This is a genomic window from Bradyrhizobium sp. Kon58, assembly GCF_055807455.1.
The window spans coordinates 1-163,644 of the sequence record NZ_JBVVOT010000018.1 but is presented as its reverse complement, the minus strand read 5'-3'; the positions used below and the strand labels follow the sequence as shown (position 1 = coordinate 163,644).

Here is a 163,644-nt window from a genome sequence, read left to right as displayed (position 1 = left end):
CTTCACCAGCTGATTGTCCACGGTGTCCAGGCTCTCGCTGGTTTCCGTCAAAAACTCCCGCAACAGATCATCCATGAGCTACGCCTTACTGACCTGGATCTGGACTCGACGCCCGAGCCGCGCTTGGCATGAACGGAAGTCCCCGCCTTGGATCGTTAGACATCCCCTTTCACGGTCCCGTTAATTTCATCCTCCGTGCTAATACGGATATTGAAGACAAGTTTGCCGTTCGACCGCATACGACAGCGCTTTTCGGCAAAACCGGCACCACGCCGCAACGGCGAGACGCGTGAGGTGAACGTGCCGATAACAGCGGGACCAGGCGCGCGGGAAAGCCGTGCTCGTGAAGGACGATATGCGCGGTCTTCGCGGAATTGGATCGAGCCGCCTGCAAATCCGGGGCGGTGCCGCCACTTTCGCCTGGTGCTTTGCCGGGATACGCAAGACCCGCATTTGCGGTAAACGAACCGTTACCGGCGTCCACCGCGACCGGTGTCGGCGCTAACCCAGGCGCGCGGCCGAGGCGAGGTCGCCGTGGGGACGGTGCTCCGCCAGGCAATCGGTGATGGCGGCGAGCAGCGCGTGCGGCGTGAACGGCTTGCGCAGACACCGCGCCGCACCGAGCTCCAGCGCCATCCGCAGGAAATCGGGAGCTGGCGAATTCAGATTTGCGAACGCGTAGCCCGACATCGCAATCAGCGGAACGGCCGGCGCCCGCTCGTGAAAGATCCTGACCGATTCGAACCCGCGCATGTGCGGCATGAAGATATCGATGATCATCAGATCGAACTGCTCGTGTTCGAGCGCGCGAAGTCCGGCTTCTCCTCCTTCGGCGATCGTCACCCGAAAATCGTTGCGCTGGAGATAGACCTCGATGGCCATGCAGACCATCGGGTCGTCGTCGACGACGAGAATGTGGCGCAGACCTTCTGTCCCCGTTTGAGCTTCCCGATTTGGCGATTCAATAATTGAACCGTGGCGCACGCCGTGCTCCTTTGCTCGAGAAATGGACTGTTGAGAACGTGCTTGGCGGATCGGGGAAGACGATGGACGCGAATCTGCGGCCACGCGGCGCCAAGGTTCGAAGCAATGTTTGAGGACGGCAGCCACTCGTCCGACCAACGGGGGTGCACGGATCGACCGGCGTCCGATGGCAGTGCGGATGCAATGCTTCCGCCTCATGAAGGCCCCCTTGCCGCTTTTACCTGCGCAACCCTTGCAGGTTGCCGCGCAGGCTTATGGGCGAATCAGCGTGCCATTCTCATTTCCGCCGCAAATGCACCGGCCGTCTGCCCCCCAACGGGTATACGCGGAGCGACACAACCATTATAATACACTTTGTTGCCGCGCAACTGAATGACGAAGCGGGCGCGGCGCAGATCACTTCGAAAATGCACCGGATCCAACCATGACCGCGACCATCCTCCAAACCGATGCGCCAGCCGACAATCTGGATCTGCTGGGTTCCCGGATCGGTACCGGGGAAATGGTCAGGGAATCTGTCTTGGGAAGGGCGGCGTCGCTGCGGCGATCGCCGATCGGACATCTTGTCTCAATTGCCAATATATCCCGGCGAGAACATGATGGAACTTGGCCGGGCGGCAAGCAGTTTCGCGTGCTGCGGCCCGCTGGTCCGGAAGACGGGAGGCTACTTTGGAAACGATGGCGCGTTCCTCCAACGGTTTCCTGTCCGCGCTGTCGGCAGACGATTACGAATTGATCCGTCCGCACCTGCGTACGGGCGACCTGCCGCATGAGGCGGTGCTGGTCGAGACCGGCGAAACGCTCAAGCGCGCCTACTTTCCCCATCGTGGCGTCATCTCGCTGGTGGTGGAGCTCGCCAGGGGCGAGCACGTGCAAGTCGCCATGATCGGCCGCGACAGCCTGCTCGGAACGCTCTCGACCATGGGCGATGCCTGCGCACTGAACACGGCCATCGTGCTGGTTCCCGGCTCCGCCTCGATGATGGACCTCGACCGGCTGCGCGTCGCGGCCGACCAGAGCGGCACCCTGCGGACATTGCTTACGCGTCACGGGCTGGCGGTCTACGCGCAGGTGCAGCAGACCGCCGGGTGCAACGCCGCCCATCCGGTGGAGGCGCGGCTGTCGCGCTGCCTGCTGCACACCCATGACCTCTCCGGCGACTACCGGCTGCTGCTGACCCAGGAGGCGATGGCGCAGATGATCGGCGCTCGGCGGAACAGCGTGTCGCTGGTCGCCAATACCTTGCAGCAGGCGAATTTCATTCACTACAGCCGCGGACACATCCAGATCCTCAACCTGGACGGCCTGCGCCAGACGGCGTGCGAATGCTACGCCACCGTGAAGGCGCAGTATGACCGGCTGCTCGGCCCGCGCTGACTGGTGCTGCGGCGTGGTAAACCGCCCGCTAATTCCGGCCCGCAAACACGGATTGTCCTGCTACCGGAACTGAAATCCGGATGCCGTAGACACGCAACGTGCCGCGCGCGCCTGTACGAGCCGGCGGCAAACGAACCGTGATCAAGGCAGGCCAAACCATGTTCGAAGTCACCGTCGCGCCGGCGCAGACAGCGCTTGATGCCGAGCCCGCGCGCGAGCCGGGCGCGTATCAGGCGCTGGTGCGCGAGATCGGCGAGGACGGCGCTTGCGAAGTGCGCGACGTGTTCTGGAGCGACACCTGCGCGCGCCTGCAATTGCTCCGCACGCTCGCGCTCGCGCAGCATCACGGCAGGATCGCGCGCGAAGCGCATTCGCTGAAGAGCGCGGCCGGGACGTTCGGCTATGTCCGGCTCGCGGCGCTGGCGCTGCGGCTGGAGAAGACCGCGGAGAGGCTCGGCGACGCCGGATTTCACGACCTCCTGGACCTGATGGATGCGGCCTATGCCGCCGGGCGCGCGCAGGAGCCGGAGCGCTGACGCGCTCGCTCGAAAACGCCGTAACCACTCACGCGTGCATGCCCGCCGTACTTCTACGGCTTGGGATTTTCACAGATGGCTAATCATAGGCAGCGATAGTCGCCGGAAACCAGGAGGGTTTCCATGTTCACCTACGAGACCGCGGACCAGAAAGAAGTTCGTCGCTTCCGCATCGCACAGTTCAACGGCCGGATGGCGACGGTGGCCGCTGGCGAGGAGACGGTGACCGGCTTCGTGCGCTCGGTGCTGGAGCAGGAATCGAGCATGCCGCCCCGCTGGACCATCACGATCATTCCCAACGCGCCGAAGGAAGAGCTCAAGCCGCTGCGGCCCTCGTCGCGCACGCGTCCCTTCGCCGAAGATTATTTCTGAGCGCGATCGGAGCCGCGGGTCGTTCTCGAGAAATCTCTCACGCGTCGCCCTCACCGCTGGCGAGCGGTCCGCCGAGGCAAGAGCCTTCAATCGATCGAATGCAGCAGCGCCGCACGGACGAGGTCCGCCGTGTTGCGCGCGCCGAGCTTCCGCATCGCCTCGGCGCGATGGCTCTCGAAGGTGCGCGGGCTGATCTGCATCCGAAGCGCACCCTGCTTGTTCGAATATCCCTCGCTGATCAGCCTCAGCACCTCGCGCTCGCGCTTGGTCAGCCGCTTCTGGCCTGACAGGCCGAGCATTTCGGAGCTCGGCAGGCGCTGCGGCTGTGGTGCGCGCGCGAGCTTCGATTCGGCGTCCTCGGCCCTGGACGCGTTCGGCAGGCCACCCGTGGGAGAACCGGCAAGCTGTTTGACGAGGCCACAAACCCGCTCGGTCTGCACCAGCGCATTCTCCACGACCCGCTGCAAATAGGCACGGTCGCCCGTCACCGGCGCGAGCTGATCGCTGTGATGCTTGATCTCGCCCATGTAGAGCAGGAGCGCCGTGAGGGGACCGTTGAGCTCGCGAGCGATGGCGGCGGCCATTTCGTCGGCGGCCTTGGCGCGGGCGGCGTTCAGGCGGACGACATCGAGCTCTTCAATTGGAGCGGCGTTGCTTTCGTACCATCCCGACGGCCGCGAATCAGTGGCCGTATCATTCTGTGACCCCATGTCACTCGTTTAGCGGAACCCGACGCGATCTGTAGTTAACTTTTTGCTCCGTAAGACTACGGTGAATTTGGCAGTTTTGTGCCGAAACGCCGGCGCAGGCACACTTTATGCTTGAGTAAAGGCGCCCCTCGACATTCTCAGGTTGCCGAATCTGCCCAAATGATGGGCGGACGACCCGAAGCCTTCTTAACGATCCGATCGGCGCCGATTACCTGCGGACCCGGATTTTACGGATATATTAACGGCGGCTTGCTTCTCTATGTCGCAATTGAGAGCGCGCAAATGCCTCCATGCATGGGGCCGGTCGGCCTGCTGGAATCGTTGCGGAAGATTGCGTGCCATGAACGACATCGACCAGCTATCGAACTTCCTGCAGAAGCTGACGCCGCTGTCGCGCAGCTGCCTGCTCAGCGAGCTCGAACGGCTTGAGCTGTGCGGCATCGACATGCCGGGCTCATCCGACCTCCAATCGCGGCTGCGCGCCGAATTTCGCAAGGACGGATCGAGCCAGGCGCGCGCCACCAGTCCATCGCGCCATTTCTTTGCGCCGCTCGAGCTGCTTCTGATCGACGGCGCGCCCGAGCATGCCAATATGGGGCGGATCTCGCGCAACACCCTCACCCCGATCTGGGAGTGGATCTGCCGCGACCTGCTGCCGACCATGGCGCGCGACTACATCAAGGCGATCAGCGACCAGGTCGCCGCCAACAACCAGAAGGAAGTGCAAAAGATCGCATCGACCTTCCAGATCAAGGTCGTCAAGGTTCTCGAGAGCACCCTCGCATCGGCGGAGAGCACCGAGTTCGCGCGCGGCAAGCTCGCGCAATATACGGCATCGCGCACCGCCTTCGACGACGTGAAGAAGATGCAGCATGTGCTGCGCGCCGGCGCCGCGCTGCCGAAGTTCAGCGAAAAGCTGCCCGAGAAGATCGCGAAATTCGACGACGGCACGGTCGATCAGATCACCGCACGATTGGACGCCTTCAAGAAGGCCCATCCCGAGGCGCTGCCGTTCGCGCTCACGCTGGTGGCCAAGCGGCTGAGGACGTTCTGGCAATTGGTGCGCCTTGCCACCAAGGCCGCAGCGAGCAAGAGCGCCGCCGATGTCGCCGCCACGCCCTATGCCTGCGTCGTTCACATGGTGCTCGACCAGCTCGACGACAGGCGCCTCGCCTTGCGCATCGCGCTCCGGCACAACCGGGTGCTGATCGCGCGCGACCTGCTCGCCGAGATCTACGACACCGAATATGCGCTCAAGGTGCGGATCGACGGCATCGAGCAGTGCGAATGGGGCATTCGGCTCCAGCAATTGATGGACGCGATCGCGACGCTGGTGTCCGCCGAGGTGAGCCGCTTCCCCTCCAATGTCGGCCACATTCTCGGCTCGCGCCGGCTGCGCAGCCACGACACGCTCGGTGGAAAGCTGTCCTATCTGGCCTGGAAGGGACGCGATGTGATCGAGGACGGCGCGGCCGCGTTGCGCAAGCTGATCGGCCAAACCTGATCCCGCGCTAATGCGCGCGCGGCAGGCACAGGAAGCGATCGAGAAATCGCCCTGACAGCACGAACCTGAACCACCAATACATTATTCGCCGCGACGTCATTGCTGCGATCCTCGACAGCCCACCACCGGCTGCCCAGAGCAATAGCGCACGTGCAGCAATCCGCTTGTGATGTGCTTCACATTGGCGCCAGCGCGCACCGACGCATTGTCGCAGAACCGTCACGAGCGAGCCGGGAAAATGCGCGCATGGCGCGCAATTGAGGCGCTCCATTATTCAATTGGGCGAGGCGCGCGCGGCTTGGTCCAATAGCAGGACAGCGCGCGCGCATGCAGCCTTACTGCACGTCGCGAAATCTCCCGTGATTGTCGCAACCCTGCGCCCGATGGGCGGGCAGGCGTAAAAACTTCTCGAACGAGACCCAGACAATTTTAGACATGATGGGTGCTTTAACGTTACCCAGATAATTCGACAATCGACTGAAGCCTTCCATATTTGAAACTGCTCACGTCGCTAACACACCGGCACGGAACGGGAGTGCTTGCGATGAACGACGAAATTGTAGAACTCGCCGAACGAAGGCCGAAGACCTTCGGACGGCGAAAGATGAAGCCGCGCGCCTGCGTGGCCGACGGCAAGCGCCATCTGCGCGCGTTTCTCGCGGAAGTGCTGGAGGATCTCGGCTTCGTCACCACCGAATGCGCCAGCGCCGAGGAGCTGCAGAGCGTGCTGACGAGCGGATTGCCCGACCTGATCCTGCTCGGCATCGCTGCCGACGGCATCGAGCCCGGAAAATTTCTGGAGACGCTGGTGCGCGAGGCCTTCGACGGCAGGGTTCTGACCGTGGGCGCCCGCGAGTCGATCATCGTCAGGGCCGTGCAGCAGGTCGGCGAGGAATACGGCCTCAAGATGCTGCCGCCGCTGACCACGCCCTTTGCCGCGGAGACGCTGCGCGACCGCGTCGCGATGCTGTTGCCGGAGGAGCCGGCGCCGAGCCCGGCCGTGCATGTCGGCGAGGCCTTGCACGCCGGCTGGCTCGAGCTCTGGTACCAGCCCAAGATCGACGCGCGCACGCTGATCCGCAATAGCGCAGAGGCGCTGGTGCGGATGCGGCATCCGACTTGGGGCGTGGTGCCGCCGGCCTATTTCATCCCCGAAGAGCACGACCCGAATCTGCGCGACCTCTCCGAATTCGTGATCGAGCGCGCCATGCAGGACTGGCACTATCTGCTGGAGCAGCAGAGCCCGGTCGATCTCGCGATCAACTTGCCGGCGTCATATCTGAAGGAGCCGCAGGCCGTGCGCGATCTCTGCCGCCGCATGCCGACGCATCCGGCGTTCGGCGGGCTGACGATCGAGATCGACAGCGAGGAGGCGATCCGCGACCTCGATCTCCTGGTCGAGGTCGCCCGCGAACTGCGCCTGCACAATATCGGCCTGTCGGTCGACAATCTCGGCGCCAACTGGCCGTCGCTGATGGACTTGGGCAAAATTCCCTTCATCAAGCTGAAGGCCGACCGGCACTTCGTCACCGGCAGCGGCACTGATCGTCTCAAGCGCACCGTGTGCCGTCACATCGTCGAGCTTTCGCATGGCTACGGCGTGCGCGCCGTCGCCGAGGGCGTCGAGAGCCGCGCCGACCTGGTCGCAGCCAACGAGCTCGGCTTCGACCTCGTGCAGGGTTTTCTGTTCGGCAAGCCGATGCCGCTGAAGAAGTTTGCGCGGAGCACCCTGACGCGGACGGTGATGGGGTGATGTCCTGCGCGGGCGGCGGATTACGCCGTTGCCGCGCAACCATCCGTCGCCGCGCGCATGGAGTTCGCTTCTCCGTTCGGGCTGCGTGCCTCGACCTGTTCGACGTGAAGCGCGAAGCCGGTCGCACCGGAATGCTCAAGTCCCGCGCGGAGCTGCATGCTCGGAATCAGGTAATCGCCGCCATTCTGGCGCCGGTAAGGAATCGGCGATGTCGTCGCAAGCGTTTTCATCCTCTCGCGCAAACGTTCGGCGGCTGCCTGGAAGCCGGCTTCGTCCAGTTTGTCGGCCTTGTACACAACGAACGGCGGAAGCACGTCATATCCCGGATAATAGAGGATGCCGTGATTGATCGGGAACAGCAGGTCGTCGATCGGCCCGTTGATCCCGCGCGCCGAATAATGCTCCTGCCAGCCGCCGGCCGTCACGATCAGCATCGCGCGTTTGCCCGCTAGTCTGCCTTCGCCGTAACGGTCGCCCCACCGCTTGTCGCTGTGCTCGCCGACGCCATACGCGAAGCCGTAGGCGAACACGCGGTCGACCCAGCCCTTGAGGATGGCCGGCATGCTGAACCACCACAGCGGGAATTGCAGGATCAGGACGTCCGCCCACAGCAGCTTCTCGATCTCGGCCTTGACGTCCGCGGTGAGTGTGCCCGACTCGAACGCCTGCTTGGAGGCGGCGGCCGGCGCCAGCCGCGCGTCCGGCGGCAGCAGCGGAAAGTCGGCGCGGCCGACCTCGGATGTCCAGCCCTGGGCGTAAAGGTCCGACACCCGCACCTCGTGTCCCTCAGCCTCGAGTTCTCTGACAGCGACGTCGCGGAGCGAGCCATTGAGGGAACGCGGTTCGGGATGAGCGAAGACGACCAACACTTTCATGATCAGCTCCTTGGTTGATGATTTCGAGCCATCAGGTAGCGTGCACGGCTGCAATTCGGTAGTTGTCGCCAATGGATAGGATCCTGCCGAAATATGGATAGATCGGACGTCACGCTCGAACGCATGCGCAGCTTCGTGCGGGTTGCCGAGCGCGGAAGCCTGTCCGCGGTCGCACGCGAGCTTGGTCTCGGCCAGTCGACAGTGACGCGGCATCTTCGGGAACTGGAGCAGGCCGTCGGCGTGCCGCTGCTCACGCGGACTACACGTAGCGTGACGATGACGGAGGAGGGGCGCCGCTACTACGCCGACTGCGTGCAGATCCTGCGCCTGGTCGAACTGGCGGGCGACGAGGCGCGCAGCACGCGCGGCGCGCCTGCCGGAACGGTGCGCGTCTCCTGCACCGCGGCCTTCGGCGTGCTCCATATCAGTCGTTTGGTGTTCGCGTTCCAGGACCGCTATCCGGATGTGGCGGTGGATCTCAGCCTGACCGACGAGCGGATCGACCTTGTGCGGGAAGGTGTCGATATTGCGCTGCGTCTGGGGCCGCTCACCGACAGCTCGATGAAGCTCAGGCTGCTGGGTCAGTCGCGGCGGGTGCTCGTGGCCGCACCGGACTATCTGGCTTCGCGCGGCAGGCCCACGCGGCCGCAAGATCTCGCCGACCACGAGGGTGTCAGGATGTCCAACATCGCCGGCAGCGACGTGCTCGTGCTGCACGGGCGGCGCGGCGGCCGCCATGTGGTCCCGTTCGCAGGGCGGCTGCGGGTAGATCACGGGCTTGCCGCACGCGAGGCGCTCGCGGCCGGTCGTGGCATTGCGCCGGCCCATCTTTGGCTCGTCGACGACCTTCTTGCCTCCGGCCGACTCGAGCGCGTGCTTCCGGACTACGCGCCGCCTTCCGTTCCGCTCAACATGCTGATCGTACCGGAGCGGTCCAGCATCGCGCGGGTACGGCTGCTGATCGACTTTCTCGCCAAGGAAATCGCGAGGCTGCCCGGGATTGAAAAGCCGCAGCCGGGCAAGACGTAAGGCCACGTACTGCGGCCTCAGGCAAACCGCCGCGCGAAGAACACGCAGGCGACCACCAGCGCGGTCGCGACGACCATGCTCCAGGCAACCGGTTCGTGCAGAAGCAGACCTGCAAGCGCGAGGCCGAAGAACGGCTGCAGCTGCTGCAACTGGCCGACGCGCGCGATGCCGCCGATCGCAAGGCCGCGATACCAGAAGATGAAGCCGACGAACATGCTGAAGATCGAGACATAGGCGAGCCCGATCCAGGCGGGCACACTGACGCCGCTCCACGTCGACGGCCAGCTCCAGATCGCGACCGGCACCATCAGCGGCAGCGACAGCAGCAGCGCCCAGGAGATCACCTGCCAGCCGCCGAGCCGGCGCGACAGCGCGGCGCCTTCGGCATAGCCGAGCCCGCACAGCACGATCGCCGCGACCATCAGCAGATCGCCGGTGAGCGATGCGGTGCCGTCGTTGGACAGCGCAAAGCCGGCGACCGTGGCGCTGCCCAGAATAGCGAACAGCCAGAACATCGGCTGCGGCCGCTCGCCGCCGCGCAGCACGCCGAAGATCGCAGTCGACAGCGGCAAGAGCCCGATGAAGACGATCGAATGCGCCGAGGTGATGTGCTGGAGCGCGAGCGCCGTCAGCAAGGGAAAACCGACCACGACGCCGATGGCGACGATGACGAGCGAGACGAGATCCTTGCGCTGCGGCCGCGCCTGACGGAGCAGGCCGAGCACGGCCACACCGATCAGCGCCGCGATGACCGCGCGCGCCGAGGTCAGGAACAGCGCGGAAAACCCGCCGACCGCCATGCGCGTCGCCGGCAGCGAGCCGCTGAAGATGATGACGCCGAGAAGCCCGTTGCCCCAGCCGCTGCCGCTGCCGCTGCCGCTGCCGCTGCCGGAAGATTGCATGCCCGTCTCGTGTTGTGGGTGGTGATCCCAACTGGAGAGGCCAGCCGGGGTGGCGACGATTACTCTTAAGCCTTCCGGGGCCCAACAACAAAAAGCGCGAAAACAACCCCATGCACAGTAGCCGGGGGCTGCAAGATCAATGGCTTACGCGGGGAGGAATTGCGGGATGCGGCAGCGACCGTGGTGTCGGCGGTCTCGGACAACGTCGCGCGCCGTTTGACTCGTCGGGCAACACAGGAGCAGAATAATATCATGGCGGGATGTCGCCGCCGTTGGATTCAGATCAGCCAGATATTTAGAACCGTCGTCACTCCCGTAAACAACAGGTGCTCGGGCGCCCTGCCGCGGCTCCCATTTTGGGCCCCCGCCCGCCAACACGATCGATGAAGTGACCTTCATTTTTTCAGCCATCCCGGAGCCGCCGGAGTGCAATTTCCTGCGCTAAGTGAGGGCCGACTGCACACGTGAGAAGTAAATGTGCTCGGTTGCATCCGCCAAGTCCTGCGGACGCATCCCACGATACTGGGTGCCAAGTTCGGCGTTAACCCGATCATAGATGTTGTATGGCTCAAGCTCTCTGGCTGAGATCAGGATGGCTCTCCTACGGAACCTCTCGTTTAGACCGGCCGCCAAGGCGATCTCCTCTTGAGAAAAAGGCGAGAGTCTTGCCAACAAGATAAAGGTGTCAAATCGCTTCGGGATTGCGTCGGCAACGGCCCGCAAGTTCTTGATATCGTCTTGATCGATACGATCCCCTTCGTCCTTACATTCTCCGACGATGAATATCGGCGCGTCCGGAAACGATTGCGCATAGATGCCGACAAAATCGGTCTCACACTCTGGTAGGCCGGCGCCGTTGACGGGCTTAAGATCATATGAAGGCGCCAGCAAAATTCGCCCAGCGATACCTCGTAAGTTAACTGACAACTGTTGTAGCAATAGTGCGACAGGTATCGCACCCTGTGTATTCTTCTCAATTCCAAGGATACCTGTCCGTCGGTAGGAAAAATCCGCGTTCACTAATTGACGAGAGAAATCGTGAGAGTTGCCGCACAATTCGCAAGTATTGTGTTGCTTGAGATTGTCTAAGGTATGCCAGCTCGGCAGATTGCAGCTCGGGCAAGTCAAATCGACGCCGATGCGAAATAGGCCTTTTGCAACTAAATGTTCTAATACCATTATTTGGGTGAGCGGACCTGAAGGCCGAGGCTCAATGAACAACCTTTCATGATCAGAGAACCTCGCACCTGTAGCATGGTCAGTTCTCCCAATCGCTTGCAGAGCTGCACTTTTTGAGAATGTCGCGTTTGGCCCGTACGTTTTTATGAGCCGTCGCACACCGGGAATTTTGAACGCACGACAACCGTCATAGCCGCCCATTCGGGCTACAAGTTGTCGCGTCATCAGACCGCTATTGCTCGGCTTGGCGCTGAGGTTAGCGAGCTTAAAGATGCTCTCTATGAGTTCTGATACGCGCAGTGCGCGAAGCGTGAGATCATTATCGGCCGCATCGACGATGACTGCCACGCGATCGGGTTCTACTCGCATTTTACGGAAGTCAAAGTACATCGCCCGCGAAGCCATCTCGTTTAGCTCGGGCACATATGGAGGAGTGAATATATGCTGCTCGTCAACGGCACTGTAGATGCTGAGAGAAGCAATTAGGTGTTGAGTGTAGAACCATGGATCACTGCTGAACGGTTTTTCGTTTAGCGAAAAAGCGACACTCGGCCGGTCAATACTCTTGCTCACTACTCCCAGCGCGGATGCATCGCCCAGTATCATCATTGGCGGAACGACGTTTAGTCCATTCCATAACTCGGGTACGGCCTTGGAGAACGTTCGCACCTCATCACCCAACGCTGCGCGCGCTGCATCAAAAATTTGCTGATTTCGGGCCCAAACCGCCAAATGTTGAAACGGTTCGGGTTCATGAGCAACCCGAGCTAGAAAGTCAGCCTTGTAGCCAGAAAGAATGCGCTCGTAGCGATGAATGTGGGCTAGATCGACAAACAGCAAGGGAACATCGGCAGCGCGCAGGTTCCAGAACGCTACAAGGTCTTCGGTGTTCGACACATCCCCAGCATAGAAGCCGGGGTGCTCCCGCCCAGCCCGCACACTATGGTGCCGGTAAAGACCGTAGCGATTTAAGTGAGCTACACTAGTTCGCGCGAAAAGTGCGTCCGAGACGGGCGCGGTTGCATCGATCGCGAAATCAACCGCCATTGTAGCTCGATGGATAATGGATGCGTAATCAATATCTACTTCGTCAGGAGTTGGGAACGAACCGAACTGAAAGAGCCACCCGTCTGCGAGAGGATCGGCCTCGTCCCAAACTATTCGGAGAAAGCCACGATCGGTGACTGACTTCCAATCTGGCTGCTGGCTCCAGTAGGCGAGCGCATTTTGAACGTCGAGAAGATATGATCGCGATTGTCCCTGCTCGCGATCTATGAACAGCTCGTCTCCAAAGAATGGATTTATCAGGTGGGAGAATTCATCTCTCAAGGTCTGCAGCTGAGGCTGCTGGCCCAGGACGACGATGTGATCAACTCGGAAAACTTCGATTAGACGCCTAGCTTCTTCCGGCCGATCCCCAAATACAATTGGATTATGCCTCCCGCCCCAAAAAGCATTACTCAGCCGAACAGCGCGACGGACGGCTTCAATGTCTCCGGAATGAACGACCCATGCGATGCGCATTGGACGATAGCAAATATTTACCTTGCAGGTTTCCATGAGAAGGATTCCGAACGATCAGAGAAGAACTAAGAGCAAAACCGCTGCATTCATGGGGGACGAAGCTGTCGGCAGGCAATGATATTGGGCCGCCTTTGGAGGCGCCGGCAATCATGATTGATCGGCCTGACCCAGCTTTTTCTCTAGTTGGAAGGCGATTTCAAAACCAAGGATCAATTTCAAGTGGAATTGAGAGTACGACAACGGGGCGTCACGGTCCCAGTCTGGCGCGTAATCGTCCATTTCAGCATGGAGAAAGAAACGCGATCGATCATGCCGCTGGTCTTTCGCGCTCATCGATCTTCGGAAGATTGGATACCGGCCGCGATTCTTCCGTCGCCATGCGCGTTCGGCGATTCCAATTCGTGCTACAGAGCTCTTCCGCTTTTCCCGAGCGTCACCGGATATGTCGATGACATCGACATTGTTGTCTTTTGCGGAGAGTGAACCACACCCGAAACTTAGGAAGGTCGCCTTCGCGCCCGCGTTGGGGGTTTTTCAACGGGCGCGGGCATTCCCACGAATAGCTAAACAATAACAGTGAGATTGCATTGGCGGAGAGGGAGGGATTCGAACCCCCGATAGGCTTGCACCTATGCCGCATTTCGAGTGCGGTGCATTCGACCACTCTGCCACCTCTCCTGAAGGCGCCAAGTAAGGAGCATGGCCCCTGTGGTTGGGGCGTTAATAGGCGAGGATGGCGGGCCAGACAAGGCTTGCGAGGGCGAAAATCCGCTGCCTGTTTCGGCCCGGCCGCCCCTTCCCGGCACGAACGCGAGGGAAAGGCGGCCCATTGCCGGTTTGACGCGTATTTGTCGGGCGCGAGGTGGAGTCCGATTCGCGACCCCCAATGCGGAGACACCCTCTCCCCGCCCTCCCGGCATCCGCCTTCGCCCGAAGGCGGGCTTCGGCGAGACAAGCGCGGGGGAGGGAGCGCACCACCGGTTGGGGCGGGCACTGAGATTCATCGCATGTTCGAAAAAAAGGGTGGGACCGCCAGACGCGGTAAACACTGGCGGTCCCGTGCCGCTCATTGAAATACTGGCTGGGAAGGGCGGCTTCGCCGGCCAGGTGAGGCGACGGTTCCGACCGTAGCGTGCGGCCCGTGCACCGCAACGCAATCCGGTCCTTAACCTAACCAGTCAAGGTTACTCCTTGTCGCTCTTGGCTTTTTTCTTCCCGTTGCCCGTGGAATCCCCGTCTTTGCCGTTATCTTTGTCTTTGCCGTTGTCCTTGCGGCGGTTGGTGAAGCGGGCATTGCCGAGACCGGTGCCGATGGTGAGCACGCCCCAGCGATCGACATCCTGCATGAACGGCACCTCGGAGAGGCCCTGAACCACGCCGTCATTGTGCATCAGGATCGCGGTGTCGTGCTCGCCGATGGAAGGGATGCCCTCGAGCAGGCTCGCCGGCAGGTTGAACTTGCTGCTCTCCCAATTGCCCGGCAGGTTCTGCGCGCCTTTCTCGATCGAGCCGTCCGCGTTGATCACGCCGGGACAGGCAATGCCGATGAACGGCGCCAGCTTGAAGCCTTCCTTCTCGGCCTCGGTGATCAGCCCCTTCAGCATCTTGGTGAGCCGCTTCACCGCGCCTTCGCGCGTCGGCTCGTCGTCGGCATGACGCCACAGCTCGGACTTCACGACCTTGGCTTTCGACAGGTCTTTCGCCTTTTTCCAGCTGGTCTCCACCAGGCCGCAGCGGATGTTGGTGCCGCCGATATCGACGGCGAGGATGCTGTCATGGGCTTCGAAGATCCATGACGGCGCCAGATGCAGCGCGCCGATCAGGCCGGCCTCATCGGGATGATGGCGGATCGGCACCATGTCGATCTTGAAATCCTCGGCCATGAGGATGATCTCGGTGCGCGCGATCGCGAGCTCGCCGAGCCGGGAATCGCGGAAACCGCCGCCGACCACGATGCGCTCGGTCTTGGCCCAGGCCTTGGACTTGAGGAAGCGGCGGGTGACGTAAGCGAGCTCCTGGGCGAAGTCCTCGATGGCGCTATGCACCACCGCCCAGGCCTCGGTGTCGTCGCCGACCAGGATGGCGTCCAGCGTCTTCTTGCTGATCTCGTCCGACGGCTCCTTGCCGAACGGGTCCTCGCCTGACTTGCGCAGCGGCTTGCGCCAGCGCTCGAGGATCTCCCTGAACGCGCCCTTGCTGGCGCGGTCGCCGATGAAGCCGTCCTCGTCCTTCATCTCGATGTTGAAGCTGTCGATATCCACCGAGGGCAGCCGCTCCGCGCCGTGATGGGCGATGCCCGTCGTCGTCTTGACCAGCTCGTCTGTTGCCATGGTAAGCCCCTTGCCCGTGTGACTGAATTCGCCGGGACAACGGCGGGGGAACCCGTTGGTTGCGGCGCGGGCCGAAATTCGCCTGCGGGCCGGATCGGGCCTAAATGCTTCAAATCCGGGGCGTTTTCACCGGCTTTTCCTTGACTCCGTGCTGTCAGCGGCTATAAATCCCGCAACCGGCGCGGGGCGTTTCTCGCGCCGCTTGTTTTTGCGTGGGTTTTCAAAGGGATAACTCCCGCCCGCACAAAACTCGCATAAACCCATAACGACTGACAAAAAGCCGGCCCCGACAATATGTCGCGAGGCCGGGAATGAACACGAAGGAAAACAACGATGTTCGCAGTCATCAAAACCGGCGGCCGGCAGTACCGCGTCGTTCCGGATGATGTCCTGGAAGTAGGCAAGATCGAAGGCGAAGTCGGCTCGATCGTGCAGCTCAATGAAGTTCTCCTGGTCGGCGGCGACACGCCGATCCTGGGTCTGCCCGCGGTCGCGGGCGCCTCCGTCGCGGTCGAGGTGCTCGACCACAAGCGCGGTCCCAAGGTCATCGCTTTCAAGAAGCGCCGCCGCAAGAACTCGCGCCGCAAGCGCGGCTATCGCGACGAGATCACCGTGCTGCGCATCTCGGAGATCCTGACGGACGGCGCCAAGCCCACCAAGGGGCCGCGTCCGAAGCGGGAGAAGGTCGCCAAGCCGGAGACCACGACCGAAGAGGCCGCCGCATAATTTGATCACGCGCCATCACGAAGTGATGCGTGAGAAATTGTGAAATGATTCCGTCAAGGAATTGATCTAGAAATACTCAGGATTTCGGAGACGAGCCATGGCTCACAAAAAAGCAGGCGGTTCATCGCGCAACGGTCGCGATTCCAAGGGCAAGCGCCTCGGTATCAAGGCGTTCGGCGGGGAAGTCGTGATTCCCGGCAACATCATTGCGCGTCAGCGCGGCACCACCTGGCATCCCGGCCTTAATGTCGGCATGGGCACGGACCACACCTTGTTCGCCAAGGTCGAGGGCCGCGTAACGTTCCAGGCCAAAGCCAACGGCCGCACCTTCATCTCGGTGCTCCCGCTCGCAGAGGCGGCTGAATAGACGGTGGATCAAATTTGGAGTCCGCCGGGTCCCAGACCGAACCGGCGGAGTCCTTGAGATCAAAAGAGATCGAAGGCTCCAGGGGAGGCGGGAAACCGGCCTCCCCTTTCGTTTGCGTGCTCACTTTTCACTTTAGTGACTTCGACGGAGCCGGACATGTTGCAGGATTTTTCGAGCGTGACCTTGCGGGAGGCGAGACCGAGCGTCGTCGCCACCGAGCGGCTGACCTTGCGGCGGCCGACCCTCGCCGACGTCAGGACCATCGCCCTCCTCGCCAACGATCCCCGCGTCGCCGAAAACACAAGGCGCCTCCCGCATCCCTATTCGCAGGACGACGCCGTCGCCTTCATCCGCGCCACCGCTGCGCCCGGCGGCGAGACCGTGTTCCTGATCGAGCATGACAGCGGGCCCATCGGCATGGTCGGCATCGACCGCTCGACACCCGGCAATGCCGAGCTCGGCTATTGGCTCGGCGTCGAGCATTGGGGCCGCGGCTTTGCCACCGAGGCCGCACGCGGCGCGATCGACTTCTTCTTCGAGGAGTTCGAGGACGATCATCTCTATGCGGGCGCGCGCGTCACCAACCCGGCGTCGCGCAACGTGCTGGAGAAGTGCGGCTTCCAGTGGAGCGGCGTCCAGCTGCATCGCTTCCTGGCGCTGGGCTCGTCGACGCCGGTCGACTGCTTCCGTCTGTCACGCGGCGTGTGGGCGTCGCTGAAGAGCTGGAGCAGTGCGCGGCGGGTGAGGTAGGCGGAGGCGGCGCTACGTTCTCCGCCGTCGTCCCGGCGCAGGCCGGGACCCATAACCACAGGGAGTAGGTGGGCGAAGACTCGGAGTGAGAGTCTTAGCATCAGCAACAGTCGGGGTTATGGGTCCCGGCCTCCGCCGGGACGACACCGTGATTGTGACTACGCCGGCGGATTCACATCCGCGTCCCCACGCCCGAGATCGCGCTCACGCAAGTAAATATAGAACCCGGCGCCGATGATGATGGCGGCGCCGACGATGGTGGCGATTTCGGGCACGTCGCCGAACACGACGAAGCCGAAGATCACCGCCCAGACGATCATCGAATATTGATAGGGCACGACGACGCTGGCCGGCGCGAGCTTGAGCGAGCGGTTGACGCAGAACAGCGCCGTGACCGAGACGCATCCCGCCAGCGCGAAGATCACGAGGCTGCCCGGTGTCGGCGGCACCCAGTGGAACGCTGACAGCACCGCACCCAGCAAGAACGTGCCGACGAATTGCGACGACGCCATCACGATGTCGGGCGTCTTGCGCAGGCTGCGGGTGATCAGCATCAGCGTTGCGAAGGAAAGACTGCCGCCAAGCGCGATCAGCGCCGGCAGGCTCACGGTCTGTGCCGACGGCCGCAGCGCGATCAGGACGCCGCAGAAGCCGATCAGGATCGCCGTCCAGCGCCGCCAGCCGACCTTCTCGCCGAGAAAGATCGCCGACATCGCGGTGACGAAAATGGGCCCCGCGAGATAGTAGGTGATGACGTCGGCGAGCGGCAGATAGACCGTCGCAAGGAAGAAGGCCGCCACTTCCAGCGTCGATAGCACGACCCGAAACAGCTGCAGCCACGGCCGCTCCAGCTGCAGGAATTCATGACGCTGCCGCCAGACCAGCGGCGACAGCAGCAGCAGCGCCGCGCAGGCGCGCAGGAACAGCAGCTGCCCCACCGAATAAGTCCCGACCAGGAACTTGCCCATGGCATCGCCGAACGAGAACATGAAGATCGACAGCACCATGAGCGCAATCCCGGCCAGCCGCGCCGAGCGTTCGTCATAGGCCGAGAGATTCTTGAAGAGGGGCATTGCTGTCGTTCGTGGAAACTCGTCATTGCGAGGAGCTCTTGCGACGAAGCAATCCAGACTGTTGCCGCGGAGACAGTCTGGATTGCTTCGCTTCGCTCGCAATGACGAGCGGAGAGAGCGTCGGAACGGCGACCAGAGTCGCTTGCGGTCGTTTTAATGACGTGAGCGCCCGCGACAAGCCCACGCCAGACGAATTGAACGGATTGCCGCACTCTTCGCGTCGCGGTAGCGATAGGCGCCACCCGAACAAAAGAGCCAGGAAAGGGCTTAGCCATGACCGACTTCGACCCGGCCCGGCATCGCATGATCCCCGCGCAACGCTGGTTTGAGGATTTCGTGGTCGGCGAGCGCTTCGTGCTGCCGAGCCGCACGCAGACGACGGCGGTGTTCGCGGCGTTCCAGACCGCGAGCGGCGACACGCATCCGGTGCATTACGATGTGGAGTATTGCCGCAGCCGGGGCATGCCGCATCTGCTCGCCCACGGTTTCCAGACGCTGATCCACACCGCACCCGGCGCGGGCCTGTTTCCGTTCATGGTCGAGGACTCCCTGGTCGGCTTCCTCGAGCAATCCAGCCGGTTCCTCAAACCAGTGTTCGCCGACGACACAATCTATCCCGCGCTCGAGGTCATCGAGCTGGTGCCGGGACGCTCGACCGGCACGGTGACGCTCAAAAGCACCGTGTTCAACCAGCGCAAGGAGCTGGTGCTGGAGGGCACGCAGAAATTCCTGATCCGGCGCCGGCCCAACTAACGTCGTCCCGGGGTTAAGCACGCCCCAAAATCGCGGAATTCGGCCGATTTGCGGGTCTATCCGGGTTGCCGCGCGGGACCGGCTGGCCTACCTATGGCCCATGAAATTCCTTGACGAAGCAAAGGTCTATATCCGCTCCGGCGACGGCGGAAACGGCTGCGTGGCGTTCCGCCGCGAAAAATTCATCGAATTCGGCGGTCCCTCCGGCGGCAATGGCGGCCGCGGCGGCAATGTCATCATCGAGGTCGCCGACGGGCTGAACACGCTGATCGACTATCGCTACCAGCAGCACTTCAAGGCCCAGAAGGGCGAGAACGGCTCGGGCTCCGACCGCCACGGCGCCAACGGCAAGTCGATCGTGCTGAAGGTCCCCCTGGGCACGCAGATCTTCGACGAAGATCGCGAGACCATGATCCACGATTTCACCACGGTCGGCGAAAAATTCGTGCTGGCCGAAGGCGGCAATGGCGGCTTCGGCAACGCCCATTTCAAGACCTCGACCAACCGCGCGCCGCGCAATGCCAATCCCGGCCAGCCCGGCGAGGAGCGCTGGATCTGGCTGCGGCTGAAGCTGATCGCGGATGCCGGCCTCGTCGGCCTGCCCAATGCCGGCAAATCGACCTTCCTCGCCAAGGTCAGCGCGGCCAAGCCGAAGATCGCCGACTATCCCTTCACCACGCTGCATCCGCAGCTCGGCGTCGTGAATGCCGACGGGCGCGAATTCGTGCTGGCCGACATCCCCGGCCTGATCGAGGGCGCGCATGAAGGCGTCGGTCTCGGCGACCGCTTCCTCGCCCATGTCGAGCGTTGCCGCGTGCTGCTGCATCTCATCGATGCGACCTGCGAGCACGCCGGCAAGGCCTACAAGACCGTGCGAACCGAGCTGGACGCCTATGCCGGGCAGCTCACCGACAAGATCGAGATCGTCGCGCTGAACAAGATCGACGCGGTCGAGCCGGACGAGTTGAAGAAGCAGAAGGAGCGGCTGAAGCGCGCCGCCAAGAAGACGCCGCTGCTGCTCTCCGCCGTCACCGGCGACGGCGTGCAGGAAGCGCTGCGCGCCCTGGCGGATGTGATCGGCGAGAGCCCGGTGTCTGCGAAAGCGAAGAGCGCGGCCGAAGCGGAGCCGTGGTCGGTCTGATTCGTCGTCCCGGCGAAGGCCGGGACCCATAGCCACAGGCAGAGTTTTGGCGGAGACTCGTGGCTCGGTACTCCCGCCGACCACGATCGATAAATCACGCGGTATGGGTCCCGGCCTTCGCCGGGACGACACTGGAATGTACGGCCGCAGACGCGTGCATCGCTGATACTTGTCATCGCGACCGCGATGTCGCAGCATCGGCCAATCAAGACACGGCAGGGATGATTGATGGCGCGCGCGAAGAACGTTCTCTGGATCATGTGCGACCAGCTTCGCTACGACTATCTCGGCTGCACCGGCCATCCCCGGCTTAAGACACCGAACATCGACGCCATGGCGAAGCGCGGCGTGCTGTTCAGCAAGGCCTATGTGCAGTCGCCGATCTGCGGTCCCTCGCGGATGTCGTTCTACACCGGGCGCTACATGCGCTCGCACGGCTCGCACTGGAACGGCTGGCCCTTGCGCGTCGGCGAGCCCACCCTCGGCGACCACCTCAAGAAGCTCGGCGTGCGCAACGTGCTGGTGGGCAAGACCCACATGGCGCCCGATCTCGAAGGCATGAAGGCGCTCGGCATCCCGCCGGAATCGATGATCGGCGTGCACGTCGCCGAATGCGGGTTCGAGCCCTATGAGCGCGACGACGGCCTGCATCCGACTGGGCGACCGCGTCCGAAGTACGACGAATATCTGCGCCAGCAGGGTTTCGATGCGCCCAATCCCTGGGAGCATTGGGCAAATTCCGGCGCGGCCGAGGACGGCTCGCTCCAGAACGGCTGGCTGCTCGTGCATGCCGACAAGGCCGCGCGCGTGCCGGACGAGCATTCCGAGACACCCTACATGACGCGGCGCGCGATGGACTTCATCCGCGAAGCGGAGACCGACGGCAGGCCATGGTGCCTGCATCTGTCCTACATCAAGCCGCACTGGCCCTACATCGCGCCAGAGCCTTACGCCAGCATGTATTCGACATCAGACATGATCCCGGTGATCCGCTCCGAGCGCGAGCGGCAGAATCCGCATCCGGTGTTCGGCGCCTATATGGACATGCGCTACTCCCGCAACATGGCGCGCGACGATGCCCGCGAGAAGGTGATCCCGACCTATATGGGCCTGATCACCCAGATCGACGACCAGATGGGCGTGCTGATGAAATTTCTGGAGGAGCGCGATCTGCTGGACACCACCATGATCGTGTTCACCTCCGATCACGGCGACTATCTCGGCGATCACTGGATGGGCGAGAAGGACCTGTTCCACGAACAGTCGGCAAAGATCCCCCTAATTATCATCGATCCCTCCAAGGAAGCCGACGCCACGCGCGGCACGCGCAGCGATGCACTGGTCGAAGCCATCGATCTCGCACCGACCTTCGTGGATTATTTCGGCGGCAAGGTGCCGGGCCACATCCTCGAGGGACGCTCGCTGCTGCCGCTGCTGCGCGGCGAGAGCCCGCCGGATTGGCGCAAGGTGGCGTTCTCCGAATACGACTATGTCATGCAGGACGTGCGGCTGAAGCTGAACCAGCCGATCGAGCGCTGCCGCCTGTTCATGGTGTTCGACGGCCGCTGGAAATACATCCACGCCTCAGGCTTCCGCCCGATGCTGTATGACCTCGAAAGCGATCCGGAAGAGTTTCTGGATCGCGGCGACGACCCTGAGTGCGCCGGCATCATCGCGCGACTGCAGGCCGAATTGTTCGACTGGGCGCTGCATCCCAACGACCACATCACGACCTCGCGCGAGAAGATCGCCGCCTACGCCGACAACCAGCTCCAGGTGAAGGGCGGCATCCTGATCGGCATCTGGGATGAAGCGGAGCTGGCGTCGATCAAGGACGGCATCGCGCAGCGCGCGAAGCTGTGAGTTGCTCTCCGCAAGTCTGCAACAGCGATAAAATCGAACATTCATCCACGCCGTCATTGCGAGCGCAGCGAAGCAATCCAGATTTTTTCGCGGGGAGATTCTGGATTGCTTCGTCGCAAGAGCTCCTCGCAATGACGGAGGAGAGACTCAATTCTCGATCTTGTATCCCGTCGCCTTCACGATCGGCTGCCAGAACGCGGTGTTCGCGGCGAGCTCCTTGGTCAGACCTTCCGCGCTGCTGCCGACCGGGATCAGCCCGATCGCGGTGAGCTTCTCCTTCACCTCGGGCTTGGCGAGCGCGGCGCTTGCGGCCGCGCCCAGCTTGCTTGCGAATTCCGGCGAGCTGCCGGCGGGAAGCCACATGCCGTACCAGGCGTCGGCAACGAGATCGATGCCGCTCTCCTTCAGCGTCGGGACTTCCGGAGCGAACGGTGAACGTTCGGCGCTCGCGACCGCAATGATCTTCACGCCCTTGGCACGATGCTGCGGCAGCGCATCGGCCAACGTGACGATGCCGAACGAGACATGACCGCCGATGATGTCGTTGAGGATGGGCGCGCTGCCCCGATACGGCACGCGCGTCATGGCAATGCCGAGGTCCTTCTCGAGCTTGGAGCCCATGAAATGCGGGATGGTGCCGTTGCTTGGCACGCCGAACGACGCCTTGTCCGGATGCGCCTTCAGCCAGGCGACAAATCCCTTGAAATCCGCGGCATCGATCGTCGGACTGATCACGACGGCGAACTCAAACCGCGCCAGCAGCGAGACCGGGACGAAATCCTTTGCGGTATCGAAGCTCGGGGTCGTCTCCACCATCGGCAGCAGGTACATCGTGGGCCCGGTGGTCACCAGCACCATGCTGCCGTCCGGGCTGCCCCCCTTCACCGCCTTGATGCCGATCAGGCCGTCACCGCCGGTGCGGTTCTCGACCACCATTGTCCGCTGCAGCGCCGGCGCCATCTCCTGCGCGATCAGCCGGCACAGCGTGTCGCCGCCCGCTCCCGCCGCGAACGGGAAGATCATTTTTGTCAGCCCGGCCTGAGCTTGCGCCTCGGCCGCCTGCACCAGCAACGGCAACCCGAGGCATCCGGCGATGAAGTTGCGGCGATCCATTGGTTTCCTCTTTGAGCCTATTATGGTTGGCGACAGTTAGAGCCAGACGGGCGCTCCGGACAAGCGCCGTTTACCGGGCCTGCCGCCTTGCGCCGGCCATCGTCCTGCTGCAAAAGCGGGCCTTACCGGCGCCGCTCTCCAGCACATACACGCACCACATACACACATGGCCAGTCCCGAACTCAGTCAATTCCGCCGCATCGTCGTCAAGGTCGGCTCCGCGTTGCTGGTCGATTCCGACAAGGGCGAGGTGCGGGCGTCCTGGCTTGCCGCGCTCGCCGACGACATGGCCAAGTTGCATCGCGAGGGACGTGACGTGCTCGTCGTCTCCTCAGGCTCGATCGCGCTCGGCCGCAGCCGCCTGAAACTGCCGCGCGGCCCGCTGAAGCTGGAGGAGAGCCAGGCGGCCGCTGCCGTCGGTCAGATCGCGCTCGCCCGCATTTGGTCGGAGGTGCTTGGCGCCCACGGAATCGGCGCCGGCCAGATCCTGGTGACGCTGCAGGACACCGAGGAGCGCCGCCGCTATCTCAACGCACGCTCCACCATCGGCAAGCTGCTGGAGTGGCGCGCGATCCCCGTGATCAACGAGAACGACACGGTCGCCACCAACGAGATCCGCTACGGCGACAATGACCGCCTCGCCGCGCGCGTCGCCACCATGGCGAGCGCGGACCTGCTGGTGCTGCTGTCCGACATCGACGGGCTCTACGACGCCCCGCCGAAGAACAACCCGAACGCCAAGCTCATTCCGGTCGTCGACAGCATCTCCTCGGAGATCGAGGCCGTTGCAGGCGACGCCGAGTCCGAGCTGTCCCGCGGCGGCATGCGCACCAAGGTCGAAGCCGCAAAAATCGCGACCACCGGCGGCACGCATATGCTGATCGCCTCGGGCAAGATCGAGCATCCGCTTCAGGCGGTCGCCGATGGCGGCCGCTGCACCTGGTTCCTGACGCCTGCCAATCCCATCACCTCGCGAAAGCGCTGGATCGCAGGCTCGCTGGAGCCGAAGGGCACGCTGACCATCGACGCCGGCGCGGTCGCGGCGCTGCGCGCCGGCGCCAGCCTGCTGCCGGCCGGAGTGGTCAAGGTCGAGGGCCAGTTCGCCCGCGGCGACGCCGTGATCGTGCGCGGCCCCGACACCAGCGAGGTCGGCCGCGGCCTGATCGCCTATGACGCCGACGATGCCGAGCGGATCAAGGGCCGCTCCTCCCCGGATGTGATGGCCATCCTCGGCATCAGCGGGAGGTCCGAGATGATCCACCGCGATGATCTGGTGATGGGCGGGTAACGCTCGGCAGGCACCCAAACCGTCATGCCCGGCTTGTCCCGGGCATCCACGTTCTTTCTTGCTGGCGGCAAGGCGTGGATGGCCGGGACAAGCTTGGCCATGACGTCGGAGCTGGGCCAGTGGCCGAGGTGGCACAACACCGGGAGACCAGCCATACCCGCCCCGCCCTTCGCAAAAGCGGGATTTCCGTGCTAGGACACTGCCTTAGCAGAAGGTTGAAACTCCCATGGCCGCCCCCCTCAAAGCCGTCGACGGCAATGCCGATCTTCAGGCGCTGATGACCGATCTCGGTACCCGTGCCCGCGCTGCCGCGCGCGTGCTGGCGCTGGCGCCGCCGGAGCAGAAGAACCGGGCGCTCGAGGCCATGGAGCGGGCGATCCGCAACAACGCGGCCACGATCCTTGCGGCCAATGCCGAGGACGTCACCGAGGCCCGCGCCTCAGGCAACGCCACCTCGTCCTTCATCGACCGCCTGACGCTGACGCCGGCGCGGGTCGAGGGCATGGCCGAGGGCATCGGCATCGTGCGCGGCATTGCCGATCCGGTCGGCATCGTCACCGAGAGCTGGCAACGGCCGAACGGCATGACCATCGAGCGCGTGCGCGTGCCGCTCGGCGTCGTCGGCGTGATCTTCGAGAGCCGGCCGAACGTTGCGGCGGATGCCGGCGTGCTGTGCCTGAAGTCGGGCAATGCCGTGATCCTGCGCGGCGGCTCCGACAGTTTCCGCTCCTGCCGCGCGATCCATCAATGCCTGGTGCAGGGCCTGCGCGAAACGGGCCTCCCCGAGGCCGCGATCACGCTGGTGCCGACGCGCGACCGCGCGGCGGTAGGCCAGATGCTGTCGGGATTGAACGGCGCCGTCGACGTGATCGTACCGCGCGGAGGCAAGAGCCTCGTCGCGCGCGTCGAGCAGGAAGCGCGCGTGCCGGTGTTCGCGCATCTCGAAGGCGTCAATCACGTCTATATCGACGGCAGCGCCGAGCTCGCCATGGCGAAATCGATCGTGCTCAACGCCAAGATGCGCCGCACCGGTGTCTGCGGCGCCGCCGAGACGCTGCTGGTCGATCGCGCCGCTGCCGGCAAAAACCTCAAGCCGCTGGTCGAGATGCTGATCGAGGCCGGCTGCGAAGTGCGTGGCGACGAGGCCGTGCAAAAGACCGATGCGCGCGTCAAGCCCGCGAGCGCGGACGATTGGGATACTGAATATCTCGACGCGATCATCGCAGCGAAGGTGGTGGACGGCGTCGACGGCGCGATCGCGCATATCCAGAACCACGGCTCGCATCATACCGATGCGATCGTGAGCGCGGACGAGACCGTTGCGAAAAAATTCCTGAGCGAGGTCGATTCCGCGATCGTGCTGCACAACGCCTCGACGCAGTTCGCCGACGGCGGCGAATTCGGCTTCGGTGCCGAGATCGGCATCGCCACCGGCAGATTCCATGCCCGCGGCCCGGTTGGCGCCGAGCAGCTGACGAGCTTCAAATATCGCGTTCACGGCACCGGGCAGACGCGGCCGTAGACGACGCAGGGCGCGGGGCATTGAGCAACAATTTCGTCGCGCCACGTTTCTTCGCGCAGGCCATACCGACCCACACTTCGGGCATGCGCATCGGCCTGCTCGGCGGCTCGTTCAATCCGCCGCACCAGGCCCATCGCGCGATCAGCCAGTTCGCGCTGAAACGCCTGCAGCTCGATCGGGTGTGGTGGCTGGTGACGCCAGGCAATCCGCTGAAGGAGAACGGCGCGCTGCACGAGCTCGGCGAGCGCATGCAGGCGGCGCGCGAAATGGCCGACGATCCCAGGATCGAGGTGAGCTGTCTCGAATCCGTCATTCGCACGCGCTATACCATCGATACGATCAACACCTTGCGCCGCCGCCTCTCGGGCTTGCGCTTTGTCTGGATCATGGGCGCCGACAACCTCGCTCAATTCCATCGTTGGCAGCACTGGCGGCGCATCGCCGATCAGGTGCCGATCGCGGTCATCGACCGCCCGCCACAGAGTTTTCGCGCCCTCGCCTCTCCCGCCGCCCAGGCGCTCAGGCGCTACCGGCTGCCGGAGAATGAGGCGCCATTGCTTGCGGATCGGGCCGCCCCGGCCTGGGTATTCCTGACCGGCATGAAGCTGAATCTCTCCTCGACGGGCTTACGGAACCCGGACGGAAGCTGGAAAGGTACGAAGTGAGTCAGATTGTGCGAACGCGTTCGGACTTCGGGCTCCCTGGCATATTGAAACCCTTAACCCCACATGATGTAGTGTAACCAGTGAGCGCCGGATTCGGCGTTCGCGATACAGTGAAAGGAATGGTCCCTGACCACATCTGTATTGTCCAAGACAGCCTCACCCAAGACGGCTTCACCGAAGTCTGTTTTACCCAAGGTTGCCAAGCCGACGCGTAAAACATCGACCAAAGCTGCGGCCTTGAAGGCGCAACCCGACGCCGACAAGACGCTGAGCCTGATCCTCTCCCGCCTCGACGACATGAAGGCGGAAGAGACGGTCACCATCGACCTTCGCGGCAAATCGGCCTACTCCGACTACATGATCGTCACCACCGGCCGGGCCAACCGGCACGTCGGCGCGATCGCGGAGAACGTCGCCAAAGGCCTCAAGGAAAACGGCATCAAGAACATCCACGTCGAGGGCTTGCCCAATTGCGACTGGGTGCTGATCGATTCCGGCGATGTGATCGTGCACGTGTTCAGACCCGAGGTCCGCGAGTTCTACAGTCTCGAGAGATTGTACACGCAGGGCCCAGGGGCGGCGAAGGCGATCTGAGAGGCTGCCGGCCGATTTCGAATCGGCTGACGCGCATGCTAGCGTCGTGCGCGCGCATATCGCGCGCGGTCCAGAAAACGCGACCCTGAACATATCATGCGCATAGCCGTCATTGCGGTGGGCCGGCTGAAGCAGGGCCCCGATCGGGAGCTTGCCGAGCGCTATTTCGAGCGGTTCGACGAGGCCGGCCGTAAGCTCGGATTCCGCGAGCTCGCCATCCACGAATTGCCCGAAAGCCGCGCGCGCGATACCGCGACGCGGATGGCCGAAGAGGCCGCGGCGATCTCCGCCCATATTCCCGAAAAATCGGTCCTGGTGGCGCTGGACGAGCGCGGCCAGAATCTGGATTCGACCGTATTTGCACGGCATCTCGGGCGCTGGCGCGACGAGGGTGCCGGTCATACTATCTTCATGATCGGAGGGGCGGACGGACTTTCGCCCGAATTGCGCCGTAAGGCCAAGCTCGCGATCGCGTTCGGCTCTGCGACCTGGCCGCATCAAATGGTCCGCGTCATGCTTCTGGAACAGCTTTATCGGGCCGCCACCATTCTGGCCGGCCATCCCTATCATCGCGCGTGATCCGCGCCACAACGAGCACCTTTGCTTAAAGCGATGCGAGCGCCAATTCTCAACCAGCTGCTGATCGCCGGCGTTATGGGCTCAAGTATTTTGGGCGCAAGCCTCGCGCAAGCTCAGACGCCTGCACCGCAGACTGCGGCCGTCGCGCCTGACGCGATCAAGCAGCGCGAACAGGAGCTCGAAGCCGCGCGCGCCAGCAAGAAGAGCGCGGAGGAAGCGCAGGCCAAGCTCAAGGCCGAGATCACCTCGCTCGGCCAGGACCGCACCCAGCTCAATCAACAATTGATCGACACCGCCGCCAATGTGCGCACCGTCGAGACCAAGATCGACGAGGCCGAAGCGCGGCTGCGATCGCTGAACGGCCGCGAGCAGGCGATGCGCAGCTCGCTCGATTTACGCCGCGCCGACATCGTCGAGGTGCTGGCGGCCTTGCAGCGCGCCGGAAGGCGGACGCCGCCAGCGCTGCTGGTGCGGCCCGAGGATGCGCTACAATCGCTGCGCACGGCGATGCTGCTCGGTGCCGTGGTGCCGGAATTGCGCGGCCGCGCCGAGAAGATCGCAAGCGAGCTCGGCGAGCTCGTGGCCTTGCGCAAGACCATCGCGACCGAGCGCGACCAGCTTGCCTCCGACCGCGACAAGGTGCGCAACGACCAGACCCGGCTCGCGGCTCTGGTCGACGAGCGGCAGCGCCAGCAGGCGTCGCGCGAAAAGGACCTCGACGCCGAGAATGCGCGCGCCGTCGCGCTCTCGCGACAGGTCGGCGATCTCCAGGGGCTGATCGCCAAGATGGAGCAGGATCTGCAAAGTGCCGCCAAGGCAGCCGAGAAGGCGGCCGAGGCCGCCAGGCAGGCCGAGGCCAAGGCGGCTGCAAACGCGGCCGCCAGCGCCAAGACCGGCCCCGGCGCTTTCAAGGATCGTTCCCGGACCACCCCTGCGATGGCCTTCGCCGCGGCCAAGGGCCTCCTGCCTCTTCCGGTTAACGGTAACAAGATCAGGGATTTCGGCGGTTCGGACGGGCTCGGCGGGGTCCAGAAGGGCATTTCGGTGGCGACCAGGCCCGGCTCCCAGGTCACGACGCCGTGTGATGGCTGGGTGGTCTATGCCGGCCCGTTCCGCAGCTATGGACAACTCTTGATCCTCAATGCCGGGGGCGGGTATCATGTGCTGATCGCCGGGATGGAGCGCATTTCGGTCAACATCGGTCAGTTTGTGCTCACGGGGGAGCCTGTCGCGACCATGGGGTCGACTTCTCAAGTCGCCTCCATTCTCGCCACGAACGCGAGTCAACCTGTGCTCTATGTCGAGTTCCGCAAAGACGGCACTCCAATCGATCCAGGCCCATGGTGGGCCGCAAATGAAGGCGAGAAGGTTCGCGGATGATGCGCAAGACTTCAGTTATCCTCCTCAGCGCGGCCACCGGTGCGGCGCTGACGCTGTTCGTGACGCAACCGCGCGCAGTCTTCATGGGCTCCAGCGCGCGAGCCGCCACCGCGGACACCTATCGCCAGCTCAATTTGTTCGGCGACGTCTTCGAGCGCGTGCGTTCGGATTATGTCGAGAAGCCCGACGACACCAAGCTGATCGAATCCGCGATCAGCGGCATGCTCACCGGTCTCGATCCGCATTCGAGCTACATGGACGCCAAGAGCTTCCGCGACATGCAGGTGCAGACCCGCGGTGAGTTCGGCGGCCTCGGCATCGAAGTCACGATGGAAGACGGCCTGATCAAGGTGGTCTCGCCGATCGACGACACCCCGGCTTCGCGCGCCGGCGTCATGGCCAACGACATCATCACCAATCTCGACGACGAGGCGGTGCAGGGCCTGACCCTGAACCAGGCGGTCGAGAAGATGCGCGGCCCCGTCAACACCAAGATCAAGCTCAAGATCATCCGCAAGGGCCAGGACAATCCGATCGACGTCACGCTGGTGCGCGACAACATCCGCGTCCGTTCGGTGCGCGCCCGCGTCGAGGCCGACGACATCGCCTATATCCGCATCACCACCTTCAACGAGCAGACCACCGAAGGCCTGAAGCGCGAGGTCGCCAACCTCTCGAATCAGATCGGCGACAAGCTGAAGGGCTACGTCATCGACCTCCGCAACAACCCGGGCGGCCTGCTCGAGGAAGCGGTCACCGTCTCCGACTCCTTCCTGGAGAAGGGCGAGATCGTCTCGACCCGCGGCCGCAATGCCGAGGAGACCCAGCGCCGGACCGCGCATACGGGCGACCTCACCAAGGGCAAGCCGGTCATCGTGCTGGTCAATGGCGGCTCGGCTTCGGCGTCGGAGATCGTCGCCGGTGCGCTGCAGGACCACAAGCGCGCGACCATCGTCGGCACGCGCTCGTTCGGCAAGGGCTCGGTGCAGACCATCATTCCGCTCGGAAGCGGCAACGGCGCGCTGCGTCTGACCACGGCGCGCTACTACACGCCGTCGGGCAAGTCGATCCAGGCCAAGGGCATCGTGCCCGACATCGAAGTGCTGCAGGACGTGCCGGACGAGCTGAAGTCGCGCACCGACACCAAGGGCGAAGCTTCGCTGCGCGGCCATCTCAAGAACGACGGCGACGAGAAGACCGGCTCGCAGTCCTACGTTCCGCCGGACGCCAAGGACGACAAGGCGCTCAAGCTCGCCGACGATCTGCTCCACGGCATCAAGAACAGCGCCTCCGCGGCTCCCACGCCGGGCGGCGACAAGGCCACCGCCGACAAGCCCAAAGCGGCGAACTAAGTCGGCGCATCGCGATCTGACGAAGGGGCGGCTCCCGGAGCCGCCCTTTTTGCTTGGAACTCCTGCTATCCCCGGCCTATCCCGGCCTGCCGCCGCTTGACCTCGGCGTGGTATCGTCGTCTCGAGTGATTCGGGATCGCGCATGACTGAAACGGCCGATGATCTGAGCGCCCCGCTCGGACGGGACAAGCCGCGCCGGAAACGCCGGCTGCGGCTGCCGTTCACGGCCATGCAGCTGCTCGTTGTCCTGCTCGGCCTGTTCCTGGTCAGCTTTGCCGGCTTCGCCATCTTCAACAAGGATCCGCTCGGCGGCGAGCCGATGACGCGACTCGCGATCCGCGAGCCCAGTGCCGCAGACAAGGCCGGCGATGACAAGCCGGCCGCTTCCGGCCACGGCCAGGACAGCAAGCAGGAGACCAAGCAAGAGACCAAGGACGCACCGAAGCAGGCGGGCGAGCAGAAGACGGTCACCATGATCGACGGTTCCACCGGCACGCGCCACGACGTGGTGATCGGTGGCGATCCCGCCGGCAAGAGCGAGGCAGCCTCGGCCTCCGCACCGCCGCCCGTCATGGCCGGGATCGACCCAAAGCTCCTCGAGAAATCGCGCTACGGCATGATCCCCGCGATGTCCGGCGACCTCAAGCCGTTCAACGTCTATGCGGCGGATGCCGACCGCGCCAAGGCCGCCAAGATGCCGGTGGTCGCGATCCTGATCGGCGGCCTCGGCGTCGGCGCCGCCAAGACCACCGATGCCATCATGCGGCTGCCAGCGGCGGTGACGCTGGCCTTCACGCCTTATGGGTCCGATCCAGGAAAACTCGCCGAGCGCGCCCGCGCCCAGCGCCACGAGATCTTCCTCCAGATCCCGATGGAGCCCTATGACTTCCCGGACAACGATCCGGGACCGCAGACGCTGCTGACCTCGCTGAGTGCCGACCAGAACATGGACCGGCTGTACTGGCATCTGAGCCGGATGCAGGGCTATGCCGGCCTCACCAATTTCATGGGAGCCCGCTTCATCGCAACGGAGCCGGCGATGCAGCCGATCATCCGCGAGGCGGCCAAGCGCGGCCTCGGCTTCTTCGACGACGGCTCATCGCCCCGCAGCATCGCGCCCCAGGCCGCCGGCAGCCTGGCGATGCCGTTCGGCAAGGGCGATATCGCGATCGACGCGGTGCCGACCCCGGCCGAGATCGACCGCGCCCTGACCAAGCTCGAAGCGGCGGCGCGCGAGCGCGGCGTGGCCGTGGGCACCGCCTCCGCCCTCCCGGTCTCGATCGAGCGCATCGGCGCCTGGACCAAGACATTGGGCGACCGAGGTATCCTTTTGGTGCCATTGACAACCGCGATGCTGAAATCAAAATCCAGCTAAATCAACGGATTGGTACGGCACAGGCCCGCGGGGCCTGCTTCAGCCTTACCGACAGCATGCGAGAGGTCTGGCGGAATGGCGCGTTACGAGGATCTGCCCTACCGGACCTGCGTCGGCGTGATGTTGCTCAACAAGGACGGACTGGTGTTCATCGGCCGGCGTGCCGGCGGCATCGAGCATGTCGACGACACCCATGTCTGGCAGATGCCGCAGGGCGGCGTCGATCCCGGTGAGGACAATTGGGAGGCCGCCAAGCGCGAGCTCTATGAGGAGACCAGCGTGCGTTCGGTCGAGCGGCTCGGCGAGGTTCCGGACTGGCTCACTTACGACATTCCGCGCACAGTCGCCGGGCGCACCTGGAAGGGCCGCTACCGCGGCCAGCGCCAGAAATGGTTCGCGGTCCGCTTCACCGGCAAGGACAGCGAGATCAACGTCGAAAAGCCCGGCGGCGGCCACAAGGCCGAGTTCGTGAGCTGGCGCTGGGAGCCGATGAGGAACCTGACTGGGCTGATCGTCCCGTTCAAGCGCCCGGTCTACGAGCGCGTGGTGAAGGAATTTTCCCCGCTGGCGCAGGATTAAGTTCAAGTCGCCGTTCCAGCTTGATGCTAATGCACAGCCTGGAATGACGACGAGAGATCCACGCGTGACCACTGAAAAACCCTACCGTCCCAATGTCGGAATCGCGCTGTTCAACGCCGATGGCCGCGTGCTGATCGGGCACCGCTTCAAGGGTGACGGCCCCGAGATCATCCTGCCGGGCCTCGACTGGCAGATGCCGCAGGGCGGCGTCGACGAGGGCGAGGATTTGCGCGACGCCGCGCTGCGCGAGCTCTGGGAAGAGACCAGCGTCAAGAGCGCGATTTATCTCGGCGAGACCGATTGGCTGACTTACGAATTCCCGCCCTATGACGGGCCGCAGACGCACCGGCTGGCGAAATTCCGCGGCCAGCGCCAAAAATGGTTCGCGCTGCGCTTCACCGGCAAGGATGACGAGATCGATCCGCTGACGCCGCGCAACGGACAGCCCGCCGAGTTCGACGCCTGGCGCTGGGAGCGGCTCGACCGCGTCCCCGATGTCGTGGTGCCATTCCGCCGCCACGTCTACAGCGCAGTGGCACAACAGTTTGCGTCGTTCGCGGACTAAAAACGCGAAAACAACCCCATGCACAGTAGGACGGGGTTGAAATCAACAGAGAACTTTCGCCGGAAATTTGCGCGAGCCTAGTTGATCGGTCCCACCGTGAAGGGGCCGATCGCGATGACGTGGCAGTCGCTGTCGCGCTTGGCGCAGTCGGCGAGCGCGGAATTGACCGCGGTCTGCTCGTCGGCGGCCCTCACACCGAGGCCCGGCCGGCCCGCGGTGCCGACCGCGACGGCGTTCCAGCCCATGCCATCGGCGAGCTTGCGCACCACCTCGTCGCGCGCGTCGGCGACAATCGAGGTGTTGGACGCCGCGTGGAAGAAGCCGGTGATCCGGAGCAGGGTCGGGATCGGCACGACGAAATTCTCGTCGACCGCAACGACCAGGCAGGCGACGCCGGCGATCGCGCCGCACGATTCCAGCGAACGCCGCGCGGCATCTTCGGCGGATGCTGCGCCCATCACCATGAAATATTGTCCGCCCGGGCCGAGCGCGACCGCGCGGGATTTTGCCGCGGGCACGAACATGTTCTCGAGCCGGACCTTGGCGGGATCGCGCACCATCGGAAAGTCTTTTGAGGCGAAGGCACGCTCGGTCATGGCATCATGCCGGATGAACGGTTGCGACGGCATCGGCGGCTTGCCGTGCGTGTAGACAATGTTGTTGCCGACCGCATAGAGCTCGCAGCGCCGCGGCGACTGCGCGGCATCGGCGCGCTTCTGACACTGATCGAGTGCGACGTTGCGCGCCGCTTCCTCGTTCGGCTGATTCAACGACGCGCCGGTGAACCCGCCGACATTGAGCGCGAACGCCTTGTAGTCGCCGGCAGCGGAATAGTCGCCAGCCAGGTAGTTGCGGATGCGCTCGTTGATGAAGGGGACGCTGTCGGCGGGAAACTTGCCGCCCATCGGCGAAGCCGATGGTGCCGGCATGGGCATCGGCGCTTTGGCGGCCATGGTGGATGACGGGCTTGGCGCTGTTGGTGCGGGGCTTGATACAGGGCTTGATGCAGGGCTTGATGCAGGGCTTGATGCAGGGCTTGGCACGGTCGCTGCGATCGCCGGCGCCCTCGTGGTCTCGAGCTTGGTGAAATAGAGGAAGCCGCCGACGCCGATGGCGACGATGGAGACGACACCGACCACCAGCGGCCACATCCAGTTCGGCGCGGGCGCAGCCTTCGCCACCTTCTTGATCTGCGGCGTTGCGTAGGTGCCGTCTCCGCGCCGCATCGCCACCATGTAGGCGTGCACCGGCGTCGGGATGTTCTTGACCTCCTGCGCGCCGATATCGGCGAACTGCACCGACAGCTTGTTGGCGACCTGCTCGTGCACCGCGCGGGAGACGCAGATGCCGCCGACCTCGGCGAGGCCCTCGAGCCGGGCGGCGATATTGACGCCGTCACCGAGCAGATCGCCGTCGCGCTCGACCACGTCGCCGATGGTGATGCCGATGCGGAACGACATCTGCCGGCTTGGCGGATAGGCCATGTTGCGGGTTCGCAGGGATTCCTGGATATCGATCGCGCAGCGCACCGCATCGACTGCGCTTGGAAATTCCGCGAGCACGGCGTCGCCCGCGGTGTTGAAGATGCGCCCGCCCGCCCTGGCGATGAAATCGTCGACGACCTCGCGATAGGAGGCGAGACGCCGCAGCGTCTCCTCTTCGTCTTCCGCGACCAGTCGCGAGTAGCCGGCAATATCGGCCGCGAAAATCGCTGCGATCTTGCGTTTCATCTGCGGCCGGCCCCCGGAACAAAGTTCGCGGGCGCAGAATGGCGCTATCGGCGGCGCCGTGCAACAAAGTTTCAGCGCCCGCCACTTCCGTGACGAGCGCTGGATTTATTCAGGAATTTGTAGGTTGAGCCCCGGCGCGGTGCACCGGGGCTTAGTGCATAGCCGTGGTGTTGAGCTCGTGCTGGATGCTCTTGAAGTGATCGAGCCGCGCAATGGCTTGATCGAGCTCGTCGCCTTCGTGCTCCTTCAATCCCTCTTCCATCTCCGAGACGGTCGCGGCGAACTGGGCGCGGTCGAGCTCGGCCAGCGAGGTCGCGACGTCGGCGAGCACGGTGAGGCCCTTGTCGGACACTTCGGCGATACCGCCAAGCACGATGATCTTCTCGTGCTTGCCGCCGGTGGTCACGGTGAGAATGCCGGGCCGGATCGCGGCCACGACCGGAGCGTGTCCCGCCAGCACGCCGAAGTCACCCTCGACGCCGGGGATATCGACCTGGTCGACCTCGCCCGAGAAGGCGAGCTTTTCCGGCGAGACGAGATCGAAGTGGAAGGTGGCCATTGGAAACCTGCGAATGGTGAGTAGCGAATTGCGAATGGAGCGGGAGCAGCGCGATTGTTCGCTACTCCCTGCTCGCCCTTCGCAGCTTAGGCCGCCTCGGCCGCCAGCTTCTTGCCCTTCTCGATCGCCTCTTCGATGGTGCCGACCATGTAGAAGGCGGCTTCCGGCAGGTGATCATACTTGCCTTCGCAGAGGCCGCGGAAGCCCTTGATGGTGTCCGCGAGGTCGACGAACTTGCCGGGCGAGCCGGTGAAGATTTCGGCGACGTGGAACGGCTGCGACAGGAAGCGCTCGATCTTGCGGGCGCGAGCCACCGTCAGCTTGTCCTCTTCCGAAAGCTCGTCCATGCCGAGAATGGCGATGATGTCCTGCAGCGACTTGTAGCGCTGCAGCACCTGCTGGACCTGACGCGCGGTGTCGTAGTGCTCCTGGCCGACGACGAGCGGCGAGAGCATGCGCGAGGTCGAGTCGAGCGGGTCCACCGCCGGATAGATGCCCTTTTCCGAGATCGCGCGGTTCAACACCGTGGTGGCGTCCAAATGCGCGAACGAGGTCGCGGGCGCCGGGTCGGTCAAGTCGTCGGCCGGAACGTAAATGGCCTGCACCGAGGTGATCGAACCCTTCTGCGTGGTGGTGATGCGCTCCTGCAGCGCGCCCATGTCGGTGGCGAGCGTCGGCTGATAACCCACGGCGCTCGGGATACGACCGAGCAGTGCGGACACTTCAGAACCGGCCTGGGTAAAGCGGAAGATGTTGTCGACGAAGAACAGCACGTCCTGGCCCTGGTCGCGGAAATGCTCGGCGACGGTCAGACCGGTGAGGCCGACGCGGGCGCGGGCGCCGGGTGGCTCGTTCATCTGGCCGAACACCAGCGCGCACTTCGACTTGACGCTCGGATCCGGATTGTGCGGATCGGCGTTGACCTTGGACTCGATGAACTCGTGATAGAGGTCGTTGCCCTCGCGGGTACGCTCGCCGACGCCGGCGAACACGGAATAACCACCGTGCGCCTTCGCGACGTTGTTGATCAGCTCCTGGATCAGCACGGTCTTGCCGACGCCGGCGCCGCCGAACAGGCCGATCTTGCCGCCCTTGGCGTAGGGCGCGAGCAAGTCGACGACCTTGATGCCGGTGACGAGAATCTCGGCTTCGGTCGACTGGTCGGTGTAGCTCGGCGCTTCCTGGTGGATGGCGCGCTTGCCTTCGGACTGGATCGGGCCGGCTTCGTCGATCGGCTCGCCGATCACATTCATGATGCGGCCGAGCGTGCCCGCACCGACCGGAACCGAGATCGGCTGACCGGTGTCGGTCACTTCCTGGCCGCGGACCAGACCTTCGGTCACGTCCATCGCGATCGTGCGCACGGTGGACTCACCGAGATGCTGCGCAACTTCCAGCACGAGGCGGATGTTGCCGTTCTTGGTTTCCAACGAATTCAGAATGGCCGGCAGATGGCCTTCGAACTGAACGTCGACGACGGCGCCCATGACCTGGGTGACACGACCGACCTGGGTAGCTGCTGTAGCCATGAAGCTCTCCTTCGAAATTCTTTACTTGAACGACCGTCGTTTGGTTCGTGCGTCAGACCGCCTCGGCGCCGGAGATGATCTCGATCAGCTCCTTGGTGATCTGGGCTTGACGGGTTCGGTTGTAGATCTGGGTTTGCTTGCGGATCATTTCGCCGGCATTGCGGGTGGCGTTGTCCATCGAGCTCATCTGGGCGCCGTAGAACGAGGCGTTGTTTTCCAGCAGCGCGCGGAAGATCTGCACCGCGATATTCCGCGGCAACAGGCCGGAGAGGAGTTCGTCTTCCTCCGGCTCGTAATCGTAAGACGTCGACGGCGCGTTCGCCGCCTTTTCTTCCACGGTCAGCGGAATGATCTGCTGCGCGGTCGGGACCTGGGCGATCACCGACTTGAACTGCGCGTAGAACAGCGTGCAGACGTCGAATTCGCCGTTGTCGAAGCGGGCCAGAACCTTCTTTGCGATGTCCTCGGCGTTGACGAAGCCGAGCTGACGAACGCCGCGCAGGTCGAGATGCTCGACGATCTGCTTGTCGTAAAGGCGGCGGAGCTGCTCGTAGCCCTTGCGGCCGACGCAGAAGAATTTGACTTCCTTGCCCTGCGCCATCAGCGCCTGGGCGCGCTCGCGCGCGAGGCGCACGATCGAGGAGTTGAAGGCGCCGGACAGACCACGCTCGCCGGTGCAGACCAGCAGCAGGTGAACCTGGTCCTTGCCGGTGCCGGCCAGCAGCACTGGCGCGCCGGGCGAACCGGCGGCAGCGCTGGCGATGTTGGAGATCACCGCGCTCATCTTGTCGGCATAGGGCCGCGCCGCCTCGGCCGCTTGCTGGGCGCGGCGCAATCGGGACGCCGCGACCATTTGCATGGCCTTGGTGATCTTCTGCGTCGCCTTGGTGGAGGCGATGCGGACGCGCATGTCTTTAAGTGACGCCATTCTTCGTTCACCCCGGCGGTTCGATCCCTTGGATCAAGCCGCTAGCCTATCCCAGTCGTCATGCCCGGGCGTGTCCCGGGCATCTATGTCTTCGTTTCCATGCAGTGAGGCACGGACGGCCGGGACAACAAGCCGGCCTTGCGACCGTTCTCTTATGCGAAGCTCTTGGCGAAACCTTCGACCACCGACTTCAGCTTGGCGGCACTGTCGTCGGAGAGATCGCGGCTGTCGCGGATCGCGTTGAGGATCTCGACATTCTTGCCGCGCAGCAGCGACAACAGACCGTCCTCGAACGCGCGCACCTTGCTGACCGGCAGCGGATCGAGATAGCCGTTGGTGCCGGCCCAGATCACGCAGACCTGCTCTTCCATCTTCAGCGGCGCGAACTGCGGCTGCTTCAGGAGCTCGGTGAGACGCGAGCCGCGGTTGAGCAGGCGCTGGGTCGAGGCGTCGAGGTCGGAGCCGAACTGCGCGAACGCCGCCATTTCGCGGTACTGCGCCAGCTCGCCCTTGATCTTGCCGGCGACCTTCTTGGTGGCCTTGGTCTGCGCCGAGGAGCCGACGCGCGACACCGACAGACCGACGTTCACCGCGGGGCGGATGCCCTGGAAGAACAGGTCGGTTTCGAGGAAGATCTGGCCGTCGGTGATCGAGATGACGTTGGTTGGAATATAGGCCGACACGTCGTTGGCCTGGGTTTCGATGACCGGCAGCGCCGTCAGCGAGCCCGAGCCCTGGTCCTTGTTCAGCTTCGCCGCGCGCTCGAGCAGGCGGGAATGCAGATAGAACACGTCGCCCGGATAGGCTTCGCGGCCCGGCGGGCGGCGCAGCAGCAGCGACATCTGGCGGTAGGCGACGGCCTGCTTGGACAAATCGTCATAGATGATGACGGCGTGCATGCCGTTGTCGCGGAAGTACTCGCCCATGGTGCAGCCGGTGAACGGCGCGATGTACTGCATCGGTGCCGGATCGGATGCGGTGGCGGCGACGATGATCGAGTATTCCAGCGCACCCTGCTCTTCCAGTACCTTCACGAACTGGGCAACGGTCGAGCGCTTCTGGCCGATCGCGACGTAGACGCAATACAGCTTGATGTTCTCGTCCGGCTGCGCGTTGAGCGGCTTCTGGTTGAGGATGGTGTCGAGCGCGATCGCGGTCTTGCCGGTCTGACGGTCACCGATGATCAGCTCGCGCTGGCCGCGGCCGATCGGGATCAGGGCGTCGATCGCCTTGAGGCCGGTCGCCATCGGCTCGTTCACCGATTTGCGCGGAATGATGCCGGGCGCCTTGACGTCGACGCGCATGCGCTTGTCGGCCTGGATCGGGCCCTTGCCGTCGATGGGATTGCCGAGCGCGTCGACGACGCGGCCGAGCAGGCCCTTGCCGACCGGCGCGTCCACGATGGCGCGGGTGCGCTTGACGGTCTGACCTTCCTTGATCTCGCGGTCGGCGCCGAAAATGACGATACCGACGTTGTCGGTTTCGAGGTTCAGCGCCATGCCGCGGGTGCCGTTCTCGAACTCGACCATTTCACCGGCCTGGACGTTATCCAGACCGTAAACGCGGGCGATACCGTCGCCGACGGACAGCACCTGTCCGACTTCGGAGACTTCAGCTTCCTGGCCGAAATTCTTGATCTGGTCCTTGAGGATCGCGGAAATTTCCGCGGCGCGGATGTCCATCAGCCTGCCTCTTTCATCGCGTGCTTGATCGAATTGAGTTTGGTGCGAAGCGAGCTATCGATCATCCGGCTGCCAAGCTTGACCACGAGGCCACCGATGATCGAGGGATCGACCTTCACGTTGAGCGCGACGTCCTTGCCGGTCACCGACTTCAGGGCAACCTTGAGGGCGTCGAGATTCTTGTCCGAGAGCGCCTCCGCCACGGTGACGTCGGCCGTGGCCTCGCCCTTGAACTTGGCGACCAGGGCGCGATAGGCGCGGATGACGTCAGCCACCGCGAACAGGCGGCGGTTGGCGGTCAGCACTTTCAGGAAATTGGCGGAGATACCGGCGATGCCCGCCTTGTCCAGCACGGCCGAGAGGGCCCTGGACTGGGCATCGGCCGCGAAAACCGGGCTGCGGACGAGGCGCTTCAGATCGGCGCTTTCGTTCAGCATGCCCTCGAATTTCTCGAGATCGGCTTTGACCTCGTCGACCACTTTCTGGTCGCGGGCCAGTTCAAACAAGGCCGTTGCATAACGGCCCGACACACCGGAAACGGACGTATCTTCTGCAGCCACAGACGTGCTCTTTTTGCTGTCAAACTCGCAAGGGAAAAACCGTCGCCACAAAGCGGCGCCTAGCGATCCAAGCCCTTGGAATTCAAGCGGGACTTCGATTTTCGACCCCGCACGGAAGTGCCGGGCTCGTTAAAATCGCGGCTTTGCTAACATAGCAGGCGCGCACGTGCAACATGACGCCAAATTAAAGGCATGACGTTCTGTCGCCAGTTCGTCGCAGTCCACGACGACGCGATGACGACCTGCCACGCCGCGGAATTGCCACAGCGCTTAAGCCCACCCTCGAGCCGACGCCGAGCCATTGGTTCCTGCCCTCAGCGCATAGCGGCCATGAACACGGATCGCTGAGGCGTGATTCCGGGCGCATCCGCTTCACTCGCCGAATACTTACCCAATTCTAAATGCGGGAAGCGATAACTTTGTTTTACAGTATTTGTAAGTAATAAAGAGGTTAATGAATCGTTAAAATCCAAGATTACGGAATATCGGCCGAATATCCCCGTCGGTAACAAGATATTACATGAAGACACAGAACGGATTTACTGCCCAATTCACGCCTCATTAGGAATCGAAACGCGGTCCCGCTCGCAAACTTACGGGGGCTCCACTTGCCACATATGTGGCAATACTAGCTTAGGGACCAATATATGCTTTGTTTGAAGACGCTGGGCTCTGTGACCCGGCCGCGTACGGCGATCGCCTTTGTTGCCGCAACTCTTCTCATCGGTGGAACTGCCACCGAAGCTTCCGCCAAATCCCGCCATCACCATCGGTATTCCCACCATCATCACCGCCACCAGGCCCAGAACGATGCCAACACGACCTCCGATTGGCGTAACGCCAACGCGTCGATGACGCCGTCGCAGGGCACCGGACGTTCCTTCTCCGGCATGGCTTCCTTTTACGGCAACGAGTCCGGCAGCAGGACCGCCTCGGGCCAGCGCTTCAACCAGAACGCCATGACCGCGGCGCACCGTTCGCTGCCGTTCGGCACCAAGCTGCGCGTCACCCATGGCGGCTCGAGCGTCATTGTCACCATCAACGACCGCGGCCCGTTCATCCGCGGCCGTGTCCTCGACCTCTCCACGGGCGCTGCCCGCGCCATCGGCCTCACCGGCGCCGGCGTCGGCCGTGTCACCGCGGAAGTCGTCTCCTAAGGCGCGCAACGCCTGAAACAAGCCCGCCGTCTTGGGGGACGGCGGGCTTTTTGTTTGTTCCTCCGCCGTCATTGCGAGGAGCGCAATGACGGGGAGAGAGCGGGGGGGCCTACAAAAAGCTCTGCGGATCGACGTCGACTTCGAGCTTTTGATTGCCCTTCGGCTTCGGGCACACGGCAAGCCAATTGCGCAGATAATCCGACAGGTCGAAGCCGCGCGCCGATTTCACCAGGATCCGGAAGCGGTAGCGGCCCTTGATGACCGCGAGCGGGGCTTCCGCCGGGCCCAGCACCACCACGCGCTCGTCGCGCGGCGCGAGCGCAACGAGGTGGCGGCCAAAGCCTTCGGCGCTCGGCCGGTCGCCGGCGGAAATGATCAGGCTCGCGAGCCGCCCGAACGGCGGATAGAGCGTGCGTTCGCGCAAATCGATCTCGCTGTCGTAGAACGCTTCGCGGTCGCAGGCGATCAGCGCCTTCATCACGGGATGATCGGGCTGGTGGGTCTGGAGATAGCCGATGCCACGGCCCTGCTCGCGCCCGGCGCGGCCGATCACCTGGTTGAGCAATTGCCAGGTGCGCTCCGAGGCGCGCGGATCGCCATTGGACAGGCCGAGATCCGCATCGACCACGCCGACCAGATTGAGCCGCGGGAAATTGTGGCCCTTGGCAACGAGCTGGGTGCCGATGATGACGTCGACGCGGCCCTCTGCGATGTCATTCAGCTCGGAGCGCATCGTCTCGATCGAGGTGATGAGATCGCTCGACAGCACCATGGTGCGCGCCTCCGGGAACAGCGCCGCCGCTTCCTCCTGTAGGCGCTCGACGCCGGGCCCGACCGCGACCAGCGATTCCTCCGCCGCGCAATGCGGGCAGGTTTGCGGCCGCGGCATCGAGAAGCCGCAATGGTGACAGACCAAGCGCTGGCGAAAGCGGTGATCGACCAGCCAGGCATCGCAGATGGTGCAGGCGAAGCGATGGCCACAGGCGCGGCACAGCGTCAACGGCGCATAGCCGCGGCGATTGAGGAACAAGAGCGCCTGCTCGCGCCGCTCGATCGCGGTCCTGATCTCGGACGCCAGCCGCGGCGAGATGAAGCGGCCGCGCGCCGGCGGCTCGCGGCGCATGTCGATGGCCTCGATATGCGGCATGTGCTGGCCGCCGAAGCGCGACGGCAGCGCGATGCGCTGATAGCGGTTCTTGCGCGCATTGACCTCGGACTCGACCGACGGCGTCGCCGACGCCAGCACGATCGGAACCTTTGCGATATGGGCGCGCACCACCGCCATGTCGCGGGCGTGATAATGCACGCCCTCGTCCTGCTTGTAGGCCTGGTCGTGCTCTTCATCGACCACGATGAGGCCGAGATTGGCGTAGGGCAGAAACAGCGCCGAGCGCGCGCCGACCACGACCGGCGCGCTGCCCTCGGAGATCGCCGCCCAATTGCGCGCGCGGGTGCGCGGCGTCAGCTCGGAATGCCATTCCAAGGGACGCACACCAAAACGCTGCGCGAAGCGATCGAGGAATTGGCCGGTGAGCGCGATCTCCGGCATCAGGATCAGCGATTGCTTTCCGCGGCGGATCGCCTCGGCCACGGCTTCGAAATAAACCTCGGTCTTGCCCGAGCCGGTGACGCCATCGAGCAGCGCGACGTGAAAGCTGCCATTGGCGGCGAGTGCGCGCATGGCATCGACCCCGGTGCGCTGGAGCGGCGAAAAATCCGGCCGGCTGAAATCCGGATCTGGGGCCGGCGGCGGCGGAGGCGGCGGCATCGGCTCGACCGTGAGCGTACCTTCGTCGACGAGGCCGTCGATCACGCCGGCCGAAACGCCGGCCTCCTTGGCGGCTTCCGACTTGCCGTGCAGCAGCCGGTCCGACAGCACCTCGATCAGGCGCTGCCGCGCCGGCGTCAGACGTTTTGGCGGATCGCCGACCAGGCGCACGCCGGCGCGCACCCGCTCGGGGCCGAGGTTTTCGCCCATCCGCAGGCACATGCGCAGCACCATGCCGCGCGGGCTCAGCGTGTAATTGGCGATCCAGTCCACGACCGCACGCAGCTCGGGCTTCAGCGGCGGGATGTCGAGCTTTTCGCTGACCTCCTTGAGGCGGTTGTGCAGGCGCGGATCCGGATTGGCGTTTTCGGCCCAGACCACGGCGAGCACCTCGCGCGGGCCGAGCGGCACGCCGATAATATCGCCCGCCTTCAGCTCCATCCCGCGCGGCACCTTGTAGGAATAGGTCTGGTCGAGCGCGACCGGCACCAGCACGTCGACCATGCGGGTCGCGTTGGCGGAGACGGCGTTGCTGCGCGACGTGTGATCCATGGAGGGGGAATCGGAACCAGGGGGCCTCAAGGCTAGCGCCCTGAGGCGGCCTTAGCGAACGATAAACGAGTGTGATGCGATATACTGAGTGGAATCACCACGTCCAGAGCGCATGAGCAAAGCGGCCGCCCCACAAATCGAGCTCGCCAGCGCCGATCCTGACATCGCGCAGGAGATGACGCGCTGGCTGTCGCATCTCGGCGCGGAGCGACGGCTGTCGCCGAAGACGCTGGAAGCCTATGCCCGCGATTTGCGGCAGTGCCTGAATTTCCTCTGCGGCCATTGGGGCGAGCGGGTGACACTGAAGCGGTTCGCCGCGCTGGAGGCCACCGATGTCAGGGCCTTCATGGCGATGCGCCGCGCCGACGATATTGCCGGCCGCTCGCTGATGCGCGCACTCGCGGGCCTGCGCTCGTTCGGCCGCTTCCTTGAGCGTGAAGGCAAGGGCAAGGTCGGGGCGCTCTCGGCGATCCGCGCGCCGAAAGTCGCCAAGAGCCTGCCAAAGCCGCTGCCGATGGCGTCGGCCAAACGTCTTGCGGATGCCGACGAACGCGCCGGCGAGGATCGCGAGACCTGGATTCTGGCGCGCGATGCCGCGGTGATGGCTCTCCTCTACGGCTCGGGCCTGCGCATCTCCGAAGCGCTGGGGCTGACGCGCCGCGAGGTGCCGCGTCCCGGCGAAGGCGACGTGCTGATCGTAACCGGCAAAGGCAACAAGACCCGCATGGTGCCGGTGCTCCAGAACGTGCTCGAACTGGTGCAAGAGTATGTCGCGATGTGCCCGTATCCGCTGCCGGCCGAGGGCCCGATCTTCGTCGGCGCACGCGGCGGACCCTTGAGCCCGCGCATCATCCAGCTCGCGATGGAGCGGCTGCGCGGCGCGCTCGGCCTGCCCGACAGCGCCACGCCGCACGCGCTCCGGCATTCTTTCGCCACGCATTTGTTGTCACGCGGCGGCGATCTGCGCGCGATCCAGGAATTGCTGGGCCATGCCTCGCTCTCGACCACGCAGATCTATACCGGCATCGATGCCGAGCGGCTGCTGGAAGTCTATGCCAGCGCACATCCGCGTCGCTAGCGGCTCAGTTGGCGAGATACTCGATATCGTAAACGTAGTTCGAGCCGCGCCCGACCTCGACGCGGACCATCGGCCTGAACGTCTCCAGCCGCTCGTACAGCGGCGCGGTGACCTTCACCGGTTGGCCCGCGATGCGAACGAGATAGTCCGCCTTGCGACGGTTACCTGACCTCCACGCATGATCGACACGGCCTTCGATCACAAGGCGGGACGTCAGGTGATCGAGAAACAGCATTCGTCCGGCATACCATGCAAGACCGCTGCCGAGCAGCACGATCAGGATCATCGAGGCGAACGCCTTCGCCTTGTCGCGCCATGAGCCGTACAGCGGAGGTTGTCGCAGCTGCGAGCCGACGATAATCACGCCCAGAACAACGAGGCCGATATGGACGTCGTTGACTGCGATGATCGAGCTCTTGTCATAAAACCGCAACAGGCCGATGTAGATCAGGCCAAGCGCGAGAACAATCTTGCCGACGAACGGAAAGGCCGCGGTGTTGCGGGCCTTCAGTAGCGCAAACGCGGAGGCGAGGATGGAAGGCCAGACGCAGGCTGCGATGAATTCCGCTGTGGTCATGGGACAGGACTAGATCAGCCCGGAAGCGAAACCCTTAATTGCAACGGCCATCGCGGCTTGCCACTTGCGCCCGTCGCGCAGTTCGGTCAATCGTTGGTAAACAGGCAGGAGGGATTTATGAGTGCACATGAAAGCATGGAGCATGCCGAGCACGCCGAACACGCGTCCGGCTCGAACAAGAAGATCGCGCTCCTGATCGCCGTCCTGGCGCTTTTCCTGGCGATCTCGGAGACGCTCGGCAAGGGCGCGCAGACCGAATCGATCAGCAAGAACGTCGAGGCCTCCAACCTCTGGGCGTTCTTCCAGGCCAAGAGCATCCGCCGCACCGTGGTGCAGACCATGGCCGACCAGGGCAAGCTCATCCTCGGCGCGGCGAGCGACGAGGCCAACAAGGTGGCCGTGCAGAAGCAGATCGAGGACTGGCAGAAGGCCGCGCAGCGCTATCGCTCCGAGCCGGAGACCGGCGAAGGCACCGAGCAGCTGGCCGAAAAGGCCAAGCACGCCGAGCATGAACGAGACGAGGCGACCGCGAAATATCATCATTTCGAGCTGGCGTCCGCCGCCTTCCAGATCGGCATCGTTCTCGCCTCGGCCACCATCATCACCGGTATGCTGCCGCTCGCCTGGATCGCGGGCCTGCTGTCGCTCGCCGGACTTGGGATGACCGTGCTCGGCGCATGGTCGCCGCATCTGCTGCATCTGCATTGAGGCTTGTAGCCCGCATGGAGCGAAGCGGAATGCGGGGACACTTTCCCGGATTGCGCTGCGCTCCATCCGGGCTACGGACCACGTCTATTGTTACCGCGCTTCGTGCACGCTCTTGCGAAAGCGCTGGATCAGGCGGAGCGTGCGGGAGGACCAGCCTTCGCCGTTGCCGGCGATCAGCTCCCGAATGCGTCGCTTGACCGGATCGACCAGCTCGGCGGCCTTGGCACGCAGCTTCAGCACCAGATCATAGAGCCGCTCGAACCAAGCCATCTCCATCAGCTTGTCGCGCGTCACGTCGAAGACGAAGGCGGTGACGCCGACGCCGAGCAGTTTTGCGAACACGATGGTGAAGACCGCGCTGGTCCAGTATTCGTGCGTGAGCAGCCACAGGCCGACCAGCTTGAGCGGAAACAGCGGGACGATCGGCACAGCGAACACGATCAGCGTCATCGCCGGCGACAGCGCATCGACGCGGTCCGACAGCCATTGCTTGAACCGCGCGAGCGGGACAATTGCGACAACCCGCGCGACGATCGGCTCGAGATGGTCCCACAGCCAGGCTTCGATCAGGAAGATGATCGCAAGCAGGACCCAGAGCGGTTGAAGCAGGCGGCGTAGCATGTGTTTCCCGCCCGATTCGGCGCTGGGCGCGACCTACATATGGATGGCCCGCTTGCCGACTGCAAGCGCGGCCTCCTTGACGGCCTCCGAGCGCGTCGGGTGGGCGTGGCAGGTGCGCGCGAGATCCTCCGCACTGCCGCCGAATTCCATGAGAACGCACGCCTCATGGATCATTTCGCCGGCTTCACGGCCGATAATGTGCACGCCGAGCACGCGATCGGTCTTCGCATCTGCGAGAATCTTCACAAAGCCGTCAGTGGTCTGATTGACCTTGGAGCGGCCGTTGGCGGTAAACGGAAACTTTCCGACCGTATAAGCCACACCCGCCTGCTTCAGCTCCTCCTCGGTCTTGCCGACGGAGGATACTTCCGGCGTGGTATACACGACGCCTGGGATAACATCGTAGTTCACGTGGCCGGCCTGCCCCGCGATGATCTCGGCAACTGCGACGCCTTCATCCTCGGCCTTGTGCGCGAGCATCGGGCCCGCGACGACGTCGCCGATGGCATAGACGCCCTTCACGCTGGTGGCGAAATGCGGATCGATCTGCACCCGGCCGCGATTGTCGAGCGCAACGCCGGCTTCCTTCAGGCCGAGCCCCTCCGTGTACGGCACACGACCGATGCTGACGAGAACGACGTCGGCTTCCAGCGTCTCGGCAGCGCCGCCGGCGGCGGGCTCGATCGTCGCCTTCAGCGTCTTGCCGGAGGTGTCCACGCCGGTGACCTTGGCACCGAGCTTGAAGGCAAAGCCCTGCTTCTCCAGGATGCGCTGGAATTGCTTGGCGATCTCGCCGTCCATGCCGGGCAGGATGCGGTCGAGGAATTCGACGACGACCACTTCGGCGCCGAGGCGGTGCCAGACCGAGCCGAGCTCGAGGCCGATCACGCCTGCGCCGACGATCAAGAGCTTGCCGGGGACCTTGTCCAACGACAGCGCGCCGGTCGACGACACGATGCGCGTTTCGTCAATCTCGATGCCCTTAAGACGTGCGATGTCCGAGCCCGTGGCGATCACGATGCTCTTGGTCTCGATAATTTGCGACTTGCCGTCGGCGGAGACTTCGACCTTGCCGGTGCCGAGAATCTTGCCGGCGCCCTTGAGCACGTCGATCTTGTTCTTCTTCATCAGGAACTCGACGCCCTTGACGTTGCCGTCGATGCCCTGCTGCTTGAAGTTCATCATCGCAGGCAAATCGAGCTTCGGCGCGGAGACGCTGACGCCCATCTTGGCGAAGGAATGCCCGGCCTCCTCGAACATTTCGGAGGCGTGCAGCAGCGCCTTCGACGGCATGCAGCCGACATTGAGGCAGGTACCGCCGAGCGTTGCGTTCTTTTCCACCACGGCGACTTTCATGCCGAGCTGCGCTGCACGTACCGCGCAGACATAACCGCCCGGTCCGGTGCCGATGACGACGAGATCGTATGCCATGAGAGAAAGTCCCGTAAGTTTAGCGTTGAGGGATGTGTCAGCGTCCGCGCAGCGCGTCAGCGTCCGCCGGACACATCGAGAATGGCTGAGGTGACGTAGGAGGCATCGTCCGACATCAGCCAGACGATGGCATTGGCGACTTCATCGGCAGTACCGACGCGCTTCATCGGCACCATATGGGCCAGACGATGGGCGCGGTCGGGCTCACCGCCGGCAGCGTGGATTTCGGTGTCGATCAGGCCGGGCCGGATGCCCGCGACGCGAATGCCCTCGCCGGCAACCTCATAGCCGAGGCCGACGGTGAAGGAATCGATCGCGCCCTTGGACGCGGCATAATCGACATAGGTGTTCGGCGCGCCGAGCTTGGCGGCAACCGATGACAGATTGACGATGACGCCGCCCTGGCCCCCATGCTTGGTCGACATCCGCTTCACCGCTTCGCGCGCGCAGAGAATGGAGCCGGTGACGTTGACCGCCATCACGCGCTGGATGCGCTCGGCCGACATCTCGTCGACGCGCACGCCGCTGGTCCCGACAATACCGCCATTGTTGACGAGCGCGCCGAGCGTGCCGAACGCGTCCGCGGCCTTGAACAGCGCAAGGATGTCGCTTTCCTCGGTGACATCGCATTTCACCGCGATGGCCTTGCCGTTGCTGGCCGCGATCTCTGCGACGACCTCGTCGGCAGCCGTCTTGTTGCTTGCATAGCCGACCACGACACGGAAGCCGCGCGCGGCCGCAGCAATCGCAGTCGCGCGGCCAATGCCGCGGCTGCCACCGGTGATGACAACGACTTTATCGGTCACGCGTGCCTCCATGGTTCGACACGCGCCGTCGCGAAAGGCGACGGCGCTCGCAGAGCATCAGGGATCAGAGATCGAGCACCAGGCGCGCGGGATCTTCCAGGCTTTCCTTGACGCGAACCAGGAAGGTGACGGCTTCCTTGCCGTCGATGACGCGGTGATCGTAGGACAGCGCCAGATACATCATCGGGCGGACCTCGATCTTGCCGCCGACGACCATCGGCCGCTCCTGGATCTTGTGCATGCCGAGGATGCCGGACTGCGGCGCGTTCAGGATCGGGGTCGACATCAGCGAGCCGTAGATGCCGCCGTTGGTGATGGTGAAGGTGCCGCCCTGCATCTCGTCGATCTTGAGCTGGCCGTCACGGGCGCGGCGACCGAAATCGGCAATGCCCTTCTCGATGTCGGCGATCGACTTGTTGTCGCAGTCGCGCACCACGGGCACGACGAGGCCCTTGTCGGTGCCGACGGCGACGCCGATGTGATAGTAGTTCTTGTAGATCAGATCGGTGCCGTCGATCTCGGCGTTGACGGCCGGGATGTCCTTTAGCCCCTGCACGACGGCCTTGGTGAAGAAGCCCATGAAGCCGAGCTTCGAGCCATGCTTCTTCTCGAACGCATCCTTGTAGTGGGCGCGCAACGCCATGACGTTGGTCATGTCGACCTCGTTGAAGGTCGTGAGCATCGCGGCGGTGTTCTGCACGTCCTTGAGCCGGCGCGCGATGGTCTGGCGCAGCCGGGTCATCTTGACGCGCTCTTCGCGGGCGGCGTCATCGGCCGGCGAGGGTGCGCGGACCTGAACCGCTGCGGCAGGCTGGTTGACCGGGGTCGGCGCCGAGGCCGCACGCTCGATCGCGGCGAGCATGTCGCCCTTGGTGACGCGGCCGTCCTTGCCGGAGCCGGGAACGGTCGAGGCATCGATGCCGGTCTCGGCCGAGAGCTTGCGCACGGAGGGGGCGAGCGGCGCATCGGCCGGCGGTGCCTTCACCGCAGCGGGAGCAGCCGCAGCGGCGGCAGCAGGAGCGGCAGCCGCGGGCTTTGCGGGCGCAGCGGCAGCCGGCTTGGCGGCGCCGGCGGCGCCTTCGGTAATCTGGCCAAGCAGCGCACCGACCGCAACGGTCGTGCCATCTGCGGCGATGATCTCGCTTAGCGTGCCCGCGGACGGCGCCGGGACCTCAATGGTGACCTTGTCGGTCTCGAGCTCCACCAAGGGCTCGTCAACGGCGACAGCATCGCCCGCCTTCTTGAACCAGCGGCCGATGGTGGCCTCGGTGACGGATTCGCCGAGGGTCGGCACACGAATTTCAGTCATGGTCTTTTCCTTAAGGAGATCGCCAACGCAGTCATGAATTTCACAGGTGTCATGCCCCGCGAAGGCGGGGCATCCAGTACTCCGCGGCGTTCGTGGTCATCACGGCCGTCACGGCTTACTGGATCGCCCGCCCCAGTGCGCAATTGCGCACAAGGCGGGCGATGACAGCGTCCTAAAAAACTTCTCAGCTCAATGCTTCGTCCAGGAACGCCTTCAACTGGGCCTGATGCTTCGACATCAGACCCGTCGCGGTCGCGGCGGAGGCGGCGCGGCCGACATAACGCGGACGCCGGCTCACACCGTTCACCTGGTTCAGCACCCATTCCAGATAGGGCTCGATGAAGTGCCAGGCACCCATGTTGCGGGGCTCTTCCTGGCACCACACCACTTCGGCCTTCTTGAAGCGCGACAGCTCGGCCACCAGCGCCTTCAGCGGCACCGGATAGAGCTGCTCGATGCGCATCAGGTAGATGTCGTCCATGCCGCGCTTCTCGCGCTCCTCGTAAAGGTCGTAATAGACCTTGCCCGAGCAGAGCACGATGCGGCGGATCTTCTCGTCGGGAACGAGCTTGATCGCTTCGCTCGGCAGCATCTGGGCGTCGTCATAGAGGATGCGGTGGAAGGTGGTTCCCTTCGCGAGCTCCTCGAGACGCGACACCGCCCGCTTGTGACGCAGCAGCGACTTCGGCGTCATCACGATCAGCGGCTTGCGTATCTCACGGTGGAGCTGCCGGCGCAGCACATGGAAATAGTTCGCCGGCGTGGTCGGATAGACCACCTGCATGTTGTCTTCCGCGCACATCTGGAGATAACGCTCCAGACGCGCCGAGGAGTGCTCCGGTCCCTGGCCTTCATAGCCATGCGGCAGAAGGCAGACGAGGCCGGACATGCGCAGCCATTTGCGCTCACCCGAGGAGATGAACTGGTCGAACACGACCTGCGCGCCGTTGGCGAAGTCGCCGAACTGCGCTTCCCACAGGGTCAACGTGTTCGGCTCGGCGAGCGAGTACCCGTATTCGAAGCCGAGCACGGCTTCTTCCGACAGCAGCGAGTTGATGACCTCGTAATGGCCCTGCTCGTGACCGAGATGGTTGAACGGCGTGTAGCGGCTCTCGTCTTCCTGGTCGATCAGGACCGAGTGGCGCTGCGAGAAGGTGCCGCGCTCCGAATCCTGTCCGGACAGGCGGACATGGTGGTTCTCGTTGAGCAGCGTGCAGAACGCCAGCGCCTCGCCGGTCGCCCAGTCGATGCCCGCGCCGCCGTCGATCGCCTTGGCGCGGTTTTCGAGGAAGCGCTGGATGGTGCGGTGGACGCGGAAACCATCCGGCACCTTGGTGATCTTGCGACCGATGTCCTTCAGTGCGGTGATGTCGACGCCGGTGACGCCACGCCGCGCGTCTTCTTCCTGATCGGCGATCTTGAAGCCGGCCCATTTGCCGTCGAGCCAGTCGGCCTTGTTGGGCTTGTAGCCGGAGCCGGCCTCGAGCTCGGCATCGAGCCGCGCGCGCCAGTCCGCCTTGGCTTTCTCGACCTCGCCCTCGGTCAGCACGCCTTCGCTGATGAGACGGCGGGCGTAGAGCTCGAGCGTCGACGGATGGGCCGCGATCTTCTTGTACATCACCGGCTGGGTGAAAGCCGGCTCGTCGCCCTCGTTGTGGCCATGCCTGCGGTAGCAGAACATGTCGATGACGACGGGCTTGTGGAATTTCTGCCGGAACTCGGTCGCGACCTTGGCCGCGAACACGACGGCTTCCGGATCGTCGCCGTTGACGTGGAAGATCGGCGCGTCGATCATCTTCGCCACGTCGGACGGGTACGGCGACGAACGCGAATAACGCGGATAGGTGGTGAAGCCGATCTGGTTGTTGACGATGAAGTGCACGGAGCCGCCGGTGCGGTAGCCCTTCAGGTCCGACAGGCCGAAGCATTCCGCGACCACGCCCTGGCCGGCGAACGCAGCGTCGCCATGCATCAGGAGCGGCATCACCGAGATGCGCATATCCGGCGGATCGCCGTGCTGGTCCTGCTTGGCCCGGACTTTTCCGAGCACGACGGGATCGACAATCTCGAGATGCGAGGGGTTGGCGGTCAGCGACAGATGGATGCGGTTGCCGTCGAACTCGCGGTCCGAGGACGCGCCGAGATGATATTTGACGTCGCCCGAGCCTTCGACCGCATCAGGATTGGCCGAACCGCCCTTGAACTCGTGGAACAGTGCGCGGTGCGGCTTGCCCATCACCTGGGTCAGCACGTTGAGCCGGCCGCGATGCGGCATGCCCAGCACGACCTCCTTCACGCCGAGATTGCCGCCGCGCTTGATGATCTGCTCGAGCGCGGGGATCAGCGATTCAGCACCGTCCAGGCCGAAGCGCTTGGTGCCGGTGAATTTGGTGTCGCAGAATTTCTCGAAGCCTTCGGCTTCGACCAGCTTCATCAGGATGGCGCGGCGGCCTTCGCGGGTGAACGAGATTTCCTTGTCCGGCCCCTCGATCCGCTCCTGAATCCACGCCTTCTGTGCGGCGTTGGTGATGTGCATGAACTCGACGCCGAGCGTCTGGCAGTAAGTGCGCTCGCAGATCGCGGTGATTTCGCGCAGGCTGGCGTATTCGAGACCGAGCACATGGTCGAGGAAGATCTTGCGGCCGAAATCGGCTTCGCTGAAACCGTAGGTCCGCGGGTCGAGCTCTTCGCGATTGCGCTGGGCTTCGATGCCGAGCGGATCGAGCTTGGCGTGGAAGTGACCACGCATGCGATAGGACCGGATCAGCATCAGAGCCCGGACCGAGTCGCGGGTGGCCTGGAGCAGGTCGGCGGAGGAAAGGCCGCCGGCCTTGTCGCCAGCCTTGGCCTGCGCCTTGGCGGCGATCTTGGCGCCGACCGTCTTCTCGACTTCCGCCCAATTGCCGTCGAGCGCGGAGGTCAGATCGTCCTGCGGGGTCAGCGGCCAGTTGGCGCGCTCCCAGGACGGGCCTTGGGCGTTCTTGCTGATGTCGCCCGGCTGGTCGTTGAGGCTCTTGAAGAAGTCCTGCCACTCGGCATCGACCGAGGACGGGTCCCTCTCGTAGCGGGCGTAGATTTCGTCGATGTAGGTGGCGTTGGTGCCCTGCAAAAAGGAGGAGAGGGCAAAGGCTGCGTTCGCGTCTTGGCGAGACATACTTGAGTTCCTGGCGATTTCGGTTCGCGCATAACAAACGGCGCTGGCGCTGGGCTCCCCGGCAGAGGACCAGCGCGACAGGCACCATTTACCCTATTTGCTGCGAAACTTCGCCCGGAAAATTACGAAGGTGTGAATCAGGCCTTCAATTTTTCGGCAAGCGTATGGCCAAGCCGAGCGGGAGACGGAGACACTGTAATTCCTGCCGATTTCATCGCGTCGGTCTTGGAACCGGCGTCGCCCTTGCCACCCGAAATGATCGCGCCGGCGTGGCCCATGCGGCGGCCGGGAGGGGCCGTGACACCGGCGATGAAACCGACCATCGGCTTCTTGCGGCCGCGCTTGGCCTCGTCCTTGAGGAACTGGGCGGCGTCCTCCTCGGCGGAACCGCCGATCTCGCCGATCATGATGATCGACTCGGTCTTGGGGTCGCCGAGCAGCATTTCCAGCACGTCGATGAACTCGGTTCCCTTGACCGGATCGCCGCCGATGCCGACCGCCGTGGTCTGGCCGAGGCCTTCCTGGGTGGTCTGGAACACGGCTTCGTAGGTCAGGGTGCCCGAGCGCGAGACGATGCCGACGCTGCCGGTCTTGAAGATGTTGGCCGGCATGATGCCGATCTTGCATTCGCCGGCGGTCATGACGCCCGGGCAGTTCGGCCCGATCAGGCGCGACTTGGAGCCGGCCAGCGAACGCTTCACCCGGACCATGTCGATGACCGGGATACCTTCAGTGATGCAGACGATCAGCGGGATCTCGGCGTCGATGGCTTCGCAAATCGCATCGGCCGCGCCCGGCGGCGGCACATAGATCACCGACGCGTCGGCACCAGTCTTCTCACGCGCCTCGCGCACGGTGTCGAACACCGGCAGACCCAGATGCGTCGCGCCGCCTTTGCCGGGCGAGGTGCCGCCGACCATCTTCGTGCCATAGGCAATCGCGGCCTCCGAATGGAAGGTGCCGTTCTTGCCGGTAAAGCCCTGGCAGATGACCTTGGTGTTCTTGTCGATCAGGATGGACATGTGTTTTCCGCTTTCAGAACGAGTTATTGAATCGGACAGCGCGTGGTGAGTTTAGCCATCACGTCCCATTGGCCGTCGTCGGGGTATGCAAAGTTCGTGAAGGCAAAAGCAGAAGGTTGGCCTGGGCTGCTGGAAAAGCTGATCTGCTTTCCGCAATTTCCCCGGGCCTTCTCTTCGGTGAAGAACCACGCTTCTTGATGTTTGTACCTTCCCGACGCGTCCCTCGTGAGCGTCGAGCCAAACTGACGAGCAACTGCGCTAATAAGTTCCTCTCTGTTGACGAGGGCGGCAGGCTGAATGACGCAAAAATCATATCTGAGTGCGGCCTGCTCAGGCCGCACAATCGAGATAGTCAAAGATGCGCCGGCACCGAGATCCCATGCACTTTCGAAGGACATCTTCGGACCATTCTCATTGTGCATAATTGGCATCGGCGTTGGTCCCGACCGAAGCAACTTCCAGTTTTCTGCGGCGGCCATTTTTTCGCCGGCAGCTATCATTGCTTCGGAGGACGCCGGCGCCACACAGACACTTTCAAGGGTCGCGACCATTTTGCCCGACGGCGTTTCGGCAGAAGCTCCCGACGCCAGAATCTGCGCCGACATAAAGGCAACCGCGAAGCGCATATCGACGGAGAAGTTTTGGTTCACGGCTCAATGCACCCGACGGTAGACGCCGGTGAGCACGTCGGCCCAGCCTTCCGCGTCCGGCGAGAACTGGATCTTCAACGAATAGGAATCGTCGTCGATGATTTCATAGACGTGGCGCGCATTGCCGCGGAGCGAGCCGCGCACCAGCGTCAGGGTCTTGCCGACCCACCCGCCGGAGGCGGGCGAGGGCGGCGTGTAGCCGAGCGAATCGTACCAGAACAATTTGTAGGTCCGGTCTTCGCGGTCGAAGGTGAAGATGCCGTGGGTGGCGAAGCTCTGCTTGCCGTCGCGGGTCTGGACCGAGTCCTGGATCAGGTAGAAGCCGTTGAGATCCATGTGGGCCACGACGTGAGAGGTCGCCGTCCCGCCCTCCGTCCACCGCGACGCAAAGACCACCTCTTCGCCATTCCATTCACCGGCGAACGCGGCAAGACGCGCGTGCTCCGGCAGCGGGGATGATGCAGCGAGATGGTCCTGGGTCATGGCCTCAGCCTCCCTTGACGGCCTTCACGATCTTCTGCGCGGCGTCGTCGAGATTGTCGGCCGGCACCACGTTCAGGCCGGACTCACGGATGATCTTCTTGCCCAGCTCGACATTGGTGCCTTCGAGGCGAACCACCAGCGGAACGCTGAGGCCGACTTCACGGACGGCGGCCGTGACGCCCTCGGCGATCACGTCGCACTTCATGATGCCACCGAAGATGTTGACCAGGATGCCCTTCACGTTGGGATCTGCGGTGATGATCTTGAACGCGGCCGCGACCTTTTCCTTGCTGGCGCTGCCGCCGACGTCGAGGAAGTTCGCCGGCGCCATGCCGTAGAGCTTGATGATGTCCATCGTCGCCATCGCGAGGCCGGCGCCGTTGACCATGCAGCCGATATTGCCGTCGAGGGTGACGTAGTTGAGGTCGTATTTCGACGCCTCGATTTCCTTGGCGTCTTCCTCGGTCTCGTCGCGCAGCGCGAGCACTTCGGGGTGACGGAACAGGGCGTTGTCGTCGAACGACACCTTGGCGTCGAGCACGCGGAGCTGGCCCTGCTTGGTCACGACCAGCGGGTTGATCTCCAGCATCGACATGTCCTTGGCGACGAACGCCGCGTAGAGCTGCGCGGTGAGCTTCTCGGCCTGCTTGGCGAGATCGCCAGAGAGTTTCAGCGCGTTCGCGACGGTGCGGCCGTGATGGCCCATGATGCCGGTCGCGGGATCGATCGAGAAGGTCACGATCTTCTCAGGGCTGTTGTGCGCGACGTCCTCGATGTTGACGCCGCCCTCGGTCGACACCACGAAGGAGACGCGCGAGGTCTCGCGGTCGACCAGGATCGAGAGGTAGAATTCCTTGTCGATGTCGGAGCCGTCCTCGATGTAGAGGCGGTTGACCTGCTTGCCGGCGGGGCCGGTCTGGATGGTGACGAGCGTGGCGCCGAGCATCTGCTTGGCGAATTCGGAGACTTCCGCGGCCGACTTGGCGATGCGCACGCCGCCCTTGTCGCCGGCCGAGGCTTCCTTGAACTTGCCCTTGCCGCGGCCGCCGGCGTGGATCTGGCTCTTCACGACCCAGACCGGACCCGGCAGGGCCTTTGCCGCCGCGTCCGCATCGGCCGCCTTCAGGACCGGAACGCCCTTGGAGATGGCGACGCCGAACTCGTTCAGCAGCGCTTTGGCCTGATACTCATGGATATTCATATGGTCGCTCCCTGAACCCGCGGGCGGTGACCTCGTAGGCCCACCTCAGTCTTGTGGCTGGCATACCATATACCACAGGAACTGCAACCCGGATTCTCTGACATCGATCTCTGGACTTGCGGACCAGGACCCGCCCCAACCTTAAACAAGGTTTGGCGGACCCCGGAAATGAAACCGCCGAAGACCGGTTTTCGATCTTCGGCGGAATGTTTCGACCTTAGCGGCCCAGAAGATCGGGTGCGATCTTCTTGCAGGCGTCAACCAGACCCTGCACCGCGCCGACCGACTTGTCGAAGGCTTCGCGGTCCTTGCCGACGAGCTCGATCTCGACGACGCGCTCGACACCCTTGGAGCCGATCACGACGGGCACGCCGACATACATGTCCTTCACGCCGTATTCGCCGTTCAAATAGGCGGCCGAGGCCAGCACGCGCTTCTTGTCACGCAGATAGCTCTCGGCCATCGCGATCGCGGAAGCCGCCGGCGCGTAGAAGGCCGAGCCGGTCTTGAGCAGATTGACGATCTCGGCGCCGCCGTTGCGGGTGCGGTCGACGATCTCGTCGAGGCGCGCCTGCGAGGTCCAGCCCATCTTGACGAGATCGGGCAGCGGGATGCCGGCAACGGTGGAGTATTTTACCAGCGGCACCATGGTGTCGCCATGGCCACCCAGCACGAAGGCGGTGACGTCTTCGACCGAAACGTTGAACTCGTCGGCCAGGAAGTAGCGGAAGCGCGACGAATCCAGCACGCCGGCCATGCCGACGACCTTCTTGTGCGGCAGGCCGCTAGCCTTCTGCAGCGCCCAGACCATCGCGTCGAGCGGGTTGGTGATGCAGATGACGAAGGCGTCGGGGGCGTATTTCTTGATGCCGGCGCCGACCTGTTCCATGACCTTGAGGTTGATGGAGAGGAGGTCGTCGCGGCTCATGCCGGGCTTGCGCGGCACGCCGGCGGTGACGATGCAGACCTTTGCGTTGTCGAGCGCCTCGTAGGAGTTGGCGCCGGTGTAGTGCGCGTCAAAGCCGTCGACCGGCGAGGACTGTGCGATGTCGAGCGCCTTGCCCTGCGGCACGCCCTCGGCGATGTCGAACATCACCACGTCGCCCAGCTCTTTCAGGCCGATGAGATGAGCCAGCGTTCCGCCGATCTGACCGGAGCCAATCAAAGCAATCTTGTCGCGCGCCATGTGAGCCTGTCCTTTAGACACGTAAGGAGGGGAAAACTGAGACGGGTGGTTATCCCTTTCGCCTCCCCCGTTCAAGTCACGGGTTGCCCAATTGTCGGGCTTGCCGCGTATTCAAGCGCATCCCCGTCATTCCGGGGCTTGGGAAGCGCCGAGCCCGGAATGACAGCGCTGGCAAATAGGACTTAAGTCTCCACCGGACCCTTTAAGTCTCAACCAAACCTTTGGTCGAGCCGCTGGCGGTCGAATCCTTGCGGCCGTGGGGCAGCGCCAGATAGGATTCCGAGCTCATTTCGATCAGGCGCGAGGCGGTGCGCTTGAACTCGTTGGCCTCGTTGCCCTCGTTGGCAAGATAGAGCGAGATCGGGTTGGCATCGGCCGACGCCATCAGCTTCACGGCATTGTCATAGAGCGTGTCGATCAGCGTGATGAAGCGCTTGGCGGCGTTGCGCTGGGAGATGTCCATCACTGGAATATGGTCGACCAGGATGGTGTGATAATCGTGCGCCAGCCTGAGATAGTCGGATGTCCCGAGCGGCTTCTCGCAGAGATCGGCGAACGCGAAGCGCGCCACGCCATGGGCCGAGCACGGCACGTGCAGGATGCGGCCCTTGATCGAAATATCCCGCGACTTGCATTTGGCGCCGCCTGACATCTTCGACCAGGCACGGTCGAGCGCGGCGTCCGCCTCAGTGTCGGCCGGCGTCAGCCACATCGACACGCCTTGAAGCTTTTCCAACCGGAAGTCGGTGCGCGCGTCGAGCCGCAGCACGTCCATGTGGTCGGTGATCTGCCTGATGAAGGGAAGAAACAGCGAACGGTTCAAACCGCCCTTGTAGAGGTCGTCAGGCGCGACGTTGGAGGTCGCGACCACCACCGTGCCGAGCTCCAGCAGCTTTGCGAACAGGCGGCCGAGGATCATCGCGTCCGCAATGTCGGTGACGTGGAATTCGTCGAAACAAAGCAGCCAGCTCTCCTCGAAGATCGCATGCGCGGTCAGCGCGATGACGTCGCCGTCGGCGATCTCGCCGCGCGCGATGCCCTGGCGAAAATCGTAGATGCGCTCGTGCACCTCGGCCATGAATTCGTGGAAATGCGCGCGCCGCTTGTGCTCGACGGTCGAGTGCTGGAAGAACAGATCCATCAGCATGGTTTTGCCGCGGCCGACCTCGCCATGGACGTAGAGCCCGTGCGGCGCCTCGTCCTTGTCGCTGCTGAACAGGCGGCTGAGCAGGCCCTGCTTGCGCGCCGGCTTGTAATCGGCGAGCCGCTGGTCGAGCGCCGCATAGGCGTCCGCGATTTCGGCCTGCGCAGCGTCAGGCTCGATCGCGCCGGACGCGATTTGGGCCTGATAGGCCTCGCGGAATGAGGAACTGGGGGTCGAGAGCATGCTCTTTACCGCCAGAGATGAGCGGAAATTGCAACTCCGTATTGGCGCAAAGGCTTATGCGCGCACCCACATCCACGTGGTCGGAGGCGAATAATTGAGATATCACAGGGCTAAAGCGCCTACTTTGAGGTTCCTGGCATGGCCCTTAGTATCGAGGACTCCGAGGTCGAACGTCTCGCGAGGCGTCTGGCGCAACTCACTGGCGAGACGGTTGCCCTTGCTACGACGCGAGCTATCGAAGAGCGCCTCAGGCGCATCGACAATCAGTACTGCAAAACTGCTCTTTTGGAGGATATGGCCGCAATCCGTCGACGCTGGAGCGAGCTGCCTGTATTAGCCGACCGGATGCCCGATGAAATAGTTGGATACGACGAACACGGATTGCCATTCTGACTTCAGTCGATGCTAGGCATCTACGCGCCATATGGGTCGGCATCGCTCCATCTTCTGCGAGCCAGACTCACTCACACAGCTCGTAGGCGTCCTCGACCACATACGGGCCGCCGCCGGTTGAGGCGCGGGACGAGAACAGCACGAAACGTTCGGCCGTGAACGCCTTGCTGGGAAAATAGCCGCGCAGCGAGAGATAATCGGCGACGTCACGGTCGGTGGCGTCGTGCAGCCGGGCCAGCGTGACATGCGGGATGAACTTGCGGCCTTCCGGGTCGAGGCCGATCCGCTGCATCAGGCGCTCGAGTTCGGCCTGCAATTCCATCAGCGGCTTGCTCGGCACGATGGTGGCGACCACCGCGCGCGGCTTGCGTCCGCCGAAACTCTGCAAACCCTGCACCTTCACCTCGAACGGCTTGCGGTCGACGCGAAACAGCATCGAGGCGATCTCATTGGCGGACATGCCGTCGATATTGCCGATGAAGCGCAGTGTGACGTGGTAATTTTCGGGATCGATCCAGCGGGCGCCGGGAAGGCCGCCCCGCAAATTGGAAAGCGACTGGCCAATCTCGGCCGGAATTTCCAGACCAGTGAACAAACGCGGCATCGTTTCGCACTCCCGATGCTTGGGCATGATCCCAGGGCAAGATCCCAAGGCAAGATCATATCCAAATTTTAGAGCCGGCGACGAATCACCGGTACCTTAATTCCTATCGCAGTTGTGTGACTCTGCGAAGCATCGCGCGCCTCACCCCGGTAAAACCCTGGGAATTGCGGGCGGCGCTGCCTGCTTTTCAACGCCGCTGCTCAGCTATCGTGCCAATGAATGCCTCAACCATGGGCAAGATATTCCTGACGATGATGTCGACGCCGGCCGCGGTCGGATGAATGCCGTCGGCCTGGTTGAGCTTGGCATCGGCCGCGACACCGTCGAGAAAAAACGGATAGAGCGGCACGCCAAATTTTTTCGCCAGATCCGGATAAATCGAATTGAAGCGCGCGGCATAGTCCGCGCCGTAATTCGGCGGCGCCAGCATGCCGCACAGCATCACCGCGATCTTGCGCGCTTTGAGGCGCTGGACGATCTCGCTCAGCGCGGTGCGCGTCAAATCGGGATCGATGCCGCGCAACGCATCGTTGGCGCCGAGCTCGATGATCACACCGTCGGTTCCGTCGGGGACCGACCAGTCGAGCCGGTCACGGCCACCCGAGGAGGTGTCGCCGGATACCCCGGCATTGGTCATGCCGACCTCTATGCCTTTGTCTTGCAAGGCTTTTTGAAGCTTGGTGGGGAACGCGTGCTGGGCCGGGAGGCCGAGGCCGGCGCTCAGGGAATCGCCGAGAACCACCAGCTTGATCGGCTTCGCCGCCTCGGCCCATGCCGGAACCCATGCCGGATTTGCGACCGTCATCAAAGCGAACATCAACACGGCTATGTGCATGAACAATCCGTAACGCCTCTCGACCGCGCGTGCGGAGTTGCCATATGACCGGACCATGGATACTCGCATCTCTTCCTCTTCGCTCGCCGACAGCTCGGCGGACACCATCGCCATCTCCAACGTCAATCTGTCATTGGGCACGGGCGCGGCACGCGTTCACATTCTCAAGGATATCAGCTTGCGCGTGGGCCGGAGCGAGACGATCGGCCTGATCGGCCCGTCAGGCTCGGGCAAATCCACGCTGCTGATGGTGATGGCGGGGCTGGAGCGTCCTGATAGCGGAGAGGTGGTGGTCAGCGGCACGCCTTTCAATGCCCTCGACGAGGACGCGCTGGCCCGCTTCCGCGGCCGCCAGGTCGGCATCGTTTTCCAGTCCTTCCATCTGATCCCGACCATGACGGCGCTGGAGAACGTCGCGGTGCCGCTCGAGCTTGCGGGCAATCCCGACGCCGCAAAGCGCGCGGCGCAGGAGCTTCATTCGGTCGGGCTCGGCGACCGTCTGCATCATTATCCGACGCAGCTCTCCGGCGGCGAGCAGCAGCGCGTCGCGCTGGCCCGCGCGCTGGCACCCGATCCCGCGATCCTCGTTGCCGACGAGCCGACCGGCAATCTCGACGAAGCCACGGGACAACAGATCGTCGACCTCCTGTTCAGCAAGCATGCCGAGCGCGGCATGACGCTGGTGCTGGTCACGCACGATTCCTCGCTCGCGCATCGCTGCGATCGCGTGATCCGCCTGCGCTCCGGACGCATCGACACGCAGTCGGCGCCGGCATGAGCGCTGCTGCCGAACCGTTCGCGAAGCCCAACGGCGTCGCGCTGTCGCTGCGCTACGCGCTGCGCGAATTGCGCGGCGGCCTGCGCGGCTTCTACGTCTTCATCGCCTGCATCGCGCTCGGCGTGATGGCGATCGCCGGTGTCGGCTCGGTCTCGGCGAGCCTGAGCGACGGCCTCGCGCGCGAGGGCCGCACGCTGCTCGGCGGCGACGTGTCGTTCGTCCTGTTTCAGCGCGAGGCGAAGCCGGAGGAAGTCGCCTTCCTGCGTTCGCGCGGCACCGTCTCGAGCGCCGCCACACTGCGCGGCATGGCGCGCTCGGCCGAGGGCAAGCTGGCGCTGGTCGAGATGAAGGCCGTCGACGACACCTATCCGATGCTGGGCCAGTTGACGCTGGCGCCACCGCTGCCGATGTCCGACCTGCTCGCGGAGCGCGACGGCGCGTTCGGCGCGGCCGCCGATCCGACACTGCTGGCGCGGCTGTCGCTCAAGACCGGCGATCGTGTCACCGTCGGGGCTGCCACGTTCCAGATCCGCAGCGCCGTCGAAGCCGAGCCCGACAAGCTCGCCGGCGGCATCGGCTTCGGCCCGCGCTTCCTGATCAGCGAAGCGGGCCTTCGCGCCACCGGGCTGGTCCAGCCCGGCAGCCTGGTGCGCTGGGTCTACCGGGTGAAGCTGCCGGAGATCGCCAATAGCGAGCGCGCCACCGACGCCTTCATCGCGGACGCCCGCAACGCCGCGCCGCAGGCCGGCTGGGAGGTCCGCAGCCGCTCCAATGCCTCGCCGCAGCTCGAGCGCAACATCAACCGCTTCACGCAGTTCCTGACGCTGGTCGGCCTCGCCGCGCTGCTGGTCGGCGGCGTCGGCGTCGCCAATGCTGTGAAGGCCCATATCGACCACAAGCTCGAGGTGATCGCGGCCTTCAAGGCCGTCGGCGCCACCGGGCGCGACGTGTTCGGCATCTATCTCGCCCAGGTTCTCCTGCTCGCCGCGATCGGCTCGGCGATAGGCCTCGCGCTCGGCGCCGCCATGCCTTTCGCGATCGTCGGCCTGTTCGGCAAGCTGCTGCCGCTGCCGGTGGTGCCGGCGGTGCATGCCGACGAGCTCGCGCTGTCGTTCGTCTACGGGCTGCTCACGGCGCTTGCCTTCGGCCTGTGGCCGCTCGGGCGGGTGCACGACGTGCCGGTGGCCGCGCTGTTCCGCGACACCATCAGCTCCGAATGGCATCGGCCACGGTGGAGCTACCTCGTCTTCATGGCCGTCGTGATCGCGCTGCTCATCGCGGTCGTGATCGGGCTGTCCTTCGACAAGCGCATCGCCGCCGTGTTCGTGGCCTCCTCCGTGGTCGTGTTCGCGCTGCTGCGCGGCATTGCCGCGCTGTTGATGACGATCGCGCGGCGGCTGCCGCGCACGCGCTGGCCGATGCTGCGACTTGCGATCGCCAACATCCACCGGCCGGGCGCGCTGACGCCCTCGGTCGTGCTGTCGTTGGGCCTCGGACTGGCCGTGCTCGTCACCATCACCCAGATCGACGGCAATCTGCGCCGGCAGTTCCTGGCGGCACTACCCGAGCACGCGCCGTCGTTCTTCTTCATCGACATTCCGAGCACGCAGGCCGAGCAGTTCGACTCATATCTGCGCCAGATCGCCCCTGGCGCGAAGGTCGATGACGTCCCGATGCTGCGCGGGCGGATCGTCGGAGCCCGCGGCGTCCGGGCCGAGGAGCTCAAGCCCAGCACCGATTCCGAGTGGGTGCTGCAGAGCGACCGTGGCCTGACCTATACCGCCGAGCTGCCGAAAGGCTCCAAGGTGGTCGAGGGCGAGTGGTGGAGCGCCGATTATGCCGGCCCGCCGCTGGTTTCGATGGAGAAGAAGATCGCGGACGGACTCGGCCTCAAGCTCGGCGACGAGGTCGTGGTCAATATCCTCGGCCGCGACATCCCCGCGAAGATCAGCAATCTGCGCAGCATCGACTGGCAGGGCCTCGGCATCAATTTCGTCCTCGTGTTTTCGCCGAACGCATTCAAGGGCGCGCCGCACACCCACATCGCGACGCTGACGGAAGCCGGCGACGATGCGACCGGCGACGGCAAGATCATCAAGGATGTCGCTGACGCCTATCCGATGGTGACGAGCGTGCGCGTGCGCGAGGTGATGGAGACGGTCGGCTCGGTCGTGACCAACCTGGCGCTGGCGATCCGCGGCGCCAGCGCGGTGACCCTGATCTCGGCGATCCTGGTGTTGGGCGGTGCGCTCGCCGCCGGCCATCGCCACCGGGTCTACGATGCGGTGATCCTCAAGACGCTGGGCGCGACCCGGCTGCGGCTGCTCGGCGCCTATGCCCTCGAATACCTCCTGATCGGACTTGCCACCGCAATGTTCGGCGTTTTCGCCGGCAGCGTCGCGGCCTGGATGATCGTGACCCGACTGATGACCCTCACCTTCGTCTGGCAGGGCGGCAGCGCCGCCGGCGTGGTCGCGGCTGCCTTGGTCGTCACGGTCGGCTTGGGTCTCGCCGGCACGCTGCTGGCGTTGAACAAAAAGCCCGCCACGGTGTTGCGGAATTTGTGACAAATGGTAGCGGGCGGGTCCGCGGGAGCGAAATCGCACGATTCCAGCGATTAACCACGTCCGCTCGTCTGGATTGCAGGTAAGGGCGACATTCAGCCGCGCGTGGACGGTTGCAGCGGATGTGTTAGTTTCCCACATATCGAATGGGTTCGGAGCCCCGATTGTTAGCCAAAATTTAGTCGGCAGACATCGGTATCCGAGATAGAATTTGACGAACCGGCGGCATGGCGACCCTCATGCCGGACCGGACCAACCAACGGGAATTCGACCATGTCGGACCTAGACCGTAACTACGCTTCTCCTTTCGGCAGGGCCGCCGGGCGTGTTGACGCCGCGACGGTCGATGCCGGCCTGCGCGCCTACATGCTGCGCATCTACAACTACATGAGCATTGGCCTCGCCATCACCGGCTTGGCCGCGCTCGGCGTCTACATGGCCGCCGTGACGGATGTTCCGACCCCGGAAGCCGTCCGCGTCGGCAAGCTGTTCCTGACGCCGTTCGGCTACGCGATGTTCGTCAGCCCGCTGAAGTGGCTGTTCATGCTCGCGCCGCTCGCCATGGTGTTCGTGATCTCGGCGGGCATCAACCGTCTCGCTCCCTCGACCGCCCAGATCCTGTTCTGGGTGTTCGCGGCGCTGATGGGCGTCTCGCTGTCCTCGATCTTCCTGGTGTTCACCCACACCTCGATCGTGCGGGTGTTCTTCATCACCGCGGCGACCTTCGGCGCGCTCAGCCTCTACGGCTACACCACCAAGCGTGACATGAGCGGAATGGGTTCGTTCCTGTTCATGGGCCTGATCGGCATCGTCATCGCGAGCCTGGTGAACCTGTTCCTGGCGAGCTCGGTGCTGCAGTTCGTGGTGTCGGTGGTCGGCGTGCTGGTGTTCGCGGGCCTCACCGCCTGGGATACCCAGCGGCTGAAGAACGACTACATCTACGGCTACGCCTCGGCCGGCGGTGACATCGCAGAGCGTGCGGCCATCACCGGCGCGCTGTCGCTGTACCTGAACTTCATCAACCTGTTCACGCTGCTCCTGCAGCTCCTCGGCCAGCGCGACTAAGCGTCAGACCCGAGGGAACGACACCAGCCCCGGCCGAAAGGCCGGGGTTTTTGTTTGGGCGGGCCTCTCCACACCCACCGTCATTGCGAGCGCAGCGAAGCAATCCAGAGTCCCTCCGCCGGTGCATTTCTGGATTGCTTCGTCGCAAGGGCTCCTCGCAATGACGGAGTATGAGGAAGCACCGTTGCCTCTTCCAGCCGTCCCGGGAAGGCTCTAATCTTGCGGCATGTCCGCACCCGATATCAGGCCCACCACTGAGGCCGACCTTCCCGCCATCACCGCCATCTACCAGCAGGCCGTCCGCGAGGGCACCGCGACGTTCGAGCTGGAGCCGCCCGACCTCGCCGAGATGACGCGCCGCTACCGTACGCTGACCGACGGCGGCTACCCCTATTTCGTCGCCATCCTCGACGGGCGCGTCGCCGGCTACGCCTATGCCGGCGCCTACCGGCCCCGGCCGGCCTACCGCTTCACCGTCGAGAACTCGATCTATCTCGATCCATCCTTCCACCGTCGCGGCATCGGGGCGCTCCTGCTGGAGCGGCTGATCATCGAATGCGAGGCGCGCGGCTTCCGCCAGATGATCGCCGTGATCGGCGATTCCGCCAATGCCGGCTCGATCGGCGTGCACACCAAGGCCGGCTTCAAGATGATCGGCACGCATCCCAGCGTCGGGCTGAAATTCGGCCGCTGGCTGGACACGGTGATGATGCAGCGGGATCTTGGTGAGGGCGCGACTACGGTACCGGTGAAGTAAGCCTTCGTCAGACCACCGCCAGCTTGCGATCGATCACCAGGAGCACGCGCTCCAGCTCGTGGCCGCGGCGCAGGATCAGACCCGTCGCCGAGATCACGCTGTACATGCCCTGCTTGCGCGCGAGGCGCGGATCCTTCTCGATTCGATAGATCGGCACTTCCGAGGCGCGGCGAAAGACCGAGAACACGGCGCGATCCCTGAGGAAGTCGATGGCGTAGTCGCGCCACTCGCCGTCGGCGACCATCCGGCCGTAGAGATTGAGAATACGGTGCAGCTCGAGCCGGTTGAACGTCACGCGGCTCAGCTGCGCATTCGAAGCGGCGGGGCGCGCCGCCGCGCGCTGTTCGCTCGGATCGGCATCCTCCGACAGACTCATAGGCCGCCTCCTGTCGCATCAGCATGACCGCGTCCGCGAAGACCGTCCCCGGAACCGCGGATCATGACAGTTGCATGATCGCGCCAACTGTTCCCCACTGCAAGGGGCCCCTGTAAGGACGCTGGACCGGAGTAAACCGCCCACACGCAGCGGTGGAACTCTGTCGCGGCAAACCGTCACGGGATCGTTAGCAGGAATCATAGTGTCGCCGCTTTTCCGCCAAGCGACTGCCGCCCTGCATTGCGAAAAGACTTGTGTGCGTTGACCCGGTCCTTTCGGTTCCGGATTCCTCAGCCCCCAGCCCCCCGGGGCCGTTAGGATCGGGTCTGTTCGCACGACAAGGAGGGCCAACGCGAGTTGGTCCTTTTTTGTTTGGGGTCGGTTTTGTTTGTGTCGGGATGTTTCCGCTTCGACGGACTTTTTCCTCATCAGCGAGAACACTCCCTCCCCTCATCCTGAGGAGCCGCGAAGCGGCGTCTCGAAGGATCGAGGCCGAGCTGCCTCAGCAGGGCCTGCATGGTTCTCGCGGCGATGCGCAGCATCGTCCGCCACGCGCGCAGGAGTGCGCTCCTCACATGAGGATTGAAAGTGTGCTTGAATCGGAAGATTCGAAGTGTGCGCGTTAGTGCAGCGACGTGTACGCCGCGCCCAGCATCGGGCCCGGCTTTTCCCGGCTGCCGTCCTGGACATAGACCACAGCACCGTCGACGCCGTCGCGCGTGAGGTTCTCGATCGGCACCGTCCAGCTTTCCGGACGGCCAGTCCAGTCGCCGACCTTCAGCAGATTGCGCACCACGTTGTGATAGATCACCTGCTGTCCGCGATTTTCACCGCGGCTGATCGCGATCGGCACCGACTTCGCAATCGAGCAGATCCAGACCTCGCCGTGGGACGCCGTCGGCTCGTTGCTCGCGGCCACCGAGACGTTGATCTGCTTGCCCGCGAGCGACATCGTCACCGGCACGCTCATCACGCCCGTGCCCTTGTCGGTTTTGCCGATCGCGCTTTCGATGCCGGTGCGGTCGCTGCCGACGACATGCGTGGAGCCGTTGACCACGACCTGCGGCGTGTAGACTTCGCGGTCGCCGCGCATGCGCGAATAGGCACGCTGCCGTGCAGAGAAGCGCGAATCGGCCAATGTGTCCTTCCAGCCGAGATAGTCCCAATAGTCGATCGGCATGCTCAGCGCGATGATCGAGGGATCGCGGGCGAGGTCGCCGATGATCTTGTCGGCCGGTGGGCAGGAGGAGCAGCCCTGCGAGGTAAACAATTCGACAACGGCGCGGGGATCAGCCTCGGCAGGACGAATGACGGCGACGATCGCACAGAGACCAAGTGCACCCGACCAGAGGGCGCCGGACCACCTCGAGATCACGTTACGTGAAACCAGATGAGAAGCCGTCATTGTTGTCATGTCGAACGCCGCACACCATTGCTCGTGAGAGGGAAATCTTACCGCCGGATGGTCACCGTAGTCTTACGGGCCTCGCACTTTCGTCCGCCAAAGTAACCGTCCAAAGCGTGAGGTTCTCCGCCGGGCGGGCCCATCTGAAGCCTGCCGCAAACGCGTGAAGGCGGCCTTGTGATAGGCCGCCTTCGTGTAACCTACTACTCACTTCGCAGTGAGCCACCGTTCACAAATCCGCGCTTACGCCGCGAGCTTGCGCAGCACGTAGTGCAGGATGCCGCCGTTGCGGTAGTATTCGAGCTCGTCCAGCGTATCGATGCGGCAGAGCAGCGAAACGCGCTGCAGCGAACCGTCGCCGGAGACGATCTCGGCGGTCAGCTTCTGGCGCGGCTTCAGATCGCCGATGAGACCACGCAGCGTGACCTTCTCGTCGCCCTTCAGGCCAAGCGAGGACCAGGAGGTGCCGTCCTCGAAGGTCAGCGGCAGCACGCCCATGCCGACCAAATTGGAGCGGTGGATGCGCTCGAAGCTCTGGCAGATCACGGCACGGACGCCGAGCAGACGCGTGCCCTTCGCCGCCCAGTCGCGCGAGGAGCCGTTGCCGTATTCGGCGCCGGCGAACACCACCAGCGGCACCTGCTCCTGCTGGTACTTCATCGCGGCGTCGTAGATCGACATCTGCTCGCCGTCTGGCCAGTGTTTTGTCAGACCGCCCTCAGGGATATTTCCATCCGCGCCCTTGAGCATAAAATTCTTGATGCGGATATTGGCGAAGGTGCCGCGCATCATGACTTCGTGGTTGCCGCGGCGGGTGCCGTACTGGTTGAAGTCGGCCGGACGCACCTGGTGCTCGCTGAGGTATTTGCCGGCGGGCGAGGTGAGCTTGATCGAACCGGCCGGCGAGATGTGGTCGGTGGTGATCTTGTCGCCGAACATGGCGAGGATGCGGGCCTCGACGATGTCGGTGACCGGCTCCGGCTCCTTCTTCATGCCTTCGAAATAGGGCGGGTTCTGCACATAGGTCGAGCTCATGTTCCAGCGATAGGTCTCGCTCTCGACCGTCTTGATCTTGCGCCAATTGGTGTCGCCCTTGAACACGTCGGCATACTTCTTCTTGAAGATCGCCGCGGTCACGAACTTCTTCATGAAGGCGTTGATCTCCTTCGTCGTCGGCCAGATGTCCTTGAGGTACACCGGCTTGCCGTCCTTGCCTTCACCGAGCGGCTCGACGGCGAGATTCTTGGTGACGGTGCCCGCGAGCGCGTGGGCGACCACGAGCGGCGGCGAGGCGAGGTAGTTCGCCTGCACGTCCGGCGAGACGCGGCCTTCGAAGTTGCGGTTACCGGAGAGCACGGCAGCCGCGACGATGCCGTTGTCGTTGATCGACTTCGAGATCTCCTCGGGCAGCGGACCGGAATTCCCGATGCAGGTGGTGCAGCCGAAGCCGACCAGGTTGAAGCCGACCTTGTCGAGATCGGCCTGGAGACCGGAATCGGCGAGATAGGCCGCCACCACCTGGCTGCCCGGGGCGAGCGAGGTCTTCACCCACGGCTTTGCCTTGAGGCCCTTCGCGGCGGCGTTGCGCGCCAGCAGACCGGCCCCGATCAGCACGCTCGGGTTCGAGGTGTTGGTGCAGGAGGTGATCGCGGCGATCACGACGTCGCCATGGCCGATGTCGAACTTCTTGCCCTCGACGGCGAAGCGCTTCTCCGGCTCCTCGGCCTTCTTGTATTCGCTGGCGAGGGCGAGCGAGAAGCCCTCGGCCACGGACGGCAGCGCAATGCGGCCTTCCGGGCGCTTCGGACCGGCCATCGACGGCACGACGTCACCGAGGTCGAGCGTCAGCGTCTCCGTGAATACCGGATCGGGCGACTTGGCGGTGCGGAACAGCCCTTGCGCCTTCGCATAGGCCTGCACCAGCGCGACGCGCGCCGAGGCGCGGCCGGAGGTCTTGAGATAATCGAGCGCGGCGGCATCGACCGGGAAGAAGCCGCAGGTCGCGCCATATTCGGGCGCCATGTTGGCGATGGTCGCCTTGTCGGCGACCGAGAGATGGTCGAGGCCGGGGCCGAAGAACTCCACGAACTTGCCGACGACGCCGAGCTTGCGCAGCATCTGCGTCACGGTCAGCACGAGATCGGTCGCGGTGACGCCTTCCTTCATCGCGCCCTTCAGCTTGAAGCCGACGACGTTGGGCAACAGCATCGATAGCGGCTGGCCGAGCATGCAGGCTTCCGCCTCGATGCCGCCGACGCCCCAGCCGAGCACGGCGAGACCGTTGACCATGGTGGTGTGGGAATCGGTGCCGACCAGCGAGTCGGGATAGGCGACCTCGAAGGTGCCGGTCTTCTTGCCGACCGTCATCTTCTCCTTCTTGGTCCAGACCGTCTGGGAGAGATATTCGAGATTGACCTGATGGCAGATGCCGGTGCCGGGCGGCACGACGGAGAAGTTCGAGAACGCCTTCTGGCCCCATTTCAGGAACTCGTAGCGCTCCTGGTTCTGCTTGTACTCCTCGGTGACGTTCTTGCCGAAGGCCTTGTTGTCACCGAAGAAGTTTACGATCACGGAGTGGTCGATGACGAGGTCGACCGGCACCAGCGGATTGATCTTCTCGGCGTCGCCGCCGAGCTTCTGCATCGCGTTGCGCATCGCGGCGAGATCGACCACGGCGGGCACGCCGGTGAAATCCTGCATCAGCACGCGCGCCGGGCGGAAGGCGATCTCATGCTCCAGCGACTTCTTGCGTAGCCATTTCGACACTGCGACGATGTCTGCCTTCTTGACCGAGCGGCCGTCCTCGTTGCGGAGCAGGTTCTCGAGCAGGACCTTCATCGAGTAGGGGAGTTTCGAAATTCCCTTCAGACCATTCTTCTCGGCCGTGGGCAGGCTGTAATAGACATAGGTCTTGGCGCCGACCTTGAGGGTCTTTTTGCATTTGAAGCTGTCGAGCGAGGTCATGTAGGAAATCCCAATTGTCAGTTATACCCGGCAGGGTATTTTAACACCGTCAGCGTAGGCAGGCTGAGTCGCTTGCAGGGGCAGGTTGAGTTGCTGCATCAAGTAGTTCCGGGCTTATAGAAGCTTTCTAACCGCGCCGCCACAGCCACAAACGTGCCGCGGCAATCCGCGAGCCAAAAATTCCCATACGCTACCCCAAATTTTCCTGAGCCTGACGTTGAGCGGGTTGGTACGAGGCGAGATGCAGCTTTCCGGACATGGGGTCACATGCGTGCGGGGCGGCCGCGAGGTGTTTTCCGGGCTCGATTTCGGGGCCGGCTCCGGCGAAGCCGTGGCGGTCGTCGGCCGCAACGGATCGGGCAAGACCTCGCTGCTGCGGCTGATCGCGGGCCTGCTCATTCCGGCGGGCGGCACGATCGCGCTGGACGGAGGAGATTCCGAGCTGACATTGCCGGAGCAATGCCACTATCTCGGCCATCGCGACGCCTTGAAGCCGGCCCTGAGCGTGGCGGAAAATCTGACGTTCTGGGCCGATTTTCTGGGTGGCGAGCGTTTCGATGCCGGCGAGAGCCTCGCCACCGTCGGGCTCGACCATGCCGCCGATCTGCCAGCGGCCTTCCTCTCCGCCGGCCAGCGCCGCCGGCTCTCGCTGGCCCGCCTGCTGACCGTCCGCCGGCCGGTCTGGCTATTGGACGAGCCGACCACGGCGCTGGACGTCGCCGGACAGGACATGTTTTCCGGATTGATGCGCGAGCACCTCAGCCGCGGCGGCCTGATCGTCGCCGCCACCCACGCCCCGCTCGGGATCGATTCGCGGGAGCTGCGGATCGGGGGTGCGGTGTGATTCCCGTAGACCCTCAGTTTTCCAAGCGGCCGAACTCCACCCTCTCCGCTCCCTCCCCCCTTGTGGGGGAGGGCCAGGGAGGGGGGTGCCACACGGCGCACTCTCTCGGTTCTGGCGGTCGGCAGGCGGGGGCTCTGTTGCTCGCGGCCCGCACCCAAGAACCATCTTCCCCGGGGCTACCCCCCTCCCCCGCCCTCCCCCACAAGGGGGGAGGGAGCGCAGCTCGCCCGGGGCAACCGGCCGACGTTGCCTCCTCACCTCTGGGAGCAGTGGCATGACCGCGCTGTCCGCCCTGATCCGCCGGGACATCCGGATCGCGCTCCGCGTTGGCGGCGGGGCGTTGATTGGCGTGCTGTTCTTTCTGACCGTGGTGGTGCTGATGCCGTTTGCGGTGGGGCCGGATCTGGCACTGCTGTCGCGGCTCGGGCCGGCGGTCCTGTGGCTGGGCGCGCTGCTGGCGAGCCTGCTGACCCTGGACCGGCTGTTCATGGCCGACCACGAGGACGGCTCGCTCGACCTGATCACGATGAGCCGGACCCCGCTGGAACTCGCCTGCGCGGCGAAGGCGCTGGCGCATTGGCTGGCCGCCGGCCTGCCGCTGATCGTCGCAACCCCCGTGCTCGGCCTGCTGCTCAACCTCGATATGGTGGCAACCGGCGCGGTGGCGCTGACGCTGCTCGCCGGCACCCCGGCGCTGACGTTTACCGGGATGATCGGTGCGGCGCTGGCGGTGACGCTGCATCGTGGCGGCTTGTTGATGGCGGTGCTGGTGCTGCCGCTGTCGATCCCGGTATTGATTTTCGGCGTCGCGGCCTCGCAGGCGGTGATCGTCGGGCCCATGACGTTCGGCGCGCCGTTCTCGATCCTGTGCGCGCTGTCACTGGTCAGCCTCGTAATCGGCCCCTTCGCGGCCGCGGCGAGCCTGAAGCATGGACTGGATTGAGATGGCTGGACTGACCTTGACCCCGATCAACTTTCGCTGCGGACTTTCGTGCTGATTGCGTGAGCGCTTACCTGTGATTATCAGGATACCATGACGCTGATCGACCTCGCCAACCCCACACGGTTCCTCGCCCTGACGGCGCGGCTGCTGCCGTGGCTTGCGGCCGCGACAATCATCCTGCTCGCGATCGGGCTCTATCAGTCCGCCACCGCGCCCGACGACTATCAGCAGGGCGCGACGGTGAAGATCATGTTCATCCACGTGCCCAATGCCTGGCTGTCGATGTTCGTGTGGGGCGTGATGAGCATCGCCTCGCTGGGCACGCTGGTATGGCGGCATCCGCTCGCCGACGTCGCCGCCAAAGCGGCAGCTCCCATCGGTGCCGCCTTCACCTTCCTCGCGCTGCTGACCGGCTCGCTGTGGGGCCGGCCGATGTGGGGCACCTATTGGGAATGGGACGCGCGGCTGACCTCGGTGCTGATCCTGTTCCTGATGTATCTCGGCCTGATGGCGCTGTGGCGCGCGGTCGACGATCCCTCCCGCGCGGCGCGCGCCGCCGCCGTGCTGACGCTGGTCGGCGCGCTCAACCTGCCCATCATCAAGTTCTCGGTCGACTGGTGGAACACGCTGCACCAGCCGGCCTCGGTGATGCGGATGGGCGGCTCGTCGCTCGACAAATCCTTTTTGATTCCATTGCTGGTGATGGCGATCGCGTTCACCCTGCTGTTCGTCACGCTGCATCTGGCTGCGATGCGCAACGAGATTTTGCGCCGGCGCGTGCGGTCCCTGCAGATGATGCAGGCGAGCCGTGTGGCGTTTTCAGAAATCGGCACCGGCTCGCGTGAAGGCAGCCCATCAAAAGAAGCTGGGGCTGCATGATCATGTCGCTCGGTCCCTACGCGTCTTTCATCGTGACGTCCTATGCGGCGGCCGGCCTCGTGGTCGTGATCCTGATCGGCTGGATCGTGCTCGATTATCGTAGCCAGACACAGCGCCTGCGCGAGCTCGAGCGCAGCGGCGTGACCCGCCGCTCCGGCCGTAGCGCGACCGATCGGCCATGAGAGATCGAGCATGAGAGATCAATCATGAGCGATCAATCGACGTCCGCTCCGCCGCAGCGCCGCACCTTCCTGATGGTGCTGCCGCTGATCGCCTTCATCGGCCTGGCGCTGCTGTTCTGGTTCCGGCTCGGCAGCGGCGATCCCTCGCGGATTCCTTCCGCGCTGATCGGACGTCCCGCGCCGCAGACCATGCTGCCGCCGCTCGAGGGATTGCAGGCTGACAACGCGCAGATCCCCGGCCTCGATCCCGCTGCGTTCAAGGGCAAGGTCAGCCTCGTCAATGTCTGGGCGTCCTGGTGCGTGCCGTGCCACGACGAGGCGCCGCTCCTGACCGAATTGGCCAAAGACAAGCGCTTCCAGCTCGTCGGCATCAACTACAAGGATGCCGCCGACAATGCGCGGCGCTTCCTGGGGCGCTACGGCAACCCGTTCGGCCACGTCGGCGTCGATGCCAACGGCCGCGCCTCGATCGAATGGGGCGTCTATGGCGTGCCGGAGACCTTTGTCGTCGGTCGCGAAGGCACCATCGTCTACAAGCTGGTGGGACCGATCACGCGGGAGAATTTGCGGACGGTGTTATTGCCGCAGATGGAGAAGGCGTTGAAGGCGGGGTCGTAGCGAAGACCGTCATTGCGAGCGGAGCAAAGGAGTCAGCCTCGCACACCGCTGTCATGCCCCGCGAAGGCGGGGCATCCAGTACGCCGCGGCCTCTCCGCATCTCACTGCCGTCTCTGGAATACTGGATCGCCCGCCTTCGCGGGCGATGACAGTTGAGTGTGTAGCGAGCTGAAAGAGCTCACCCCTTCCTCACGTCCCCCGCCTCGGCCTCGCTCGCTTCCAGCGACGCGGGCTCGAGGTGATAGCGCTTGGTCAGCGGCATCTGGGCGATGGCGAAGATCATGGTGATCGGCGTGACGCCGAACACCTTGAAGTTGACCCAGAAGTCCGTGCTCTGGGTGCGCCAGACGATCTCGTTCAACACCGCCATGCCGGCGAAGAACAGCGCCCAGCGCAGCGTCAGGATCCGCCAGCCCTGCGGCGTCAAATTGAACATCTGGTCGAACATCACGGCGATGAAGGAGCGGCCGAACAACAGGCCGCCGCCGAGGATCGCGGCGAACAAAGCGTAGATGATGGTCGGCTTGAGCTTGATGAATGTCTCGTCATGCAGCACCAGCGTCAGCGTGCCGAACACCAGCACGATGACGCCTGTCACGATCGCCATGATCGGGATGTGGCGCGTCACCACATAGGAGGCGATCATCGCCGCGACGATCGCGACCATGAAGGCGCCGGTCGCGGCGAACAGATTGAACTTCGCATTGACGAAGAAGAACACGAGCAGCGGACCGAGCTCGGTGGCAAGCTTGAACAGCGGATGCGGCTGGGTCTTGTCCATTCTTCAGCTTTCGATTCCGGCAATGGCGCGGGCGAAATCACGCGCGGTGAACGGCGCGAGATCGTCGACGCCTTCGCCGACGCCGATGAAATGCACCGGCAGTTTGAATTTCTCCGCGAGCGCCACCAGAATGCCGCCGCGGGCGGTGCCGTCGAGCTTCGTCATCACGAGGCCGGTGACCCCGGCGGTGCGATGGAAGGCCTCGACCTGCGACAGCGCGTTCTGGCCGACGGTGGCGTCCAGCACAAGCAGAACCGCATGCGGCGCTGTCGCGTCCACCTTGCGGATGACGCGCACGACCTTTTCGAGCTCGTTCATCAGCTCGGCCTTGTTCTGAAGCCGCCCGGCGGTGTCGATCAGGAGCACGTCGATGGCCTGCTCCTTCGCCGCCGTCAGCGCGTTGAAGGCGAGGCTCGCCGAATCCGAGCCTTGCGCACCTGATATGACCGGCGTCCTGGTGCGTTCGCCCCAGACCTTGAGCTGCTCGATCGCTGCGGCGCGAAACGTGTCGCCGGCGGCCAGCATCACCTTGCGGCCTTCGGACGCGAATTTTTGCGAGAGTTTCCCGATGGTCGTGGTCTTGCCGGAGCCGTTGACGCCGACCACGAGGATGACGAAAGGCTTCTTGCCGGCGTCGATCTCGAGCGGCTTGGCCACCGCCGCCAGCACCTTCTCGACCTCGGTCGCGACGACATCCTTGACCTCGTCCGCCGAGATCGCCTTGTCGTAGCGCCCCGTGCCGACCGCATCCGCGATCCGCACTGCGACCGAGGTGCCGAGGTCGGCGCGCAGCAGCACGTCCTCGATGTCGTCGAGCATGGCGCGGTCGAGCTTGCGCTTGGTAACGAGGTCGGCGACCGCGGTCCCGAGCGAGGACGAGGTGCGCTTCAGCCCGTCGGACAGGCGGCGCCACCAGCTCAGCTTGGGGGTCTCGGGGGTGGTATCGTTCATGGTGGCGGTGTGTTAGCCGTTCCGGCTCGCAAACGAAAGTCTTGACCGAAAGTCTCGCCGATAACGAAAGTCTTGCAATTGCTCGATGTTCCCGAATTGACCGCCGAGGAAATCTTAGCGCGCGTGCTCCATCGCGACGGGCTGATGCTGGTCATCGACAAGCCGGCCGGCCTGCCGGTGCATCGCGGACCCAAGGGCGGCGCCAATCTGGAAACGTCCTTCGATGCGCTTCGTTTCGGCCTGCCGCGGCCGCCGGTGCTGGCCCACCGGCTGGACAAGGACACCTCCGGTTGCCTCGTGCTCGGCCGCCATCGCAAGGCGACGGCCTCGCTCGGCCTGCTGTTCAAGCATGGCAAGATCGGCAAGACCTACTGGACCATCGTCGAGGGCGGCCCCACCGAGAACGAAGGCACCATCGACATGCCGCTCGGGCGGCTGAACGCCGAGCGCGGCTGGTGGCAGAAGCCCGATCCCGAGGGCCAGAAGGCCATCACCAACTGGAAGGTGATGGGCCGGGGCGACGGCCTGACCTGGCTCGCCATGGAACCGGTGACCGGGCGGACCCATCAACTGCGGGTGCATTCGTCCGCGACCGGCTGGCCGATCTTCGGCGATAACATTTACGGCAACGGCCCGCGCTTCGGCGAGCCGAAGCTGCACCTGCATTCCCGCGAGATCGTGGTGCCGATCTCCCGCAACAAGGAGCCGGTTCGCGTGATGGCGCCTGCCCCGCCCCACATGCACGAGCGGCTCCGCGCCTGCGGGTGGAACGGGGAGTAGTCCAACTGCTCGCCCGTCATGGTGAGGAGGCCGCGCATCGCTCCCTATAGTTTACGAAACGTTCAGTGCTCGTCTCTAATGATAGCGATTGCTTAGAACAAGCTTCCGTCAATCTGCTCAGGACGAGCTGCGCGTCATGTCCACGGCCGAACTATCGATCATCGACGAGGTCGAGTCCGCGCTTCGGACTGGCTCGGCGGAAAAGGGCCTGGCAACAGCCCGCCGCGTCACCGACCTGTTCCTGTCCTCCGCCGGCAGTTTCGACGACGAACAGATCGCATTGTTTGACGATGTGCTGGATCGCCTGATCGGCACCATCGAGCTCCGCGCCATCGCGGACATGGGCGCGCGCGTAGCGCTCGCCGAGATCAGCGCGCAGCTCGCACCGATCGCGCAGGCGCCGCCATCGGTCATTCGCCGCCTCGCCAACAATGACGAAATCCGCATCGCCGGTCCCGTGCTGCAGGAATCCGCGCGCCTCGACGACAGCGCGCTGGTGCAGATCGCATCCAGCAAGGGCGAGCCGCATCTGCTCGCGGTCGCCGGGCGCTGGTGGCTGAAGGAGATCGTCACCGATGCATTGCTGGCGCGGCGCTATCCCAGCGTCAGCCGCCGGCTCGCCGCCAATCCCGGCGCGCGCGTGTCCGGCAACGGATTCGCCGTCATCGTCGGACAGGCCGAGGCCGATCCCGAACTCGCGGTCAGCGTCGGCGTCCGCGTTGATTTGCCGTCAGACCTGCGCCGTCAATTGCTGCGCTCCGCTACGGATGCCGTGCGGACCCGGCTGTTGTCGCGCGCGCCGCCGCATCTGTTCGAGGAGATCCAGACCGCGATCGCCGCCGTCACCGTCGGTGTCGAGCGCGAGATGTCGGGGGTCCGCGATTTCGAAGGTGCCAAGCGCGCCGTCGCAGGCCTGAAGGCGGCCGGCCAGCTCAGCGAAGCGACGCTGCTCGGCTTCGCCACGCAACGGCGTTATGAAGAAGCGGTGGCCGCATTGGCGGCATTGTCGGGATCGACCGTCGAAGTGATCCGCCCGCTGATGCAAAGCCTGCGCGAGGACGGCCTGCTGGTGCCGTGCAAGGCGGCGCAGCTCAGCTGGGAAACCACCGCCGCCGTGCTTCAAAGCCGCTTTGCGAGCGGCGCGATGAAGCCAGCCGATATCGCAAGGGCGCAAAGCCATTACGCGCGCATGACCCCGGAGAATGCGCGGCGGACGCTGCGGTTCTGGCAGGTGCGGGCGTTGTAGTTTTTCCCTCTCCCCTTGTGGGAGAGGGTGGCTCGCCGCGCAGCGGCGAGACGGGTGAGGGGTCTCTCTCCGCGAGTCCACATTGAGTTGAGTACGCGGAAGCAACCCCTCATCCGGCGCTTCGCGCCACCTTCTCCCACAAGGGGAGAAGGGAAGGAACCGTCACACCGTCAGCCGCGCGCCATCACGACCGGCGATCCGCAGCGGCACGACGCTGCCGATACGCTCGCTCGCAATCGCCACCGGCAGATAATGCTCCGTCCGTCCCTGAGCGTCGCTCTCGATCAGCACCTCGCGCGTGGCGCCGATCTCGGCTTGCAGCCGCTGCAGAAGCGCAGCGTCACCGGCCGCGCGTAGCCGTTTCGCCCGCTGCTTGATTGCGCCGCCCGCAACCTGCGGCATCCGCGCGGCCGGCGTGCCGGGACGCGGCGAATAGGGGAAGACGTGGAGGAATGTCAGGCCGCATTCCTCGACCAGATCGAGCGAGCGCGAGAACATCTCCTCGGTCTCGGTCGGAAAGCCCGCAATGATGTCGGCACCCAGCGCGATATCCGGGCGCAGGCGACGGACCTGGTCGCAGAACGCGATGGCGTCGCCGCGCGTATGCCGCCGCTTCATGCGCTTCAAGATCATGTCGTCGCCGGACTGCAGCGACAAATGCAGATGCGGCATCAGCCGCGAATCCTCAGCGATGGCATCCAACAGATCGCTGTCAGCCTCGATCGAATCGATCGAGGAGATGCGCAGGCGCCTCAGCTCCGGCACATGCCGCAAAATCTGCTTCGTCAGCATGCCGAGTTTCGGCGTGCCCGGCAGATCGGCGCCGTAACTGGTGAGATCGACGCCGGTCAGCACGATCTCGGCATTGCCGCGCGCGACCAATGCCCGCACCTGATCGACCACCGCGCCCATCGGCACCGAGCGCGAATTGCCGCGCCCGAACGGAATGATGCAGAAGGTGCAGCGATGGTCGCAGCCGTTCTGCACCTGCACGAACACGCGTGGCAGGCCGCTCGCGAAGCCGTCGATGAGATGCGGCGCCATCTCCTTCACCGCCATGATGTCGCTGACGGCGATTTTTTCGCTCGCACCGAGATCGAACGCCGCACGCGCCTCGCGCCACGCAGACGATCGCATCTTGTCGTCATTGCCGACAACGCGGTCGACCTCGGCCATCTCGGCGAACATGCCGCTTTGCGTCTGCGCCGCGCAACCGGTGACGACGATGCGCGAACCCGGCCGTTCGCGCTTCAATTTGCGGATCGACTGGCGCGCCTGCGCCACCGCCTCGTTGGTGACGGCGCAGCTGTTGATGACGATGGTGTCGGAGAGCCCCGCGCCCTCGGCCTCGCGGCGGATCACCTCGGCTTCGAACGCATTGAGGCGGCAGCCGAAGGTGACGATGTCGACGGCCATCAGTCGACCGGCGCGAACAGCGCCGGATCGAAACGGCCTTCATATTCAAAGGTCGCCGTGCCCGTCATCAGCACGTGATCGTCGCGCTCGCGCCATTCGATCCCGAGCTTACCGCCGGGCAGCGTGATCTCGACATTGCGCTCGGCGCGCTTCAGCCGCGCCGCCGCAACTGCCGTGGCACATGCAGCCGAGCCGCAGGCCCTGGTCAGGCCGGCGCCGCGCTCCCAGGTGCGGATCGTGATGTGCTGGGGATCGACGATATGGGCGAGCGTGATGTTGGCGCGCTCCGGGAATATCGGATGGTTTTCCAGCAGCGGACCGAAACGCTCGAGGTCGTAGGCGTTGACGTCATCGACCCAGAAGATCGCATGCGGATTACCCATGCTGACCACCGAGGGCGAATGCAGGATCGGATTGTCGATCGGCCCGATCTGCAATTCGATGTAGCGGGTGTCGCGGAATTCCTGGTCGAGCGGAATGTCCTGCCAGCCGAATTTTGGCGCGCCCATGTCCACCGTATAAAGCTCCGGCGCCGGACCCTGCCAGGCATTGAGCAGGCCCGCGGCCGTCTCGAACGTCGCATTGGTCTGGCCGGTCTTCTCGAAGATGCGGCGCACCACGCAGCGCATGCCGTTGCCGCAGGCGCCTGCCTCGGAGCCGTCACTGTTGTAGATGCTGATGAAGGCTTCGGTGCCGTCGAAGCGCGGCTTCTGCAGCACCATGAGCTGGTCGTAGGACACGCCGCCTCGCGCCGACGCCACCGCGCGGGCGTCGTCCGGGGTGACCTTCGAGGTGGAATCGCGCATGTCGACAACGACGATCTCGTTGCCGATGCCGTTCATCTTGGCAAATGCGTGGTTGGCCAGCGCGCTCATGAAAATTCCCGAATTTCGCCTGCCTTATATGGCGATCCTTGGCCCTCTTGGCCAGTGATTTGCCGCCGAGAGCCAGGACGCTGCCATGACGCATCTGTCATGGGACGAATTCGGCGCTCGCGTGTTAGAACGGCGCAATTCGCGCAAACCGGGACGTGCGGCCGGGTTAAGGCCTCGGGGACGTAAGGCCTTGGCGGATAAGCTATTGGGGAGAATAAAAATGTTCAGGTTTCGTCGTCTCGCTTTGGCCGCGCTGATTCCGGCAGCGGCCTTGTCGTTTGGTCTGTCCGCCACGCTGGCCCAGACGCCGAGCCCGGCGCCGGCCGCATCAGCGAGCCCCCCGCCGGCCCCGTCAGCTTCGCCTGCCCCGGCCGCGAGCGCTGCACCCGCGGCCACGCCCTCGCCGGCGGCCAGCGCCTCGCCAAGCCCTTCGATGTCGCCTGCAACGTCCCCTGCAACCTCGCCCTCGCCCGCCGCCAGTGCCTCACCGAGCCCGGCCACTCCGCCCCCGGCTGCCGCCGCGACGCCGGCTCCCGTGCAGACGGCCGATCCCTTCGGCCAGGAGACCACGCTCGAGCCCAAGAAGGTCGTGATGGTCAAGGGCACTGCCAATTGGGACTCGGCCTTCGACACGCTGATCGACGCCTTCAAGGCACTGAACACGCTGCTGGACAAGCAGGGGATCAAGCACGCCGGCAATTCGATGATCGTCTACACCTCGACCGACGACACCGGCTTCACCTTCCTGGCCGAGATCCCGGTCGAGCAGGACCCGAAGAACCTGCCCAAGGACATGAGCATCGGCAAATCGCCGGAGGGCAAGGCGCTGAAATTCGTTCATCGCGGCTCCTACGACAACATGGACAACACCTACGAGGCGATCACCAATCACCTCGACGACAAGAAGCTTGAAGCCAAGGACACCTTCATCGAGGAATACCTCACCGATCCCCTGAAGACGGCCGAGGACAAGCTCGTGATCAATGTATTCGTGCCGCTGAAGTGAGACCGATGAAAAAGCCTGCCATCCTTTTGACCTCCCTTGTCACGTCCTTTGCCGCCGCGCTGCTGGCAACGCCCGCGCTCGCCGACGATTTTCCGTCCGCGATTTCGGTGAGCGGCGAAGCCACGATCTCCGCCGCGCCTGATCTGGCGCAGATCGACGCCGGCGTCGCCAACGACGCCAAGTCTGCGAAAGAAGCGTCCGACGCCAACAACGCCGCGATGGGCAAGGTGCTGCTGGCGCTGAAGGGCGCAGGCATTGATGAGAAGGATTACCAGACCTCGCGGCTGTCGCTGCAGCCGCAATACGGCCAGAACAAATCCACCGGCGCCTCGCCCGTTGTCGGCTTCCGCGCCTCAAACCGCGTCACCGTGAAGATCCGCGACGTGACCAAGGTCGCCGCCATCATCGACACGCTGGTCGGCGCCGGCGCCAACGATATCGGCAACATCTCCTTCGAGGTGACGCAGGCCTCGAAACTGCTCGACGATGCCCGCGAGAAGGCTGTCGCAGACGCCCGCCGCAAAGCGGAGATCTACGCCAAGGCCACCGGCGTCACGCTTGGCGCGCCGCTCAGCGTGTCCGAAGGCGGCGCCCCGATGCCGCTGTTCAAGGGACGCATGGCCGCAGCGCCGATGGCCGCAGGCGGCGCGGCCGTTGCGCCCGGCGAGGAAACGCTGGCGGTGACGGTGAATGTGAGCTGGGCGATCAAGCAGGGGCAGTGAGGCCGTAAGAGGCACAGTGCCTGCTACAACAACGGTGTCGTCCCGGCGCAGGCCGGGACCCATACTCCTCAGAAGAAGTTATGGCGCGAGATGGCATTGACCCATCTTCGCCAAATCGCATTCGGTGGTTATGGGTCCCGGCCTTCGCCGGGACGACAGCGGAGTTCGCAGCCACGGCGAAGCTAAATCTCCACCACCTGCCCCGGCTTCATCGCCACGAACCGCTCCTGCGGAACCTTCGCGGCATCGAGCGCCTCGACCAGCGCTTTCGCCGGGGCATCGATTGCTTCATCGGTCAGCTGAAACGTGCCGTGGTGATGCCCGAGTGCGGCCTGCGCGCCGCAATCCGCCAGCGCCTTCACCGCGTCTTCCGGGTTCATGTGCTGATCGCGCATGAACCAGCGCGGCTCGTAGGCCCCGATCGGGAGGATCGCCAGGCGCAACGGGCCGTGCTTCTCGGCGACGCGGCGGAAATGCCCGCCATCGCCATAGCCGGAATCGCAGACGACGTAGATTTTCCCCGCAGGCGTTTCCAGCACGAAGCTCGCCCACAGCGCTTTGTTGCGATCGAACATGCCACGCGCCGACCAATGCCGGGTCGGCACCAGCGTCACGGCGATACCGCCGCCGAGTTCGACGCGATCGTGCCAGTCGAAAGCTTCCACCTTGATCGTCGCATCGGTGCTGCGCATCGTGACGTCATTGCCGAGCGGGGTCACCACACGCGGGGCAAAATTCTTGGCGAGCCGCGACAGCGTCGCCATGTCGAGATGATCGTAATGGCCGTGCGAGACCAGCACGACATCGATCTTCGGCAGCTTGTCGAACGCAATGCCGGGATCGTTGTGCCGCTTCGGCCCGGCGAAGCTGACGGGCGAGACCCGCGAGGACCAGACGGGATCGACGAGAATGTTGAGGCCGCCGGTCTGGATCAGCCAGCTGGCGTGGCCGACGAAAGAGAGCCGCACCTTGTCGCCGTCGACGCGGTCCGGCGGGGTGTCGGCATGGGGGCTCGGCGCCCAATCCGGCCAGCTCGCGCGCTGCCGCTTGCCGCCGAATTGCCAGCGCAGGACCTCACGAAGCGATTTCGGCGGCACGCCGTCCGGATCGAAGAAGTTCAGGCCGTCGAAATGGTCGGAGACCGGGCCGTCATAGGTTTTCATGCGGGACATCCAAAGGGAGGGCACGCCGACCAATGCGCCAGCACCGGCAAGCAGTCCGAAAAGGCGGCGGCGGGTGATCGGCACGGGTCTGGCTTCAGGGATGGTCGGAGGGGGAGGACATCAAGCTTTCATATGGGCCGGCCCAGATGAAAAGGAACCCGCCGCCGGAAAGTTCATCTTTTCAAGGCTTTGCCTCCCAAAGCGGCCCCGGCCACCCTAACTTTCCTTGACTTTCGGGCGGCAGCGGCGTTTAACCCGGCCACTTTCTCGGAAAGGCTTTCTTTTCGACCCGCCCACTGGCCCCAGAGGCCAGAGGCCAACGCCCGACAGCGCGATGCGCCCTCGGGCGTAAAGGTGTTTGGAAGATCGCTCGCCCAAGTGAGTGGTCATGCCCAGCGCCTTCGCGGGGCATGACAGCGGTGAGTAACGGAGTGCTCCTCCCATCGGGAGGACGGCAACAGGACAACGGCATTGTTCGACAATCTGTCGGAACGGCTCGGCGGCATTCTCGATCGTCTGACGGGGCGCGGTGCGCTGACCGAAAAGGACGTCGACGCGGCCATGCGCGAGGTGCGCCGCGCGCTGCTGGAGGCCGACGTGGCTCTCGAAGTGGTGCGCAGCTTCACCGAACGCGTCCGCGAGCAGGCGATCGGCGCCACCGTCGTCAAGTCGGTGACGCCAGGCCAGATGGTGGTCAAGATCGTCCATGACGAGCTGATCAACACGCTCGGCGCCGAAAGCCAGACCATCGACATCAATTCCGTGCCGCCGGTGCCGATCATGATGGTCGGCCTGCAAGGCTCCGGCAAGACCACCACCACCGCAAAGCTCGCCCGTCGCATGGTCCAGCGCGACAAGCGCAAGGTGCTGATGGCCTCGCTCGACATCTACCGTCCCGCGGCGATGGAGCAGCTGGCCGTCCTGGGCCGCGACCTCGACATTCCGACGCTGCCGATCGTCGCCGGCCAGCAGCCGGCGCAGATCGCAAAGCGCGCGCTCGAGGCCGGCAAGCTCGGCGGCTACGACGTCGTGCTGCTCGACACCGCCGGCCGCACCACGCTCGACGAAGAGATGATGGCGGAAGCAGCCGCGATCAAAGCCGCCGCCAACCCGCATGAAGTGCTGCTGGTGGCGGACAGCCTCACCGGCCAGGACGCCGTCAACCTCGCCCGCGCCTTCGACGAGCGCGTCGGCCTCACCGGCATCGTGCTGACACGAGTCGACGGCGACGGCCGCGGCGGCGCCGCGCTGTCGATGCGCGCGGTGACCGGCAAGCCGATCAAGCTGCTCGGCACCGGTGAAAAGACCGATGCGCTGGAGGATTTCCATCCCGACCGTATCGCCGGCCGCATCCTCGGCATGGGCGACGTGGTGTCGCTGGTCGAACGCGCTGCCGCCAACATCGATGCCGAAAAGGCCGCGCGCACCGCCGAGCGGATGCGCAAGGGTCAGTTCGACCTCAACGACATGCGCGAGCAGCTGTCGCAGATGGCCAATATGGGCGGCATCAGCGGCCTGATGGGCATGATGCCCGGCATCGCCAAGATGAAGAACCAGATCGCGGCCGCCGGCATCGACGACAAGATCTTGAAGCGCCAGGTCGCGGTGATCGATTCCATGACGCGCGACGAGCGCCGTCATCCCGATCTGCTCAAGGCCAGCCGCAAGAAGCGCATCGCCGCAGGTTCAGGCCAGAGCGTCGAGCAGGTCAACAAGCTGCTGAAGATGCACCGGAACATGGCCGACATGATGAAGGCCATGGGCTCCGGCAAGCGCGGTCCGCTCGCCGGCATCGCGCAGGCGATGGGCTTTGGCGGCGGCATGAAGCCGCCTTCGCCGGAAGAGATGAAGGCGCTGCAGGAAAAAATGCAGGGTGGTGGCGGACAAGGTCTGCCCAGCCTGCCGAAGGATTTGCCGCCCGGGCTGCGCCAGGGTCTGCCGAACGTTCCAGGCCTGACCGGGCTGAGCGGCAAGCCGATGCTGCCGGGCCTCGGCGGTTTCCCGGGCAAGAAGAAATGAGGAATTCGTCGCGGGAGATCGCAACGGTCTCGCGCAACGCGGAATACCAATCAACCGAACAAAACGTACTTTGAAGGAGAATCTAGATGTCCGTCGTTATCCGTCTCGCCCGCGCCGGCACCAAGAAGCGTCCCGTCTATCACGTCGTCGTCGCCGATTCGCGCTTCCCCCGCGACGGCCGCTTCATCGAGCGTCTCGGCTATTTCAACCCGCTGCTGCCGAAGGACAACGAGACCCGGCTGAAGCTCGACATGGACAAGGTGAAGGCCTGGCTCGCCAAGGGCGCGCAGCCGTCGGACCGTGTGTCGCGCTTCCTCGACGCCGCCGGCGTCAAGAAGCGCGAAGTGCGCAACAATCCGGAGAAGGCCGTGCCGCGCAAGGAGCGTAAGGCGCAGGCCGAAGCCGCCGCGAAGGGTTAAGGCCAGATCATGCCGGCGCTGGTCTGCGTCGCGCGGATCGGCGCCGCGCATGGCGTGCGCGGCGCGGTCAAACTGTGGACCTTCACGGAAGATCCATTTGCCGTGCGGAGCTACGGCCTGCTCTCGTCCAAGGACGGCAAGCGACAGTTCGAGGTCGCAACGGCGCGCGCGGCCAAGGATCATCTGGTTGCGACGTTCAAGGGCGTCATGACCCGCGATGAGGCCGAGCGCCTCAACGGCATCGAGCTCTATGTCGCGCGCGAAAAGCTGCCCGCGACGGACGAGGGCGAATATTACCACACGGACCTGATCGGGCTCGCCGCCGTCACCACGGCCGGCGATGCGCTCGGCCGCGTGCTCGCGATCCACAATTTCGGCGCCGGCGACATCATCGAGATCGCGCCGCCCACAGGCACTACGATGCTGTTGCCGTTCACGGACGCGGTGGTGCCGGAGGTCGATATCGCCGGCGGCCGCGTCGTGATCGCGCTGCCGCAGGAAATCGCGGGCGATGACGCGGAGGAGGATTCCTCCCCGAGTCGTCCCGGCCTAGTGCGCAACTTGCGCACGGGGGGCCGGGACCCATAACCACAGGCCAGAATTTCTGGCTAAGCTGATCGCTCCAGCCGTCGCAAAACGAAGTGCGGTGGTTATGGGTCCCGGATCTGCGCTCCGCTTGTCCGGGACGACAATAACTGAGATCCGATGACCACCTCCTCACCCTGGCGCGCGACGGTGCTGACGCTGTTTCCGGAAATGTTTCCGGGGCCGCTCAGCGTGAGCCTGGCCGGCCGGGCGCTGACTAGTGGGCTCTGGGAGCTGGAGGCGCGGGACATCCGGGCCTCGGCCACCGACCGCCACCGCAGCGTCGATGACACCCCGGCCGGCGGCGGGCCGGGCATGGTGCTTCGGGCCGATGTTCTGGCGTCCGCCATCGATGCCGCCGGGATCGGCCCGGACCGGCCGAAATTGCTGATGAGCCCGAGGGGTCGGCCATTGACCCAGGCCCGCGTCCTGGAGCTCGCCAAGGGCACGGGTCCCCTGATCGTCTGCGGACGGTTCGAGGGGGTGGACCAGCGCGTGATCGACGGGCGGGGCCTGGAGGAGGTCTCGATCGGGGATTACGTGCTCTCGGGTGGTGAAATCGCAGCCCTGGCCCTGATCGACGCCTGTGTTCGGCTGCTGCCGGGCGTGATGGGCAAGGAAGCCTCGGGAACCGAGGAAAGCTTCTCGGACGGCCTGCTCGAATACCCCCAATACACCCGGCCGCAGCTGTTCGAGGGAACCCCGATTCCGGAGATCCTGACCTCCGGCGACCATGCCAAGGTCGCTAGTTGGCGGCGGGCGGAATCCGAGGCCCTGACGGCGGCCCGCCGACCGGATTTGTGGGCCCAGATCCCGAGCAAAGCCCCGAATCGGGCCGGACGCCAAAAAACGCCAAAAAACAAGACAGACGGGTGACAAACGCTCCGGCTTGCCTTATAGCAGCGGCCACATCCGCAATGGCTGGATAAACGAATTTCGCGCAGCCCCCGTTTTCCAAGGCTGGGCGCGCCGATGGAGATTTACCCATGAACCTGATCCAACAGCTCGAAAAAGAGCAATTCGACAAGCTCTCCGCCAACAAGGAGATTCCGGAGTTCGGCCCCGGCGACACCGTGATCGTCAACGTGAAGGTCGTCGAAGGCGACCGCACCCGCGTGCAGGCCTATGAAGGCGTTTGCATCGGCCGTTCCGGCGGCGGTCTCAACGAGAGCTTCACGGTGCGCAAGATTTCGTACGGCGAAGGCGTGGAGCGCGTGTTCCCGGTGATGTCGCCGATGATCGACTCGATCAAGGTGGTGCGCCGCGGCAAGGTGCGTCGCGCCAAGCTCTATTATCTCCGCAACCTTCGCGGCAAGTCGGCCCGCATCGTCGAGAAGAAGCAGGACCGCCCGGCTGCTGCCGTCAACGAGTAAGCTCCGCTTACAGACGAGTTACCGAGAGCGCGGGGCCAAACCCCGCGCTTTTTTGTTGCGTCAGCCGTGCGCGTCAAAGCCCTCGCGATTCCGGTTCGGCCTGCTATATATTCTTGGAATGTTTCCAGATTTGACCAGCCTCTCGCCCGTCAAGCGCGTCGTCATCGACGATCGCTCGCGGCTGCCCGGCCGGTTCTTCGGACGCTTCGCGACCTCGGCAACGTCAGAGCTTACGCGCGCAGCCTAAAAGCTGCGCTGACGATTTCGTTGCCCGCGCGCCAGCCGCGCAACCCGCTCTACACAACATTCCTGGAGCTGACGCTCATGTCCAAGCCGACCACATTGTACGACAAGATCTGGAACGACCATCTGGTGCACGAAGCCGAGGACGGCACCTGCCTGCTCTATATCGATCGCCATCTCGTGCACGAGGTCACTTCACCGCAGGCGTTCGAAGGCCTGCGCGCCACCGGGCGCAAGGTCCACGCGCCGGAGAAGACGCTGGCCGTCGTCGATCACAACGTGCCGACCACGGACCGCACCAAGCCGAACCCCGACCCTGAAAGCATCGAGCAGATCAAGGCACTGGCCGACAACGCCAAGGAATTCGGCATCGAATATTATGACGAGTTCGACAAACGTCAGGGCGTCGTCCACGTCATCGGTCCCGAGCAGGGCTTCACGCTGCCCGGCACCACCATCGTCTGCGGTGACAGCCACACCTCGACGCACGGTGCGTTCGGCGCGCTCGCGCACGGTATCGGCACGTCGGAAGTCGAGCATGTGCTGGCGACGCAGACGCTGATCCAGAAGAAGGCGAAGAACATGCGCGTCACCGTCGACGGCAAATTGCCGGACGGCGTGACGGGCAAGGACATCATCCTGGCCATCATCGGCGAGATCGGCACCGCGGGCGGCACCGGCTACGTGCTCGAATACGCCGGCGACGCGATCCGCGCGCTCAGCATGGAAGGCCGCATGACGGTCTGCAACATGTCGATCGAAGGTGGCGCGCGCGCCGGCCTGGTCGCGCCCGACCAGAAGGCGTTCGACTTCCTGCGCGGTCGTCCGAAGGCGCCGAAGGGCGCCGATTGGGACGCGGCGATGCGCTACTGGGACAAGTTGCGCTCGGACGAGGGCGCGCATTTCGACCACGAGCTGCGGCTCGATGCAGCGAAGCTGCCGCCGATCGTGACCTGGGGCACTTCGCCTGAGGACGTGATCTCGGTCACCGGCAGCGTGCCGGATCCCGACACGATCGCGGACGAGGCCAAGCGCCTGTCGAAGCACCGCGCGCTGAAATATATGGGCCTGACCGCGGGGACGAAGATCACCGACATCAAGCTCGACCGCATCTTCATCGGCTCCTGCACCAACGGCCGTATCGAGGATCTGCGCGCCGCCGCCAAGATCGCGGAAGGCAAGCAGGTCGCAGGCGGCGTCAACGCCATGGTCGTGCCGGGCTCCGGTCTCGTGAAGGAGCAGGCCGAGGCTGAAGGTCTGGACAAGATCTTCATCAAGGCCGGCTTCGAATGGCGCGAGCCCGGTTGCTCGATGTGCCTCGCGATGAACCCCGACAAGCTGGCGCCGGAAGAGCGCTGCGCCTCGACCTCGAACCGCAATTTCGAGGGCCGCCAGGGTTTTAAGGGCCGCACCCATCTGGTGTCGCCGGCGATGGCCGCAGCCGCGGCGATCGCGGGTCACTTCGTCGACATCAGGGAGTGGCGGTAAGCCGCTCCCTGCAATTTGAGCGATCGCGGCAAACCGCCGTTAATCGGCAGCGCCGACACTGCGTCCTCGCGGGGGTTTCGCGAGGACACGAGCTCATGGCCGGCAAGCCTGAATATGTCGATCTGATCAGCGCGGCGACGCCCCAGCACCGGCGACGCGCGGCACCGCTGCGCAGGGTCGCCAAGCCCGAGGTCGAGGAGACCTCGAAGCTCAGCCGCTGGCCGCCGGCGATGTTCAAGCAATGGAAGCTCGAGAACCTCACGCGATGGACGTCGGCGTCGTGGAAGTTGAAAGATTGGCTTTAAGCCACGTTCTCCGTCATGGCCGGGCTTGTCCCGGCCATCCACGTTCTTAGGCAGCCAAAGTGAGATCGTGGATGCCCGGGACAAGCCCGGGCATGACGACACAACTCACATCACCAATAGCGGTACGGATGGTGCCAGCGATGCCAGCGGCAGACGCGGCGCGGGCCGTAATAGGTCCAGATAACCCGGCAGCGGCGCGGATGGCTGTAATAGGGATAGTAGCCGCCATAGTAGCGTCGGTGGAAATGGCGATGGCCGTAATAGGCAGGGCGATAGCCGCCATAGCGGTGATAGCCGCCGTAATGATGAATTCCGCCGTAGCGATAGCCGCCGCCATGAAAGGCGGGCGCGGCGCGGAAGCCACCAGCGTGGAAACCACCGCCGCGGAAGCCACCGATATGTCCTCCGCCACCGTGGAAGCCGCCTCCACCGTGGAAACCACCGCCGCCATGACCGCCACCACCATGTCCACCGCCGCCGTGGCGAACCGGGATCACATCGTCACTTGCGGCCTTCGCCGCAGGCAACGCCGTCGGATTGATCGGAGTCATCGCTTCAGCAGGACGCGTCGTTCCGGCCGACAGCATCAGCGTCGCGGCGGTCGCAATTCCGAGCAAGCGCATCGGGCTTGCCCTGAGACCCAATATCCTCAGCATCGACTTCTCCCTGAATCTGGACAGCGGAGTTGCGACGCTCGCTCCCGGCTCGCGTCATCCCTGTTCATTGGCAGTCGCTCCCAAGATTAAATTAGGGACAGCGACGTGAATGCCTCATGAATGAACGACGTGCACTGCGCCGCGCCGCGACGTCGTCACCACGGCCCGAAGCCGAGCACGAACGGTGCCGGCACACCGTAGGGATAAGGACGGTAGTAGACCGGCCGCGCATAGTAATGCGGATCAGGACGCGGGGCGTATCGCACGACATCGGACCGCACATGTCGGCGCCCGTCGAACACCGCGCGCCCGGCCGACGCATCAGGCAGCTTCGTCACCCTGTGCGCAGCGGACGCGTGAGACAGGCCTGCGGCAAGCCCGACGGCAACCGCCAATGCGAACCATCTCGTCATGACGACCTCCGCCTCAGGCGCGCGACGGCATCGCGCTCGTATCAGCCCCGGCGCCAGTAGCAGCTCATATGCGGCACGATCACCGTGCCGCTGGGGCGATATTCCTGCACATAGGTCGCGTTGCACTCGCGGACCGCATCGGGACCGGGATTGTAACGGGGATAGACGCCATCCGGACTGTAATAGGGCGTGACGCGCAGGCGCGCCGGGGCCCGCTTGCGCGGCGGCGGGAGATCGTCTCGTGAGGCCGCCTGCGCCAGCCTGATCCCGGGAGCCGCGGTCTGGGCCTCCGCACCAACGCAAAACTGCGAAAACAACCCCATGCACAGTAGCGTCAGCGCTGTTTTCGCTCGCATTTTTCCGCCCATTTGAACGTCCACTTCGAGGCCCTAGGCTCCCCGTTTTGACGGCGTCCGTCAACCTCGCCGCGCTTATAAAGCCGGATGCATCGCCGCGAAACCCACGCTATGACAAGCCCATGTGGACGGAATTGAAAGCGCCCTCGCTGGCCGAGATGGAGGCGATGGCGCATGACGTGTTCGAACGCCTGCCGGCGGAGTTTCGTAGGCTGTGCGAGGGCGTGATCATCCGCGTCGACGACTTCCCCACGCAGGAAGTCCTGGACGAGATGGCATGCGAGAGCGAGTTCGACCTGCTCGGCCTGTTCCAGGGCGTCGGCCTGCCGCAGCAGAGTTTTGGCGACGTGGCGCGGCTGCCCAACATGGTCTGGCTCTACCGCCGGCCGATCCTGGATTATTGGGCCGAGCACGACGAAAGCCTCGGCCATATCGTCCGCCACGTCCTGATCCACGAGATCGGCCATCATTTCGGCCTGTCGGACGACGATATGGCCGCGATCGAGGCTCAAGAGCCCGGCTAGGCAGACGAGATCTGTCGAATTCGGCCTAGGATTTCCGCGCCGATCGCGATAAATACCGGTTCCCTAGACCACCCCGGGAAAGCGCAACCATGGACAAGTTCACCACGCTGGAAGGCGTCGCGGCGCCGCTGAAGATCATCAATGTCGACACCGACATGATCATTCCGAAGCAGTACCTCAAGACCATCAAGCGCACCGGCCTTGGCAAGGGGCTCTTCTCCGAGCAGCGCTACAAGGACGACGGCAGCGAGAATCCTGATTTCGTCCTCAACCAGCCCGCCTATCGCAATGCGAAGGTGCTGGTCGCCGGCGACAATTTCGGCTGCGGCTCGAGCCGCGAGCACGCGCCCTGGGCACTGCTCGACTTCGGCATCCGCTGCGTGATCTCGACCTCGTTCGGCGACATCTTCTACAACAACTGCTTCAAGAACGGCATTCTGCCGATCCGCGTGGCCCAGGAAGACCTCGACAAGCTGTTCGACGACGCCGAGCGCGGCGCCAACGCGACGCTGACGATCGACCTGCCGAACCAGGAGATCCGCGGTCCCGACGGCGGCAAGGTCAAGTTCGAGATCGACCCCTTCCGCAAGCACTGCCTGATCAACGGCCTCGACGACATCGGCCTGACGATGGAGAAGAAGGCCTCGATCGACACCTATGAGGAGAAGCTCAAGCACGAACGCGCCTGGGCCTGATCGCAAGTTTTTGTTTGAGCCCCGGTGCTGACAGCGCCGGGGCTTTTTCTTTGCCAGCGTTGTCCTCTATAGCTTGCGCCCATGCTGCCTGACATCGTCACCTTCTGGCACGGCCCGATGGACGCCCTGCGCCAGACCTGTTTGCGCTCGCAGCTGGCTGCCGGCCACAAGGTCACGGTCTACAGTTTTGACACCATTCCCGGCCTGCCCGCCGGCGTCGGCAACGCAGATGCCGAGGCGATCCTGCCGCATGTGTTCTCCGAACGACTACGACCGCCGCAGCCGGACGGCAGCTGGCGCGACTGGACCACACTTCAGTTCAGCGACTTCTTCCGCATGAAGCTGATGGCGAAAGGCCTCGGCCTCTGGCTCGACGCCGACGTGCTGCTGCTCAGGCCGGTCGAGATCGATCCGGCAAAGCCCTACTTTGCGTGGGAGCGGCCACGCCAGCTCGGCAATTCCGTGATCTACCTTCCGCCCGGGCACGGCATCGTTGCCGCCTTCGAAGAGCTAATGGAGCAGGAGGAGCTGACGCCGAACTGGCTGTCGCTGCGCCATCGCGTCACCTTTGCGATGCGCCGCCTGCGCGGCGGCTCGAACCGCCTCTCCGACATCCGCGTTGCGATCTTCGGGCCGGCGGCACTCACCGCGCTCGCGCGCCGCACCGGCGAGCTGCAAAACGCATTGCCGAAGCAATCGTTCTACGCCGTGCATGCCGAACCGAAACTGTTCTTCGATCCCTCGAGCTATCTCGACCTCGTCACCAACCCCGACATCATCGGCCTGCACATCTCGCCCAAGGGCCGCGGCGGCGAGAAGCCGATCCCGGGCAGCCTGTATGCGTGGGCGGCGGAGCGGTTCGGCTGACTGCCGCGCAGGAGCTGCGCTCCCTCTCCCGCTTGCGGGAGAGGGTGTCTCCACAACGGGACAATCCCCTAGAGGAGAGAACCCTCACCCGGCGCGCGGGACGATGCTTCGCATCGCCCCGGCGCGCCGACCTCTCCCGCAAGCGGGAGAGGTGCAGCGGAGCCCCGGGCTCCCTCATCGCTATTTGATCCAGCGCAACGCGCACCTGCACCATTGTGCCTAATCTCGCTCCAATTCCGCCGTTCGAATGGAGCTTCGCATGAGCACCGCAACCAGGCCTTATCCCATTGTCCAGGACCTCATCGAGTCCTTTGCAAGCTGGCTGAAGCACCGCCGCGAGCTGAACGAGATCCGGCAGCTCGACCGCGCCGATTTCGATCGCATCGCGCAAGACCTCCGGATTGCGCCTGACGATCTCGAAGAGCTGGTCCGCCACGGCAAGCATTCTGCCGACGAGCTGCCGAAGATGCTGGAGCAGCTCGGCATCAGCGCCGAAGGGCTTGGCCGCGCGCATCCGCTGCTGCTGCGCGACATGGAGCGGGTGTGTGCGCTTTGCAGCCACAAGGGCCAGTGCGATCGCGAGCTGGCCGACGGCACCGCCGCGGAGAACTACCACGGCTTCTGCGCCAATGCGTCGACGCTGGAGTCGCTCGATCGTGCCGAAGTGACGCGCGCTTAAACGATCCAGTCTGGCGCGTGAGGCAGCTCATCGCTCTGTGCCGTATCGTGATTGATCCAGATTTCGGCATTCTCGGAGCGAAGCAGCTCGACTACCTTGGCCATGGACGCGACCGTTGCCTGCGGATCGGCGTTGAAGGACGGCACGCGCATGTGCCGGAGGTTCTCGCGATTGTGCGCGACGTCGCCGCTCAGCAGCACGGCGCCGCGCCGCGGTAGCCTCACCATGAGCGAGCAATGCCCGAGGGTATGGCCCGGCGTGAAAATCATGCGCACAGCGCCGTCGCCAAATACGTCGTGGTCACCATCGACGATCTCGTACGGCCGCTCCTTCAACGATTTGTAGTGCTGCAGCGAATAGCCGAATTCTTCAGGCTCCGGTCCGAACATGGCCTCGAATTCAGCCCGCTGGCCGATCCATCTTGCATTCTCGAACAGATCGACATTTCCGATATGATCGAAATGCGCGTGGGAAAGCAGGATCGTGCCGATGTCGCGGGGCCGCACCCCGATTTCGTCCAGTTGGTCCGCGATGGGACGACGCACGATGCCGCGTATGCCATGGGCAATGATGCGTCCTTCCGGATGCTTCGATAGCGCATCCTCGATTCCCGTATCCCAGATCAGCCATTCGCCACGATGACTGACGAGGTAGGCATTGCAGCTCAACGTCATGGGTATCCCGACATTGATGCCCGGAGAATAGATCGAACCGTCCGAGACCTGCGCAATGCCGCCGTCGAGGATGTAGAGTCTGTCAACCGTCGCCATTGGGGAAGTCATCAAGCCGCCGATTCCATCCGCCGCTTCGCCTCGCGCATGTCGCGCCCAGGTGGCATGCCGAACAACCGGGAATATTCTCGCGTGAACTGCGTGATGCTTTCGTAGCCAACCTGATGAGCCGCGGTCGCGATCTGCACACCGTCGGCCAGCATCGCGCGGCGGGCTTCGATCAGGCGAAGCTGTTTCTGAAACTGTAGCGGGGTCAGCGAAGTGACGCTCCGGAAGTGCGCGTGAAATGCCGACGGGCTCATCGCCGCGGTCTTGGCCAACCGATCGACGCGCAACGGCTTGGCATAGCCGGCACGAATGAGCGCAACCGCGCGGCCGATCCGCTGTGCATGGCTATCGGCAATTCCGAGCGCCCTGATGGCCCCGCCGTGGCGGCCGGCCAGCAGCCAATAATGCAGCTCTCGCATCAACTGGCCGCGCAAGATCGGCAAGGCCGAGGGACGGTCGATCAGGCGCAACAGCCGGAGCGCTACGTCCGCGAGCTCCTGCTCCGTCGGCTCGACTCGCAGCGGGCGGGACGGAATGAACGGGAGCGAACCCATCTCGACCACCAGTCCCTCGATGATTGTGGGGTCGAGCTCGACGACGAGCGAAAGATAGGGCATGGCCGCCGTCGCGCGCGTGATCTGGCTGACCGTCGGCACATCACTCGCAATCAACAAGGAAGCGCCTGCGCCGAAGTCGAAGGACGTCCGGCCGGTCGCCACACGTTTGGCGCCTTGCAAGACGAGTGCGACCAGAGGCCTGGAGATCGCGTACAGGAGCGCACTCGGCGCGGTCTCGCGGATGATCGAGACTCCGGCGAAGGGCGTGGAGGCGACGCCCCTGTCGTCGGCGTGAGCCGCGGAATAACGACTGGCGATCTGGAGAAGCGTTTCGGTCACGCGCCAATTTTAGGCCGAGCCCGGCGCACAGGCAATCGGCGCCGGCCGTTCAGGCAGAAAATCAGGAGTTTTGGGCAAGTCCGCCGTGGCCGCATCCCGGAGTGTTGGGCAAGACACTCCGAGGATCCGGCAACACCGGGCGATCGATCGCGGGCAAACGGACATCACCGCAACGCTTCGAGGAATTTCCGATGCCCACCATTTCTCTCGTCACCGGCGCCAGCCGCGGCCTTGGCCGCAACACCGCCATCGCCATCGCACGTCACGGCGGCGACGTGATCGTGACCTATCGCAACGGGGTCGCCGCAGCACGCGAAGTCGTCGCCGAGATTGAATCGCTGGGGCGCAAGGCCATCGCGCTGGAGCTTGATGTCACCGCCGTGTCGAGCTTTCCCGCGTTCTTCACAAAAGTTAGATCCGCGTTGGCGGAGCATTGGCGCGCCGAGAGATTCGATCACCTCGTCAACAATGCCGGTCAGGGCGAGATGGCCGCGATCGCAGAGACGACGGAGCAACAATTCGATGCCCTGTTCGCCACGCACGTCAAAGGACCATTCTTCCTGACGCAGGCCTTGCTACCCTTGCTCGCCAACAAGGGCCGGATCATCAACTTCTCCAGCGGGCTGACGCGCGTGTCGTTTCCGGGATTTTCCGCCTACGCGGCTGCGAAGGGCGCCATCGAGGTTCTGACCGTCTACATGGCCAAGGAATTTGGCGGACGCGGCATCACGGCCAACGTCGTCGCGCCGGGTGCGATCGAAACCGATTTTCTCGGCGGCGCGGTTCGGGACATGCCGGATTTGAACAGCCAATTTGCGCAGATGACCGCACTGGGCCGCGTCGGTTTGCCCGACGATATCGGACCGATGGTTGCGAGCCTGCTCGGTCCCGACAATCGTTGGGTCACGGCGCAGCGGATCGAGGTGTCCGGCGGCCAGACGATCTGAGCGAGGCGCGATTGGGCTAAGAAGCGGGCGCGTCCCCGGCGCCGCTGCCGCCCGCAGCATCGCCTTTTGATTCCCCCACGGCTACTGCGCCAATGCGTCGACATTGGACTCGCTCGATCGTGCCGACCATACCGGCCTTGCAAATCCCGTAGCAGACCGTCAACGCGGTCTGCGCGAAGATCATGCACCAGCGGCCATCGCGGCGGCTTCCGCTGCCGCGCGCTGCATGCTGGTCGACATCTCATTCGTCACCGTGCTTTGCTCTTCGATTGCCGCGGCCGTCGACGTCACATATTCGCTGACGTTGTTGATAGCCGTTTTGATCGAAGCCAAGGCGGTGACGACGTCGCCGGAGATGCCGTTGAGGCTGCCGATCTCGGCACCGATCTTGTCGGTCGCCTGCTTGGCCTGGTTAGCGAGGCTCTTGACCTCCGAGGCGACCACGGCGAAGCCGCGACCGGCTTCACCGGCGCGGGCGGATTCGATGGCGGCGTTAAGTGCCAGGAGGTTGATCTGCCCGGTGATGTTGTTGATGAGCTCGACGATCCCGCTCATCGCCAGCGCCGCTTCAGTGAGGCGCTGGGCCTGGGCGTCGGCGGCGGCGACCTGATCGACCGCACTGCTGGCAGTCTGGCGGGACTTGGTCATCGCCTCGGAGATCTCCCGCACTGAGGCATTCAATTCCTCCGAACCCGCGGCGACCGATTCCATCATGCCGCGGACCCGCTCGTTGCCCATGCGGAGCAGCACCTGCTTCGTGACATCGGTCGCATATTTCACGACCTTGAACGGCTTGCCGTTGAGATCCATGATCGGGTTGTAGGAAGCCTGGATGTAGACCTCTTTGCCGCCCTTGCCGATGCGCTTGTATTCGGCCGCCTGATACTGGCCGCGGTTGAGCGCCGCCCAGAACTCGCGATAGCCATTGCTATCGCGCTCCGACGGCTCGACAAACATGCCGTGATGCTTGCCCTTGATCTCGGCCAACGAGTACCCGAGCGCGCTCAGGAAGTTGGCATTCGCGGTGATGATCGAGCCGTCCATGTTAAACTCGATCACCGCCTGCGCCTTCTCGATCGCCGCGATCTGACCGGCGAGATCCGCGGTCTTCAGCTTCTCGGCAGTGACGTCGGTGGCGAACTTGACGACGCCGAACGGCTTGCCATTCTCGTCGAGCAATGGATTGTAGTAGGCGAGGATCCAGACCTCGCGGCCGCCCTTGCCGATGCGCTTGAACTCGCCAGCCTGGTATTCGCCGCGGTTGAGCTTGGCCCAGAACTCGCGATAGGCCGCGCCGTCGCGCTCGCTCTGGGGCACGAACAGGCTGTGATGCTTTCCCTGGATCTCTGCGAGCGAATAGCCAAGCGCGTTGCAGAAATTCTCGTTCGCGGTGACAATGGTGCCATCGAGCGTGAACTCGATCACGGCCTGCGCACGGCTGATGCCGGCGATCTTGGAAGCGTCCGCCATGCTGCGGATCTTCTTCCCGGTGATGTCGGTCGCAATCTTGGCGACCCTCACCGTCTTGCCGTTGCCGTCGAGCACCGGATTGTAGGACGCTTCGATCCAGACCTCGCGGCCGCCCTTCGCGATGCGCTTGACCTCGCGCGCCTGATACTCGCCATGGTTCAATGCGGCCCAGAACGCCTTGTACTCGGCGCTATCGCGCTGGTCGGCGGGAACGAACATGGAATGATGTTTGCCCTGGATTTCATCGAGCCGATAGCCGAGGGCGTCGAGAAAATTCTTGTTAGCCGTGATGATCGTCCCATCAAGATTGAATTCGATCATGGCTTGCGACCGGCCGATTGCCTCAATCTGAGCTTGTGCATCGACACGGGATTTACGACCGAACATTTCATCGCTCCGAAATTGATGGCCCGTTTGCAGCGCGTGGGCTTGCAAGCGATCGCAGAATTCATGATCTCGCTCGGAATCTCACGAGGACCGACCGTTCGTCGGCTCTGCGACCCAGCACATGAACGAGCTATACGAATCGAATTATCAGAGTATTTGTCCGATCGAAGACACAATGGCCGGATTCCGCCAACGCGATTAGCCGGACAGAAACTTCCCGACCTTTGCTGACTCGCCGAACAGCCATCGGCTTTGAATTGCGAAGAAAGGCCTAAAGATCGTTATCGATAGTCGGCAATGCGGCCGGCAACGATCGATCACGAGTCCGTGGTCCCGAGGATCAGGTATGCGCATGGGGATCGGACAATTGGTCGCAGCCGACATGAGCGCGTTCATGCCTCCTCGAGTGATCCAGTCACGTCCGACAGCCGTTTCATTCAGTCTCGCATTGGCAGCGCCGGGGAGGCGATACGCTAGTCTCTGCGGGGAGGAATTCTGATTTGGGCGGCGTCTCTTATCTCGACCGGTATCCTTTGCTTCAGTCGCGCGACAGCGAGTTCGCGCGCGACCGCCTGTTCGCCGAATATGGCGCCGACCGCTTCGACAAGCACGGCGGCGAGTTCGGTATCCATGCCAATTTTGCTCGCTTGCAATCGATCGGCCTCGCGTTCTGCGGCTACGACGGTGCGGCGTCGCTCTCCTTTCCAGAATCGCAGATTCTCCGCCAGTTCTTCTCCATCCAGGGGGCTGCGAGCTTCAGGACCAATGGGAGCAGCGAGCTGATTGAGGCCTTCAGTCCGATCATCTCCGGAGACGCCAGGCTGGATCTCGAGTTTGCGCCGGGCTATCGCCAATTGGTGCTGAGGATCGATGCCGGCGCACTCGAGCGGTTGCTCAAGACAATCCTTGGCGATGATAGCGACACGGAGCTGCGTTTCGCCCCGGGCGAAGCTGATCCGTCGGTTATGACTCATGTTCGTCAGGACGTCTTTAGATTCGCGGAGGAGTTGGACAGGTTCGGCCAGGATTACTCCCCCATAGCCATCGGCGAACTTGAACGGGCGCTGATGGTTCGAATCCTTCTGGCGCACCGGCACAATTTCACTGACCGGTTTCAGGGCCCGGCACCGGGCGCCAACCGATCCGTCATCGACATCGTCGAATCCTACATCGAGGCTCATTGGGACGAACCAATCGATCTGGAGAAGATTGCCGCAATCGCCAACGTCAGCGTGCGGACGATTTATCGGGAATTCTCCCTAGCGGGGCGGGGATCACCGGGTCAGTTCGCGCGGCGCTTCCGGCTGCAGCGGGCGACGGAGCTCTTACGCCATCCCGATGAGCAGACCAGCGTGGTTGCCGTCGCGTTCAAATGCGGCTTTCAAAATCTCGGCCGCTTTGCATCGGAATATCGGCGAGCGGTCGGTGAGCTGCCATCCGAAACCCTAAAGAATGCGAGACGAAGGCAGTGACGCGACGACGCAGTTCCTGAATTCGCAGCAAAGCGCTGTCGCAAGCGGCGAGCCCTCAACCCTTCGCCATCGCCGCAATCGCATCCGCGATCTCGATCGTGCGCCGTGCCATGTCGGCGTGCAGCCGCTCCACCATCGCGCCGTCGAGACGGATCGCGCCGCGCGAGACGTTCTCCGGCAATTCGAACGCGGCGATGATCTTTCTCGCGCGCGCGACGTCCTCTTCGGGCGGGGTGAAGATCGCGTTGCAGGCTTCGATCTGCGAGGGGTGAATCAGCGTCTTGCCGTCAAAACCGAGATCGCGGCCTTGCGCGCATTCGGTGGCGAAACCGTCGGAGTTGGCGATGTCGCTGTAGGGGCCGTCGAGAATTTCGAGGCCATGGGCGCGCGTTGCCAGGATGCAATGGGTGATCATCGGGATCATCGCCGCGCGGCCCGGCAGCATCTTGATGCGCGTCTCGCGCGAGATGTCGTTCGGGCCGAACACGAAGCCTGACAGGCGCCGCGCTGGATCGCGCCCGGCGGCGGCGAGTTCCTCGGCATGCAGCACGGCGCGTGCGGTCTCGATCATGGCCCAGACCTTTACGGTCGGCGCTGCGCCGAGTTCGGCGAGACGGCGGCCGATCGTGTCGAGGTCCTCGACGCTTGAAACCTTTGGAACCAGGATGCCGTCCGGCGAGGCCTTCGCCGCCATCGCGACATCGTCGGCCCACCAGAGCGTGTCGAGGCCGTTGGTGCGGATCAAAATCTCGCGCTTGCCGAACCCCTTGGCCGCGATCGCAGCCGCGATGCCGTCGCGCGCCACTGCCTTGGCATCGGGCGCGACGGAATCTTCCAGATCGAGGATCAGGCCGTCGGCGGCGAGATTACGCGCCTTTTCCAGCGCGCGGGGGTTGGAGCCGGGCATGAACAAATGGCTGCGGCGCGGGCGGGTCATGCAAGCGTTCCTTCCGGTTTCCTCATCTCACTTCCGACCGAAGCCGATAGCATTTGGCCTGCCTATTCGAAAGGCTTGTTCGTCCCAGCGGTATATGATTAGGCATAGGCCATGACCACATTCCCAGAGCATTTGCTGGAAGGCTACAAGGCCTTCGCCACCCAGCGGCTGCCGACCGAGCAGACCCGCTACCGCGAGCTGTCGGTGAAGGGGCAGTTCCCCGAAGTGATGGTGATCGGCTGCTGCGATAGCCGCGTCTCGCCCGAAGTGATCTTCGACGTCGGACCGGGCGAACTCTTCGTGGTTCGCAACATCGCCAATCTGGTGCCGGTGTATCAGCCCGACGGCAACGCGCATGGCGTCTCGGCGGCGCTGGAATATGCCGTGACGGTGCTGAAGGTGAAGCACATCGTGGTGCTCGGGCACGCGCAGTGCGGCGGCATCCGCGCTTTCGTCGACAAGATCGAGCCGCTCACGCCCGGCGACTTCATCGGCAAATGGATGCAGATGTTCATCAAGCCGGGCGAAGTGGTGGAGCAGCGCGACCACGAGACCATGGCGCAATTCGTCGAGCGCATCGAGAAGGCCGCGGTGTTCCGCAGCCTGGAAAACCTGATGACCTTCCCGTTCGTGCAGAAGGCGGTCGAGAGCGGCCAGATGCAGACCCACGGCGCCTATTTCGGCGTCGCGGAGGGATCACTGTTCGTGCTGGACAAGGCGGCGAAGGAATTCAGGAACGCGCGCGAGGCGACGTAGGTCTCGTAGGGTGGGCAAAGCGAAGCGTGCCCACCAATTGTATCGTAATCGCGGAATGATGGTGGGCACGGCGCGATGCGCCTTTGCCCACCCTACGAGACCGATGACGGCTCCTACGCCGCCTTCTTCTTCGCGCTGATCAGCTTGCGGTTGATCAGCACTTCCGCGATCTGGATCGCGTTGAGCGCGGCGCCCTTGCGTAGATTGTCGGACACGCACCACAGCACGAGACCGTTCTCTACCGTCGCGTCCTCGCGGATGCGGCTGATATAGGTGGCGTCCTCGCCGGCGGCTTCATACGGCGTGGCGTAGCCGCCGGGTTCATGCTTGTCGATGACGAGACAACCCGGCGCCTTGCGCAGGATGTCGCGCGCTTCGTCCGCGCTGATCGGGTTCTCGAACTCGATGTTGACGGCCTCGGAATGGCCGACGAAAACGGGCACGCGCACGCAGGTCGCGGAGAGCTTGATCTTGGGATCAAGAATCTTCTTGGTCTCCGCCATCATCTTCCACTCTTCCTTGGTGTAGCCGTCCTCCATGAAGACGTCGATCTGGGGGATGACGTTGAAGGCGATGCGCGCGGGAAACTTGTTATTGACCAGCTCCTGGTTGGTGTAGACGGCCTTGGTCTGCGAGAACAATTCGTCCATCGCGTCCTTGCCGGCGCCCGACACCGATTGATAGGTCGAGACCACGACGCGCTTGATCGTCGCCTTGTCGTGCAGTGGCTTGAGCGCGACCACGAGCTGCGCGGTCGAGCAGTTCGGGTTGGCGATGATGTTCTTCTTCTTGAAGCCGGCGGTCGCGTCCGCATTCACTTCCGGCACGATCAACGGCACGTCCGGGTCCATGCGCCAGGCCGAGGAATTGTCGATCACGACCGTGCCGGCGGCGCCGATCTTCGGCGACCATTCCTTCGACACCTCGCCGCCGGCCGACATCAGGCAGATGTCGACGTCGGAGAAGTCGTAATGCTCGAGCGCTTTGACCTTCAGCGTGCGGTCGCCGTAGGAGACCTCGACGCCCATGCTGCGGCGTGAGGCCAGGGCCACCACCTCGTCCGCGGGGAATTTGCGCTCATCCAGAATGTTGAGCATTTCCCGTCCGACATTGCCGGTCGCGCCGACGACTGCGACTTTGTAACCCATCGTTCACTCTCCGACGAAAAAGCTCGTTCCTGAAGCTGAGGCTTAAACAGGAAGAGCAGCGCTTCTATGCGAGAACCGGCCTCAAGACAACGTTGGACCATGCCTTAGGGACGTGGATGCAGTCGCCCGAGGCCAGCACGGCCGCAAACCCCACCCAGATCCATCTTGCGCTCGCAGCCTTCGCCGACGAGGTCGTCGGCACGCTGGCGCGCCTGTTCGCCTATGTGGGGGCTTTGGTGCTGTTTGCCATCCTCGGCCTTGCGGCACTCGGCCAGCTGCCAACCTTGCGCGACGACGATCCGGCGCTGAAGCCGGGTTGGGCCGTGGCCGACCGCTCGCCTCCAGGCTTCGCCCTCAGCCGGCTCGATTCGTCAGAAAAAACAGCCTCTTACACCATCTTGAGACACCCCGAAGGCGGCCGCAGGGACGTGATGCGCTGGGCGGGCGAGGCGGACACGGCCATGGCCGAGTTCGAGATTTACCGGGAAGGCGGCGAATTCGACGTGGCGCGGCCGGCAACTCTGGACCTGGCCGCCCGGATGGGACTGGGCACCGCAACCCCGCTGGAGCAAGCCGGCCTGATCGACACGAAATTCGGCCCCGTCGCCCTATTCCAGCCGACCGGCACGGCGGAGGGCGCGCGGGCCTGCCTCGGCTACCTCAAGCGCAGCGAGGAGCCGGCGCTCCAGATCTCCGGATTTTCCTGCCAGGGCGACAGCCTGCCCGCCCGGCGCGCCGCGATCGCCTGCACGCTGAACCGGCTGACGCTGCTGACCTCGGGCAACGAGCCGAAGCTGGCCGAATTGTTCGCCCATGCGGAGCTGAAGCGCCGCCCCTGCGCGCCCCCGGGTTCGTCGGACTGGCTGCTCGGCGCCGCCAATGCGCAATTGCGCGGCGCGCTCTGACCGGCATCAAGCTCAAGTGGCTGTATCCATGCAACTTTTGCCGGCGCGCACGATTATTCAGCGCTGGTGTGACCCAATAGACCTAGTTGCAGCCGCCCCGGCCGGGTTAGTATGAGCGTGAAATTGATTGGCGGCTTGCCGCCTGAAGGGGACGTGATGAGCTCGAATTTCTCTGCCGCGAACAAACTGGCGATGTGGCTTGCGGCCGGCGCCGTGATTGCCATGTCCTCAGCCTTCGCGACACCCGCCTCGGCCGACACCAAGAAGCAGCGCTATGACAGCGGCCGTCACTATTACGGCCCGAGCGGCCCCAATGCGAGCTATCAGCAGGGTCGCACCCGCATCTATGTGAGCAAGCGCTCCTGGCTCGACGGCGGCACCGAGGTCAATCCGGGCGACCGCAAGTTCTCCGACTACGCCTTCCCGCCGGCGGTGGGCTATCCGACCTTCGCCCGCGAAAATCTCAACCGCCCGATCGATCGCCAGCCGCTGAGCACGCCGCAGGATGTTGGCGGCTATCCGCAGAATTACCCGCTGTACTGAGGCGGGATTATCGACCGAATCAAAATGGCCGGGCTCGCGCCCGGCCATTTTTGTTTTGATGGGACCTTGTAGGGTGGGCAAAGGCGCGAAGCGCCGTGCCCACCCTCTCTCGGCAATGGCGATCAGAATGGTGGGCACGCTTCGCTTTGCCCACCCTACAAACACTGCGCTCGCCGTCAGGCGTGCAGCTTCTGCAATTCCTTCAGGATCGCTTCGCCCATCTGCGTGGTCGAGGCGGACGTGGTGCCTTCCGACTTGATGTCCGCGGTGCGCAGGCCGCTGGCCAGCACCGCGGCGATCGCGGCGTCGACCTTGTCGGCGAGATCGCCCACGTCGAAGGAATAACGCAGCGCCATGCCGAACGACGAGATCATCGCGATCGGATTGGCGAGGCCCTGGCCGGCGATATCAGGCGCCGAGCCGTGCACGGGCTCGTACAGCGCCTTGCGCTTCTTGCTCTTGACGTCGACCTCGCCGAGCGAGGCCGAGGGCAGCATGCCGAGCGATCCCGTCAGCATCGCAGCAATGTCGGACAGCATGTCGCCGAACAGATTGTCGGTGACGATGACGTCGAACTGCTTCGGCCATTTCACCAGCATCATGCCGCCGGAATCGGCCAGCTGATGCTCGAGCGTGACGTCGGGATATTCGCGCTTGTGGACCTGGGTCATGACCTCGTTCCAGAGCACGCCCGACTTCATGACGTTTCGCTTCTCCATCGACGTCACCTTGTTCTTGCGCTTCTTCGCAAGCTCGAAGGCGACGCGGCCGATGCGCTCGATTTCATAGGTGTCGTAGACCTGGGTATCGATGGCGCGCTTCTGGCCGTTGCCGAGGTCGGTGATGGTCTTGGGCTCGCCGAAATAGACGCCGCCGGTGAGCTCGCGCACGATCATGATGTCGAGGCCCTCGACCGCCTCGCGCTTGAGGCTGGAGGCCTCCGCCAGCGCCGGGTAGCACACGGCGGGACGCAGGTTGGCAAACAGACCGAGATCCTTGCGCAGGCGCAGCAGGCCGGCTTCCGGACGCACCTCGTAGGGCACCGCGTCCCACTTGGGACCGCCGACCGCGCCGAAGATGATCGCGTCGGCATCCTTGGCCTTGGCCATGTCGCCTTCCGAGATCGACACCTTGTGCGCGTCATAGGCCGAACCGCCGACGAGGCCGGTGTCGGTCTCGAACTTGGCGATGCCCGCCGAATTGAGCCAGTCGATCAGCCGCTTCACCTCGCCCATCACCTCGGGGCCGATACCGTCGCCGGGAAGCAGCAGCAGTTTGTGGGTCGCCATGGTCGTTCTTCCTCCGTTTCGTCATAGCCGGGCTTGACCCGGCCATCCACGTCTTGCCTCGGGTGCAGAAGAACGTGGATGCCCGGCACAAGGCCGGGCATGACGGCATCTCGTGAATTTCGGCCGGAGTGCTAGAGCGGCGATGCGTGCTTGGCAAGACACCATTGCCGCTTCGGTTCTGTGCAAGGCGGGCAGGGCCTGCCACACTGCGCATGCCGGAGTACCCCTTGCACGCACCTGACCGCCCTCCACCCGATGCCCACCCCGCACGGTTGATCCTGACCCTGTCGCTGGCCGCGACAGTTGGGCTGGGTATCGGCCGCTTCGCCTATTCACTGGTGCTGCCCGACATGCGGGAGGACCTCGGCTGGTCCTACTCGGCGGCCGGTTTCATGAACACCATCAACGCCGTCGGCTACCTCGTCGGCGCCCTGGTGGCATCCCGGTTGATCGAACGGGTCGGCTGGTCGGCCGCGATCCGCGGCGGAACCCTGGCCTGCGTCGCCGCGCTCGCGACTTGCGCGCTGACCGGGAATTTCGTCGCGCTGAGCCTGGCGCGTCTCGTGCTGGGCGTTGGCGCCGCGGCCGGCTTCGTCGCCGGCGGCGCGCTGGCCGCATCCATCGCGCAGTCGCGCCCGGAGCGGGCCAATTTCCTGCTCAGCCTGTTCTATGCCGGGCCCGGCATCGGCATTCTCTCCTCCGGACTGATCGCCCCGTTCACGCTGCAATATTTCGGGCCGGGCTCGTGGTGGATCGTGTGGTGGGCGATGACCCTGCTGTCCGTCGTCATGACCGTGCCGCTGTTCCTGGTCCGCATCGAGAGCGGCGTGCGTTTCTCGCAAGGCAGCCACGGCGCCTTCGCGATTTTTCCGGTGCTGATCTATCTCGCAGGCTACTTCCTGTTCGGCGCCGGCTACATCGCCTACATGACGTTCATGATCGCCTATGTGCGCGACGGCGGCGGCGGGGCCGCGGCGCAGGCCGGGTTCTGGAGCCTGATCGGCTTGAGCGCCTTCGTCACGCCGTGGGCCTGGCGCGGCGTGCTCGCGCTCGATCGCGGCGGGCTGGCCACCGCGATCATTCTCGGCACCAACGCGCTCGGCGCCGCCCTGCCGATGCTCGGGCATTCGCCGGCATGGCTCGCGGTCTCCGCGATCGTGTTCGGCGTCGCCTTCTTCGCTGTGGTCGGTTCGACCACCGCTTTCGTACGCTTCAACTATCCGCCTGAGGTGTGGCCGACCGCGATCGCGGCGATGACGATCTCGTTCGGCGTCGGCCAGACGCTCGGCCCGATCGTGGTCGGCGCGATCACGGACGCACTGGGGAGCTTGAGTTACGCGCTGAATGTGTCTGCAGCGCTGCTGGCGCTGGGCGCGGTTGCGGCGCTGTGCCAGCGGAAGGTGGGGCCGGCCTCATAACAAGTGTCGTCCCGGCGAAGGCCGGGACCCATACCGCGTGATCTATCGACGGATGCAGGCGAGCGTACGGTGGGAGGACGCTTCACTACGAATCCTCGCCAAACGTCTCCCTGTAGTTATGGGTCCCGGCCTCGCCGGGACGACGATCAGGTTAACTCCGCGGAGCTAGCTCCCACTAAACGAATTGTACCCCTGGTCTTCCCAATAGCCGCCCTTGTAGTCGTTGGTGACTTCCATCGACACCACGTATTTCGGATTCTTGAAGCCGAGCTTGGTCGGCACGCGGATCTTCATTGGAAACCCATACGCGCGCGGCAGGATTTCGCCGGCGTATTTGAACGTCATCTGGGTCTGCGGATGCAGCGCGGTGCGCATGTCGAGCGGAGAATTGTAGCCGTCCTTGTCGGCGCACTGGAACCAGACATACTTTGCACGGGTGTCGGCGCCGATCAGCTTGAGGAAGTCGCGCATCGGCGTGCCGGTCCAGCTGCCGATCGCGCTCCAGCCCTCGACGCAGATGTGACGGGTGATCTGCGTGACCTGCGGCAGCTTGTACAATTCCGGAAGCGTCCACGGCTTCTTGTTGTCGACGAGACCGCGGACTTCGAGCTTCCAGTCGGCGCCGTCGACATCGGGTGCGTCGTCGAGATCGTAATAGGCGTTGAACGGAAACGGTTTTGTGATCGCGCTCTCGGGAAACGTCGGCGCCAGTGCGTCGGGATTGAAGATGAAATCCTGCACGGCATCGTTGAATTTCGAAACCGACTTCAGCATCTCCTCGGCGGAGGACGAGTCGATCACGTCGCAGCCGGTGAGCAGCGTCAGCGCCCCTAAGCTGGCGCCGCCCGCGATGAAGCGGCGGCGGCTGACCTCTGGCATCGTCTTGATGGAGTCCTTGATCAGCAGCCGCTTGTCGACGCCGGGGATCAGAAATGAGCGCTTGGCCATGGTTCTCTCTCCGCTCTAACGGCCGATGATCATCGCGCGCAGGCTCTTCGGCACCAGCAGCGCGAGTAAAACGTGAATGACGAGGAACGCGCAGATCGCGGCCATGCAGAAGAAATGGATGTAGCGCGCGGTCGGATAGTCGCCGAACAGGCTCACGAGCCAGTGCAATTGCACCGGCTTCCACATTCCCAGCCCCGACAGCACGATGATCACGCCGACCAGGATGATGCCGGCATACAGCACGCGCTGGACGTAATTGTAGACGGTGAGATCGGCATGGCCGAGCTTGAAGGTCAGCGCAGCCCTGACATCGTGGAGCACGCCGGACGGGGTGATCGGCAGCAGTTTTTTCCGGAAGCGCCCCGTGGCAAAACCGGTGACGAGATAGGCAAGGCCGTTGATCATCAGCAGCCACATCGCCGCAAAGTGCCAGAGCAGGCCGCCACCGAGCCAGCCGCCGAGCGTGTAGTCGCGCGGAAAGCTGAAACCGAACAGCGGCGAGGCGTTGTAGATCTGCCAGCCCGACAGGATCATCAGGATCATGGCAAGGGCGTTGATCCAGTGCATGACCCGGACCCAGGCCGGCTGGATCACTTTGGCCGGGGTGGCGCTGACCTGCTCGTCGGTGACTGTGAGGCTCGACATGGCGGTTCCGTCCTGAACATCGTCTGACAGCAATTATACGCCGATGCTTCCGCTTTCGTTACGCCCTGCCCGGCATCGAATCGATACCGGCGGGCTATCATGGTCACAATAAAGCGAGCCGGGTACCCCCGGCTCGCCATTTCGTCGCATCCGGTTCGGGGGATGAAGCCGGATAGTGCAGTATTTACGTCGCCGGCATCAGCACGGTATCGACCACATGGATCACACCGTTCGACTGGTTGACGTTGGAGATCGTCACCATCGAGGTGCCGCCCTTGGCATCGACGATCCAGACCTTGCCGTCCATCTTCTTCACCGTCAGCTCCTCGCCTTCGGCGGTCTTCATCTTCTTGCCGTCGGTGAGGTCGGACGCCTCGAGCTTGCCGGGCACCACATGATAGGTGAGGATCTTCGTCAGCGTCGCCTTGTTCTCGGGCTTGACCAGGGTGTCGACGGTGCCGGCCGGCAGCTTGCCGAAGGCGGCATTGGTCGGCGCGAACACCGTGAACGGGCCCTTGCCTTCCAGCGTCGGCACCAGGCCGGCCGCCTTCACCGCCGCCACCAGCGTGGTGTGGTCCTTCGAGTTGACGGCGTTCTGGACGATGTTCTTGGACGGGAACATCGCGGCGCCGCCGACCATAACGGTCTTTTCCTCGGCGCGGGCGGGCGCGACGACGGTCGCGGTGATGGCCAGCGCGCTGAAAGCTGCAGCGGTAAGGTAGGCAATGCGCTTCGACATGGAGAGTCTCCCGATTGGATGATGACCGGCGATTGCCGGCGTTCGAGTTGGGCAACAACGGTGGCTGCGACCTGTGAGCGTGAAGCAGCAGCGACGTCGTTGGCTCGAATTACGGGAGGGTTTGCGAAGCGGTTTCGAACAAAACTTCTTTGTGATGCGTGAAACTAAATGCGTGGTGCTCCGTGGGGTGCGTCATTGCGAGGAGCGAAGCGACGAAGCAATCCAGGCTGCCACCACGGATGCACCGCTGGATTGCTTCGCTTCGCTCGCAATGACGAGCCTCGACGATCTACCTGCCGCTCAATCCCTGTTGTGCGGCGTCTGAATGAACCCGCGATTATGCGTCGGGCTGATCAGCAGTTCGTTGATGCACACCCGCGCCGGCATGCTCGCGATGAACGCGATGGTGCGGCCGAGATCTTCGGATTGCAGCATCCTGGCCTGCTCCTCTTCGCTGGGCACCACCGGGCGCAGCTTCAGGATCGGGGTCGCGACCTCGCCCGGCATCAGGCAGCAGGCGCGCAGGCCGTTGACGCATTCGTCCATGTTGAAGGAATGGGTCAGCGCCAGCACCGCATGCTTGGTCGTGGTGTAGGCCGGGCCCGGCATTTTCGAGACGTGGCGGCCGGCCCAGGACGAGACGTTGATGATGGAGCCGTCCTGCTGCTTGCGCATCGTCGGCAGCACCGCGTGCATGCAATAGAGCACGCCGTTGAGGTTGACCTGGACCAGCTTGTCCCAGCCCTCCAGTTCCATGTCCTTCCAGCTCCGCTTGGGGACATTGATGCCGGCATTGTTCACCAGCAGGTCGATCCGGCCGTGCTTCGCGACGATTTGATCGGCCGCCTTCTGGGCCGCGGCGGCGACCGACACGTCCAGCGCGATGGCTTCAGCGGCTCCGCCCGCCCCAGTGATTTTCGCGACCACGGTATCGAGGGCGTCCTTGCGCCGGCCCGAGACCACCACCGTCCAGCCGTCGGCCGCCAGCGCCTCGGCGCCGGCCTCCCCGATCCCGCTGCCCCCGCCTGTCACCCAGGCCACGCGTTTCCCGTTTTTGGTCATGCAAACTGTCTCCGTTGCTTCATCGGGGCGGTTTTTGCTAATCCAGCCCTCGGTTTTGACCGGCCTTGTCTGACGAGCCTTGTGGTCAAGCCTTGTGGTCAAGCCTTGCAGTCAAGCCTTGCGGTCGAGGAAATCTTGCATGAACCAAGCTGCCAACGCCAATCTGTTTTCCCGCCTGTTCGACGGCCTCGACGATCCGAAGCGCCTCGCGATCGAGACGCAAGACGGAGGGCGCATCAGCTATGGCGACCTGATCGCCCGTGCCGGACAGATGGCCAATGTGCTGGTCGCGCGCGGCGTGAAGCCCGGCGACCGGGTTGCGGTTCAGGTCGAGAAATCCGTGGCCAACATCGTGCTGTATCTGGCCACGGTGCGGGCCGGCGCGGTCTACCTGCCGCTCAACACCGCCTATACGCTGAACGAGCTCGACTATTTCATGGGCGATGCCGAGCCCTCGCTGGTGGTCTGCGATCCCTCCAAGGCGGAGGGCCTCGCCCCCATCGCCGCCAAGGTGACGGCGAAAATCGAGACGCTCGGGCCTGACGGCAAGGGCTCGCTGACGGACGCCGCGGACAAGGCGAGCAGCGAATTCACCACGGTGCCGCGCGCAAACGACGATCTCGCCGCGATCCTCTACACGTCCGGCACCACCGGGCGCTCCAAGGGCGCGATGCTGACCCACGACAATCTGGCGTCGAACTCGCTCTCGCTCGTCGGCTTTTGGCGCTTCACCGACAAGGACGTGCTGATCCACGCGCTGCCGATCTACCACACCCACGGCTTGTTCGTGGCGACCAACGTGACGCTGTTCGCGCGCGCGTCGATGATCTTCCTGCCGAAGCTCGACCCGGATCTGATCATCAAGCTGATGGCGCGCGCCACGGTGCTGATGGGCGTGCCGACGTTCTACACCCGCCTACTCCAGAACGCCGCGCTGTCGCGCGAAACCACACAACACATGCGGCTGTTCATCTCGGGCTCGGCGCCGCTGCTCGCCGAAACCCATCGCGAATGGTCGGCGCGCACGGGGCATGCCGTGCTCGAGCGCTACGGCATGACCGAGACCAACATGAACACGTCGAATCCCTATGACGGCGAGCGCGTGCCCGGCGCAGTCGGCTTTCCCCTTCCCGGCGTGTCCGTGCGCGTCACCGACCCCGAGACGGCCAAGGAACTGCCGCGTGACGAAATCGGCATGATCGAGGTCAAGGGCCCCAACGTGTTCAAGGGCTATTGGCGCATGCCGGAGAAGACCAAGGCGGAATTCCGCGACGATGGCTTCTTCATCACCGGCGACCTCGGCAAGATCGACGCCAAGGGTTACGTCCACATTCTCGGCCGCGGCAAGGATCTCGTGATCTCCGGCGGCTTCAACGTCTACCCGAAAGAAATCGAGAGCGAGATCGACGCCATGCCCGGCGTGATCGAATCCGCGGTGATCGGCGTGCCCCACGCCGATTTCGGCGAGGGCGTCACGGCTGTGCTGGTCTGCAACAAGGGCGCCGATGTGACCGAGGCCGCGGTGCTGAAGGCGCTCGACGGCCGGCTGGCGAAATTCAAGATGCCCAAGCGCGTCTTCGTCGTCGACGAGCTGCCGCGCAACACCATGGGCAAGGTGCAGAAAAACGTGCTGCGGGATATTTACAAGGATCTTTACGCGAAGAAATAGGGGCTGTTGTTCGCAGAACTCTCGTCGTCATTGCGAGGAGCCTTTGCGACGAAGCAATCCAGACTGCCGCCGCGGAAAGACTCCTGGATTGCTTCGCTACGCTCGCAATGACGGAGTTAACGGCGCCTACAGCCCGCCTAACAAGCTCATCACAAACCGGCCACCGACGATAAACAGATAGCACCCGAACGCGACCTCCAGCGTCCGCTTGGACATCGCATGCGCGGCTCTCACACCGAGCGGCGCTGTGACAAGACTCATCGGCATCACCAGGACCGCGCCGATCAGCGAGACGTAGCCGAGCGCGAACGGGAGTTGCAGGGCTGCAACGCCGGGATAGTGCGCCGCCGCAGGCCAGCCGGCATAGATGTAGCCGAGCGCACCGGGGATCGAGATCAGCACCGCGAGCGCCGACGATGTCGCCACGGCCTGATGGATCGGGCGGCCATAGAACGTCATCAGCAGGTTCGAAAACAATCCACCGCCGATGCCCATCAGCGTCGACAAAATGCCGACGCAGAAGCCGTAGAATCGCATCAGCGGCCCCTTCGGCAGATCATCGCCGAGCTTCCAGCTCTCGCGCGCGAAGATCAGCCGTACCGCGGCCGACCAGGCGACGGCGACGAACACGATCTTGAACAGCCGCTCCGGCGCGTAGCGCGCGACGACGCTGCCGGCGACGACGCCGATCAAGATCGGCAGCCACCAGACCCGAAGGATAGCAAGATCGACGGCGCCGCGCTTGTAATGGGCCTGGAACGAACGGATCGAAGTCGGAATGATGACAGCGAGCGAAGTGCCGATGCACAGCGGCATGCGCACCTCGAGCGGCACACCGGCGATGCGGAAGCACTCGTAGAACACCGGCACCAGAATCGCGCCGCCGCCAATGCCGAACACGCCGGCCAAAAATCCGGAGAGCGCGCCGGTTGCGATCAGCAACAGCGCGAGTTCGACGATCTCCTTGATATCGAGTCCTGCAATCACCCCTGACCTGCCCCGGCGGTGGTCGCAACTTCTCCGATGCATCGCTCGGACAGCTGCCCGCAATGCTCTAGGCGATCTGATTTGTCGGGTCGACCGCCGCATCGGCGCTCTGGGGTGGGATGCAGGCTGCGCATATCCGCCCGTCTCGCGAAAAATCGGTGCGCTTCGCGGAAATTGGAAATTGCTCGCTGATCAGCCCTGCCGGGTCGAACGTCATGGATGACTGGTTCGAACCCTGGTTGGCCTGCGGCGGCTTAGAGCCGTTCCAATAGTAATTTCAATGCGCCGCAGCTCTGCAACAAGTCATGAATTTAGATTCTGTCTTTAGCCGGTGCGCCATGGCCCTGGTATACCAAGCCGCCGATTGGCCTTGTTACATCAAGGGCCTAGAGCTGAACCCAAGTTCGATCTATGGCGATTTGGTGATTGCGCAGGTGAAATCGACTCCGTAAATAGAGCCGACCTTTCGCGATCCCCGCGCGCCCATGCTGGGCCGCAATAAAGCAATCGAAGCCCATGACCGCACGGATCGAACGACCGCTTTCGCCACACATGCAAGTCTACCGCTGGACGTTGACGATGGCGCTCTCCATCGTTCATCGCGCCACCGGGATTGCCCTCTACGCCGGAACGCTGCTGCTGGCCTGGTGGCTGATTGCGGCGGCCTCGGGCCCCGCCGCCTATAGCCACGTCCAGGCCTTCACCGGCAGCATCATCGGCCGGCTGATCGTGTTCGGCTTCACCTGGGCGCTGATGCACCACATGCTCAGCGGCATCCGGCATTTCGTCTGGGACCTCGGCTACGGCTTCAAGGCCAATGAGCGCGAAGCGTTGACCTGGGGCGCGTTGATCGGTGGCATCGTGCTCACGGTCCTCGTCTGGATCATCGCCTACGCGATCGGAGGCGGACGATGAGTTTCGACGAATCCCACGGCTCTCCGAAGGGCTCCTCCATGCGCACCCCGCTCGGCCGCGTGCGCAATCTCGGCGCGGCGCATTCGGGCACGTCCGATTTCTGGCGCCAGCGCATCACCGGCGTCGCCATGACGCTGCTGATGATCCCTGTGATCGTGATCGTGATGATGCTGCTCGGCCGCAACCAGGCCGGTGCCGCGCAGATTCTCGGCTCGCTGCCGGTCGCGGTGATCCTGCTGCTCTTCATCTTCGCGAGCGCCTGGCACATGAAGATCGGCATGCAGGTCGTGATCGAGGACTACATCCATAACGAGAAGCTGAAGCTCATCTCGATCATGCTCAACAACTTCTTCTCGTTCGCCGTGGCGCTCGCCTCGACCTACGCGATCCTGAAACTTTCCTCCGGAGTCTAACCCATGGCCACAGAGACCAATGGCAAGGGCAACGGCGCTCCCGCCACCAACGGCAAAGCCTATCCGATCGAAGACCACACCTATGATGTCGTCGTGGTCGGCGCCGGCGGCGCGGGCTTGCGCGCCGTGGTCGGCTGCAGCGAAGCCGGTCTTCGTACCGCCTGCATCACCAAAGTATTTCCGACGCGCTCGCACACGGTCGCGGCGCAGGGCGGCATCTCGGCGTCGCTCGGCAACATGCACAAGGACGACTGGCGCTGGCACATGTACGACACCGTGAAGGGGTCGGACTGGCTGGGCGACCAGGACGCGATCGAATACATGGTGCGCAACGCGCCCGAGGCGGTCTACGAGCTCGAGCATTGGGGCGTGCCGTTCTCGCGCACCGAAGACGGCAAGATCTACCAGCGTCCGTTCGGCGGCATGACGATGGACTACGGCAAAGGTCAGGCGCAGCGCACCTGCGCCGCCGCCGACCGCACCGGCCACGCCATGCTGCACACGATGTACGGCCAGTCGCTGCGCCACGCGGCCGAGTTCTTCATCGAGTTCTTTGCCATCGATCTGATCATGGATGACCAGGGCACCTGCCGCGGCGTCATCGCGCTCAAGCTCGACGACGGCACGCTGCACCGCTTCCGCGCCCAGTCCGTGATTCTGGCGACCGGCGGCTACGGCCGCGCCTATGCGTCCTGCACCTCGGCGCACACCTGCACCGGCGATGGCGGCGGCATGGTGCTGCGCGCCGGCCTGCCGATGCAGGACATGGAGTTCGTGCAGTTCCACCCGACCGGCATCTACGGCTCGGGCTGTCTCGTCACTGAAGGCGCGCGCGGCGAAGGCGGTTATCTCGTCAACTCCGAGGGCGAGCGCTTCATGGAGCGCTATGCGCCGTCGGCGAAGGATCTGGCCTCGCGTGACGTCGTCTCGCGCGCGATGACCATCGAGATCCGGGAGGGGCGCGGCGTCGGCAAGAAGAAGGACCACATCTTCCTTCATCTCGACCATCTCGATCCCGCGGTGCTGGCCGAACGCCTGCCGGGCATCTCGGAATCCGCAAAGATCTTCGCCAATGTCGACGTGACGCGCGAGCCGATCCCGATCGTGCCGACCGTGCACTACAACATGGGCGGCATCCCGACGAATTATCACGGCGAAGTCCTGACCAAGAAGGACGGCGACGACAACGCCATCATCCCGGGCCTGATGGCGATCGGCGAGGCCGCTTGCGTCTCCGTGCACGGCGCCAACCGCCTCGGCTCGAACTCGCTGATCGATCTCGTCGTGTTCGGCCGCGCCGCTGCGCTGCGCCTCGCCGAGAAGCTCACGCCGAACGCCAGCCAGCCGGAGCTGCCGGCGAACTCGTCCGACCTGGCGCTCGGCCGCCTCGACCACTATCGCTACGCCTCCGGCGGCACCCCGACTGCGAAGCTGCGCGAAGGCATGCAGCACGTGATGCAGAACAATTGCGCGGTGTTCCGCACCGGCGACATCCTGAGCGAAGGCCAGAATTTGATCGAGAAGGTCCATAGCGGCATCACCGACATCGCCGTGTCCGACCGCTCGCTGGTGTGGAATTCCGACCTGATCGAGACGCTCGAATTCGACAATCTGATCGCGCAGGCGGTGGTGACGATGAACTCGGCCGCCAACCGCACCGAGAGCCGCGGCGCGCATGCCCGCGAGGACTTCTCCGAGCGCGACGACAAAAACTGGATGAAGCACACGCTGGCCTGGCTGGAAGATTCCGGCAGGGTCAAGATCGAGTACCGACCGGTCCACGACTACACCATGACCAACGACGTCCAGTACATCCCGCCGAAAGCTCGCGTTTACTAAACGGCGCGCGTGTACTGAGCGAACAGCGAAAGCTTTATCGAAATGGTTGAATTCGCACTTCCGAAGAACTCCAAGATCAGCGGCGGCAAGACCTGGCCGAAGCCCGCGGGCGCGACTGAAACCCGCGAATTCCGCGTCTATCGCTGGAACCCGGACGACGGCAAGAATCCCAGCGTCGACACCTATTACGTCGACACCCATGATTGCGGGCCGATGGTGCTGGACGGCCTGATCTGGATCAAGAACAACATCGATCCGTCGCTGACCTTCCGCCGCTCCTGCCGCGAAGGCGTCTGCGGCTCCTGCGCGATGAACATCGACGGCCAGAATACGCTGGCCTGCACCCGCTCGATGCACGACGTCAAGGACGGCGCGGTGAAGATCAATCCGCTGCCGCACCAGCCTGTGGTGAAGGACCTCATCCCCGACCTCACCAATTTCTATGCGCAGTACGCTTCGGTCGAGCCGTGGCTGAAGACGACCTCGCCGACGCCGCAGAAGGAATGGAAGCAGAGCCACGAGGACCGCGAGAAGCTCGACGGCCTCTACGAGTGCATCCTCTGCGCCTGCTGCTCGACCTCGTGCCCGAGCTATTGGTGGAACAGCGAGCGCTATCTCGGTCCCGCCGCGCTGCTCCAGGCCAACCGCTGGGTGTCGGATTCGCGGGATGAAGCCACCGGCGAGCGGCTCGACAATCTCGAGGATCCGTTCCGCCTCTATCGCTGCCACACCATCATGAACTGCGCCAAGGCCTGCCCGAAGGGCCTCAACCCGGCGGAAGCCATCGCCGAGCTCAAGCTCAAGATGGTCGAGCGCCAGATCTAGGCGTCACTTATGCTGCGATCCCCGGCCGGAATGGCCGGGGCATTCTACGGCCGGCGCGGATTCGAGCAGATTTTGCCTCCGCCCCTGCGCGGGCAAGCCGACGGGTTGCAACCTCTGGTTCCCGCCACAAGCCGCTTCCTTCCCGGCGCGAAATTCAAGTAAGCTCTCCGGCGTGGGACCGGAGCGACCGTGCAGGGCGCACAACGCAATTCGCTGAGATTGCTGCAGTGGATGATGGCTGCGTCCCTGGCGCTGCCGATTGCGCTGTTCGCGATCGCCGCTTCGATCTCCTACACCTCGACCAAAGACATCGCCGACCGCGAGATCGAGCGCACCCTCGATGTCGCGCACGAGCACGCGCTCAAGGTGTTCGAGACCATCGACCGCAGCCTCGCCGAGATCAACGAGGTGGTGCGCGGCATGCCCGACGACATCATCCGCGCGCGCGAGCCGGCCCTGCACCGCCGCCTGAAGCAGCTGACCGATTCGCTGCCGCAGTTGAAATCAGCATGGATCTTCGATGCGGACGGAAAGTCGCTGGTCAACAGCCTGGCCTCGCCGCCGCCGGCACAGAGCTTTGCGGATCGGGACTATTTTGCCGCCCATGTCGACCAGACCATCGGCAGCTACATCGGAGTCCCGCTGACGCCGCGCCAGCCCTATCAGGGCGCGCGCTTCTTCGGGGTCAGCCGCCGCCGCGGCTCCGACGACGGCAGCTTCATCGGCGTGATCCAGGCTTCCGTCCTGCCGGAATATTTCGAGAGCTTTTACGCCAGGATCGGCTCTGATCCCGGCAGCTTCCTCGCCATGGCACGCACCGACGGCGTGGTGCTGGCGCATCTTCCACGGCTGGACCGCGACCTCAGGCTCGATCCTAACGGGCCGGTCGGCCGCAGCATCGCCGCTCATCCCGAGCATGGCCTCATCACCATCGCCTGGCCATCGGACGAGGTCGAGCGCCGCATCGGCTACCGACGCATCGCCGAATACCCGATCTATGTCAGCGCGGGGCTGGAGACCTCGGCAATCCGCGCACGCTGGTTCGCCACCATGGGCCAGCATCTGGTGTTCGGCATTCCCGCCACCGCGCTGCTGTTTCTGCTGCTGGCGTTCGCGTTCCGGCGCACCCAGCATCTCCAGGCCGAGGCCGCCGCGCGGCGCGAAGCCGAGGAGGCGCTCAAGCACAGCCAGCGCCTGGAGGCGCTCGGCCAGCTCACCGGCGGCGTCGCGCACGACTTCAACAACCTCCTGACCGTGATTCGCGCCTCGGTCGATCTGCTGAACCGGCCGCAGCTGAGCGAGGAGCGGCGCCAGCGCTACATCACCGCCATTGCGGACGCGGTCGGGCGCGCGGCCAAGCTGACATCGCAGCTGCTCGCCTTTGCACGGCGGCAGACCTTGAAGCCGGAGGTGTTCGACGTCGGCGCGCGGCTGCAGTCGCTGCACGACATGCTCGCGACGCTGCTCGGACCCGCGATCGAAATCGCGATGCGGCTGCCGGCCGAGCCCTGCCTCGTCAATGCCGATGCGAGCCAGTTCGAGACGGCGTTGATCAACATGGCGACCAATGCGCGCGATGCCATGCACGGCAAGGGCAGGATCGTCTTCAACGTCGAGGCCGCGGCGACCATTGCGGACACGCGGGCTCCCGTCTCGGGCAACCCTGATCTTTCAGGCAGCCAAGATCTTCCTGGCAAACAAGACCTTCCTGGCAAACACGGATTCGTCGGCATTGCCGTCAGCGACACCGGGATCGGCATTCCGGCTGCGCGGCTGGAGCGCATCTTCGAGCCGTTCTTCACCACCAAGCAGGTCGGCCACGGCACCGGTCTCGGCCTGTCGCAGGTGTTCGGCTTCGCGCGGCAGTCCGGCGGCGAGGTGACAGTCACCAGCGAGGTCGGCCACGGCAGCACCTTCTCGCTCTATCTGCCGCGCGTGGCGCCGCATTTGTTGCCGCAGCGGCAGGCACCGAACACGGCTCCGGCCGTGGCCGGCAGCGGCATGTCGGTGCTGCTGGTCGAGGATAATATCGAGCTCGCCAATTTCGCGGCCGACGGCCTCACCGAGCTCGGCTACAGCATCACGCTGGTCGACAATGCAACCGATGCACTCGCCGAGCTGGTCATGGATGCCGATCGCTTCGATGTCGTTTTCTCGGACATTGTGATGCCCGGCATGACCGGGCTCGATCTCGCGCAGGCGGTCCGCGACCGCGGCATCGGCGTGCCGGTGGTGCTGACCACCGGCTACAGCGAGGCGCTGTCCCAGGACGGCAAGATCGATTTCGAGCTGGTGCAAAAGCCCTACGCGATCGATCAGCTGTCGCGCGTGCTGCACCGGCTCGCACGGCGCCGCAGGGTCCGCGACGGCGCCGCCGAATGAGCCGATGCCGGGAACCCGTGGGAACCTTTTGATTTAGCTTGCGTTATCCGGCCATGCAAAAGCCGGCCGGAAAGCGCGAATCGGGCAAGAAGCCGCCCATTGTCGAAATCGTCGGCGAGACCGGCGAGGAAGTGGCTCCGCCGCCGCCCGAGCTGGTCGAGCCCGACCCGGCGCTCTCGCCCGAAGAGGCCGAGCAGGCCCGCAAGGACTATCTCCTGACCCGCTTCTGGATCAGCGCGCGCGGCTTCTGGGGCCGCAACGGCGACCGGCTGGCGTGGCTCTACTCCATCGGCCTCGGCGTGCTGATCGTCCTGACCGTCGGCTTCCAATACGGCATCAATGTCTGGAATCGGGCGATCTTCGACGCGATCGAGAAGCGCGAGGCGTCCACCGTCTTCCATCTCACCGCGGTGTTCTTCCCGCTCGCGATCGGCAGCATCGTGCTCGGCGTGGCGCAAGTGTTCGCGCGCATGGGCATCCAGCGGCGCTGGCGGGCCTGGCTGACGGCAAGCGTGCTGACGCGCTGGCTCGGCAACGGCCGCTATTACCAGCTCAACCTCGTCAGCGGCGACCACAAGAATCCGGAATACCGGATCGCGGAGGATCTGCGCGTCGCGACCGATTCGCCGGTGGATTTTCTCGCCGGCGTGACGTCCGCGCTGCTGTCGGCCGCGACCTTCATCGTCGTGCTCTGGACCATCGGCGGCGCGCTCACCGTCACGCTTGCGGGATCGTCGGTGACGATTCCCGGCTTCCTGGTGATCGCCGCGATGCTTTATGCGGGAATAGCATCGGGCTCGATCCTGGTGATCGGCCGTCAATTCGTGCAGGTCTCCGAGGACAAGAACCAGGCCGAGGCCGATTTTCGCTACACGCTGACGCGCGTGCGCGAGAACGGCGAGAGCATCGCGCTGCTCGGCGGCGAGGAAGAAGAGCGCGACGGCATCGACCGCAATTTCACGAATGTGCTGCGGCAATGGGCGCGGCTGGCGGGTCAGCACATGCGCACCACGCTGGTGTCGCAGGGATCGAGCCTCGTTGCGCCGGTCGTGCCGCTGCTGCTCTGCGCGCCAAAATTCCTCGACGGCAGCATGACGCTGGGCCAGGTGATGCAGGCGGCTTCCGCCTTCACCATCGTGCAGAGCGCGTTCGGCTGGCTGGTCGACAATTATCCGCGGCTCGCCGACTGGAATGCCTGCGCTCGCCGCATCGCCTCGCTGATGATGTCGCTCGACGGCCTCGAGCGCGCCGAGCAGGGCGACGGCTTCGGCCGCATCAAGCGCGGCGAGACCAGCGACGACGCCATGCTGGAGCTGAACGATCTCTCCGTCACGCTCGATGACGGTACCGCCGTGGTCGGCGAGACCGAGGTGGTGGTCGAGGCTGGCGAGCGGCTGCTGGTGGCCGGCGAGTCCGGCACCGGCAAGAGCACGCTGGTGCGCGCCATCGCCGGGCTCTGGCCGTGGGGCGGCGGCAGCGTCAATTTCCATCCCGACCGGCGGCTATTCATGCTGCCGCAGCGACCCTACGTGCCCTCCGGCTCCTTGCGCCGCGCGGTTGCCTATCCCGGCGCGGAAGGCGACTGGACCGTCGAGGAGATCGGCGAGGCCCTGCACAAGGTCGGCCTCGACCATCTCAAGGAGAAGATCGAGGAAGAGGCACCGTGGGACCAGACATTGTCCGGTGGCGAGAAGCAGCGCCTGGCCTTCGCGCGACTGTTGCTGCACAGCCCTGACATCGTCGTGCTCGACGAGGCGACCTCGGCGCTCGACGAGAAGAGCCAGGACAAGATGATGAAGATGATCACCGACGAGCTGCCGAAGGCCACCATCGTCAGCGTCGCGCATCGCGTCGAGCTGGAAGCCTTCCACAGCCGCAAGATCGTGCTGGAGCGCCGCAAGGACGGCGCAAAACTCGTCAGCGACATCGAGCTGATCCCGCGCAAGGGCAAGCGCAAGTTGCTCGGGCGATTCCTGAGGCAACGCAAGGCGCCACCGAAAAAGGCGGCCTGACCTGTAGCCCGGATGGAGCGCAGCGCAATCCGGGACGGTCCATCGAGAGGCGAAACCCGGATTACGCTGCGCTCCATCCGGGCTACCGACCTCTCGTGAACGATTGGAGTCCTCTTCAAAACCGGCTATGCATGCGCCGCTTGCAATGAGGACCGCCGCTTGACGACCGACAATGCCCCTTCGTCCGCGCCGTTCGGCGCGTTTGCGCCGAATGCGGCGCAGGCCGCCATCATTCGCCTCGCGACACAATCGCGGCTGAAGCGCGGCGCGTTCCGGCCGTGGCTGTCGCGATTGGTGAACCTGCTGCGCGGTGGCCCCCTCGACGTGCAGTACCAGGGCGCATCGTTCCGCTTCTATCACCAGGGCAGCGCGACCGAACGCGGCGCACTGTTCAATCCCGAGTACAATCTCGACGAGCTCGACTTCCTGCGCCAGCACACTCCGGCGGGCGGCGTGTTCGTCGACGTCGGCGCCAATGTCGGCACCTTCGCGCTAGTGATGGCGCGACAGGTCGGGCCGTCGGGAAAAGTGGTCGCGATCGAGCCGCATCCGATGACGTTTGGACGGCTGTCGTTCAACCAGGCCGCGTCGCAAGCGACGCAGGTGCGCCTGGTGCAGGCGGCCGCCGGCGACAGCGACGGCGAGCTGATGATCGAGAGCGGGGGCGGCAATCTCGGCGCCACGCATGTTGTCACCGGCACGGCCAGCGCGGAGGCGATCAAAGTGCCCTCGCTGCGGTTGACGCGCATTCTCGACGAAGCCGGCGTCACCAAGGTGGACGCGTTGAAGATCGACGTCGAGGGCTTCGAGGATCGCGTGCTGATCGGCTTCTTCCGCGACGCGCCGCAATCGCTGTGGCCGCGCGCGGTGGTGATCGAGCATTTGTCACATAAGGAATGGCGGGAAAATTGTATCGCCGACATGGTCGCGCGCGGCTTTGTGGTTGCGCGCAAGACGCGGAGCAATACGTTCCTGTCGCGTTGACGACGAACGACGGAGGTTACGATGATCGACCATATGGGCTTCCCGGTCTCCGACTATGAGCGCGCCAAGGCGTTCTACGCCAAGGCATTGGCGCCGCTCGGCTACGGCCTGATCATGGAGGTCACGCAGGAGCAGACCGGACACGATCCGGCCGCCGGCTTCGGCGCCGATGGCAAGCCGGATTTCTGGATCGGCGGCGAGGGCGCGCTGAACAAGCCGGTGCATGTCGCGATCCTGGCAAAGGACCGCGCCGCTGTGGATGCGTTCTACAAGGCGGCGATTGCGGCGGGCGGGCGCGACAACGGGCCGCCGGGCATTCGGGCGCATTACCATCCGACCTATTACGGCGCCTTCGTGCTCGACCCCGACGGACACAACATCGAGGCGGTTTGCCACGCGCCGGAATAGATAAGTTCCATCCTCGGCCGGAACCTCGTTCCGCGCGCGCCGTTGTCGTCCCTTGCAAGAAGGAGCACGACATGGCCAACGACAATGCCCGCGATATCGATCGCGTATGGGATCTGATGAAGTCGATCGGATTCGCGATGCTGGTGACGCGCGATGGCGACAAGCTCCGCGCGCGGCCGATGAGCGCCTATCTCGATCGCAACGCGGACACGATATATTTCCTCACCGACGCGCGGCGTCACAAGGACGAGGAGATCGCGCGCAATCCGTCCATCAATCTGTCGTTCGCGGATGCGGGCAGCCAGAAATACGTGTCGCTGACGGGCACCGCTGTCGTTTCCAATGACCGCGCGAAGATCAAGGAGCTGTTCTCGACGCCGGCCAAGGCGTGGTGGGACTCTGCGGAAGATCCCAACATCCGCGTGCTCAAGGTCACGCCCGACGATGCCGAGTTCTGGGACTCGCCCGGCACCGTGATCTCCTATGTGAAGATGGCAGCCGCGGCGGTGACGAACACGCGGCCCGATCTCGGCGACAACCGCAAGGTCTCGATGTAATGCCGATCGAGCCGCCCGAGATTCCGCCGTCGACGCCGGGCACACCCACCGAGCCACCGCCGGGGATTCCGCCAGGCAATCCGCAGCCTGAAATCACGCCGCCGGTGCGCGAGCCCGGCTCGCCAGCACCGCCCGACGAATTGCCGGGCCGCATGCCCGAAGAGATTCCATCACGCGGACCGAACGGACCGCTCACGCCGAATCCCGCGACGGACGCAAGTCCGCCGCGGGATCGCGCATGAGGCGACGCATCACATCCAAGGCAATTGCAACCTGCGTCTGAATGCGCAATGAACGTCACCATAACGAGGTGATTTGCGTGCAGAAATAAATCGGGCCGCGTGCGCTTCGTCCGCCACAATCCGGCCTAACGCGTAGCTGTTCATCCCAACACTTCGTCAAAGAACCTTCCGGGGAAGTTCACCATCATGACTAATCTTCGTTTCGTGCTGCTTGCCACCACGGCTCTGACCGCGATGCAATTCGCAAGCTCCGCATCGCATGCGCAAGGCGCGCCGCCGCTCGTCGTCGCGCAGGCGCAGCCACAAGAGACCGGCCCTGACGGAAAACCGAAGCAGCCGCCGAAGGGACCGCCAGCGGCCGCGCCGCCTGCGGCGCCCGCGCGCCCGGCCGCACCGCCGCCCGCAGCTGCACCGCCCCATCCGCCCGCGGCACCTCCGCCGGCTGCCGCACCGCCGCGCCCCGCAGCTCCGCCGCCGCCTCCGCCGCCACCTGCGGCCCGTCCGGCACCGCCCCCGCCCCCACCGCCGCCTGCGGCCCCGAAGCCGCCTTCGCCGCCCCCGGCTGCGGCTCCGCAACAGCATGCGCCGCCTCCTGCACCGCCCGCGGCACGCCCGGCTCCCACGCCCCCGGCACCGCCGCCCGCCGCGGCACCGCAGCAGCACGCACCCACACCTCCGCCTCCGACGCCGCCCGCGGCTCGTCCGGCTCCCACCCCTCCTGCTCCGCAGCAGCACGCACCGACACCTCCGCCGCCTCCTGCGGCCGGTCCTTCGGGACGGCCTGCGCCTGCACCGACAGCAACGCCTCCGGCATCTGCTGCTCCCGCAGCGCGCCCGGCAACGCCTGCTGCCCCGACCGCCACGCCTGCTCCGACAGCAACACCTGCGCCGACCGCAACGCCGGCTCCGGGCAGCACACCAGGCACGCCGCCGACTGGACGCCCCGGTGCGCCGCCGCCTGGCGGACGTCCCGGCGCGCCCCCGGCTGCAGGATCAGCGACACCTGCTCCGGGCGCCACGCCCGCTCCAACGGCCACGCCGACTCCCGGTGGCGCTCCGACGCCGCCGCCCGGACGTCCCGGTGCGGGACCCACGCCCGCTCCTGGCGCGACCCCGGCTCCAGCCGCGACGCCAACCCCGGGTCAGCAGGGAGGAACGCCTCCTGCTGGCGCGCCCGCTGCCGGAACTCCGCCGACCCAGCCGCAGGCAGGCGCCCCGCCCCGGCCGCCGGCTCCCCCCGCCGGCGCTGCGGCACCGAGCACCGTCCCGGGCTCCGCGGCCGCAACGCCTCCGCCCAACAGGGCGCAATACGCGCCGCCGACGGTTGCGCCGGCTTTCCGAACCGCGCCGAGGATCGCAGCACCGCTGCCGCCAGCACCGCGTCCGCCGCAGCGTGACCTCACGCCGCTCGCGATCGGTGCTGGCGTGGTGGCCGGCGCCGTGATCGGAGCCACCATCGCCGACCTCCACAATCAGCGGCGCGAATCCGTCGAAGGCGGTCGCACCGTCTACACCGAGCCGGATCGCATCATCATCCGCGATCCCGGTGGGCAGGCCTACGTCCGCGGCAACGATCTCTATCGCTTCCGCTATGGCGCCCGCGACATCCGCACCGAGACTGTCGGCGCGGATACCCGCACCGTGGTGATCCGTCCCGACGGCAGCGAGATCATCACGACGGTCGGTCCGGACGGTCGATTGCTGCGACGCATCCGCAGGGATCCCCGCGGGCGCGAGCTCATCATCATCGACAACAGCTACCGCGATCCGCAGTCGGTCGGCGGCTTCTATGTCGACGCGCCGCCGCCGGTCGTGAACATTCCCTACGACCGCTATATCGTCGACGCCCAGGAGGCGTCGCCGGACGTGATCTACCAGACCATGCAGGCACCGCCGGTGCAGCGGATCGATCGACGTTATACGCTCGACGAAATCCGCTACAGCCCCAATGTTCGCATGCAGATGCCGAGCGTCGACGTCAACTCGATCACCTTCGAGACGGGTTCGTGGACGATCCCCCAGGATCAGGCGGCCAAGCTGCAAGTGATCGCCGACGGTCTCAATCAGGCGATCCAAGCCAACCCGCGCGCGGTGTTCCTGATCGAGGGACACACTGACGCGGTCGGCAACGACGTCGACAATCTGTCATTGTCGGACCGTCGTGCGCAGTCCGCAGCCGAATTGCTGACCCAGCAATTCGGCGTGCCGTCCGAGAACCTGACGTCGCAGGGCTACGGCGAGCAGTATCTCAAGGAGCAGACGCAAGGACCGAGCGCGATCAACCGGCGCGTCACCGTCCGCAACATCACGCCGCTGCTCAACGGCGGCCAGGCCTCGCTGCCGCCGCCCCCGCCCGGCACCGCGCCGCCGCGCTGAGGCGAAGCACAAAATGCAAAATGGCCGGGAGCAATCCCGGCCATTTTTGTTTCTGTCATTGCGAGGAGCGAAGCGACGAAGCAATCCAGACTGTCGCTGCGGGAAGACTCTGGATTGCTTCGCTTTGCTCGCAATGACGAATGAGGCAGCAATCCCCGGGCGCGTCAGCCCTTGTCGTTCTCCAGCCGGAATATCTGCGAGCCTTCGCTGCCCGACAACAGACCCGTGTCGCTGTAGAGCTTCAGCTTGGCACGGGTATCGTTGATGTCGAGGTTGCGCATGGTGAGCTGACCGATGCGATCGGCCGGCGTGAACGCCGCGTCCTCGACCTTCTCCATGCTGAGCCGCTCCGGCGCATAGGTGAGGTTCGGGCTTTCCGTGTTGAGGATCGAATAGTCGTTGCCGCGGCGCAGCTCGAGCGAGACCTCGCCGGTGACGGCGCGGGCGACCCAGCGCTGCGCGGTCTCGCGCAACATCAGCGCCTGCGAATCGAACCAGCGGCCCTGATAGAGCAGACGCCCGAGGCGCATGCCGCTGATGCGGTATTGTTCGATGGTGTCCTCGTTGTGGATGCCGGTGACGAGGCGCTCATAGGCGATGTGCAGCAGCGCCATGCCGGGCGCTTCATAGATGCCGCGGCTCTTGGCTTCGATGATGCGGTTCTCGATCTGGTCGCTCATGCCGAGGCCGTGGCGGCCGCCGATCGCGTTGGCTTCGAGGAACAGCGCGACGGGATCGGAGAAGGTCTGACCGTTCAGCGCGACCGGCTGGCCTTCCTCGAAACGCACCACGACCTTCTCGGCCTTGACGTTGCAGTCGTCACGCCAGAACGGCACGCCCATGATCGGGTTGACGATCTTGATGCCGCTGTCGAGACTTTCGAGATCCTTGGCCTCGTGCGTCGCGCCGAGCAGATTGCTGTCGGTCGAGTACGCCTTCTCGGCGCTCATCTTGTAGGCAAAACCCTGCGCGGTCATGAACGCCGACATCTCAGCGCGGCCACCGAGTTCGTCGATGAACTGCTGGTCGAGCCAGGGCTTGTAGATGCGCAGGCCCGGATTGGTCAGCAGGCCGTAGCGATAGAAGCGCTCGATGTCGTTGCCCTTGAAGGTCGAGCCGTCGCCCCAGATGTTGACGCCGTCCTCCTTCATCGCGGCGACCAGCATCGTGCCGGTGACGGCGCGCCCCAATGGCGTGGTGTTGAAATAGGTGATGCCGCCGGTCGAGATATGGAAGGCGCCGGACTGGATCGCGGCGATGCCTTCATGGACGAGCTGCGTGCGGCAATCGACCAGCAGCGCCTTCTCCGCGCCGAACTCCATCGCCTTGCGCGGAATCTCGTTGTAATCGGCCTCATCCGGCTGGCCGAGATTGGCGGTATAGGCGTAGCAGCGCGCGCCCTTCTGCTTCATCCAGAGCAGCGCGGCGCTGGTGTCGAGACCGCCCGAAAACGCGATGCCGACTTTCTCGCCCTTGGGCAGGCTTTTCAGGATCGTGGTCATGGGGCTTCCAATCGGTCTCGAAGGGCGGATGTCGTTTCACGGGTTGACCGCGCGAATATCAAATTTCGCGGGGCTCGGCACCCCTTTAATGGCTCAAACCGACGGCTCGGGGCCCGCCTTGCGGCCGAACAGGCGCTGGCGCAGCCGGTAGGCGGGCATGTTCAGCCGGGTCAGGGCGGCATCGACCGCCTCGTCCGAAAACCGGGTCCGCGGCCAGCGGTAGATCAGCGCGTAGGCGAACCAGATCACGACGAAGGTGACGAGGCCGGCGATCGACACGTCGGTGAAGAAGTGGCCGCCAAAGGCCATCCGCAGCCCGCTGGTCACGAGGCCGAACACCACGGCTCCGGCATAAGCGAGCGGCCGCCACGGCGGCGGCGCCAATGCGGCCGGCGCCAGCGTCCAGAATGCGGTAGCGCCCTCGCCCGAGAAGAACGAGCAGTTGCGCGCGCAGCCGCCGCGCGGATCCCACCACGGCACGAATTGCTGGTCGCCGGCAAACTGCGTCACCACCACCGGGCGCGGTCGGCCCCAATAGGACTTGAAGGCGAGATTGGTAAGGATGCCGGCTGACAGGATGATCGTGACCAGAAGGAAGACGATCGCGCGCCCGGATACCATCAGTGGCCGGTCTGGCCTGACCATCTTGACCACGAGCGCGACCAGCGCAGGCAGCACGAACGCCCAGGCGACCCACATCGCGGCATCGCGCGCGAAGCCGGCCCAATCGTTCAGCTTGAGCGGAAACGACTTCGTCGCGGGGTCGAAGAACAGCGCGGCGAGCTTGAGGTCAAGCTCGGGATAGAGCCCGAAAACGACGCCGATCACGAGCCACAGCGCCAGGGCGATGAAGAGTCCAGTCCGGTTCATGGCGCGCGGTTTAGCCGAGTGGGAAGGGGATGAAAACCCCGCGGCAAGTCAGAAACTCACCGCGCATCCGGTCTTGAATTCGACGGCAGCGGCGGAGGCGGCTTGCGCGGCAGGGGCGGATTGCGCCAGGCGCCGGCATTGCGGCCGGCGATCAGCCAGTAGACGACACCGGCGACGATGCCGGCGCCGGTCATGATCTCCAGATGCCGCCGCACGATGCCTTCGAATTGCAGCGTGTCGGAATGAAACGGGACCAGGCCGAGATAGCAGGCGAGCCCCACGACGCCACCGCCCACGGCATAGGCGAGCGCGCTGCGGATGTAGAGCGCCTCGGTGATCGCGACGATCACCGCCGCCGGCACCAGCGCAAAGCCGGAGACGAAGATGAAGCCGAACCCGAGCACGATATCGATCGTGCCCTGATCGACGGGACCGGCGCCGAGATCGGCGAATTCCGGAAACAACAGCGCGACGACGACGATCATGCCGCCGATGAAGCAGGCGGCGAGAAAGCCGATGAAGATGACGATGAGGCGGCCGATCAGGGACATGCCGGAAAAGTCACCGTTGTCGTCATTGCGAGGAGCGTAGCGACGAAGCAATCCAGACTGCCGCCGCGGAAAAACCCTGGATTGCTTCGCTACGCTCGCAATGACGAGGATGCGCGAGCGCCGCCATCATCAATCCGTCATCGCCATGGCCCGCAGCGTCTGGCGTTCCCTGGCGGAAAGCTTTTCCGTCTCCGACTTGAGCTGGCCGCAGGCGGCGAGGATGTCGCGGCCGCGCGGGGTGCGCACCGGCGAGGAATAGCCGGCGTTGAAGACGTATTCGGAGAATTTCTCGATCTGGTCCCAGTCCGAGCATTCATAGGCGGTGCCGGGCCAGGGGTTGAACGGGATCAGATTGATCTTGGCGTGAATGCCCTTGAGCATCTTCACCAGCAGCTTGGCGTCGTCGAGCGAATCGTTGACGCCCTTGAGCATCACGTATTCGAAGGTGATGCGGCGCGCGTTCGAGGCGCCGGGATAATCACGGCAGGCCTGCAGCAATTCCTTGATCGGATATTTGCGGTTGAGCGGCACCAGCTCGTTGCGCAGCTCGTCGCGCACCGCATGCAGCGAGATCGCGAGCATCACGCCAATTTCCTCGCCCGCGCGCACGATGTTCGGCACCACGCCCGAAGTCGACAGCGTGATGCGGCGGCGGGAGATGCCGATGCCTTCGTTGTCGCCGACGATGAGCAGCGCATCGCGCACCGCATCGAAATTGTAGAGCGGCTCGCCCATGCCCATCATCACGATGTTGGTGACGCGACGCGTACCGTCTTCGCGATCGGCCCAGTCGTTCAGACGATCGCGTGCGACCATCACCTGTCCGACGATCTCGCCGGCGGTGAGGTTGCGCACCAGGCGCTGCGTGCCGGTGTGACAGAACGAGCAGTTCAGCGTGCAGCCGACCTGCGAGGAGACACACAGCGTGCCGCGATCGGTTTCCGGGATGTAGACGCACTCGACTTCATGCGCCCGCTCGACATTGTCGCCGCTCGGCAGCCGCAGCAGCCATTTGCGTGTGCCGTCGTTGGAGATCTGCTCGGCCACGACTTCGGGCCGGTCGACGGTGAAATGTTGCGCGAGCTCGGCGCGAATGCCCTTCGAGACCGACGTCATCTCTTCGAAATTCTGGGCGCCACGGAAATACATCCAGTGCCACAGCTGCTGCACACGCATCTTGCGCTGCGCCGGTGCAACGCCGATCTCGCCGAGGCGATCGGCAAGCTCGGTGCGCGACAGGCCGATCAGCGACGGCCTCGCCGGCGGCACATAGGTTTCGAGCGGAGTCTTCTCCACCAGCGTTGCGTTGTGCGGCTCGATCATCGGTTGCATGGAATGGCCTGATCAGGTGGTCGTTCCGGGATGGTCCGAAGGACCGGACCCGGAACCGCGAGATTCTCAGGTGCGCAATTGCGCACCATAGTTCGATGCTCCGCATCACCCCGGAATGACAGGAGAAAATCTGGAACGCGCCCTATATAGCAACCGGACCTGCCGATTGCGACCTTATCGACCGCAGGCTTAACGCCTGCAATCCTGGGAGATCCGGTCAAGCGCCTGGGCGAGGCCCTTCAGCGAAAAGGTGTCGGTCGTCTCGGTCCCCTTGGACGAGATGCCCTTGACCACGAGATCGGCGGATTTGCGCATGGCCTCGACCATCCGCTCTTCCTCGGCCGCGTTCTTGATCCAGAGACCGTCGCCCTGCGAGTACATGGCGAACGCGGCGCCGCCGACCTCGACCGAGGATTCAGAGCCCGGCTTCAGCGCGTAGCCGATCATGACCGAGACTTCGTTGTTGACCTTCTCCGCCGGGCGGGTGGAGACGAAGGCATAGGCAGGATCGCGCGGCCGATTCGGCGGGTTGGTCTTCGACGACGACGGCTTGGCCAGCGCGAAGCAGACCTTTTTGCCATTGGGCGCAGCCGAATAGGCGCCCCAGGTGCCGAACTGACCGATCAGGGTCGGCTCGGCGCCGCCCGCAACCGTCGCGTGCGGGGCCGCCGGTTTGCTCTCGGGCTTGGCAGCCGTCTTTCCAGTGGTATTGGCCACCGGCGCGGCCGGTTTCGGTGCAGCCTCTTTCGGTGCAGCCTCTTTCGGTGCAGCCTTGGGCGCAGGTTGCGCCGTCTGCGCCCGCGCGGAATCGATGATCCCACAGGCCGCCACGCCCGTCATCAAAGCTAAAATCAGCACCCGCCACATGCTGGAGTGGTTCCCTCAATATTGTGACTGGAAGATGGCCCGGTCGCGCATTGTCCCCGCGGCAGGGATAGCCGGGAAAGTCCAATTTGGGAAGGCAGTTAGCGAAGCTCGTAGCGACTAGGCCCTGGATCGCGCCGCACGCTGCTCCGCCCATTGCGCGTCGGTCCAGCGCAACAAATCCTCGGCGCCGGAGCTGCGCAAATGCGCGCCACCGTCGATCACCACCATCTCGCCGTTGATGTAGCCGGCACGGTCGGAGACCAGGAAGCTGGCGAGGTCGGCAAGCTCGCCGTGCTCGCCGGCGCGTCCCATCGGGTTGCGCGCGGCCCACCCTTCGTCGCGACCCTCGGGGCGAAGCTGGCCCGAGGCGCCGGCGGTCGGGAATGGTCCCGGCGCGATCGCGACGGTGCGGATGCCCTTCGGGCCCCATTCCACGGCGAGACTTTTGGTCATCGCCAGCACGGCCGACTTTGCCATCGCCGACGGCACGGTGAAGGCACGGCCGGTGATGGTCGAGGTCGAGAGGATCGAGAGAACGACACCGCCATGCTTACCGTCGATCCAGCGCTTGCCGGCGGCAAGCGTGCAATACATCGCACCATGCAGCGTCGGCGCGAGGATCGCATCCGCGGCTCGGAATGAGAGATGCTCGCTCTGCGCGATGAAAGTCGCAGCCGCGTTGTTGACGAGGATATCGAGCGGCGCCTCGCGCCAGATGGCGTCCATCATCGCATCGACGGCGGTGCCGTCGCGGATATCACAGACGATCGTCGTGACCTTGCCGCCGGTCGCTTCGCGCGTCTCGCTCGCCGCCGCCTCGAGCCGATCGAGCTTGCGGCCGCAGATCACGAGCTCGGCACCGAGCGTGAGGAAGCGGTGCGCCATCGCAGCACCAAGGCCCGAACCGCCACCGGTGACGAGGATGCGCTTGTCCTTGAGCAGGCCTGTTTCAAACATGGTTTGAATCCTCCCTTTTCTTCTTCCGTCATTGCGAGCGAAGCGAAGCAATCCAGGCTATTTCCGCGGCACGGATTCTGGATTGCTTCGCTGCGCTCGCAACGACGAGGATAGGGCCGAATGCAATTTCAGACAAAGAAACCGGATTGTGGGACCGCGCCAAATCCGGCAGAACCAGCCCAACTATAATTCTGCCTCGAAACGCCAAGTGCTCTCAAGAAGGTGCCGCCATGAAAGCCATCCTCTGCTCGCAATATTGCCAGCCCGACGATCTCGTTCTGGCCGACGTGCCGGATCCGGTGGCCGGTCCCGGCGAAGCCGTGATCGCGATCAAGGCTGCGGCGCTGAATTTTTTCGACATCCTGATGATCCAGGGCAAGTACCAGATCAAGCCGCCGTTCCCGTTCTCGCCGGCCGCCGAAGTGGCTGGCGTGATCGAGAGCATCGGCCCCGGCGTGACCGATCTGAAGGTCGGCGATCGCGTCGTCGCCTCCTGCGGCCACAATGGCGCGCGCGAAAAAATCGCATTGCCGGCGGCATCGATCGTGAAGATCCCCGACAATCTCGATTATGACCGCGCGGCCGGCATCATCATCATCTACGGCACCGCGCTGCATGCGCTGGAAGATCGCGCGAGCCCGAAGCCGGGCGAGACGCTCGCGGTGCTCGGCGCCGCCGGCGGCACCGGCCTTGCGGCTTGCGAGCTCGGCAAGCTGATGGGCCTGAAGGTGATCGCCTGCGCCTCGTCGGACGAGAAGCTCGAATTCGCGAAGGCGCACGGTGCAGAACTCACGCTCAATTACGGCAAGGAAGATTTGAAGGAAGGCTTGCGAAAGCTTACCGGCGGCAAGGGCGTCGACATCATCTTCGATCCGGTTGGTGGTACGTATGCCGAGCAGGCGCTGCGCTCGATCGCCTGGGAAGGCCGCTTCCTCGTGATCGGCTTTGCTGCCGGCGACATTCCGAAGATGCCGCTGAACCTCGCGCTGCTGAAGGGCTGCGATATCCGCGGCGTGTTCTGGGGCGCCTGGACCCGTCTCAACCCGGAAAAGAACCGCGCCAATCTCGAGAAGCTCGTGAAGTGGACAGCGGAGGGGAAGATCTCCTCGCATGTCGACCGCGTCTTCCCGCTGGCGCAGACGGCGGATGCGCTGAAGGTGCTGGCGGGGCGTCAGGCCATGGGCAAGGTGATTTTGCGTCCGTGAGGGTGTCGGCACGTAGAGTGTCGCGACATCGTCACCACACACTCAGCTGTCGTCGTCCGGCTTGACCCGGCGACCCAGTACTCCGTGACGAGTGTTGTTGAATCGATGAGCCCCGGCGTACTGGATTCCCCGCCTTCGCGGGGAATGACAGCGGAGGATGCGGCTACAGCTACTGCGCGGCTTCCGCGTCGCCCTCATCCACGCCGCGCTTCAGCGCGGCGCGGGCGGCTTCGCGATGTTCATTCGTGATGTGGCTGGCGACCATGCGGATCGCAGTGGCGAGCACGGCGGCGTCATCGGTGAAGCCGAGGATCGGCATCACGTCGGGAACGAAGTCGAACGGCAGGATGAAATAGGCGATCGCCCCGAGCAACGAGGCCTGGACATGGCGCGGCGTCTGCCGGTCGAAGGCGCAGTAATAGGCGGCGAGCAGGTCTTCGGCGAACGGCAGATGCGCGGCGACACGCTTCAGCTTGCGCCAGAAGCGGCGCCGAACGCTCTCACGATCTTCCGCGAGCCGGTCGGCCGGCTCGAAACCGACGCTGTGTTCGGCAGCCATGTTCGACAAACTCCCCGTTCCAGCCAAGGGCGGCATCGGGGGTGGCAGATCGCCGCATCCCGCGCTGATCACAAGATGGGGACTCGGCCGGTCCCCGCAAGGCGTCAGCCTGGTGTCAGCTTGGCGATGGCGTTCATCGCCTTGGCGAGCGCGATGTCGAGCGCGGTGACGCCGCCGGCGTCATGGGTCGACAGCACCACCTCCACCGTCTTGTAGACATTGCGCCATTCGGGGTGGTGGTCCATCTTCTCGGCGACCAGCGCCGCGCGCGTCATGAATCCGAACGCCTCGTTGAAATCCTTGAAGACAAAGGTTTTCCCGATCGCGTCGCGTCCTTGAACCTCGGTCCAGCCAGGTAGTCCGCCCAGCGCCTGCCTGCGCGCCTCCGCCGAGAGCCGTTCTGCCATCGTCGCCTCCGTCCTTTCAGGGGAACTTTACCCTAACACCGCACTGACGCCCCGGGTTCATACGGGATTAGACCCCATCCGCTAACCATGACGGAGATGTAACCCTGCCGGACAAGAAATTTGCTACACTTGCGGGCGTAAATCGCCGGCCAAGATGAAACTGAGCCTCAAGCGACTGTTCGGGAGATCGATGACCGGGGGATTGGACCTGGCCGAAGCGCCCACCCCGCCCTCGCCGCGATCATCGGCGCGGAAGACGGCGCTCGTGACTCTCGCACTGGTGCTCGCGATCGTTGGCGCGCTCGCCGGCGGCTACTATTTTGCCATGCGGCCGGTGACGCTGAAGATCGCGGTCGGCCCCGCCAACAGCGATGACGTCAAGGTCGTGCAGGCACTGACCCAGGCCTTCGCGCAGCACAAGAGCTCCGTGCGGTTGCGGCCGATCCAGACCGACGGCGCCACCGCCAGCGCCAATCTGCTCGCGGAAGGCAAGGCCGACCTCGCCATCGTGCGCGGCGATCTCGACGTGCCGAAAAACGCGCAAGCCGTTGCGACCCTGCGCAAGAATGTCGTGGTGTTGTGGTCCATACCCGTCAAAGGCAAGAAGAAGGGCGCGAAGATCACCAAGATCGCGCAGCTCGCCGGACATCGGGTCGGCGTGGTTGGCCGCACCCAGGCCAACGTCAATTTGCTCAAGGTGATCCTGCAGCAATACGGTCTCGATCCCGCCAAGGTCGAGATCGTGCAATTCCCGGCCAATGAAGTTGCCGAGGCGATCAAGTCGCAGAAGGTCGATGCCTATCTCGCGGCCGGTCCCGTCAACAGCAAGATCACTGCGGACGCGATCGCCACTTCCGCCAAGGAGTTCGGCACGCCGACTTTCCTCGCGATCGATTCCGCCGATGCGATTGCGCAAAATCATCCGGTCTATGAAGCGGCCGAGATTCCCGCGGGCACTTACGGCGGCTCGCCAGATCGTCCCGATGACGAGGTCAAGACCATCAGCTTCTCGCACCACATCGTGGCGCGCAAGGCTGTGTCCGAAACCACCATCGCGGCGTTCACGCGCCAGCTGTTCGCCGTGCGCCAGCAATTGGTGACGGAATTCCCGCTGGCGGCGAAGATCGAAACGCCTGACACCGACAAGGATGCGGTGATTCCCGTGCATCCGGGCGCCGCCGCTTTCGTCGACGGCGAAGAAAAGACCTTCCTCGACAAATACAGCGACTACATCTGGTGGACCCTGATGGCGCTCTCCGCCATGGGCTCGATCGGCGCCTGGTTTGCAGGCTATTTGAAGAAGGACGAACGCGACAACAACAGCCATCTGCGCGAGCGGCTGCTCGACATGATCACCGCCGCTCGAAAAAGCGAGACGACCGAAGATCTCGATCAGATGCAGACCGAGGCCGACGAGATCCTGCGCGATACGCTGCGCTGCTACGACCACGGCGCGATCGAGGAAGGTGCGCTGACCGCCTTCAACATCGCGCTCGACCAGTTCCATGCGGCGGTTGCCGACCGCAAGGCGGTGCTGTTCAGCCTGCCGCAGAACCTGCAGCGCGCCGGTGCCCAATTCCGGGCCGCCGGTAACGCGTAGGCGCTTGCGCGCGTAATCGCTGCGTCACATTGTCTCAATATAGCGTCGGGCTTCACCGTGGCGGCCGCCCAGGGCGATCACCTTACGCGATATCGAGACCGTCTTCATGAACATCAAATTCTCCCGCCGCCGTTTCCTGACGACCAGTGCCGGCGCGCTCGGCGCGGTCGCAATGCCCCATCTCTCCCGCGCGGCCGACCGGCCGGCGGTGACCCATGGCGTGCAGTCGGGCGACGTCACCGTCGACGGCGGCGTGGTCTGGGCGCGCACCGACCGGCCCGCGCAGATGCTGGTCGAGGTGGCGACGACGGAGTCGTTCAGGGATGCCCGTGCGCTGCCGCCAATCGCGGCGCTGCCCGAGAGCGACTTCACCGCGAAGATGCTGATCGAAAACCTGCCTAGCGGACAGGACATCTTTTATCGCGTCCGCTTCCGCGATCTTTCGCACACCGCGGTGGCGGGCGAGCCGGTGACCGGCCGCTTCCGCACCGCGCCCGCCGACCGCCGCGACGTCAGCTTCGTCTGGGGCGGCGACGTCGCAGGACAAGGCTGGGGCATCAACCCCGACGACGGCGGCATGTTCACCTTCTCGGCGATGCGCAAGCACCGTCCGGATTTCTTCCTGCATTCCGGCGACACCGTCTATGCCGACGGCCCTATCCAGTCCGAGGTGAAGCTCGCCGACGGCAAGACCTGGAAGAACGTCACGATCCCCGAGAAGGCCAAGGTCGCCGAGACGCTGGACGAGTACCGCGCCGCGCACAAATACAATTTCACTGACGATAATCTTCGGGCCTTCAATGCCGAAGTGCCGATCTTCGTGCAGTGGGACGACCATGAGGTGACCAACAACTGGTCACTTTCGAAGGAGTTGCCGGCGACCTACAAGGAGCGCGACATCGCACTGCTTGCGGCCCGCGCGGGCCGTGCCTTCCACGAGATGTATCCGATGCGCGAGAGCATCGTCGAGCCCGGCCGGGTCTATCGCCAGATCTCCTACGGTCCCCATCTCGACGTGTTCGTGCTCGACGAGCGCAGCTATCGCGGCCCGAACGGCGCCAACCTCGAAACCGCTTACGGCCCGGCCAGCTATTTCCTCGGCCCCGACCAGATCGCCTGGCTCAAGCGTGGCCTGTTGAATTCGCGCGCGACCTGGAAGGTGATCGCCTCCGACATGCCGCTCAGCCTCGTCGTGTCGGACACGCCGAAGGGCGGATCGGAAGCCATTGCGCAGGGCGACGGCCCGGTGCGCGGCCGCGAGTTCGAGATCGCCGACATCCTGCGTTTCATCAAGATGGCGCCGGTCAGCAACACCGTATGGCTGACGGCGGACGTGCATTACGCCGCCGCGCATTATTACGATCCGAACAAGGCGCAATTCCAGGATTTCGAGCCGTTCTGGGAGTTCGTGTCGGGCCCGCTTCACGCGGGCACATTCGGTCCAGCCGCGCTCGACAATACGTTTGGGCCGGAGGTGCGTTTCGTCAAGGCGCCGGGGAAAGACAACCAGAACCTGCCGCCGTCCGCCGGCATGCAGTTCTTCGGACACGTCAAGATCGACGGCGCGTCCGGCCAGATGACGGTGACCTTGCGCGACCGCGCCGACGTCGCACTGTGGTCGACCACGCTCGATCCGAAACAGGCCTGACGCCGTATCGCTAGTCCGCGGCGCGGAGCTGGAGCGCCGCCTCCAGTGCGTCGCTCGAACACGGCTTCTGCAGACGCGGCTGGCTGGCGAATTGCGGCGGGATGCGCGCGTCAGCACCGTAGCCGGTGACGAAGACGAACGGAATTTTCAGGGCCGCTAGCCGTTCGGCGACCGCAAAGCTGTTCTCGCGACTCAAGCCGACGTCGAGCAAGGCGAATTCGGGGGCGCGCGCCGCGATGACGGCCAGCGCCTGCGCCACTGAACCGACCGTGCGGACGCTCTTCACGCCAAATCCGAGCAGGCGATCCTCGAAGTCGATGGCGATGATCGGATCGTCCTCGACGATGAGGACATCGGCGGGACAATTTGAACCATTGGAAACAGCGGGTGCCATCATCGTAACGTCGAGCATGAGGTTTCTCTGACTGGGATACCGGGTCACGACGCCTGTATCCGCGCGGAAGGTTCCCGGAACGAAACCACCACATCACAGTTATCAGGTCTGTCTACTTGTGCACACAGGACCTCGTCGGAACTCGCTAATGTGGAGGCGGATGGGAGTTTGAGATGGACGCGCGGACCAGCAACGCCACCGAGATCGAGAGCCGGCCGACCAACAATCTGCTGCGGCGCTTGAGCGCGGCCGACTTCGCCCTGCTTGCGCCGCATGTCATGCTCGAAAGCGCCGCGGCGAATGAACTGCTCTACAACCCCGGCGACGACGTCCAGGTGGTCCACTTTCCCTGCGGACCATCGCTTGCAACCTTCCTCGTTCCAAATGAGGACGGCCGCGATGTCGAGACCATCCTGGTCGGCCGCGAAGGCGCGGTGGGCGGCATCGTCAGCGAGGGTTATCTGCCGGCCTATACCCGGATCTGCGTGAAATTCGGCGGGCCGTTTGCGCGAATTCACGTCGGCAAGCTGGAGGCTGCCAAGCAGCGCTCGTCCTCGTTGCGCCATGTCTTCGCTCGTTACGCCGACTGCATGTTGGCGCAGATCTTCCAGTCCACCGCCTGCAACGCCATTCACTCGATCGAGCAGCGCACCGCCAAATGGATGCTGGCGGCGATGGAGCGGACCGGCGACGAGAGCAGCGTGCCGCTGACGCACGAACAGCTCGCGACGCTGCTCGGCGTCGGCCGCAGCTATGCCAGCCGCGTGCTCCAGTCGTTCAAGGCGGAAGGCGTGCTCGACACGCGACGCGGATCGATCCTGGTCCGCAACCGCGAGGGCCTGCGCCTGCGCGCCTGCCGGTGCAACGAGGCCGTGAAGATGCACTTCGAAGAGGTGCTGCGCGGGGTCTATCCGACCGAAGAGCGGCAAGCCGGCTAGCCCCCTGCCTCGCTCCTCTTCGGGGATAAGAAGCGGCCACACTATCCCGCAGGGCGGGAACCTGGGCTAATGTCCCCACATGAGCGGGGCTTTCCTTCACACTCTCTTCGACATCGCAGCGTGGCTGGCTGCGGCCGTGGCGCTTTACTGGCTGTCGCGACAGGGCTTGCGGTTTCCGGCGCAATCGTTCGAGCGGTTCTACCTCGCCGCTCTGGTGTTCGGTGCGGGCCTCGGCGCCTATCTGTTCGGCTCCGCCAATCTGTGGCTGTCGGGCCAGAGCGGCATCGCGCGCTCCGTGGAAGGTGCGCTTGCCGGGGGCATCGTGGCGATCGAGCTCTACAAATGGTCCGCAGGGATCACGGTGCGAACCGGCGCCCGTTTTGCGCTGCCGCTGGCGATCGGCATCGCGATCGGCCGGCTCGGCTGCTATTTCGCGGGCCTTGACGATTTCACCTACGGCACGCCGACGGCATGGCTCTGGGGCCATGATTTCGGCGACGGCATCCTTCGCCATCCCGTGCAGCTCTACGAAAGCGCCGCGATGGGCGTGTTCGCGCTGCTCTACGTGCTGGCGGTCTTGAACCGGAGCGCGTTTGTGATCACCAATGGTTTCTACCTCGTCCTCGTCTACTATGGCGCACAGCGCTTCCTGTGGGAATTCCTCAAGCCCTACGGCACGCTGATCGGCCCCTTCACGCTGTTTCACCTGCTGTCGCTGTCCATCCTGCTCTACGCCGTCGTCATGCTGGCAACGGCGCCCAAAGCGAGACCCATGCATGAACGCGCCGTTGCGTAAGTCGCGCCCCTATATTTTCTGGGGCCAGACCCAATCTCTCTGCGAGACCTGCCTGAAGCTGGTGCCGGCCAAGATCCAGATCCTCGACAACGAGGTCTGGTACGAGAAGCGCTGCAAGGAGCATGGCGTCCAGTCCACGCTGGTGTCGACGGACGCAGCCTATTGGCGCCTGTGCAAGGATTTCATCAAGCCCGGCGACCGGCCGCTCGCCTTTCAACGGCATACCGAATTCGGCTGCCCCTACGATTGCGGCCTGTGCCCCGACCACGAGCAGCATTCCTGCCTGGCGCTGATCGAGATCACCGAGCATTGCAATCTGACCTGCCCGGTGTGCTTTGCCGATTCCTCGCCGGCGCGGACCAGCTTCACGCCGCTGCCCAAGATCGAGCGAATGCTGGACGCGCTGGTCGCGAGCGAGGGCGAGCCTGACCTGGTGCAGATCTCCGGCGGCGAGCCGACGCTGCATCCGGATTTCTTCGCGATCCTCGATGCCGTGCGCGCCCGCCCAATCCGCCATGTCATGATCAACACCAACGGCCTGCGTATCGCCCGCGAAAAGGATTTGGTGGCGCGGCTCGCCGAGAACAAGCGCGGGCTCGAGGTCTATCTCCAGTTCGACTCGCTCGAACGCGACGCTTTGATCAATCTGCGCGGCGCGGATTTGCGCAAGATTCGTCAGCAGGCGCTGGAAAATCTCGAGCATTACGGCGTGTCGACCACGCTGGTCGCGACCATCAAGCGCGGCGTCAACGATGCCGAGATCGGCGACATCGTTCGCCACGCGCTGACCTGGAAATGCGTGCGCGGCGTCACGCTGCAGCCGGTGCAGGATGCCGGCCGCAACGAGAATTTCGACAAGAACACCGACCGCATCATGCTGTCGGAGATCCGCAAGCGCGTGGTCGAAACCGGCGTATTCGGCGACAAGGACATGATCCCGCTGCCCTGCAACCCCGAAAGCATCTCGATCGGTTACGGCCTGCGCAACGGCGAGAAAGTGCTGCCCCTGACGTCGCTGATCCCGCAGGAGCAACTCGTCGCATTGCTGCCCAATACGATAAGCCCGGAGAAGCATCCGGCGCTGAGGGAGAAATTCATCGATCTGTTTTCGCTGTCCTCGGGACCGCTGAACACCAGCGAGCGCGTCTGCGAATTGCTGTGCTGCCTGCCGAGCTTCGAGGTGCCGCAGGGCATCACGTACGAGAACGTATTCCGCGTCACCATCGTGCAGTTTCTCGACCGCTTCAATTTCTGCGTCGGCAACGTCAAGCGCAGCTGCATCCATTTCGTCACCGAGAACGGCGCGATCATCCCGTTCGACACCTACAATCTGTTCTACCGGAACGGAAAGATCGACGGTATCCGCGCCGAACTGGCGGCGCAGTCAACCGAAGGAGCCCTGCAGGCATGAGCATCAGCGACACGCCGCCGCCAGCCCCGCCGGGACCGCCTCCTGCTCCGCCGAACAAGCGCAGCGGCTGCCTGACCGCGCTCATGGCGATCTTCGGGATCATCCTGCTGCTACCCGGCGCCTGTGCACTCCTGTTCGGCGGAATATCCATATCCGACAGAGGCCGGATCGATTCCGACGTTGCGCCCCTGGTGTTCCTGGGCCTGGTCGTGGGGCTGGGCGGGGTCGCTCTGATCTGGGCCGCCATCAAGGGCCGGCGCGGCTGAGCCGGGCTTTTCGCCTAACCCCCGGGAATCCCCGGACAAAATTCAATCAACCAACGGCCAAAGAACACATTGTTTTTTGGCCGTTTTTGCCTATATTGCGCCGCAACGCGTAGGGTGCCCGGTCGATATGCCGGGCTTTCCCTTTTGGGCGGAAAGCGCCCCGTTTCCAGTCTTCAAGCGTTGTTTCGAGAAGAGGTCCCGGTCTGACCGGCGAGATCGCGCTTAACCCATTGTCCGACCGCAAAGAAGCCCACTCATGAACCTTCGCAACATCGCCATCATCGCCCACGTCGACCACGGCAAGACGACCCTGGTCGACCGCCTCCTCCAGCAATCCGGCACCTATCGCGAGAACCAGAAGGTGACCGAGCGTGCCATGGACTCCAACGATCTGGAGCGCGAGCGCGGCATCACCATTCTGGCCAAGGCGGCCTCGGTGCAGTGGAAGGACACTCGCATCAACATCGTCGACACCCCCGGCCACGCCGATTTCGGCGGTGAGGTCGAGCGCATCCTCAACATGGTGGATGGCGCGCTGGTGCTGGTCGACGCCGCCGAAGGCCCGCTGCCGCAGACCAAATTCGTGGTCTCCAAGGCGCTCAAGGTCGGTTTGAAGCCGATCGTCGTGATCAACAAGGTTGACCGCCCCGACGCGCGGGCGACCGAAGTCATCAACGAGGTGTTCGACCTGTTCGCGGCGCTCGACGCCAGCGAGGAGCAGCTCGACTTCCCGATCCTTTACGGGTCGGCCAAGCAGGGCTGGATGGCCGAGAGCCCGGATGGGTCGCACGAAGCCGGCATGCAGCCGCTGTTCGACCTGATCGTGCGCCATGTCGCGCCGCCGACCGTCGAGGAAGGCCCGTTCCGCATGATCGGCACCATTCTCGAAGCCAACCCCTATCTCGGCCGCATCATCACCGGACGTATCTCTTCCGGTTCGATCAAGCCGAACCAGGCCGTGAAGGTGCTGGGCGCCGACGGCAAGACCATCGAGACCGGCCGCATCACCAAGATTCTCGCCTTCCGCGGCATCGAGCGCACCCCGCTCGACGAAGCCGAGGCAGGCGACATCGTCGCGATCGCCGGCCTGACCAAGGGCACCGTCGCCGACACCTTCTGCGATCCGTCGGTCGACACCCCGCTGGTGGCGCAGCCGATCGACCCGCCGACCGTGTCGATGTCCTTCATCGTCAACAACTCGCCGCTCGCCGGCACCGAAGGCGACAAGGTGACCAGTCGCATGATCCGCGACCGCCTGTTGCGCGAGTCCGAAGGCAACGTCGCGCTGCGCGTGGTCGAAGCCTCGGACAAGGACGCGATGGAAGTCTCGGGCCGCGGCGAATTGCAGCTTGCGATCCTGATCGAGACCATGCGCCGCGAAGGCTTCGAGCTTTCGGTGTCGCGTCCGCGCGTCGTGCTGCAGAAGGACGAGGCCACCGGCGCAACCCTGGAGCCGATCGAGGAAGTCGTCATCGACGTCGACGAGGAGCATTCCGGCGTCGTCGTGCAGAAGATGAGCGAGCGCAAATCCGAGCTGATCGAGATGAAGCCGTCCGGCGGCAACCGTTTGCGCCTGGTGTTCTACGCGCCGACACGCGGCCTGATCGGCTACCAGGGCGAGCTGCTCACCGACACGCGTGGCACCGCGATCATGAACCGTCTGTTCCACGGCTACGCGCCGTACAAGGGCGAGATCCAGGGCCGCCGCAACGGCGTGCTGATCTCCAACGACCAAGGCGAAGCGGTGGCTTACGCCATGTTCAAGCTGGAAGATCGCGGCCCGATGATGATCGAGCCGGGCTGGAAGGTCTACAAGGGCATGATCGTCGGCGAGCATACCCGCGACAACGACCTCGAGATCAACGTGCTCAAGGGCAAGCAGCTCACCAACATCCGAACCACGTCGAAGGACGAAGCGGTGCGCCTGACCCCGCCGATCCGCATGACCCTGGAAAAGGCGCTGGCCTATATCGAGGACGACGAGCTGGTCGAGATCACGCCGAAGTCGATCCGCCTGCGCAAGCGGCACCTCGACCCGAACGAGCGCAAGCGCGCGGAAAAGTCCAAGGAAGCGGTGGCTTAAGCCACCGCTCGCAACGCTGTCATGCCCGGCTCGACCGGGGCATCCAGTCCGCCGCGGCTTATCGGTTCGACCACAAATGTCTCTGGAATACTGGATCACCCGCCTGCGCGGGTGATCCAGCTGTGCTTGCGGCGGCTTCAGCACTCTTTGCGAACGTGCTAGAGCCCGCCCATGAGCTCCCTTCCCTCCTCCGTCGACGTCGCGATCATCGGTGCGGGCGCCGCCGGCCTCGGCGCGGCGCATGCGCTGGCGGGCTCCGGCCTCTCCGTGATCGTGCTGGAGGCGCGCGACCGGCTCGGCGGCCGAGCCTGGACGGTGCAGGCCTCGCCCGAAGTCACCTTCGACGTCGGCTGCGGTTGGCTGCACTCGGCGGACAACAACTCCTTTGTCGCGATTGCGAAACAGCTCGGTTTCGAGGTCAACAAGGACCTGCCGCCTTGGCGCGAGCGTGCCTATGGCAACGCGTTTCCGAAAGCCGAGCGTGACGATTTCATGCACGCGATGGACGCCTTCTATCAGCGGCTGTGGAAGACCGCCCAGAAGGGCCAGGATGTCCCCGCGAGCTTGAGCCTGGAGCCGGGCGATCGCTGGAATCCCATGATCGACGCGATCTCGACCTACATCAACGGTTGCGAACTGAAGGACATGTCGACGCTGGACTGGGACGCCTATGAGGACAGTGACCTCAACTGGCGCGTCCGCCGCGGCTATGGCGCTCTGATCGCGGCCTATGGCGCGCCCTGCCCGGTGGCGCTGAACTGCAACGTCGCGCTGATCGATCATTCCGGCCAGCGCATCCGCATCGAGACATCGCAGGGCACGCTGACCGCGGACAAGGTGATCGTCACCGTGCCGACCAATCTCATCGCCAATGAGGCGATCCGATTCTCGCCACCTCTCCTCGCCAAGGTCGATGCCGCAGCCGGCCTGCCGCTCGGGGTCGACGACAAGGTGACGCTGGCGCTCGACGGTGCCGAAGCCTGCCCCAAAGAAGGGAATTTGCGCGGCGCCACGATGCGCACCGACATGGGCACCTATCATATCCGCCCGTTCGGCCAGCCCTGCATCGAAGGCTTTTTCGGCGGCAGCTTTGCGCGTGAGCTGGAGGACGCCGGCGAAGGCGCTCTTGCCGCGCAAAGCATCGACGAGATCGCAGGCTTGCTCGGTAACGACATCAGGCGAAAGCTGAAGCCGCTCTACGCGTCGCGCTGGGCGCACGACCCCTTCGCAAGCGGCTCCTACTCGCACGCGCTGCCGGGCCACGCCGGCGACCGCGCCGTACTGGCGGCACCGGTCGATGGGCGGCTGTTTTTTGCGGGAGAAGCGACGTCGCCGAACTTTTTCTCGACGGCGCACGGCGCGAGGGACTCAGGGGAGCGGGCGGCGAGGGAAGTGCTGGGCGTTCTGGGCAAACCGTAACCGCACGCTCGTCATTGCGAGCGCAGCGAAGCAATCCAAAATCTTTCCGCAGCGGCAGCCAGGATTGCTTCGCTGCGCTCGCAATGACGAATTACTCGATCACCCGCGCCCTTAAATCGGCATCAGGCACGAAGCACGCATCATACTTGCCGAAGATGCGGTAGCGGTTGCGCGCAATGAGGCTGTACACCGGGTCGCGCAACGCTTTCGGCACGGCGAACAACGCGCGCACCCAGCTCCAGCCAGGGAGCTGCGACAGCACCGTCAGCGCAGCGTCCGACTTCATGAACACCGCGCCGCCATGAACCACGGCATTGGTGTCGGGATCATCCGGATCGATGCCGAACGTGCGTGCGAGCCGGGCGCCATAGTCCGACTGGATCGGCGTGAAGCGAAATCGCTTCGCCCTGTCGCGCGCGGCGACGAAGCGGACCCAGCGCGAGCAAAAAATGCAGACCCCGTCGAACAGGATCACGTCATTGTCAGGCCATTTGGGCATCAGCGATTGTCCAACATCAAAAGCGCGACAAACATCAGCACGATCGCCGGTCCCGTCTTCACCAGTGCACCGAGCGGCTCGATCCAGAGATCCGGCGTCAGGATCGCGGCACCAAACATATAGCCGAGCGAAGCCATCATGCCCGCAACGAGTCCGATCGCGGCGGTGCGGCGGAAGGCGATCAGCACCCCAATGCTCATGTCCATCAGGCTGGTGCCGATGGTGATGGGATCGACCAGCGCCGACGGAAAGTTGTGCGCACTCAGGATTCCGGCGGCGGCACCATAGGACACGAACAGCGCGATGCAGCCGGAGACGCACCAGAACACGACAAGGCTCGCGAAGATCAGCGTCTTCACCAAAAACAGCCGCGCGAACCACTTATCCTGGATCGTGGCGGGGTGGCGGCCGACCGTCTGAGCCAGTGATTTCGGCACGATGCCCGTGGCGGCGATCCATGCCGAGGGATCGCCGTTCACGCCGCGGCGCAGCTCGGCGATGGCCGTGGAGCGCATCGGCGGCATCCAGCCGAGATAGTTGGCAAAATCGCCGCCTTTCGCGCTGAAGTCGAGCATGAAGGACGGCATCTCGACGCGCGACCAGCCGGCCGTGCCGAACGCGATACGAAACTGCTCGATGACGCCAGCCATCGTGATCGGTTCGATCTGCATCAGGTCCCAGTTCACAGCCTTCACCGATGCGTCGTCGATATCGCGCGCGGCAAGCCAGGCAATGGTGGCGGAAATATCCTCGGCAGCAACGGGCTGGAACGGCGTCGCCATCTCCTTCTCCGGCAGGTCGAGCGGGGAGGCCGCAAGCGCGCGGAGCATCGCGCTGCCGCCATAGGCCGACGGCGCGACCACGAAACCGGGCCGCAGGATGGCGTGGGGAATGCCGGAAGCCGCGATCAAACGTTCGGCCTCACGCTTCGTCGTTGCGAACGCGGTTCGATCCTCGCCCGCGGTCCCGGGAATCGAGATGTGCACCAGCCGGATCGCACGGCCGCTGCCGCCTGAAGCAATCGTGCGACGAGATCCCGATGCACCGCGTTGGTGTCGCTGCCGGGTCCGTCCTGGAGCACACCTAGGCAGTTCACGACGACATCGACCGCGTGCTCGCCGAGGAGGTGCGCCAGCGCGGCTACGTCGAGCGAGAGGATCGGCAGCTCGACGTCCAGTGCGCCCATCTTCTGGGCGGGCGACAGGCTGCGCGCCACCCCGATCACGCGAAATCCCTGCGCGCGAAGATCGTCGGTGACGTAGCGGCCGATCAGGCCTGAGGCACCGAGCACGAGAATGGTTCGCTGGCTCATGACCTCCCTCAAAACGGTTTTGCGATCATCAGCTAGAGGATCAGCATCGTGGCCCCGAAGCCGGGGAAACCGAACGCGAACCAGCGGCGAAACAGGACGAAATAGCGCTCCGGAAGCGCGCCACGCTGCTCGGCGGCCTTCCGCGCGAGATCGCGCATCTCGATCTGCATGAAGATCACGGGGATCCAGAACAAGCCAGCAATTGCGTAGAGCGCAAGCGATGCGAGCAGCCAGCGCTCGGCGACCGACGTTGCCGAGAGCATCATCAGCAGGCCGCCCGTGACCGGCTGGAGGATCACGGCGGACAACGGGAAGATCGCATCCGAGACCACCACCACCGAAGCGGTACGCGCGATGAACGCCACGTCGTTCGTGCGATGCGCCATCAGCATAAAGAAGGCGATACCGGTTCCGGTACCGAGGATGACGATAGCGCCGAGCACATGCAGATATTTGATGAGGAAATATAACGTCATGGCTTTTTGCCAGCCGCCGGCTTCAGCGCGCGATCGAGTTCGGCACTCGCGGCTTTGACGCCGGCCTCGGTTTCGATCATCCAGTGGCCCTCGCTACCGACGGCCGGTGTCGTGCGGAAGTCGACCTTGCCACCGCCGCCGCGAAACGCATCGACCAACGCAAGCGAAAATGCCGGTGCAAAGTAGCTGTCATTGGCGGCAACGAGCCACGTGACGGGGATGCGCGCGGCCTTGCCGAACTCAGCCGCCGCCGCGAGAAGCGTATGCGGCGCGCAGATCCGGTTCGGCTCGTCATTGGCATGGCCGCCGCGGCCCGGCGCAATGGCGATGATGGCGGAGATCACCTTCGGATCGGCATTCGCGAGCGCCAGCGCGCCCCAACCGCCGGCGGAATGTCCGATCACGATCGCGGCGTCCTTGCGGATAAAATCCTGCTTTCGCACATCCTCCAGCGCGAGCGCGATTTCGTCGGCCGTTGCGCGGCCCGAGCGCAAATAGTCCGCCTCGTCGCAGCCACCCTGGTCCTCGACATAGCGGCCGCCTGTTACGCCATGGCCGAGCCGTTCCGGCACCAGCACGGCGAAGCCGCGCGCGACGAGGAACGCAGCGAGTGCGCGGTATTCCGGCTGTGGCGTTTGCGCGCGCCGCAAGCCATTTTGCGTCGAGGCATGCGCGATCACCGCAAGCCGGAACGGGCCGGCACCCGGCGGGCGAAACAGCAGGGCATGAGCGGCGATGTCGGTATCCGGCGACGGCACGCGCCATTGCTGCCTGCGAAACGGATCGCCCTCCGCTCCGGACGAACCAAAAGTGACCTGAGCGCACACAGGCGGCGCAGTCAGCAAGGCCAGCAGAGCCAGAAGCACGAGAATGTTGAGGAGCCGCATGAATTGCCGGAGGCGAGAAACTGCGACGGTCACACTAGTAGGAACGAATCAATATCGGCAGACTTTCTGCGTTGCCATTGCCGTTCATTCGTTGCCGCAAAGCAGTTTTGCACCGGTGCAGAGCACTCGGGTGCCATTCGAATCGGCGTCTTGTCTTTTTTCGGTACAACATGGTTCAAATACTGATGCAGAAAGTCCACAGGTTAACCGATAATTAAGGATAGGTCTTGCCGCCGGCGCGGCGACTTGGTTTGATCACGTCCATGAGCACAACCCTGATCGAGGTCCGGCCGGCCAAAGCCGCAGATGCAACTGCGGTGGCGTCCACCCATGACGAAGCCTGGCGCTCCGCCTATCAGGGCATCATTCCCGGCGCCGAACTGGAGAAGCTGATCAACCGCCGCGGTCCGCAATGGTGGGATAGCGCGATCCGCAAGGGCAGCCGCGTCAGCGTGCTGGTGTTCGGCGACAAGATCGCGGGCTACGCCAATTACGGTCGCAACCGCGCCCGCAGCCTGCATTTCGACGGCGAGGTCTACGAGCTCTATCTGCGTCCCGAATTCCAGGGCCTGGGCTTTGGCCGCCGGCTGTTCACCTCGGCCCGCCGCGACCTGATGCAGAGCGGCCTGAAAAGCATGGTGGTGTGGGCGCTCTCGGACAACGATCCGGCCACTGAGTTCTACCGCGCCCTGGGCGGCCGCATGGTGGCGCGCTCCTCGGAGCGTTTCGGGCCGAAATCGCTCGACAAGGTTGCCTTCGCTTGGACCAATTGAGCTGCTGAAGTCCGGCCGGCAGCATTTCCCTTCCGTCGATACCGCTGCCTTTTGAGCCGGTGATCGCCGGATTCATTATTTCACAAAAACGCGATGGATCAGCGGGCCAAGCCCGCGTATGACAGCGCCAAAATCGCTGCCGGGTGCGATTTAACCTCGGCAACAACGGAGCCTTGAATGCGTATCGATGCGATCTCGATCGGGAAGAACGTACCCAACGACATCAACGTCATCATCGAAGTCCCCGTGGGCGGCGAACCGATCAAATACGAGATGGACAAGGAAGCCGGCACGCTGGTGGTCGACCGCTTCCTCTACACTCCGATGCGTTACCCCGGAAACTACGGCTTCATCCCGCACACGCTGTCCGACGACGGCGACCCCTGCGACGTCCTCATCATCAACACCCGCGCCATCATCCCAGGCGCGGTCATGAGCGTGCGCCCGGTCGGCGTTCTGTTCATGGAAGACGAAGCCGGCGGCGACGAGAAGATTCTGGCGGTGCCTTCATCCAAGCTCACCCAGCGCTACGACAAGGTGAAGTCGTATTCCGACCTGCCGGACATCACGCTCCAGCAGATCCAGCACTTCTTCGAACATTACAAGGATCTCGAACCCGGCAAGTGGGTGAAGATCCTGCGCTGGGGCGGCCCCGAGGATGCGCACAAGCTGATCCTCGAAGGCATCGATCGCGAGAAGAAGAAGAACGGGTAAAGCTACCGCGTCGAGCGATGGTGTGCTCCCTCGCCCCGTTCTTACGGGGAGAGGGTTGGGGTGAGGGGCTGCTGCCGCATAAACGGCAACAGTCGGACTCGCGGAGAGCCCCCTCACCCGATCGCTTCGCGATCGACCTCTCCCCGCAAGCGGGGCGAGGTGAAGAAAACCTACACCGCCGGCTTCGGCAGCCCTGCAATCGCGCAGGCCGCGCGCAACGTGTTCACCAGCAGGCAGGCGACTGTCATCTGACCGACGCCGCCCGGCACCGGCGTGATGGCGCCAGCCACTGCGAGCGCTTCCTGATAGGCAACGTCGCCGACGAGGCGCGTCTTGCCGTCGTCCTTCGGGATCCGGTTGATGCCGACGTCGATCACGGTCGCCCCCGGCTTCAGCCAGTCGCCGCGCACCATCTCGGACTTTCCGACCGCGGCGTAGACGAGGTCTGCGCGCTTGACGAGCCCGGGCAGGTCGCGCGAGCGCGAATGCGCGATGGTCACCGTGGCGTTCTCGTTCAGCAACAGCTGCACCAGCGGGCGGCCGACGAGGTTGGAGCGGCCGATGACGATGGCGTTCATGCCTTCGAGCGAGGCATGCACGCTCTTGGTCAAAATGATGCAGCCGAGCGGCGTGCAGGGCGACAGCGCCTCGAAACCGCCGGCGAGGCGACCGGCATTGTTCGGATGCAGCCCATCGACATCCTTGGAGGGATCAATGGCATTGACGACCGCCTCGGTGTTGAGGCCCTTGGGCAGCGGCAATTGCACCAGAATACCGTGCACGGCGGGATCGCGGTTGAGTTTTGCGACCAGCGCCAGGAGATCTGCTTGCGAGACGTCGGCCGGCAGTCTGTGCTCGAACGAGGCCATGCCGGCGGCCTGGGTCTGGGTGTGTTTCGAGCGGACATAGACCTCGCTCGCCGGGTCGCTTCCGACCAGCACCACCGCGAGGCCCGGTACCAGATTGTGCTCGCGTTTGACGCGTGCGACCTCGTCCGCGACGCGGGCGCGAAGTTCCGCGGCGATGACTTTTCCGTCGATGATCCTGGCGGTCATGTCAATTTCCTCAGTCTGTCGATTTGGCAGATGCGAGCTGGCGCAGGGCTTCGCCGAGCCGCGCCGGATCGCCGTCGACCGCGATCTGCTTCAGCCGCGAGGTCGCTCCCGACAGGAGTTTGACGCTGGCCTTGGGCACGCCCAGCGATTTCGCCAGCAGCACCAGAACGGCCTTGTTGGCCTCGCCGCCATCGGCAATGGCGCGCACACGCACCTTGAGCACGCTACGGCCATCGGCCAGCTGCTCGATCCCGTCGATGTCGTCGCGGCCGCCGCGCGGCGTTACCCGCAGCGCGATGCTGATTCCTGCGGACCCGTAACGCCAAGGTTCCTTGATGACAAGGTTCTTTGGCAATCCAGGACGCTCCAGCCTGCTTAGATCACGTTCGGGTAGATGTAATACAGGATCACCCGCTCGATGAACATGATGAGCAGGATCAGGATGATCGGCGAGATGTCGAGGCCGCCGAGGCTGGGCAGGAAATTGCGAATCGGCGCCAGGACCGGCTCCGTGATTCGGTACAGGAACTCCGCCACCGCCGACACGAACTGGTTGCGGGTGTTCACGACGTTGAAGGCGATCAGCCAGGACAGGATCGCGGACGCGATCAGCAGCCAGACGTAGAGGTCGAGCACGATGATGACGATGTCGAGAACGGCACGCATGGCTTTTAAAGACTCTGGCTTCGGTTGGGATTGACGTCTTTTGCTAGATATCGGTTCCCCCCGGTCCAAACAAGGGAAGTCGGTGCCGGGATGGCTAAAACCGGGTTACAGCCGTCCTTGACTTGACCTTGGCGGGGACTTAAATGGCGCCCGGTTGTCGGCCGCATTGACCAGAGCGGCCTACAAAAGGGGCCATAGCTCAGCTGGGAGAGCGCGTCGTTCGCAATGACGAGGTCGGCGGTTCGATCCCGCCTGGCTCCACCAGCCTTCGCTCGCTTCGCGAGCTACGGCTAGGCAAGCCCGGAAGGTCTCTCGCAGCGAAGTGAGCGAAGGCTGCCGCGCCATAGCCCGAAGGGCGACGGCGGGCTCCATCCGAAATCTCCCCTACTTCACTTCCCCGTAAATCTCGGCGGCCGCTTCTCCATGAAGCTTGCGACCCCCTCCCGGAAATCGCTGCCGTTCAGCGCCACCATCATGTCCCGGTTGGCCGCGATCGTCGCCTCCGCCAGCGTCTGGAACGGCACCTCGTAGAGCTGCCGCTTGATCACGGCCATCGCGCTCGGCGAGACGAAATCGGCGAGGTCGCGCGCATAGGCATAGGTCTCCTCGCGGAGTTTTTCCGGCGAGCAGAGCCGGTTGACCAGCCCGATCCGCAACGCCTCGTCACTCGAAAGGCGGCGCGCCGAGAGCAGCAGATCCATCGCGTTGGCGTGGCCCACGATTCGCGGCAGCATCCAGCTAATGCCGTGCTCGGCGATCAGGCCGCGCCGCGCGAAGGCTGTCGTGAACACGGTGTTGTCGGCGGCAAAGCGCAGGTCGCAATAGAGCGCGTGGACGAGGCCGATGCCGGCGGTGGCGCCGTTGAGCATGGCGATGACAGGCTTTCCGATCGACGGGTAGAAGCCGTAGCGCGTCTGCCAATCGGGCCGCCGGTTCATGTCGAAGGGCGGCAGGTTCGACGCGCGCCCGACATCATCGGGGTCGAGCCCCTTCAATGCGTCCATGTCGGCACCGGCGCAAAAGGCACGGCCCGCGCCGGTGATGACGATGACGCGGACATTGTCATCGGCGCTCGATGCTTCCATCGCATGGCGCACGTCGCGCTCCATGATGGGCGTCCACGCATTCATGCGGTCGGGACGGTTGAGCGTGATGGTCGCGACCTTGTCGCTGACCTCATAGAGAATGTGTTCGTAGGCCATGGCGCTCTCCCTTTGTTTGCCGGCACGCGTTCGCGCGCGCTCGTTGGCGACGAGCTTAGCATATCAAGGAATGAGACAAGGGCTTGCGCCAAGGACCTGCGAAGGCGCGATCACTCGGCGGCTTGCGCCAGCACCGGCCGCCGCGTCAGCCAGCCGTCGATGAAGTGATCGAGCCAGGCGCGTTCGGCGGCATCGTAGACGGCACGATCCGCGAAATGATGATGCCGCTGCCGCGCGCCGGGCGCGCTGAGGCCGTCATAGCCGCGCGTGGTCCAGCGATGCATCATCGCGTAGGTCACGTCAGGATGAAACTGCACGCCGAAAGCGTTGCCGGTGTGGAATGCCTGCACCGGAAAATCATCGCCTTCGGCAAGCAGTTCAGCGCCGACCGGCAATTCGAAGCCTTCGCGATGCCAATGATAGACCCGCGCCGGCCAATTCGGGCAGAGCCGGTGTCCCGCTTCTGTCGGGCGGATCGGGTAGTAGCCGATCTGGGTCAGCGCATCCGCATGTGGCGCGACGCGGGCCCCTAACTGCTTCGCCAGCATCTGCGCGCCGAGGCAGATACCGAGGAACGGCCGCTGTTCGCGGAGCGGAATTTCGATCCAATCGATCTCGCGGCGGATGTAGTCGTCCGGATCGTTGGCGCTCATGGGACCGCCGAAGACCACCGCGCCGGCATGCTGGTCGAGGGTCTCGGGCAGCGGATCGCCGAAACGGGGACGGCGGACGTCGAGGCGATGGCCGAGCGCGCGCAGCGCATTGCCGACGCGGCCGGGCGTCGAGGATTCCTGATGCAGGATGATCAGAACCGGCAACCGGGTTCCGGAGGCGGCGACATCAGGCGTCCTTCTGGGGAAGGGCACCACTTCTGCGCCACTAAACCTGTTCGTCCGGAACGACATGGTCTCTGCGAGTGCTATCGGTTCAGACCGCCAGCATAACTAAGCGATCGTTAATTTCGTGTGAGTTTGCGCACACACACGCCCGATAGAAAGCAAGCTCCGGGCCACGACGGACCGAGAGCTCTCTTTACTGTCTTTGCCTCTGAAACCGGCTGGTAGCCGACAGGATGAAGCCGCGCGGGAAGAAGCGCAGCGCAAATGGCACGACCTTGATGCCCAGACCAGGGAGCACTGCCCGCTTATTGGCCATCAGCCCGCGATAGGCCTGCCGTGCGACATCGGCGGCAGGAACATTGAGAAGGGCCGTATCATGGCCGGACCCAACGCCGGCGCGCGCCTGGAATTCGGTGGGCACCGGGCCCGGGCAAAGGACGGTGACGCGAACGCCGTGCGGTGCAAGCTCCGCCCGCAAGGCCTCGGTGAAGGAAATGACATAGGCCTTGGACGCGTAATAGACCGCCATGCCGGGGCCGGGCAGATAGCCCGCGACCGATCCGACGTTGAGAAGACCGCCCTTGTGCCTGATGAGCTGATCGGCAAAGCGCAGCGACAGATCCGTCAGGGCCCGGACATTGACATCGACGATGCCGAGCTGCTCGACGCGGTCGCGCTCGATTGCGTCACCAAATACGCCGAAGCCGGCATTGTTGACGAGATTGTCGAGCTCGACGCCTTCGGCGACGAGTGCGGCCGCGATCTTCTCGCCGGCGTCCGCATCCTCGAGATCGCAGGCGATCACGATCGGCTTCTTGCCGCCCTTGGCGGCGAGCTCGTTCGCGAGCGCCTCGAGCCGGTCCGCGCGTCGCGCCGTCAGCGCAAGACGGTGTCCGTTCGCGGCGAACACACGCGCCAGCTCCATGCCGATGCCCGCCGAGGCACCGGTGATCAACGTTACCCGCTCAGTCACGATCGAGATCTCTTCAATTGAAGTTTTTTGGCCCCGCAATGCTGGAACGAGAGCATAGGCCAAGCGCGACAGGCAAGCGGCGCTGACAGCATGGCCACTTGAGCGGGTGACAGGGGGCGCAAAAACCCGGGATTTTACGGACGAATCCGGAGTCGAGACGGCCGGGGGGCTACATTAAAGTTTCGTCATGTGTCGCCACAACCGTCAATTGGCGGTGCTGGCAGAGATCACCCACCGAGCGCGCCGTCCTTGACCTGACCACCGGCACGATCTGCGACCGCGTGCTTCAGCTCGATCCGGTCGCGCTGGGCGATCCCGAGCAGGTCGGAGGCGCGCCAGACCACATTGTCCTCGAACTCGGTGACCTGGCCGTCGGCATAGACCAGCTCCCACATCATCTGGACGACCCGCTTGCGGCCCTCTTCGTCGAGCGAGCGCATCATGATGCTGGTGAAGTGATAGAGGTCGACCGCCTCGCCCTCGACCTCCGTCGCATCCGCGATCAGACGATCCGCCGTGCCGCGATCGAGCCCAAAGTGGCTTTCGATCAGGCTGTGCAATTTGCGCTGCTCGGCAGCCGTCGGCTGGCCGTCCAGCGAGATCACGTGAACCAGCAGCGCGGTCGCCGCCAGCCGGTAATCACTGTCACCGAACGCTCGGTCCTGGGCATGGGGAGCAACAATGTCGGCGATGAATTGGCGCAGGCCGTCGAGCATAAGGTCCTACCGAAATCGATGAAGCCGCGGAGCGCGGCCGCTACCAGCATTATATGAGCAGGAAACTCAACCGGCGCAACGTGCGTCAGTTCCGCGCGCTGCATTACGTTTCGGCAATCTGGAGTGCTGTGATTTTAGAGTGGGGCAAGGCAAGTGCGCACATGTCGTCCCGGCGAAGGCCGGGACCCATAACCACAGGCTGCGGTTTGGCGAAGGCTTTGGCAACGACCATCCAGCCCGTTTCGGAAATCACGCGGTATGGGTCCCGGCCTTCGCCGGGACGACACCCAGTCACGGTATCTCGTACACCACCATCTTGTCGGCGATGCCGCGCAGTGCGGCCTGCTTCTGGATCGGCCTGATCTCGCGCTGCTTGAGGACTTCGGCGACCGCCGGTGCATCCAGCACCGGCCCGGTGATGTGGATCTCCTGCGCGGTCGAGAGGCTCTGCACGCGGGCGGCGATGTTGACGGTCTGGCCGAAGTAATCCTGCCGCTCGTTCAGCATCACCGCGAGACACGGACCCTCGTGGATGCCGATCTTGACGATGAGATCGGCAGTGCCGCGCTTTTTGTTGAGCTCGTCCATCGCCGCGCGCATCCGCAAACCCGCTGCGATCGCATGCTCGGGACGGACGAAGGTCGCCATCACGGCATCGCCAATCGTCTTCACCACCGCGCCTTTCTCCGACGAGATGATCTCGAGCAGCGCGTGGAAATGCGCGCGCACGAGGTCGAAGGCGGCGAGGTCGCCGACGCGCTCATAGAGCGCGGTCGATCCCTTCAGATCGGTGAACAGGAAGGTCAGCGAGGTGATCTGGAGCCGCTGGTCGAGACTGAGATTGTCCGCCTTGAACACGTCGCGAAACGTCTGGTTCGACAGCATCCGCTTGGCGGTAAGAAACGGCTTCCGCTTGCCGATAAGGTGATGGAGTGCCTCGGCCGCGATGAACACCGACGGCAGCACGCGCACGCCGGCCTGGTTCTCCAGCGACAGCCGCAGCGGCCCCGGCCGCATGGTCGTGGTTCCCGTCGGCGCCTGCACCCTGTTGTACATGATGGCGAGCTGCTGACGGTCCTTGGTCGGCTCGCCCTGCACGTCGATGAAATGGGCGGCGTGCGTCACCGGTTCGAAGATGATGATGAAGTCGTTCGGTAGCTGCAGCGACATGGTCGCCTTCTCGCCGGCCGGCAGCTCCATCGTATCCAGCGTCACCTCATTGGCGAGCGTCGCAAACGATTCCTTGTTGAAGTCGACGCCGGAACTCCAGAACACCTGCTTGAAGTACTCCCACACCGGAAGCGTATCGGGATCATGCGCCGCAATGCGCCGGACACGTGAATTGACGGTGAAGGAGACTTCGACCTGGTCATCGACGGAGGCCTTGTAGCCGCACGCGCACAGCGCGCAGTGATAATCGTCGGGCTTGAGCGCCTTGAGAGTCGAGTGCGCCCCCAACACGCCGCCGCAGCCCGGGCACAGCACATTCCAGCCCAGATCGAATAGACCGAGCCGCGCCGAATGCAGGAATGCCGAGATCGCGTGCTCTTCATCGAGACCGTGCTGCTTCGCGAAATCGAGGACATTGACGCGGTTGAGCTCGTGATCTTCGCCATCGTCGATAAGGCGCGCGATCGCGTCGACCACTTTCGCATCCGCGGTCTGCTTCAGAACGGAAAACTGGGCCTGAATGTCGCTCATGGCGTAACTCTATCTGGTGTGGATCACGCCGTCGGCCAAGCGAACGCCTGTCACCGACGCGTGATGCGGAACAGCGGCGAACGGTCCGGCTGGGTCGTGACGACCCCGAGCGGAATGACAGGGCTGGTATCGGCAAGCTCGACACGGAACGCACCGATCAGCCGGGCCAGCGCCAGCACGGATTCGGCTTGCGCGAATGGCGCGCCGATGCAGACCCGCGGACCCGCGCCAAAGGGCAGATAGGCAAACCGATCGGGCGCTTCCGTCGACATGAAGCGTTTTGGAATGAACGCGTTCGGCTGGTCCCACAGCTTCTCGTGCCGGTGCAGCAGCCACGGCGCGATCATGATGATGTCGCCCTTGCCGATCTCGACGCCGGCCGCGTTGTCCTTCTCGCGCGCAGCCCGGGCGATCAGGAAGGCCGGCGGATAAAGCCGCATGGTCTCCTCGATCGCGGCGCGGGTGAACTTCTGGCGATCAATGTCGGCCATGCTGTCGAGATGTTCGCCACGCGTTTCGGAGGCGATTTCTTCCTGCGTGTCCGGGTCGAGTGCGAGCAGATAGAGCGCCCAGAATAGGGCGGTCGCCGTGGTCTCGTGGCCCGCGAGGATCATGGTCGCGACTTCGTCGACCAGTTGCTCGTCCGAAAAGCCCTTGCCGGTTTCAGGGTCGCGCGCCTCGTCCATGAGATCGAACAGATCGCGCGGCGGCGCGCCCTCCTTCTTGCCCATCTCACGCCGCTCGGCGATCAGCATCGCGACGAATTCGGTCCAGCGCTTGCGGAAACGGGCGCGGGCAAAATCCATCGGGCTTGGCCAGGACAGCGGCAGCACCATGTCAAGCAAGTACGGCCGCCCGAGGCGGGCCCCATACTCCATGACGAAGTTGCGCAAGGTCGGGCCATGGCGATCCATGCCGAACGAGAACATGGTGCGTCCGGCGATCTCCAGCGTCATGCGCTGCATGATCTCGCGCAGATCGACCGGCTCGCTCGTTCGCCCGTCGAGCTTCGCGATGGTCTCGTCGAGCACCGCCGTCATGTGCGGAACGAGATTTGCCGTCGCACGCGGCGTGAACGCCGGCGCGAGGGTGCGGCGCTGAAACGTCCACGAATGGCCCTCCGCAATCAGAAGACCGTCGCCGAGCACGGGACGAAGCATGCGGATGCCCGCCGGAGTGCGCGAATAATTCTCGTAATTGCTGAGCAGGACATGCCGGATCGCATCCGGCCGGTTCAGGATGAAACTGTTGCGGAAGAAGAAACGGCCCTCGATGACGTCTTCCTCATAGGCGCGCTGCCCCCAGGTCGCGATCATGTTCCGCTTGATCACGGCAAGCCGGGCAAGGAACGACATGTCGTCGGGCGCACGCGGCGGGGTCGGAGGGACGATGGGCCGACGCACGCTGGCGATGTTCATGGCTCGCTCCCGCAGAGGTGACGCAGGCAATTAGCTAATAAGTCAGCTCGGCAATCGCAATCCTGTTCTCGGAGGCAGCCCAGGCGCGTGCCACAATTCGTTCTTCGCCAAATTGGGCCACGATGTTACGCCCGACCTCGCCGGCCGCAAGGCGCAGTGTTGCTGTCGAATCCGTGGGCACACCCGATTTGACGTCCGACGGCTCCTTGCCGTCGAGCAGCACCACGTCCCGCGGCAGGCCGAAATAACCGCGCGGGCGCGACATGATCACGACAGCCCCGGCGTCCTTGTCCGCGGGCCCGAGCGGACGCGCAGCGCGCAGATGCACCACGTCCGATGAGCGCGGGAAGGGCGAGCGGTAGATGTGCGTGGCCGGCGCATCCGGCGATGACAAGACGAATTCGAGCGACCAGGAAGGTTCGACCTGCGCCGGGCCCCAACGGCCGTCGGCGCCGGTCTTCGCGCTGTACACGGCGCTACCCCTGCGCTCCCCGGTATCAGGATCGACGCGGAATATCTCGACGGTTGCACCCGCCACCGGGCGATTGGTCGACACGCCGCCCGGCGTGCCGGTAACAAGGCCGCTCAGCTTCACGCTCTGCTCCGGCGCGATCGCGATGCGCGCGGGCTCGCGGCCGGCGATGAACTTGTAGATCTCGGGGAAGGCCCGAGGGTGAAACGCCACTTCGCGATGATCGAGTGCGCCGAGCACGAGGTTGGTGGCACCCTTCAACTCCGGACCTTCGACGCTGACGCCGGTCGGCGTACCGGGCTTGCCGATGAAGCGGCCATCGGCCTGCGCGTATTTGTCCATGCCGTCACTGCGCAAGGTGAGGAAGGCAACACCCGGTGTCACCTCGCTCTCGCCCTCATTGAGGCTGCGCAGAAACGCGCCGCGACCGTTGAACTCGCTGTTGGGCTGGTCGTCGGTCGCGAACACGCCGTGATTGGGCGTGCCGCACAGCACGGCATGGCTGACATCGCCGGCGCCGCCGTTCTTGATCACGTTGCGGATGGCGTAGCCGCCGCGCGAGCTGCCGACCAGTGCCACGCGGGCCGCGCCGGTGCGGCGCTTCAGTTCGGCTATGGCGGCGGCGAGCTCGCGGCGCTGGTCCTCGGTCGAGGAGCGGCCCGCCTGTTCGACCTTGTCGTCACTTCGTGCATTGGGATCGGTGAAATTGATCGCCGCCATGCGGTCGCGCGCGATACCGTTGGATTCCATCCGCCACAAGGTCGTCATCCAGAGCGCGTCGTAGTCGCCATTGCCGTGCACTAACAGGATCGGAGGCACCTCGCCCGGCCCGGCAGGTGAAGGTTGGGCCAATGCGCCCGTCCGCAGGCTCGCAACTGCGAAGGGCAAGCTGCCGGCCCCTTGCAAGATCATCCGTCGTGACAGCTTCATCTGTTCCTCCCCGGCAAAACCATCTCTTTGCACCGCTTATACCGGCCTAACCACTGGACAGCGAAGGACTTTCGCAGGCATCACTGAACTTGCCGGAATCGCCCAAAGACCGCTCCAAGACAACTTCAGGACAACTTCAAGACCACTTCTGCCAGCCCATTTGGAAGGGGATATGACCGAGCAGACGAATCGCCAGAAAATTGCGGCCGACGGCATCATGGCGCCGCTGCGGTACACCGTGTTCCGGCGCATCTGGCTCGCCAGCCTGCTCTCCAATCTCGGCCTGCTGATCCAGGGCGTGGGCGCCGCCTGGGCCATGACGCAGATGGCGGCTTCGGCGGACAAGGTGGCGCTGGTGCAGACCGCTCTGATGCTGCCGATCATGCTGATCTCGATGCCGGCCGGCGCCATCGCCGACATGTATGACCGCCGCATCGTGACCCTGATCGCACTCATGATCGCGCTGACTGGCGCGACCGCGCTCACGGTCCTGGCCTGGCTCAACTACATTTCCCCGGAAACGCTGCTCGTCTTCTGCTTCGTCGTCGGCAGCGGCAACGCACTGTTCGGTCCGGCCTGGCAATCCTCGGTCAGCGAGCAGGTGCCGCCCGATGCTCTGCCGTCGGCCGTCGCGCTGAACGGCATCAGCTACAACATCGCCCGCAGCTTCGGCCCGGCGGTCGGCGGCGTCATCGTCGCTGCGCTCGGTGCGGTGGCGGCGTTTGCGTGCAATGCCATCCTCTATTTGCCGTTGCTGGTGGTGCTGCTGCTCTGGCGGCGCAACACCGAACCCTCGCGCCTGCCGCGGGAGAAGCTCAACCGCGCCATGGTGTCGGGCTTCCGCTACATCACCAATTCGCCGCCGATCAAGATCGTGCTGTTGCGCACGCTGGTGATGGGCCTGATTGGCGGCGCCATCATGGCACTGATGCCGCTGGTCGCGCGCGACCTGCTGCATGGCGGCGCGCAGACCTACGGCATCATGCTCGGCGCTTTCGGGATGGGCGCCGTGGTCGGTGCGCTCAACATCCACGAATTGCGCAAGCGCATGAGCGGCGAAGCTGCGATCCGCGCCTGCACCATCTCGATGGCGTTTGCGATGGCCGCTCTCGCCGTGAGCACCGAGCCGGTGCTGACCGCGGCTGCGCTGGTGCTCGCCGGCGCGGTCTGGATGGCCGCCATCGCGCTGTTCAATATCGGCGTGCAGCTCTCGGCGCCGCGCTGGGTCGCAGGCCGCTCGCTCGCGGCGTTCCAGGCCTCGATTTCCGGCGGCATCGCGATCGGCGCCTGGGGCTGGGGTCATCTCACCGACTATGCCGGCGTCGAGGTCGCGTTGCTGACGGCCGCCGGGCTGATGCTGATCTCGCCGGTGCTGGGGATCTGGCTCACGATGCCGCGCGTCGGCGCCCGCAACGAAGACGCCGATGTGCTGGCCGATCCGGAAGTCAAGCTGTCGCTCACGGCACGCAGCGGGCCGTTGGTGGTCGAGATCGAATACCGCGTCGCCCAAGAGAACGCGCGCGCCTTTCACAACGTGATGCAGGACGTGCAGCTCTCTCGTCAGCGCAACGGTGCCTATGGCTGGTCGATCGCGCGCGACATCGCCGATCCCGAATTGTGGACCGAGCGCTACCACTGTCCGACCTGGCTCGATTATCTGCGCCAGCGCAACCGCTCGACCCAGTCCGAACGCGCGCTGCATCAGGAGGCGATCGATTTCCACATCGGCCCCGATCCGGTGCGGATCCGCCGCATGCTCGAGCGTCCGTTCGGCTCGGTGCGCTGGAAAGAGGAGACGCCGGACCAGGCCGCAAGTGAGGTGCTGCCCGTGGTCGCGACCGCGGCGGGAAGCAGCACGTAAGGTTTTGCGAGTCCGTAGCGACGCCTTACTGCCCGTGATCCGTCAGCACCTTGTCGCAGCCTTTGGTGAGCCGCGTACGGTTCTGCTTGAGGCAGGCGAGCACAGCCTGATCGCCATTGTTCATCACCGGGCGGCAGAAGCGCGTCACATCGCGCGCACAGGCGTCGTGACCGGGCTGCTGCGCTGACGCGGCCGATGCAAACAGGATCAATGGAATAATCAAAAGAAATCTGGTCATCGCGTAATGCCTCTTACCCGGAAGATGTGCGGGCGAAGCTAGAGCGACGATCCCGAGGCCGCAACGGCTTTATTGACAGGCGGGCCTGCGCCGCCGCGAGGCTCCGGCATTCACGCCGGGGCACATCGCGAGGGGAGCTAACCGACGCAACGACGCTATCGTTGCTGTTACTGGCTGTGTGTTACTGACTGTCCTGGGCGTCAGCGACCTTGCGTGACGCGCCGCCCTTGGCGAGGTCCTTGTCCATCACCGCACGGCAACCGGCGCTCAGATCCGAACGATGCTTCATCATGCACGCCGTGATCTTCGGGATGTTCGGGATTTCCGACGAGCACAGGCGGAAGGCGTCGCCGGTGCACTGCTGCTGCGCTTCGGACGAGAAGGCGAAGCTGGAGCCGGTCGAGGCGATCGAGAGGATGGCGGCAAAGCCCAGAGCCAGGCTGGTGTCGCGGATCTTGCTACTCAAGGACTTGATGTTCAGCGAGTTGGTCATTTGAAGCTCCCATTGGCACCGCTGGAAGCGGGCCCGTTGTTGATGGGACTGACCATGCTCCAGCAAAACAGTTTCCACTGTGATGACGGTCACGGGAGGCCCACCCTCTGTGACTTCGGTCACGTTGGCGCACCTCGCTGAAATTCCTTCATATCCGCAGTCGTGTTGGTGTCACGTTAACTGTTCCTTCGCATTAATGGCTCGGCGAGCGGGAAATTCCGCCGGTTTGGTTGCGTAATTGGAAAGAATGGCGATGCGTAATGCGTTGGGCCTGATGCTGGCCAGTGTAGTTGCGGCGGTCGTGATTGCCGCCGGCGGTTGGTTTTATTATTCCTCGCGCGCCGACCAGGCCGCTCCCAAGACAATTGCCGCCCGTGCCGCCGATCAATTGCCGGCACAGGCGAAGCTCGCCGCCAAGGACGACGTCGCGACCACGGCGGCGATTGCGGCCAAGCCGGCGGCAGCCGCCCCGGCGCCCGCACCCGCGCCGATGCCGGTTCAGCAGAAATCGACCTGCGCCAATCCCAACGCGCTCGGCGTCTCCCGCGTGGTCGAAATCGACACCACGGGCGGTCCGGGCTTCGGCTTCGATCATTTCAAGCAGTTCGACTTCCTCACCGAGAAAGAGGTCGTGCTGACCTTCGACGACGGTCCCTGGCCGGTCAACACGCCCGCGGTGCTGAAGGCTCTCGCGGATGAATGCACCAAGGGCCTGTTCTTCTCGGTCGGCAAGCATGCGACCTACCATCCGGAAATCCTGCGTCAGGTGCTGGCCCAGGGCCACACGGTCGGCGCGCACACCTGGTCGCACGTCAATCTAAACGGCAAGAAGATGACGGAGCAAATGGCCAAGGACGAGGTCGAGAAGGGCTTCAGCGCAGTGAGGTTTGCGCTCGGCACCAATCCCGCACCGTTCTTCCGCTTCCCGCAGCTTCAGCACAATCCGGCGATCGTGAGCTATTTCGGCACTCGCAACGTCGCGATGTTCTCGACCGACATCGACTCCTTCGACTTCAGGAAGGGCGCGACGCCGGAGAAGATCATCGAGACCGTGATGACCAGGCTCGACAAGCTCGGCAAGGGCATCATCCTGATGCACGATTTCCAGAAGCACACCGGCGAAGCCATGCCGGCGCTGCTCGCGCGGTTGAAGGCCGGCGGCTACAAGATCGTGCAGATGAAGGCCAAGACGACTTTCCAGACGCTGCCGGAATATGACGAGGCGCTGCTGAAGGACCTGAAGGTGCCGACCTCGAGCGCGCGTCCGATCGGAAGCGTGGTGCAGACGGTTTCCCAGTAACGCGTCCAGTCCGATCAAAACTCTTGTGTCATGGCCGGGCTTGTCCCGGCCATATGCTTTTTAAGAGCAGGCATCTTACCAGTAGATGCCGTGGCGATGCAGCTCACCGATGATGCGGCCTTCGGTCCAGCTGCGCTTGTGCTTCGGCTTGTCTGCCTTGGCCGTCGTCTTCGCGGCGGGTTGGGTCGTCGTCGCGGGCGCTGAGGCCGTCGTGGTCGTCGGTGTGGGCGTGGCGGCCGCCGCAGGCGCAGGCGCAGCAAGCGAAACCGCCGGCGGGCGATCGAGATATTTCGGAGCTTCGGCGGCTGGCGCTGCTTCGCTCACCTGCGTCGGCGCGGCAGCAAGCGCCGGCGCCGTTTGCTGAACCGAAGCCGGCTCGCTCACCGCAGACAGCGACAGGCTGCGCGGGCCTCCGGCCTGGGCAGAGGCAGAGACCAGCACCATAGCGGCCACCAGAATGATCTTGCGCATATGAAATCTCCCCGTGTTTGATGTGAGCTGGACACTAGGGGCGCCGATCGCGAGTTTATGTGATCACGATCACTCAGACTGGCATGCGATATCCGACGTGATGCCACGGTGATGCAATGGCTGCGCTCGACCGGACTCATCCGCGCAGTGCGCGCATGGTGACCAAATGCGCCGGTCAGAACGTCTGGCTTGCGGAGATCAAATGAGCTTGAGCGGCCCGAGACATAGGTGACAAAACGTACCGGACACATGGGTTACACTTTCCGCTTTTGTTCTGCGGGAGGTG

At 64.3% G+C, this 163,644-nt stretch carries 159 protein-coding genes, 2 tRNA genes and 1 pseudogene; 83 read left to right on the top strand and 79 right to left on the bottom strand.

Features of this window, described 5'->3' with window-relative positions:
* Positions 1–501: 501 nt before the first annotated feature.
* A complete protein-coding gene (locus tag AC0L20_RS26385; protein ID WP_197031107.1) occupies positions 502–924 on the bottom strand; it encodes a response regulator in 423 nt (140 codons plus the stop codon).
* Positions 925–1,662: 738 nt separating this feature from the next.
* On the opposite strand from AC0L20_RS26385, the gene AC0L20_RS26380 reads away from it, so the two are divergent.
* From AC0L20_RS26380 to AC0L20_RS26370, 3 genes are all read left to right on the top strand, one after another.
* The gene (locus AC0L20_RS26380) at positions 1,663–2,361 is read left to right on the top strand and encodes a Crp/Fnr family transcriptional regulator (protein WP_473293651.1); all 699 of its coding nucleotides are present in this window, start codon (positions 1,663–1,665) and stop codon (positions 2,359–2,361) included.
* 158 nt (positions 2,362–2,519) lie between these two features.
* Positions 2,520–2,897 carry an Hpt domain-containing protein gene (locus AC0L20_RS26375; RefSeq protein WP_473293650.1) on the top strand — a complete coding sequence of 126 codons (378 nt, stop codon included), beginning with the start codon at positions 2,520–2,522 and terminating at the stop codon, positions 2,895–2,897.
* A gap of 123 nt (positions 2,898–3,020) precedes the next feature.
* Positions 3,021–3,269, top strand: a complete 249-nt coding sequence (locus tag AC0L20_RS26370) for a hypothetical protein (RefSeq protein ID WP_027566442.1) — start codon at positions 3,021–3,023, stop codon at positions 3,267–3,269.
* Between the two features lie 86 nt (positions 3,270–3,355).
* On the opposite strand, the gene AC0L20_RS26365 is transcribed toward AC0L20_RS26370, so the two are convergent.
* Positions 3,356–3,979 carry a helix-turn-helix transcriptional regulator gene (locus AC0L20_RS26365; RefSeq protein ID WP_473293649.1) on the bottom strand — a complete coding sequence of 208 codons (624 nt, stop codon included), beginning with the start codon at positions 3,977–3,979 and terminating at the stop codon, positions 3,356–3,358.
* Positions 3,980–4,319: 340 nt separating this feature from the next.
* On the opposite strand from AC0L20_RS26365, the gene AC0L20_RS26360 reads away from it, so the two are divergent.
* Complete coding sequence (locus AC0L20_RS26360) at positions 4,320–5,483, top strand: hypothetical protein (RefSeq protein WP_473293648.1); 1,164 nt, start codon at positions 4,320–4,322, stop codon at positions 5,481–5,483.
* 544 nt (positions 5,484–6,027) lie between these two features.
* Positions 6,028–7,236: an EAL domain-containing protein gene (locus AC0L20_RS26355; protein WP_473293647.1), complete on the top strand. Its 1,209-nt coding sequence runs from the start codon at positions 6,028–6,030 to the stop codon at positions 7,234–7,236.
* Between the two features lie 20 nt (positions 7,237–7,256).
* On the opposite strand, the gene AC0L20_RS26350 is transcribed toward AC0L20_RS26355, so the two are convergent.
* Positions 7,257–8,111: an NAD(P)H-dependent oxidoreductase gene (locus tag AC0L20_RS26350; protein WP_473293646.1), complete on the bottom strand. Its 855-nt coding sequence runs from the start codon at positions 8,109–8,111 to the stop codon at positions 7,257–7,259.
* Between the two features lie 93 nt (positions 8,112–8,204).
* Here AC0L20_RS26350 and AC0L20_RS26345 point away from each other — a divergent pair, with 93 nt between their 5' ends.
* On the top strand, positions 8,205–9,140 hold the full coding sequence (locus AC0L20_RS26345; protein WP_473293645.1) for a LysR family transcriptional regulator: 936 nt from the start codon (positions 8,205–8,207) through the stop codon (positions 9,138–9,140).
* A 17-nt stretch (positions 9,141–9,157) separates the two neighbouring features.
* Here the strand turns inward: AC0L20_RS26345 and AC0L20_RS26340 are convergent, their stop codons facing one another.
* From AC0L20_RS26340 to AC0L20_RS26320, 5 genes are all read right to left on the bottom strand, one after another.
* Positions 9,158–10,042 carry a DMT family transporter gene (locus AC0L20_RS26340; RefSeq protein ID WP_473293644.1) on the bottom strand — a complete coding sequence of 295 codons (885 nt, stop codon included), beginning with the start codon at positions 10,040–10,042 and terminating at the stop codon, positions 9,158–9,160.
* A gap of 441 nt (positions 10,043–10,483) precedes the next feature.
* Complete coding sequence (locus tag AC0L20_RS26335; RefSeq protein ID WP_473293643.1) at positions 10,484–12,781, bottom strand: hypothetical protein; 2,298 nt, start codon at positions 12,779–12,781, stop codon at positions 10,484–10,486.
* A 111-nt stretch (positions 12,782–12,892) separates the two neighbouring features.
* A complete protein-coding gene (locus AC0L20_RS26330; protein ID WP_473293642.1) occupies positions 12,893–13,078 on the bottom strand; it encodes a hypothetical protein in 186 nt (61 codons plus the stop codon).
* A 255-nt stretch (positions 13,079–13,333) separates the two neighbouring features.
* A tRNA-Ser gene (locus tag AC0L20_RS26325) sits at positions 13,334–13,423 on the bottom strand.
* A gap of 506 nt (positions 13,424–13,929) precedes the next feature.
* Positions 13,930–15,075, bottom strand: a complete 1,146-nt coding sequence (locus tag AC0L20_RS26320) for an ROK family protein (RefSeq protein WP_473293641.1) — start codon at positions 15,073–15,075, stop codon at positions 13,930–13,932.
* Between the two features lie 333 nt (positions 15,076–15,408).
* Between AC0L20_RS26320 and rplU the strand changes: the two genes are divergently transcribed.
* The 3 genes from rplU to AC0L20_RS26305 all read left to right on the top strand — a co-directional run bounded on the left by rplU (position 15,409) and on the right by AC0L20_RS26305 (position 16,918).
* A complete protein-coding gene (gene rplU, locus AC0L20_RS26315) occupies positions 15,409–15,801 on the top strand; it encodes a 50S ribosomal protein L21 (RefSeq protein ID WP_473293640.1) in 393 nt (130 codons plus the stop codon).
* 97 nt (positions 15,802–15,898) lie between these two features.
* On the top strand, positions 15,899–16,168 hold the full coding sequence (rpmA, locus tag AC0L20_RS26310; RefSeq protein WP_007598923.1) for a 50S ribosomal protein L27: 270 nt from the start codon (positions 15,899–15,901) through the stop codon (positions 16,166–16,168).
* Positions 16,169–16,324: 156 nt separating this feature from the next.
* A complete protein-coding gene (locus AC0L20_RS26305; RefSeq protein ID WP_473293639.1) occupies positions 16,325–16,918 on the top strand; it encodes a GNAT family N-acetyltransferase in 594 nt (197 codons plus the stop codon).
* Between the two features lie 158 nt (positions 16,919–17,076).
* On the opposite strand, the gene AC0L20_RS26300 is transcribed toward AC0L20_RS26305, so the two are convergent.
* On the bottom strand, positions 17,077–17,991 hold the full coding sequence (locus AC0L20_RS26300; protein ID WP_473293638.1) for a DMT family transporter: 915 nt from the start codon (positions 17,989–17,991) through the stop codon (positions 17,077–17,079).
* A 273-nt stretch (positions 17,992–18,264) separates the two neighbouring features.
* Here AC0L20_RS26300 and AC0L20_RS26295 point away from each other — a divergent pair, with 273 nt between their 5' ends.
* The 3 genes from AC0L20_RS26295 to AC0L20_RS26285 all read left to right on the top strand — a co-directional run bounded on the left by AC0L20_RS26295 (position 18,265) and on the right by AC0L20_RS26285 (position 21,748).
* Positions 18,265–18,744, top strand: coding sequence for a MaoC family dehydratase (locus AC0L20_RS26295; RefSeq protein ID WP_473293637.1), 480 nt, complete (start codon positions 18,265–18,267; stop codon positions 18,742–18,744).
* Positions 18,745–18,844: 100 nt separating this feature from the next.
* A complete protein-coding gene (obgE, locus tag AC0L20_RS26290; protein WP_027566428.1) occupies positions 18,845–19,885 on the top strand; it encodes a GTPase ObgE in 1,041 nt (346 codons plus the stop codon).
* Positions 19,886–20,113: 228 nt separating this feature from the next.
* Positions 20,114–21,748, top strand: a complete 1,635-nt coding sequence (locus AC0L20_RS26285; RefSeq protein ID WP_473293636.1) for an alkaline phosphatase family protein — start codon at positions 20,114–20,116, stop codon at positions 21,746–21,748.
* 147 nt (positions 21,749–21,895) lie between these two features.
* On the opposite strand, the gene AC0L20_RS26280 is transcribed toward AC0L20_RS26285, so the two are convergent.
* Positions 21,896–22,861, bottom strand: a complete 966-nt coding sequence (locus tag AC0L20_RS26280; RefSeq protein WP_473293635.1) for a Bug family tripartite tricarboxylate transporter substrate binding protein — start codon at positions 22,859–22,861, stop codon at positions 21,896–21,898.
* Between the two features lie 166 nt (positions 22,862–23,027).
* Between AC0L20_RS26280 and proB the strand changes: the two genes are divergently transcribed.
* The 10 genes from proB to AC0L20_RS26230 all read left to right on the top strand — a co-directional run bounded on the left by proB (position 23,028) and on the right by AC0L20_RS26230 (position 32,760).
* Positions 23,028–24,149, top strand: coding sequence for a glutamate 5-kinase (proB, locus tag AC0L20_RS26275; protein WP_247284906.1), 1,122 nt, complete (start codon positions 23,028–23,030; stop codon positions 24,147–24,149).
* Positions 24,150–24,375: 226 nt separating this feature from the next.
* A complete protein-coding gene (locus tag AC0L20_RS26270) occupies positions 24,376–25,671 on the top strand; it encodes a glutamate-5-semialdehyde dehydrogenase (protein ID WP_473293634.1) in 1,296 nt (431 codons plus the stop codon).
* Positions 25,672–25,691: 20 nt separating this feature from the next.
* Positions 25,692–26,336: a nicotinate-nucleotide adenylyltransferase gene (locus AC0L20_RS26265; RefSeq protein ID WP_473293633.1), complete on the top strand. Its 645-nt coding sequence runs from the start codon at positions 25,692–25,694 to the stop codon at positions 26,334–26,336.
* Between the two features lie 237 nt (positions 26,337–26,573).
* Positions 26,574–26,930, top strand: coding sequence for a ribosome silencing factor (gene rsfS, locus AC0L20_RS26260; RefSeq protein ID WP_007604366.1), 357 nt, complete (start codon positions 26,574–26,576; stop codon positions 26,928–26,930).
* A gap of 96 nt (positions 26,931–27,026) precedes the next feature.
* Positions 27,027–27,509, top strand: a complete 483-nt coding sequence (rlmH, locus tag AC0L20_RS26255) for a 23S rRNA (pseudouridine(1915)-N(3))-methyltransferase RlmH (protein ID WP_473293632.1) — start codon at positions 27,027–27,029, stop codon at positions 27,507–27,509.
* Between the two features lie 33 nt (positions 27,510–27,542).
* Positions 27,543–28,889 carry a murein hydrolase activator EnvC family protein gene (locus AC0L20_RS26250; RefSeq protein ID WP_473293631.1) on the top strand — a complete coding sequence of 449 codons (1,347 nt, stop codon included), beginning with the start codon at positions 27,543–27,545 and terminating at the stop codon, positions 28,887–28,889.
* Positions 28,886–30,241, top strand: coding sequence for a S41 family peptidase (locus tag AC0L20_RS26245; protein WP_473293630.1), 1,356 nt, complete (start codon positions 28,886–28,888; stop codon positions 30,239–30,241). Before AC0L20_RS26250 ends, AC0L20_RS26245 begins: the two co-directional genes overlap by 4 nt.
* Positions 30,242–30,383: 142 nt before the next feature.
* Positions 30,384–31,616: a divergent polysaccharide deacetylase family protein gene (locus tag AC0L20_RS26240; RefSeq protein WP_473293629.1), complete on the top strand. Its 1,233-nt coding sequence runs from the start codon at positions 30,384–30,386 to the stop codon at positions 31,614–31,616.
* A gap of 75 nt (positions 31,617–31,691) precedes the next feature.
* Positions 31,692–32,195, top strand: a complete 504-nt coding sequence (locus AC0L20_RS26235; RefSeq protein ID WP_027566418.1) for an RNA pyrophosphohydrolase — start codon at positions 31,692–31,694, stop codon at positions 32,193–32,195.
* Between the two features lie 64 nt (positions 32,196–32,259).
* The gene (locus AC0L20_RS26230) at positions 32,260–32,760 is read left to right on the top strand and encodes an RNA pyrophosphohydrolase (RefSeq protein WP_473293628.1); all 501 of its coding nucleotides are present in this window, start codon (positions 32,260–32,262) and stop codon (positions 32,758–32,760) included.
* 77 nt (positions 32,761–32,837) lie between these two features.
* Here the strand turns inward: AC0L20_RS26230 and AC0L20_RS26225 are convergent, their stop codons facing one another.
* The 6 genes from AC0L20_RS26225 to AC0L20_RS26200 all read right to left on the bottom strand — a co-directional run bounded on the left by AC0L20_RS26225 (position 32,838) and on the right by AC0L20_RS26200 (position 39,748).
* Positions 32,838–34,490 (bottom strand): adenylate/guanylate cyclase domain-containing protein, encoded by a 1,653-nt coding sequence (locus AC0L20_RS26225; protein ID WP_473293627.1) that lies wholly within the window; start codon positions 34,488–34,490, stop codon positions 32,838–32,840.
* Between the two features lie 151 nt (positions 34,491–34,641).
* Positions 34,642–35,049 carry a F0F1 ATP synthase subunit epsilon gene (locus tag AC0L20_RS26220; RefSeq protein ID WP_456766776.1) on the bottom strand — a complete coding sequence of 136 codons (408 nt, stop codon included), beginning with the start codon at positions 35,047–35,049 and terminating at the stop codon, positions 34,642–34,644.
* Positions 35,050–35,135: 86 nt separating this feature from the next.
* Complete coding sequence (gene atpD, locus AC0L20_RS26215) at positions 35,136–36,578, bottom strand: F0F1 ATP synthase subunit beta (RefSeq protein WP_007604346.1); 1,443 nt, start codon at positions 36,576–36,578, stop codon at positions 35,136–35,138.
* Between the two features lie 52 nt (positions 36,579–36,630).
* On the bottom strand, positions 36,631–37,506 hold the full coding sequence (locus AC0L20_RS26210; protein ID WP_027566413.1) for a F0F1 ATP synthase subunit gamma: 876 nt from the start codon (positions 37,504–37,506) through the stop codon (positions 36,631–36,633).
* Between the two features lie 152 nt (positions 37,507–37,658).
* On the bottom strand, positions 37,659–39,188 hold the full coding sequence (atpA, locus tag AC0L20_RS26205; protein ID WP_456766778.1) for a F0F1 ATP synthase subunit alpha: 1,530 nt from the start codon (positions 39,186–39,188) through the stop codon (positions 37,659–37,661).
* Positions 39,188–39,748, bottom strand: a complete 561-nt coding sequence (locus AC0L20_RS26200) for a F0F1 ATP synthase subunit delta (RefSeq protein WP_027566412.1) — start codon at positions 39,746–39,748, stop codon at positions 39,188–39,190. Before AC0L20_RS26200 ends, atpA begins: the two co-directional genes overlap by 1 nt.
* 647 nt (positions 39,749–40,395) lie before the next feature.
* Here AC0L20_RS26200 and AC0L20_RS26195 point away from each other — a divergent pair.
* Complete coding sequence (locus AC0L20_RS26195) at positions 40,396–40,905, top strand: septal ring lytic transglycosylase RlpA family protein (protein ID WP_456766779.1); 510 nt, start codon at positions 40,396–40,398, stop codon at positions 40,903–40,905.
* 109 nt (positions 40,906–41,014) lie between these two features.
* Here AC0L20_RS26195 and AC0L20_RS26190 read toward each other — a convergent pair whose 3' ends face one another.
* Complete coding sequence (locus AC0L20_RS26190; RefSeq protein ID WP_473293626.1) at positions 41,015–43,225, bottom strand: primosomal protein N'; 2,211 nt, start codon at positions 43,223–43,225, stop codon at positions 41,015–41,017.
* A gap of 112 nt (positions 43,226–43,337) precedes the next feature.
* Between AC0L20_RS26190 and AC0L20_RS26185 the strand changes: the two genes are divergently transcribed.
* A complete protein-coding gene (locus AC0L20_RS26185) occupies positions 43,338–44,303 on the top strand; it encodes a tyrosine recombinase XerC (RefSeq protein ID WP_473293625.1) in 966 nt (321 codons plus the stop codon).
* 4 nt (positions 44,304–44,307) lie between these two features.
* Here AC0L20_RS26185 and AC0L20_RS26180 read toward each other — a convergent pair whose 3' ends face one another.
* Positions 44,308–44,880, bottom strand: a complete 573-nt coding sequence (locus tag AC0L20_RS26180; protein ID WP_473293624.1) for a hypothetical protein — start codon at positions 44,878–44,880, stop codon at positions 44,308–44,310.
* Between the two features lie 117 nt (positions 44,881–44,997).
* On the opposite strand from AC0L20_RS26180, the gene AC0L20_RS26175 reads away from it, so the two are divergent.
* Positions 44,998–45,588: a DUF4337 domain-containing protein gene (locus tag AC0L20_RS26175; RefSeq protein ID WP_473293623.1), complete on the top strand. Its 591-nt coding sequence runs from the start codon at positions 44,998–45,000 to the stop codon at positions 45,586–45,588.
* Between the two features lie 90 nt (positions 45,589–45,678).
* On the opposite strand, the gene AC0L20_RS26170 is transcribed toward AC0L20_RS26175, so the two are convergent.
* The 11 genes from AC0L20_RS26170 to zapE form a co-directional block, all read right to left on the bottom strand.
* Positions 45,679–46,209: a hypothetical protein gene (locus tag AC0L20_RS26170; protein WP_473293622.1), complete on the bottom strand. Its 531-nt coding sequence runs from the start codon at positions 46,207–46,209 to the stop codon at positions 45,679–45,681.
* Positions 46,210–46,242: 33 nt separating this feature from the next.
* The gene (gene lpdA, locus AC0L20_RS26165) at positions 46,243–47,640 is read right to left on the bottom strand and encodes a dihydrolipoyl dehydrogenase (RefSeq protein ID WP_473293621.1); all 1,398 of its coding nucleotides are present in this window, start codon (positions 47,638–47,640) and stop codon (positions 46,243–46,245) included.
* A 56-nt stretch (positions 47,641–47,696) separates the two neighbouring features.
* Positions 47,697–48,458, bottom strand: coding sequence for an SDR family oxidoreductase (locus AC0L20_RS26160; RefSeq protein WP_473293620.1), 762 nt, complete (start codon positions 48,456–48,458; stop codon positions 47,697–47,699).
* Between the two features lie 52 nt (positions 48,459–48,510).
* Complete coding sequence (gene odhB / locus AC0L20_RS26155; protein WP_473293619.1) at positions 48,511–49,755, bottom strand: 2-oxoglutarate dehydrogenase complex dihydrolipoyllysine-residue succinyltransferase; 1,245 nt, start codon at positions 49,753–49,755, stop codon at positions 48,511–48,513.
* Positions 49,756–49,939: 184 nt separating this feature from the next.
* The gene (locus AC0L20_RS26150; RefSeq protein ID WP_473293618.1) at positions 49,940–52,909 is read right to left on the bottom strand and encodes a 2-oxoglutarate dehydrogenase E1 component; all 2,970 of its coding nucleotides are present in this window, start codon (positions 52,907–52,909) and stop codon (positions 49,940–49,942) included.
* Between the two features lie 137 nt (positions 52,910–53,046).
* Positions 53,047–53,931: a succinate--CoA ligase subunit alpha gene (gene sucD, locus AC0L20_RS26145; protein ID WP_007604325.1), complete on the bottom strand. Its 885-nt coding sequence runs from the start codon at positions 53,929–53,931 to the stop codon at positions 53,047–53,049.
* 23 nt (positions 53,932–53,954) lie between these two features.
* Positions 53,955–54,581 (bottom strand): hypothetical protein, encoded by a 627-nt coding sequence (locus AC0L20_RS26140; RefSeq protein ID WP_473293617.1) that lies wholly within the window; start codon positions 54,579–54,581, stop codon positions 53,955–53,957.
* A 3-nt stretch (positions 54,582–54,584) separates the two neighbouring features.
* On the bottom strand, positions 54,585–55,064 hold the full coding sequence (locus AC0L20_RS26135) for a DUF1579 family protein (RefSeq protein WP_473293616.1): 480 nt from the start codon (positions 55,062–55,064) through the stop codon (positions 54,585–54,587).
* 4 nt (positions 55,065–55,068) lie between these two features.
* Positions 55,069–56,265: an ADP-forming succinate--CoA ligase subunit beta gene (sucC, locus tag AC0L20_RS26130; RefSeq protein WP_007604323.1), complete on the bottom strand. Its 1,197-nt coding sequence runs from the start codon at positions 56,263–56,265 to the stop codon at positions 55,069–55,071.
* 217 nt (positions 56,266–56,482) lie between these two features.
* Positions 56,483–57,451 carry a malate dehydrogenase gene (mdh, locus tag AC0L20_RS26125; protein ID WP_007598869.1) on the bottom strand — a complete coding sequence of 323 codons (969 nt, stop codon included), beginning with the start codon at positions 57,449–57,451 and terminating at the stop codon, positions 56,483–56,485.
* A gap of 202 nt (positions 57,452–57,653) precedes the next feature.
* Entirely contained in the window at positions 57,654–58,838 is a 1,185-nt protein-coding gene (zapE, locus tag AC0L20_RS26120) for a cell division protein ZapE (RefSeq protein ID WP_473293615.1), read from the bottom strand.
* 138 nt (positions 58,839–58,976) lie between these two features.
* Between zapE and AC0L20_RS26115 the strand changes: the two genes are divergently transcribed.
* Complete coding sequence (locus AC0L20_RS26115) at positions 58,977–59,231, top strand: type II toxin-antitoxin system VapB family antitoxin (RefSeq protein ID WP_354201509.1); 255 nt, start codon at positions 58,977–58,979, stop codon at positions 59,229–59,231.
* Between the two features lie 67 nt (positions 59,232–59,298).
* On the opposite strand, the gene thpR is transcribed toward AC0L20_RS26115, so the two are convergent.
* A complete protein-coding gene (gene thpR / locus AC0L20_RS26110; protein ID WP_007598862.1) occupies positions 59,299–59,835 on the bottom strand; it encodes an RNA 2',3'-cyclic phosphodiesterase in 537 nt (178 codons plus the stop codon).
* A gap of 187 nt (positions 59,836–60,022) precedes the next feature.
* Positions 60,023–60,670 (bottom strand): arylesterase, encoded by a 648-nt coding sequence (locus tag AC0L20_RS26105; protein WP_473293654.1) that lies wholly within the window; start codon positions 60,668–60,670, stop codon positions 60,023–60,025.
* Between the two features lie 55 nt (positions 60,671–60,725).
* On the opposite strand from AC0L20_RS26105, the gene AC0L20_RS26100 reads away from it, so the two are divergent.
* The 4 genes from AC0L20_RS26100 (at position 60,726) to AC0L20_RS26085 (ending at position 65,834) form a co-directional block, all read left to right on the top strand.
* Positions 60,726–61,448 carry an ABC transporter ATP-binding protein gene (locus AC0L20_RS26100; protein WP_027514995.1) on the top strand — a complete coding sequence of 241 codons (723 nt, stop codon included), beginning with the start codon at positions 60,726–60,728 and terminating at the stop codon, positions 61,446–61,448.
* Positions 61,445–64,015: an ABC transporter permease gene (locus AC0L20_RS26095; RefSeq protein ID WP_473293614.1), complete on the top strand. Its 2,571-nt coding sequence runs from the start codon at positions 61,445–61,447 to the stop codon at positions 64,013–64,015. The genes AC0L20_RS26100 and AC0L20_RS26095 overlap by 4 nt, the downstream gene beginning before the upstream one ends.
* Before the next feature lie 270 nt (positions 64,016–64,285).
* Positions 64,286–65,077 (top strand): Bax inhibitor-1/YccA family protein, encoded by a 792-nt coding sequence (locus AC0L20_RS26090; protein WP_007598855.1) that lies wholly within the window; start codon positions 64,286–64,288, stop codon positions 65,075–65,077.
* A gap of 226 nt (positions 65,078–65,303) precedes the next feature.
* Entirely contained in the window at positions 65,304–65,834 is a 531-nt protein-coding gene (locus AC0L20_RS26085; protein ID WP_473293613.1) for a GNAT family N-acetyltransferase, read from the top strand.
* Between the two features lie 7 nt (positions 65,835–65,841).
* On the opposite strand, the gene AC0L20_RS26080 is transcribed toward AC0L20_RS26085, so the two are convergent.
* The 3 genes from AC0L20_RS26080 to acnA all read right to left on the bottom strand — a co-directional run bounded on the left by AC0L20_RS26080 (position 65,842) and on the right by acnA (position 70,579).
* Positions 65,842–66,210 carry a DUF2794 domain-containing protein gene (locus AC0L20_RS26080; RefSeq protein ID WP_007598853.1) on the bottom strand — a complete coding sequence of 123 codons (369 nt, stop codon included), beginning with the start codon at positions 66,208–66,210 and terminating at the stop codon, positions 65,842–65,844.
* 622 nt (positions 66,211–66,832) lie between these two features.
* A complete protein-coding gene (locus AC0L20_RS26075; RefSeq protein ID WP_456766794.1) occupies positions 66,833–67,624 on the bottom strand; it encodes a DUF1223 domain-containing protein in 792 nt (263 codons plus the stop codon).
* A gap of 234 nt (positions 67,625–67,858) precedes the next feature.
* On the bottom strand, positions 67,859–70,579 hold the full coding sequence (acnA, locus tag AC0L20_RS26070; protein ID WP_473293612.1) for an aconitate hydratase AcnA: 2,721 nt from the start codon (positions 70,577–70,579) through the stop codon (positions 67,859–67,861).
* Between the two features lie 241 nt (positions 70,580–70,820).
* Here acnA and ccmA point away from each other — a divergent pair, with 241 nt between their 5' ends.
* From ccmA to AC0L20_RS26045, 5 genes are all read left to right on the top strand, one after another.
* Positions 70,821–71,423, top strand: coding sequence for a heme ABC exporter ATP-binding protein CcmA (gene ccmA, locus AC0L20_RS26065; RefSeq protein WP_473293611.1), 603 nt, complete (start codon positions 70,821–70,823; stop codon positions 71,421–71,423).
* A gap of 274 nt (positions 71,424–71,697) precedes the next feature.
* On the top strand, positions 71,698–72,366 hold the full coding sequence (gene ccmB, locus AC0L20_RS26060) for a heme exporter protein CcmB (RefSeq protein ID WP_473293610.1): 669 nt from the start codon (positions 71,698–71,700) through the stop codon (positions 72,364–72,366).
* A 90-nt stretch (positions 72,367–72,456) separates the two neighbouring features.
* Positions 72,457–73,245 carry a heme ABC transporter permease gene (locus AC0L20_RS26055; RefSeq protein ID WP_473293609.1) on the top strand — a complete coding sequence of 263 codons (789 nt, stop codon included), beginning with the start codon at positions 72,457–72,459 and terminating at the stop codon, positions 73,243–73,245.
* Positions 73,242–73,427, top strand: a complete 186-nt coding sequence (gene ccmD / locus AC0L20_RS26050) for a heme exporter protein CcmD (RefSeq protein WP_247284927.1) — start codon at positions 73,242–73,244, stop codon at positions 73,425–73,427. The genes AC0L20_RS26055 and ccmD overlap by 4 nt, the downstream gene beginning before the upstream one ends.
* A 24-nt stretch (positions 73,428–73,451) precedes the next feature.
* Complete coding sequence (locus AC0L20_RS26045) at positions 73,452–74,045, top strand: DsbE family thiol:disulfide interchange protein (RefSeq protein WP_473293608.1); 594 nt, start codon at positions 73,452–73,454, stop codon at positions 74,043–74,045.
* A 178-nt stretch (positions 74,046–74,223) separates the two neighbouring features.
* Here AC0L20_RS26045 and AC0L20_RS26040 read toward each other — a convergent pair whose 3' ends face one another.
* Together AC0L20_RS26040 and ftsY are read right to left on the bottom strand one after the other, a co-directional pair.
* Positions 74,224–74,826, bottom strand: coding sequence for a septation protein A (locus AC0L20_RS26040; protein ID WP_007598838.1), 603 nt, complete (start codon positions 74,824–74,826; stop codon positions 74,224–74,226).
* A 3-nt stretch (positions 74,827–74,829) separates the two neighbouring features.
* Positions 74,830–75,777 carry a signal recognition particle-docking protein FtsY gene (gene ftsY / locus AC0L20_RS26035; protein WP_247284929.1) on the bottom strand — a complete coding sequence of 316 codons (948 nt, stop codon included), beginning with the start codon at positions 75,775–75,777 and terminating at the stop codon, positions 74,830–74,832.
* 78 nt (positions 75,778–75,855) lie between these two features.
* Here ftsY and AC0L20_RS26030 point away from each other — a divergent pair, with 78 nt between their 5' ends.
* Together AC0L20_RS26030 and AC0L20_RS26025 are read left to right on the top strand one after the other, a co-directional pair.
* Positions 75,856–76,557 (top strand): RluA family pseudouridine synthase, encoded by a 702-nt coding sequence (locus tag AC0L20_RS26030; protein WP_473293653.1) that lies wholly within the window; start codon positions 75,856–75,858, stop codon positions 76,555–76,557.
* 136 nt (positions 76,558–76,693) lie between these two features.
* Positions 76,694–77,803, top strand: a complete 1,110-nt coding sequence (locus AC0L20_RS26025) for a DUF2336 domain-containing protein (protein WP_473293607.1) — start codon at positions 76,694–76,696, stop codon at positions 77,801–77,803.
* Between the two features lie 162 nt (positions 77,804–77,965).
* On the opposite strand, the gene mtaB is transcribed toward AC0L20_RS26025, so the two are convergent.
* Together mtaB and dapF are read right to left on the bottom strand one after the other, a co-directional pair.
* Positions 77,966–79,219: a tRNA (N(6)-L-threonylcarbamoyladenosine(37)-C(2))-methylthiotransferase MtaB gene (mtaB, locus tag AC0L20_RS26020; protein WP_473293606.1), complete on the bottom strand. Its 1,254-nt coding sequence runs from the start codon at positions 79,217–79,219 to the stop codon at positions 77,966–77,968.
* Positions 79,219–80,094 carry a diaminopimelate epimerase gene (gene dapF, locus AC0L20_RS26015; RefSeq protein ID WP_473293605.1) on the bottom strand — a complete coding sequence of 292 codons (876 nt, stop codon included), beginning with the start codon at positions 80,092–80,094 and terminating at the stop codon, positions 79,219–79,221. Before dapF ends, mtaB begins: the two co-directional genes overlap by 1 nt.
* 220 nt (positions 80,095–80,314) lie before the next feature.
* Between dapF and AC0L20_RS26010 the strand changes: the two genes are divergently transcribed.
* Both AC0L20_RS26010 and AC0L20_RS26005 read left to right on the top strand, forming a co-directional pair.
* Positions 80,315–81,100, top strand: a complete 786-nt coding sequence (locus tag AC0L20_RS26010; RefSeq protein WP_473293604.1) for a GyrI-like domain-containing protein — start codon at positions 80,315–80,317, stop codon at positions 81,098–81,100.
* A 5-nt stretch (positions 81,101–81,105) separates the two neighbouring features.
* A complete protein-coding gene (locus AC0L20_RS26005; RefSeq protein WP_473293603.1) occupies positions 81,106–81,822 on the top strand; it encodes an SIMPL domain-containing protein in 717 nt (238 codons plus the stop codon).
* A 182-nt stretch (positions 81,823–82,004) separates the two neighbouring features.
* On the opposite strand, the gene AC0L20_RS26000 is transcribed toward AC0L20_RS26005, so the two are convergent.
* Positions 82,005–83,069 carry an MBL fold metallo-hydrolase gene (locus AC0L20_RS26000; RefSeq protein WP_027566379.1) on the bottom strand — a complete coding sequence of 355 codons (1,065 nt, stop codon included), beginning with the start codon at positions 83,067–83,069 and terminating at the stop codon, positions 82,005–82,007.
* A gap of 387 nt (positions 83,070–83,456) precedes the next feature.
* Between AC0L20_RS26000 and ffh the strand changes: the two genes are divergently transcribed.
* The 7 genes from ffh to AC0L20_RS25965 all read left to right on the top strand — a co-directional run bounded on the left by ffh (position 83,457) and on the right by AC0L20_RS25965 (position 89,417).
* Entirely contained in the window at positions 83,457–85,004 is a 1,548-nt protein-coding gene (gene ffh / locus AC0L20_RS25995; RefSeq protein ID WP_027514978.1) for a signal recognition particle protein, read from the top strand.
* 86 nt (positions 85,005–85,090) lie between these two features.
* Complete coding sequence (rpsP, locus tag AC0L20_RS25990; RefSeq protein ID WP_007598827.1) at positions 85,091–85,423, top strand: 30S ribosomal protein S16; 333 nt, start codon at positions 85,091–85,093, stop codon at positions 85,421–85,423.
* A gap of 9 nt (positions 85,424–85,432) precedes the next feature.
* Entirely contained in the window at positions 85,433–86,011 is a 579-nt protein-coding gene (gene rimM, locus AC0L20_RS25985) for a ribosome maturation factor RimM (RefSeq protein ID WP_473293602.1), read from the top strand.
* A 117-nt stretch (positions 86,012–86,128) separates the two neighbouring features.
* A complete protein-coding gene (trmD, locus tag AC0L20_RS25980) occupies positions 86,129–86,884 on the top strand; it encodes a tRNA (guanosine(37)-N1)-methyltransferase TrmD (RefSeq protein ID WP_473293601.1) in 756 nt (251 codons plus the stop codon).
* Positions 86,885–86,994: 110 nt separating this feature from the next.
* Positions 86,995–87,381: a 50S ribosomal protein L19 gene (gene rplS / locus AC0L20_RS25975; RefSeq protein ID WP_007598824.1), complete on the top strand. Its 387-nt coding sequence runs from the start codon at positions 86,995–86,997 to the stop codon at positions 87,379–87,381.
* A gap of 324 nt (positions 87,382–87,705) precedes the next feature.
* Entirely contained in the window at positions 87,706–89,112 is a 1,407-nt protein-coding gene (gene leuC, locus AC0L20_RS25970; protein ID WP_473293600.1) for a 3-isopropylmalate dehydratase large subunit, read from the top strand.
* Between the two features lie 95 nt (positions 89,113–89,207).
* Complete coding sequence (locus AC0L20_RS25965; protein WP_473293599.1) at positions 89,208–89,417, top strand: hypothetical protein; 210 nt, start codon at positions 89,208–89,210, stop codon at positions 89,415–89,417.
* Between the two features lie 110 nt (positions 89,418–89,527).
* On the opposite strand, the gene AC0L20_RS25960 is transcribed toward AC0L20_RS25965, so the two are convergent.
* From AC0L20_RS25960 to AC0L20_RS25950, 3 genes are all read right to left on the bottom strand, one after another.
* Positions 89,528–90,073 (bottom strand): hypothetical protein, encoded by a 546-nt coding sequence (locus AC0L20_RS25960; protein WP_473293598.1) that lies wholly within the window; start codon positions 90,071–90,073, stop codon positions 89,528–89,530.
* Between the two features lie 155 nt (positions 90,074–90,228).
* Positions 90,229–90,486, bottom strand: a complete 258-nt coding sequence (locus AC0L20_RS25955) for a hypothetical protein (protein WP_473293597.1) — start codon at positions 90,484–90,486, stop codon at positions 90,229–90,231.
* Between the two features lie 41 nt (positions 90,487–90,527).
* Positions 90,528–90,809, bottom strand: a complete 282-nt coding sequence (locus AC0L20_RS25950) for a hypothetical protein (RefSeq protein ID WP_456769762.1) — start codon at positions 90,807–90,809, stop codon at positions 90,528–90,530.
* Positions 90,810–90,964: 155 nt separating this feature from the next.
* Here AC0L20_RS25950 and AC0L20_RS25945 point away from each other — a divergent pair, with 155 nt between their 5' ends.
* The 4 genes from AC0L20_RS25945 to AC0L20_RS25930 all read left to right on the top strand — a co-directional run bounded on the left by AC0L20_RS25945 (position 90,965) and on the right by AC0L20_RS25930 (position 93,607).
* Positions 90,965–91,366 (top strand): metallopeptidase family protein, encoded by a 402-nt coding sequence (locus AC0L20_RS25945; RefSeq protein WP_473293596.1) that lies wholly within the window; start codon positions 90,965–90,967, stop codon positions 91,364–91,366.
* A gap of 89 nt (positions 91,367–91,455) precedes the next feature.
* Positions 91,456–92,061, top strand: coding sequence for a 3-isopropylmalate dehydratase small subunit (gene leuD / locus AC0L20_RS25940; RefSeq protein WP_456766813.1), 606 nt, complete (start codon positions 91,456–91,458; stop codon positions 92,059–92,061).
* Positions 92,062–92,142: 81 nt separating this feature from the next.
* Positions 92,143–92,928, top strand: a complete 786-nt coding sequence (locus AC0L20_RS25935; RefSeq protein WP_473293595.1) for a glycosyltransferase family 32 protein — start codon at positions 92,143–92,145, stop codon at positions 92,926–92,928.
* Positions 92,929–93,187: 259 nt separating this feature from the next.
* Positions 93,188–93,607: a hypothetical protein gene (locus AC0L20_RS25930; protein WP_473293594.1), complete on the top strand. Its 420-nt coding sequence runs from the start codon at positions 93,188–93,190 to the stop codon at positions 93,605–93,607.
* On the opposite strand, the gene AC0L20_RS25925 is transcribed toward AC0L20_RS25930, so the two are convergent.
* Complete coding sequence (locus AC0L20_RS25925; RefSeq protein WP_473293593.1) at positions 93,604–94,377, bottom strand: N-acyl homoserine lactonase family protein; 774 nt, start codon at positions 94,375–94,377, stop codon at positions 93,604–93,606. The two genes, AC0L20_RS25930 and AC0L20_RS25925, sit on opposite strands and share 4 nt — an antisense overlap.
* Before the next feature lie 11 nt (positions 94,378–94,388).
* Positions 94,389–95,282, bottom strand: a complete 894-nt coding sequence (locus AC0L20_RS25920; RefSeq protein ID WP_473293592.1) for an AraC family transcriptional regulator — start codon at positions 95,280–95,282, stop codon at positions 94,389–94,391.
* A 191-nt stretch (positions 95,283–95,473) separates the two neighbouring features.
* On the opposite strand from AC0L20_RS25920, the gene AC0L20_RS25915 reads away from it, so the two are divergent.
* Entirely contained in the window at positions 95,474–96,229 is a 756-nt protein-coding gene (locus tag AC0L20_RS25915) for an SDR family oxidoreductase (protein ID WP_473293591.1), read from the top strand.
* 180 nt (positions 96,230–96,409) lie between these two features.
* Here AC0L20_RS25915 and AC0L20_RS25910 read toward each other — a convergent pair whose 3' ends face one another.
* On the bottom strand, positions 96,410–98,038 hold the full coding sequence (locus AC0L20_RS25910) for a methyl-accepting chemotaxis protein (RefSeq protein ID WP_473293652.1): 1,629 nt from the start codon (positions 98,036–98,038) through the stop codon (positions 96,410–96,412).
* Here AC0L20_RS25910 and AC0L20_RS25905 point away from each other — a divergent pair.
* On the top strand, positions 97,922–98,317 hold the full coding sequence (locus AC0L20_RS25905) for a hypothetical protein (RefSeq protein ID WP_456769892.1): 396 nt from the start codon (positions 97,922–97,924) through the stop codon (positions 98,315–98,317). The two genes, AC0L20_RS25910 and AC0L20_RS25905, sit on opposite strands and share 117 nt — an antisense overlap.
* 269 nt (positions 98,318–98,586) lie before the next feature.
* Positions 98,587–99,558: a helix-turn-helix transcriptional regulator gene (locus tag AC0L20_RS25900; protein ID WP_473293590.1), complete on the top strand. Its 972-nt coding sequence runs from the start codon at positions 98,587–98,589 to the stop codon at positions 99,556–99,558.
* Between the two features lie 55 nt (positions 99,559–99,613).
* Here the strand turns inward: AC0L20_RS25900 and AC0L20_RS25895 are convergent, their stop codons facing one another.
* Positions 99,614–100,495, bottom strand: coding sequence for an HpcH/HpaI aldolase/citrate lyase family protein (locus AC0L20_RS25895; protein WP_473293589.1), 882 nt, complete (start codon positions 100,493–100,495; stop codon positions 99,614–99,616).
* A 111-nt stretch (positions 100,496–100,606) separates the two neighbouring features.
* Between AC0L20_RS25895 and AC0L20_RS25890 the strand changes: the two genes are divergently transcribed.
* Positions 100,607–101,251 carry a carbonic anhydrase gene (locus tag AC0L20_RS25890; protein ID WP_473293588.1) on the top strand — a complete coding sequence of 215 codons (645 nt, stop codon included), beginning with the start codon at positions 100,607–100,609 and terminating at the stop codon, positions 101,249–101,251.
* 113 nt (positions 101,252–101,364) lie between these two features.
* Here AC0L20_RS25890 and AC0L20_RS25885 read toward each other — a convergent pair whose 3' ends face one another.
* Positions 101,365–102,399 (bottom strand): aspartate-semialdehyde dehydrogenase, encoded by a 1,035-nt coding sequence (locus tag AC0L20_RS25885; RefSeq protein ID WP_007598796.1) that lies wholly within the window; start codon positions 102,397–102,399, stop codon positions 101,365–101,367.
* Positions 102,400–102,515: 116 nt separating this feature from the next.
* On the opposite strand from AC0L20_RS25885, the gene AC0L20_RS25880 reads away from it, so the two are divergent.
* Both AC0L20_RS25880 and AC0L20_RS25875 read left to right on the top strand, forming a co-directional pair.
* Positions 102,516–103,304 carry a hypothetical protein gene (locus tag AC0L20_RS25880; protein WP_473293587.1) on the top strand — a complete coding sequence of 263 codons (789 nt, stop codon included), beginning with the start codon at positions 102,516–102,518 and terminating at the stop codon, positions 103,302–103,304.
* Between the two features lie 156 nt (positions 103,305–103,460).
* A complete protein-coding gene (locus tag AC0L20_RS25875; protein ID WP_473293586.1) occupies positions 103,461–103,847 on the top strand; it encodes a hypothetical protein in 387 nt (128 codons plus the stop codon).
* Positions 103,848–104,023: 176 nt separating this feature from the next.
* Here the strand turns inward: AC0L20_RS25875 and leuB are convergent, their stop codons facing one another.
* A complete protein-coding gene (gene leuB / locus AC0L20_RS25870; protein WP_473293585.1) occupies positions 104,024–105,136 on the bottom strand; it encodes a 3-isopropylmalate dehydrogenase in 1,113 nt (370 codons plus the stop codon).
* A 227-nt stretch (positions 105,137–105,363) separates the two neighbouring features.
* Here leuB and AC0L20_RS25865 point away from each other — a divergent pair, with 227 nt between their 5' ends.
* Positions 105,364–106,554, top strand: a complete 1,191-nt coding sequence (locus tag AC0L20_RS25865) for a YbfB/YjiJ family MFS transporter (protein ID WP_473293584.1) — start codon at positions 105,364–105,366, stop codon at positions 106,552–106,554.
* A 165-nt stretch (positions 106,555–106,719) separates the two neighbouring features.
* Here the strand turns inward: AC0L20_RS25865 and AC0L20_RS25860 are convergent, their stop codons facing one another.
* The 4 genes from AC0L20_RS25860 to AC0L20_RS25845 all read right to left on the bottom strand — a co-directional run bounded on the left by AC0L20_RS25860 (position 106,720) and on the right by AC0L20_RS25845 (position 109,948).
* Positions 106,720–107,502, bottom strand: coding sequence for a molybdopterin-dependent oxidoreductase (locus AC0L20_RS25860; RefSeq protein ID WP_473293583.1), 783 nt, complete (start codon positions 107,500–107,502; stop codon positions 106,720–106,722).
* 15 nt (positions 107,503–107,517) lie between these two features.
* Entirely contained in the window at positions 107,518–108,147 is a 630-nt protein-coding gene (locus AC0L20_RS25855) for a cytochrome b/b6 domain-containing protein (RefSeq protein ID WP_456766826.1), read from the bottom strand.
* Between the two features lie 184 nt (positions 108,148–108,331).
* The gene (locus AC0L20_RS25850; RefSeq protein ID WP_354064749.1) at positions 108,332–108,886 is read right to left on the bottom strand and encodes a fasciclin domain-containing protein; all 555 of its coding nucleotides are present in this window, start codon (positions 108,884–108,886) and stop codon (positions 108,332–108,334) included.
* A 300-nt stretch (positions 108,887–109,186) separates the two neighbouring features.
* Positions 109,187–109,948 carry an SDR family oxidoreductase gene (locus tag AC0L20_RS25845; RefSeq protein WP_473248797.1) on the bottom strand — a complete coding sequence of 254 codons (762 nt, stop codon included), beginning with the start codon at positions 109,946–109,948 and terminating at the stop codon, positions 109,187–109,189.
* 139 nt (positions 109,949–110,087) lie between these two features.
* On the opposite strand from AC0L20_RS25845, the gene AC0L20_RS25840 reads away from it, so the two are divergent.
* Positions 110,088–111,617: a malonate--CoA ligase gene (locus AC0L20_RS25840; RefSeq protein ID WP_473293582.1), complete on the top strand. Its 1,530-nt coding sequence runs from the start codon at positions 110,088–110,090 to the stop codon at positions 111,615–111,617.
* Positions 111,618–111,743: 126 nt separating this feature from the next.
* On the opposite strand, the gene AC0L20_RS25835 is transcribed toward AC0L20_RS25840, so the two are convergent.
* Entirely contained in the window at positions 111,744–112,604 is an 861-nt protein-coding gene (locus AC0L20_RS25835; protein ID WP_473293581.1) for a sulfite exporter TauE/SafE family protein, read from the bottom strand.
* Between the two features lie 516 nt (positions 112,605–113,120).
* Here AC0L20_RS25835 and sdhC point away from each other — a divergent pair.
* From sdhC to AC0L20_RS25780, 11 genes are all read left to right on the top strand, one after another.
* Positions 113,121–113,519 (top strand): succinate dehydrogenase, cytochrome b556 subunit, encoded by a 399-nt coding sequence (sdhC, locus tag AC0L20_RS25830; protein ID WP_473293580.1) that lies wholly within the window; start codon positions 113,121–113,123, stop codon positions 113,517–113,519.
* Positions 113,516–113,932: a succinate dehydrogenase, hydrophobic membrane anchor protein gene (gene sdhD / locus AC0L20_RS25825; protein ID WP_473293579.1), complete on the top strand. Its 417-nt coding sequence runs from the start codon at positions 113,516–113,518 to the stop codon at positions 113,930–113,932. The genes sdhC and sdhD overlap by 4 nt, the downstream gene beginning before the upstream one ends.
* Positions 113,933–113,935: 3 nt before the next feature.
* Positions 113,936–115,771, top strand: a complete 1,836-nt coding sequence (gene sdhA / locus AC0L20_RS25820) for a succinate dehydrogenase flavoprotein subunit (protein ID WP_473293578.1) — start codon at positions 113,936–113,938, stop codon at positions 115,769–115,771.
* Between the two features lie 42 nt (positions 115,772–115,813).
* Positions 115,814–116,596: a succinate dehydrogenase iron-sulfur subunit gene (locus AC0L20_RS25815; protein ID WP_027566351.1), complete on the top strand. Its 783-nt coding sequence runs from the start codon at positions 115,814–115,816 to the stop codon at positions 116,594–116,596.
* Between the two features lie 189 nt (positions 116,597–116,785).
* On the top strand, positions 116,786–118,978 hold the full coding sequence (locus AC0L20_RS25810) for an ATP-binding protein (protein WP_473293577.1): 2,193 nt from the start codon (positions 116,786–116,788) through the stop codon (positions 118,976–118,978).
* Positions 118,979–119,031: 53 nt separating this feature from the next.
* Positions 119,032–120,990, top strand: a complete 1,959-nt coding sequence (locus AC0L20_RS25805) for an ABC transporter ATP-binding protein/permease (RefSeq protein ID WP_473293576.1) — start codon at positions 119,032–119,034, stop codon at positions 120,988–120,990.
* Positions 120,991–121,149: 159 nt separating this feature from the next.
* Positions 121,150–121,974 carry an FkbM family methyltransferase gene (locus AC0L20_RS25800; RefSeq protein WP_473293575.1) on the top strand — a complete coding sequence of 275 codons (825 nt, stop codon included), beginning with the start codon at positions 121,150–121,152 and terminating at the stop codon, positions 121,972–121,974.
* Between the two features lie 21 nt (positions 121,975–121,995).
* Positions 121,996–122,382 (top strand): VOC family protein, encoded by a 387-nt coding sequence (locus AC0L20_RS25795; protein WP_027514944.1) that lies wholly within the window; start codon positions 121,996–121,998, stop codon positions 122,380–122,382.
* 71 nt (positions 122,383–122,453) lie between these two features.
* Entirely contained in the window at positions 122,454–122,939 is a 486-nt protein-coding gene (locus tag AC0L20_RS25790; protein WP_473293574.1) for a pyridoxamine 5'-phosphate oxidase family protein, read from the top strand.
* Positions 122,939–123,181: a hypothetical protein gene (locus tag AC0L20_RS25785; protein WP_473293573.1), complete on the top strand. Its 243-nt coding sequence runs from the start codon at positions 122,939–122,941 to the stop codon at positions 123,179–123,181. The genes AC0L20_RS25790 and AC0L20_RS25785 overlap by 1 nt, the downstream gene beginning before the upstream one ends.
* Before the next feature lie 186 nt (positions 123,182–123,367).
* Entirely contained in the window at positions 123,368–125,557 is a 2,190-nt protein-coding gene (locus AC0L20_RS25780; protein WP_473293572.1) for an OmpA family protein, read from the top strand.
* A 164-nt stretch (positions 125,558–125,721) separates the two neighbouring features.
* On the opposite strand, the gene argG is transcribed toward AC0L20_RS25780, so the two are convergent.
* The 6 genes from argG to AC0L20_RS25750 form a co-directional block, all read right to left on the bottom strand.
* On the bottom strand, positions 125,722–127,059 hold the full coding sequence (gene argG / locus AC0L20_RS25775; protein ID WP_007598765.1) for an argininosuccinate synthase: 1,338 nt from the start codon (positions 127,057–127,059) through the stop codon (positions 125,722–125,724).
* Between the two features lie 93 nt (positions 127,060–127,152).
* A complete protein-coding gene (locus tag AC0L20_RS25770; RefSeq protein ID WP_473293571.1) occupies positions 127,153–127,929 on the bottom strand; it encodes a phosphatase PAP2 family protein in 777 nt (258 codons plus the stop codon).
* 56 nt (positions 127,930–127,985) lie between these two features.
* Positions 127,986–128,480, bottom strand: a complete 495-nt coding sequence (locus tag AC0L20_RS25765) for a hypothetical protein (RefSeq protein ID WP_473293570.1) — start codon at positions 128,478–128,480, stop codon at positions 127,986–127,988.
* 129 nt (positions 128,481–128,609) lie between these two features.
* A complete protein-coding gene (rlmN, locus tag AC0L20_RS25760; protein WP_473293569.1) occupies positions 128,610–129,812 on the bottom strand; it encodes a dual-specificity RNA methyltransferase RlmN in 1,203 nt (400 codons plus the stop codon).
* A gap of 189 nt (positions 129,813–130,001) precedes the next feature.
* Positions 130,002–130,679: an invasion associated locus B family protein gene (locus tag AC0L20_RS25755; RefSeq protein ID WP_473293568.1), complete on the bottom strand. Its 678-nt coding sequence runs from the start codon at positions 130,677–130,679 to the stop codon at positions 130,002–130,004.
* A gap of 117 nt (positions 130,680–130,796) precedes the next feature.
* A complete protein-coding gene (locus AC0L20_RS25750; RefSeq protein ID WP_473293567.1) occupies positions 130,797–131,636 on the bottom strand; it encodes an SDR family oxidoreductase in 840 nt (279 codons plus the stop codon).
* Positions 131,637–131,866: 230 nt separating this feature from the next.
* Between AC0L20_RS25750 and AC0L20_RS25745 the strand changes: the two genes are divergently transcribed.
* A complete protein-coding gene (locus AC0L20_RS25745) occupies positions 131,867–132,841 on the top strand; it encodes an NADPH:quinone oxidoreductase family protein (RefSeq protein ID WP_027566338.1) in 975 nt (324 codons plus the stop codon).
* Positions 132,842–133,010: 169 nt separating this feature from the next.
* On the opposite strand, the gene AC0L20_RS25740 is transcribed toward AC0L20_RS25745, so the two are convergent.
* Both AC0L20_RS25740 and AC0L20_RS25735 read right to left on the bottom strand, forming a co-directional pair.
* Positions 133,011–133,400 (bottom strand): YkvA family protein, encoded by a 390-nt coding sequence (locus tag AC0L20_RS25740; protein ID WP_473293566.1) that lies wholly within the window; start codon positions 133,398–133,400, stop codon positions 133,011–133,013.
* 104 nt (positions 133,401–133,504) lie between these two features.
* Complete coding sequence (locus AC0L20_RS25735) at positions 133,505–133,807, bottom strand: 4a-hydroxytetrahydrobiopterin dehydratase (protein WP_473293565.1); 303 nt, start codon at positions 133,805–133,807, stop codon at positions 133,505–133,507.
* A 154-nt stretch (positions 133,808–133,961) separates the two neighbouring features.
* On the opposite strand from AC0L20_RS25735, the gene AC0L20_RS25730 reads away from it, so the two are divergent.
* On the top strand, positions 133,962–135,407 hold the full coding sequence (locus AC0L20_RS25730; RefSeq protein WP_473293564.1) for a TAXI family TRAP transporter solute-binding subunit: 1,446 nt from the start codon (positions 133,962–133,964) through the stop codon (positions 135,405–135,407).
* A 106-nt stretch (positions 135,408–135,513) separates the two neighbouring features.
* The gene (locus tag AC0L20_RS25725; protein WP_473293563.1) at positions 135,514–137,055 is read left to right on the top strand and encodes an alkaline phosphatase D family protein; all 1,542 of its coding nucleotides are present in this window, start codon (positions 135,514–135,516) and stop codon (positions 137,053–137,055) included.
* A gap of 10 nt (positions 137,056–137,065) precedes the next feature.
* On the opposite strand, the gene AC0L20_RS25720 is transcribed toward AC0L20_RS25725, so the two are convergent.
* A complete protein-coding gene (locus AC0L20_RS25720; protein ID WP_473293562.1) occupies positions 137,066–137,467 on the bottom strand; it encodes a response regulator in 402 nt (133 codons plus the stop codon).
* A 155-nt stretch (positions 137,468–137,622) separates the two neighbouring features.
* On the opposite strand from AC0L20_RS25720, the gene AC0L20_RS25715 reads away from it, so the two are divergent.
* The 6 genes from AC0L20_RS25715 (at position 137,623) to AC0L20_RS25690 (ending at position 144,362) form a co-directional block, all read left to right on the top strand.
* Entirely contained in the window at positions 137,623–138,387 is a 765-nt protein-coding gene (locus AC0L20_RS25715; RefSeq protein WP_473293561.1) for a Crp/Fnr family transcriptional regulator, read from the top strand.
* Between the two features lie 79 nt (positions 138,388–138,466).
* Positions 138,467–139,183 carry a prolipoprotein diacylglyceryl transferase family protein gene (locus AC0L20_RS25710; RefSeq protein ID WP_473293557.1) on the top strand — a complete coding sequence of 239 codons (717 nt, stop codon included), beginning with the start codon at positions 138,467–138,469 and terminating at the stop codon, positions 139,181–139,183.
* Positions 139,164–140,594: a radical SAM protein gene (locus tag AC0L20_RS25705; RefSeq protein ID WP_473293554.1), complete on the top strand. Its 1,431-nt coding sequence runs from the start codon at positions 139,164–139,166 to the stop codon at positions 140,592–140,594. Before AC0L20_RS25710 ends, AC0L20_RS25705 begins: the two co-directional genes overlap by 20 nt.
* Positions 140,591–140,860 carry a hypothetical protein gene (locus AC0L20_RS25700; protein ID WP_247357300.1) on the top strand — a complete coding sequence of 90 codons (270 nt, stop codon included), beginning with the start codon at positions 140,591–140,593 and terminating at the stop codon, positions 140,858–140,860. The genes AC0L20_RS25705 and AC0L20_RS25700 overlap by 4 nt, the downstream gene beginning before the upstream one ends.
* Positions 140,861–141,116: 256 nt before the next feature.
* Positions 141,117–142,943, top strand: a complete 1,827-nt coding sequence (typA, locus tag AC0L20_RS25695) for a translational GTPase TypA (RefSeq protein ID WP_007598731.1) — start codon at positions 141,117–141,119, stop codon at positions 142,941–142,943.
* Between the two features lie 171 nt (positions 142,944–143,114).
* Complete coding sequence (locus tag AC0L20_RS25690) at positions 143,115–144,362, top strand: flavin monoamine oxidase family protein (protein ID WP_473293553.1); 1,248 nt, start codon at positions 143,115–143,117, stop codon at positions 144,360–144,362.
* A 91-nt stretch (positions 144,363–144,453) separates the two neighbouring features.
* On the opposite strand, the gene AC0L20_RS25685 is transcribed toward AC0L20_RS25690, so the two are convergent.
* From AC0L20_RS25685 to AC0L20_RS25670, 4 genes and pseudogenes are all read right to left on the bottom strand, one after another.
* Positions 144,454–144,861, bottom strand: a complete 408-nt coding sequence (locus AC0L20_RS25685) for a thiol-disulfide oxidoreductase DCC family protein (RefSeq protein WP_473293552.1) — start codon at positions 144,859–144,861, stop codon at positions 144,454–144,456.
* A pseudogene (locus tag AC0L20_RS25680) lies at positions 144,861–146,173 on the bottom strand (DoxX-like family protein). The gene AC0L20_RS25685 and the pseudogene AC0L20_RS25680 overlap by 1 nt, the downstream one beginning before the upstream one ends.
* A gap of 32 nt (positions 146,174–146,205) precedes the next feature.
* Positions 146,206–146,649, bottom strand: coding sequence for a DUF2269 family protein (locus tag AC0L20_RS25675; protein ID WP_473293551.1), 444 nt, complete (start codon positions 146,647–146,649; stop codon positions 146,206–146,208).
* Positions 146,646–147,536, bottom strand: a complete 891-nt coding sequence (locus AC0L20_RS25670; protein ID WP_473293550.1) for an alpha/beta hydrolase family protein — start codon at positions 147,534–147,536, stop codon at positions 146,646–146,648. Before AC0L20_RS25670 ends, AC0L20_RS25675 begins: the two co-directional genes overlap by 4 nt.
* A gap of 263 nt (positions 147,537–147,799) precedes the next feature.
* Between AC0L20_RS25670 and AC0L20_RS25665 the strand changes: the two genes are divergently transcribed.
* Positions 147,800–148,309: a GNAT family N-acetyltransferase gene (locus AC0L20_RS25665; RefSeq protein WP_473293549.1), complete on the top strand. Its 510-nt coding sequence runs from the start codon at positions 147,800–147,802 to the stop codon at positions 148,307–148,309.
* A 177-nt stretch (positions 148,310–148,486) separates the two neighbouring features.
* Positions 148,487–149,023 carry an inorganic diphosphatase gene (gene ppa / locus AC0L20_RS25660; protein WP_247405384.1) on the top strand — a complete coding sequence of 179 codons (537 nt, stop codon included), beginning with the start codon at positions 148,487–148,489 and terminating at the stop codon, positions 149,021–149,023.
* Positions 149,024–149,193: 170 nt separating this feature from the next.
* Here the strand turns inward: ppa and folD are convergent, their stop codons facing one another.
* Genes folD through AC0L20_RS25645 form a run of 3 tightly spaced genes read right to left on the bottom strand, consistent with a single transcriptional unit; the run spans position 149,194 to position 150,744 of the window.
* Positions 149,194–150,078 (bottom strand): bifunctional methylenetetrahydrofolate dehydrogenase/methenyltetrahydrofolate cyclohydrolase FolD, encoded by an 885-nt coding sequence (gene folD, locus AC0L20_RS25655; protein ID WP_473293548.1) that lies wholly within the window; start codon positions 150,076–150,078, stop codon positions 149,194–149,196.
* Positions 150,079–150,088: 10 nt separating this feature from the next.
* Positions 150,089–150,433: a DUF167 domain-containing protein gene (locus AC0L20_RS25650; protein ID WP_456766860.1), complete on the bottom strand. Its 345-nt coding sequence runs from the start codon at positions 150,431–150,433 to the stop codon at positions 150,089–150,091.
* 20 nt (positions 150,434–150,453) lie between these two features.
* Entirely contained in the window at positions 150,454–150,744 is a 291-nt protein-coding gene (locus AC0L20_RS25645; RefSeq protein WP_007598721.1) for a YggT family protein, read from the bottom strand.
* 188 nt (positions 150,745–150,932) lie between these two features.
* Between AC0L20_RS25645 and AC0L20_RS25640 the strand changes: the two genes are divergently transcribed.
* Positions 150,933–151,008 (top strand) — tRNA-Ala (locus AC0L20_RS25640).
* Between the two features lie 125 nt (positions 151,009–151,133).
* Here the strand turns inward: AC0L20_RS25640 and AC0L20_RS25635 are convergent.
* The 7 genes from AC0L20_RS25635 to AC0L20_RS25605 all read right to left on the bottom strand — a co-directional run bounded on the left by AC0L20_RS25635 (position 151,134) and on the right by AC0L20_RS25605 (position 158,995).
* Entirely contained in the window at positions 151,134–151,946 is an 813-nt protein-coding gene (locus tag AC0L20_RS25635; RefSeq protein WP_473293547.1) for an enoyl-CoA hydratase, read from the bottom strand.
* A gap of 110 nt (positions 151,947–152,056) precedes the next feature.
* Positions 152,057–152,851 carry a glutamine amidotransferase gene (locus AC0L20_RS25630; RefSeq protein ID WP_473293546.1) on the bottom strand — a complete coding sequence of 265 codons (795 nt, stop codon included), beginning with the start codon at positions 152,849–152,851 and terminating at the stop codon, positions 152,057–152,059.
* 127 nt (positions 152,852–152,978) lie between these two features.
* Complete coding sequence (locus tag AC0L20_RS25625) at positions 152,979–153,758, bottom strand: SDR family NAD(P)-dependent oxidoreductase (RefSeq protein WP_473293545.1); 780 nt, start codon at positions 153,756–153,758, stop codon at positions 152,979–152,981.
* Between the two features lie 227 nt (positions 153,759–153,985).
* Complete coding sequence (locus tag AC0L20_RS25620; RefSeq protein ID WP_473293544.1) at positions 153,986–154,474, bottom strand: tellurite resistance TerB family protein; 489 nt, start codon at positions 154,472–154,474, stop codon at positions 153,986–153,988.
* Between the two features lie 291 nt (positions 154,475–154,765).
* Positions 154,766–156,175 carry an adenylate/guanylate cyclase domain-containing protein gene (locus AC0L20_RS25615; protein WP_456766865.1) on the bottom strand — a complete coding sequence of 470 codons (1,410 nt, stop codon included), beginning with the start codon at positions 156,173–156,175 and terminating at the stop codon, positions 154,766–154,768.
* A 50-nt stretch (positions 156,176–156,225) separates the two neighbouring features.
* Positions 156,226–157,593, bottom strand: a complete 1,368-nt coding sequence (locus tag AC0L20_RS25610; protein WP_473293543.1) for a cytochrome P450 — start codon at positions 157,591–157,593, stop codon at positions 156,226–156,228.
* A 34-nt stretch (positions 157,594–157,627) separates the two neighbouring features.
* Positions 157,628–158,995: a hydrolase gene (locus AC0L20_RS25605; protein ID WP_473293542.1), complete on the bottom strand. Its 1,368-nt coding sequence runs from the start codon at positions 158,993–158,995 to the stop codon at positions 157,628–157,630.
* A gap of 172 nt (positions 158,996–159,167) precedes the next feature.
* Here AC0L20_RS25605 and AC0L20_RS25600 point away from each other — a divergent pair, with 172 nt between their 5' ends.
* Entirely contained in the window at positions 159,168–160,856 is a 1,689-nt protein-coding gene (locus tag AC0L20_RS25600) for an MFS transporter (protein WP_473293541.1), read from the top strand.
* A gap of 25 nt (positions 160,857–160,881) precedes the next feature.
* Here AC0L20_RS25600 and AC0L20_RS25595 read toward each other — a convergent pair whose 3' ends face one another.
* The gene (locus AC0L20_RS25595) at positions 160,882–161,094 is read right to left on the bottom strand and encodes a hypothetical protein (protein WP_473293540.1); all 213 of its coding nucleotides are present in this window, start codon (positions 161,092–161,094) and stop codon (positions 160,882–160,884) included.
* A 181-nt stretch (positions 161,095–161,275) separates the two neighbouring features.
* The gene (locus AC0L20_RS25590; RefSeq protein WP_473293539.1) at positions 161,276–161,587 is read right to left on the bottom strand and encodes a hypothetical protein; all 312 of its coding nucleotides are present in this window, start codon (positions 161,585–161,587) and stop codon (positions 161,276–161,278) included.
* A 253-nt stretch (positions 161,588–161,840) separates the two neighbouring features.
* On the opposite strand from AC0L20_RS25590, the gene AC0L20_RS25585 reads away from it, so the two are divergent.
* The gene (locus tag AC0L20_RS25585) at positions 161,841–162,887 is read left to right on the top strand and encodes a polysaccharide deacetylase family protein (protein ID WP_473293538.1); all 1,047 of its coding nucleotides are present in this window, start codon (positions 161,841–161,843) and stop codon (positions 162,885–162,887) included.
* A gap of 75 nt (positions 162,888–162,962) precedes the next feature.
* On the opposite strand, the gene AC0L20_RS25580 is transcribed toward AC0L20_RS25585, so the two are convergent.
* Positions 162,963–163,358 (bottom strand): hypothetical protein, encoded by a 396-nt coding sequence (locus AC0L20_RS25580; RefSeq protein ID WP_473293537.1) that lies wholly within the window; start codon positions 163,356–163,358, stop codon positions 162,963–162,965.
* Positions 163,359–163,644 lie beyond the last annotated feature (286 nt).

What these genes read in the sequence shown, in the direction of transcription:
- AC0L20_RS26380 (WP_473293651.1), top strand. Translation starts at nt 1,663, where the DNA reads ATGGCGCGTTCCTCCAACGGTTTCCTGTCCGCGCTGTCGGCAGACGAT.
- AC0L20_RS26375 (WP_473293650.1), top strand. Translation starts at nt 2,520, where the DNA reads ATGTTCGAAGTCACCGTCGCGCCGGCGCAGACAGCGCTTGATGCCGAG.
- AC0L20_RS26370 (WP_027566442.1), top strand. Translation starts at nt 3,021, where the DNA reads ATGTTCACCTACGAGACCGCGGACCAGAAAGAAGTTCGTCGCTTCCGC.
- AC0L20_RS26365 (WP_473293649.1), bottom strand. Translation starts at nt 3,979, where the DNA reads ATGGGGTCACAGAATGATACGGCCACTGATTCGCGGCCGTCGGGATGG.
- AC0L20_RS26360 (WP_473293648.1), top strand. Translation starts at nt 4,320, where the DNA reads ATGAACGACATCGACCAGCTATCGAACTTCCTGCAGAAGCTGACGCCG.
- AC0L20_RS26355 (WP_473293647.1), top strand. Translation starts at nt 6,028, where the DNA reads ATGAACGACGAAATTGTAGAACTCGCCGAACGAAGGCCGAAGACCTTC.
- AC0L20_RS26350 (WP_473293646.1), bottom strand. Translation starts at nt 8,111, where the DNA reads ATGAAAGTGTTGGTCGTCTTCGCTCATCCCGAACCGCGTTCCCTCAAT.
- AC0L20_RS26345 (WP_473293645.1), top strand. Translation starts at nt 8,205, where the DNA reads ATGGATAGATCGGACGTCACGCTCGAACGCATGCGCAGCTTCGTGCGG.
- AC0L20_RS26340 (WP_473293644.1), bottom strand. Translation starts at nt 10,042, where the DNA reads ATGCAATCTTCCGGCAGCGGCAGCGGCAGCGGCAGCGGCAGCGGCTGG.
- AC0L20_RS26335 (WP_473293643.1), bottom strand. Translation starts at nt 12,781, where the DNA reads ATGGAAACCTGCAAGGTAAATATTTGCTATCGTCCAATGCGCATCGCA.
- AC0L20_RS26330 (WP_473293642.1), bottom strand. Translation starts at nt 13,078, where the DNA reads ATGAGCGCGAAAGACCAGCGGCATGATCGATCGCGTTTCTTTCTCCAT.
- AC0L20_RS26320 (WP_473293641.1), bottom strand. Translation starts at nt 15,075, where the DNA reads ATGGCAACAGACGAGCTGGTCAAGACGACGACGGGCATCGCCCATCAC.
- rplU (WP_473293640.1), top strand. Translation starts at nt 15,409, where the DNA reads ATGTTCGCAGTCATCAAAACCGGCGGCCGGCAGTACCGCGTCGTTCCG.
- rpmA (WP_007598923.1), top strand. Translation starts at nt 15,899, where the DNA reads ATGGCTCACAAAAAAGCAGGCGGTTCATCGCGCAACGGTCGCGATTCC.
- AC0L20_RS26305 (WP_473293639.1), top strand. Translation starts at nt 16,325, where the DNA reads ATGTTGCAGGATTTTTCGAGCGTGACCTTGCGGGAGGCGAGACCGAGC.
- AC0L20_RS26300 (WP_473293638.1), bottom strand. Translation starts at nt 17,991, where the DNA reads ATGCCCCTCTTCAAGAATCTCTCGGCCTATGACGAACGCTCGGCGCGG.
- AC0L20_RS26295 (WP_473293637.1), top strand. Translation starts at nt 18,265, where the DNA reads ATGACCGACTTCGACCCGGCCCGGCATCGCATGATCCCCGCGCAACGC.
- obgE (WP_027566428.1), top strand. Translation starts at nt 18,845, where the DNA reads ATGAAATTCCTTGACGAAGCAAAGGTCTATATCCGCTCCGGCGACGGC.
- AC0L20_RS26285 (WP_473293636.1), top strand. Translation starts at nt 20,114, where the DNA reads ATGGCGCGCGCGAAGAACGTTCTCTGGATCATGTGCGACCAGCTTCGC.
- AC0L20_RS26280 (WP_473293635.1), bottom strand. Translation starts at nt 22,861, where the DNA reads ATGGATCGCCGCAACTTCATCGCCGGATGCCTCGGGTTGCCGTTGCTG.
- proB (WP_247284906.1), top strand. Translation starts at nt 23,028, where the DNA reads ATGGCCAGTCCCGAACTCAGTCAATTCCGCCGCATCGTCGTCAAGGTC.
- AC0L20_RS26270 (WP_473293634.1), top strand. Translation starts at nt 24,376, where the DNA reads ATGGCCGCCCCCCTCAAAGCCGTCGACGGCAATGCCGATCTTCAGGCG.
- rlmH (WP_473293632.1), top strand. Translation starts at nt 27,027, where the DNA reads ATGCGCATAGCCGTCATTGCGGTGGGCCGGCTGAAGCAGGGCCCCGAT.
- AC0L20_RS26250 (WP_473293631.1), top strand. Translation starts at nt 27,543, where the DNA reads ATGCGAGCGCCAATTCTCAACCAGCTGCTGATCGCCGGCGTTATGGGC.
- AC0L20_RS26245 (WP_473293630.1), top strand. Translation starts at nt 28,886, where the DNA reads ATGATGCGCAAGACTTCAGTTATCCTCCTCAGCGCGGCCACCGGTGCG.
- AC0L20_RS26240 (WP_473293629.1), top strand. Translation starts at nt 30,384, where the DNA reads ATGACTGAAACGGCCGATGATCTGAGCGCCCCGCTCGGACGGGACAAG.
- AC0L20_RS26235 (WP_027566418.1), top strand. Translation starts at nt 31,692, where the DNA reads ATGGCGCGTTACGAGGATCTGCCCTACCGGACCTGCGTCGGCGTGATG.
- AC0L20_RS26225 (WP_473293627.1), bottom strand. Translation starts at nt 34,490, where the DNA reads ATGAAACGCAAGATCGCAGCGATTTTCGCGGCCGATATTGCCGGCTAC.
- AC0L20_RS26220 (WP_456766776.1), bottom strand. Translation starts at nt 35,049, where the DNA reads ATGGCCACCTTCCACTTCGATCTCGTCTCGCCGGAAAAGCTCGCCTTC.
- atpD (WP_007604346.1), bottom strand. Translation starts at nt 36,578, where the DNA reads ATGGCTACAGCAGCTACCCAGGTCGGTCGTGTCACCCAGGTCATGGGC.
- AC0L20_RS26210 (WP_027566413.1), bottom strand. Translation starts at nt 37,506, where the DNA reads ATGGCGTCACTTAAAGACATGCGCGTCCGCATCGCCTCCACCAAGGCG.
- atpA (WP_456766778.1), bottom strand. Translation starts at nt 39,188, where the DNA reads ATGGACATCCGCGCCGCGGAAATTTCCGCGATCCTCAAGGACCAGATC.
- AC0L20_RS26195 (WP_456766779.1), top strand. Translation starts at nt 40,396, where the DNA reads ATGCTTTGTTTGAAGACGCTGGGCTCTGTGACCCGGCCGCGTACGGCG.
- AC0L20_RS26190 (WP_473293626.1), bottom strand. Translation starts at nt 43,225, where the DNA reads ATGGATCACACGTCGCGCAGCAACGCCGTCTCCGCCAACGCGACCCGC.
- AC0L20_RS26185 (WP_473293625.1), top strand. Translation starts at nt 43,338, where the DNA reads ATGAGCAAAGCGGCCGCCCCACAAATCGAGCTCGCCAGCGCCGATCCT.
- AC0L20_RS26180 (WP_473293624.1), bottom strand. Translation starts at nt 44,880, where the DNA reads ATGACCACAGCGGAATTCATCGCAGCCTGCGTCTGGCCTTCCATCCTC.
- AC0L20_RS26175 (WP_473293623.1), top strand. Translation starts at nt 44,998, where the DNA reads ATGAGTGCACATGAAAGCATGGAGCATGCCGAGCACGCCGAACACGCG.
- AC0L20_RS26170 (WP_473293622.1), bottom strand. Translation starts at nt 46,209, where the DNA reads ATGCTACGCCGCCTGCTTCAACCGCTCTGGGTCCTGCTTGCGATCATC.
- lpdA (WP_473293621.1), bottom strand. Translation starts at nt 47,640, where the DNA reads ATGGCATACGATCTCGTCGTCATCGGCACCGGACCGGGCGGTTATGTC.
- AC0L20_RS26160 (WP_473293620.1), bottom strand. Translation starts at nt 48,458, where the DNA reads ATGGAGGCACGCGTGACCGATAAAGTCGTTGTCATCACCGGTGGCAGC.
- odhB (WP_473293619.1), bottom strand. Translation starts at nt 49,755, where the DNA reads ATGACTGAAATTCGTGTGCCGACCCTCGGCGAATCCGTCACCGAGGCC.
- AC0L20_RS26150 (WP_473293618.1), bottom strand. Translation starts at nt 52,909, where the DNA reads ATGTCTCGCCAAGACGCGAACGCAGCCTTTGCCCTCTCCTCCTTTTTG.
- sucD (WP_007604325.1), bottom strand. Translation starts at nt 53,931, where the DNA reads ATGTCCATCCTGATCGACAAGAACACCAAGGTCATCTGCCAGGGCTTT.
- AC0L20_RS26135 (WP_473293616.1), bottom strand. Translation starts at nt 55,064, where the DNA reads ATGACCCAGGACCATCTCGCTGCATCATCCCCGCTGCCGGAGCACGCG.
- sucC (WP_007604323.1), bottom strand. Translation starts at nt 56,265, where the DNA reads ATGAATATCCATGAGTATCAGGCCAAAGCGCTGCTGAACGAGTTCGGC.
- mdh (WP_007598869.1), bottom strand. Translation starts at nt 57,451, where the DNA reads ATGGCGCGCGACAAGATTGCTTTGATTGGCTCCGGTCAGATCGGCGGA.
- zapE (WP_473293615.1), bottom strand. Translation starts at nt 58,838, where the DNA reads ATGCTCTCGACCCCCAGTTCCTCATTCCGCGAGGCCTATCAGGCCCAA.
- AC0L20_RS26115 (WP_354201509.1), top strand. Translation starts at nt 58,977, where the DNA reads ATGGCCCTTAGTATCGAGGACTCCGAGGTCGAACGTCTCGCGAGGCGT.
- thpR (WP_007598862.1), bottom strand. Translation starts at nt 59,835, where the DNA reads ATGCCGCGTTTGTTCACTGGTCTGGAAATTCCGGCCGAGATTGGCCAG.
- AC0L20_RS26105 (WP_473293654.1), bottom strand. Translation starts at nt 60,670, where the DNA reads ATGCACATAGCCGTGTTGATGTTCGCTTTGATGACGGTCGCAAATCCG.
- AC0L20_RS26100 (WP_027514995.1), top strand. Translation starts at nt 60,726, where the DNA reads ATGGATACTCGCATCTCTTCCTCTTCGCTCGCCGACAGCTCGGCGGAC.
- AC0L20_RS26095 (WP_473293614.1), top strand. Translation starts at nt 61,445, where the DNA reads ATGAGCGCTGCTGCCGAACCGTTCGCGAAGCCCAACGGCGTCGCGCTG.
- AC0L20_RS26090 (WP_007598855.1), top strand. Translation starts at nt 64,286, where the DNA reads ATGTCGGACCTAGACCGTAACTACGCTTCTCCTTTCGGCAGGGCCGCC.
- AC0L20_RS26085 (WP_473293613.1), top strand. Translation starts at nt 65,304, where the DNA reads ATGTCCGCACCCGATATCAGGCCCACCACTGAGGCCGACCTTCCCGCC.
- AC0L20_RS26080 (WP_007598853.1), bottom strand. Translation starts at nt 66,210, where the DNA reads ATGAGTCTGTCGGAGGATGCCGATCCGAGCGAACAGCGCGCGGCGGCG.
- AC0L20_RS26075 (WP_456766794.1), bottom strand. Translation starts at nt 67,624, where the DNA reads ATGACAACAATGACGGCTTCTCATCTGGTTTCACGTAACGTGATCTCG.
- acnA (WP_473293612.1), bottom strand. Translation starts at nt 70,579, where the DNA reads ATGACCTCGCTCGACAGCTTCAAATGCAAAAAGACCCTCAAGGTCGGC.
- ccmA (WP_473293611.1), top strand. Translation starts at nt 70,821, where the DNA reads ATGCAGCTTTCCGGACATGGGGTCACATGCGTGCGGGGCGGCCGCGAG.
- ccmB (WP_473293610.1), top strand. Translation starts at nt 71,698, where the DNA reads ATGACCGCGCTGTCCGCCCTGATCCGCCGGGACATCCGGATCGCGCTC.
- AC0L20_RS26055 (WP_473293609.1), top strand. Translation starts at nt 72,457, where the DNA reads ATGACGCTGATCGACCTCGCCAACCCCACACGGTTCCTCGCCCTGACG.
- ccmD (WP_247284927.1), top strand. Translation starts at nt 73,242, where the DNA reads ATGATCATGTCGCTCGGTCCCTACGCGTCTTTCATCGTGACGTCCTAT.
- AC0L20_RS26045 (WP_473293608.1), top strand. Translation starts at nt 73,452, where the DNA reads ATGAGCGATCAATCGACGTCCGCTCCGCCGCAGCGCCGCACCTTCCTG.
- AC0L20_RS26040 (WP_007598838.1), bottom strand. Translation starts at nt 74,826, where the DNA reads ATGGACAAGACCCAGCCGCATCCGCTGTTCAAGCTTGCCACCGAGCTC.
- ftsY (WP_247284929.1), bottom strand. Translation starts at nt 75,777, where the DNA reads ATGAACGATACCACCCCCGAGACCCCCAAGCTGAGCTGGTGGCGCCGC.
- AC0L20_RS26025 (WP_473293607.1), top strand. Translation starts at nt 76,694, where the DNA reads ATGTCCACGGCCGAACTATCGATCATCGACGAGGTCGAGTCCGCGCTT.
- mtaB (WP_473293606.1), bottom strand. Translation starts at nt 79,219, where the DNA reads ATGGCCGTCGACATCGTCACCTTCGGCTGCCGCCTCAATGCGTTCGAA.
- dapF (WP_473293605.1), bottom strand. Translation starts at nt 80,094, where the DNA reads ATGAGCGCGCTGGCCAACCACGCATTTGCCAAGATGAACGGCATCGGC.
- AC0L20_RS26010 (WP_473293604.1), top strand. Translation starts at nt 80,315, where the DNA reads ATGTTCAGGTTTCGTCGTCTCGCTTTGGCCGCGCTGATTCCGGCAGCG.
- AC0L20_RS26005 (WP_473293603.1), top strand. Translation starts at nt 81,106, where the DNA reads ATGAAAAAGCCTGCCATCCTTTTGACCTCCCTTGTCACGTCCTTTGCC.
- rpsP (WP_007598827.1), top strand. Translation starts at nt 85,091, where the DNA reads ATGTCCGTCGTTATCCGTCTCGCCCGCGCCGGCACCAAGAAGCGTCCC.
- rimM (WP_473293602.1), top strand. Translation starts at nt 85,433, where the DNA reads ATGCCGGCGCTGGTCTGCGTCGCGCGGATCGGCGCCGCGCATGGCGTG.
- trmD (WP_473293601.1), top strand. Translation starts at nt 86,129, where the DNA reads ATGACCACCTCCTCACCCTGGCGCGCGACGGTGCTGACGCTGTTTCCG.
- rplS (WP_007598824.1), top strand. Translation starts at nt 86,995, where the DNA reads ATGAACCTGATCCAACAGCTCGAAAAAGAGCAATTCGACAAGCTCTCC.
- leuC (WP_473293600.1), top strand. Translation starts at nt 87,706, where the DNA reads ATGTCCAAGCCGACCACATTGTACGACAAGATCTGGAACGACCATCTG.
- AC0L20_RS25965 (WP_473293599.1), top strand. Translation starts at nt 89,208, where the DNA reads ATGGCCGGCAAGCCTGAATATGTCGATCTGATCAGCGCGGCGACGCCC.
- AC0L20_RS25960 (WP_473293598.1), bottom strand. Translation starts at nt 90,073, where the DNA reads ATGCTGAGGATATTGGGTCTCAGGGCAAGCCCGATGCGCTTGCTCGGA.
- AC0L20_RS25955 (WP_473293597.1), bottom strand. Translation starts at nt 90,486, where the DNA reads ATGACGAGATGGTTCGCATTGGCGGTTGCCGTCGGGCTTGCCGCAGGC.
- AC0L20_RS25950 (WP_456769762.1), bottom strand. Translation starts at nt 90,809, where the DNA reads ATGGGGTTGTTTTCGCAGTTTTGCGTTGGTGCGGAGGCCCAGACCGCG.
- AC0L20_RS25945 (WP_473293596.1), top strand. Translation starts at nt 90,965, where the DNA reads ATGTGGACGGAATTGAAAGCGCCCTCGCTGGCCGAGATGGAGGCGATG.
- leuD (WP_456766813.1), top strand. Translation starts at nt 91,456, where the DNA reads ATGGACAAGTTCACCACGCTGGAAGGCGTCGCGGCGCCGCTGAAGATC.
- AC0L20_RS25935 (WP_473293595.1), top strand. Translation starts at nt 92,143, where the DNA reads ATGCTGCCTGACATCGTCACCTTCTGGCACGGCCCGATGGACGCCCTG.
- AC0L20_RS25930 (WP_473293594.1), top strand. Translation starts at nt 93,188, where the DNA reads ATGAGCACCGCAACCAGGCCTTATCCCATTGTCCAGGACCTCATCGAG.
- AC0L20_RS25925 (WP_473293593.1), bottom strand. Translation starts at nt 94,377, where the DNA reads ATGGCGACGGTTGACAGACTCTACATCCTCGACGGCGGCATTGCGCAG.
- AC0L20_RS25915 (WP_473293591.1), top strand. Translation starts at nt 95,474, where the DNA reads ATGCCCACCATTTCTCTCGTCACCGGCGCCAGCCGCGGCCTTGGCCGC.
- AC0L20_RS25905 (WP_456769892.1), top strand. Translation starts at nt 97,922, where the DNA reads ATGATGTTTGCCCTGGATTTCATCGAGCCGATAGCCGAGGGCGTCGAG.
- AC0L20_RS25895 (WP_473293589.1), bottom strand. Translation starts at nt 100,495, where the DNA reads ATGACCCGCCCGCGCCGCAGCCATTTGTTCATGCCCGGCTCCAACCCC.
- AC0L20_RS25890 (WP_473293588.1), top strand. Translation starts at nt 100,607, where the DNA reads ATGACCACATTCCCAGAGCATTTGCTGGAAGGCTACAAGGCCTTCGCC.
- AC0L20_RS25885 (WP_007598796.1), bottom strand. Translation starts at nt 102,399, where the DNA reads ATGGGTTACAAAGTCGCAGTCGTCGGCGCGACCGGCAATGTCGGACGG.
- AC0L20_RS25880 (WP_473293587.1), top strand. Translation starts at nt 102,516, where the DNA reads ATGCAGTCGCCCGAGGCCAGCACGGCCGCAAACCCCACCCAGATCCAT.
- AC0L20_RS25875 (WP_473293586.1), top strand. Translation starts at nt 103,461, where the DNA reads ATGAGCTCGAATTTCTCTGCCGCGAACAAACTGGCGATGTGGCTTGCG.
- leuB (WP_473293585.1), bottom strand. Translation starts at nt 105,136, where the DNA reads ATGGCGACCCACAAACTGCTGCTGCTTCCCGGCGACGGTATCGGCCCC.
- AC0L20_RS25860 (WP_473293583.1), bottom strand. Translation starts at nt 107,502, where the DNA reads ATGGCCAAGCGCTCATTTCTGATCCCCGGCGTCGACAAGCGGCTGCTG.
- AC0L20_RS25855 (WP_456766826.1), bottom strand. Translation starts at nt 108,147, where the DNA reads ATGTCGAGCCTCACAGTCACCGACGAGCAGGTCAGCGCCACCCCGGCC.
- AC0L20_RS25850 (WP_354064749.1), bottom strand. Translation starts at nt 108,886, where the DNA reads ATGTCGAAGCGCATTGCCTACCTTACCGCTGCAGCTTTCAGCGCGCTG.
- AC0L20_RS25845 (WP_473248797.1), bottom strand. Translation starts at nt 109,948, where the DNA reads ATGACCAAAAACGGGAAACGCGTGGCCTGGGTGACAGGCGGGGGCAGC.
- AC0L20_RS25840 (WP_473293582.1), top strand. Translation starts at nt 110,088, where the DNA reads ATGAACCAAGCTGCCAACGCCAATCTGTTTTCCCGCCTGTTCGACGGC.
- sdhC (WP_473293580.1), top strand. Translation starts at nt 113,121, where the DNA reads ATGACCGCACGGATCGAACGACCGCTTTCGCCACACATGCAAGTCTAC.
- sdhD (WP_473293579.1), top strand. Translation starts at nt 113,516, where the DNA reads ATGAGTTTCGACGAATCCCACGGCTCTCCGAAGGGCTCCTCCATGCGC.
- sdhA (WP_473293578.1), top strand. Translation starts at nt 113,936, where the DNA reads ATGGCCACAGAGACCAATGGCAAGGGCAACGGCGCTCCCGCCACCAAC.
- AC0L20_RS25815 (WP_027566351.1), top strand. Translation starts at nt 115,814, where the DNA reads ATGGTTGAATTCGCACTTCCGAAGAACTCCAAGATCAGCGGCGGCAAG.
- AC0L20_RS25805 (WP_473293576.1), top strand. Translation starts at nt 119,032, where the DNA reads ATGCAAAAGCCGGCCGGAAAGCGCGAATCGGGCAAGAAGCCGCCCATT.
- AC0L20_RS25795 (WP_027514944.1), top strand. Translation starts at nt 121,996, where the DNA reads ATGATCGACCATATGGGCTTCCCGGTCTCCGACTATGAGCGCGCCAAG.
- AC0L20_RS25790 (WP_473293574.1), top strand. Translation starts at nt 122,454, where the DNA reads ATGGCCAACGACAATGCCCGCGATATCGATCGCGTATGGGATCTGATG.
- AC0L20_RS25785 (WP_473293573.1), top strand. Translation starts at nt 122,939, where the DNA reads ATGCCGATCGAGCCGCCCGAGATTCCGCCGTCGACGCCGGGCACACCC.
- AC0L20_RS25780 (WP_473293572.1), top strand. Translation starts at nt 123,368, where the DNA reads ATGACTAATCTTCGTTTCGTGCTGCTTGCCACCACGGCTCTGACCGCG.
- argG (WP_007598765.1), bottom strand. Translation starts at nt 127,059, where the DNA reads ATGACCACGATCCTGAAAAGCCTGCCCAAGGGCGAGAAAGTCGGCATC.
- AC0L20_RS25770 (WP_473293571.1), bottom strand. Translation starts at nt 127,929, where the DNA reads ATGAACCGGACTGGACTCTTCATCGCCCTGGCGCTGTGGCTCGTGATC.
- AC0L20_RS25765 (WP_473293570.1), bottom strand. Translation starts at nt 128,480, where the DNA reads ATGTCCCTGATCGGCCGCCTCATCGTCATCTTCATCGGCTTTCTCGCC.
- rlmN (WP_473293569.1), bottom strand. Translation starts at nt 129,812, where the DNA reads ATGCAACCGATGATCGAGCCGCACAACGCAACGCTGGTGGAGAAGACT.
- AC0L20_RS25755 (WP_473293568.1), bottom strand. Translation starts at nt 130,679, where the DNA reads ATGTGGCGGGTGCTGATTTTAGCTTTGATGACGGGCGTGGCGGCCTGT.
- AC0L20_RS25750 (WP_473293567.1), bottom strand. Translation starts at nt 131,636, where the DNA reads ATGTTTGAAACAGGCCTGCTCAAGGACAAGCGCATCCTCGTCACCGGT.
- AC0L20_RS25745 (WP_027566338.1), top strand. Translation starts at nt 131,867, where the DNA reads ATGAAAGCCATCCTCTGCTCGCAATATTGCCAGCCCGACGATCTCGTT.
- AC0L20_RS25740 (WP_473293566.1), bottom strand. Translation starts at nt 133,400, where the DNA reads ATGGCTGCCGAACACAGCGTCGGTTTCGAGCCGGCCGACCGGCTCGCG.
- AC0L20_RS25735 (WP_473293565.1), bottom strand. Translation starts at nt 133,807, where the DNA reads ATGGCAGAACGGCTCTCGGCGGAGGCGCGCAGGCAGGCGCTGGGCGGA.
- AC0L20_RS25730 (WP_473293564.1), top strand. Translation starts at nt 133,962, where the DNA reads ATGAAACTGAGCCTCAAGCGACTGTTCGGGAGATCGATGACCGGGGGA.
- AC0L20_RS25725 (WP_473293563.1), top strand. Translation starts at nt 135,514, where the DNA reads ATGAACATCAAATTCTCCCGCCGCCGTTTCCTGACGACCAGTGCCGGC.
- AC0L20_RS25720 (WP_473293562.1), bottom strand. Translation starts at nt 137,467, where the DNA reads ATGCTCGACGTTACGATGATGGCACCCGCTGTTTCCAATGGTTCAAAT.
- AC0L20_RS25715 (WP_473293561.1), top strand. Translation starts at nt 137,623, where the DNA reads ATGGACGCGCGGACCAGCAACGCCACCGAGATCGAGAGCCGGCCGACC.
- AC0L20_RS25710 (WP_473293557.1), top strand. Translation starts at nt 138,467, where the DNA reads ATGAGCGGGGCTTTCCTTCACACTCTCTTCGACATCGCAGCGTGGCTG.
- AC0L20_RS25705 (WP_473293554.1), top strand. Translation starts at nt 139,164, where the DNA reads ATGAACGCGCCGTTGCGTAAGTCGCGCCCCTATATTTTCTGGGGCCAG.
- AC0L20_RS25700 (WP_247357300.1), top strand. Translation starts at nt 140,591, where the DNA reads ATGAGCATCAGCGACACGCCGCCGCCAGCCCCGCCGGGACCGCCTCCT.
- typA (WP_007598731.1), top strand. Translation starts at nt 141,117, where the DNA reads ATGAACCTTCGCAACATCGCCATCATCGCCCACGTCGACCACGGCAAG.
- AC0L20_RS25690 (WP_473293553.1), top strand. Translation starts at nt 143,115, where the DNA reads ATGAGCTCCCTTCCCTCCTCCGTCGACGTCGCGATCATCGGTGCGGGC.
- AC0L20_RS25685 (WP_473293552.1), bottom strand. Translation starts at nt 144,861, where the DNA reads ATGCCCAAATGGCCTGACAATGACGTGATCCTGTTCGACGGGGTCTGC.
- AC0L20_RS25675 (WP_473293551.1), bottom strand. Translation starts at nt 146,649, where the DNA reads ATGACGTTATATTTCCTCATCAAATATCTGCATGTGCTCGGCGCTATC.
- AC0L20_RS25670 (WP_473293550.1), bottom strand. Translation starts at nt 147,536, where the DNA reads ATGCGGCTCCTCAACATTCTCGTGCTTCTGGCTCTGCTGGCCTTGCTG.
- AC0L20_RS25665 (WP_473293549.1), top strand. Translation starts at nt 147,800, where the DNA reads ATGAGCACAACCCTGATCGAGGTCCGGCCGGCCAAAGCCGCAGATGCA.
- ppa (WP_247405384.1), top strand. Translation starts at nt 148,487, where the DNA reads ATGCGTATCGATGCGATCTCGATCGGGAAGAACGTACCCAACGACATC.
- folD (WP_473293548.1), bottom strand. Translation starts at nt 150,078, where the DNA reads ATGACCGCCAGGATCATCGACGGAAAAGTCATCGCCGCGGAACTTCGC.
- AC0L20_RS25645 (WP_007598721.1), bottom strand. Translation starts at nt 150,744, where the DNA reads ATGCGTGCCGTTCTCGACATCGTCATCATCGTGCTCGACCTCTACGTC.
- AC0L20_RS25635 (WP_473293547.1), bottom strand. Translation starts at nt 151,946, where the DNA reads ATGGCCTACGAACACATTCTCTATGAGGTCAGCGACAAGGTCGCGACC.
- AC0L20_RS25630 (WP_473293546.1), bottom strand. Translation starts at nt 152,851, where the DNA reads ATGTCGTTCCGGACGAACAGGTTTAGTGGCGCAGAAGTGGTGCCCTTC.
- AC0L20_RS25620 (WP_473293544.1), bottom strand. Translation starts at nt 154,474, where the DNA reads ATGCTCGACGGCCTGCGCCAATTCATCGCCGACATTGTTGCTCCCCAT.
- AC0L20_RS25615 (WP_456766865.1), bottom strand. Translation starts at nt 156,175, where the DNA reads ATGAGCGACATTCAGGCCCAGTTTTCCGTTCTGAAGCAGACCGCGGAT.
- AC0L20_RS25610 (WP_473293543.1), bottom strand. Translation starts at nt 157,593, where the DNA reads ATGAACATCGCCAGCGTGCGTCGGCCCATCGTCCCTCCGACCCCGCCG.
- AC0L20_RS25605 (WP_473293542.1), bottom strand. Translation starts at nt 158,995, where the DNA reads ATGAAGCTGTCACGACGGATGATCTTGCAAGGGGCCGGCAGCTTGCCC.
- AC0L20_RS25600 (WP_473293541.1), top strand. Translation starts at nt 159,168, where the DNA reads ATGACCGAGCAGACGAATCGCCAGAAAATTGCGGCCGACGGCATCATG.
- AC0L20_RS25595 (WP_473293540.1), bottom strand. Translation starts at nt 161,094, where the DNA reads ATGACCAGATTTCTTTTGATTATTCCATTGATCCTGTTTGCATCGGCC.
- AC0L20_RS25590 (WP_473293539.1), bottom strand. Translation starts at nt 161,587, where the DNA reads ATGACCAACTCGCTGAACATCAAGTCCTTGAGTAGCAAGATCCGCGAC.
- AC0L20_RS25585 (WP_473293538.1), top strand. Translation starts at nt 161,841, where the DNA reads ATGCGTAATGCGTTGGGCCTGATGCTGGCCAGTGTAGTTGCGGCGGTC.
- AC0L20_RS25580 (WP_473293537.1), bottom strand. Translation starts at nt 163,358, where the DNA reads ATGCGCAAGATCATTCTGGTGGCCGCTATGGTGCTGGTCTCTGCCTCT.